Origin of the sequence: Streptomyces sp. NBC_00259, from assembly GCF_036181745.1 — a bacterium.
GTDB classification, from domain to species: domain Bacteria; phylum Actinomycetota; class Actinomycetes; order Streptomycetales; family Streptomycetaceae; genus Streptomyces; species Streptomyces pratisoli.
On sequence record NZ_CP108080.1, the window covers coordinates 6,126,305 to 6,356,990 of the forward strand.

Here is a 230,686-nt window from a genome sequence, read left to right on the forward strand (position 1 = left end):
GCTGAGCGTACGTATCAGAAGCAGACCGCGGCCGCCCTCCTGCCACGGATCGGGCACGGGAGGCGGCGTCGGGCTGGACAGGGAGCCGGGCGGCGACGGGTCGCGGTCGTGCACCTCGACCCGGCAGCCCTCCGGCCGCACCTCCACCATCAGCTCGATCGGCCCACGGCCGCCGGTGTGCTCCACGGCATTGGCGACGAGCTCCGCGGTGAGCAGCTCGGCGGTGTCACAGTCGGCCGCCGGCTCGCTGTCCGTCAGCGCCGTACGGATCAGGGCACGGGCGATCGGCACCGCCGCGGTGGTGTGCGGCAGCGCGATGTGCCACCAGGCGGGGGCCTCGGCGGCAGGGGCGATTGCGTGGGCTTCGGGCAAGGTCGGTTCCGTTCGCAGTGCTCAGTACCCCTGGTGCTGCTGGTACTGCTCTCAACCTTACGAATCGCAAACCCCCACACCAGGGGCCCCGGACCATCCTGCGCAGGACCTGTGCCACACCTGATACGGGACCTTTGCCGAGCTGCGACGCAGAGCCGCGAGCCGGAACCGGCGCCGTGAACCGGAACCGCGAGCCAGCGCCGCGAGCCGGAATCGCGGGGGAGGCCCGCCGGGGGAGAGCCGCGAGGGAGGGCCGGGAGGGCGCCGGCCGACGAGCGATATCGCGTGCTCGTGACGGAAGTCACGGAGAAGTGATAAGTTCAGGGGACAGGCAGACGCAGGCCCAGCCGCTCGCCTTCCAAGGGAGGCCACCGCACATGAGCCCCTTCCCCAGCTCCGCGCCCCGCACGGAACACTGGCACCACATCCGGCTGACCAGGCACGACGGCGTCGCCACCATCACCCTGGAGCGCCCCGACAAACTCAACGCGCTCACCTTCGGCGCCTACGCCGACCTGCGCGACGTACTCGCCGAACTCAGCCGCGAACGCTCCGTACGCGCCCTCGTCCTCGGCGGCGAAGGCCGCGGCTTCTGCTCCGGCGGCGACGTCGACGACATCATCGGCGCCACACTCGCCATGGACACCGCTCAGCTCCTCGACTTCAACCGGATGACGGGACAGGTCGTACGAGCACTGCGCGAATGCCCCTTCCCGGTGATCGCCGCCGTCCACGGAGTCGCCGCTGGCGCCGGCGCCGTACTCGCCCTCGCCGCCGACTTCCGCATCGCCGACCCCTCCGCACGGTTCTCCTTCCTCTTCACCAAGGTCGGACTCTCCGGCGGCGACATGGGCGCCGCCTACCTCCTGCCCAGAATCGTCGGCCTCGGCCACGCCACCCGGCTCCTCATGCTCGGCGAACCCGTCCGCGCCACCGAAGCCGAACGCATCGGACTCATCAGCGAACTCACCGAGGAAGGCCAGGCCCACAAAGCAGCCGCCGACCTCGCCCGCCGCCTCGCCGACGGCCCCGCCCTCGCCCACGCCCAGACCAAGGCCCTGCTCACCGCCGAACTGGACATGCCGCTCGCCGCCTCCGTCGAACTCGACGCCGCGACCCAGGCCCTGCTGATGAACGGCCAGGACTACGCCGAGTTCCACGCCGCCTTCACCGAAAAGCGCGCCCCGAACTGGCAGGGACGATGACCACGCCCCGCCCGCACCGAAACCCCCTGCGCATCGCCGTCATCGGCGGCGGACCCGGCGGACTCTACGCAGCAGCACTCCTGAAACGACTCGACCCCACACGTGACATTTCACTGTGGGAACGCAACGCCCCGGACGACACCTTCGGCTTCGGCGTCGTCCTCTCCGACGAAACCCTCGGCGGCATCGAACACGCCGATCCCACCGTCCACCGCACACTCCAGGACGAGTTCATCCGCTGGGACACCATCGACATCGTCCACCGCGGCCACACCCTCACCTCCGGCGGACACGGATTCGCCGCACTCGGCCGCCGCAGACTCCTCGAAATCCTCCACCAGCGATGCACATCCCTCGGCGTACACCTCCGCTTCCGCACCGAAGCCCCACCCGCCGCCGAACTCGCCGCCACCCACGATCTCGTCATCGCCGCCGACGGCGTCCACAGCCCCACCCGCGCCGCACACGCCGACGCCTTCGGACCCCGCATCACCACCCACCGCTGCCGCTACATCTGGCTCGCCACCGACTTCGCCCTCGACGCCTTCCGCTTCGACATCGCCGAAACCGAGCACGGCGTCATGCAACTCCACGGCTACCCCTACGCACCCCACGCCTCCACCGTCATCGTCGAAATGCGCGAGGAGGTCTGGCGGGCCGCCGGGCTCGACGAGTGCGACGAGCAGCAGTCGGCCGAACGCTGCGCCAAAGTCTTCGCCGACGCCCTCGGCGGCCGCCCCCTGCGCGGCAACAACTCCTCATGGACCGCGTTCCGCACCGTCGTCAACGACCACTGGTCCCACGCCAACACCGTCCTCATCGGCGACGCCGCACACACCGCCCACTTCTCCATCGGCTCCGGCACCAAACTCGCCGTCGAGGACGCCCTCGCCCTCACCGCCTGCATCGAGGAACACCCCACACTCCCCGAAGCCCTCGCGGCCTACGAAACCGAACGCCGCCCCGTCGTCGAATCGACCCAGCGCGCCGCAGCGGCCAGCCTGCGCTGGTTCGAGGAACTCGGAACCTATCTCCACCAGCCCCCACGGCAGTTCGCCTTCAACCTCCTCACCCGCAGCCGCCGCGTCACCCACGACAACCTCCGGCTGCGCGACCCGGCGTTCACCGACACCGTCGAGCAGGACTTCGGCTGCCCACCCGGGACACCACCGATGTTCACCCCCCTGCGGCTGCGCGGCCTGACCCTGCGCAACCGCGTCGTCGTCTCCCCCATGGACATGTACTCCGCCCACGACGGCATCCCCGGCGACCTCCACCTCGTCCACCTCGGCGCACGCGCCCTCGGCGGCGCCGGACTCGTCATGACCGAAATGGTCTGCGTCAGCGCCGAAGGCCGCATCACCCCCGGCTGCACCGGCCTCTACACCGACGAACAAGCCACCGCCTGGCAGCGCGTCACCGACTTCGTCCACACCCACTCACCCGGCACCGCCATCGGCGTCCAACTCGGCCACTCCGGCCGCAAAGGCTCCACCCGGCTCATGTGGGAAGGCATCGACGAACCCCTCCCCGACGGCAACTGGCCCCTGGCCGCCGCCTCACCCCTGCCCTACCGCCCCGGCGTCAACCAGGTCCCCCACCAGCTCGACCGGACCGGACTCGCCGACATCCGCGACCAGTTCGCCGCCGCCGCACACCGCGCCACCCGCAGCGGATTCGACCTCCTCGAACTCCACTGCGCCCACGGCTACCTGCTCTCCGGCTTCCTCTCCCCACTCACCAACCACCGCACCGACCACTACGGCGGCACCCTCACCGCCCGGCTCCGCTACCCCCTCGAAGTCTTCGACACCATCCGCGACATCTGGCCCGACGACCGGCCCATGACCGTCCGCATCTCCGCCACCGACTGGGCACCCGGCGGCACCACCGCCGACGACGCCGTCGAGATCGCCCGCGCCTTCACCGCCCACGGCGCCGACGCCATCGACGTCTCCACCGGCCAGGTCGTCCCCGACGAACACCCCGAATACGGCCGCTCCTACCAGACCCCCTACGCCGACCGGATCCGCAACACCCTCCACACCCCCGTCATCGCCGTCGGCGCCATCTCCTCCTGGGACGACGTCAACTCCCTGCTCCTCGCCGGCCGCGCCGACCTCTGCGCCCTCGCCCGCCCCCACCTCTACGACCCCCACTGGACCCTCCACGCCGCCGCGGAACAGACCTACACCGGCCCCGCCGCGCCCTGGCCCGCGCCCTACCGCGCCGGCAGCCGCACACCCCCCACCGGCCGCACCGACGCACCCAAGCCACGCCTCACCCTCACCGACCGGCAACAGCCCTGACCTCGTGGAGCCCCGCGGCGCCCGCGCGACACCTGCCCGGCGCCTGCCCGGGGTGACCCTCAGCCCCCGGCGCCGACGAACTCCGCCCCCGCGTCCCGCAACCGCTCGTGCAACCCCGCGAACACCGCCGCCGAACGCCCACCCGGCCAACCCGAGGGCAACAACTCCTGCGGCAGACCCGGATCCGCATACGGCAGCCGACGCCAGGAATCCAGCGCCCGCAGATAGTCCCCGTACGCCTCCTCCGCCGGAGCACCCGCACACGCCTCCCACGACCGCAGCACCGGGCCGTGCACATCCAGGAACTCCTCGTGCTGCTTCGCGATCGCCGCCAGATCCCACCAACGGCCCACCGCCTCCGCCGTCGCCGCGAACCCCAGATGCTCACCGCGGAACAGATCCACATACGGATCCAGCTGCAGCCGCCGCAACGTGTGCCGGGTCTCCTCGTGGAACCGGGCCGGAGCGATCCACACACCCGGCGCGGCCGTCCCGAAACCCAGCCGGCCCAGCCGTGAACGCAGCAGATGCCGCTTGTGCCGCTCGGCCTCCGGCACCGAGAACACCGCCAGCACCCAGCCGTCCGACAGCTCCGGCGCCCGGCGGCCGTAGATACGCTCGTCACCGTCGTCGAGGAGCTGCCGCGCATCGTCCGACAGGGCATACCCGGCCGCCCCGGCCGCCGTCCGCTCCGCGACGAGCAGCCCCCGCCGCTTGAGCCGCGACACCGACGAACGCACCGACGGCGCGTCCACCCCGACCGCACCCAGCAGCCGGATCAACTCCGCCACCGCGAACGGCCCCGCCGTCTCGCGTCCGTACGCGCCGTACAGGGTGACGATCAAGGAACGGGGAGTGTGCTGCTCGGCCACGTGATCACTCTAGGCCCCGCAACCGGAACCGCTGCAGCTTGCCCGTCGGCGTGCGGGGGAGCGCGTCGAGGAAGACGATCACACGCGGGCACTTGTACGGCACCAGACGCGTCTTCACGAAATCACGCAGCACCCCGGCCACCGCCTCGTCACGCGCCACACCGTCCCGCACCACCACATACGCCGCCACGATCTGCCCCCGCAGCTCGTCGGGGCGCCCGACCACCGCCACCTCCACCACATCCGGATGGGCCAGCAGCGCGTCCTCGACCTCGGGGCCCGCGACGTTGTAGCCCGCCGAGACGATCATGTCGTCGGCGCGGGCGACATAGCGGAACCACCCGTCCGGCTCGCGCACATAGGTGTCACCCGTGACATTCCATCCGTCACGCACATACACGCTCTGCCTCGGGTCCGCGAGATAGCGGCAGCCCACCGGACCGCGCACCGCCAGCAGCCCCGGCTCACCGTCCGGCACCGGCTCCCCGGACTCCCCGTCCACCACCCGCGCGTCCCAGCCCGGCACCGGCACCCCCGTCGTGCCCGGCCGGATGTCCCCGTCCGCCGCCGAGATGAAGATGTGCAGCAGCTCCGTGGCCCCGATGCCGTTGATGAGGCGCAGCCCGGTCCGCTCGTGCCATGCCCGCCACGTACCGGCCGGCAGGTTCTCCCCGGCCGACACACAGCGCCGCAGCGATGTGACGTCGTACCCCGCGAGCTCGTCGAGCATCACGCGATACGCGGTCGGCGCGGTGAACAGCACCGACACACGATGCTCGGCGATCGCCGGCAACAACTGCTTCGGACCGGCCTGTTCGAGCAGCAGGGCCGACGCACCCGCCCTCAGCGGGAACACCACCAGACCGCCGAGCCCGAACGTGAACCCGAGCGGCGGGCTGCCCGCGAACACATCGTCGGGCGTGGGCCGCAGCACCCGCGCCGAGAACGTGTCGGCCACCGCCAGCACATCCCGGTGGAAGTGCATGCACCCCTTCGGACGCCCCGTCGTACCGCTCGTGAACGCGATCAGCGCGACATCGTCCGCCGCCGTCTCCACGGCCCGGAACGACGACGGCTTCCCCTCCGCCAGCCGGAGCAGATCATCGGGAGCGTCCCCGCCGAACGCCGCGATCCGCAGCCCCGGCACCTCCGCCTTCACCAGATCGTCGACACAGCGGACGTCGCACAGCGCATGCGTGACACGTGCCATTTCACACATCACGGCGAGTTCCTGAGACCGCTGCTGGGCGAGCACCGTCACCGCCACCCCGCCCGCCTTCATGACCGCCAGCCAGCAGGCCGCCAGCCACGGCGTCGTCGGCCCCCGCAGCAGCACCCGCTGACCGGGCACCACACCCAGCTCCCCGGTCAGCACATGCGCCAACCGGTCCACCCGGTCACGCAGCTCGCCGTACGTCCAGACCGTCCCCCTCCCGTCACGGAACGCGGGACGAGCGGCACCGAACCGCCCGATCGTCACGTCCAGCAGCTCCGCACCGCAATTGAGCCGCTCCGGATAGCGCAGCTCCGGCAGATCGAACAACAACCGGGGCCACTGCTCCGCGGGCGGCAGATGCTCGCGCGCGAACGTGTCGAGATGAGCCGAAGGTGTCAGCTCCAGGCCGGCCGAGGGTGTCAGCTCCATGTTCGCCCCTTGTCGTGGTGGGGTCGCCCAACGAGCGTATCGTGATGGTGACGACAGTCAACGGTCCGCGATAAAAGTGCCGACAAGTGGGGGCTCGGATGCCCGTATTCTCACTCGATCCGGAACAAACCGCCTGGTGCGCGGACCTGCGCACCCTGGCCGCCGAACAACTGCGCCACATCGCCGAGAAAGGCGAACCCGGCCACGTCAACCGCCCGCTCGTCGCCACCCTCGGCGAACTCGGCCTGCTGGAACGGCTCTTCGGCGCCGGCGCGCTCGACCTCTGCCTCCTGCGCGAATCCCTCGCCCACGGCTGCACCGAAGCCGAGACCGCACTCGCCCTCCAGGGCCTCGGCGCCTACCCGTTGGTCCAGTCAGGTACCCCCGAACAACGCGAGCGCCACCTTCCCGGCATCATCGCCGGCCGCACCATCACCGCCTTCGCACTCAGCGAGCCCGACGCCGGATCCGACGCCGCCGCACTCGCCCTCGACGCCGCACCCGACCCCGACGGAGACGGCTGGCACCTCACCGGCACCAAACGCTGGATCTCCAACGCCCCCGAAGCCGACCTCTACACCGTCTTCGCCCGAACGGGTGAAGCCCCCGGCGCCCGCGGCATCACCGCCTTCCTCATCCCCGCCGACCGCCCCGGACTCACCGGCAGCCCCCTCGACATGCTCTCCCCCCACCCGATCGGCACCCTCACCTTCGACGCCGTACCCGTCACCCGCGACGACGTCCTCGGCGAACCCGGCGCCGGCTTCCGCGTCGCCATGAACACCCTCAACCTCTTCCGGCCCAGCGTCGGCGCCTTCGCCATCGGCATGGCCCAGGCCGCCCTCGACGCCACCCTCGCCCACACCGCACAGCGCCACGCCTTCGGCGGACCACTGAAGAACCTCCAGGCCGTCTCCCACCAGGCCGCCGAAATGGCCACCAGGACCGAAGCCGCGCGCCTCCTCGTCTACGCGGCCGCCTGCGCCTACGACACCGGCGCCCCGGACATGCCACAGCGCTCCGCCATGGCGAAACTGTTCGCGACCGAGACCGCCCAGTACGTCGTCGACACCGCGGTACAACTGCACGGCGCACGCGCACTCCAGCGCGGCCATCTGCTCGAACACCTCTACCGGGAGGTCCGCGCCCCGCGGATCTACGAAGGCGCCAGCGAGGTGCAGCGCAGCATCATCGCCAAGGAGCTGTACGCCAGGGCCGGCACCGAGGAGACCAGCCGATGAGCCTCGAACGCATCAACCCGCCCGGGCTGTCCCCGGCCAGCGGCTTCTCGCACGCCGTCGCCGCCACCGGCTCCCGGCTGGTCTTCCTGGCCGGACAGACCGCACTCGACGCGAACGGCAAGGTGACCGGAACCGGCATCGTCGAGCAGTTCGAAACGGCCCTCACCAACCTCCTCGCCGCCCTCGCCGCGACCGGCGGCACCCCGCACGACCTCGCCCGCGTCACCGTCTACGCCACCGACGTCGCCGACTACCGCGCCCACACCGCCGAACTCGGCCACGTCTGGCACCGGCTCGCGGGCCGGGACTACCCCGCGATGGCGGTCATCGGAGCCGTCCGCCTCTGGGACGAACAGGCACTCGTCGAAATCGACGGGATCGCCGTACTGCCCTAGCGAGTGTCCGGCGCCCCGGCCGTGACCGGTGACAGAACCCCGTCGCCGGTCACACAACCACTGTCTCCGGTCACACAACCGCCGTGACATTGCACCGTCGCGGTCACCCCTCCAGCAGCGCGCCCATCCACTCCTCGACGGCGTCCGGCGTACGCGGCAGCGCACCCGACATCAGCCGGGCCCCGTCCGCCGTGACCACCAGATCGTCCTCGATACGCACCCCGATACCGCGCAGCTCGGCGGGCAGGGTCTCGTCGTCGGGCTGGAAGTACAGGCCCGGCTCGACGGTGAGGACCTGCCCCTCCTCCAGCACCCCGTCGAGATAGACCTCCGCCCGGGCCCTGGCGCAGTCGTGGACGTCGAGGCCGAGCATATGGCCGCTGCTGCACAGCGTGTAACGCCGGTGGAAGTCGCCTTCGGCGTGCTTCAGCACACCCCAGTCGGCCAGCCCCTCCGCGATCACCCGCATACCGGCGCGGTGGAAGTCGCGGAACCGCGCCCCCGGCCGGAGCGCCGCCATGCCCGCCTCCTGGGCGGCGAGCACGAGTTCGTACACCTGCCGCTGAACGGGCGAGAAGCGGCCGGAGAGCGGCAGGGTGCGGGTGATGTCGGCGGTGTACAGGGTGTCGGTCTCCACGCCCGCGTCGAACAGCAGTAGTTCGGAGGGGTCGAGACGGCCGTCGTTGCGGATCCAGTGCAGGACACAGGCGTGCGCACCGGACGCGGCGATGGTCTCGTACCCCGTGCCGTTGCCCTCCAGCCGGGCGCGCAGCCCGAAGACACCCTCGATCCAGCGCTCGCCCCGCGGGTGGGCCAGAGCGCGGGGCAGCGCGCGGACGACGTCCTCGAAACCGGCCGTGGTGTGGTCGACGGCGCGCTGCAACTGCCCGATCTCCCAGGCGTCCTTGACCAGGCGGAGCTCCGCGAGGGCCGTGGCCAGTTCCGGGTCGGTCGCGGCGTCACGGCCGGGAGGCAGCAGGCCGAGCCCGTCGAGGTGGACGCAGCGGATACCGGTCAGCCGCTCGGCCTCGGCGAGGTCGGCCCGCCGGCCCACCCAGAACTCTCCGTACCGGCGGTCCCGGTAGAACTCGTCGTCGCCCTCGCCACGAACCGACCGCGGGCGCAGATACAGCACCGCCTCGTGGCCGCCCCCCGGGCCCGAGGGCTCCATCACCAGCACATGGCCGGGCTGGTCCTCGCCGGTCAGACCCGTCAGCCAGGCGTACGCGCTGTGCGGCCGGAAGCGGTGGTCGCAGTCGTTGGAGCGGACCCTCAACTCGCCGGCGGGAACCAGCAGCCGCTCACCCGGGAAGCGCGCGGACAGCCGCGCCCGGCGGGCCGGCGTGACGGCGCACGCCGGGACGCGGACATCCCCGGGCAGCGGACCGGCCGCCCAGTCGGCGCCCATGAAGGCCGCCAACTCGGGGGAAACGGGCAGGTCATGGCTACCGGTGTGGAGAGGCGGGACACGGTGCGGGGTGCCGGACATCTCGACTCCTCGGAGGCGAAGGTGGGCTGAGGGCTTGTCAGTGCAATTTCACATTACTATGTTACGGGTCACATCGCGCCTTCCCGATACGGCCAATCCCCGCGTACACCACGGGATTTCGCGATCACCGCACCGCTGACGCACCACCCCACAGCCACCTCCCACACAGGAGCCATCGGTGTCCCAGCCTCGATCCGTGCTGCCCAGATCCGCGCGCACCCCCCTGCTCGCCGCAGCCGTCGCCGTCACCCTCCTCACCACGCTCGGCCAGATCCCCCGGGCGGCCGCCACGGAACGCGCCGCCGAACCGGCCGTTCCCGCCGCACTCGCCGGCCGCCCCGCACCGGCCACGGCCGACGCCGGCCACGGCCGGAACCCCCACGACGAGGTCGACCGCCTCTCCAAGGCCCCCAAACCGGCCGCCCTGCCCGCCCCCGCCCCGGGAGAACTGGCCGAAGGCCGCACCCCCGGCCGCCAGGACACCGGCGCCGCATCCGTCGCCACCGCCCACAGCCCCGTGCCGCGCGCCGCCGGCGTCCCCTGCACCCTCGACGGCATCACCCGCCTCGGCCCCGAGCAGCTCGCCGACTTCCTCGCCGACCCGGCCGTCACCGCCGACGGCTGCCTCAGGGACCTCATCTGGACCTGGGACGCCCGCCTCACACCGATCATGTCGGACGCGCACGTCCAGGCCGTGGGCCGGCGAATATCCTCACTGGCCGCCGCTCACGACGGCCGCAACAGCACCCACCTGCTGGAGATGTTCACCTACCTCCACGCCGTCGCGTACCACGACTTCACCCGCCCGGAGATCGACATCACCGACGTCCCGACGACCGAGACACTCCGGCGGGCCATCAACGACTTCGGCACCGCGGCGCGCACCTTCCAGGTCACCCAGACCAACGCCGAGACCCTCCGCGAGGCCCTCTACACCGGCAGCGCCCCCGGCCTGCGGCACAGCCAGCTGGGGCTGATCAAGAAGGTCCTGGCCACGATGGACAGGTACCACCAGGGCCAGTACGACGACGCCGCCTGGGGCGGCGCGGCCCTGGCCGCCCTCTCCGTCAACTACCTCGGCATCTACCCGGGCAACCGGGACACCGCGTTCCACAACGTCGTCACCCAGAACGCCTCCTACCGCGACGCCTTCAAGGCCTTCGCCGGCCACACCCACCTCAAGGGCACGCCGAACGAATGGGTCGTGCGCGACGCGCTCGGCGAGTACGGCCGCTTCGGCCAGGTCGACGCGCTCAAGGCGCAGATCGTCCCCGGCCTCGGCGCCCTGCTGCCCGTCACCCGCACCAACTTCGGCAACGGCAGCCGCCCCTGGGCCCAGCTCGTGACCTGGCTGAACTTCTACGAGGCATGCAAGCCGTACGCGGTCTGCAAGGACGACATCGAGCGGGAGATCTTCCCCCACACGTACACGTACGACAGCGGAGCCATCAAGGTCCGCACCGGCCTCGACCGCGCCACCGTCGATCAGCTCTACTACGCGAGCAAGCAGGTCAAAGCGCAGTTCCACCGGGTCCTCGGCGCCGAACAACCGCTCGCCGGCGACCCCAACACCTCACTGAACATCGTGCTGTACGGCTCCCGAGCCGACTACGAGGTCTACCACCCCGTCCTCACCGGCATGGGCACCGAGAACGGCGGCGTCTACATCGAGCGCGGCGCCACCTTCTACACCTACCAGCGCCGCGTCCCGCAGGACTCCTCCCTCACCCTCGAAGAGCTCTTCCGGCACGAGTACGTCCACTACCTCAACGGCCGCTGGGCCGTGCCCGGATACTTCGGCGAGGGCCCCTGGTACAGCGGAGACCGGACCACCGCGATGGACGAGGGCACGGCGGAGTTCTTCGACGGCGCCACCCGCGACGACGGCATCGCGGTCCGCAAGTCCCTGGTCCAGGGCATCATCGACGACACCGCCGGCGGCGGCCCGCGGATGACCGTCAACCAGCTGCTGCACGCCACCTACGACGGCGACGGCTTCCGCTTCTACGACTACGCGGGCACGTTCTTCGAGTTCCTGTGGACCGAACGGCCCTCGCTGCTGCGGGAGATGTACGGCCTGCTGCGGGCCGACGACCCCGCGGGCTTCGACGCCTGGCGCACCCGGCTCGGCGCCGACCCGGCGCTCCAGCGGGACTACGACCGCTTCCTGGACACGCAGATCGCCGACGTCGACGACCTGTTCGTGCCCAACACCACGTACACGCCCAACGACCGGCTCAGGGACACGACGGCGGACGCCGTCCGCGCCTCCTTCGCCGCCGCCACCCAGGCCGATCCGGCGTGCACCGAGAACGGCGACCCCGGCAAGCGGCGCTTCACCTGCACCGGCAGGATCACCGCCAACCTCTCCGACGCGGGAAACCCGGACCTCGTCTTCAAGGACATGTCCGAGACGGTCGACTACTTCATCCTCGACCGGGCGGCACCCGCCTCCACCAACCTCGCCGACATGAACTGCTCCTTCGGGCCGGTGGAGATCTGGAGCAACGGCCGGGCGGGCACGTCGACTTACCGCTGCGAAGGGCCGCTGCGCAGCTGAGCCGCACACGCCGGTGCCTTTGCGCCTGATTCCCTTCCCCGGTCACACAGCAATGTGACATATTACTGCTGTGCCCACCAGAAACCCTCGTGGTCCCCTGGACGCCGTCATCATCGGTGCCGGAGTCGTCGGCGCGGCCTGCGCCTACTACGCGAGCCGCGCCGGCCTCGCCGTGACGGTCGTCGACCGCGGCTCCGTCGCGGGCGGCACCACCGGCGCCGGGGAAGGCAACCTCCTCGTCTCCGACAAGGAGGCAGGGCCCGAGCTCGACCTCGCGCTGCTGTCCACCCGGCTCTGGCGCGAACTCACCGACGTCCTCCCACCGGAGACGGAGTACGAGCCCAAGGGCGGTCTCGTCGTGGCGCCCGACGAGACCGCCCTCACCGCACTGCGCGACTTCGCCGAGGACCAGCGCAAAGCCGGCGTCGAAGCCCACGAAGTCCCCGCCGGCCGGCTCCACGACCTGGAACCCCACCTCGCACACGGACTCGTCGGCGGCTTCCACTACCCCCAGGACGCCCAGGTCCAGCCCGCCCGCGCCGCCGCCCAACTCCTGCTGGCCGCACGCCGGTCAGGAGCCGGCGTCCGCCTCGGGGAACAGGTCACAGCCGTCCTCACCCGGCCCGACGGCAGCATCCGCGGCGTACGCACACCACGCGGTGAACTCCACGCCCCCGCCGTCGTCAACGCCACCGGCACCTGGGCCGGCGACCTCGCCCGCCTCGCCGGCACCCACCTGCCCGTCCTCCCGCGCCGGGGATTCGTCCTCGTCACCGAACCCCTGCCACGCGTCGTCCGCCACAAGGTCTACGCCGCCGACTACATCTCCGACGTCGCCAGCGGCTCCGCGGCCCTCCAGTCCTCGGCGGTCGTCGAAGGCACCCCCGCGGGACCGGTCCTGATCGGCGCGACCCGCGAACGCGTCGGCTTCGACCGGACCCTGTCCGCCGAAGCCCTGCGCCGGCTCGCCACCCAGGCCGCCGCACTCTTCCCCGTACTCGACGACGTACGCGTCATCCGCACCTACCACGGCTTCCGCCCCTACCTCCCCGACCACCTGCCCGCCATCGGCCCCGACCCGCGCGTGCCCGGACTGTTCCACGCGTGCGGCCACGAAGGCGCGGGCATCGGACTCGCCCCGGCCACCGGACTGCTGATCGCCACCGCACTCGGCGGCGGGCAGCCGGCCCTGGACCCGCGGCCCTTCCGGCCGGACCGTTTCGACCAGGCAGGAGCAGCACAGTGAGCAGAACACCGGCCTCCCTGGTGCGGGCCGAGCCGGACCCCCCGTACGAGATCACCTTCGACGGGCGCCCGGTCACCGCACTGCCCGGGCAGAGCATCGCCGCCGCACTCTGGTCGGCGGGAATCCTCTCCTGGCGCACCACCCGAGACGGCGGCGCGCCCCGCGGCGCCTTCTGCGGCATCGGCACCTGCTACGACTGCCTCACCACGGTCAACGGCCGCCCCAACCAGCGTGCCTGTCTGGTCCCCGCCCGCCCGGGTGACGCGATCACCACCCAGAAGGGCACCGGTCATGACGAACTCGCCGTCTGAACCCCCGGCACCGCCCTGCGAACTGGCCGTCGTCGGCGCGGGACCCGCCGGACTCGCGGCCGCCGTCACCGCGGCCGGCCTCGGACTGCGGGTGACGCTCCTCGACGCGGGCGACCGGCCCGGCGGACAGTTCTACCGCCACCCCGCACCCGGCCTCCGCGCCGCCCGGCCGGAAGCGCTGCACCACCACTGGCACGCCTTCGCGCGCCTGGAGCGCGCACTTCGCACCCATACGGCAGCGGGCCGCATCCGCCATCTGCCCGCACACCACGTATGGACCGTCCTCCCCGAACAGGCCCCGGACGCGGGCGGGACGGGCCACGCACAGAGCTGGCGGCTCCACGCCGTCGCAGGCCACGGCGACGCGGACAACGGCGGCGCGGACAACGGCGGCGCGGGCCACGGCGACGACGGGAGCGCCGTCACCGTCCGGGCCCGGACGGTGCTCCTCGCGACGGGCGCCTACGAACGCCAACTGCCCTTCCCCGGCTGGACCCTGCCCGGTGTCGTCGGCGCCGGAGGAGCCCAGGCCATGCTCAAGTCCGGCCTCGTCCTGCCCGGCCGCCGCATCGTCGTCGCGGGCAGCGGCCCGCTGCTGCTCGCCGTCGCCGGGTCCCTCGCGGCCGCGGGGGCCACGGTGCCCGCCGTCGTGGAGGCCGCCGCGTACCCGGCCTACGCCCGCCGACTCCCCGCCCTGCTGCGCAACCCGGGCAAGATCGCCGAGGCGGCCCTGCACGGCGCGGCCCTGCTCCGGCACGGCGTACGACTGCTCAGCCGGCACGCGGTCACCGCCGCACACGGCACACAACGGGTCGAGGCCGTCACGGTGTCGCGGCTCGACCAGGACTGGCGGCCCGTACCCGGCAGCGGACGACGTGTCCCGTGCGACGCCCTCGCCGTCGGCCACGGGCTGCTCCCTCAACTGGAACTCGCCACCGGACTCGGCTGCGCCACGCGCCGCACGGCCGACGGCACCGCCGCCCTGGACCTCGACGACGAACAGCGCACCTCCATGCCCGGAGTGTGGTCGGCGGGGGAGACCGGAGGGATCGGCGGGGCGGAACTCGCCCTGGCCGAGGGAGAACTGGCCGCCCTCTGCATCGCCCGCACCCTGAGCCCGACTCCGCACGATGCCCGGCGATCGCGGCGGGCCGAGGCGCTGACCTCGCGGCGTGACCGGCTGCGCGCCTTCGCCGAGGCGATGGCGGCCGTGCACCGCCCGCGTCCCGGCTGGACCGGCTGGCTCGACGACGCCACCCCTGTGTGCCGCTGCGAGGAGGTACCGGCGGGGTTCGTCAGGGAGGCGGCCGAAGAACTCGGCGCGCACGACACCCGCACCGTCAAACTGCTCACCCGGGCCGGCATGGGCTGGTGCCAGGGACGGATGTGCGGACCCGCCGTGGCCGCCCTGGCCGGCGAGGAACAGGCCCCCGACCACCGGCCCCTGTCCTGCCCCGTACCGCTGAACCATCTGGCCCGCCTGCCGGCCGAGACCCTGATGCCGGCGGACGAGGCGGACCGTCCCTGACCCCGAGGGCCCTCCACCCCGGCCCGTCCACCCTCGGGCCGTCCACCCTCGGGCCTGAAACCGACACGGTGTCAGACCCCCTTCTCCGCGAGGGATCGACCTCTTGTGGCGGTCTCACGATGCTTAGTAAAATGTCACACCTCACACTAGGAGTTGCTATGGCACCCGCACCCCGTACGCGCCCCTGGCACGGCATCATGGTCGCCACCGCCCTGCCCCTTCGCGACGACCTCTCCGTCGACCACGACGCCTACGCCGACCACGTCGCCTGGCTGATCGCCAACGGCTGCGACGGAGTCGTCCCGAACGGCTCCCTCGGCGAGTACCAGACGCTCACCGACGACGAACGCGCCCGCGTCGTCCGCACCGCCGTCGAGGCCGCGGGCGACGGGAACCGCGTGATGCCCGGCGTCTCGGCCTACGGCAGCACCGAGGCCCGCCGCTGGGCCGACCAGGCCGCCGAGGCCGGCGCCGGATCCGTACTCCTCCTGCCGCCCAACGCCTACCGCGCCGACGAGGAGACGGTCGCCGCCCACTACGCCGACGTCGCACGCAGCGGCCTGCCCGTCGTCGCCTACAACAACCCGCACGACACCAGGACCGACCTCACCCCCGACCTGCTCGCCCGGCTGCACCGCGAGCAGAGCATCGTCGCCGTCAAGGAGTTCAGCGGCGACGTCCGCCGGGCCTACGAGATCGCCGAACTCGCCCCGGGACTCGACCTGCTGGTCGGCGCCGACGACGTCCTGCTCGAACTGGCCCTCGCCGGCGCGGTCGGCTGGATCGCCGGATACCCCAACGCGCTGCCCGCCTCCTGCGCCACGCTCTACCACGCCGCCGTCACCGGGGACCTGGACACCGCGCTGCCCCTCTACAAATCCCTGCACCCACTGCTGCGCTGGGACTCCAGGACCGAGTTCGTCCAGGCCATCAAGCTCTCCATGGACCTCGCGGGCCGCCCCGGCGGACCGACCCGCCCGCCGCGCTCACCGCTCACCGGCGAACAGGACACCGCCGTACGCGCCGCCACCGAGAAGGCACTCGCCGAGGGCCTCCAGTAGCCGGAAGCCCCCCGGCAGCAGCGAGAAGGGACCTCATGCGCACCCGTCACGTCTACCACGCCGTCGACTCGCACACCGAAGGCATGCCGACCCGCGTCATCACCGGCGGCGTCGGCGTCATCCCGGGCGCCACCATGGCCGAACGCCGGCTGCACTTCATCGAGCACCTCGACCCCGTCCGCACCCTGCTGATGTACGAGCCGCGCGGCCACTCCGCCATGAGCGGGGCGATCCTCCAGCCGCCCACCCGTCCGGACGCCGACTACGGGGTCCTGTACATCGAGGTGTCCGGACTGCTGCCCATGTGCGGTCACGGCACCATCGGCGTCGCCACCGTCCTCGTCGAGACCGGCATGGTGCCCGTCACCGAACCGGTCACCACCGTCCGCCTCGACACCCCGGCAGGCCTCGTCGGCGTTGACGTCCGGGTCGAGGACGGCGCGGCCACCTCCGTCACGCTCACCAACGTGCCCTCCTTCTGCCTCGGGCTCGACCGCAAGGTCGACGTACCCGGACACGGCACGGTCACCTATGACATGGCATACGGCGGCAACTTCTACGCCTTCGTCTCCCTGGACGCCCTCGGCCTGCCCTTCGACCGCGAACGCAAGGACGACCTGCTCGCCGCCGGACTGGCCATCATGGACGCCATCAACGCCACCGACCGGCCCGTCCACCCCGAGAACCCCGCCATCGACGGCGTCAAGCACGTCTACCTCACCGCCCCCGGCTCGGACGCCACAAGATCCCGGCACGCCATGGCCATTCACCCCGGCTGGTTCGACCGCTCACCGTGCGGCACCGGCACCAGCGCCAGGATGGCCCAGCTCCACGCACGCGGAGAACTCCCCGTCGGCCGGGACTTCGTCAACGAGTCCTTCATCGGCACGGAGTTCACCGGCCGCATCGTCGGGGAGACCACCGTGGGCGGACTGCCCGCCGTCATCCCCACCGTCACGGGCCGCGCCTGGATCACCGGTACCGCGCAGTACTTCCTGGACCCGGCCGACCCGTTCCCCGGAGGCTTCCTCCTGTGACCCCGCCCCCGGCCGCGCTCCCGCCGACGCCCGCGACCTCCCACCCGCCGACGCCCCGGGCCGAGAACGCCGTCCGCACCACCGACTACCACACCGCCGGCGAGCCCTTCCGCATCGTCACCGACGGGCTGCCCCCGGTCCCCGGCGACACCGTGGCCGAACGCTGCGCCGGTGTCATCGGTGCCGGGGGCTCCGCCACCGCACCGCGCCCCGGACCGCTCGACGACATCCGCCGGCTCCTCGTGCAGGAACCACGCGGACACGCGGGCATGTACGGAGGGTTCGTCGTACCGCCGGACGACGGCGGGGCCCACTTCGGCGTCCTGTTCTGGCACAAGGACGGCTACTCCACCGCCTGCGGCCACGGCACCCTCGCGCTCGGCGCCTGGGCCGTCGACAGCGGCCGCGTCCGCGCACCCGACGACGGTTCCGCGGAGATCCGCATCGACGTGCCCTCCGGACGCGTCCGGGCCACGGTGCACCGCGCACACGGCCGCACCACCGCCGTCACCTTCCGCAACGTCCCCACCCGCGTGACGGCCCGCAAGGTCCCGGTCGCGACCAGCTTCGGCACCGCCGACGTCGATGTCGCCCACGCCGGAGCCTGCTACGCATCGGTGCCCGCCGCACAACTCGGCCTCGACGTGGACCGCGCCTCGCTGCCCCGGCTCGTCCGCGCGGGCCGGGAGATCCGCGCCGCCCTCGCCGGACACCCCGCCACCTGGCACCCCGACAGCCCACTGCTGTCCGGCGTTTACGGTGTGATATTGCACGAGGAACTCCCCGACACCCCCGCCGGTCCCGCCCAGGCCAACGTGACCGTCTTCGCCGACGGCCAGGTCGACCGCTCGCCCTGCGGCTCCGGTACCTCCGCACGCCTCGCCCTGCTGGCCGAGGACGGCCGACTGGGTCCCGGCGACGTCCTGCACCATGAATCGGTCGTCGGCACGGTCTTCACCGGACGCGTGATCTCCCGTACCGACGCGGGAGCCGTCACCGAGGTCACCGGCACCGCGCACCGCACCGGCGAGCACACCTTCGTACGCGACCCGTACGACACCCTGACGACGGGATTCCTGCTCTGACCGCACCCCCGACGGGGAGTTGTCCACAGGCCTTCCGGGGCCTGGACGTGGCCTGGGAGGATCTTGCCGTGGCCGCGCCGTTCACCGGGCGGCCGCGACGCCTACGACGACTGCGACGCCTACGACGTCCACGGCGTCCACGACGGAACCGGGCAGCGCAACGTGACATTGTACGCTTGCCCTCCACTGGATTCTCGGAGGAAGCGTCATGGGGGACCTGAAGCAGATCAACCTGATCACCGCTCAGGAGCGGCTGCGCGACCAGGTCGCCCACGCCCTGCGCGCCGCGCTCGTCGCCGGCGAACTCCGCCCCGGCCACGTCTACTCCGCACCCGGTCTCGCGGCCGACTTCGGCATCTCGGCCACACCCGTCCGCGAGGCGATGCTCGACCTCACCCGCGAGGGCCTCGTCGAGCCCGTCCGCAACAAGGGCTTCCGCGTCACCGAAGTCAGCGAGCGCGACCTCGACCAGTACACCGAACTGCGCGCACTGATCGAGGTGCCGACCGTCGGGCAGGTCACCCAGATCGCCACGGAGGCCCAGCTGGACGCGCTGCGGCCCATCGCCGAGGAGATCGTGGAGCACGCCACGAACCACCATCTGATCGGCTACCTGGACGCGGACCGCCGCTTCCATCTCGGCCTGCTCGCCCTCGCAGGCAACGACCGCCTGGTCGAGACCGTGGGAGACCTGCGCAAGCGCTCCCGGCTGTACGGCCTCACCAGGCTCGACGAACTCGGCCTGCTCGTCGCCTCCGCGGAGGAACACCACGAACTGCTCGACCTGATGCTGGCCGGGGACGAGCTGGCCGCCGAGGAATGCATGGCCCGCCACCTCGGCCACGTCCGCTCCCTCTGGGCACGGGCCAGGGACGAACCGGTGGAGCCGCGCCCCAAGCGCACCCTCGGCAGCCGCTGACGTCCGGCCACCCGGGCCGCCGGCTCGACGAACTCCTCCCCGGGGGAGGGTTCGTGGAGATCGACGACAGCCGCACCCCGATCCCCGAGGACCGGCCCCGGCGGCTCGCCGCCGTCCTGCGTGGCTTCATCGCCGAGCCCGCCCCGTAGTCGGCCACCACCGCCGCTTGATCGACTGGTGACGGCCATGGCCCGGGCTTACGGTCGAAGAACGGACGCCCGACGCTGCTCTCCTACGAGGCGGCTGTGCCATGACCTCGCCTCAGCCGGCCCCTGTGCCAGGGACCGCCACCTCCGCACACGGCGACCGTCACGGCATCGCGCTCCTGGTCATCGCCTCCTGCCAGTTGATGGTGGTCCTCGACGCCACCATCGTGAACATCGCGCTGCCGCACATCCAGCACGCGCTCGGCTTCTCGACCACCGGCCTGTCCTGGGTGGTCAGCGCCTACACACTCACCTTCGGCGGACTGCTGCTGCTCGGCGGCCGCGCGGGCGACATCCTGGGCCGGCGACGGGTGTTCGTCTTTGGCGTGCTGCTGTTCGTCGTCGCCTCACTGCTCGGTGGACTGGCCCAGAACTCCGGACAGCTCCTCGCCTCCCGGGCCCTGCAGGGTGCCGGAGGCGCCGTCGCGTCCCCGACCGCGCTCGCCCTGATCAGCACGACGTTCAGGGAAGGCCCGGCCCGCAACCGGGCCTTCGGCGTCTTCGCGGCCGTGTCCGCGGCAGGCGGCGCGATCGGTCTGCTCGCGGGCGGCATCCTCGTCGAATGGCTCGACTGGCGCTGGGTGTTCTTCGTCAACGTCCCCATCGGACTGCTCATCGCCCTCGCCGCTCCGCGCCGCCTCCAGGAGTCCGAACGCCACCCGGGACACTTCGACATCGCCGGGGCACTGACCTCCACCCTCGGCATGGTCCTGCTGGTGTACGGCTTCATCCGCGCCGCGCAGGACGGCTGGCGGGACGGGACCACCCTGGCGGCCTTCGCCTCGGCGCTCGTCATCCTCACGGTCTTCGTCCTCGTCGAGCGGCGCTCACGGCAGCCGATCACACCGCTGCACATGTTCGCGGACCGCAACCGCGCCGGCACGTACGGCATGATGCTCAGCCTCGCCGCCGCGATGTTCGGCATGTTCTTCTTCCTCACGCTCTTCGTCCAGAACGTGCTCGACCTCAGCCCGCTCCGCGCCGGCCTCGCCTCCCTGCCCGTCAGCGTCATGATCGCGGTCGGCGCGGGCCTCGCTTCCCGTCTGCTGCCCCGGTTCGGGCCCAAGCCCTTCATGCTGACCGGAGCGCTGCTCGCCACGACGGGCCTGACCTGGCTGACGGCGACCGACGTCCATTCCAGCTACGTGGGCAGCATCCTCGGACCGATGATCGTCTTCGGACTCGGCATGGGACTGCAGTTCGTCGCCCTCACCCTGATGGCGCTCTCCCGTGTCCCGCCGCAGGAGTCCGGCGCGGCCTCCGGGCTGCTCAACACCAGCCAGCAGATCGGTGGCTCGCTCGGACTGTCCATCCTGGTCACGGTGTTCGGCACGGCCGCCGCCACCGAGGCCGCGCGACAGACTCCGGACTTCCTCGCCCGCGCGACCGCGCAGCAACGGCTGCGCTTCGCACGCACCGGGTCGCTGCCGTCGCCCTGGGCGGACGAGATCCTCGCCGCCGGGGCCTCCGCCGCGTTCGTCGCGGCCGCGGTCTTCACCGCGATCGCCGCGCTGATCGCCCTGCTGGTCATCCAGGCACGGGCCTCGGACATCGACCGGCTCAAAGGCACGACGGGCGCCGGAGCGCGGGATCCGAAGAGGTGAACCCGGGCTCAGTACCCCGACAGCTGGAACCACACCCACTTGCCGTGGTCACCGACCGTGGCCACGCCCCAGGACACGGCCAGAGCCTCCAGCAGGTCCAGCCCGCGCCCGGTCTCCATCTCGTCCACGGGCTCGTCACCCGAGCGCGCCCCGGCACTCATGCCCGGCTCGGTGTCGAAGACCGCGCCGGTGATCGCGCCGGCGGCCTCGTCGCGGGCGACGGCGACCTCGATGGCCGCGCCGTCGGCGTGACGCACCGCGTTCGAGACCACTTCGGACAGCAGCAGCGCGGCGGTGTCCGCGACGGTGCAGTCGGCGGGCGCGACCTCTTCGAGGACGCGCCGGGCCTGGGCTGCCGCACGCGGGTGCCGGGGCAGAGTGGCGACTGCGCTGTTTCCGGTCATCAGTGAGCTCCAAGTTCCGCCGTCGGGCCGGACCTGCCGGCCGCTGGACTACTTCCAGCCTGACGGCGGAAAAGGGCCCCAGAACGTACCTTTCCGCCGGATTACGGTGTGCCGGACGTCACGGTGCGGCGTAACTTTCGTCGCGTCGATGCCGTGGCTCGGACCGGGGAAGCCGTGGCTCGGACCGGGGAAGGCCGCGGCCGGGACCGGGGGAGATGCATGCCCCGGAAGACCGCGGCCATGCGCAGCACGAACACCACTCCCGCGGCCACCGGCGTCGCCAGGCCCGGGCCGGCGCCCGCCCGGTCCAGCAGCAGGTAGCACACCGCGCCCGCGAGGGCCGCGGTCGCGTACACCTCCTCCCGCAACAGCAGCGGAGGGAACTGGCCGCACAGCACATCCCGGACGACCTCGCCGGTCACCCCGGTGAGAACCGCCAGAATGATCACGGCGAGCGGGGTGACATGCGCTTCCACGGCGGCTCGCGCCCCGATGACGGTGACCACGGACAGCCCCAGCGCGTCGACGATCATCAGAGTCCGGTGCGGCAGCTCCCACCTGTGCAGATACGCCATGGTCACGACCGCGACGAGGCCGATGACGGCGAGCAGCTGCCAGTCCTGTGTCCAGTACAACGGGTGCCGGTCCAGGATCACGTCCCGCAGCGTGCCCCCGGACACCGACGCGGCGAAGGCGAGGACGAGCCCGCCGAAGGGGTCCATCCGGGCCCGGTGCGCGGCGAGCACACCACTCGCGGCGAACGCGGAGATACCCAGCAGGTACAGCGCATGCAGCATGGGACGGTTCTCGCTCCGGGGTCGGACGGACAGCGGACAGGGCCGCGCCGGGACGCGACACGGCACAGCACCGGTGTGACATGGCACAGGGCGTGTGTGACATGGCACCGCACGGACGTGGCTCAGCACCCGCACAAGCGTGGGCCGAGGCGCGACGCGGCACTGCCCCTCGGGGGGTGGGAACAGCGCCGCGCCGCACATCCAGCCTGAGGCCCGCACAGGCCCTCACGGCGTGCCGATCGTCGGTGTTCGCCGCGACGAAAGTGACGCCCCGGGACCCGGTCGCGCTCGTACGGCCGGACCGCGCGCCGCGACTTACAGTGGCCGCAAGGCGCGCATACCGCGAGGTGGTGAGGGCCGAGTGACCGAGCGCACGGGGGAAGGCCGCTGGTCGGAGCGGCAGCGGGACGCCCTGCTCACGGTGGTCGTGGTCCTCGCGGGCGTCGGGGACGCCTGGGTCAAGTCGCCGAACGGGCTGCTCACCGGCGCGCCCTTCGCCGTTGTGGTGGTCGTATCGGGCGCGGTCGGCCTCGCACTGTGGTGGCGCCGGCGGGCTCCGGGCGTGGTCGCCGCCGTCGTCATGGTGGGGTACGTGATCGCCTTCACGCCGGTGGCCATGGGCGTGGCCATGTACACAGTGGGGGAGCGGTACCGGCGCATCCGCACCCTGGTCCTCTTCGGGGTGGCGGGCTGCCTCGCGGGCGTCCTGTCGCTGTGGGCGGGGCCCCCGGGCCTGGATCTGCGATACGGGGCGTTCGCCCTCGCGCTCATCCTCGGGCCGCTCATCGTCGGCTACGCCGTCGCCATCCGGCGTGATCTGGCTCTGGAGGCACAGAGCACGATCGACGCGTTGGAGAGGGAGAGGCATCTGCTGGTCGAGCGGGCCCAGGTGGGGGAGCGGGCCCGGATCGCCCGCGAGCTGCACGACGTCGTCGCGCACCGGGTGGGCAATATCGTCCTCACCGCGGGAGCGCTGAAGGTCGGGCCGCAGGCACGGGACCCGGCCGTCGCCGAGGCCGCGGAGCTGATCAGGGACGAGGGGCATCAGGCGCTGGAGGAACTGCGCGAGGTCCTCGGCGTCCTCACCCCCGGCCGTCGCGGACAGGCCGCCCCCGCGAAGGCGCCCCATCCCGACGCCTCTCAGCTGGACAAACTCGTCGAAGGCGCGGCGCGGCTCGGCCGCCGCGCGACGCTACGGGTCGACGGGCACCCCGAGACCCTGCCCGCCCCCGTGCAGCGCGCGATCCACCGCATCGTCCAGGAAGGCCTCACCAACGCGGCCAAGCACGCACCCGGCGCCGAGGTCGGCGTTCTCGTCGAGTGCCGGATGGACGGTGTCGAGGTACGGGTCACCAACGGACCCGCGGCCGCTTCACGCGACGCCGACTCGCCGCCCAGCGGTGGCAACGGGCTCATCGGCCTCGCGGAGCGGGTCGCCCTGCTCGACGGCACGGTCACCGCGGGCCCGTACGACGGTGGCTACCGGATCGACGCCTTCATCCCGCACGGCCCGGCACCGGCGAACACCTGAGCCGCCGGGCCCGTCCCCGGCTGCCCGCCGCTGTACAACGCCACACGCCACACGCCACACGTCAGCCGTCGTCCGTAGCCAGCCACCGTCCGCCGTCCGCCGTCAGCGTTCCAGCCCCGCCCGGTAGGCCAGCCGGGCGGCCTGCACCCGGTTGTCCGCGCCGACCTTCGCCAGCAGCCTGCTGACCTGGCCTTTGACCGTGCCCTCGCTGATGTGCAGAGCAGCGCCGATATCGGCGTTGGACAGCCCTTTGGCGATCAGCCGGAGCACCTGGAGATCGCGGTCCGTCAGGGACTCCAGGACCTGCTTCTCCGCCTCCGTCAGCTGCGCCGATTGCCCGGCCAGTACCTCCAGGACCCGGCCGGTCACCGCCGGGTCCAGCGTCGCCATGCCCTCGGCGACCTGACGTACGGCACGCAGCAGCTCCTCCGGAGGCGTGTCCTTCAGGAGGAACCCGCTGGCGCCCGCCCGTACGGCCTCGTCGACGTACTCGTCCGAGCTGAACGTCGTCAGGATCAGCACCCGCGGCGGCCGCGGCAGCGCCCTGATCTCCCGGGTCGCGGCCAGCCCGTCCATGCCCGGCATCCGGATGTCCAGCAGCGCGACGTCAGGGCTGAACTGCCGCGCGGCGTCCACAGCGCTGCGGCCGTCCCAGGCCTGGGCGACGACATGCAGGTCGTCGCCGGCCTCGACGATGTCGCTCAGCCCTCGGCGCACGATCTCGCTGTCGTCGGCGATCAGGACATGGATCACCATGGCGGTCCTCCGGCACTGCGCAGGGGTGCGTCACATTGCACACCCCCTCATCGTCGCCGTACCGGCGCGGAGCCGCCAAAGAGACCACCGCTCATCGGGCCTCCTCGCCGGCCCGGCCCAGGCGGTACGGCGACCAGCACGACCAGCACGACCAGCACGACCGCGACGACCGGGCCGTGACATGCCGCCGTCCGCGCCTCCAGGGCGAAGGAACCCTTCTCCTCAACGTCCCGAAGGAGACGCCGTGTTCGGTGTCGCGCGCTCGACGGCGTCCGACGATCGACCGGCCACCGGCCACCGGCGGCCACGGAGCACCTCGTACGCAGGGCTAGGAGTCCGCCAGCCACGCCAGCAAGCGGCCCCGCGACCAGCAGCGGCCGATGGCCTCGGCGCGCAGGGCCGACCGGTCGAGCAGCGCCAGGCCGATGATGCTGTGGCCGGAGGCGCGGCGATCGCCGAGCGTCGGTATCGACGGGGCGACTCCGACGCCTTCCGCTGACACCCAGGCCACCGCCCGCCCGGCCGCCGCTTCGTCGAGGCGGTGCAGGAAGCGCAGACGGCTCTCGAGCGGGAAGTGCGAGAGCGCCCACGTCGTGGTGACGACGGGCAGGGCGTCGGCGGGCACACGCGCGAAGGCGTCGGGCAGCACCTCGACGGCGTCACCGTGCAGCAGCAGCGGAGGGGCCGTCGCCGCCAGCGCCATCTCGGCTTGGAGCCTCGCGATCCGCTCCCGCTGATCCGGCGGCAGACAGGCGCGCAACCACCGGGCCTCGTCCGCGTCGGTCACGTCGACCGGATCGAGGCCGACGCCGACCCGGGCGACGACCTCGGGCATCGCCCGCGTCGGGATGGGCCGGTCTCCCACGACCGAGGACGTCAACTGCACGGGAGATGACGGGTCGCCCAGCGACTGTCCGTTGCTGTACGTGATGCCCACGCGATCGACGTGGAGATTGAGCCCGGCCGGACAGCCCACGTCGATCAGCCCCACCGAATCCGCGCCCACCCGGCTCGCCGCCTCGGCAACGGCCGGATACAGCACGGCGCAGCGCCCGGTCTCGTTGGTCCGCGTCCGCCGGCGCACGGCGATGGCCACGACCGAGTCGGTCATGTGCAGCAGCGTGTCGATCGCCGCGCCGGCCGCGGCGTCCCCGTCCGCAGCGGCATAGGCGGCGGCAAGCGCCTGGGCGCGTCCGGCGAGGGCGAGGTCGTGCAACGCGGCGAGGATCACCGTGGGGTGCCGTTTGCGCGCCGGCGCCGCCTCGATGGCGCGCAGCGCCTCCTCGGACTCACTCAGGGCGAGGGCGACGCGCTCGTACAGCGGCGATGTTCCGGCGGCGTCGACCTCAGCGAAGTGTCGGTACACCTCGGCGAGTGTGCGGGGCCTACCCACGGGAACGGCCCGATCTGCGGCGTACGGCGCTTCCTGCGGTCGGCCCTGGCATCCCGGCGATTCTAGCCATGGGAACGTCAACCCCCGCCCCTTGCCCTCGCGGCTGCTGAGCGTATGGCGAACTGGGCAACGGACGTCCCGTTGACCGAACTAGCTTGAGCTCCCTTCGAGGTCAACTCATAGTGATGACAAGGGGGTTGTGGCTCCTGCTGGCGGGTGGCGGTGACTGCGCGTGTGGAGGTGGATCTGGTTTCATCGCGTGTCGTCCAGTAGGTCGGCCCGTGGAGGAATGGATGCCAGAGCACAGCGTGACGGTCCGGAACGTGGCGATGCCGATGGCACCGAGGTGGCGGCGGTCAGTGAATTCCTGCACCACATGCTCGCCGACGACGAGAGTCCGACGTCGCTGCGGTCCTACGCCTATGAGCTGTTGGCGTGGGTCCGGTTCTTACGCGCCGCGGACGTTCCCTGGCATCTGGCGAGCCGCGTCGAGGCCCGTGACTTCGCACTGTGGCTGAAGACCACGAAGAAGCCGCCCCGGCGGCGCCGTCCCGACGCACCCGCCCCGGGCTCGGTGAACCCGGTCACGGGGAAGGCCACGCCCGGCGAGAACTATGCCGCTCGGACCAGACGGCACGCTCGCGCGGTGATCCGCTCGTTTTACGAGTACCACCGCGAGACCCACGGCCGACCGCTGATCAACCCGTTCCCGCAGGGCAGAGCTGCCGACGAGGGGAGTCCGAACGCGCATCACAACCCGATGCAGCCGTTCCGGCAGCCCTCGAGCCGGGGCGCCTATCAAGACCCGGCGGCGGGGCCCGGGCAAGCTCCTGGACTGGCTCGAAGGCCAACCCGGAGAGACCTGGCAGGATCGCTGGATGGCCAGCGGGGCGGACGACGCCGGTTTCGAGTGGACCGATCTGCCCTTCCAGGGACGCGGCACACCCAAGAGCCACTGGCGCGATGAACTGGCCACGGGCCTGGTGCTCCTGGTCGCCGGGCAGGCGATCCGCCCCAGCTACCCGTGACTGCTGCGGCAGCGCGTGACGGTGATGCTCACCGAGACCCGGGCCGCCAGCGACCCCGATGCCTTCCAGCGGCTCGAACAACTGGCCCAGCACGCGACCCCGACAGCGAGGTCCGACGCCCTGAACAAGCTCACCTGGATCGTGATCCGCAAGGGCGGGCTGGTCAGCGACATCACCGTCGGCGACTGCATCGAGCTGACCGCCGCACTGGAGGAACACCACTTCCGCGGCAGCGCCGGCCGGCCGCTGTTCTACGCCCTGCTCAAGGAGACCGGCGTGCTCCCGGCCAGCGCACCGCTGCGACTGCGGGCGCTGCGCATCGAGGGCCGCCGCAGCGTCGAGCAGATCGTCGACGCGTACGGCATCGAGTGCCGGCCCGTCCGTGACCTGCTGGTCGAGTACTTCACTGAGCGGGCTCCCGAGCTCGACCACGTCTCGCTGCGGTCCATCGCCCGCAACCTGTGCCGGTTGTTCTGGCGCGACCTGGAGATCCACCATCCCGGCATCGACTCGCTGCGACTGGCGCCCGAGGTCGCGAGGGCGTGGAAGGAACGACTGGCCTTCATCCGTGACGCCCAGGGCCAGCCGGTGCGGGAGCGGGTGAACTTCCGCAGCGAGCTGGTGTTCGTCCGGGCGTTCTACCAGGACATCGCCCGCTGGGCCGCCGACGATCCAGCGCGGTGGGCGCCCTGGGCGACTCCGAGCAGCCAAACGAAGGTGCGAAGCTGTAGTTCTGAGGACTACAACGAGGGGATGACCTTCTTCCTCTGTTCCAAGTGCGGCACCGCGATCACGCCGGAGCTGGCCGAGCTGGCCGCCGTCCCCGACCCCTGTGACGACGAACACGACCGGGACAAGGAGACACGCCGGGCACCCTCCACCGTTCCGCGGGGCCGCTACGCGATCGATCCCGAGCCCTGGGGACCTCCCTACGTCGCGCAGGACGATCAGGAGGACCCGAAGCCGGCTCAGTCCCGAGGGCCGCTGGTCTGCCGCGAGGAGGGCTTCGTCATCTCTGCGGGCGTCCCGGACACGGTGCTGATACACCCTGAGGACGCCCCCGACCTTCAACCGCTGCCTAACTGGGAGAACAGCACCGGCTGCTGCGGGCCGACGGGTGACGAAGGACTCAACCGAGCCTGTCCCTGCGGCGCCCCGGTCGCGACGCTAGCGGCAGACTGCTTCGGGCCCTACGAACTGCACCTCGACCCCGTCCGAACCTACGCGTTCTCCCAGTAGGCACGCTGAACGGCCGCCCCGGAGCGCAACACGCCCGGGACGGCCTCTTGTCCGGCGACTTCACGACTACTTTCCGTTGCGAAGGCACTTCGATGACGAGCTAAGCGTCAAGCTGGGCTGGTTCGGATAAGCAGGCGTGTTCGTGCGTGCAGAGGGTTCCGTAGGGCCCGAGGGCGTTCGATCACGGCGGTGAGAGCATCGGCCCGATCGGATGATCGAGGAGAGGCGCCGACCCGACGGCCCAGCCACAGTCCCAAGCGGGGCGGCCGGCCACTCGTGAGTTCTTCACGCTCGCTTGATGACAGCTGTGACTGTCAGCCCCTCGTGGCCCCGTGGCAGCCTCTGGGACGTCAAGCCGGCCACAGGGGGGACGAGATGAACGAGGGCTACGCCGTCTTCTGCGACGCCGACCGGAAGTTCTACGACGCCCCCCACCGGCTCGCGGAGGACGGCGACGGACCGGGCAGGCCGTACGAGGCGGGACGGCGCGAGGCGCCGGCGGGCTGGCAGCGGAACCGCAAGGGGGACTGGCTCGCGTACCGTCCGCTCGAGGGCCGCCTCCCGGCGCAGGGCTGGAAGATCCACATATCGGCCTGTCTCGACAACGCGGAGAAGGTGCTCGACCAGGTCTGGGACTACTGCGTCCCCCGGGGCATCGCTTTCAAGTTCGTACCGAGCCGATATCTGCTGCACACCCGCAACGCCAAGTACGCGGACCGGGCAGGAAGCGGCAAGTTCATCACCGTCTACCCCGCCGACGACGCGCAGTGCAAGGCCATTGCCGAGGACCTGGACATGCTCCTGGCCGGAGAACCCGGACCGTACATCCTGAGTGATCTGCGCTGGGGAGCCGGGCCCGTCCACGTGCGATACGGCAGTTTCACCGAGCGGCACTGTCGCGACGAACAGGGGGAGTTGCGGCCCGCCGTCGAAGACGCCTCGGGCCGGCTCGTCCCGGACGTGCGGGGGCCCGCCTTCCACGTCCCGTCCTGGGTCACACTGCCCGATTTCCTCCGCCCGCATGCGGAGGCACGAGCGGCCACCACCACGGACGGCATCCCCTACACCATCGAGCGTGCCCTCCACTTCTCCAACGGCGGCGGCGTCTACGTGGGCCGGGACGACCGGACGGGCAGGCGTGTCGTGCTCAAGGAGGGCCGGCCGCACGCCGGTCTCGCCGCCGACGGGGCGGACGCCGTGACGCGGCTGGAGCGGGAGAGGGACGCGCTGGAACAGCTGGCCGGGCTCTCCTGCACCCCGGAGGTGCTGGACTGGTTCGCGCTGGGGGACCACCGTTTCCTCGTCCTGGAGTACGTCGAGGGCCGGCCGCTCAACAGCTTCTTCGCCAGGCGCCATCCGCTGATCGAGGAGGACCCCGGCGACCAGGCGCTCGCCGCCTACACGCAGTGGGCGTTACGCATCCACCGGCTCGTGGAGGACGCGGTGGCGCAGGTCCACGCGCGAGGAGTGGTCTTCAACGATCTGCATCTGTTCAACATCATGGTCATCGACGACGAGTCGTCCGTAGTGCTGCTGGATTTTGAAGCAGCGGCGCCGATCGAGGAGGGCCGGCGCCAGGTCATCGCCAACCCCGGCTTCGTGGCCCCGGCCGACCGCAGGGGCGCCGACATCGACCGGTACGCACTCGCCTGTCTGCGTCTGGCCCTGTTCCTTCCGCTGACCAACCTGTTTGCTGTGGACCGCGCGAAAGCGGCCCATCTGGCCGACATCGTGGCGGAGAACTTCCCGGTGGACCGCGCCTTCCTCGACGAGGCGGTCGCGGAAATCACCCGCGGCCACCCGTCCGCGGAGCCGGCCCGGGTGCCCCGGGCGGACCACCTGCCCCTCGAACCGGGACCGTCCGCGGAGCCGGTCCGGGTGCCCCGGGCGGACCACCTGCCCCTCGAACCGGGACCGTCCGCGGAGCCGGTCCGGGTGCCCCGGGCGGACCACCTGCCCCTCGAACCGGGACCGTCCGCGGAGCCGGTCCGGGTGCCCCGCGCGGACTACCTGCCCCTCGAACCGGGCGACTGGCCGCACAGCCGCGACTCGATGGCGGACGCCATCCGGGCCTCGGCCCGTTTCGGCCGGGACGACCGCTGTCTGCCCGGCGACATCGCCCAGTTCGCCACCCCCGTGGGCGGCGCCTGCTTCGCGCACGGGGCGGCAGGAGTCCTGTACGCGCTGGCCGAGACCGGCTGCGGCAGCTGGCCCGAGGCCGAGGAGTGGCTGCTGCGAAGCGTGCGCCGGCCGGCTTCCGGCAGCCCTCTGGGCTTCTACGACGGGCTCGCCGGCATCGCCTGGACGCTCGACCACCTCGGGCATCGGGCGGCGGCCATGAACCTGCTGGAGGTCGTCCTCGCCGAGGACTGGACCGACATGGGGCCGGACCTGCACAGCGGCCTGGCCGGCATCGGCCTCGCCCTCGACGCGCTGGCCGAGTCCACCGGCGAGAGCTCGCTGCGGGAGGCCGCCCTGGACTGCAGCCGCCTCGTCGCCCGCGCAGCGGCGGCGGACCGCGGCCGCCCCGCCGGCAGAGCCGGGCTGCTGCACGGCGCCTCCGGCGCGGCCCTGCTGCACCTGCGCCTGTTCGAGAGGACCGGCGACCCGGCCCTCCTCGGCCTGGCGGCCGATGCGCTCCACCGCGATCTGGACCGCTGCGTACGCAGCGCCGGCGGAGCGCTCCAGGTCGACGAGGGCTGGCGCACCATGCCCTATCTTGGTGCGGGCAGCGCCGGTATCGGCATGGTGCTCGACGACTGGCTCGTCCACGGCGACGACGAGCGCTTCACCCGGGCGCGGCAGGAGATCGTACGGGCCGCGCAGGCGAAGTTCTATGCGCAGCCCGGCCTCTTCCGGGGTGCCGCCGGCATGGTGCTGTACCTGAGCCGGACGGCGGCGACCGGCCCCGGCACCTCGCCGGCCGACCTGGCACGGCAGATCGGTGTGCTGTCCTGGCACGCCCTGCCCTACGAGGGCCATCTCGCCTTCCCCGGCGAGCAGATGATGCGGCTCTCCATGGATCTCGCCACCGGCACGGCCGGCTGCCTGCTGGCCCTCGGCGCCGCACTGGACGACGCCCCGGTGCAGCTGCCGTTCCTGCCGCGCGTATCTCCCGGCCGCTCCCGCGGCCCCCAGAGCTGACCTCCGGTCACCGGAGGTCATGGCAAGGCACATTCGTCCCCGAGAAAGGAAAACGACATGTCGCTTCTCGACCTGCAGAGCATGGAGACTCCGAAGGACGCGCTCACGGACGAGATCGCCACCGGCGGCGGCAGCCGCGCGAGCCTGCTGCTCTGCGGCGACAGCAGCCTGAGCGTCACCACCTGTAACTGACCCGGTCGTCGTGCGGCACCCCGCGCGACGACGGTCAACCCTGCCGGCGGTCCCGGGCGGATTCCGCGCCTGGGACCGTTCGGCTCGAACGACGAGGGAGCGCCCGTGAGTCCCCAACGGCCGGCAGTCGCGCCCGGCAAGCGCGCCCGTGACTCGGTCGGGCCGTCCGCAACCGGCGCCGCGGCCCGGTCGCTGCTGACCGGTGGGGCAGGAGCGTTTCCCGGCCGGGCCGCGGCCCTCGTCGCGACGAGCCTGCTGTCGGCGGCCGCCGCCGTCGCCCTGCCCGCCCTGCTCGGGCGCTCACTGGACCTCGTTCTCGCCGGCGCCGCGGACGCCGGACCGTGGCTGGCGCTGTGCGCGGCACTCGTCGTCGCGGACATCGCGTGCGACGCGGCCTGCGCCCACCTCGCCGGCACACTCACCGCACACTCCGCCGCGCGAACCCGACGCCGCGCCCTTGGCCATCTGCTCGCCGCCGGGCCGAGGGCGGCGGGACGGTTCACCCCCGGCGATCTCGTGACCCGGCTGACGGCGAACGTAACAGAGGCCGCCGCGGCACCCGCGATCGCCGCGGCAGCCGTACCGGCCGTCGTCCTGCCGGTCGGCGCACTGGTCGCGCTCGCCCTGACCGACCTGTGGACGGCCGCGGTCTTCGTGGCCGGCGCTCCGCTGCTGGTGCTGCTCGTGCGCGCATTCGCCCGCAACACCTCCGCCGGGGTGGCCGAGTACCAACAGGTCCAGGGGACCATCGCCGCCCGCCTGGTCGAGGCACTCGAAGGAGCCCGCACCGTCGCCGCCGCCGGGACCACGGAGCGGGAACGCGCACGGATCCTGGCGCCCCTGCCCGAACTGGCCGCCCAGGGACGGCTCATGTGGCACGTGTACGGCCGCGCCGTCGCCCGGGGCGCGGTGCTGCTGCCTCTGCTGGAGACCGGCGTGCTCGCGGTCGGCGGGCTGCGGGTGGCGGCAGGGGACATGAGCGTGGGTGAGCTGCTGGCGGCGCTCCGCTACGCGGCCCTGGCCGCGGGCCTGGGTGCCGTCGTCGGACAGTTGTCGGGTCTGCTGCGCAGCCGGGCCGCAGCGGGGCGTGCCGCCGAGGCGCTGGCCGCACCCGTCGTGGCGTACGGCCGGCGCGGGCTGCCCGGTGACGGGTGCGGCCGGCTGGAGTTCCGCGACGTGTCGGTGGTGCGCGACGGCCGACCCGTGCTCCGGGGCGTCGGCCTGGTCGTGCCCGGCGGTGCCACCCTGGCCCTGGTGGGCCGGTCCGGCTCGGGCAAGACGGCCCTGGCACAGCTGCCCGGACGGCTGGCCGACCCCGACACCGGCACCGTCCTTCTGGACGGCGTCCCCGTTGCGGAGATCGAACGCGAGGTCCTGCGCCGGGAGGTGGGATACGCCTTCGAGCGGCCCGCGCTGTTCGGCACGACTGTGCGGGACTCCATCGCCTTCGGACCGTACGCACCACCCCTGGCCGAGGTGAGCGCCGCTGCTCGGGCGGCGGAGGCGGACGCCTTCGTGCGGCGGCTGCCGGACGGCTACGGCACGCAGCTGAAGCGCGCGCCGCTGTCCGGCGGGGAGGCGCAACGACTCGGCCTCGCACGGGCCTTCGCCCATGCCGGACGGCTGCTCGTCCTCGACGACGCCACGTCGAGTCTGGACAGCGTCACCGAACGCCAGGTCGCGCGGGCCCTCCTGCACCAGGTCCGGCCCGGCACCCGCCTCGTCGTCGCCCACCGGGCCTCCTCGGCGGCGCGGGCCGACCTCGTCGCCTGGCTCGACGACGGCCGGATCCGGGCGGTCGGTCCGCATGCCGCGCTGTGGGCGCTGCCCGAGTACCGTGCCGTGTTCGCCGCGGACGACGATCCGGCCCACGTACCGGACTGTGTGCGGCCGCACGCCGCCGCGGACGACGGGCGGGCGGGCGGCGAGGGGACGCCGGGTGAACCGGTGCGGGGCCACGGGCCGGCGGGCGGGACTCCGTGACGGCCGCAGGACGAGCGCAAACGACGGCAGGACGGGCGCAATCGACCGCAGGGCGGGCTCAGACGACCGCAGGGCGGGCTCAAGCGGCCACGGGCGGTGCGCTGCGGCCCGGGGCGGGAGGCACTCCGCCGCACGACCACCCCCCGCTGCCCCCGGCCGACGGGCCCGTTCGGGGGGCACTGCGCAGGACGCTGCCGCAGGCGGTCCCGTTCCTCGCCCGGCGCCGAGGCGTGCTCCTGCGCCTCGGCGGCTGGTCGCTGCTGGAGTCCGCGCAGACCTTCCTCGGCGGATACGGTGTGGCCGCGGCGCTCGACCGTGGGTTCCTCGCCGGGCAGCCCGTCGTGGGGCTCGGCTGGCTGGCCGTGGCCGCTGCGGCGGTCGTCGCCGGGGGGGCCGCCACGCACAGGGTGTTCCACCGCCTCGCCGACCTGGTGGAGCCGTTGCGCGACGGCCTCGTCCGCAGGGTCGTCGGCTCGGCGCTGTCCTCCGCGGTGGCAGGACGGGGAGGGCGCACCGGCCATGCGGCGCTCTCGCGGCTGACGCATCAGACGGAGGCGGCACGGGACGGGTTCGCGGGGCTGGTGATGGTGACCAGGTCCTTCGTCTTCACGACCGCGGGGGTCGTGGTGGGCCTCGCGACACTGGCTCCGGCCCTGCTGCTGGTCGTCCTGCCGCCCCTTGCCGCCGGGCTCGTCCTCTTCATCGCAGCCCTGCGCCCGATGGCGGCGCGGCAGCAGGACTTCCTGCGTACCGACGAGGAACTCGCCGCCCGGATCGGCTCCGACGTCGCCGGGCTCCGGGACATCGTCGCCTGCGGTGCCGAGGCGCGCGCCGCGGACGCGGCAGGCGAACTGATCGACGCGCAGACCCGGGCTGCCCGGGCACTGGCCCGGTGGGCCGCCGTGCGGACGCTCGCCCTCGGGCTCGCCGGGCAGGCGCCCGTCGTCCTGCTGCTGGCCGCCGCGCCGTGGCTGCAGGCCCGCGGGGTCACGGCCGGGGAACTGCTGGGCGCGCTCACGTACCTGACGCAGGCGCTGCTGCCGGCCCTGAACACCCTGATGACGGGTCTGGGCACGGCCGGCACCCGGCTGCTGGTGATCCTCGACCGACTCACCGGCCCCGACGAGCCCCCGGCGCCGGGCTCTTCCACGGCCCCGGCGGTGCGGGCCGTGGAGCAGGACGCGGCGGCAGGGGCCGTGGAGCCGGACGCGGCGGCCTCGGCTCCGGCCCCGGCCCCGGACTCGGGTCCGAGGTCACGCGGCGCGGTCACGGCCCCTGCCGGCGCTCGCCCTCGCACTCCGGGGCCCCGGCAGCCGGCGCCGCAGCAGGGGACGCCCGCGGAGCCCGACGCAGCCGCGCCGAGCCTGGAACTGCGGTCCCTGTCCTTCTCCTACGGGCCGGGCGCCACGCCCGTGATCGACTGTCTCGACCTCCTGGTGGAACCGGGTGAGCACCTGGCCGTGGTCGGACCGAGCGGTATCGGCAAGTCCACCCTGTTCGGGCTGGTCGCCGGGCTGCTCGAGCCGGACCGTGGGACGTTGCTGATCGGCGGCGCGCCCGTGCACCGGCCCGACCGGGACCCGTCCGCGGCCCGCCGGGCCCTGATCCCCCAGGAGGCCTACGTGTTCGGGGGCAGCCTTCGGGACAACCTGCTGTACCTGTGCCCGGGCGGGGTACCGACGCCTGACGTGGAGGCCGCGGTACGTGCCGTCGGCCTCGATGGCGTGGTGCGCGGGCTCGGGGGGCTGGACGCCCGGATCGACCCCGCGGCCCTGTCCCAGGGGGAACGCCAACTCGTCGCCCTGGCACGGGCGTACGTCGCCCCCGCCCGTCTCGTCCTGCTGGACGAGGCGACCTGCCATCTGGATCCGGCGGCCGAGGCCCGTGCCGAGCGTGCCTTCGCCGACCGGCCGGGAACGCTCCTGGTGATCGCCCACCGGCTCTCGTCGGCACGGCGGGCGGACCGGGTCCTGGTCCTGGACGGGGTGAGCGCGACGGCCGGACGCCACGAGGAGCTGCTCGAACGTTCCCCGACGTATCGCGACCTCGTGGGCCAGTGGCACCCGCAGGCCGGGTGACCCGCGGGCGCCGCCCCGCGGGCCCGGCCGCATCCTCCGCTCAGACCCACCCGGCGTGCTGCGATATCCGTATGGCGTCGACCCGGTTACGGGCCCCGGTCTTACGGGTGATCGTGGACATGTAGTTGCGCACGGTCCCCAGCGACAGGTGCAGGTTGCGCGCGATCTCGGCGCTCGTCGACCCTTCCGCGGCCAGCCGCAGAACGCTGAGTTCACGAGGCGTCAGAGGTATGTGCGCGGCCTGAAGGAGACCGAGGGCGAGCGATTCGTCGACGAATCGCTCGCCCTCGGCCACCTGCCTGATGCCGTCGAGTAATCGCTGCGGACCCGCGTCCTTGCTGACGTACCCGAGCGCGCCCGCGTCGAAGGCGCGGCGCAGCAGACCTGGTCTGGTGCCCGTGGCGAGCACGAGCAGTGCCGCGGCCGGACCGGCCACGCGCCGGAGCAGGCCGGTCAGTGTGCCCGGCACGGCCGCGCCCGGACACTCGACATCCGCGACGCACACGTGCGGCCGCAGGGAATCGGCCTGTCCGACGGCCGCCCGCCACGACGATCCGCTCACCTCCAGGTCCTCCTCCCTCCGCAGCAACATCGTCAGCGCGGATCGCATCAGACAGCCGTCGTGCACCAGCAGCACCCGAATCACGCTCTCTTGCCCCCCTCAACTGCCCCACCGCTCAACGTGATCGGTCGGACACCAACGGTCAGTACGTACAGCCGGTGCCCGCATTCGGGACAGGTAGTCGCGCCCACCGAGGCACGGGAGCGCTCGCCCCATGCGGGAGTGCGCCCCGTGCGCGCCGGAGCGCGTTGAGCGCACACCCAGGCGCACAAGGGGCGGTCACCGGGACGTCATCCATGCCGCCGGCCCCGACACGGCTGCCCTCAAGGCTGCCGTGCCCGGGGAAGACCGAGGCCCTGTCACCCTCCGCGAAGGGTTTCAGGGCCTCGTTCGCGTGCCGCAGTGATCTCGGTTCGTCCTGCCGTCTAGATGTCGCGGAAGTGAAGTTTCCCCGTGATGTTGGACACTCGATGCTTACGCCGCGAGGGCGTGTCCTTGCTCGTGTCGTTGCCGGATCTCCAGCGGGGTGAGGTAGCCCCAGACCGGATGCTTCCGCAGCCGCTGTCGGTTGTAGAAGGTCTCGATGAAGGCGAAGATCTCTGCTCGGGCACTCGCCCGGTCCGGCCAGCAGCGGGTGCCGATCTCTGCTTTCAGCAGTGCGAAGAACGACTCGGCGGCGGCGTTGTCGAAGCACGAGCCGGTGCGTCCCATGCTCTGCCGTAGCCCCAACCGGCCGATCTCGCGACGGAGTTCGTCGGATGTGTACTCGCTGCCGCGGTCGGAATGTGCGATGCAGCCGGGCTGGAGCCGGCTGCGTCCGGCCGCCATGACGAGGGCGTCGACGACCAGGGAGGCGCGGTGGTGATCGGCCATGGAGTAGCCAACGATCTCGCGGGTCGCCAGATCGAGCCAGGTTGCCAGGGAGAGCCACCCCTCGTCGGTGGGGATGAAGGTGATGTCGCCGACGAGCTTCATCCCGGGTGCCGGGGCGGTGAAGTCCCGAACCATCAGGTCCGGTGCGGGCACGGCCCTCTTGGACGGGCGGGTCAGCGACCTGCGCCTGCGACGGGTCACGCCGGCGATGCCGCGCTCGCGCATGACGCGCTCGATGCGCTTGCGGTTGATGCGGTGCCCGAGCCGACGTAGCTCAGCATGGATGCGCGGCACTCCGTAGGCGCCGCGGGAGGCGAGGTGCAGCACGGTGATCTCATGCGCCAGGGCGTCGTCAGCGGCCTTCCTCGCCCGCCGGGTCTTCTCACCGGCCAGCCACGTGTAGAACGAGGAGCGGGCCACCTTCAGCAGCCGGCACAGGAGAGCGACGCCGTGGGTGGTCTTCTCCGCCTCGATGAACGCGTACGCCTCGCTCATCGATCGCTCTCCTTCGCGAAGAAGACCGCCGCTTTTCGCAGCACCTCGATCGTCTCCGCCTGCTCGGCGGCCAACCTCCGCAGTCGGCGCAGCTCTTCGCGCTCCGCCGTCGTCAGCTCTCCCGGCGCCCCGTTCCCGCGGTCGACCGCATCCTGCTTGACCCAGTTCCGCAGTCCCTCGGCGCTGACCCCGAGCTCCCGGGACACCTCTGTGACGGTCCTCCCGGAGGAGTGCACGAGCGCGACCGCGTCCCGTTTGAATTCCTCCGTGTACCGCCTGCTGCGGTTGCTCTTGCTTCCCACCTGGCACTACTTCCTCTGGAACCTCACGTCCCAGTCTCCAGGTGTCCGCGATCAAGGGGAAGCTTCAACCAGCCCCGCCGACTGGATCGGTTTCCGATGACGCGCCATGTGGAGTGCGTGGCGATCCTTGAACCGGCCGCGAAGGGATCCTGACCTGCGAGTTCTTCTGTGCGCCATGCGCGGTGTGGGCCTTACGGGCGATGTCTTGACGCTCGTTCTGATCGGGCGTCACCTCGCTGCCGGCGCTGGTCACGGGTCCCGGGCGTGACTCGGCATCTCGAAGATCAGCCGCTGGCCGTTCTTTCATCAGGACTTCCGGTTTACCGGGGTCCGGTAGTGGGGCCTTCCCTTGGGGACGATGGGGGGCGCGCCGGATGGGCAGGACGTCCGTCGGTGGCGGAACCTTGCCGTATGACACGCCATCGGACGGCACTCATCCTGGTACTGCTGCTCTGTGCGGGGGCCCTGGTCGCTGCCGCATTCTCACCGACCGAGCAGCGAGCTCTTCCGGCTGTGGACGCCGCCGCCCGCCCGCTGCGCACGACCGAGCCGCACGGTGACCTGAACGACCTGCGGCCTTTCGGCCAAATGGTGGGCAACGCACAGGTGGTGGGGATGGGGGAGGCGACTCACAGCTCGCATGAATTCTTCACGATGAAACATCGCGTCCTGCGTTATCTGGTCGAGAACAAGGGCTTCCGGGCCTTCGCGCTGGAGACGAGCTGGAGCAGCGGTCTGCGCATCGACGAATATCTGCAGACCGGCGAGGGTGATCCGAAACAGATCATGCGGGAGGAATTTCAGGACGCCTACGCGTGGTGGAACACTCGGGAGTATCTGGCGCTGATCGAGTGGATGCGCGCGTACAACGTCCGCCACCCTCATGACCGGTTGCGCTTCGTGGGTGACGATTTCGCTTTCGCCGGGCCGGAACTCTACGACAAGGTGCTTACGTATGTGGCCCAGGCCGCCCCGGCGCTGCTGCCCCGCTTCACCGAGCTGTACCGGGGGCTGCGGCCGACCACGACAACCGGCACGTATATGAAGCAGTACCTTACCCGCCCGCTGGCCGAACGCCGGAGCATGGCGACGAGGACCGAACGCGCCCTGGACCTGCTCAAACGCCATCCGGCGAGTACCCAGGCGCGGAAGGGAGCCTACGCCTGGGCCGTGCAGCATGCGACCGCCATCGCTCAGACCGCCCGAGGCTACGCATTCGACTTCGAGGACCAGGAACAGGCCAAGGCGTCCATGCGTTTCCGCGACCAGCTAATGGCGGAGAACATTGCCTGGTGGCATGCGCACACGGGGCAGAAGATCCTGCTGTCGGCCCACAACGCCCACGTCTCCTACCGGACCTCCGATCCGCGCTATCCCAAAATGCAAGGCGCCTTCCTGCGCGACCAGTTCGGCAAGGGTTACGTGAGTGTCGGCTCGACCTTCGGCCGAGGCTCGTTCAATGCGACCGGTCCCGGCAAGAAAACGCGTGTCCACACGCTGGGGCCTGCCGATCGAGGGAGCACGGAGCACCTCCTCGACCAGGTGAGCCCTCGCGACTTCGCCATGGACCTGCGTACGGTGCCCAAGGCCGCACGCGCATGGCTGGCCGCCGACCGCCCCACTAGGAGCATCGGTACTTCCTATCCCGAGCCGGTGCACCGCATCGCGCAGGCGAGGTCGCACGACATTCTCATCCACCTGCATCGGGTCAGTCCCGCCCGGCTATTGGCGGTTCCGTAGCAGCGCCCCCGGTCCCGGCTCCCGCTCCCGATACCGGAAGATCTGGGCGAGCCTCTTCATGCCCTGCTCGATCTGTGCCGGACCATGTCCGGCGAAGGACATTCGCAGCGTCGCCGGGTCGGCCTGTCCCGCGAAGAACGGGGCGCCCGGAACATAGGCGACGTCATGGGCAATGGCCTCGGACAGCAGGGCGATCGCGTCGTAGCCGTCGGGCAGCCGGACCCAGATGAACATTCCCCCGTCGGGCCTGCTCCACGTGCTGCCGGAAGGCAGCGTGTGCGCGAGGGCGTCTAGCATCGCATCACAGCGTTCCCGGTAGGTGTACGAGGCCCGCACCAGGCGCGCGTCGAGGTCGTGTTCCCGCAGGTAGTGCGCGGCGGCCGCCTGGTCGACCGTGGACGTGTGCAGATCGAGGGCCTGCTTGGCCAACGTGCACACGCCACGCAGCGCCGCCGGGGCGCGCAGCCACCCCAGCCGCATGCCAGGAGACAGGATCTTGGACAGGCTCCCCAGTAGCACGGTGCGGTCCCTGGCGTCGTCCAACGACGCGATCCACGGCACATGCTCGCCGCGGAACCGCAGTTCGCCGTAAGGGTCGTCCTCGGCGATCCACAGCCCCCGTTCGGCCGCGATGCGCGCCACCGACCGGCGACGCTCGAGGGGCAGCGTGTGGCCGGTGGGGTTCTGGAAAGTGGGGACCAGGTACAGCAGTTTGGGACGTTCCTCGGCCATGATCCGCGCCAGGGCCTCGACATCGATTCCCTGGTCGTCGGTCGGCACCGGGACCACTCGCGCGCCCGCGTAGGTGAAGCACTGGAGAGCCGCCAGATAGGTGGGGTTCTCGACCACCACCGTGTCTCCGGGTTCGAGCAGGGCGGTCGCCAGTAGCGCCAGTGCCTGTTGTGACCCGGTCGTCACCAGCAGGTCCTCCGCGCGGGAGGGTAGCTGTCGGGCGGACAGCCGGGCCGCGACGGCCTCGCGCAGCCGAGGGTCGCCTTCCGTGGTCGAGTACTGGAGGACGCGATGCGGGGATTCGGTCAGCACGTGGTCGTAGGCCGCGCGGATTCCCTCGACATCGAGCAGTTCCGAGGCGGGCAGGCCGCCGGCGAAGGAGATCACCTCGGGCCGGGCCGTCAGGGCGAGTGCCTCCCGGATGACGGAGCCCCCGGCCGAGGCGGCCCGGGCGGCGAACCCGGGAGGAGCGATGCGGGTGTTCATGACGTCCGGTTGTCCGTCCCACGCTTGAGCAACGCCACCACGTGGTCCATGAACCGGCCGGTGGTTCCCTGTCCGCCGAGGTCGGGGGTGGCCGCATCACTCTGCGACACCTCGATCACACAGGTGCGGAACAGTTCGGCCGCCTGGCCGTGCCCGAGGTGGTCGAGCATGAGCGCCAGCGACATCGCCGCGGCATAGGGGTTCGCGATGCCCTTGCCGGCGATGTCGGGAGCGCTGCCGTGCACCGGCTCGAAAAGTGCGAAGCCCGTCTCGGGGCAGATGCTCGCGCTCGATGCCAGGCCGAGGCCGCCCATCAGGGCCGCACCGATGTCGCTGATGATGTCTCCGAAGAGATTCGACGCCAGGATGCCTTCGTACGGCGTTGCGTCGCGCACCAGGTTGTAGCAGAAGGAGTCGACGTACTCCTCGGAACCCGCCAGCTCCGGGAAGTTCTGCAGCTCCCGGCGGAACACGTCCTGCCAGAGGCCGCCGGTGTTCGGTACGGCGTTGGACTTGTGTACCAGGGTCACCTTCCGTCGCCCCTTGTCCCGGAGCTGGCCGAGACAGAAGCGTACGAACTTCTCGACGGTCTCCCGGGTATAGACGCACTCGTCGATCGCCACACTGACCGTTCCCGCGCGGGCGACCGTTCCTCCGATGCCTACGTAGAGCCCCTGGGTGTTCTCGCGGTAGAGGTCGATGACCCCGCTCGGCAGGGTGATCGGGCGGTAGTTGACGTACAGGTCGAGTCCCTTGCGCATCCCCAGCAGGATGTCCCGGCCGTGCGCCATGTCCGGAATGCGCGGGTCGCCCAATGCGCCCAGGAAGACGGACGTGTACTCGCTCGAGAGCAGGTCGATCGCCCCGGCGGGCAGGCCGATGCCCGTGTCGAGCCACTGATCGGCCCCCCACGTGAAAACGTCGTACTCAAGGCCGAGTTGGTATGCCTCGCTGAGATACTCCAGGGTCGGCAGGACTGCCGGAACTACTTCCTTGCCGATTCCGTCACCGGGAACCACTGCGATCTTCATGATTGCGTCCGTGTCTTGAACATGTCTTCAACAGAGCTGAGGCGGCCGGCGATCGCGGTGGCGGCCACGACGTAGGGCGAGGCCAGATACACCTGACCGGGCCCCGAACGGCCGGGGAAATTCCGGTTCTGGGCGCTCACCGTGACCTCGTCCGGGCTTTCCGAGACACCCGGCCCGGCGTTGATGCAGGCCCCGCAGGAAGGCGGCAGCACACTGACACCGACCTCCCCGAAGAGCTCGATGTAGCCGCGGTCGGCCGCGTAGCGCATGACGGCCTCGCTGCCCACCTGGATGTACGCCTGTACGCCCTCGGGTACGGTCACTCCCCGCGCGCGAGCCTGCTTGAAGACGCTCGCGTACATGTCCATGTCGTACGCCTTGCCGCCGGTGCAGGACCCGCCGTACACCTTGTCGACCTTGACCTCCGTGTCAACAGAGGCCAGCGGAAAGGAGTTTCGCGGGTCCCCGGGCAGGGCCACCATCGGCTCGACCCCGGCCAGCTCGATGTCCACCACCGCGGAGTACGTCGCGCCCTGGTCGGAGAGCACGTCCGTGCCGGCGGACGCCGCAGGGCCGCGCAGCGCCAGGTGTGCGTGGGTCACGTGGTCCGGCTCGAACATGGCGGTCATGCCGCCCGCCTCCACCGCCATGTTGCACAGCGTGGCGCGCTCGTCGAGGTTCATCGACGCGCACCCGGGACCGCTGAAGAGGATGACCTTGCCCAGCGTCTGGCTGCCCTGGATCATCGGGTGCGCCAGCAGCGCCAGCATGAGGTCCTTCGCGCAAACGCCCGGTGCCAGCTCGCCCAGCAGGTTGACCTGGATGACCGCCGGGACCTTCACCAGGATCTCGCGGTTGTACCAGGAGTTGGCGATGTCGGTGGCTCCCACGCCGAAGGCGAAGGCACCCACGGCGCCGGCCGTGCAGGTGTGGCTGTCGGTGCCGATGATCACGTCGCCCGGCCGGGCGACGTTCTCGACGATGTAGTTGTGACAGATCGCGCGGCTGCCCCCGGTGTCCGCGGGGCCGATGAAGTTCCCGCCGCTCAGGGTCGCGAACTCCTGCTGCCGCTTGCCGAGGTTCTCCACCCGCTCGATCAGCTCCAGGCCGTTGGCGCGCCGCTTGAGAACCGGCTCCGCCAGCGAGAGGTGGTCCTGGAAGAAGTAGCAGGACTCGGGGCCGGCCAGGGCGGCATCTGCGCCGAACTGCTGGGCGAACATGCCGGCGGCCATCGGCGTCACGTACTCGTGCGAGAACCTGACGTCCGCCTCGACGAAGTACGACTCCCCGACCCGGACGGCGGCGTCCTCAGGGCACTGGTTACGGGACGAGAGGCGGCTCTGGATGATCTTCTCGACAGCGTTCAGCGGGCGCGCCGCGTCGAAGTCGGGCTTGATGGGGGACTGCGTGCCCTTACGGGTCTCGCGGTTGAACCCGAACAGGCCGCCCAAGTCGATGATGGCGCGTTCGATGTCGTTCGCCCGGCGCGTGAAGGCGTCCAGCGGCAGTTCGTCGCCCGCCAGCAGGGCGTCCAGGACGGTGAAGTCATCGCACGTGATGATGCCGACATTGCGGCAGTTCTGCTGGTAGATCCGCTCGAAGGACCGGGCGAACACGATCTCGACGCCGGCGTACTTCTCGGCGTAGACGGCGTGTTCCCGGGACGAACCGCAGCCCTTCGCCTCGCCGCTGACGATGATCTGCGGAGCGAACGCCTTCACGGCGCCCTGGCCGAACTTCTTGTCCCGCAGGCCCAGATACGCGTACTCGCCGAGTTTCTCGTCGTACCAGTAGCAGCACCAGCCGGGGATGATCTCGTCGGTCGAGATGTTGTTCATCAGCGGGGCGCGCAACAGCTCCGCGGTTGTCGCCGTGCTGGTGCCGTCCAGCTGGGCAGCGAGCAGATCGGTGTCCTCCGTGATGACCAGGAGGTTGCCGCTGAGACTGATGTTACGTGTGCGGCTGCCGCCGGTCGGTTCACTCGGCGTTCGCAATGATCTGCCTTATCTGTTCGTCGGTCAGGGGACCACGGCTCGACTTCGCCTTCGCCAGCACGTTCTTGATGAGAGTGGTGTTGGCGCTGTCGTAACCGTGCAGCGTCAGCCAGTACTTGACGTTGTTCGCGCCGGATGCCTCGTCGATGAGCACTTCCTGCTCACGGCCCAGACAGCTGGCCGGGACGCTGGAGTAAACCGTGTCCTTCACCAGCAGATTGCCCTTTTCGTGAGCCTTGAGGATGGCGGAGGCGTGCACGCCGGCACTGGTCTTGAAGACGTCCCGGCCCAGTGCCGGGTAGTTCTGCGGGACCTCGACTCCCAGCACGGACGCCGCGTAGTCGGAGTACTCGCGCAGGGCCTTCAGGTCGTAGCGGCCGTGCTCGTCGAGGTGGCTGTTGACCATGAGCTGGTCGAGGGAGGCGTTTCCGGCCCGCTCCCCGATGCCCAGGATCGTGCCGTGCACGCGCTCGCAGCCGTGGGCGAGGGCGGTCAGGGAGTTGGCCAGCGCAAGGCCGCGGTCGTTGTGTCCGTGCCACTCGAAGGCGACCTGGTGGCCGCGGTCCTGGAAGTACTGGTGCGACCATTGGATGAGCGATTCGACGCCACTGGGTAACGCCGCGCCGACGGTGTCGCACAGGGTTACCCGCCGCACACCCGTGTCGATGGCGACGTCGTACACCTGGCCCAGCACCTCTGGAGTGCACCGCACCGCGTCCTCCAGGACGAGCACGAACTCCGCTCCGCCGCGTCGGCATTCGACCACCGACTCGCGGATATGGCGCTGGATCAGCTGAACGTCCCAGTCCTCCACGTACTGCCGGATGGGGCTGACGCCTATGAAGATGTACGCATCCACGGCGACCCCCACCTGTTGGGCTATCTCACAGATCGCGTTGATGTCCGACGGGTGGGTGCGGCCCGCGTATCCCTGGGAGAGGGGGTGGCCGCTGCGTACGATGTGCTGGGCGATGTCCACACACGTCCGCAAGGCGGCCGGGTCCGAGCCGGGGAATCCCAGGTCCGCGGAGGTGACGCCGGAGCGGACCATGTGGTCCACCAGCCTCAGCTTCTGCTCCAGCGAGGGATTGCGGATGTTCGGAGCCTGGAGCCCGTCGCGCAGGGTCTCATCGAAAAAGGTCCCCGAATAGGGCGGCGCCGACACCGGCTGCTGAGCCGCCACCCCGATGGCGTTCCAGTTGAACCAGACATCGGCGCTCGGACTAGAGCTGCCGGCAGTTCTTCCGTTCACTGCGATCTCCGCGTTTCTTGAAATGCGGGTGCCCCGCACCAGCGACTGACGTGTGGTCTGGAAACTCGCGGAACTGCGCCGGGGGGGCACGGCAAGAATGAAAAGTCGGGTCAGGTCAGAAAATCGTCCAGGCGGCCGCGTCTTCGCCAGTACGGCTACCCGCACCCAGAAGGTGCGGGTAGCCGTACCTCTCAATCCTTGATCGCCCACCCAGCCGAAGGCAAGCTGTTTCTCTGGGAGGAAAAAGAGCAGGTCAGAGGCTACCTGGGGACCACGGGAGGATTGCGCGGGCGGTAGTGGGGCCACCGACCGGGCTGGTGAGAATGAGCTTGCCCCGCAGGGCGGCGGTGCGGTCCACCAGCCCGCGCAACCCGGTCCCGGCGTCGAGCGTGGCGCCCCCCACACCGTTGTCGGTCACCACGACCACCAGACAGTTGTCGGCCCGCTCCATGGAGACGTGAATGCGTGTGGCCGAGGAGTGCTTGACGGCATTCGCCAGGGTCTCCGCGATGATGAAATAGGCCGTGGATTCCACCTGGGTGGCCGGTCGGCGCTCCAATTTGGAGGACACGTCGACCGGGACATGGAATGTCTCGGTCAATGCGGTGACGGCGGCGTTCAGCCCGCGGTCACTGAGGATCGGTGGCTGGATTCCGCGGACCAGGTCGCGGATTTCATCAAGAGCCTTGCCGATCTCCTGGTGGGTCTCCTCGAGCAGCTCGTGCAGGGCCTGCGCGCTGTGGTTCCTCCGCCGCGTGGCATGGGAAATCCGCATCAGCAACACGGCCAGCCTGGCCTGCGCACCGTCGTGCAGATCGCGCTCTATGCGCCGGTAATCCGCGTCGTTGACGCGCAGGGCCGCGATGCGCTGCCGCTCGGCCAGCTCCTCGCGCCGGCGCTTTTCGTCCTCGTCCACGCGGCCGAGCAGTCGGCGGACCAGCCGTGCCCGCAGTTTCCCCAGCCAGAAGAGCAACATCACCAGGAGGGCGAACAGCGCGATGGCGCCCACGGCCACACACAGGCGCGTGACGCCGCCTTCGACGACGAGTGTGCCTGCCGGGCCGAAGGCCAGCTGCTCCATTCTGCCGAAAGGGAGACTTGCCGTGAAGGCGACCACGGGCAGCGTCATCGCGAAGACCGGCAGCAGCCAGAGCAGTCCCAGCAGGAGCAGGCACAGGTAACCGGACTCCCCCCAGCCGGAGGCTTTGTGCCCGGGCTCGCCTTCCTCGGGGGCGGCACACTCAAGTCGCCTCCCTGAGGCGGGATTCTGCGTCACCGAGGCCGCCAGCAGCAGCTCCAGGTCGGCGACCGCACGCAGCAGCGGCAGGCCCGAGAGCAGCCCCGGGCTCATGCCGACCAGCCGGTGTCGCAGTTTGTGCAGGGTCGGGCCCAGCCGGCGCTCCCGCTCCGGCAGCCGCTCGGCCCCCGGGACGAGCAGCACCAAGATGCCGCGCACCAGGTTGGTGAGGACCTGTACGAGCAGCGTCGCTGTCAAGGGAAGCGCATTGAGGAGTGCGGAGACCACTCTCAGCGCCATCTCCGCGATGGTCAAAGGAACCAGGAGAATGCCGACAAGGCTGCCGACGGACAGATAGATGACCCCTGCGGCGACCCGGGACTGGGCGGACGGGTAGTCCGGGCCGGGTCCTTCCGGGTGATTCACCGGCGCTTGACGGTACTTCATGACTCTAAAACCGCCGTAGTTTATTCGATTTCAACGTGGGTCATCCACTGGTGGGGCATTACCGGTATCGGCCGGTCCGGTACGGACGCAGGGGCTGTTCGAGCAACCGATGAGCCGCGCGACGCTGCGCGGCGGGCGTGCGATCGTCACGCAGGGGAACCCCACGGTGACAGTCGCGGTGGTGAGCGTCCCTCAACAACGCCGTCCGGCGCAACTGCCCTTGACAGACGCCGAGAAGCCGTTTTCGGGGCCGGGGCGGACCGGCTCGTGGTGGCGCCGAGGGCGCGTGGGCAGCGCGCGGGTCAAGCGCAGTACGGAGGCGAAGTTTTCTCCACCGGTGGCTGCCGGGCACCGGACTACAATTCACGGATCACGCGGTGCGGGGCTCAGTAGGAGGCTACACACATGTCAGGGCGGCCGGGCGGGACTCAACAGGCGCCCGCGGGGCAACCACCGGAGCCCTCGACAACACAAGGGCAGGACGCCCCGAGCGTCGCCGTATGGGAGGCGATGAAGCAGAACCCGCTGCGCTTCCTCGCCTCCAGCTGGCCATTACGCTGCTGGGCCTTTCTGCTCGGCGGCTTGGTGTTCGGCCTGGCCGTACTGGTGAGCCTTGCCGTGCTGCTCTTCTTCGGGGTACTGCTCTCGGTCGTCGGCGTGGGCCTGGTGATACTCACGGTCATCACGGTGTTCGGTCTCCCCGTCGCCACCATGGAGCGCCGCCGCCTGCGGCTGGTGGAACCGGTGCCGCTGCCGGACCCGCACAGCTCGCCGGCGGGGGCCGGCGCCCGAGCGTGGCTGCACACACGGCTGAGAGAGCGCGCAACGTGGCGTGAACTGGGCTATGCCGTCATTCTCGCGGTCTTCTTCACCGGAGCGAACACCGGCTTCGCGGCGCTGCTGATGATGTCGGGCATGTTGGTGGCGACACCGGTTGTCGTCTGGGCGCTCGCCCCCGAGACCGTAATGATCATTCCCGGGCAGGCGATCTCCGGCCCGGCGGCCGCGCTGCCGTTCTGCGCCCTGGGGCTGCTCGGCCTGGTGCTGTGCGCGTACGTGGCGGGCCTGCTCGCTGCGGCGCAGGTCAAGACGGCCTTGTTCCTGCTGGCCCCGCGCGATGAGCCGTCCCAGAGCCGTGTCATCGAACTCACTCGCTCCCGTATCCGGCTGGCCGACGCCTTCGAGGCCGAGCGGCGCCGGATCGAACGCGATCTGCACGACGGCGCCCAGCAGCAACTGGTCGCGCTCACCATGACCTTGGGGCTGGCCCAGATGGAGATGGGGGAGAGCGGCTCACGGGCCGCCGAGCTCGTCTCCCGGGCCCGCGGCGAGGCGCGACAGGCGCTGGACGACCTGCGCAGGCTCGTCCGCGGCATTCACCCGCAAGTGCTGACCGACCACGGGCTCGCCGCCGCCGTGGCGGAGGTCGCGCTGGGCCACCCGCTGCCCGTCACGGTCGACATCGAACTGCCGCACCGGCTGCCCGGCATGGTGGAGACGACGGCGTACTTCACCGTGACGGAAGCGCTGACCAACGCAGCCAAGCACAGCGGCGCGTCCCAGGTCGCGGTCGTCGGCAGGTACAAGGACGACCGGCTTATCCTGCTGATCACCGATGACGGACACGGTGGCGCGGACCCCGCCGGGGGAACCGGGCTGTCGGGATTGGCGGACCGTATGGCGATTCTCAAGGGCCGGCTGGTGGTCGCCAGCCCCAGGGGCGGCCCGACACAGCTTCGAGTGGAGGTGCCGTGCTCCGGATAGTGCTGGCCGAGGACGCCGTGCTGCTGCGCGCCGGACTCGTCGAACTCCTTACGCGCAGCGGCCATGAGGTGGTCGCCGCGGTCGGCGACGCCGAGGCACTGGCCCGCGCCGTCGACGAGCAGCATCCGGACATCGTGATCACCGACGTCCGGATGCCGCCCGGCTTCCGGGACGAAGGGCTCAAGGCCGCTCTGGAGCTGCGGGCCCGCCACGACCAGCTGCCGGTCCTGGTGCTCTCCCAGTACGTCGCCACCGCGTATGCCACCCAGCTGCTCAGCGGTGACGGCCGGGGAGCGGCTGGACTGGGGTATCTGCTCAAGGACAGGGTGGGGGAGGTCTCCGAGTTCCTGGACACCCTGCACCGGGTCGCGGACGGCCAGACCGTCATCGACCCCGAGGTGGTACGCGTCCTGCTCACCCAGCAGACGGCGAGCCGGCCGCTGCGCCAACTCACCCCGCGCGAGCGTGAGGTTCTGGCGCTGATGGCGGAGGGCCTCAACAACCAGCTGATCGCCCGGCGGCTGAGTGTGACCGAGGCTTCCGTGGTCAAGCACTCCAGCAACATCTTCATGAAGCTGAATCTGGGCCCCACCGACGGCAACCGGCGGGTGCTCGCCGTGCTCGCCCATCTGCGGGGCGAGTCGCCGTGAGGCCGGACGGCCTGCCGTGAGTCGGGGTGGGGTCGCCGTGAGCCGGGGCAGCGGATCAGGGGCTGACGCTCGGCCTCAGGGCCGGCCGTCCTGGATACGCGTCAGCCAGTCCACCGCCTTCACGAACTCACCGTCACTCGTGCCGGGCCGCAGTGTGCGTACGTCCTTCGGCGTCACCCCGGCCCGCGGATAGGAGCCGAGGAAGCGCACCTTGGGGGCGCTGCGCTTCAGCCCCATCACGGCCTCGGTGACCCGCCGTTCGGTGATGTGACCCTCGGCGTCCACGGCGAACCAGTAGTTGCCGATCCCCGCTCCCGTCGGTCGCGACTGGATCAGCATCAGATTGACCCCGCGTACCGCGAGCTCCTGGAGCAGTTCGAGCAGTGCGCCCGAATGGTCGTTGCCCAGCCAGATGATCAGTGAGGTCCGGTCGGCGCCGGTCGGTGCCGACGGCCGCGCCGATCGGCCCACCAGCACGAAGCGCGTCTCGGCGTTCTCCGCGTCGTGGATCTGTGTGACCAGCGGCTCCAGCCCGTACGTCCGCGCGGCGAACTCGCCCGCGAACGCGGCGTCATAGCGCCCGTCCCGCACCAGTCGCGCGCCGTCCGCGTTGGAGGCCGCCGACTCCCACCGGGCGTCGGGCAGCTTCGCCGCGAGCCAGTTGCGCACCTGGGGCTGGGCGACCGGGTGGCCCGTGACCGTCTTGATGTCGGACAGGTGGGTGTCGGGGCGTACCAACAGCGCGAAGGTGATGGGAAGCAGCACTTCCCGGTAGATCATCAGCGGTTCGCCGTTGGCGAGTTCGTCGAGCGTGGTGGTGACGCCGCCCTCCACCGAGTTCTCGATCGGTACCAGGGCGGCCGCGGCCTCGCCGCCGCGTACGGCGTCGAGCGCCGCGGTCACGGACACCATGGGGACGAGCTCACGGGTGGCCGCTTCCGGAAGCGTACGGAGTGCGGCTTCGGTGAAGGTGCCCTCCGGACCGAGATAGGTGTAACGGGTAGCTGACATGCCGTCACCCTAATGGGCCAGTGTCCCGCACGGTCTGCTGCCGCGTCTTTCATGCGGCCTCTGAACTGGGCTTTTTCCTCCCAGGGAAACGGCTTGCCCTGGGCTGGGAGAACGATCAAGGATTGAGAGGTACGGCTACCCGCACCCCCGGTGGTGCGGGTACCCGTACTGGCGAAGGATGCGCCGGTCAGTCGACTGTTGGGGGAAGTCATGGAAGCACGGCAGCTTGCGAGCCGATTACAGGAACTGGCAGACATGCATGCCGTACCGGGGGCGCAGCTCGCCGTGCACACCGGTGCCGGAACCGTGAGCGTCGTCGCCGGACTCGAGTGCTACGGCGAACCCCGCGCGGTGGACACCCGTACGGCATTCGCCTACGGCTCCGTGAGCAAGGTCTTCGCCGCGACGCTGGTGCTCCAGCTCGTGTCCGACGGCGACCTGGAGCTCGACGAGCCGGTCTCCGACGTCCTGGCGGAATTCCGCGAGCCAGCGGACGCCCGGCTGGCTTCGATCACCTCCCGGCAACTCCTCAGCCACACCAGCGGCCTGGTGGCCGACCACGAACTCGACGACTCCGACGAGCGGTCCCTGTTCCGTTACGCGACGAGCGTTGCCCAGCTCCCGCTGCTGGACCGCCCCGGGAACTCCTTCTCGTACTCGAACACCGGCTACAACATCCTGGGCCGTCTCGTCGAGGCGGTCACCGGCCTGAAGTGGCGCGACGCGCTCCAGGACTTCCTGCTGCGCCCGCTGGGCGTCGACCCGTACATCGATCACAGCTCCGAGAGGCCCGCTCGGGCCCTGGCCAAGGGCCACGCGGTCAGGCCCGGACAGCGCGAGGCGCGCCCCGTCGACCAGTTCCTGCCGCCCACCTGGACACCGGCCGGCGGGCTTAGCGGCAGCGCACAGGACCTGATCGCGCTCGCGCGGTTGCACATGGGCACCGACCCGAAGGCCGCCGCACCCCTGGAGGACGAGCAGCGCGTCGAGATGCGTACCGCCGTTCCCGGCGCCGACGCCTTCGGCATGGCCGATGCCTGGGCCCTGGGCCTGGGCCACTACGGCAGCTCGGACAACCGCTGGCTCGGCCACGACGGCACGGTGGACGGCGGCACGGCTCACCTGCGCTTCCACCCGGAATCGGGCCTTGCCGTTGCCCTGACCACCAACGCCACCACCGGGTCCAGCCTCTGGCCCGACGTGGTCGGGGAACTGCGCACCCTCGGCATCGCCGTCGGCGACTATGAGCCCGGCGTCCCCACCCCCGACCCCTCCGCTTCCGGGGTCGGCACCGGCCCGCGTGACTTCGAACCGCTCGTGGGCGACTACGGCAACGGCGACACCGTCTTCTCCATCCGGCGCCACGACGACGGGATCCGGCTCAGCGACCGCACCGGCCTGGTCGCCGACGTGACCGTGCACGACAGCCTGAGCTTCACCGCCCGGCGCGTCGACACAGACGCGGCGCCATACGTCGGACGCTTCGTCCTGGACGGCGGTACGGGCGAAATCGCCCTCCTGCAGCTCGCCGGGCGTTCCGCTAAGCGCACTCACGCCGCGGCTTGACGGCTTCCCGCCGCGCGTCCTGACCACTCTTTTCCGACTTCACGGCAGCCCGCCCCGGCCGTAGGCAGGGGGCACCCTCTCGCCGAAGTCCGTTAATCCTGGAGGTACAGCGTGACTCGCGCTGCAGCGTCGGCCGACTGGGAGCTTTCCCGGCACGTTGAATTCTGGCGGCAGCAGTTGGCGGGGATCGCTCCCCTCGAACTGCCGACCGACCGTCAGCGCCCCGTCGTGCGGTCGGCCGAGACGTCGACGTACGACATCGATGTCCCGTCCCACCTGCCCGCGGCCGTGGGCGAACTGGCCAGGCGCTACGAGGCCACCTCGCACGAGGTGCTGGTGGCCGCCGTGCAAGCGCTGTTCACCCGCTACTCGGGCCAGGACGACATCGCCGTCGGCACGCTCTCCCCGCGCAGCGGGCACACGGTCGTGCTGCGCAGCCGGGTCGAGGCGCGGGCCTCGTTCGGCGAGCTGGTCGCCCAGGTCAAGGAGACGGTGCGGGACGCCTTCGGCCATGACGGCGTCTCGCTCGCGCAGCTGGTGGACGCGCTGGCTCCGCAGCAGGACACCAGCGTGACCCCGTTCGTCCAGGCCATGGTCGTGGTGCGGGAGGAAAGCGGCGCGCTCCCGGCGCCGTTCGATCCGCTGGACCTCTCGCTTGAGTTCGCCGGCCCGGCAGAGCGGCCCACGGCGCGCATCCGCTTCAGCACGGCCCTCTTCGACGAGCCCACCGTCGCCCGGCTCGCCGGCCATCTCGGCGTTCTGCTGGCGGGCGCCGCCGCCGACCCCCGGCGCGCGATCCCGGCGCTGCCGATGCTCACGGACAGCGAGTACGACCAGGTCGTCCGGGAATGGAACGCCACCGACCGCGAGGTCCCCACCGGCACCTTCCCCGAACTCTTCGCCACCCATGTGGCGTCCCGTCCGGACGCGGTCGCCGTCATCGACGAGCACGGCACGGTGACCTACCGGGAGCTGGACGAGCGGGCCAACCGGCTCGCGCACCACCTGCGCGGGCTCGGCGCCGGCCGGGACGTCCTGGTCGGCCTGTGCGTGGAGCGCGGCGCCCCGATGGCGGTGGGACTGCTCGGCATCATGAAGGCGGGCGCCGCCTATCTGCCGCTGGACGCCGACTATCCGCCCGGCCGGCTCGCCTACATGCTCCAGGACTCCGGCGCGCGGTTGGTCGTGACGCAAAGGGGCCTGCGCGACCGGCTGCCGCACACCGACGCCGTCCTCGTCACCGTGGACCAGGACCCGGAGCCGGCCGACTCGGACCGCTACCCGCTCTCCGCGCCGGACGTCGAGATGTCCCCACAGGACCTCGCGTACGTCATCTACACCTCCGGCTCCACCGGCAAGCCCAAGGGCGTGCTGGTCTCGCACGCCGGAATCGGCAACCTCGCGGCCGTACAGACCGAGCACTTCGACGTCACGCCGGACAGCCGGATCCTGCAGTTCGCCTCCGCCAGCTTCGACGCGGCGTTCTGGGAGATCTGCATGGGCCTGGTCACCGGCGCCGCGCTGGTCATGGGCTCCAAGGACGCCATGCTCCCCGGCGAGCCGCTGGCCGCGTACGCCGTGGAGCACCAGTGACCGCGCCGCGGCGTGATCCGCTCTCCGCACCGGCTTCGTGAACACCTGTGCAGGCAGGGCCCGTTCGCGTGGCAGGGACGGCCGCGGGTCCCGGGCTGCCGGCGGTAGGGGAAACCCGACCAGGAAGTCTCGACCTAACTCTGATGACCTTGATGGTTCCCGCGGCTGCAATGGCACAGTGAGATTCCGTCGAGTCGAATACCCGGTCACTGCCGCGGAAGCGGTCACCGAACCCGCGAGCCCTGCCGTCCCCTGGTGGAACCGGAGGGGGACCTGGGCCACAGGATGGCTGCTCGCCGCCCTGTGGGCCGCCGCTTTCCCCGTGGTCTCCTCACTGGAGACGCACCGGCTCTGGGGAACGAGCGCCGCGCTGGGATACGCGGCCGCGGCAGCCGTGTCGTACGTGCGGCCCGGCCCGCGCGCCCGGCGTGCGGCGGTGACCGTCGCGCTGGTCGGTGCGGTGGTGGCGCCCCTGCTTTTCCTCGTACTGACGGGACGGGCCCAGAGCGAGGTCGACGTGATCGAGCGCTCCGGCCGACTGCTGCTGGAGCAGGGAACCCCGTACCTTCCCCACCCGGACAAGGTCACGGACTACACGCCGTACCTCCCCGCCATGGCTTTGCTCGGCATCCCCAAGGCGTTGACGGGCGACCACAGTTGGGCGGCGAGGCTGCTCGGTGACGCCCGGATCTGGTGCGCTGCGGTGTTCGTCCTGTGCCTGCACACGGGACGTCTGATGCTCCGCCGGAACAGTGCGACGGCCCCCCGTACGGGTCGGCGCGAGCGGATACCGTACGGAACGGCCGTGGCGGTGATGATCGCGTCTCCCGTGGTGGCCCTGCCCCTGTGCGTCAGCGGAGTGGACCTCCCGCTGACCGGCCTGTGCTGCCTCGCCCTCGCCATCGCGGCCCGCGGCCGCCCGGCGGCGGCGGGCCTGGTGCTCGCCGTGGTGTGCTCCCTCAAGTGGACCGCCTGGCCCGCGATCGCGGTGGCCATGGCCCTGCTCGGCTGTGTGGCGGGCCGCCGGGCGGCCGTGCGGTGCGCGGGCACCGTGGCGGCCGGCGCGACCCTGCTGATCGTGCCCGGCGCACTGCTCTCACCCGCCGCCATGGTCGAGCAGGTGCTCGCCTTCCCGACCGGACGCGGCGACCTGCCGACCCCCGCCGCCAGTCCGCTGCCCGGCCGGCTGCTGGCCGATCTCGGTCCGGCCGGCTGGTACGCGGCCGTCGGGCTGCTGATCTTCGGGGCGCTCGCCGTCGCCGTATCCCTCGTACAACGCCCGCCGGCTCATCTGCGGGCCGCGGCCGACCGGCTCGCGATCGGCCTGATCGTGGCCTTCACCCTGGCGCCCGCCGGACGCTTCGGCTATCTCGCACTGCCCATCGTGCTGATGGTGTGGGCCCGGCAGGCCGATCCGCGTGAACCGGTTCCCAGCCTGTTGGTGCGCGGCGCGCGGCCCGGCCGCGCCGCCCCCGTCGTCCCGTCCCGAGGCCCGTACGCACCCGCCGGCACAGGAGGAAAACGATGACCGACCCGGCCCCGTCCCAGCGGCTGTACCCGGCCGACAGCTCCCGCCCGCTGCACCGGGCAGGCAGCCGAACCGCGGGCCGGGCGGACAGCCGAACCGCGGACCGGACGGACAGCCGGCCCGGCAGGCGCACCACGGGCGTGGCCGCCGCCCTGCGCTGGGCGGCCCCCCGCTGCTCCTTCGTGGAGGAAGAGGTCGCCGGCCTCGGCGAGTTGGTCGCCCCCGGCGACGTCTGCCTGGACATCGGCGCCGAATACGGCCTCTACACCTGGACGCTGGCCGCCCTGGCCGGGCCCTCGGGGCGCGTGCACAGTGTCGAACCCCTGCCCGGCCCAGCCCGCTGGCTGCGCACCGGCGCCCGCCTCCTGGGGTGCGGCAACGTCACCGTCCACTGCACCGCCCTCGGGGCCCGCCCCGGTCACGGCACCCTGAGCCTGCCCCGGCGCAAGGGACTGCCGGTGCACGGGCGCGCCTTCCTGACCCAGGGCGCCTCCGGGCCCGGCCCCAACAGCGAGTTCCGCACCTCCCGGCCGGTGCGCACCCCGGTCCAGACACTGGACCAACTGGTGCGCCGGGCAGGCATCGAGAAGCTCGGCTTCGTGAAGGCCGATGTCGAGGGCGCCGAACTCGCCGTCCTGACCGGAGCGCAGGAGGCGCTGCGCCGCTGCCGGCCGACCCTGCTGCTGGAGATCGAGAGCAGGCATCTGGACAAGTACGGCGCACGGCCCGCGGACGTGGTCAGCCACCTCCAGGACTTCGGATACGGCCTCCACCGCCGGTACCGGGGGCGCTGGACCGAAACCACCCGCATCACCGACGACTTCCGCAACTACCTCTTCGTCTCCTGAGAGCCCATGTCCGGCAGTCGAGATCATCCACACCGAAGGCAGCGACGGCACCCATGAGCACCACTCTCGTCATCACGAACGACTTCCCGCCTCGCCAGGGCGGCATCGAGACCTTCGTCCACGCGCTGGCCACCCGTATACCCGGCAACGACGTGGTGGTCTACACCTCGAACGAACCGGGGGCGGCCGAGTACGACGCCACCCTGCCGTTCCCCGTGATCCGGGACTCCACCCGCACCTTGCTGCCGACCCGGCGCGTCACCCGAAGAGCGATGGCGATCGCCCGCGAACACGGCTGTGACCGGGTCTGGTTCGGCGCGGCGGCCCCGCTCGCCTACATGGCCTCCGACCTACGTCGGGCCGGCATCCGCCGGACCGTCGCCACCACCCACGGCCATGAGATCTGGTGGGCCCGTACGCCCGGGGCGCGCCAGGTCCTGCGGCGCATAGGCGACAGCGTGGACGTGGTGACCTACCTGGGTCAGTACACCCGGTCCCGGATCGCGCCCGCCCTCGGACCGAGGGCCCGGATGAGCCGGCTCGTACCGGGAGTCGACCCCGAGGACTTCCGGCCCGACCTCCCCGCGCAGCGCGTCCAAGAGCTCCGTGACGACTACGGCATCAGCGGCAGGAAGGTCATCCTGTGCGCCTCGCGCCTGGTGCCGCGCAAGGGGCAGGACACCCTCATCCGCGCCCTCCCGCTCATCCAACGAGCCGTACCACAAGCGGCGTTGGTGATTGTCGGCCAGGGCCCGCACGAGCGGCGGTTGCGCGCCCTGGCCCGTAAGCACACCGCGGAGGGCTCCGTCGTCTTCGCGGGCGGCAAGGGCCACACCGACATGCCCACGTTCTACGCGGCGGCGGACGTCTTCGCCATGCCGTGCCGCACCAGGCGCGCCGGCCTGGAGGCGGAGGGCCTGGGCATCGTCTTCCTGGAGGCCGCGGCCAGCGGACTGCCCGTGATCGCCGGCGACTCCGGCGGCGCACCCGACACCGTGCTCGAAGGGAAGAACGGGCATGTGGTCGACGGCACGGACGTCAAGGCCGTCGCCCGGACCATCGCGCTGACACTGCTGTCGCCGGACCAGGCCGCGATGGGCGCCGCCGGACGCGAGTGGGTCGAGCGGCAGTGGTCCTGGGACGCTTCGGCCCGCTACCTGACGCAGCTGCTCGACCCCGATCTCGAAAGGGTGCCCGAGCAGGACGTGTGCCCTCGCTGACGAAGCCGACGACGGCGTACGGGTCCGGTGATGGCGTAAGGGGCAGCCGAAGCGCAGGCGTACGGGCCGGCCGCTGACGTGCGGCCCGCCCCGGCCTGCGATGGCCTCCAACGCCCTCCGACTCTGCCGATGGTAGGGAAAACCCTCCCCCAAAGACTCCTCACAGGCCCACTGTCCAGCGACTTCGCCCGTGCTGGACTGGACGTAACACCCCCCGACCCCACCGAGGAACCACCGATGCCACTGCTCACCGACGTCCACCTGCCGGCGACCCAGATGGTCTCCGTCTCCAAGAGCTACCCCGGCGCGGCGGGGCCGGTGCCGGTGCTGCGCGAGGTCACCGTGGGGTTCCCGGCGAAGTCCATGACCGCGATCATGGGCCCGTCCGGAGCGGGGAAGACGACCCTGCTGCACTGCGCCGCGGGGCTGGACCGTCCCACCAGCGGACAGGTGCTCCTGGGCGAGACCGACCTGGGCGCCTGCGACGAGCGGCAGCTGACACTGATCCGGCGCAGTCGCATCGGCTTCGTCTTCCAGCAGTTCAACCTCCTGCCCATGCTCACGGCGTACGAGAACGTCGCCCTGCCGCTGCGGCTGAACGGTGGTCGGCCCCAGCGAGCGGTCGTCATGGAGGCACTGCGGCAGGTGGGCCTGGAGGACAAGGCGGGGCGGCGCCCCGCGCAGCTCTCCGGCGGCCAGCAGCAGCGCGTGGCCATCGCCCGGACCCTGGTGGTCCAGCCCGAGATCGTCTACGCCGACGAACCGACCGGATCGCTCGACCGGCAGACCGGCCGGCAGATCATGGCGCTGCTGCGGGACCTGGTGGACCGGGCCGGCCGGACCGTGGTGATGGTCACCCACGACCCGGTGGCGGCAGCCTGGGCGGACCGGGTGGTCTTCCTCTACGACGGCCAGGCCGTGGACAAGATCGACAACCCGAGGGCCGAGCAGGTCGCCGCCCGCCTCGGCCTCTGGGAGTCCTGATGTGGCGTCTGTCCGTACGCTCGGTATGCCATTACTGGGCGCTGTTCGCGGGAACCTTCATCGCGCTGGCCCTCGGCGTGGCGCTGATCGGGGTGTCGGCTGCGGCGCTGGCCGCGACCTGGAACGTGCCGCAGCCTTCCGGCTCCGGTAACCCCTCCATCACCCTCAAGGACGGCGAGGGCACGAGCCACACGCTGATCACCGGCGCCCCCGACATGGGCGGGATACAGACCGTACTCGTGATGGCCGCTGTCGTCTCCGCCTTCGTCACGGTCTTCGTCATCGCCGGAACCGGCGCGTTCAGCGTCGCCCTGCGCCGCCGGGACATGGGCCTGCTGCGGCTGGTCGGCGCGGGCGGGCCGCAGGTACGGCGCATGGTGATCGGCGAGTCGGTGGCGGTGGCGGTACCCGCCACCCTCGTGGGCTGCGCGGCGGCGGCCGTCGCCACACCGCTTGCACTGAGCGGCCTCAACGGCACCGGCCTGTCGCCCATCGACATGCGCACCGGTGCGCTCGGCGGACCCCTGCTGTTCGCCGCGGCCTGCGGTTTCGCCATCGCCGTACTCGGCGCGACGGCCGCCTCCCGGCAGGCCGCGCGCACCGGGCCCGCCGAGGCGCTGCGCGAGGCCGATCTCGACTCCCGGGCGATGACCACCGGACGCGGGACGACGGGTGTCCTGCTGCTCATCAGCGGCGCCGTGATGCTCGCCCTGGCCCCGGGCGCCGGCTCGGAGGCGGCCACTCCGCTGGCTCTCTTCGGCCCGATGGCGCTGACCCTGTCGACGGCGCTGCTGGGCCCCCTGTATCTCCCGCCCCTGGTAAGGCTGTTGACCGCCGGGCTGAAGCGGACCCAGTCGGTCTCCGGCCTCCTGGCGGTGGAAGCGGTCGTCACCTCCAGGCGCCGGACCGCCTCACTGGTCGGACCGGTCCTCGCCATCGTGGCCATCGTCGGCACCTTCACCTCGGTGCTGGCCACCACCGGCGCCACCGTCACCGCCGACGACCGGCAGCGAACAGCGGGCCAGTTGGTGGTGGAACCCGTCTCGCCCGACTCGGGCGAGGGCCTGAACCCCGACGTGCTGACCAAGCTGCGCGTTCAGCCGGGTGTGCGTGCCGTATCGGCGCCCGCTCCGCTGGACGTCGCGGTGGCCGGGCCGTACTCGGCATGGCAGGACGACGCGGCCGTCGCCGATGTACCGGACCTGGCCCGTACCCACAGGGTCAGCGCGCTGGAGGGCAGTGTCCGGGCGCTCGCGCCGGGCACGGTCGCGGTCTCCAAGGAGTTCTCCGACTGGTACGGCGTCCATGCGGGCGACCGCCTCACCTACGGGCGCTTCGGCGGCGAACCGGTCACGGCCGAAGTGACAGCCGTGCTGGACGGCGGCTCGGCGGTGCCGCACCTGGTCCTTGCGCCCGGCACGAGTGGAGCGGCGGCGCCACAGCGGGCGACGGTCCTGCTCGAGGAGACGCAGGCCGGCGCCGTCGAGGCGACGGCGGCACGGCTGAACAGCGAACTACGGGACGTGGGCGTCAAGGTAACACCCACCGCGGACTGGTTCGGCCACTCCACCAGTGACCAGGACCGGCTCAACGACCTGGTCCTGCTGGTACTGATCGGACCCGCCTCGGTGTACGCGCTGATCGCGGTGGCCGGCACCTTGGTCATGTCCTACAGCCGACGGGGCAGGGAGATCGCCGGGATGCGCATGGTCGGCGTCAGCGAGGAACAACTGCGCCGGATGGCCCTGTGGGAGAGCCTGACCACCACCCTGGTCGGCGCGGGCATCGCCGCCGTCGTGATCACCCTCGGCCTGTGGGCATACCGGGGAGCGCTGAAGGCCACGTACGGAACGGTCGACATCAGCGTCCCCTGGGCAGTTCTCGCTGGACTGGTCGCCGCGTGCCTCGCGGTCGCCATCGCCGTGGCGGTCTCCGCGACGCGGCGCCTGGCCGGCCGAGGCGCCGTTGCCGTGCTCAACACACGCCAATGAAGTCAACGAGGGCTAACGTGGTAGCACGCTCCTCTATGCTGAGCACCTGCATACTCAAACACACCTGCTGAAACGGCGTCCTGCCACCAAGTAATCGATTGTCCGGTTCAGTTCCCCCACACTGGGCCGACTTCAGCACTCAGGAGTCGCCATGCGCGTTGCATTGGCCGAAGATTCCGCCCTGTTGCGGGTGGGGATGGCAAGGTTGCTGGCGGACGAAGGTATCGAGGTCGTCGCATCATTGGGCGACACCGAGAACATTCTCCAAGTAATCCGCGAACTCGCTCCCGACGTGGCGATCATGGATGTCCGGATGCCGCCCACCTACACCGACGAGGGCATCCGAGCGGCCCGCGAGGTCCAATTAGTCTGCCCGAGCACGGCAGTTCTGGTTCTGTCCCAGTACATCGAGCATGCCTACGCGGAAGAGCTCCTGCGCAACGCCCCCGCTGGCTCCGGCTATCTGCTGAAACAACGGGTCGGCGACTTCGACGAGTTCCTCTCCGCCCTCAAGCGGGTGGCCAAAGGCGAGACCGTGCTGGACCCTGAAATATTCAAACAGTTCGTCGGAAACCCCCGGGAACGCCGCGCCACCGACCTCCTCACCTCTCGCGAACGCCAGGTCCTCGAACTCGTCGCCACCGGCCTCACCAACAGCGGCATCGTCAAGCGCCTGGGCATCTCGGAACGCGCTGTGGAGAAGCACGTCACTTCAATCCTGGGTAAATTGCAGATCCCCGCCTCAGGAGAAAACCATCGCCGTGTACTGGCCGTGCTCGACTATCTACGTGGGATGGAACGCAACCGCGAAGCCGAGGCCCCTGCCCTCTGAGCCGCCCCGTTATGTTTTTCGCGGTCCTGCAAGAGGGCCGCTGGCCTCCGCGCCCGGCACGACTTTTGCCCCCTGTCGAACGGATGACCTGGGGGTGGTGTCACCGGGCCCGAAGGGTGCCGTCGGAGACGCTGATGAGAGGTCCGACCACCGCCTGGCCGGGCGCAATGCCCAGCCGTTCGCGGGCGGCAGGTCTGCATAACGTGGATGCGCGAGAACGGCCCCGACGCCCAGGCCGGCACGGCATCGAGTGAGTGGGGGCACGGTGATCGACACCAGAAACGTGAGCGTCTTCCTCGGCCTGGACGTCGCCAAGAGTACGCATCACGGGCACGGGCTCACCCCGGGCGGCAAGAAGGTCTTCGACAAGCCGCTGCGCAACAGCGAGCCGAAACTGCGGGCCGTCTTCGAGAAACTGGCCGCGAAGTTCGGCACCGTCCTTGTGGTCGTGGACCAGCCCGCCTCCATCGGTGCCTTGCCGCGGACCGTCGCCCGCGACGCGGGCTGCCAGGTCGCCCACCTGCCCGGACTGGCCATGCGACGGATCGCCGACCTCTACCCGGGCGAGGCGAAGACCGACGCGAAGGACGCGGCCGTGATCGCGGACGCCGCCCGCACGATGCCGCACACCCTGCGCTCCCTGGAACTGACCGACGAGCCGGCCCGGAGCGTGGCGGCGATGTCGGCCATGGGCGCCGGGTTCTCGGTGGCGACGTCGAGGTCCTGGCTGGGGCGGTTCACGAGGCGGTGTGCCCGCACGGCGTATCCACCGGTGAGAACCAGTGGATACGGGGAACCGAGGGCGATCACATCCGCCAGGAGCCGCGTGTGCAGCTCCGGCATGTCCGTCACGCGGCTGCCCGGGTGCGGGAGGCGAGCTGGGGGAAGGCGTCTTCCCACACGGAGCGCACGCTGCGGCCGACGAGGGTGCGCAGCACCGGCCACATCTGGAGGAGCAGGTCCTGGTTGAGGTAGCGGGGGAGGTCGTTGTGCAAGCCCTCGTGCAGGACGGTGCGGTACAGGCCCATACGCTGGCGCGGCTTGCCCAGGTCGTATGAGGTCATCCCGGACCAGGCCATGTGCAGCGGCAGATCCACGACACCGTGTGTCGGCCCGTGCAGCTCGTCAAGCGACTTGGGCAGACGGCGGCGGAACTTCTCCCGGTACAGCGCGAGGTCCTCGGCGTCCGCGCCCGAGACGTCCCTCGGGGCCGGTGCGGGGTGCTGTGGACTGGAGGACATGACTCCATTATGGCGGCCGGAGATGTTGCGAGGGTCATGATGTGCGAGCTGGCGTCCGGAGCGAGCGGGGGCGTTTCCCCGGGGTGAGCTGGTTGCCGTACTCTGCTCAGCCCTGAGCTGGACGGACGGACGGCTTTGACGCTCTGGGCGTCTACACGAAGGACGACGAGCCGAGAAACCGGCTCTGACCAGGGCTTTTCTGGGATCCGCTCAGGCCGGCATCTTTCCGATGGCGGATCGCGTGATGCGCCGTGTCACTCAAAGACTCCGCGCCCGGCCAGAAGTCCCAGAAAAGTCCCAGAGGTACCTATGGGTTCCCTCCCGCCCCGCATTTGCGCAGGTCAGGAGGGGTTTCGCGTGGCTTTCTCTCAGAGTCTTCAGATGTCGCGGAAGATCTCGATCTGGGCGCCGACCGAGTTGAGCCGCTCGGCCAGTTCCTCGTAGCCGCGGTTGATGACGTACACGTTGCGCAGGACGGACGTGCCCTCGGCCGCCATCATCGCCAGCAGGACGACCACGGCGGGGCGCAGGGCCGGCGGGCACATCATCTCGGCGGCGCGCCAGCGGGTCGGGCCCTCGACGAGGACGCGGTGGGGGTCGAGGAGCTGGAGGCGGCCCCCGAGGCGGTTGAGGTCGGTGAGGTAGATGGCACGGTTGTCGTAGACCCAGTCGTGGATGAGGGTCTGGCCCTGGGCGACCGCCGCGATCGCCGCGAAGAACGGCACGTTGTCGATGTTGAGTCCGGGGAAGGGCATCGGGTGGATCTTGTCGATCGGCGCCTCCAGCTTGGAGGGGCGCACGGTCAGGTCCACCAGTCGCGTACGGCCGTTGTCGGCGTTGTACTCCGGCGTACGGTCGTGGTCGAGGCCCATCTCCTCCAGCACGGCCAGCTCGATCTCCAGGAACTCGATCGGGACGCGACGGATCGTCAGCTGGGATTCGGTGACGACGGCGGCGGCGAGCAGGCTCATCGCCTCGACCGGGTCCTCGGAGGGGGAGTAGTCGACGTCGACGTCGATGGTGGCCACACCGTGGACGGTCAGCGTCGTCGTGCCGATGCCCTCGACGCGTACCCCGAGCGCCTCCAGGAAGAAGCACAGGTCCTGGACCATGTAGTTGGAGGAAGCGTTGCGGATGACGGTGACGCCGTCGTGGCGGGCCGCCGCCAGCAGGGCGTTCTCGGTCACGGTGTCGCCGCGCTCGGTCAGCACGATCGGACGGTCGGGGCTGGTCGAGCGCTCGACGACGGCGTGGTAGAGCCCCTCGGTCGCGGTGATGTCCAGGCCGAAGCGGCGCAGCGCGATCATGTGCGGCTCGATGGTGCGCGTACCGAGGTCGCAGCCGCCGGCGTAGGGCAGCCGGAAGCGGTCCATGCGGTGCAGCAGCGGTCCCAGGAACATGATGATCGAGCGGGTCCTGCGGGCGGCGTCCGCGTCGATGGCGTCCATGTCGAGACGGGCCGGCGGAACGATCTCGAGGTCCGTGCCGTCGTTGATCCAGCGGGTCCGTACACCGATGGAGTTCAGCACCTCCAGCAGCCGGTAGACCTCCTCGATCCGCGCGACGCGGCGCAGCACGGTACGGCCCTTGTTGAGCAGCGAGGCGCAGAGCAGCGCGACGCAGGCGTTCTTGCTGGTCTTGACGTCGATGGCACCGGAGAGGCGGCGCCGGCCGACGACCCGCAGATGCATCGGCCCGGCGTAGCCGAGGGACACGATCTCGCTGTCGAGCGCCTCACCGATACGGGCAATCATCTCAAGGCTGATGTTCTGATTGCCGCGCTCGATGCGATTGACGGCGCTCTGGCTGGTGCCGAGTGCGTCGGCGAGCTGCGCCTGTGTCCAGCCCCGGTGCTGACGGGCGTCACGGATGAGCTTGCCGATGCGTACGAGGTAGTCGTCTGCCATAGCGGCAGGCTATCTCAGATATGAGATGAGGCGTCCACTGGGGTGGACCATTCGGGTGATGCGCGGTTTTGATCCTCCATCATGGGGTGGAGTGGTGCAAAACGGACTGCTCCATATGGGCGTCTGCCGCTGTCGCGTGCTGCTTCCAAGGTCCCCGTGGTCCGGCCGCGTTCACCGGAGTCCACGGCGACGGTCCCTGCCCGGCGTGCTCGCACGCCTCATGGGCGCGGGGATCCGTGGTCTGTCACGGGACCGCTGAGCCGGCCCGCGACCAGCGCCAGCCAGCCGCTCGGGGCGTACGGCGCGGGAGGGTCGACCTCCATGCCCAACTCGGCCAACGCCAAGGCGCAGTCGGCCTCGTCGAGGCCGAGAGCGAGCAGTTCGTGTATCTCTCCGACCAGATGGGCCACGACCTGGGGGTCCGTCCCTGCCGCGTAGTCCACCACCGCAGCGTCGTGCTCCTCGAACTCGTCCGGCATGTCCTGTGAGAACCAGCCCCCCCCAGGAACTGCCCGAGTTCCGGAAATCGTGCGTGCCACTCCCAGTGGGTGACCGGTACCGAAAAGGGCGGTACCTCGCCCTGCTCGATGCTCCGCCTGACGTGACCGGCGAGAGCGAGCAGCCAGTCCTGGATCGCGGACTCGGGCAGGCCGACGTCCGGGACGGGGTAGAACTCGCCGAGCTTGAGGCGGAGCCGGCCGGGAGGGTTGCGCGCATACTCGCGTAGCTGGGCCTCCGCGGTGGCCAGCGCCGCGGGGCGGGTGTGCCAGGTGTGCCGCAGGTACGCGGTCAGGGCGACGCTCGGCCGATCCTCGGTATCGTCGGCCAGCCGGCCCGCATACGCGCGGAGGACGTGGTCCAGCTCTCCGTAGCGACGGTCGTGTTCGAGGGGCTTCATGGGCATGCGCGGTGGGCCTTCGCTGAGGGCGGGGACAAGGACTGGAGATGGACCGGGAAGGTGGCGTGCACCACGAAGCCGTGCGGGCTGGCTGCCTCCCGCCTGAGGATCACCCGCGCGGACCGTACATCGACGGGATCACGGCCTGTCAGCATCATGGCCTGCAGCAACACCCGGCCGACCGGTTCGGGTCGCGACGGCCAGGATGCCTCGATGGTCAGACGAGACCGGGTCGACCGGGCGAGCCAGCGGTGGATCAGCTGCTCATTGGCCGTGACAACCTCCTGTGTGGCCCACTGGGCAGTCTCGCGGTCGGGATAGGTCGAGCTCCTGGTGCGTACGAGCGGGGATGCCGGCATGGTGACTGCCTTGTCGTCGGGAGAGCGGAGAGAGACAGGAGGAGATCAGTGCGCTTCGAGAAGGTGTGCGGTCGCCACCCGCAGAATCTCGCGCAGGACGGGCGGCGTGGCCCAGGGGACCGCCGCACGCAGGCTCGCGCCGGAGTCCGAGCGCGCGTCGATGAGGAGAGCCGCGTGCAACTCCTCGGCCAGGCGAGGGAGAAGGAAGCGGCAGCCGTCCGGATGCTCACTCGTCACCCCTGCCACGACTCCCTCCTCGAACGAGTCGTACTCGTCGCCCTCGACCCACCAGGAGAAGTCCCGCAGACCCGAGAACCGCAGTTCGGCCTCCCACAGGGACATCGGCAGCTCGTTGAAGCAGAGGAGGCCCCGGTGCTGTGCCTCCCTCAGTACTCGGGCCGTGTCCTTGAGGAATCGTGGGCCCTCCTGGTCGCCGGCCGCGGCGGCGAGCCGCTCCGCAAAGCCGTGCGGCAGGGGAGTCCCGGGGCGCTCCTCCAGAGTTTCCGCGATGAGGTCGAGGAGGGCGGACAGGGTCGCACTCGGCATCGCCCAGTTCGCCGTGGGGGAGTCGGCCAGCGTCCGGTTGAAGCGCGCGAGCTCCTCGTCGAACGGCGTCGGCGGCGTCCTGCCGCGTGCTGCGACAGCCATGTCGATGAGCCTCGCCACCGCCCCATTGTTGAAGACTGCGCCGGTATAGGTAGTCACGGCTGCCAGGTGTTCCTCTCCGCCTCTGGTTCCCGGGTGCATCTCACGAGCCGTCCCGCTAGGCGGTCGGCATGGACGTGAGCACGATGAACGGTGGCTCGAGGCCCCTCTTGTAGCGTAGGACGACGTTGACGCCGCGCGTATCGCTGCCGCCCGCCTGCAGGCCGTCCCTGTCGTAGTCGGCGCGCGTGACCGTCCGGCCCGTGATGTCGGTGAAGGACTTGTCGAGGGTCAGCGTCGACCTCTCGTTCGCGGCGGGCTGCCTCTCCAGCCGGTCCAGCCACCGCTCGATCTTCTCGGCGTTTCCGATATCGTCCAGCGTCTCCTGTGTCAGACGTTGTGCCGAGGCCAGATCCTTGTACGACGAAGCCGCCTCGGGCCGTACGGAACCGTCAGGGCGGACCACTTGTTGGTCCCTCAGGCGCTGTGCGAGCTGTTCGTCCGTCTTGCCGACGTGCTTGTCCACACTGTGGCCCCCGTAGAGGCCCTCCGCGTTCGCGAGATCCACGGCGTAGAAGTGGTTCTTCTGGTCGTCGTCCGTCGTGTAGTGGTGCTCGTTCCTGAACTCGTTGAGCGCGCGGGCGCCGAAAGCCTGGGCCCGGGCCTCCTCCGCCGCGTATGTGGGTGCGCTGCGGTGGGCTTCATCCAGGGCGGCCATCAGCTTGTCCATCCGGGGGACGAGCGCGTTGACCCGCCCGTTCTACTCCGCCACGACGGCGTTCAGGGCACCGGTGTCGATGGAGAGGGTGATCTCGACACTGAGGTCGGCGGCGCCCGCTGCCAGCCCTTTGACGAAGCGACCGACCCCCTTCGCACCCTCCTTGAGGTCCTTGAGATCGACTCCGTCGCTCAGATCGACGTTCCCGACGGCCTGCCGGACCGCCTTCATGTAGATGTCCCAGACCTTGCCGTTCAGGTCGACCGCGGCCTCCGCGAACTCACGCAGCAGATCGCTGACCTTCATCGCGGTGTCGAACAGGACGGTCATGACCGGATGGCTCGCGGTCCGGTTCGCGGACGAGTCGTGCTTCCACTCGTAGTTCGCCGTACTGCCGCCCCAGGCGGTCGTCCCCCACAGCGAGCTGCAGAAAGCCCGCATCGCGTCGTGCCACTCGCTGTTGCTCTGCTGGGTGATGCTGCTGACGAGACCGGTCAGACCGCTCTCCGTCATCGACAGCGAGATGGTCATGTCCGCCCACGCCTGGGACAGCGAGTTGAGATAGTGCTGCTGCGGATACGGATAGACCTCGGCGACCTTGCCCCAGCGGAAGGCGTGCTCGAGCAGCGGGCGGATGACGTGCCACAGGACGTCCGGTACCCATTCCAGCAGCGAGCGGATGAAGTCGTCGCCGCCGTCGTCGTCACCCCACTTCAGGTCCGGGACCGAGCCGTAGTCCGGCACTTTGTCGATGACGACGGGCGGCGGTGTGGTCCGGGCCTTCGTCTTGCCGGAGGCGTCGTTGGCCGCCTCCGCGCGGGAGTAGCTATTGGCGGTGACGGCGAATCCGACTGCCGCGCCCCGACGCTCACCACGGACCTGGCCCACACCTCGAGGAAGCGGTTGCCGACCTTCAGGTACGAGGCGGCGAAGGCCTGGGGCGCGGCACCGTAGCCGCCCGCGTCCGGGTACTCCTTGAGCTTGGTGACGAGCGTCCTGGCCGCCTTGTCGAACGGCGTCTGCTGCCCGGCGAAGCCGCCTGCCACCTGGTGCAGCGTGGATGGCTTGACGTCGATGGTGCCGGCGCCTTGCGGCGGCGGGGGAGGGGTGCTCATCACGCGCCTCCCCAGCCGCGCAGTACCGCCCGGTGTGCCGCCGCGTAGTTGGTGTGCCCGGTTGTCACGCACTCGTGCAGCCACTTTTGGGCGGCCTGCAGGTCCTGGGCGCTGCGGTTCCACTCGTCGAGCTTGTCGACGAAGGCCTCGCGTGCTTCCCCGTCCAGGACAGGACGACCGGCTCCACGCGGTCGTAGAGGGCGTCGAGCCCGGCGTTGAGATTCCTGAGAATGTCCTCCAGCTCACCGGCGAGGTGCTGGAGGGTGGCGAGCCTTACGGATATGTGATCGTCGTTGGTGCCTGGCGGCATGGTTCCCCCGTGTACCCCGTGAAGGTGTGGCTCTGTACCGATGGCAGTGTGCGGGCGGCTGTCACAGCGTCTCGAGGCCGCTGCGCGGGTGCGCGGTCCCGGCCGGTTCCGAGTTCGGAGTGGAGAGTCGCTCCACTTCACTGTTGACATCGACACGGACCTGTCGGAGGCGGTCGAGGACGTCCAGCTCCGTTTCCGTGAACCCGTCCCGGCTCATCCGTACAGCCGCCTCCAGCACCTTCATCACTTCGCGGATGCGCACGGCGTCCTCCGCCGCCGCCCTGTGGAATTTCCGGTACGCCGCACCAGCGGGACCCTGCCAACCGGCCTCGATGGTGTCGACGATGGCGTCCATGCGCTGGACTTGCTGGTTCAACCGGTCCTGCATGTCGTCGAGATCGTCGGCCAGCCTGGTGAGGTGGTCTCTCTTCGCCCGGAGATCTCCAGGCCCTTTCGGATCGGTCAACGTTCCCCCCGTCACATCGGTCCGTGCGCTCCTTGATTCGCACCTGTGAGCCTAGGCCACATCGGAAGCGTTTTCCCAGCAGCCCCGCGGGCCAACGCCTGGGCGGGAGCGGCCGGTTGGGCGCTGTGGCTCGCCGTCGCGACGTCGTGTTCCGTTGTGGCGCGCGCTTGTGCCTGCCCGGCAGCGTCGGCTGCCGCGTTCGCGGATTCCGGCACGCGTGCGCCGGGCGTCAGGGCGAGTGCAACGGAGTACGGGACCGGCCCCGCGGGTGGGAGGCCGGGCGACGGAGGGCCCTGCCGAACCGCCTGCCGGTCGCTGCCGCGGCACCGTCTGCCCGGCCGGGACCAGGGCGCATGCCCGTATGGCCGGGAGTGCCTCTGGGCAGGCCGACGGGGTGCGGCGTCCGTCACTCGTGTCCGGGCATGACCCTTCCGCGGTCATGTACTAGAGTTATCTCGACATCGAGATATCTACACGGAGGCGTACCGCATCGCCGACCGTCACGGCCCATTCGGTAAGGGTGGCCTAACTAAGCCTTACCTTAGCGGATCGCCGGGACGTCGCAGCAGGCAGGATGCGGTCAGTACGCGCACATTGATGAAGGAGACTGTCGTGTCGGCGAACAGCTTCGACGCCCGCAGCACACTGCGTGTGGGCGACGAGTCGTACGAGATCTTCAGGCTGGACAAGGTCGAGGGCTCCGCGCGCCTCCCTTACAGCCTCAAGGTCCTGCTGGAGAACCTGCTCCGCACCGAGGACGGCGCGAACATCACCGCCGACCACATCCGGGCGGTCGGTGGCTGGGACTCGCAGGCGCAGCCGAGCCAGGAGATCCAGTTCACGCCGGCCCGCGTGATCATGCAGGACTTCACCGGCGTGCCCTGTGTCGTGGACCTCGCCACCATGCGTGAGGCCGTCAAGGAGCTCGGCGGCGACCCGGCGAAGGTCAACCCGCTCTCCCCGGCCGAGCTGGTCATCGACCACTCCGTCATCGCCGACAAGTTCGGTACGAATGACGCCTTCGCGCAGAACGTGGAGCTGGAGTACGGCCGCAACAAGGAGCGCTACCAGTTCCTGCGCTGGGGCCAGACCGCGTTCGACGACTTCAAGGTCGTCCCGCCGGGCACCGGCATCGTCCACCAGGTGAACATCGAGCACCTCGCGCGTACGGTCATGGTCCGTAACGGCCAGGCGTACCCCGACACCCTCGTCGGCACCGACTCGCACACCACGATGGTCAACGGCCTCGGCGTCCTGGGCTGGGGCGTCGGCGGCATCGAGGCCGAGGCCGCGATGCTCGGCCAGCCGGTCTCGATGCTCATCCCGCGCGTCGTCGGCTTCAAGCTCACGGGTGAGCTGCAGCCCGGCACCACCGCCACCGACCTCGTCCTCACGATCACCGAGATGCTGCGCAAGCACGGCGTCGTCGGCAAGTTCGTCGAGTTCTACGGCGAGGGCGTGGCGGCGACGAGCCTCGCCAACCGCGCCACCATCGGCAACATGTCGCCGGAGTTCGGCTCCACCGCCGCGATCTTCCCGATCGACGACGAGACCATCAAGTACCTGAAGCTGACGGGCCGCGACGCCCAGCAGCTCGCGCTGGTCGAGGCGTACGCCAAGGAGCAGGGCCTCTGGCTGGACCCGGCCGCCGAGCCCGACTTCTCCGAGAAGCTGGAGCTCGACCTCGCCACGGTCGTCCCCTCCATCGCCGGCCCGAAGCGCCCGCAGGACCGTATCGTCCTCGCCAACGCCGCCCAGCAGTTCGCGCAGGACGTGCGCAACTACGTCGAGGACGACGACGAGGCGGGCAAGGAGTCCTTCCCGGCCTCCGACGCCCCCGCCGCGTCCAACGGTGTGCCGACCCGCCCGACCACGGTCACCGCCCCCGACGGCACGACGTACGAGATCGACCACGGCGCCGTCACCGTCGCCGCGATCACCTCCTGCACCAACACCTCGAACCCGTACGTCATGGTCGCCGCCGCGCTGGTGGCGAAGAAGGCCGTCGAGAAGGGTCTGACCCGCAAGCCGTGGGTCAAGACCACCCTCGCCCCGGGCTCCAAGGTCGTCACCGACTACTTCGACAAGGCGGGCCTGACCCCGTACCTCGACAAGGTCGGCTTCAACCTCGTCGGCTACGGCTGCACCACCTGCATCGGCAACTCCGGCCCGCTGCCGGAGGAGGTCTCCAAGGCCGTCAACGAGCACGACCTCGCCGTCACCTCGGTGCTGTCCGGCAACCGCAACTTCGAGGGCCGCATCAACCCCGACGTCAAGATGAACTACCTGGCGTCCCCGCCGCTGGTCGTCGCGTACGCCCTCGCGGGTTCCATGAAGGTGGACGTCACCCGTGAGGCGCTCGGCACCGACACCGAGGGCAACCCCGTCTTCCTGAAGGACATCTGGCCCTCCGAGGCCGAGGTCAACGACGTCGTGGCCAACGCCATCGGCGAGGACATGTTCAACAAGTCCTACCAGGACGTCTTCGCGGGCGACGCCCAGTGGCAGGCGCTGCCGATCCCGACCGGCAACACCTTCGAGTGGGACGCCGAGTCGACCTACGTCCGCAAGCCCCCGTACTTCGAGGGCATGACGATGGACCCGGCCCCGGTCACCGACATCGCCGGTGCCCGCGTCCTGGCCAAGCTGGGCGACTCGGTCACCACCGACCACATCTCCCCGGCCGGCGCCATCAAGGCCGACACCCCGGCCGGCAAGTACCTCACCGAGCACGGTGTGGAGCGTCGTGACTTCAACTCCTACGGCTCGCGCCGGGGCAACCACGAGGTCATGATCCGCGGCACGTTCGCCAACATCCGCCTGCGCAACCAGATCGCGCCGGGCACCGAGGGCGGCTACACCCGCGACTTCACCCAGGCTGACGCGCCGGTGTCGTTCATCTACGACGCCTCGCGCAACTACATCGAGCAGGGCATCCCCCTGGTCGTCCTGGCCGGCAAGGAGTACGGCTCCGGCTCGTCCCGCGACTGGGCCGCCAAGGGCACCGCGCTGCTCGGCGTCAAGGCCGTCATCGCCGAGTCGTACGAGCGCATCCACCGCTCGAACCTCATCGGCATGGGTGTCCTCCCGCTCCAGTTCCCGGAGGGCGCCACGGCCGAGTCCCTCGGCCTGACCGGCGAGGAGACCTTCTCCTTCGCGGGCGTCACCGAGCTCAACGAGGGCCGTACGCCGCGCACGGTGAAGGTCACCACCGACACCGGTGTCGAGTTCGACGCGGTCGTCCGCATCGACACCCCCGGTGAGGCGGACTACTACCGCAACGGCGGCATCATGCAGTACGTGCTGCGCAACCTGATCCGCAAGTAGTCCAGCGGGATTCCGCACGGAATCCGGACACGAGCAGCAGGTACGCGGAAAGGGCCGCACCCCCGTCACGGGGGTGCGGCCCCTTCGCGTTCCGCCGGACCGTCCGCCGGACCGTCCGTCGGAAGGCCCGTCGGCAGGTCCGTCGCAGCGTCCGTCAGAACAGCAGACGGTAGGTGTTCCAGCCGCTCGTACCGATCTTGACCCGCGCCTGGTACGGGGCGGCGGCGTTGCCGGTGCCCCGGTAGAGCCAGAGCGCTCCGGCCGCGTCACGGGCGATCAGGTCCGTCGTCCCGTCGATGTCGATGTCACCGACGGAGACCAGGGTGTTGAACAGGTTCCAGCCGGAGCCGATCTTCGTGCGCGCGGCGAACGGCGCCGTGCGGTTCCCGGTGCCCCGGTAGAGCCACAGCACCCCCGCGCCGTCACGCGCGACGATGTCGGGCCGGCCGTCGCCGCTCAGGTCGCCCTGGCCGGCGATCTGGTTGTACATGTTCCAGCCCGGGCCGACCTTGGTACGGCCCGTCAGCGTTCCGTTGCCGTACCCCAGGTAGATCCACAGGACACCGGAGGCGTCCCGGGCGATCAGGTCGTCGGCCGCGGCGCCGGCGAGGTTCCCCGGGGAGAGCACCTTGTTGTAGATGTTCCAGCCGCCGCCGACGGAGGCCGGTTCCCCGCCGAACGGGGCGTAGAACAGCTGTCCGCCGTTGTTGATCTCCCAGACGCCGTCGGAGCTCCCGTCGGCGTCGTGGTCGGCCTGGGTGGCGTGCTTGATGACGCCCCAGTCGAAGCCGACGAGCACCCGGCTGTCGAGACCGCCCGTGCCGTTCGGCGGATAGCCGTACAGGTCACCTGCCCGGTCGGCGCCGTACAGGGCGTTGATCGGAGCGTCACCCGGCTCCGCCTGCGCGCGGGATCCGTTCGGGCGCGCGGCGGGGCGAGGATCGGCGGCGGCGCCGACCGACGGCGCCGGCGCCTGTGCGGATACCGATGACGGCGCCGCGGCGGGCGCCGGCCGGTCGGCCGCGGACGCCGCACCGGTGCCGGTGACGGCGAGCGCCGTGGCGACCGCCGCCACGGCGATACGAGTAAGGGCCCGGCCGCGCTTACGGCCGAAGAGTGGGGCCACGTAGTTCTCCAGTGAAGATCGAGGTGTGAGAGGTGTGGCCCGCCTCAAGAGGTGCGGCGAGCCACGGAACCACCGGATCGTTTCACCGGATCTGCGCATCCCAACGGGTCGCCGGTGCAGGAAAGTTGAACGCGGGGCAACATTCCGCTACGCGTCCGCGGGCTCCGTGAAGCCGAGGTGACGCTCCAGGAACCGGGTCATCGCCGCCCATGTCTCGGCCTGCGCCAGCGCGTTGGCCTGCGGCGTGCCGCCGGAGACGAGGATCCCGTCTCGGTCCGCGGTCGTCGGGACCAGCGGAGGGCGCATGAAGTGCCCGGCGCCCGGGTGGATCAGCAGGTCGTCCTGGGCCGCGACGGTACGGCGGCGCTCGACCAGGGCGCGGGCCATCGCCTCGGACGGCCACACGGCGTCGTCCGTGCCGGCGACGGCCAGCAGGGGAGCCGTGATGTGCTCCACCGGGATCAGCGCCTTCTTCACCGCGGCGGAGTCCCAGAGCCCCGCCCCGTACGCGGACCGTAGCCGCAGCGCCGTGGAGCGCGACCCTCCGCCGGGCAGCCGCCGCAGCAGGGCGTGCCGGGCCAGCTGCGGCAGCAGCAGTTCACCCCGCACCGGCACATAGGGCAGCGGGGCCGCGCGGTACGTCCACGAGGAGGTCATCGGCGGCCGGCCGCCGGAGCCGAGCGCCTGCCAGACGACATGCGTCGGTGCGATCGCCACCACCGCCCGCACCGGGACCCGGGCCAGGGCCAACGCCGCCAGCGCCCCGCCCGTGCCCACCGAATGGGCGACGACGGCGACCCGCCGGCGCTCCGCCAGCGCCGATACCGCCCGGGTGAACCGTTCGAGCGGAACGTTCGCGACCGTCCGGGGCTGCCCCTGACCGCCCACGTAACCCAGCACCACCGTCGTGAAGCCGCACCGGGACGCCAGCAGCGCGGCCGTCGGCGTGACCGCCTCCATGCTGGTGGATCCCGGGATCAGGACCACCACCGGCCGGGGCCCGGAGCCGAGCGGGCGCGGGGCGAACCGGACGACCCGCAGCCCCTCGTCCATCGACTCCGTCCGGGTGACCCGCCGGGCACGCCAGCGCCGTACGACCGTCCGCCGGACCTGGCGCGCCCGGTCGGCCGCGCAGCGCACGGTCCACGTCAACTGGTCGTCCGGCGCCATGAAGATGACCGGTGACCGGTGACGTTGCACACTGTGCATCGACCACCAGGGACCCGACGGATCAACGCCGCTGTAGGAGCCCGCCAGCGGCGCGCTCATCGCCGGGCCGGCAACGCCGTGGGCGTCCGCGCGGTAACGGTTGTCCGACCGCCAGGCCCTCCCGGCGGCATCGGTCACGTCGATCCGGACCGTCACCTGCTCATGCGGGCGGAGCCCTTGGACGACGAGCTCCGGGACCTCGTCGACGAGTCCCTCACCGGGCGCGATGGTCAGTTCCACGCTTCGGAACGTATGCGCACGGGGCCCGGCGGGCGACCGGGCGCTCGCGTTCGAGTGAGACCGGGGCCGCCCGTCCCGCACCCGTCGCGTGCGGCGCCGCCCTCCCGGTGACCGGGACCGGGACCCGGGCTCCCGGTCCGCCCTGGCCGGAGGCCGTCGCCCGAGCGGCTCGGCACCAGCCGGGAACACGCCGAGGGCCGCACCCCGCCAGGGGGTGCGGCCCTCGGTTCGCCGTGCCGCTACGAGATCAACTCGACCTCCGCCAGCACCGTCTGCGCCTGGGCGCCGGCCGGCACCAGCCGGTACTTCTGGTACGTCCCCGGGCGCGCGACCGTGAACACACGGGTCTGCTTGTCCCAGGCGAACGTCTCACCCGACCGCCTGTCCACATCGGTCCAGGCCGTGCCGTCCTTCGAGCCCTGCAGCACCCAGCCCGCCGGCGCCTTGTCCCGCGCCGAGGACGTGAGCGTGTACTGGACCGCGCGGGTGCCCGCCGCGACGGGCAGGTCCACGGACGCCTCCAACGCCGCCTCCGTACCGGAGGTGTTGTCGAAGAGCGCCCCCGGCCCGCTGATCGCGTCGTGCCTCGGCGACGGCACCTTGTCGTCCCTCGTCACGGACACGGGAGCGGCGCTGCTGCCCGTACCCCACTTCGACGGCTTCGCGCCCATGTCGAACTCCAGCGTGCCGCCGCGCGCCAGCAGCGAGTGCGGGAGGGCGGTGGAGTTCCAGCGCTTGCCGTTCACCTTCAGACCCTGGACGTAGATGTTGCGGGCGCTGTTCTTCGGGGCCTTCACCACGAGGTCGCGGCCGTTGTCCAAGTGCACGGTCGCCTTGGTGAACAGCGGCGAGCCGACCGCGTACTCCCCGCTGCCCATCACCAGCGGGTAGAAGCCGAGCGCGGAGAAGAGGAACCAGGCGGACTGCTCGCCGTTGTCCTCGTCACCGTGGTAGCCCTGCCCGATCTCGCTTCCGGTGTAGAGGCGGGAGAGGACCTCGCGGACCTTCTCCTGCGTCTTCCAGGGCTGCGAGGCCGCGTTGTACATGTAGGTGACATGGTGGGCGACCTGGTTGGAGTGCCCGTACATGCCCATCCGTACGTCGCGGGCCTCGGTCATCTCATGGATGACGCTGCCGTACGAGCCGACGAATTCCGGGGACGCCGTTTCCGGAGTGGCGAAATAGGTGTCCAGTTTCTTGCCGAGTTCCGCCCGGCCACCGTACACATTCGCCAGGCCCCGGCTGTCCTGCGGCGCGGTGAAGGCGTATCCCCAGCCATTGGTCTCGGTGTAGTCGTAACCCCAGATCCGGGGGTCGTACTGGTCCGACGGAACCCGCCAGTCGCCCTTGGCGTTCCGGCCCTGGAAGAAGCCGGCCTTCGTGTCGAAGAGGGAGACGTAATTCCGGGCCCGGTTGAGGAAGTAGGCGGACTCCTCCTTGTAGCGGGCCTTCTTCGTCTTCGCGTGGAGCGCGTCGGCCATCTTCGACAGGCCGTAGTCGTTGAGATAGCCCTCCAGCGACCACGACAGGCCTTCGTGCGTCTCGGTCGGGGCGTAGCCGAGGAACGGCGAGGTCTCCATGCCCTTGCGGCCCACGCCCTTGCTCGGCGGCGCGACGGTCGCGTTCTTCAGCGCCGCCTCGTACGCCGCCTCCGCGTCGAAGCCGCGGACGCCCTTCACATACGCGTCGGCGAAGGCGACGTCGGAGGAGGTGCCCGTCATCAGATCGGCGTAGCCGGGGGAGGACCAGCGGGAGATCCAGCCGCCGTCCTTGTACTGCTGGACGAATCCGTCCACCAGCTCGCCCGCCTTCTTCGGCGTGAGGAAGGAGTAGGCCGGCCACGTCGTCCGGTAGGTGTCCCAGAAACCGTTGTTGACGTACACCTTCCCGTCGACGATCTTCGCGCCGGTGTGGGTCGGCGTGTCGGGTCCGGTCTGCGGCGAGAACGGGCTCGCGTACCGGTCCTTCCCGTCGACCTTCTCGAAGCCGGAGTTGGGGTACAGGTACAGCCGGTAGAGCGAGGAGTACAGGGTCACCAGCTGGTCGTGCGTCGCGCCCTCGACCTCGACCCGGCCGAGGATGTCGTCCCAGGCGTCCTGGGCCCGGTCCCTGACCGTGCCGAAGCCCGCCGAGGCGGGGATCTCGCCCGCCAGGTTCTTCTTCGCCTGGTCCACGCTGATCAGTGACGTTGCAATGCGCAATGTCACCGTACGGTCCTTGCCGGCGTCGAAGCGGAGATGACCCCGTACTCCCTCCGCCGCGGACGAGGTGACGGGCGCGTCGAAGACGCCGTACACGAACAGCCGTGTCGCACCCGTCGACAGTCCGCTCTTGACGTCCGAGTAGCCGGTGAAGGAGCTGGTCCCCGGGTCGAGCGTGAGCCCGGCCTGGTCGGTGACGTTGTCGAAGATCACCGCCGCGTTCTCACCCGGGTAGGTGAACCGCATCATCGCGGCGTGATCGGTGGGAGCGATCTCCGCCTTCAGCCCGTTCTCGAACGTCACGCCGTAGTAGTGCGGGCGCGCGGTCTCCTTCTCGTGGCGGAAGGGCAGCGCACGGGCGGTACGCGCCGGGTCGGGGGTGCCCTCGGCGGCGGACGGCATCAGCTGGAAGGTCTGCCGGTCGCCCATCCAGGGGCTCGGCTCATGGCTGGCGCTGAACGCCTGCACCGTCGGCAGATTGTCCGCGTTGTTGGCGCGCGCGTACTCGTACAGCCAGCTCAGCGAGCCCGCGTTGGTCACCGGCGTCCAGAAGTTGAAGCCGTGCGGGACCGCGGTGGCCGGGAAGGTGTTGCCGCGCGAGAACGAGCCGCTGGAGTTCGTGCCGCGCACCGTCGAGGCGTAGTCCGACAGATGCGCGAGCCGCTTCTGGGGCGCCTCGGGGGCGATACGGACGTCGTCGATCCAGCCCTGGAACTTCGCCGGGCCCTTCGGCGAGTCGTACGCCACCAGGATCCGGTCCACGGTCTTGCCGGCGGCGACCGACCCGATGCCGGAAGCCACCTGGTTCCACTGGTTGACGTAGAGCCGCTCGGCCGCGCCCTGGCCCTGCGGCGTCAACAGCCCGCCGTGCGAGTCCACCGCCCGGAGGTCACTCAGATAGGTGCCGTCGGTGAACGCGAGATCGACCGCCACGTTCGTGGCCGGATAGTTGAGATCGGTCTCGGGCAGCGAGGGGAAGACGCGGTACGACAGCTCCGTGTCGCGCCGCACCGCCGTGTCGACGTCGAAGACCTTGTTGTACGAGTAGGCGCGGCCGTCCGGCTTGTGCGTGCCCGCGTACTTCAGGGCGCGTGTCCCGGTGAATCCGGCGCCGGCCTTCGCCGTGGGGGAGCCGGCGGGGCCGCGGTCGACCTGGCTGCGCATGTCCTCGGGCGCCGGGGCGCTCGTGTCGCCGTCGGAGAACTGGACGTCGGCGAGCTGGAGGATGCCCGAGGCGCCGTTGTTGGCGGTGATCTCCAGCCGGTAGTGCCCGTACGCGGCGGCGTTCGACGCCTCGATGTCGTACGTCTTCGTCTGGAACCGCTTGTCGAACGTCTCGCCCTTGCGGGTGTCCAGGACCTTCCAGTCCTTGCCGTCCGCCGAGCCCTGGAGGGTCCAGTCCTTCGGGTCGCGCTCGTCGAAGTCGTTCGCCGACGTCAGCGCGTAGGTGACGACCTTGACCGGGGCGTCCATGGAGAACTCGGCCCAGCCGGCCGGCTCGAACGCCAGCCATTTGGTGGACGGCTGGAGATCGACCAGATTCTCCTTGGTCTCACCGCCGCCGGAGTTCTCGGCGCTGGCACGCACCTCGACGACCTTGTCGGTGACATTGCCCGGTATGCCCGAGGAGAAGCCGCCGTCGATGCCCGATGACCGCTTCTTTCCGTCAGGTCCCGTTTCCACGGTATTGCGCCAGTCGGGCTGGGCTTCATCCGCTTCGAAGGACGTGCTGAATTCCCGCGCCGGCGCGGCGGCTTGGGCGGGGAGCGCGACGGCGGCCGACTGCGCCGTCACCACCAGCAGGGAAGCGGCCGCCACCAGGGCGGCCGCGCGGGCTTGTCTGTACCGAGGATGCCGAGGATGCCGAAGGCTGGATCTGGGCCGCATGTCGAGCCGTTCCTCCCGCCGAAGCGATGTAGACAACGTTGTCAAGCGCAATGCGCAGGCACCAGTAGGGAGGTAAGTGCCGCATGGTGTCAAGGGTGTTGACGGCGTGACGGGCTCGGAATCGGCCGATTCGACGAGATTTCCGTGGCGGAATGTCCGCGGGCCCTGCTCCCCGTATCCGCGAGGTCTCAACTCGGGAAAGACTGCCGTGGAACCTTGCTTTCGATCTTGCTCAGCTGGCGGGAAGTGGACTATACCTGTCGGCGTCTGCCTCGCCGGAACACGCGGCGAGCGGTCAGGGGGACGGGCAGGCGAAGTATCGTCTGCGGCCAGGGCAGATCTCCGTTCCCACTGCCACGGTATTACCCCTGCACGACCAGCTTCAGCAATTGACCGCGGTGGCGGGGCCCTTCGCCTCAGGCGAGACGCACGGGCGACCGGTTCACCGCCTGAGTCCTGGAGAAGGCGAGGACTTGAGCATGGGATCCACCTCCGCGCACACGAACGGCGGCCTCGACCGCCGCGATCTGATCGAGCGGAGCACGGCTGTCGCTCCGGCCTCGGCCCCGGCGACCGCTTTTCCGAATTCGTGTGCATCGAGTGGCGGCGGTGAAGGGGCGCCGGTGCCGTCTCGTCGATCACGGCGGCATGCGTCGCTCAGCTGATCACCATCGGTGTCGCTGAGCGGCCCCGAAACGACGGCGATACGCCCCGATGTACATGTCCGCCAGCATCCCAGGCGGAGACTCACACAAGGACGCGCTCAAAGAGAAGTGCGGCAAGCGCATGGCCAACCTGGCCTGACAGCCAAACACGCAGCAAACCCATGAAGATCCAAACGATCGGTAAGGATGCAGAGATGACCTCTCGTACCGGCTCTTTTGATAGGCGGACGCTCCTGCGCGGGGCGATCGCAACGGCAGCCATGGGTTCGCTTGCGGTTGCGTGTGGCTCTCCCTCTGGCAACGGTGGTGGCGGCGGCCCGAAGGGCAAGGTGGGGGCCACCAACCCGTTCGGTGTCGCCGAAGGTTCCAAGGTCGAAGCGGCCATCTTCGACGGCGGCTACGGCGTTGACTATGTCGAATACGCCAACAAGGTCATCGGGAAGCAGGTCAAGGGTGTCGCGGTCCAGGTCAAGCCGGTCGTCGACATTGCCCCCGAGCTCCAGCCCCGGTTCGTCGGCGGTAACCCGCCGGACCTCATCGACAACTCCGGTGAGGACCAGATCGGCTTCCTCGGCATCCTCGACCAGCTCGAGACACTGGATGACGTGCTTGAGGCCAACAACTACGAAGGCACGAAGATCGCCGACACGCTCTACGCGGGCGTCAAGAAGCCCGGAACGTACAACGGCAAGTTCGTCGCGCTCAACTACGTGATGACGGTGTACGGCGTCTGGTACTCGAAGACGCTGTTCGAGGCGAACGGCTGGACCCCGCCGAAGACCTGGGACGAGGCGCTCGACCTCGGCCAGCAGGCGAAGAAGAAGGGCAAGTACCTCTTCGTCCACGGCAAGGAAGCCGCGACCTATTACCGGACGCTCCTGATCGACTCGGCGATCAAGGAGGGCGGCGACGAGGTCCGGATCGCTCTCGAAAAGCTGGAGAAGGACTCCTGGTCGCATCCGGCCATCCAGGGCGTTCTCAAGGTCATGGAGACCATGGTCAAGGAGAAGATGTTCGTCCCCGGTGGCTCCGGCACGCAGTTCCAGAAGGCGCAGGCGATCTGGAGCAACGACCAGAAGGCGCTTCTCTACCCGTCCGGTGGCTGGATCGAGAACGAGATGAAGGACGCCACCAAGACGGACTTCCAGATGACTGGAGTTCCGTCAATGACGCTCACCGGCAAGCCGAAGATTCCCTACGAGGCGCTTCGCGCGGCCGCGGGCGAGCCGTTCATCGTGCCCAAGCAGGGCAAGAACCCGGCCGGCGGTAAGGAGGTGCTGCGGGCGATGCTGTCCCAGGAGGCGGCTGCCAACTTCTCCAAGACGAAGCTGGCCCCGACGATCGTCAAGGGCACCGTGCCTGCTGACGGCTACGGATCGTCCGCGCTGGTCTCACAGTCGAAGATGCTCGAGGCCGCGGGCGAGAACATCTTCAACTACCTGTTCGTCGAGGCCTACGGGATGAACACCGACCAGCTGGTGCCGTGGAACTCGTTCCTCGCCGGTGACATCGACGCCAAGGGCCTGACCTCGGCTCTGCAGAGGATTTCCGACAAGATCCGGGAAGACGACTCCATCGAGAAGTTCGAGGTCAGCTAGTACCGCCATGAGTGACACAATCACCATCCCCGAGACCGCGAGCGACCGGCCGACGCCGGCCGCTCGCGGCGGGCGGCCCCGACGCCGCAAGCTCACCTTCGACCGGGTGACGTTCTTCCTCGCGTTCCTCGGTATCCCGCTGGCCGTCTTCGTGACCTTCGTCCTGATCCCGTTCGTCCAGGCGATCTACTGGGCGATGACCGACTGGCGCGGCTTCAGCCCGGACTACAACTTCGTCGGGCTGGACAACTTCACCAAGATGTTCCAGGACGACGTCTTCCTGAAGGCGTTGCGCAATGTCGCGTTGCTGGCGGCCGTCGTGCCGTTCGTGACGTTGACGCTCGCCCTCGGGGTCGCGGTGGCCATCACCCTGGGCGGGCCCAGCAAGGGCCCCGTCCGAGGGATCCGGGGGGCGTCGTTCTACCGGATCATCTCGTTCTTCCCCTACGTCGTGCCGGCGATCATCGTCGGCCTGATCTGGGCGCAGATGTTCGACCCGAACGCCGGCCTGGTCAACGGCTTCCTCACCAAGATCGGCCTTGACCAGTTCGAGGCGTTCGCCTGGCTGGGCGAAAAGGCGACCGCGATGCCGTCCCTGATGTTCGTCTTCGTCTGGGGGCTCGTCGGGTTCTACGCGGTGCTCTTCATCGCCGCGATCAAGGGAGTTCCCGCCGAGCTGTACGAGGCGGCCAGGATCGACGGGGCCGGTCGGTTCCGGACAACGATCTCGATCACCCTGCCGGCGATCCGGGACAGTGTGCAGACGGCGTACATCTACCTGGGCATCGCCGCGTTGGACGCGTTCGTCTTCGTACAGGCGCTGTTGCCGAACGGTGGGCCGGACAACTCGACCCTCACGATCAGTCAGCGGCTGTTCAATGTCGCCTTCCGGCAGCAGCAGTTCGGATACGCCACCGCGATGGGGGTCGTCCTCGCCGTTGTCACCCTGGTGTTCGCGGTGCTGGTGTTCACCGTCAATCGCCTGACCGGCGGTGGCGAGGGCAAAGAGAATGCGCGTGGGTCCAAGGCTCGGCGTGCTGGAGCTAAGGGAGGTGCTCAATGAGCGCCGTAGCCGCCGACCGGAGGCTGGTGAGAGCCTCCGCAAGCAGCGACCGCAGGTTTGCGACGATCTCGCACGCCTTGCTGACCGTGTGGGCCGTGATCGTGATCGTGCCCATGCTCTGGGTGCTGATGTCGTCGTTCAAGTCGACCGGTGAGATCCTGTCGTCGCCGTTCTCGCTTCCGGATCACTGGAGGGTCGAGAACTACTCGAACGCGTGGACCGACGCGAACATCGGGAAGTACTTCCTGAATTCGGTGATCGTCGTCGTCTGTGCGCTGTTCCTGGTGATGTTGTTGGGCGCGATGTGCGCCTACATCCTCGCCCGGTTCGAGTTCCCCGGGCGTCGGCTGATCTACTACGTGATGCTGGCCGGGTTGACCTTCCCCGTCTTCCTGGCGATCGTGCCGCTGTTCTTCCAGCTACAGAACCTCGGGTTGCTGAACACGCGTCCGGGACTGATCCTCACCTACGTCGCGTTCGCGCTGCCGTTCACGATGTTCTTCCTCTATGCGTTCTTCCGGTCACTGCCGCATGACGTCTACGAGGCCGCGTTGATCGACGGTGCCGGTGACTGGCGGGCGTTTTTCCAGGTGATGTTGCCGATGGCACGTCCAGGCATGGCCGCGGTGGCGATCTTCAACTTCCTGGGGTTGTGGAACCAGTTCCTGCTGCCGGTGGCGCTCAACACCGACCAGGACAAGTGGGTCCTGACTCAGGGCATGGCTGCCTACGCGTCCTCGCAGGTCTACGACATTGACTACGGTGCGCTGTTCGCGGCGATCGTGGTCACGGTGGTGCCTGTACTGATCGTGTACGTCCTGTTCCAACGCCGGATCGCCGGTTCGGTGTCGCAGGGCACCTTCCGCTGACGCCTGCCGTCTGACCAGCTGCCGAGGTCAACAATTGTTGACCTCGGCAGCTGGTCTCGCTTCATGGTGCGTGCGTCCGCCGCGGCTCGGCGAACAACGCCGTCGCGTCGTCATGTGCCTTGCCCCGAGCGAAGGCCGTGCTCTTTCGGATCCGTCGTCTCCGCCGCCCTCACCTGATACCTCTTGACCTGGCCGAGCGGGCCGCCGGTGCCGATGGCGTTGACGAAGCCGGTCGGCCACCGATCGCGCGTCAGCATCCACGTGCCAATGGCGCTGTCTGTTCCCGGCGGGGCCGTCCGCGCCGCGTCTCGTCGACGCCCAGCACCTGAACCTCGGGCATGGGCGCCTTGGTCGTCGAGTTGTGACCGCACGGGATGGCCGGCGCCGATGCCTTCGTCGTGTGCGTACACGGCGGTGGGCGGCAGGCGCCGCGCCGACCGGGCGCGATCATGCTTTGCCGGGCCAACTTCGTGAGCACAGCGTGGACGAACCGCACAGTGTGAAACTCGAGTCACCGAGTAGGACATCACGTAGGCGAGGCGAAAATCGGAACGTATTGGGTCACAGTCTCATCAAGGTCTTGACGCCAGTAACCGTGTGCATCGAGCCTATACTTCACTAGTTGTAGACAGTCCGGGGTCACATCGCCGTGCCCCGGCAGACGGGCGCGGCCGTCGCGCCGTCCCGTCGAGGTGGGAGTGGATGGTCGTGGAGACTCCGGGCTCGCAGTCCTCGCTGCACCGGGCCAATCTTGAGCGGGTCGTACGTGCCGTGCGTCTGGCCGGTTCGCTGACCCAGGCCGAGATCGCCAGGAGCACGGGCCTGTCCGCCGCCACGGTCTCCAACATCGTTCGCGAGCTGAAGGACGGCGGGACCGTCGAGGTCACCCCCACCTCGGCGGGCGGCCGCCGGGCCCGCAGCGTCTCGCTGAGCGGTGACGCCGGCATCGTCATCGGCGTCGACTTCGGGCACACCCATCTGCGGGTCGCCATCGGCAATCTGGCCCATCAGGTCCTCGCCGAGGAGTCCGAGCCGCTGGACGTCGACGCCTCCTCCGCCCAGGGCTTCGACCGGGCGGAACAGCTGGTCACCCGGCTGATCGAGGCGACCGGAATCGGGAAGGACAAGATCGTCGGAGTGGGTCTGGGCGTACCGGGGCCGATCGACGTGGAGTCCGGGACGCTCGGGTCCACCGCGATCCTGCCGGGCTGGAGCGGGATCAACCCGAGCGACGAGCTGTCGCGGCGGCTCGGGGTGCCGGTGTACGTCGACAACGACGCCAATCTGGGCGCCCTGGGCGAGCTGGTGTGGGGCAGCGGCCGCGGGGTGAAGGACCTCGCGTACATCAAGGTCGCCAGCGGGGTGGGCGCCGGTCTGGTCATAGAGGGCCAGATCTACCGGGGGCCCGGCGGCACCGCCGGGGAGATCGGGCACATCACGCTGGACGAGTCGGGGCCGGTCTGCCGCTGCGGCAACCGCGGCTGCCTGGAGACCTTCGCGGCCGCCCGGTACGTCCTGCCGCTGCTGCAGCCCAGCCACGGCCCCGATCTGACCATGGAGCGCGTGGTGCAGCTGGCGCGCGAGGGCGACCCTGGCTGCCGCCGGGTGGTCGCCGACGTGGGCCGGCACATCGGCAGCGGGGTGGCGAACCTGTGCAACCTGCTGAACCCCAGCAGGGTGGTGCTCGGCGGCAACCTCGCCGAGGCGGGCGAGCTGGTCCTGGCGCCGATCCGTGAATCGGTCTCCCGGTACGCGATCCCGAGCGCGGCGCGGCGGCTCTCGGTGCTTCCGGGGGCGCTCGGAGGCCGGGCCGAGGTGCTGGGTGCACTGGCCCTCGTCCTGAGCGAAATGGGCGATTCGACACTTCTGGACAGCTCGGTCCCGGCCGGGACGCCTGCCTTCACTTAGATAACGAATGGCACCGTTGTCATCTCGTTAAGGATTTACTCCTTGACGCTGGCGTTGCGGCCGAGTTGACTTCCAGCCACCTCGGCCGCAACGACGCGGCCTCGTCAGGGAGGTTTCTGAATGAACACGCAGATGCGTCGTGCCGCCGTGGCCGTGGCCGCCACCGCGATGGCCGCGTCCCTCGCCGCCTGCGGCAGCGCCAAGGAGTCCGGGGACAACGGCTCCAAGACCGGCGCCGCGAAGGGCGACGACATCACCATCGGTCTTCTGCTCCCCGAGAACCAGACCGCGCGTTACGAGAAGTTCGACAAGCCGCTCATCGAGAAGAAGATCAGCGAGCTCACGAACGGCAAGGCGAAGGTCGTCTACGCCAACGCCAAGCAGGATGCGACGCTGCAGACCCAGCAGGTCGACACGATGATCACCAACAAGGTGGACGCGCTGATCGTCGACGCCGTGGACGCCAAGGCCATCGCGGGCAGCGTGAAGAAGGCCAAGGACGAGGGCATCCCCGTCGTCGCCTTCGACCGCCTCGCCGAGGGCCCGATCGACGCCTACACCTCCTTCGACAACGAAGAGGTCGGCCACGTCCAGGGCAAGGCGCTGCTGGAGGCGCTCGGCGCCAAGGCCAAGGACGGCCAGATCGTGATGATGAACGGCGCCATCACCGACCCGAACGCCGCCCTCTTCAAGAAGGGCGCGAAGGCCGAGCTCGAGGGCAAGGTGAACATCGGCAAGGAGTACGACACCAAGGAGTGGAAGCCGGAGAACGCCAACGCCAACATGGAGGCGGCGATCTCCTCCCTCGGCAAGGACAAGATCATCGGCGTGTACTCCGCCAACGACGGCATGGCGGGCGGCATCATCACCGCCCTGAAGGCCGGCGGCTTCGCCAAGCTCCCGCCCGTCACCGGCCAGGACGCCGAGCTCGCCGGTGTGCAGCGCATCGTCGCGGGTGAGCAGTTCATGAGCGTCTACAAGCCGTACGCGCCGGAGGCCGCCGCCGCGGCCGAGATGGCCGTGGCGCTCGCCAAGGGCGAGAAGCTCGACTCGATCGCCACGTCCAAGGTCGACAGCCCCACCACGAAGGCCGTCCCGTCGGTGCTCGTCCCGGTCGTCTCGCTGACCAAGGACAACATCAAGGACACGGTCATCAAGGACGGCGTCTACACCGTCACCGAGATCTGCACGCCGAAGTACAAGGCCGCGTGCGACGCGCTCGGCCTGAAGTAGGCACCACGTCCCTGAGGGACACTCCCTGAAGCCTGCCCGGTGCCCCGCCCCGTTCCAGCCCCCGCTATCGGGGCGGGACACCGGACAGAATCGCTTCTCCTCGTTCTTCACTTGCCTTTGCTTCTGCTCAACCTCCGCGCCACACCCCCCGGCGCGGCATCCCCGCCGGTCAGGCGGCGAAGGAGATGGTTCACGTGTCCGCTACGCCCGTGCTGGCGTTGCGCGGGGTCTCCAAGCGGTTCGGTGCCGTTCAGGCGCTCACCGACGTAGAGCTCGAGATCCACGGCGGCGAGGTGGTCGCCCTCGTAGGCGACAACGGCGCCGGAAAGTCCACCCTGGTCAAGACGATCGCCGGCGTGCACCCCATCGATGAGGGCGTCATCGAATGGGAAGGCAAGGCGGTCTCGATCAACAGGCCGCACGACGCCCAGAGCCTGGGCATCGCGACCGTCTACCAGGACCTCGCGCTGTGCGACAACATCGACGTCGTCGGCAACCTCTACCTCGGCCGGGAGCTGCGCAGGCGCGGAATCCTCGACGAGGTCGAGATGGAGCGCCGCTCCCGCGAGCTGCTGAGCACCCTGTCGATCCGCATCCCCAGCGTCCGGATCCCGATCGCCTCGCTCTCCGGCGGTCAGCGCCAGACCGTGGCCATCGCCCGTTCGATGCTCGGCGAGCCCAAGCTCGTCATCCTCGACGAGCCCACCGCCGCCCTCGGCGTCGAGCAGACCGCCCAGGTGCTCGACCTCGTGGAGCGGCTGCGCGAGCGCGGTCACGCGGTCATCCTCATCAGCCACAACATGGCCGATGTGAAGGCCGTCGCGGACAAGGTGGCAGTACTCCGGCTCGGCCGGAACAACGGCGTCTTCGACGTCAAGTCCACCTCGCAGGAAGAGATCATCTCCGCCATCACCGGCGCCACGGACAACGCCGTGACCCGTCGTGCGGCGCGCACCTCGGAGGCGCAGAAGTGAGCATCGACAAGACTTCGGCACCCGCCGACACCGAGCACCAGGTGGTGAACCCGGACGCCGCACAGAACGCGGTCACCGCGGTCGACCCCCGGCTGCTGGTGCGCGAGCAGGGCCTCAAGGGCTACGTCGCGGAGTTCCGGCGCAAGATGCACGCCGGTGACCTGGGCTCCATCCCCGTCGTCATCGGCCTGATCCTGATCTGCGTCATCTTCCAGAGCCTGAACTCGAACTTCCTCTCCGCGCAGAACCTCAGCAACATCGCGGTCACGATGGTCGCCACCGGCATGATGGCCGTCGGCATCATCTTCGTGCTACTGCTCGGTGAGATCGACCTCTCGGTCGGCTCGGTCAGCGGTGTGTCGGGCGCGATCGTGGCCGTACTCAGCGTCACCCACGGGATGAACGAGTGGCTCGCCGTGCTCGTCGCGATCGCGAGCGGCGCGGCCATAGGCGCCCTCCACGGCTTCTTCTTCGCGAGGATCGGCGCACCCGCGTTCGCCGTCACCCTGGCGGGACTGCTCTTCTGGCTGGGCTTCATGCTCCAGCTCCTCGGCGACCAGGGCACCATCAACCTGGACGGCGACGGTGTCATCGGCAAGCTGACCACGTACTACTTCTCGGACGTGGCGGCTGCCTACGGCCTGGCCGCGGTGGCCGTGGCCGTGTTCTTCCTCTCGTCGTTCGTCGACAGCCGTCGCCGTGAGGCCGCCGGAGTGCCGTCCCGGCCGCTCAACGACATCGTGTTCCGCACGGTGCTGCTCGCCGTCGTCGCCTTCGCCGCCGCGTTCATGTTCAACCAGTACAAGGGCCTGCCCCTGGCACTGGTGCTGTTCCTGGCGGTCCTGGTGCTCACGGACTTCGTCCTGCGGCGCACCGCGTACGGCCGGAAGATCTTCGCGCTCGGCGGCAGCGTCGAGGCCTCCCGCCGAGCCGGCATCAACGTCACGGCGGTGCGGATCTCGGTCTTCGCCATCGCGGGCACCTTCGCCGCCGTCGGCGGCCTGTTCTGGGCCTCCAAGATCGCGGCGGCCAACCAGAGCGCCGGCGCCGGTGACCTCCTGATGAACGTCATCGCGGCGGCCGTCATCGGCGGCACCAGCCTCTTCGGCGGCCGCGGCCGGACCTGGAACGCGCTGCTCGGCGTCATGGTGATCGTCTCGATCCAGTACGGACTCGCGCTCGAAGGCATCGCCACGCCGATCCAGTACATGATCACCGGTGGTGTGCTCCTCGCGACCGTCGTGATCGACTCGGTCACGCGCAAGACGCAGAAGACCGCGGGCCGCGCGTAACGGCCCATACCGCAGTGCCCGGCGCCGGAACCGGCGCCGGGCACTGCTGCGTGTTCACAGGACCACGGGGGACGCACGCGGGGGACACAGGGGGGATGTCCGCCAAAGGCGTGACGCTCAAGGCCCCGCCCGATGACAGGCGCTGCGAGCGGAACATTAGACTCGACAAATCGTTGCCAAGCTCGACCAGCTCACACGCAAGGAGGCACGGGTGCCGCTGCTGACCCGTATCAGGGGACCGCGCGATCTGGACCGGCTCAGCCCGGAGCAGCTCGACCAGCTGGCCGCAGAGATCCGCACCTTCCTCGTGGATGCCGTCTCCAAGACCGGCGGACACCTCGGCCCCAACCTCGGCGTGGTCGAGCTGACCATCGCCCTGCACCGCGTCTTCGACTCCCCGAACGACAAGGTGCTCTTCGACACCGGACACCAGAGCTATGTGCACAAGCTGCTGACCGGCCGCCAGGACTTCACGAAGCTGCGCGCCAAGGGCGGCCTGTCCGGCTACCCCTCGCGCGCCGAGTCCGAGCACGACGTCATCGAGAACTCGCACGCCTCCACCGTCCTCGGCTGGGCGGACGGCCTCGCCAAAGCCAACGAGGTGCTGCAGAAGGACGACCACGTCGTCGCCGTCATCGGTGACGGCGCGCTGACCGGCGGCATGGCCTGGGAGGCGCTGAACAACATCGCCGAGGCCAAGGACCGTCCGCTCGTCATCGTCGTCAACGACAACGAGCGCTCCTACGCCCCGACGATCGGCGGCCTCGCCAACCACCTCGCCACGCTCCGCACCACCGACGGCTACGAGCGCTTCCTGGCCCGTACGAAGGAGATCCTCGATCGCACGCCGGTCGTCGGGAAGCCGCTCTACGAGACCCTGCACGGCGCCAAGAAGGGCCTGAAGGACTTCATCGCGCCCCAGGGCATGTTCGAGGACCTCGGCCTCAAGTACGTCGGCCCCATCGACGGCCACGACATGGAGGCCCTGGAGTCCGCGCTGACCCGCGCCAAGCGGTTCGGCGGCCCGGTCATCGTGCACTGCCTCACCGAGAAGGGCCGCGGCTACCAGCACGCGGAACAGGACGAGGCCGACCGCTTCCACGGCATCGGCCCGATCCACCCCGACACCGGGCTGCCCGTCAAGACCTCGGCCGCCAGCTGGACCTCGGTCTTCGGCGAGGAGATGGTCAAGCTCGGCAAGGAGCGCGAGGACATCGTCGCGATCACCGCGGCGATGCTCCAGCCCGTCGGACTGAAGAAGTTCGCCGAGGCGTTCCCCGACCGGGTGTACGACGTCGGCATCGCCGAGCAGCACGCCGCGACCTCTGCGGCCGGTCTCGCCACCGGCGGCGTCCACCCGGTCTTCGCCGTCTACGCGACGTTCCTCAACCGCGCCTTCGACCAGGTCCTGATGGATGTGGCACTGCACAAGTGCGGCGTCACGTTCGTCCTGGACCGCGCCGGTGTCACCGGCGACGACGGCGCCTCCCACAACGGCATGTGGGACATGTCGATCCTCCAGGTCGTCCCCACCCTGCGGATGTCGGCCCCGCGCGACGCCCAGCAGCTGCGCGCCCAGCTCCGCGAGGCCGTCGAGGTCAAGGACGCCCCGACCGTGGTGCGCTACTCCAAGGGCGTGGTCGGCCCCGCCGTGCCGGCCGTCGGCCGGGTCGGTGGCATGGACGTCCTGCGCGAGCCGGGCACGGACAGGCCCGATGTGCTCCTGGTCTCCGTCGGCGCCCTCGCGCCCATGTGCCTGGAGATCGCCGACCTCCTCGACAAGCAGGGCATCTCCACGACCGTCGTCGACCCCCGCTGGGTCAAGCCGGTCGACGAGGCCCTCGCGCCGCTCGCCGAGCAGCACCGGGTCGTCGTCACCGTCGAGGACAACAGCCGCGTCGGCGGCGTCGGTGCCGCCGTCTCCCAGGCGCTGCGCGACGCCGGTGTGGACCTGCCGCTGCGTGACTTCGGCATCCCGCCGCGCTTCCTCGACCACGCCTCCCGCAAGGAGGTCATGGCCGAGATCGGGCTGACCGCGCCGGACATCGCCCGGCAGGTCACGGGTCTCGTCGCCAAGCTCGGCGGCCGCCTCGACGGTCGTCTCGACGGCGAGCCGGCCGAGGCTCCGGAGCCCGCGCGCGACTGATCCGGACGCCGTCCGGCGCACACACCCCGGCAGACGGATTGGGCCGGTCGGAGTACCGAATGAGGTTTCCGGCCGGTCCTTTCGTGTGAAACGGCCTCCGAGGGCGGGCGAGGTCCCGCACCCCTCTCGATCATGGATCTATGGCCATGGGTACGGAGGTACGCCGGTGAGCACACAGCAACAGCCCCCGAGGAACACCGGGGCGTTCCGGACCAAGACGGTCGAGCAGTCGATCCGGGACACCGAGGAGCCCGAGCACGCGCTGAAGAAGTCCCTCTCCGCCTGGGACCTGACCGTCTTCGGCGTCGGCGTCATCATCGGCACGGGCATCTTCGTGCTCACCGGTATCGCCGCCAAGGAGAACGCCGGGCCCGCGACCGCCCTGTCCTTCGTCGCCGCGGGCGTCGTCTGCGCACTGGCGGCGCTCTGCTACGCGGAATTCGCGTCCACCGTGCCGGTGGCCGGCTCCGCGTACACGTTCTCCTACGCCTCCATCGGCGAACTGCCGGCCTGGATCATCGGCTGGGACCTGGTCCTGGAGTTCGCGCTCGGCACCGCCGTGGTCGCGGTCGGCTGGTCCGGGTACGCGCGGCACCTCCTGGCGACCAATCTCGGCTGGGACATGCCCCCCGCGCTGTCGGGACCCGATGCGGGAGGGCACTTCGACCTGCTGGCCTTCCTGCTCATCCTGGCGCTGACCGCCATCCTGGTCATCGGCATGAAACTGTCCGCCCGGATCACCGCGATCGTCGTCGCGATCAAGGTGACCGTGGTCCTGCTGGTCATCGTCGCGGGCCTGTTCTTCATCAAGGCCGACAACTACTCCCCATTCGTCCCCCCGGCCGAGGCGCAGGAGACGGGCAGCGGCCTCACGGCGCCCCTGGTACAGGTGCTGTTCGGCTACGAGCCCACCAACTTCGGCGTCATGGGCATCTTCACCGCGGCGTCCATCGTCTTCTTCGCCTTCATCGGGTTCGACGTCGTCGCCACCGCGGCCGAGGAGACCAAGAACCCTCAGCGGGACATGCCCCGGGGCATCCTGGGCTCGCTGCTCGTCTGCACCGTGCTGTACGTGGCCGTGACGCTCGTCGTCACCGGGATGCAGAACTACAAGGAGATGTCGGCGACCGCGCCGCTCGCCGACGCCTTCAAGTCCGTCAACCAGCCCTTCTTCGCCGGTGCCATCAGCCTCGGCGCGGTCGTGGGACTCATCACCGTCTGCATGATCCTGCTCCTGGGCCAGACCCGGGTGTTCTTCGCGATGAGCCGTGACGGGCTGCTGCCGCGCTTCTTCTCCGTCACCCACCCGAAGTTCCGGACCCCCCACCGGGCGACGATCGTGCTCGGCTGCGTCATCGCCGTCATCGCGGGCTTCACCAGCCTCGAGGCGCTCGCGGCCCTGGTGAACATCGGCACGCTCTTCGCCTTCGTGATCGTGGCCCTCGGCGTCATCATCCTGCGCCGCTCCCGCCCCGACCTGCCCCGGGCCTTCCGCACCCCGTGGGTGCCGACGCTCCCCATCATCTCGATCGCGGCGTCGCTCTGGCTGATGCTGAACCTGCCGTCCGAGACCTGGCTGCGCTTCGCCGTCTGGATGGCGATCGGCGTCGTCGTCTACTACCTGTACGGCCGCTCCCACAGCCGCCTCGGCAAGGCGGGCAAGGACGCCAAGTACTAGACGCCGTATCGCGGGACGCCGCATGGTGCCTTTCGGCCCCGTATGTCCCCCCATAAGGGGGCATACGGGGCCCTAGTGTGTGCGCATGCTCGTCGAGCCGCCGCCCTCAGCGCCGTCCGCAGCCGCGCCCCCGTCCGTACCCGCACCGAGGACGGCCGTTCCCAGGACCGAGCCCGTGGCCGTGGCTCCGGGCGGCGGGGCACCGGCACCGGCCGGCTACTGGCGGCGGCTGCTTCCCGTCCTCGCCGTGCTCGCCGTCGTGACCCGGCTGCCCTCGTTCCGGCACACCTTGTGGAACCCCGACGAGGGCTTCCTCGCCGTCCAGGCGCGGATGCTCGCCGACGGGGGCGAGCTGTACGAGACCGTCGTCGACCGCAAACCACCCCTGCTGCCCTGGCTGTACGCGGCGACCTTCGCGGTCTTCGGCGACGAGTCGCTCCGCCCGCTCAAGGTCCTCGCCGTCCTCTCCCAGCTGCTCACCGCCCTCGTCCTGGCGGCCACCGCACGCGAACGCTGGGGCGACCGCGCGGGGCGCACCGCCGGCGTCCTCTATCTGCTGGTCTCGATCGGCCTGAACCCCGAGGACGCACAGGCGGCCACCTTCGAGATCTTCATGCTCCCCTTCACCGCCGCCGCCGTGATGTACGCGGGGAAGGGCCGCTGGGGCGCCGCCGGCCTCGCCGTCGCCGGGGCGGTCCTGGTGAAACAGACCGGCGGGGCCGTCCTCGTCCCCGTGCTGTGGCTGCTCTGGCGCTCCTCGCCCCGCAGACCCCCGCCCCGCAGACCCTCCCCGCGCCGCCCCTCACCACGCGGCCCGTCCGCACGAGGCCCCTCCGGCCCCTGCGAGCGCGGCACGTGCGCACGGCGGGCCGGTCTGCTGCGGCTGGGACTCGCGTTCGCCCTGCCGCCGGCGGCGGCCGCGCTGCTGACCGACCCGTCGGGCTTCGTCTTCTGGACGGTGACCGGATCGGGCGCCTACGCCGCCTTCACCGGCTCCGAACTGCACGTCCTCTCCCGGGGCCTGGCGAACACCGCCCTCCTCGGCGCCGCCTGCGCCGGACTGGTTCCGCCCGTCGTACGCGTCCTCAGGATCGCCAGGACCGGGGCCGCGGACCTGTGGCTGTGGCTGGCCTCCTCCGCGGCCGCGGTCCTCCTCGGCCTCCACTTCTTCGGTCACTACTACCTGCAGCTCCTGCCGCCCCTCGTCCTGCTCGCGACGGCCGCCCTGCAGGTCCTGCCGCGCACCCGGCTCGCCACCGCGCTGCTCGGCTCCGCCGGCGCCTGTGCGCTCTTCCTCACCTGGGGCCTGCTGGCGCCCCGCCCCGAACTGGCCCACGCCCTCCGGCTCGCCGCCGAGGTACGGCACCGCACCGCCCCGCAGGAGCGCGTGCTGCTGTGGGGGATGCACCCGGAGACGTACTGGCTCGCCGACCGCGACCCCGCCAGCCGCTACCTGACCGCAGGACTGCTCACCAACTACAGCGGAGGCCGCGACGGTCCCCAGGTCGGCGAGCGGTACGGGATGGCGGGCACCTGGCCCGTTCTCGTACGCGAACTGCACGGCAGCCCGCCGGCGCTGATCGTCGACGACTCGCGCGGCAAGCCGTACGCCGCGGAACGGCTGCCCACCCTGCGCCGGCTGCTCGCCCGGTACTACCGGCAGCTGCCGGACCCGGTCGACGGCGCGGTGTTGTACGTCCGTACGACGGGACGGTGACCCGCCACACGGGAGGGTGATCGCCCCCGACGGGATGACCCGACGGGAGGGTGACGGCCGCGCGGTCCCGGGCCCGGGTCAGACCGGGCGCACCGTCCGGGGCCCCGCGCAGAGCGCCCCCAGGGCCTCGACGCGCTCCCGCAGCGCGCGGTCGGCCGTGACGACGACCCGGGTACGGCCGGGCGCCTCGGCGACCAGCTCCACGATGCGGTCGTCGCCGCTGCCGGCCGCCGGTTCGACCCGTACGCCCGGCACGGACTCCACACCCCGCGCCCACCCCTCGACGACCAGCACCACCTCGGCCGGTCCCGGATGTCCGGCGATACCCTCCTCGGCGAACGGGGCGAGTCCGTCGCGCAGCCGCTCGGTCGCGCCGAAGCGGTCGCGCCACCAGCCGTCCGGGACCGAACCGACCACGTTCGCGGCATCGACGATCAAGAGAATCCGCATGTGGGAAGCCTGGCACAGGGCGGTCTCCGGGTGGGCCGATCGGGGATGTCGCCGAGTGTTATCGTCACGTAAATCAAGCGCTTGTACGGCGCTCAGGGAAGGTGGGCAACGGGCCATGTCATTGCGGTCTGCGCGGAGGTCGAAGCGTCGAACGGGCACCGCCCCCGGCACCGGGGACGCCGGAAGCCGGACGCACCGCGCCGCCCGCGCGAGCACCTCACTGCCCGCCGATCCCTCCCTCCCGCCGACCACCGGCTGGCTGCTGCGGGGCAAGGACGGCCGGCTCTCCGCGTACGCCCCGGCCCCCGAGGGCGTGCTGCGCTGGACCGAGAAGCGGCCCGGCGGGCCCGAGTGGACCGGCCCCGAGCTGTTCCGCGCCCCCGGGCTGGTGCCGTACCTCGCGATCGCCCAGGGCGCCGACGGCTATGTGCAGCTCGTCGGACTGCGGCGCACCCCGGTCGCGGGCGGCGAGACGGCCACGGACGTCGTGCAGAGCATCCAGTACCAGTCGGGCCGCCCCATGCGGGACTGGTACGCGCTGGGCACGCCGTACCCGCAGGACCGTTCGCTCGCCGCGCAGACGGGGCTCCCGGCGGCCGTCGTGGACGCCGAGGGATCCCTCCACGTCTTCGTGCGCAACGCGGGCGGCGGGGTCTGCGGCCGCGCCCAGGTGCCGAACGGCAAGTGGAACAAGTGGGCCGACCTCAAGGGCAGCGGCATGCTGGGCGTCCCCGCGGCCGCCCTCACCGACCACGGGCTGATGGAGATCCTCGCCCCGGCCGAGGACGGCGTCCTGCGGTGGACCCAGGAGACCCAGGGCGTGAAGTTCCAGCGCGCCGGGGACATCGAGGCCTCGGCCACCGACGGATCGGTCAGCTCCGAACGCACGGGCCGTGAGCGGCTCACCCACGTCTGGCGGGACGCCTCGACCGGCACCGTCCACGCCTGGCGCGAGGGCCTGGCCGCCCCCGTGGCACTCGGCGGTGCGGGCGGCAGCGGCCCGGTCGCCCTGCTCCGTACGCCCGTCGACGGCCACGACTGCGTGATCCTCGCCCAGCGCGGCGCCGACGGACGTCCCGCGCTCGCCGCCTACCCGACCGAGGAGGAGACGGCCGGCGCCGACTGGACACCCACGGGCGAGCCGTGCGTCGGCGCCCCGGCCCTCGCGATCGACGGCAACGGCCGTGTGGTCCTGGCCGCGTTCGGCGCGGACGGCACCCTGCGGGTGACACGCCAGAAGGCGGAATCGGGACTGGCGATGGAGGCCTGGATCGCGGTCTGAGCGACGCCGCGCGAAGAGCCGGCCGGGCCCGGGAGCGCGTCCGGCCGCGGGCCGCGGCGGGGGACCGGGCCGAGGCGAGCGTGCCGAGTGCCAGGGCGTCCGTCGCGCGGGCGGTAGGCGAAAGGGCCGTACGGGATCGGGATCCCGTACGGCCCTTCGTCATGCCGCCTGTGGCGTCACGCCGGGACGCTCGCCACGCCCTGCGCCAGGAACCGCTTGCCGTTCACGCGCTCGCTGACGCCCTCGCGGTCCAGGTACGGCGTGATGCCGCCCAGGTGGAAGGGCCAGCCGGCGCCCGTGATCAGGCAGAGGTCGATGTCCTGCGCCTCGGCGACGACACCCTCCTCCAGCATCAGCCCGATCTCCTGCGCGACCGCGTCCAGGACACGGGCGCGGACCTGCTCCTCCGTCAGGACGCTGTCGCCCTGCTTCAGCAGCGCGGCGACCTCCGGGTCCAGCTCCGGCTTCCCGGAGTCGTACACGTAGAAGCCGCGCTTGCCGGCCTCGACGACCGCCTTCAGGTTCGGGGACACCGTGAAGCGCTCCGGGAAGGACCGGTTCAGCGTCTCGGAGACGTGCAGACCGATCGCCGGGCCGACCAGCTCCAGCAGGACCAGCGGCGACATCGGCAGACCGAGCGGCTCGATCGCCTTCTCGGCGGTGGCGACCGGGGTGCCCTCGTCGATGACGTTCTGGATCTCGCCCATGAAGCGGGTCAGGATGCGGTTCACGACGAACGCCGGGGCGTCCTTCGTCAGCACCGCGGTCTTCCTCAGCTTCTTCGCGACACCGAACGCGGTGGCCAGCGACGCGTCGTCCGTCTGCTCACCGCGGACGATCTCCAGCAGCGGCAGCACCGCGACCGGGTTGAAGAAGTGGAAGCCGACGACGCGCTCCGGGTGCTGGAGCTTGGACGCCATCTCCGAGACCGACAGCGAGGAGGTGTTGGTGGCGAGGATCGCGTGCGCCGGGGCGACGGCCTCGACCTCGGCGAACACCTTCTGCTTGACGGACATCTCCTCGAACACGGCCTCGATGATGAAGTCCGCGTCCGCGAAGCCCTCGGCCTTGTCGAGGACACCGGTCACCAGGGCCTTGAGGCGGTTGGCCTTGTCCTGGTTGATCCGGCCCTTGCCCAGCAGCTTCTCGATCTCGACGTGGACGTAGCCCACACCCTTGTCGACGCGCACCTGGTCGATGTCGGTGAGGACCACCGGCACCTCGAGGCGGCGCAGGAACAACAGCGCCAGCTGAGAGGCCATCAGACCGGCGCCGACGACGCCGACCTTGGTGACCGGGCGGGCCAGCGACTTGTCCGGGGCACCGGCGGGGCGCTTGCCGCGCTTCTGCACCAGGTTGAAGGCGTAGATGCCGGAGCGCAGTTCGCCGCCCATGATCAGGTCGGCGAGCGCGACGTCCTCGGCGTCGAAGCCCTTCTGCAGGTCGCCGTCCTTGGCCGCCTCGACGATGTCGAGGGCGCGGTAGGCGGCCGGGGCCGCCCCGTGCACCTTGGAGTCGGCGATGAACCGGCCGCGGGCGACCGCCGCGTCCCAGGCCTCGCCGCGGTCGACGGTGGCGCGCTCGATCGCGATCTCGCCCTTGAGGACGGACGCGGTCCAGATCAGCGACTGCTCCAGGAAGTCGGCGCCTTCGAAGAGAGCGTCGGCGATGCCGAGTTCGAAGACCTGCTTGCCCTTGAGCTGCTTGTTCTGGTTGAGCGAGTTCTCGATGATGACCGAGACCGCGCGGTCCGCGCCGATCAGGTTCGGCAGGATCGTGCAGCCGCCCCAGCCCGGGACCAGACCGAGGAAGACCTCGGGCAGCGAGAACGCCGGCAGGGCCTTCGACACCGTGCGGTAGGTGCAGTGCAGACCGACCTCGACACCGCCGCCCATCGCCGCGCCGTTGTAGTACGCGAACGTGGGGACCGCAAGAAAGGACAGCCGCTTGAAGACGTCGTGGCCGCCCTTGCCGATGGCGAGCGCGTCCGAGTGCTGCTTCAGCAGCTCGACGCCCTTGAGGTCGGCGCCGACGGCGAAGATGAACGGCTTGCCGGTGATGCCGGCGCCGACGATCGCGCCCTCGGACGCCTCCTTCTCGACCTGGTCGATCGCGGTGTCGAGGTGCGCGAGCGACTGCGGGCCGAAGGTGGTCGGCTTGGTGTGGTCCAGGCCGTTGTCCAGCGTGATGAGGGCGAACCGGCCCGCGCCGCCCGGCAGGTCGAGGTGGCGTACGTGCGCCTGCGTGACGACCTCGTCCGGGAACAGCTCGGCCGCGCCCTTCAGGAGCTCAGCGGTGGTGCTCACTTGTTGCCTCCGGCGTCCTTGTGGTGCGGGTTCTCCCAGATCACGGTGGCGCCCATGCCGAAGCCGACGCACATCGTGGTGAGGCCGTAACGGACCTCCGGCTGCTCCTCGAACTGGCGCGCAAGCTGCGTCATCAGACGCACGCCGGAGGAGGCGAGCGGGTGGCCGAAGGCGATGGCGCCGCCGTACTGGTTGACGCGGGCGTCGTCGTCGGCGATGCCGTAGTGCTCGAGGAAGGCCAGCACCTGGACGGCGAAGGCCTCGTTGATCTCGAACAGGCCGATGTCCTCGATGGACAGACCCGCCTGGGCGAGGGCCTTCTCGGTCGCGGGGATGGGGCCGTAGCCCATGACCTCGGGCTCGACGCCGGCGAAGGAGTACGCGACGAGGCGCATCTTGACCGGGAGGTTGTTCTCGCGGGCGAAGTCCTCGGAGGCGATGAGCGAGGCGGTGGCGCCGTCGTTCAGCCCCGCGGCGTTGCCGGCGGTGACGCGGCCGTGGACCCGGAACGGCGTCTTCAGGCCGGCGAGGCTCTCCAGCGTGGTGCCCGGGCGCATCGGCTCGTCGGCGGTGACCAGGCCCCAGCCGGTCTCGCCGGCCTCGGGGTTGGTGCGGCGCACCGACACCGGCACCAGGTCCTGCTGGATCTTGCCGTTGGCGTACGCCTTGGCGGCCTTCTCCTGCGAGCGCACGGCGTACTCGTCGGCGCGCTGCTTGGTGATCGTGGGGTAGCGGTCGTGCAGGTTCTCGGCGGTCATGCCCATGAAGAGGGCCGACTCGTCGACGAGCTTCTCCGACACGAAGCGCGGGTTCGGGTCGACGCCCTCGCCCATCGGGTGGCGGCCCATGTGCTCGACACCGCCGGCGATGGCGATGTCGTACGCACCGAAGGCGACGCTGCCGGCGACCGAGGTCACGGCGGTCAGCGCACCGGCGCACATGCGGTCGATGGAGTAACCGGGCACGGACTGCGGCAGCCCCGCGAGGATGCCGGCGGTGCGGCCGATGGTCAGACCCTGGTCGCCGATCTGCGTGGTCGCGGCGATGGCGACCTCGTCGATCTTCTTGGGGTCGAGGTCCGGGTTGCGGCGCAGCAGCTCCCGGATCGCCTTGACGACGAGATCGTCGGCTCGGGTCTCGTGGTAGATGCCCTTCGGGCCCGCCTTGCCGAACGGGGTGCGGACGCCGTCGACGAAGACGACGTCCCTGACGGTACGAGGCACGATGGCTCTCCTCCAGGGTGCGGGGTGGCACTGCTGCGGGCACGCTCCTGAGCGTGCGCTTGCTTCCCTCATGCTACTTGTGGGTAACCATGCTGCCCACCCCCTGTGCCGGTAGCGGCGAACGTCACACCACGAAGGCCGGCGCATTCGCCCGCCCGGCGGGCCGTGCCATGGCGACGCGGGCTCTTCGCGGGCCCTCCGCCGCCCCTTCGCGGTCCCGTCGCGGCAGGTCAGGCCCGCGGGAGCGCCTCGATCCGGTCGGGCGCCGCCGGCGACGCGACGTCCCCGGCCGGCGGCGGCGACGGGTCGGCCTCAGTGGCGCGCAGCCGGACCGGCGCCGCCGGGGGCCGGGCGGCAGTGGCTTCGGCCTGCTCGCCCGGCCTGCCGGAGCGGGTCGCTCACGGCTTCCGGCGACCGCGCGGCACGAGGCATTCGCTTCGGCAGGCGGCAGGCGGCAGGCGGCGGGTCCAGGGTCTTGTCCAGGACGCGTCGGCCGCCCGGGAGTACCCGTTCGGCGTGCGACGGCCCTGACCGGGCCTGACCGGCGCTGACCGGCCCGGGTCCGCGGAGGTCAGGCCGTCGCCTGCAGGGCCCGGGTCAGCAGCGGGGTCACCTGCTCGACCTGCCATGCCCGCGCACCCAGCGCCGTCAGCGCCGCCGACACCGCCTCCGGTGACAGGTCCGCCGGTGGCTCCCAGCACAGGCGACGGACCGTGTCCGGAGTGATCAGGTTCTCCTGCGGCAGGTTCAGCTGCTCCGCGAGCGAGGAGACCGCGGCACGCGCCGCGGACAGCCGCGCCGCGGCCTCCGGGTCCTTGTCCGCCCAGGACCGCGGCGGAGGCGGCCCCGCCACCGGCTGTCCCGGCTGCGGCAGCTCCGCGTCCGGCAGCGCCCGTGCCCGGTCCACCGCCGCCTGCCACTGCTCCAGCTGGCGCCGGCCCATGCGGTGCCCGTAGCCGGACAGGGCCGTGAGCGCGGTCAGGTTCAGCGGAAGGGTCAGCGCCGCCTCGACGATCGCCGCGTCACTGAGCACCTTGCCGGGCGACACGTCCCGTCGCTGCGCCACCTGGTCGCGCGCGGTCCACAGCTCCCGTACGACCGCCATCTGACGCCGGCGCCGCACCTTGTGCATCCCCGACGTACGCCGCCAGGGATCCTTGCGCGGCGGGGCGGGCGGGGCCGAGGCGATCGCTTCGAACTCCTGCCGCGCCCATTCCAGCTTGCCCTGCCGGTCCAGCTCCTTCTCCAGCGCGTCCCGCAGATCGACGAGCAGCTCGACGTCGAGCGCCGCGTAGCGCAGCCAGGGCTCGGGCAGCGGCCGCGTCGACCAGTCCACCGCCGAGTGGCCCTTCTCCAGCGCGTAGCCGAGCACCGACTCGACCATCGCGCCGAGGCCCACCCGGGGGAAGCCCGCGAGCCGTCCCGCCAGCTCGGTGTCGAAGAGCAGGGTCGGCGTCATGCCTATTTCGCGCAGACACGGCAGGTCCTGGGTGGCGGCGTGCAGGATCCACTCGGTGCCGGCGAGTGCCTCGCCGAGTCCGGACAGATCGGGGCAGCCGACCGGGTCGACGAGCGCGGTGCCGGCGCCTTCGCGGCGCAGCTGTACGAGGTAGGCGCGCTGCCCGTAGCGGTAGCCGGACGCCCGCTCGGCGTCCACGGCCACGGGCCCGCTGCCGGCGGCGAACGCGGCGATGACGGATTCGAGGGCCTCGGGGGTGGACACCACCGGGGGGATGCCCTCGCGCGGCTCCAGCAGCGGGATCGGCTGCTCCCCGACCGAGACGCCTGAGACGCCGTCGTCCGGGGGGCCGCCCCCGGTGGTTCGCAGGACTGTCTCTGCTGCGGTCTCTTGGGCGTCGGTCACCTGTCAAGGGTATCTGTGAACGGCAAGCGCCCGTCGACGGAACGTTCCGTCGACGGGCGCGGGTGTGGTGTCAAGGAGTCAGTGGATGATGCCGGTACGCAGCGCCACCGCCACCATTCCGGCGCGGTCCCCGGTACCGAGCTTGCGGGCGATACGGGCGAGGTGGCTCTTCACCGTCAGCGCCGACAGGCCCATCGACACGCCGATCGCCTTGTTCGACTGTCCCTCGGCGACCAGCCGGAGGACCTCCACCTCGCGACCGGACAGCTCGCGGTAGCCGCCCGGGTGGCTCGGAGCGCCGGGGGGACGGCGGTGCAGCCGGGCGGCCGCGGCGCCGATGGGGGCGGCTCCGGGGCGGGTGGGGTGGCCGAGGTTCGTACGCGTACCGGTCACGACATAGCCCTTGACCCCGCCGGCCAGCGCGTTGCGTACCGCGCCGATGTCGTCGGCGGCGGAGAGGGCGAGGCCGTTGGGCCAGCCCGCGGCGCGGGTCTCGGACAGGAGGGTGAGCCCGCTTCCGTCGGGCAGGTGGACGTCGGCCACGCAGATGTCGCGCGGGTTGCCGACGCGGGGGCGGGCCTCCGCGATGGACGACGCCTCGATGACATCGCGCACCCCGAGCGCCCACAGGTGGCGGGTGACGGTGGAGCGGACGCGCGGGTCGGCCACGACGACCATGGCCGTCGGCTTGTTCGGGCGGTAGGCGACCAGGCTTGCGGGCTGCTCGAGGAGAACGGACACCAGGCCTCCTGGGAAGGTGGGGGACGGAGCCGGCTCGGGGATGAAGCCGGGGCGAACCGTGCTTGAAGGGTCACCACCTCTTCGGCAGCAAACCCGGACGCCTTTAGAGAAAGATCACGATTTGGTGAGTAACAATTCCGGCAATTCGGACGCGTGATCGATCATCGTATGAGCCCGCACGGGTGCCGTCCGTCCGTGGTCCGCCCGCGCGGCGGCGGGCGGCGAGCACCCGGCCACCGCCCCGCACTCGCCTCCACAGCCCGGCGCCTCGTGCTTCGCGTCCCGTGCCCGCGCCCCGGACCCTACGGTGCGTGCGGGCCCCGCCGCTGGGGCAGGGAGACCACGCCGGCGGCGCACTCCGCGACGCCCGCGGGGCCGGCCGGGGGCAGGCCGGCGATCTGGCACAGCAGGTCGCACCATGCGGCCAGGTGCGTCGCGGTGTCCGGGACACCGTCGCGGCCCGCGCGCGGTGTCCAGGAGGCGCGGATCTCGATCTGGGTCGCCGGGCGGCGGTCGCCGAGTCCACCGAAGTAGTGAGACCCCGCCCGGGTGACGGTGCCGCTCGGCTCCCCGTACGACAGACCTCGCGCCTCCAGCGCACCGGTCAGCCAGGACCAGCACACCTCCGGCAGCAGCGGGTCCGCCGCCATCTCGGGCTCAAGCTCCGCGCGTACGAGCGTCACCAGCCGGAAGGTGCCCTGCCATGCCTCGTGACCGGCCGGGTCGTGGAGCAGGACCAGCCGGCCGTCCGCGAGATCCTCACCGTCGTCGACGACAGCCGCCTCGAGCGCGTACGCGTGCGGCGCGAGGCGCTGGGGCGGCCGGGCCGCGTCCACCTCGATCTCGGGCCGCAGCCGTGCCGTGCGCAGCGCTTCGACCGCGAGCCGGAACGCGGGCGGGACGGAGTTCCGCTCCGCACTGTCCGTGCCTTCGGCGCCGTCGGATGGATCGGAAAACTGTCCCTGAGCCGCAGCCATGCGGGGAAGAGTAGGCGGAACGCGGGCCGCGCGCAGGGAGGGACACCCGCCCCGCGCATGCTCCTTGCGCGCACATGCGAAGATTCTGGGCGTGAGCGCCAACGACCTTCCGCCGGCTCGAGGCTTCGCCCGAGCCGGGGACACCCCTTCCTCGAGCCGGCAGACGAAGACCGCCGCCGTCGGCGAATCCGCCTTCCTGAAGGCGTGCCGGCGCGAGCCCGTGCCGCACACGCCGGTCTGGTTCATGCGGCAGGCCGGCCGGTCGCTGCCCGAGTACCTGAAGGTGCGCGAAGGCATTCCGATGCTCGAGTCGTGCATGCAGCCCGAGTTGGTCACGGAGATCACGCTGCAGCCGGTGCGCCGCCACAAGGTCGACGCCGCGATCTACTTCAGCGACATCGTCGTCCCGCTCAAGGCCATCGGGATCGATCTCGACATCAAGCCGGGCGTCGGCCCGGTCGTCGCCGAGCCGATCCGCCGCCGTGAGGACCTCGCACGGCTGCGTGACCTCACCCCCGATGACGTGTCATATGTCACCGAAGCCATCGGGATGCTCACCGGTGAACTGGGCGCCACCCCGCTCATCGGCTTCGCCGGCGCGCCCTTCACCCTCGCCAGCTACCTCGTCGAGGGCGGCCCGTCCCGCAACCACGAGCACACCAAGGCGCTGATGTACGGCGACCCGCAGCTGTGGGCCGACCTGCTGGACCGGCTCGCGGAGATCACCTCGGCCTTCCTGAAGGTGCAGATCGAGGCGGGCGCGAGCGCCGTGCAGCTCTTCGACTCCTGGGTCGGCGCCCTGGCCCCCGCCGACTACCGGCGCTCGGTCATGCCCGCATCGGCGAAGGTGTTCCGGGCGGTCGAGGAGTACGGCGTCCCGCGCATCCACTTCGGCGTCGGCACCGGCGAGCTGCTCGGCCTGATGGGCGAGGCCGGTGCGGACGTCGTCGGCGTCGACTGGCGCGTCCCCCTCGACGAGGCCGCCCGCCGCGTCGGCCCCGGCAAGGCGCTCCAGGGCAACCTGGACCCGGCGGTCCTGTTCTCCACCCCGGAGGCGGTGGAGACCAAGACCCGCGAGGTCCTGGAGGCGGCGAGCGGCCTGGAAGGCCACATCTTCAATCTCGGCCACGGGGTTCTGCCCACCACCGACCCCGACGCCCTGACCCGGCTCGTGGAGTACGTACACGCCCAGACCGCGCGCTAGACCCTCACTCGGAACGCGCAAGACCCGGGGATCGGCCCTCCGTGACACCTGACATACCGACGCTCGCCCTGCCGCGCCAGCGGCAGGAGCCGGCGCCCCATCACATAGTCGTGCCCGCGCCCCGGCGCGGGCGGATCACCGCACTGGACGGCCTCCGGCTGCTCGCCGCGCTGATGGTGGTGGCGTACCACTACCTGGCCCGTGGCGAGGCCTGGTCGGCCTCCGGGCAGGCCATGTTTCCGACGGCCTTCCCGTTCGCCGCCTACGGCTGGCTGGGCGTCGAGCTGTTCTTCCTCATCAGCGGCTTCGTCATCTGCATGAGCTGCTGGGGCCGGTCGGTGGGGGACTTCTTCGTCTCCCGGGTGACACGGCTCTACCCGGCGTACTGGTTCGCCGTCCTCGCCACCACCGCGGTCCTGCTGCTCGTACCGGGCGGGCAGACTCCCCTGCCGTGGCCGGACGTGCTGACCAATCTGACCATGCTCCAGGAGCCGCTCGGGGTCCGCATGGTCGACGGCGTGTACTGGACCCTCTTCGCCGAACTGCGCTTCTACCTCCTGTTCGCGATCGTGGCCTGGCGGGGTCTGACCTACCGGCGCGTCGTCGTCTTCTGCTGCGTCTGGGCCGTGGCGGGCATGGCGTTCAGCAAGTTCGGCGACGACGCCCTCCGGCTCATGATCATGCCGCAGCACTGCTGGTACTTCATCGCCGGAATGGCGTTCTACCTCATGTACCGGTTCCGGCCGACGCTGCTGCTCACCGGCATCGTGCTGCTGTGCTTCGGAGCGGCCGTGCCCTCCGCCCGCAGCACGTGGAGCCGCACGCTGCGCTACTTCGACGACCCGGTCCCGTTCTGGCCCGTCGTGGCGGTCCTCGCGGTCTCCTTCGGCCTGATGGGCCTCGTCGCCACCGGGAAGCTGTCCTGGATGAACTGGCGCTGGCTGCCGTACGCGGGCGCCGCCACCTACCCCCTGTACCTGCTGCACCAGAACATCGGCTGGGAGCTCATCGGCGTACTGGAGTCACGGGTACCGGGCTACCTCCTGGTCGGCCTCCTCGTCGGCGGCATGCTGGTCGTCTCCTGGCTGGTGCACCGGCTGGTGGAGAAGCCGCTGGCCCGCCCGCTCAAGCAGCGGCTGAACCGGGCGCTCGCCGAGCCCGGGAAGTACGGGCAGGGTTCGCCTCGGCGAGCCGTGGACTGAGGCACCGCCGGCCGGCCCCGCGCGGGGACGCGGCGGGCGGGCCGGCCGTGCGCAAGCGGGTGCCGGTCAGCCTTCCGCCTTCCGCACCGCCGCCGTCGCCTTGCGCGCCGCCACCAGGACCGGGTCCCACACCGGCGAGAACGGCGGGGCGTACCCCAGATCCAGGGCCGTCATCCGCTCCACCGTCATCCCGGCGGTCAGCGCGACCGCCGCGATGTCCACGCGCTTCGCCGCGCCCTCGCGGCCCACGATCTGGACGCCCAGCAGCCGTCCCGTGCGAAGCTCGGCGAGCATCTTCACCGTCATCGGGGCGGCCTGCGGGTAGTAGCCCGCGCGGCTCGTCGACTCGACGGTGACCGTCACGAAGCGCAGGCCCACGTCCAGGGCGTCCCGCTCCCGCAGACCGGTACGGGCGATCTCCAGGTCGCAGACCTTGCTCACCGCCGTGCCGACGACGCCGGGGAAGGTCGCGTAGCCGCCGCCGACGCCCGCGCCGATGACCTGGCCGTGCTTGTTGGCGTGGGTGCCGAGGGGGACGTGGCGTTCGCGGCCGGACACGAGGTCCAGCACCTCGACGCAGTCGCCGCCCGCCCAGACGTTCCCGTACCCGCGCACCCGCATCGCGAGGTCGGTGAGCAGGCCGCCGTACACCCCGAGCGGCAACCCGGCCGCGCGCGCCAGCTTCGTCTCGGGCTCCACACCCATGCCGAGCACCACGACATCCGCCGGGTACTCGGCCTCCTCGGTCGCGACCGCGCGGACCCGGCCGTCGGGAGCGGTGAGGATCTTGGTGACCTCGGCGTCGTTCACGGTGGTGATGCCGAGGCCGTCCATCGCCTCGTGCACCAGCCGGCCCATGTCGGGGTCGAGCGTCGCCATCGGCTGCTCGCCCCGGTTGACGACCGTGACCTCGAAGCCGTGCTTCAGCAGCGCCTCGGCCATCTCCACGCCGATGTAGCCCGCGCCGACCACCACGGCGCGGCGGCCCCGCGCGGCGGCCAGCGTGTCCAGCAGCGTCTGCCCGTCCTCGAGGTTCTGCACCCCGTGCACACCCGGTGCGTCGATCCCGGGCAGCCGCGGGCGCACCGGCCGGGCGCCGGTGGCGATGACGAGCTTGTCGTAGGCCGTCCACGACTCGGCGCCCGACTCCAGATCCCGTGACCTGACCCGCTGCCCCGCGAGGTCCAGCTCGGTGACCTCGGTACGCGTCCGCAGGTCGATCGCGCGGGCCCGGTGCTCCTCGGGCGTCCGCGCGATCAGCGCGTCCCGGTCGTCCACGTCGCCGCCGACCCAGTACGGGATGCCGCACGCGGAGTACGACGTGAAATGTGACCGTTCGAACGCGACGATCTCCAGATCCTCCGGGCCTTTGAGCCTGCGGGCCTGCGACGCGGCGGACATGCCCGTCGCGTCGCCGCCGATGACCACCAGTCGTTCCATACGGAACACGCTACGGGGCAGCAGTCGTTCAGTCCTTCCGCGGGGCCGGACCCCGGGCGGTGCGGCCGCGCAGCCGCGGCCGGACCAGGAACCGCCACACCGCGTACGCCACCGCGAACGCCAGCAGGAACGGCGCCGCCGCGCCCAGCACCACCACGATCCACCGCAGGGTCGTCACCAGCGCGTTCCAGCCGCCGGACAGCGCGTCCAGGAAACCGGGGTCGTCCTCGGTCTTCGCCTGCTCCTTCTTCTCCGGCTCGGACAGCTCCAGCGTGATCGTCGCCATCGTCGTACGGTCCTTCAGCGACGCCTGCTGCGCCAGCAGCGACTCCAGCTCGGCCTGACGCCTGCTCAGTTCGCCTTCCAGGGTGACCACATCACTCAGCTGCTCCGCCCGGTCCATCAGCGCCCGCACCCGCGCCACACTCGCCCGCTGGGTGGCGATCCTGCTCTCCACGTCGACCACTTGACCGGTGACGTCCTTGGCGTCCGCCTTGCGGGACAGCAGCTTCCCGGTGCCCGCCAGGTCCGTGAGAAGCGTCGCGTACCGGTCCTGCGGCACGCGCAGCACCACCCGGGACGTCACCTGCGTGTCGTCGATCCGCTCGGTGGACTCGTCGGCGACGTGCCCGCCGGCGCCCTCCACCGCCGTACGGACCGAGGCGAGCGCCGCCGTGGCGTCCTTCACCTCCACATGCAGCTCGGCGGTCCTGATGACGTGGGTCTGCGGCACCGCCGTCTGCTGCCCCTTGCCTCCGGGCGGCTGGGCACCCGCGTGAGCGGAGTCCGGCGCGGGACCCTTCGCCGCCCCGCCCGCCGCCGCCTCGCCTGCCGCCGCCTCCTTGCTGTCGGCCGAGGAGCCGTTCGAGGCGCCGGAGCCGCACCCGGCGAGCGCGAGTGAGGCCATGAGAACCACTGCCGCGAACCTGAGCCGTGCACGCATGCCGTTCCCCCCAAGGGAAGTGGTGGATGGTGACAGTTCGACGCGCCGACCAGGGGCGGGGGTTGCCGTGTTCCGGTTCCGAAGCGGTCACGGTCGGGACTCGTTACGGGACGGCCGGCGGCGTTTGAGAGAGTGGAGGCATGCTGCCCTCCTCAGAGCACCCCGGCGTCCGCGCCCGCCATGTCGTCGTCATCGGCGGCGGTATCGCGGGGCTCGCGGCGGCGCACCGGCTGGTCACCGCCGGAGCGCGGGTGACCCTGCTGGAGGCCACCGACCGGCTCGGCGGCAAGCTCCTGACGGGGGAGATCGCCGGCGCCCCCGTCGACCTGGGCGCCGAGTCGATGCTCGCCCGCCGCCCCGAGGCGGTCGCGCTCGCACGCGCCGTCGGACTCGGGGACCGGCTGCAGGCCCCCGCCACCACCACCGCGTCCGTCTGGACCCGGGGCGCGCTGCGGCCCATGCCCAAGGGCCATGTGATGGGCGTGCCCGCCGGCCCGGAGGCGCTCGAAGGACTGCTGTCCGCCGAGGGCCTCGCCCGGATCGCGCAGGAGCGCGAGCTGCCCCCGGCCGAACTCGGCGACGACGTCGCCGTCGGTGCCTACGTGGCGGAGCGCCTCGGCCGCGAGGTCGTCGACCGGCTCGTGGAACCGCTCCTCGGCGGTGTGTACGCGGGCGACGCCTACCGCATCTCCATGAAGGCCGCCGTCCCCCAGCTCTTCGAGGCCGCCAGGGCCGCCCACGGCTCCCTGCTGGACGCGGCGCGCGAGGTCCAGCGCCGGGCCGCCGCCGGGCAGGAGACGGCCGGCCCCGTGTTCATGGGCCTCGACGGCGGCATCGGCACCCTGCCGCCCGCCGTCGCCGCCGCCGTACGGGCCGGCGGCGGCGAGATCCTCACCGAGACCCCGGTGCTGGGCCTGACCCGTACCGCCGAGGGCTGGAAGATCCGTACCGACGAGCGGGAGCTGACCGCCGACGGCGTCGTCCTCGCCACCCCCGCCTGGTCCGCGTCCGCGCTGCTCGCCGCGGAGGCGCCGGCCGCCTCCGCCGAGCTGGCCCGGATCGAGTACGCGTCGATGGCGCTGGTGACCCTCGCGTTCCGCCGCGCCGACGTCGCCGCGCTGCCCGCCGGCTCCGGCTTCCTCGTCCCGCCGGTGGACGGTCGCACGATCAAGGCGTCCACCTTCTCCGCCCGGAAGTGGAACTGGACCGCCGAGCGCGCCCCCGGCCTCTTCCTGCTCCGCACCTCCGTCGGCCGCTACGGCGAGGAGGAGGCGCTGGAGCGGGAGGACGACGACCTCGTCTCGGTGTCCCTCAAGGACCTCGGCGAGGCCACCGGACTGGCCGCGCGGCCCGTCGCCACCGAGGTCACCCGCTGGATCGGCGGACTGCCGCAGTACCCCGTCGGCCATCCGGCCCGGGTCGCCCGCGTACGGGAGACGGTGGCCGCACTGCCCGGGCTGCGCGTGTGCGGAGCTGCGTACGACGGTGTCGGCATCCCCGCGTGCATCGGCAGCGGGCAGCGTGCCGCGGACGAGATCATCGCCACGGCCCCCCTGGTGCGGGGCACTGTCCGGGACGGGCGAGAATAGCCCTATGAGTGCGCCCGAAAAGATCCCGAACGCCGGTAAGAAGGCGAAGGACCTCAACGAGGTCATCCGCTACACCCTGTGGTCAGTCTTCAAGCTGCGCGACGTACTGCCCGAGGACCGTGCCGGCTACGCCGACGAGGTCCAGGAGCTGTTCGACCAGCTCGCCGCCAAGGACGTCACCGTCCGCGGCACGTACGACCTGTCCGGCCTGCGCGCCGACGCCGACCTGATGATCTGGTGGCACGCGGAGACCGCGGACCAGCTCCAGGAGGCGTACAACCTCTTCCGCCGCACGCGCCTCGGCCGTGCGCTGGAGCCGGTCTGGTCGAACATGGCGCTCCACCGCCCCGCCGAGTTCAACAAGTCGCACATCCCGGCCTTCCTCGCCGACGAGACGCCGCGCAACTACGTGTCGGTGTACCCGTTCGTGCGCTCGTACGACTGGTACCTGCTGCCCGACGAGGATCGCCGCCGTATGCTCGCCGACCACGGCAAGATGGCCCGCGGCTACCCGGACGTGCGCGCCAACACGGTCGCCTCGTTCTCGCTCGGCGACTACGAGTGGCTCCTCGCCTTCGAGGCCGACGAGCTGCACCGCATCGTCGACCTCATGCGCCATCTGCGCGCCTCCGAGGCCCGTATGCACGTCCGCGAGGAGATCCCCTTCTACACCGGGCGTCGCAAGAGCGTGGCGGATCTGGTGGCGGGGCTCGCGTGAGGCCTCCCGGCCGGGGGTCCGGGGGTTGTCCCCCGGGGGAGAGGGGCACGGGGCGTCGCAAGAGCGTGGCGGATCTGGTGGCGGGGCTCGCGTAACAGGCCCCGTACGACTTGGAGCGGGGCCGCTCCGACGGGCGGCCCCGCTCCCTTTGACCCGGAAGATCAGACGGCAGGCGGCAGCTTTCGCTCGACCGCCCGCCGGTCCAGCGACACCGGGTCCGGCTGCGGGTGCGGCGCGCATGACGCGCGCCGCACCGGCGTCCTTCCCGTCAGGAGATACGTCTCCATATGGCCGTTGACGCAGGCGTTCGCGCCGCCGGAGATGCCGTGCGTCCCCGACGCCCGCTCCGTGACCAGTACGGAACCGGCGAGCCGTTCCTGCAGTCGCAGCGCACCCGCGTACGGCGTGGCCGCGTCCCGCTCGGCCGCCAGGATCAGCAGCGGCGGCAGTTCACCGGGGCCGGTGCGGACGTCGAGCGGCTGCTGCCGTGGCGCCGGCCAGTACGCGCACGGCAGGTTCATCCACACATTGGCCCAGGTCTCGAACGGCGCACGCCGTGCCAGCGCGGTGTTGTCGCGGTCCCACACCGCCCAGTTCGTGGGCCAGGCGGCGTCGTTGCACTGGACGGCCGTGTAGACCGCGTTGCCGTTCTCGTCCTCGACGGCGTCGCGCGGATCGGGCGCGGCCTGCGCGACCAGGGGACGCGGATCGCCCTTCAGATACCGGGCGAGCGCGAGGGCGCGCCGTGGCCAGTAGCCGTCGTAGTAGACGGTCCTGACGAACGCCGAGTGCAGCTGGCCCGGACCCACCGTGCCGCCCGCGGGCGTTGCCGCCAGCCGGGCACGGGCCCGGTCGTAACTCGCCTGCACCTGCGCGGGCGTCCGCCCGAGACCGTACGTCCCGTGGTGCCGTGCGACCCAGGCGCGGAAGTCCGCCCAACGGCTCTCGAAGGCGAGCGACTGCTCCAGATTGCTCGTGTACCAGATCTTCGCCGGCTCCGGATCGACCACCGAGTCGAGGACCATGCGCCGCACATGGCCGGGAAACAGCACGGCGTACAACGCCCCCAGATAGGTGCCGTAGGAGGCGCCGAGGAAGGTGAGCCGCCGCTCGCCCAGGGCCGCCCGCAGCACTTCCAGGTCACGCGCGTTGTTGAGCGAGTGGTAGTGCCGCAGCGCGGGGCCCGCGTTGCGGGCGCAGCCCTGCGCGTACGCCTGGGCACGCGCGGCGCGCTCGCGTTTGTACGCGGCGGAGGGCAGGACCGGGGCCTGGGTGGGCGCTTTCGCGAACTCCGCCGGGTTCTGACAGGACAGCGGCGCGGAACGGCCCACTCCGCGCGGGTCGTAGCCCACCATGTCGTACGCCGCCGCGATCCGCTTCCACTCGCGCTCCTTCGCGAGCGCGGGGAAGTACATGCCGGAACCGCCGGGCCCGCCGGGGTTGTAGACGAGCGCTCCCTGACGGTCGGCCGGTGCGCCCGTCGCCTTCAGCCGGCTGACGGTGAGCCGGATCCCGGGGCCCCAGGGGTCGGCGTAGTCCAGCGGGACGGCGACCGTGCCGCACTCGGCGGACGGCGGGAGCTTCTGTGCCGCCGGGCAGGCGCCGAAGGCGACTCCGGTGGCCGCGGCACGCGCGGCGGCGACGATCGCGCCACGGTCCTCGGGCGTGCCGTACGGGGTCGGCGTCGCGCCGCCGGCCGGGGCCGCGGTGAGGGCCGAGAGGACCAGGGAGCCGACGGCTCCGTACAGGGCTGCTGCTCTCATCGCGTTCCCCTCGCGTTTCCCCGGCAGTGACCGTCGCACCGGCATCCGTGGCTCGAAGGTGGCCACAGGCTCCCGCTTTGTAAAGCACCTTTGTTCGGTGTTGCGGTCAATGACCCTTTTGAGTCGCCTGGTTGTCGCCGAGTGCGGCGCGCAGCGCCGGATCGTCGAGGGCGCCGGTCCCGTGCACGGCGACCTCGGTGAGGAAGGCCCGCTCCCCGCCGAGGGGGCCGTCACCGGCCGGAACCTCGCCGCCGTGGCCGGGGGACAGGCTCCGGAGCAGCCGCAGACCGTCCGGCGACGCCCAGCGGGTGTACGGGGACACCTCGACGCGGGCGATCACCAGGCAGCCCAGCGTGAGCACGAGCGGAAGCACGAACCACGCGGCCACCGTCCCCTTCGCCCCCGGTTCGTGAGGGAGCATCAGCAGCGCGACCGCCGCCAGCGCCACGGTGAACGCGGCAGCGCGCCGGACGGCCCGCACGGCGCCCGTCACCGACGCCCGCACCGCCTCGGGCACGGCGAGTCCGGCGGTGACGAGCCGGTCCGAGACGGCGCGTACGGCGTCGGCCGCGGCCGTCGTGTGCCGTACCGCCGCTATCCGGGACTGACCCTCGGGGCCGATGGCGCCGATCACGGAACGCTCCAGCTCGTCCGCGCCCTCCGGGTCGACGACCGTCGCCCAGCCGGTGTGCGCGAGCAGCAGCCGCCGTGCGCGGTGCATCGAGACCAGTGTCAGTGTGACCACGCGGTACGGGCCGCCGGCGAGGAACGCCGCCTCGTACAGGCTCAGTTCATGGGCATGGCCGCGTTCACGCCTCGGGGCGGCATCGTCGTGGCCGGCTTCGGTGGCCGCGGCCGATTCGGCGGTTCCGGCCGCTTCGGCGGCGGCGAGACACAGCCGTCCGCAGCTGATGCCCGCCGCGGCCCACGCCGGCAGCAGGAGGAAGACCCAGAGCATGGCGGAGTTGTACGCGACATCACCACCTTTGCGCCACGGGAATTCCATGATGCGGACCACCGAGGGCCGGGAGGTGCGGACGCCTCCGCGGGAGGACCGCCGCGCCCGCCGGTCAGCCGGAGCTGCCGCCGCCGCAGCCGGAACCTCCACCCGAGCTGCCGCCGCAGCTGGATCCGCCGCCCGAACTGCCCCCGCAGCTGGAACCCCCACCTGAGCCGCCGCCGCAGCTGGAACCGCTGCTGCAAGCCCCGCCCCCGCCACCGCCCGTGCCGCAGCCTCCGCCGCCGGAGCCGCCCGAGCCGGAGCCCGAGGCGGCGCACCACACGGCGACCGGGAACAGCGCGTCGGACGAACTGCCGCTCCGTCCGGAGCTGCCTCCCCCGGAGCGCACCAGCCGGGCCGCCGCGATCAGCTGCGCCTGGAGCACGGGGTCGGGCACGGCGCGCAGGCCTCCCACGGCCACCAGGTGGCCCGTGTCGGCGCCGTACGCATGGGCCAGGCGGTATTCCGCGGCCGCCCGGCGCCCCGCGCCCGTGACCCTGCTGCGCGCGTGGGACAGGCACACCAGCCCGATCACCACGCCCGCGAAGCACGCCGGCAGGACCTTCACGATGAACGGGAACGGCAGATCGGACAGCCCTTCGTACGCCACGTACTGCGCGAACGTCAGCACCAGCGACACCGGCAGCAACACGGCGGACAGCGCCGACTGCCAGACGCTCCAGACCCGCCACGTGCCGGCCGAACCGGGCGGGACCATCAGCCCGCGCGCCGCGAGCCCGTCACCGATCTCCTGCACGGCGGGGTTGCGCATCACGGCCAGCCGGAGGGTGTGCAGCGCGCCGCTCGGCGCCGCCGCGAGCTCGTCGAGCACCGCGCGCTCGACATGGTTGTGGGCCACGTGGTGCCGGACGGCGACGATGCCGGGACCGCCCAGCATCAGCCGTCCGTCCGTGCACATGGCGGCCAGCGCCGTGTCGACGGCACGGGCGGGCCCGCCGTTCAGGAACGCGACCTCCATGAGGTCGTGCACGGGGCCGCCGGGCCCGCGGCGCGCGGCCGCCAGCCCTCGGATCAGCAGCGTCGAGGAGACGCCCACGGCGAGAAACACCAGTACGGCGAGTACGTTCATCATCACTCCGGTCACCTCCTGACGAGGGCGGCGCGGGCCGCCCGGACGAGACGGGTGGTACGGCCGGGCGGGCGGGGTGCCGCCCGGTCCTGCCACCAGTGGGTGAGCCGCCGCCGCGCGACCGGGTCCTCCGGGCGGCCCGCGATGAGCAGCTGCTCGGCGAAGTCCAGCGCGTCGCGGCGGTAACCCTCTTGCATGGGACGGGACTTGGCGTACGCGAGGAACGCGGCGCGGTAGCCGCCGCCGAGGATCTCGGGCAGCTCGGGCGCCACCTTCGCCACGACATCGGCCCGCTTGGCGGCGAGCGCGCGGATCTGCACACCCAGCCGCCGGGCCTCGAATCCCTCCGGCGCGGGGGTCCCCGCGACGAGTGCGGACAGCAACGCGGCCTGCGCGAGCCCGAGCCGTTCCCGCGCGTGCGCGTGCGCGGCGGTGTCGGTGTCGGCGTCGGTGTCGGTGTCGACGTCGGTGTCGGTCCTGGTCTCGGCACCGGCACCGGCGTCGCCGTCCGCGGTTCCTGCCGTGTCGCCGCCGACCACGCCCGGCGGGAGCCCCTGCCCCCGACCCGCTTCGGTCACCGTCGCCCGTATCGTCTCCAGTTCCGCCGCCAGTTCCTCCGCCGGCGGGAAGTCGTCGTCCCGCTCCAGCAGCACCCCGGGCGGGTCGATCCGCGAACGCAGTTCCGCGAGGATGTCGAGGACCGGCCGGGGCACCGGGTGGGCGTGGGTGTCGTGCCAGACGCCGTCCCGCTCCATGCCGCCCGCCACATGGACGTACGCGATCGCCTCGACCGGCAGCTCGTCGAGGGCCTTCACCGGGTCCTCGCCCCGGTTGAGGTGGTTGGTGTGGAGATTGGCGACGTCGATGAGCAGCCGCACGCCGGTCCGCTCGACCAGCTCCGCCAGGAACTGCCCCTCCGTCATCTCCTCCCCGGGCCAGGAGATCAGCGCCGCGATGTTCTCCAGTGCGAGCGGCACCGGCAGGGCGTCCTGCGCGATGCGCACGTTCTCGCAGAGCACGTCCAGCGCGTCCCGGGTGCGGGGGACCGGCAGCAGATGACCGGCTTCCAGCCGGGGCGACGCGGTGAGCGCGCCACCGGCCCGGACGAACGCGATGTGCTCGGTGACCAGCGGCGACCCGAGCGCCTCGGCGCGCGCCGCCAGGTCCGCCAGCCGCTTCTCGTCCGGCCGTTCGGCGCCGCCGATGCCGAGCGAGACACCGTGCGGGACGACGGTGACGCCCCGCTCCCGCAGACGCGCGAGCGAAGCGGGAAGGTGCCCCGAGCACAGGTTCTCCGCGACGACCTCGACCCAGTCGAGTCCGGGCAGTCGCTCGACGGCGTCGGCGATCTCCGGACGCCAGCCGATACCGATGCCGAGCCTGCCCGGACCGCTCCGACTGCCCAGTCCGCTCCGACTGCTCCGAGTGTCGAGCTGCTTCATGGGTCCCCCCTCCGCTGCGTGTGCAGGGGTCATGGCCCCGCCGGACCGCGCCGAATCCAGAGGAGGGGACGTTCAGAGCTTCATTTGAGGTTCCGGCGGCCGAGCCGAAGGATCCGGCGCTCGCTTCGGGCCGGCCCCGCCGTCAGCCCCCCGCGCCCTCGACCGCGTCCGGAGCGGGACGGTCGGTGTTGACCGCCGTGGGCGGGCCCGGCTGTGTCGACGGGCGCGACGTGAACTGGTTCTCGCCCGTCGGGGCGGCCGGGGACGGCGCCGGCGGAAGGTTGCCGTCCGGCGGTGGCGGACCCGTGGGGCTCGCGGTCGCGCCGGTCGCCGCCTCGTTGGCGATGGCGTCGAAGTCGACCATGCCGGTGGCCTCCAGCATGGTGATGTGGTCCAGCACGGTCTGGTTGGCGTCGCTCGCCAGCTGCCGTATCAGGGTGTTCCGGGTGGTGTGCCGGACCTGGGCTATGAGGGCGAAGACCTTGCCGTGCGCGTTGCGCAGCAGGTTCGCGAACTTGTACTCGTACTCGCGGCCGCTCGCCGCCGACAGCTCGCGCAGCCAGCCCTGCTGCTGGTCGGTGGGCTGGTTCGGCAGCTCGACGCCGAGCTTGGCCGCGACGTTGCGCGCCCGCACGTCGAGGTCGGTGTGGCCGACGATCAGATGGTCCCCGGCGTCCTTGATGGCCTGGCTCGGGGCACGTTCGAGCGCCTGCTGCCCGGCGGGCAGCTCCCACAGTCCGGCCAGCCGGACCTTCACCAGGAAGTCCCGGTCGGTGGCGGTCAGCGGGCCCCACTGTGTCGCAACGGACGAGGCGTTGAGATTGGCCTGTCCCGTGCCGGAGCGGTCGGCGTAGGACCACACGGGGAAGGCGAGCGCCCCGACCGTGGCGACCAGTGCCGCGATGATGAGTGCTGTCCCGTTGATGCGCCGCAGCAAGTGTGCCTCCCGAGCCCGTGTGCGTACCGCAGAATCAACCGGTGACCGAAACCGGTGGTTCAACCTACTTGGCAGTACCGGAAGGTACGTAACGGGGCCCGGTTATGTTCAGCCGCGGTCGGGACGGTCGGCCACGACGGTGACCGAGCCCGGGGCGATCTCCGTGAATCCGGCATCCCGGACCGTCGGCAGGCCGCCGGCGGTGAGTTCGGCCCAACGGCCGGGCTGTGCCGTCCGTACGACCAGCGGGAACCCGGCCGCGCGCCACGCGGTGCGCTCGGTCTCGTCCATGTCCCACCACAGCAGTTGCGCCCCGTGACCGACCTGCGCCATCTCCTTGCCCGTCGACATGCGCAGATCGGGGTTGAGCCAGATCCGGGCGCTGCGGGGGTCGACGCCGTCGCCCGGCGGCTCGTCGGGGTCCGCCAGTTCGGTACCCGACACCTGCAGTTTCGCCAGTTCCTTGGGCCAGCCGTCCAGGGTCACCGGCGGGAACACCCGCACCTCCGCGGTCCCTCCGGTGACCGTGATGCCGGGCAGCGCGGACGCCTTGCGCCACTCCGCACCGCGCGCCCGCCGCACCACCTTGCGGATCCGGGCGTCCTGCCAGTCCCGCATGACCCGCGCCCACTCGCCGTCCCCGGACGACCGCTCGTCCGAGAGGATCACCAGGACCGCGCGGGCCGCCGCTTCGAGTGCATCGGTACGCGACGGCGGGTCGGTCTTCTCGATCCGGACCACGAGCGGCAGGACGAACTGGGGTGCTTCGTCACGCGAGGTCGGCTCCTGGCGGAAGGGACTGCCGGGACCATCGGAACGGTCGGGACGATCGGAACGGTCGTTGTTGTCGGAGCCGGAGGTACCGGCGGTGCCGTCGGTGCTGTTCACCCGGTCAGTCTGCCAGCCGCCCGGACGGCGGCTCTTGGCGGAACGGATGCCTCCGGGTGACGATGCCCGGCATGAAGAGCGATCTCTTTGCGGGCGAGTACATGGCACAGCAGGCGTCCGTACCGGGCATGAGCCTGCAGAACGCCAAGTCGATCAAGTACGCGGTCGATGGGGAGATGTTCGCGCGACAGGGCGCGATGATCGCCTACCGCGGCAGCCTCCAGTTCGAGCGGAAGGGCCAGGGCATCGGCGGCATGCTCAAACGGGCCGTCACCGGCGAGGGCCTGCCGCTGATGGCCGTACGCGGCCAGGGCGAGGCGTGGTTCGCGCACGAGGCCGCGAACTGCTTCATCGTCGACATCGAGCACGGTGACGCGCTCACCATCAACGGCCGCAACGTCCTCTGCTTCGACCCGACGCTCACGTACGAGATCAAGACGGTGAAGGGCGCCGGGATGTCCGGCGGCGGGCTCTTCAACAGCGTCTTCACCGGCCACGGGAAGCTCGGCGTGATCTGTGACGGCAACCCGCTCGTGATACCCGTCACCGCGCAGCAGCCCGTGTACGTGGACACCGACGCGGTCGTCGGCTGGAGCGACCGGCTGGAGACGTCGCTGCACCGTTCACAGTCCATCGGGTCCATGATCCGCGGCGGTTCGGGCGAGGCCGTCCAGCTGATGCTCCAGGGCGAGGGCTTCGTGATCGTCAGGCCCAGCGAGCTCACCCCGCAGAAGGCGTCGGCACACTGAGCGTCCGGTCGGCGGACAGCGGCACGGCGCCCGACGGCACGGTGGACCACGGCACGGCGGACGACGGCTGCCGCGCGGTCGCCGCGCTTCCCATGCCGGCGACTAGGCTCGTACGCATGGACGAAGCAACCCCGTACTGCGGCCCCTCGGCCACCCCGCCGCGGCCCGCGGACGAGCAGCCCGACGGGCCGTTCGCGGACTGTGTGCTGTGCGGGGAGCCCACGGAGTACCCCGAGTCGGTCAAGGGCGCGACGCTCTGCCCCGTCTGCGAATGGCAGGAGGCCCAGCGCACGGCCTGCTCCGGTTAGGCCTGCTCCGGTTGGGCCTGCTCCGGCCAGGCGCGGTCCCGGGGTCCCGGCGGTCCCCGTGATCGTCGGGCGACGACCACGGGGCCTCGGCCGACGTCAGGAGCTCGTGAGGACCACCAGTTGCCGGGTCGCCCGGGTCATCGCCACATAGCGGTCGACCGCCCCTTCGATGCCCTTGCCGAACGAGTCCGGGTCGACGAGGACGACCAGGTCGAACTCGAGCCCCTTCGACAGCTCCGGAGTCAGCGAGCGGACGCGGGGCGTCGCCCGGAACGTGGGGTCGCCGATGACGCAGGCGATGCCGTCGGCATGCGCACCGAGCCAGGCGGCGAGGACAGAGTCCAGGTCCGAGACGGATCCGTGGACGACGGGGATGCCGCTGCTGCGGATGGAGACCGGCACATTGGCGTCCGGGAGCGCGGCCCGGATGACGGGTTCCGCTTCCGCCATGACCTCCTCCGGCGTCCGGTAGTTGATGCTCAGCGAGGCCACGTCGATCCGGTCGAGCCCGATCCGCCCGAGCCGTTCCTGCCACGACTCCGTGAAGCCGTGCCGGGCCTGGGCGCGGTCCCCGACGATGGTGAAGCTCCGGGAGGGGCAGCGGAGCAGCAGCATCTGCCACTCCGCGTCGGTCAGTTCCTGGGCCTCGTCCACCACGACGTGCGCGAACGGTCCGGCGAGCCCGTCCGGGTCGGCGCCGGGCAGGGCGCTCTCGTCGATCAGCGTGTCCTTCAGGTCCTGTCCGTGCAGCATCGTCACCGCCCCTTCACCGTCGTCGTCGGCCGCGAGAACATTGGCGATGACGTCGGCCATGCGCTCGCGTTCGGCGGCCACCGCGGCGTTGTGGCGACGCTTTCGTCGCGCCGCCCCCGGATCGCCGAGCCGCTGCCGTGCCGCGTCCAGGAGCGGCAGGTCGGACACGGTCCACGCCTGGGCGTCCTCGCGCTGCAGCGTCCGGACGTCGTCACGGCTGAGCCAGGGAGCGCACAACCGCAGATAGGCGGGTACCGTCCACAGATCCCCGACGAGGTCGGCGGCTTCGAGCAGCGGCCACGCCCGGTCGAGGGCCCCGGTCAGCTCCTGGTCGTGCAGCAGCGCCTTCCGCAGCAGTGCGGGAGGGACATCGCCGTCGTGCTTGTCCTGGAGGATCGTGACCAGTTCCTCCCAGACCTGGTCGCGCGCCTCGTTGTGCGGAGTACCTGCTTCCGGTGCGTCGAACGCCTCGGCCCAGTCGCCGGCGCTCAGCCGGACCTCGGACCAGGGGGTCGTCACCGTCATCCCCTGGGTGGGCGGCTCCTCGTAGAACCTGACGGCCTTCTCGATCGCCTTGACCATGTGCGCCGAGGACTTCAGGCGGGCCACCTCCGGGTCGGTCTCGATCGCCGCTCCGGCTCCCTCGGTGACGAGGTCCCGCAGGGTGCAGGTCTGCACGCCCTCCTCTCCGAGGCTGGGAAGGACGTCGGCGACGTAGGCCAGGTAGGGCTGGTGCGGACCGACGAACAGCACACCGCCCCGACGGTGGCCGAGGCGCGGGTCGGAGTAGAGGAGGTGGGCGGAGCGGTGCAGAGCGACGACGGTCTTCCCCGTACCCGGACCGCCGTCGACGACGAGAGCACCACGGGAACCCGCCCGGATGATGGCGTCCTGGTCGGCCTGGATGGTGGCGAGCACGTCCCGCATCCGAGCCGACCGGTTGCTGCCGAGGCTGGCGATGAAGGCGGACTGGTCGTCGAGCGCGGCGTGCCGTTCGAGCCCGTCGGCGGTGAACACCTCGTCCCAGTAGTCGCTGATCCGGCCGCGGGTCCAGCGGTACCTGCGGCGGCTCGCCAGGCCCATCGGGTTGGCGTGGGTCGCGGCGAAGAACGGCTCGGCCGCGGGGGAGCGCCAGTCGATCAGCAGCCGACGCCCCTCGCCGTCGGTGAGGCCGAGCCGTCCGATGTACGTGGGCTCGGACTCGTCCGCGCCGACGATGTGTCCGAGGCACAGGTCCAGGCCGAAGCGACGCAGGGCGCGCAGGCGCGCGGTCAGCCGGTGGATCTCCACGTCCCGGTCCATCGCCTCCCGGCCCAGGCCGCCGGGCGCCCTGCGCAGGTCGTCGAGGCGGTCGGACAGTTCGGTGATCGTCTGCTCGAGGCTCTCGCCGAGGGCCGCGAAGTGCTGCTCGTCGCCGCCGATCAGCGCCGGGTCGGCCTTGGGGGAGAGACGGCCGGGAAGGTCGAACGCGCTCGTGGTCAGGGGGTTCATGCCATCAGCTCCGATCCGGGGCGGCGGTCGCGAAGTCCGGCGGCGCACAACCGCACCCCGGCGCCCGGTCCCCGCGACCGCGACGCGAGTCCCGTCGACGGCTCGACCTCACCGCACGACTCATCAACTGACAAAAGCCCACGCACTTAGTGAATCTCCCATTCCCGCAGCTTCCGGCTTCGGCCTGCGATTCTGCGGCATGAAGGGGGCCTTGCCGCAAGCCCCCCGGTGCGCTATACGTTGTGAGTGGCGGGGAGTGGGTACTCCTCCGCGCCCTGATCGCCTGGCTTTGATCATTTCGGCCCCGATCACGTGACACCGATCACGTGACACGGATCACATGACGCCGATCGCTCGATCGCTCGCCGTGGACCGGCCAGCCCCCTGCGAGGCGGCCCGCGAACCACGTTCCGGAACATCGCATCGCCACCGGTGCCGCGGCCGCCCCCGGCCGGCCCGGACCGCTTCTGCTGCCCTCTTACGGTGTCGCCCGCCGACTCCGCCGTCTCCTGCAGTCTCCTGCCCTCTTTTGCCTGACGGCCCGTCAAGAAGATTTCTTTGCGAGGGCGATGAACGCATCGCGGTGCGCCATCCGTATGTAGGGCCGGACGCGTCCCCCCTCCCGGTCCCTTTCGGCGACCGGAGTCCGTACCCCCGCAGGAGGCGAAGAGTTGAGTCACAGGCGAATACCCAAGCGGAAGGCCATACTCGCTGGAGCCGGGGCGGTGGGCATCGCGGCAGCGGCCGTACTGCTGCCGAATGCCAACGCCTCGCAGTCGGGCGACGAACAGAACGCCCCCAGAAAGATGAGCGCGGCCTCCGCCTCGGACCTCCTCCAGCAGCTGGGCAAGCAGCTCGGTGACTCCTACGGAGGCGCCTACTACGACGCGTCGAAGCAGCAGCTCGTCGTCAATGTCGTCGGCGACGACAGCGAAGGCAGCGACGACGTCGAACGCGCCGGCGCGGTGGCACGCAGCGTGCAGAACAGCGTGGCCACGCTGAAGTCGGCGACGCAGTCGCTGACGCGTGAGGCCGCAGTCCCGGGGACGGCCTGGGCCATCGACCCCAGGACCAACCAGATCCTGGTCACCGCGGACCGCACCGTCACCGGTGACCGGTGGAACCGCGTCGAGTCGGCCGTACAGGACCTCGGTGACGGAGTGGCCCGTATCAAGAAGTCCAAGGGCGAGTTCAAGACCTTCCTGGAGGGCGGGGACGCCATCTTCGGCGGAGGTTCGCGCTGCTCGCTCGGCTTCAACGTCACCACGCAGGACGGGCAGCCGGGCTTCCTCACCGCCGGGCACTGCGCCGTCGCCGCGGAGCAGTGGTCCGAGGAACAGAACGGCCAGCCGATCGGCACCGTCCAGGAAGCCGTCTTCCCCGGCGAGGGCGACTTCGCACTCGTGACGTACGACGACCCGGCCACCGAGGCCCCGAGCGCCGTCGACACCGGCAACGGACAGATCGTGGAGATCGGGCAGGCCGCCGACGCCGCCGTCGGCCAGGAAGTCTTCCGGATGGGCAGCACCACCGGCCTGAACGGTGGCCAGGTCACCGGACTCAATGCCACCGTGAACTACCCGGAGGGCACGGTCAGCGGGCTCATCCAGACCGACGTCTGCGCGGAGCCGGGCGACAGCGGCGGTGCCCTGTTCACCCAGGACGGCGACGCGGTCGGCCTCACGTCGGGCGGCAGCGGTGACTGCACCTCGGGCGGGGAGACGTTCTTCCAGCCGGTGACGACCGCCCTGGACGCCGTCGGCGCACAGATCGGCGCGGGGAACGGCGCGGGGGGCGGCCAGGACGACGGCGCGGGCGGCGCGGACGCCGGAGCAGGTGACGGCGCGGGCGGCGCGGACGACGGGGCCGGTGCCGGCCAGGACGACGGAGCAGGTGACGGCGCAGGCAACGGCCAGGACGACGGGGCCGGTGCCGGCGAGGACAACGGCGCAGGCGTCGGCGCGGACGACGGCCAGAACGACGGCCAGCACAACGGCTGACGGACTCGGCTGACGGACCCGACTGACACGGTCGGCCGGCAAGCGACGGGCCGTCCCCGACGGCTCGCACAGGAGGAGGCCGCGCAGGCGTGACGCACAGGTGGTCAGGCGCCCTCCAGGAGCAGCTTCCTGCACTCCGCCGCGTCGAAGTCGCCCTTCGGATACTGCGGATCGAGCTCTTCCAGATGCTCCAGCAGCAGTCTGCTGACCGCCCAGTTGCGATACCACTTGCGGTCGGCCGGGACGACGTACCAGGGAGCCGCGGCCGTCGAGCAGCGCTCCAGGGCGAGTTCGTACGCCTTGCGGTACGCGGGCCACAGGGCACGGTCCTCGATGTCGCCGAGGGAGAACTTCCAGTGCTTGTCCGGATTGTCGAGCCGGGCCAACAGCCGGCGGCGCTGCTCGTCGTAGGAGATGTTCAGAAAGACCTTGACCACCGTGACGCCGTCCGCGGCGAGGGACTCCTCGAAGCCGTTGATCTCGCCGTAGCGCCGGCGGATCTGCGCGCGCGGCGCCAGGTCGCGCACGCGGGCGACGAGGACGTCCTCGTAGTGCGAGCGGTCGAAGATGCCGATCTCGCCGGAGCCCGGCAGCTCGCGCATGACCCGCCACAGGAAGTGGTGGTCACGCTCCTCCGCGGTGGGCGCCTTGAACGCCCTGATCCGGCAGCCGGACGGATTGAAGTGGCCGATGACGTGCTTGACCGTGCCGCCCTTCCCGCTGGTGTCCATCCCCTGGAGGATCAGCAGCACCCGGCGGCGGTCGCCCGCCGTGCCGGCCGCGTAGAGCCGTTCCTGCAGCTTCGCGAGGCGCTGCCCGGTCGTGGTGGTGGCCGCGAGGCCCGCCGCCTTGTCACCGGGACCGGCCGGCACGGCCCCGGGGTCGTACGAGGCGAGGTCGATCCGTTCACCCGGCGGGACGCGGAGCAGGTCACGGAGCCCGCCACCGAACGGGTCGGGATGCCGCCCGCGCCCGCTGCTCTTGTTGCTCATCCTCGTCACCTCGTACCCCTTGCTGGTCCCCACAGATGTGCCTGTCCCCACCGATCCTTCGATCCTCCACCGGAACGGGCGGCCCCGCGAGCGAGATGCGCTCCGAAGACCGAAGACCGAAGACCGAAGACCGAAGACCGCAGACCGGCGGTCGGCGGCACGATGTCGGTGGCACGGCGGCACGGCGGTGCGGATGATCGGCGCATGTGGCATGTGGCATGTCGCATGCCGCACACCGGGCCCCGCCGGCGGCCGATCGCCGGCGGGGGCCCGACGTGCGGTCACGGGTATCAGCGCCAGGGACCGGTCACCGCGAACGTCGTACCGGGCGCGTAGCAGTTGACGTACATCGTCGCGGCGTCCGGTGAGAACGTGACCCCGGCGAATTCGCCCCACTCGGGGGCGTCCGGCGTACCCGTGTTCTGGCGGTTGCGCGCCAGCGCGTAGACCTCGCCGCGCTTGGTCAGCCCGTACACATGCTGCGCGCCACTGCCGTCCTCGCACACCATCAGCCCGCCGTCCGGGGCGAGACAGATGTTGTCCGGCGACTCGCCGGGCAGCTGCACGTCGCTCGCCGGCCCGAAGACGATCACGAGGGTGAGGCGGCGCCGCTGCGGCTCGTACTTCCACACCTGGCCGAAGTGGTCGGCCGCCGAGCCGTCCTTGCTGTGCGCGAAGCTGGAGACGAAGTACAAGGACGAGCCGCCCCAGTAGCAGCCTTCCAGCTTCTGGGCGTGGGTGATGCCCTTCGGACCGAAGTCCTGCAGCCGGACGGGGGTCTGCCGCGCCTGCGGATCGGGTACGGGGACCCATTCGACGCCCTCGAAGCGCGCGCCGGTCTCCTGGATCGCGGACAGGTCCGGCACCCCAGGTACCCGCATCGCCTCCAGGTGCCCGCCGGCCCGTAGCGAGCCCGTCCCGCCGAGCGGCTTCTCGGGCAGGAAGCGGTAGAAGAGCCCGAACGGCTTCTGGAAGGCGTCCTCCGTCTCGTACACGATCCCGCTGTGCGGGTCGACGGCGATCGCCTCGTGCTGGAAGCGGCCCATCGCGGTCAGCGGTACGGCTCCGGTGCGGAGCGGGTCGGCACCGTCGACCTCGAAGATGTAGCCGTGGTCCTTGGCGTAGCCGTTGGTGCCGGCCTTGTCCTCGTTCTCCTCGCAGGTGAGCCAGGTGCCCCAGGGGGTGGGCCCGCCCGCGCAGTTGACGGCGGTTCCGGCGACGGCGACGCGCTCGTCCAGGACGTTGCCGCGGCCGTCGAGCGTGATCGTCGTACAACCGCCCTTGGCGGCCGGGTCGTAGGTGAGGCCGTCGACGGTGGGGACGCCGATGCGGCCGTCGTGCCGGTTCTCGTGGTTGCGTACGAGGTGGACGCGGCCCCGGCGGCCCCGCAGGGCGGCCATGCCGTCGTGGTTGCTCGGCACGCTGCCCTCGCCGGAGCGCAGCGGATCGCCCTCCCGGGACAGGACCCGGTAGTGGAAACCTCTCGGCAGGTCGAGCAGTGCGTCCGGATCGGGGACGAGCGGGCCGTAGCCGGAGTGGCCACGGGCCGCCGCGGTGCCCACGAAGAGTTCGGAGAACGATCCGGTGAAGGCGATTCCGGCGACGGTCGTACCGGTGCCTGCGAGGATCTGACGCCGCGTCGCCGGCACCGACTGGTGCCGTGCCGACAACGGCTGGTCGTTTGCGGTCGTCATGGGGCAACTTCCTGCTGGGGCACCCCCATGCAGAAGGCCATGGGGGAGGACAGGACGTGACCCGCATGTGTGTACCACGCGTACGGTGACGCGTGAAGGCATGCGGGTCACTGTGCCCCGTGGGAGAGCCGGGGAAGCCGGGAGACCCGGGTGTCAGGCCAGCTTCGCGGTGAGGCTGATCGACGTGCCCGCCAGCGCCTGGCTCACCGGGCAGTTCTTCTTGGCCTCCTCGGCAGCCGCCTGGAAGCCCTCCTGGTCGAGACCCGGGACCTGGCCCTCGACGGTCAGGTGGATGCCCGTGATGCCCTCGCCGGGCTGGAAGGTGACATCGGCCTTGGTCTCCAGGCGGGTGGGCGGCGTACCGGCACCCGTGAGGCCGTGGGAGAGGGCCATCGAGAAGCAGCTGGAGTGGGCGCCGGCGATCAGCTCCTCCGGGCTGGTCTTCCCGTTCGCCTGCTCGGCGCGCGAGGGCCAGGAGACGGGCTGGCTCTGGATTCCCGAGGAGTCGAAGGTGACGACGCCCGAGCCCTTGAGCAACTCGCCTTCCCAGACGGTGTGCGCCGTACGCGTGGTGGCCATGATGGATCCCTTCTCAACGATTGCAAAGACTGCAATGAATCGGTTCCAACCGGCCCCAACCTACTGGAAGCTACCGGCCGACGAGGCCCTTCGCGTCCCGGGCGAGCGCCGTCAGCCGGGAGATCGCCCGGAAGTACTTCTTCCGGTACCCGCCCTTCAGCATCTCTTCACTGAACAGCTGGTCGAAGGGCAGCCCGGAGGCCAGCACCGGCACCTCCCGGTCGTACAGCCGGTCGGCGAGGACGACGAGCCGCAGCGCCGTCGACTGGTCCGGCACCGGCCGCACATCGGTGAGGCACACCGCGCGCAGGTCGTCCGTCAGCGCGCCGTAGCGACTGGGGTGCACCCGCGCGAGATGCTCCAGCAGCTGGGGGAAGCCGTCGAGGGAGGCGCCCTCGGTCGCGTACGCGGCCCCCGTGACCTGCTCGTGCGAGAACGGCGCCGGGGCCTCGGGGAGTCCGCGGTGGCGGTAGTCCTCGCCGTCGATCCGCAGCGGCCGGAAGTGCGCGGAGAGGCCCTGGATCTCGCGGAGGAAGTCGGCGGCGGCGAAGCGGCCCTCGCCGAGCTTGCCGGGCAGCGTGTTCGACGTGGCCGCGAGGGCGACGCCCGCTTCGACGAGCCTGGCGAGCAGGGACGACACGAGAACGGTGTCGCCCGGGTCGTCCAGCTCGAACTCGTCGATGCACAGCAGCCGGTGCCCGCTGAGCGTCTGCACGGTCTGCTGGAAACCGAGCGCGCCCACCAGGTTCGTCAGCTCGACGAAGGTGCCGAAGGCCTTGAGCGACGGCTCGGCGGGCGTGGCGTGCCACAGCGAGGCCAGCAGATGCGTCTTGCCGACGCCGTAGCCGCCGTCCAGATAGATCCCGCGCGGCGCGAGGGGCGCCGCGGGCTTCTTCGCGAACCAGCGGCGCCTGCCGCTGCCGGTGGCGTGCGCACCGCCCAGACCCGAGGCGAACGAGCTCAGCGCCGTGACCGCCTCGGTCTGGCTGGGCTGGTTCGGGTCGGGGACGTACGTGTCGAAGCGAACGGAGTCGAAGCGGGGCGGCGGCACCATCTCGGCGACCAGACGGTCGGCGGGGACGTGGGGCTCGCGGGCGCACAGGGACAGCGGGACCGCTTCGGTCATGGGGGTGGTGGACACAACCACCCACTGTACCGAGCCCCCCGGGCGGCGAGGTCCGGGGCGTTCCGCCGCGGGGACAGCGGTCCCGGGCGGGCCGTCGTCGCCGGTGGGGCCGTGCCAGACTGCTCGGTATGCGACGTCTGTTCCCCGTGACCGATCCCGCCGACCCCGAGGCCGCCCGCGCAGCGACCGACCGGGAGTGGGGGCTCGACGAGCTGGCCGACGCCTACGCCTATCCGGCCGGCGAGGGGCCGTGGCTGAGGGCCAACATGGTCTCGTCACTGGACGGGGCCGCCCAGCACGACGGAAAGTCCCAGCAGCTCTCGTCCGACATGGACATGCGCATCTTCGGCACGCTGCGGGCCCTGGCCGACGCCGTGATCGTCGGCGCGCAGACGGTACGGCAGGAGGGGTACCGCCCCGCGCGGGCCCGGGAGGCCTTCGCGGAGCGCCGGGCGGCCGCCGGCCAGGGCCCCGCCCCCGCGATCGTCGTGGTCACCGCCGGCCTGGACCTCGACTTCTCCCTGCCCCTGTTCACCTCCCCCCTGGTGCCGACGCTGATCCTCACCGGCGCCGCGGCGTCGCCGGAGCGGGTCGCCGCGGCCGAGAAGTCCGGCGCGGAGGTAGTGATCGCCGGCGACGGCCCGGGGATCGACCCGGCGCGTGCCGTCGAGGCCCTGGCCGGACGGGGAATGCGGCGGCTGCTGACGGAGGGCGGGCCGAGACTGCTGGGTCAGTTCGTGGCATCCGGGGTACTCGACGAACTGTGTCTGACGGTGTCGCCCACTCTGACCGCCGGCACCGCCCAGCGGATCGCCGGCGGACCGGCACGGACGGTGCCGGAGCGCTTCGCGCTGGCATCGCTGCTGGAGGAGGCCGGGTTCCTCTTCACCCGCTACCGTCGGATCTGACGCACGACCCCCGAAGGACGGCCGCCGTGGAAGGGCTCCCTGACGTGTTCACCAGCGTATTGATGATCGAGAAGCCCCTCACGTCCACCGACGTGGAATTCGTCACGACGCTGCACGGCGACGAGACGGTCTCCTTCATCGTGCTCATGCAGCCGCGCGGCGACCAGGCCGACCTGCTGTTGCGGGCCATCGACGACGTGGCCATGGGCGAGCTGAAGGAAGCCGCCCGTGAGGGCGAGGAGCCCGAGGGCAAGGAGGCCAGGCAGCCCGCGGAGCTCGCCCTGGAGCACTCCCTCGCCGCGCTGCGGGCCACCGGAAGCGAGGCCGTCGGCCAGGTCGTCGAGGACCATCCGCTCGACAAGATGAAGGCCGTCGTCGAGGAGTCCGGCGCCGACGAGGTGATCGTCCTGACCGCGCCGCACTACGTCGAGGAGTTCTTCCACCGCGACTGGGCCTCCCGCGCCCGGCACAGGGTCGGCGTACCGGTGCTCAAGCTCTTCGCGCACAGCGAATAGGCTGGGGCTCCGTACAACGTCACACGTCGCACCTCGCACCTCGCACCCCGGGAGACACACGCATGGCATCCGGCATTCCCCACGCCATGGAACGGCCGCACTTCATCGGCATCGGCGGCGCCGGGATGTCCGGGATCGCCAAGATCCTCGCCCAGCGGGGCGCCAAGGTCGCCGGCAGCGACGCCAGGGAGTCCGCCACGGCCGAGTCGCTGCGCGCGCTCGGTGTGACCGTTCACATCGGACATGCCACCGAGCACCTGGCGGACGACGCGTCCTGCGTCGTCGTCTCCAGCGCCATCCGGGCCGACAATCCTGAGCTTGCCCGCGCCACGGAGCTGGGCATCGCGGTGGTCCACCGCTCCGACGCGCTCGCGGCGCTGATGCGCACGTCGCGCGCCATCGCGGTGGCCGGCACCCACGGCAAGACCACCACCACGTCGATGCTCGCCGTCTCCCTGACCGAGCTGGGCCTCGACCCGTCGTACGCCATCGGCGGCGACCTCGCGGGGCCGGGCACGAACGCCCGCCACGGCGACGGCGACATCTTCGTCGCCGAGGCCGACGAGAGCGACCGCAGCTTCCAGAAGTACGACCCGGACGTCGCGATCGTCCTCAACGTGGAACTCGACCACCACGCGAACTACGCGTCGATGGACGAGATCTACGCGTCGTTCGAGGCCTTCACCGCCAAGATCCCGGCGGGCGGGACGCTGGTCGTCGGCGAGCACGCCGGCGCCCGTGAGCTGGCCGCCCGGGTCTCTGCGCGCGAGGACCTGACCGTGATCCGCGTCGGCGAGAGCGCCGACTCCGACGTCCGTATCCTCGCGATCACCCCGAACGGGATGACCAGCGAGGTCACCGTCGCCCTCCCCGGCCACGGCGAGATCACCTTCACCGTCTCCGTCCCCGGCCGCCACTACGCCCACAACGCCGCCGCCGCCCTCGCCGCCGGTGCCCGGCTCGGCATCGACCCGGCCGACCTGGCCCGCGCCCTCACCTCCTACACCGGGGTCGGCCGCCGCCTGCAGCTCAAGGGCGAGGCGAACGGCGTCCAGGTCATCGACTCGTACGCGCACCACCCCACGGAGATGACCGCCGACCTGGAGGCCATGCGTGGCGCCGCCGGATCCGGGCGGCGCCTGCTCGTCGTCTTCCAGCCCCACCTCTTCTCCCGCACCCAGGAACTCGGCACCGAGATGGGCCAGGCCCTCGCCCTCGCCGACGCCTCCGTGGTCCTGGACATCTACCCGGCCCGCGAGGACCCGATCCCCGGCGTCACCAGCGCCCTGATCACCGACGCCGCGACCGCGGCCGGCGCCACCGTCACCCCCGTCCACGACAAGGCGGCGGTCGCGGACGTCATCGCGGGAATGACCGGCCCCGGTGATCTCGTTCTCACCATGGGCGCGGGCGACGTGACGGATCTCGGACCGGAGATCCTGGCCCGCCTCGCCGAGTGAGGAGAGCGCATGGCGTACGACATCGAAAAGCCGGACGAGCAGTGGCGCGCGGAGCTGAACCCGGAGGAATACCGGGTCCTGCGCCAGGCCGGCACCGAGCCCGCGTTTCGTGGTGAGTACACGGACACCAAGACCACGGGTGTCTACTCCTGTCGCGCGTGCGGTGCCGACCTCTTCACCTCGGGCGAGAAGTTCGACTCGCACTGCGGCTGGCCGTCCTTCTACGACCCGAAGGACACCGACGCGGTCGAACTGATCGAGGACCGCTCGCACGGCATGGCCCGCACGGAGGTCAGGTGCGCCCGCTGCGGCTCGCACCTGGGCCACGTCTTCGAGGGCGAGGGCTACGCGACCCCGACGGACCAGCGGTACTGCATCAACTCGATCTCGCTGCGGCTGGAGCCGACCGAGGAGAGCTGATCGCGGAGAGCTGATCGCGAGGGGGGCGGCCCGTCGGCCGGACGGGAACCCGTCGGCCGATCGGGCCGGCGGGGGCCGTCACATGTCACACGGCCACGGTCACATGTCACACGGCTGCCGTGCCGGGCGGCGGCCGCGGACTCGACATGATCGGTGCCTTCCCCGGCCCGGACCCTACCGCCGCGGAGTCTCCCGGGGACGTCGTGCATCATGTCCACGTGGCTCACCGCATCAGCATCCTGATCTCGGCCTTCGGGGTCGTCGCCTCCACGCTTCTGCCCGTCGTCGCCATTCTTGCGTACTGGGCGGGTGCGACGCCTCTCTGGGTCGGAGCCGGGGTTCTGATCTTCCTGACGGCCGTCCACGCACTCGTACGTGATGTACGTGATGGCCGCCGCGCCCGAACGGGGCCGTCGGCCTGAGGCGGGACGCCTGCGGCCTCAGCGCGGACCCGTGGTCCCGGTCTCATCGTCCAGTGCCGCGCAGAGCCAGTCGTGGGAGGAACCCGGATTCGGTTCCGGAGGGTGCCCGGGGCCGGTCGTCAGGTCGGTCGTGAGCTGCCAGTAGAGGTCGATGCGGGGGTCGGCGGCGAGCTGCCGGCCGAGGAGGCGCCGGAAGGCCGGGGTGTCCCGGGTGCCGCGCGAGAGGGCGTAGACGGAGACGAAGCAGTCGAGCGCCTCGCCCGCCCGTGGCGGCCGCCCCGTCCTCAGTTCGGCCGAGGCCAGCGCGTACGCCTCGCCGAGACCGTCGTAGAGCACGGCGGGACGGTAGCCCCGGGCGGGCAGGTGCACCGCGGGCTGGGGGCGGACGGAGCCGGAGCAGTTCCCGGACACCAGCGCGTGCAGCCGGGCGAAGGACCACACCTGCGCGGGCGTCGGGTCGTCGGGGAGCTGCGGGACCGCCTGGTCGAGGAACGCGGAGACCACCCGGGACGGCAGCCGCGGCGGCAGCCAGTAGCGCCAGAACCGCACCATCGAGGCGGTGCTGGGCGGGACGCTCACGGCGCCGATCAGCCGGAGCCGTTCGGCGCGCTCACCGGCGTCGCAATCCCGCAGCATGCGCAGCGACGCCTCCCGCCAGCGCAGGGCGGCCAGTCGGGAGCCGAGCACCTCCAACTGCCCGCCGATCACGTCCTCCAGGACGTCGTCGAGCGCCTCGTCCTCCTGCTCCAGGACCCGGCCGACCTCGGGCACCGGCAGGTCGAGCGCCCGCAGGGAGCGGATCAGCCGCAGCCGGTCCAGCGCGTCGGGGCCGTACCGGCGGTGCCCGCCCGCGCTGCGGCCCGACTCGGGCAGCAGACCCCGGTCCGAGTAGAAGCGGACCGTCTTGACGGTGACGCCCGCGCGTTCGGCGAGCTCGCCGATGGTCCACGTTCCGTCTGGCGACACGGCTTGAACCTCCCTCAGGGGGAGTTCCTACGGTACCCGGACCCGGCCGGCCCGAGGGGGCCGACCGGGCCCAACCTGCCCTGGTCGAGGAGGCGTTGATGACGGCGTTCGTGCTGGTGTCGGGAGGTCACACCGGAGGATGGATCTGGCGGGAGGTGGCCGCCGGGCTGCGGGAGGCGCACGCCGTGGCGCACCCGGCCACCCTGACGGGCCTGGGGGAGCGCCGTCATCTCGCCGGTCCCGGAACGGACATGGACACCCATGTCGAGGACCTGGTGCAGCTCATCGACCACGCCGACGAACCGGAGGTCGTCCTCGTCGGCCACTGCTACGGCATCTACCCGGTGCTCGGCGCCGCCGGCGAGCGCCCGGAGCGGGTCGCCCGGATCGTGTACGTGGACGCGCCCCTGCCCCGCGACGGCCTCTCCATGCTCGACCAGGTCCGCGAGCAGATGCCGCAGGGGCCGGTCCGCGACCGGATGCTGAGCCAGCCGGCCCGGGCGAAGGACGGCTGGCGGGTGCCCGCGCCCACGCTGGAGGAATGGCGGGAGTGGGGGAACCTGGCAGGCGTCTCCGAAGACGCCCTCGCCCGGCTGGCACGCCTCGCCGCACCTCAGCCGGCGGGAACGCTGACCCAGCCGGTCCGCTTCCCGGACGTGGTGCACGAGCTGCCCATGACGGGCGTCTTCTGCACGGTCGGCGGCACGATGGACATCGCCGGCGTCGAAGCCCTGGTGGCGACGGGGAACCCGCTCTTCGGGCAGCTCGCCGAACCGCGGTGGGGATTCTTCGAACTCCCCACCGGTCACTGGCCGATGCTCTCCGCGCCGGACGACCTGGTGAAGGTCCTGCTGCGCGCCGCCGCGGGAGAGGGTCGGCGGGTCAGCCCTCGGTCGCGTACGTGACGAAGTCCGTCCAGGCGGTGGGGGAGAGGGCGAGCCGGGGGCCCTGGGTGTGCTTGGAGTCGCGGACGTGGACGGTGGTGGGGCAGGCGGCGACCTCGACACAGTCGCCGTCGCCGCCGCTGCTGTACGAAGACTTGTGCCAGGAGAGTGCGACCTCCACGCAGTCGTCGCCGGAGCCACCGCTGTAGCTGCTCTTGAACCAGGCCAGTTCCGCCGTGTCGCTCATACTGCTCCTCGCATCCGCCGCAACAGGCTCAGGGAGTCCTCCAGAGTAAGAGCCTGTGAGCGCATCCTGGCATACCGCATCTGGAGCATGCTGACCACTTTCGCGTCGGAGACGAACTGGCCGCTTTCCTGCCCCTCGCAGTATCCGAACCACTTGTTGTCGGGGGTCTCCAGCAACCGCATCGGACCGTCGAGTCCCGCATGGCTCTCCCGCACCAGCGGCATGATCTGGAGCTCGATGTTCCGCTGTCCGGCCAGGTCGAGGATGTGGTCGACCAGTTCGCGTGTGACGTGCGTACCACCCATCCGCCGAAGGAACAGGTGCTCTTCGAGGATGAAGCCGTACGCCGTGTTCGGGCGTTCCCGCAGCAGCCGCTGCCGTTCCAGCCGGGCCGCCATCTGCGCCTCGATCTGCTCGTCGCCCAGCGGCGGGAGCTGGTTGACGAACAGCGTCCTCGCGTACGCCTCCGTCTGCAACAGTCCTGGAATCAACCGGCATTCATACGTGTAGAGACTGCTCGCCACCGCCTCCAGCCGCGCCCACCTCCGGAACCACGCCGCCAGCCCCGGCCGGCGCGAGAGGTGCTGCGCCGCCCGCCGCAGCGCGCCCGTGTTCCCGAGCGCCTCCTCCGCCCGCTCCACGAAGCCCTCGTCCGGCATCCGGCGGCCCAGCTCGATCGAGGCCACCGTGTGCTTGGAGTACCCCACCAGCGGGGCGAACTCGCCGCGGCTGAGGCCCGCGTGTTCGCGTAACGCCTGGACCACCGCGCCGAACGTCCTGAGACTGTCCGAGGTCTCCGGTTCCACCGCGTTCGTACCGGCTCCGCCGGCGTCCGTCATCGCCATCCGGTCATCGTCACGGTTGGTGACGCGTACCGTCCACCCCGAGTGCGCGTACGCTGACACAGCGTACGCGGTGTCCCTCTGGAGAAACCCCTGGTCCCGCCGCCACATTGGGGTCCATGACCGTACCGGCCGCCCCACCGACCGCCACCGCCGCGCCCCAACCGCCCGTCACCGTACGTGTGTTCACCCAGCGCTTCAGCTCCACACCGCGCGGCGCCCGGCTCGCCCGGCACCTCGCGCTCCACCAGCTCCACTCCTGGGGCATCCCGCACGGGACCGAGGTGTCCGAGACCGCGGCCGTACTGGTCGCCGAACTGGCCGCGAACGCGGTGACGCACGGCCGCGTACCGGGGCGGGACTTCGAGCTGAGGCTCGCCCTCGACGCGGGGACGCTCACCGTCGATGTGTCGGACGCGCGGGGCGAGCGCCGCCCGCCCGGGCCCGGCGAGAGCGCGCTTCCCACGGGGAAGCCGGACCTGCCGGACGACGCGGAGAGCGGCCGGGGCCTCGTGCTCGTCGCCGAGCTCGCCGATCGGTGGTCGGTCCTCGACCGCTTGCCGGTCGGGAAGACCGTGCGCGCCGAACTCGACCTGCCGCACTGAGCGCTCGGAGGGGCCGCCGGAGCGGGCTACGCGGGCTGGAGCAGGTCCCAGCGGTTGCCGTACAGGTCCTCGAAGACGGCGACCGAGCCGTACGGTTCGTGGCGCGGCTCCTCCAGGAAGCGGACGCCGGCCGCCGTCATCCGGGCGTGGTCGCGGGCGAAGTCGTCGGTGTGCAGGAAGAAGCCCACCCGGCCCCCGGTCTGCGCGCCGACGCTCGCTGTCTGCTCGTCGCCGCTCGCCCGCGCCAGCAGCAGGTCCGTGCCGCCTGCTTCGCCGCCCGGCCGGACCACGACCCACCGCGAACCGTCGCCCCGGTCGGTGTCCTCGACGAGGGTGAAGCCGAGGGCGTCCCGGTAGAAGGCGATGGCCTCGTCGTAGTCACGGACGACGAGGGTGACGAGAGCGATTCGGGGCGGCGGTGCGGTGGACACGGGGAACGGGTCTCCTTGCTCGGGGGCGCCCCAGTATCGCCGACGCTGTGCACAATGCCTCGCATGGACCCGTCGATCGAGCAGCTCACCGACCGCGCCCGGCACCTCGCCCGCCCCGGCGCGCGCCGCATCCTGGGGATCGCCGGACCGCCCGGGGCAGGCAAGTCGACGCTCGCGGAGGAGCTCGCGGGACGGCTGCGCGGCAGCGCCGTACTCGTCCCCATGGACGGGTTCCACCTCGCCGGGGCCGAGCTGGTACGGCTCGGCCGGGCCGGGCGCAAGGGCGCGCCCGACACGTTCGACGCCGCCGGGTACGCGGCGCTGCTCACCCGCCTGCGCGCGCCGCGGGCGGGCACGACGGTGTACGCGCCCGCCTTCGACCGGACACTGGAGGAGCCGGTCGCCGGGAGCATCCCGGTCGGCCCGGACGTCCCGCTCGTCATCACCGAGGGCAACTACCTGCTGCACGACGAGGGCGCCTGGGCGGGGATCCGCGCCCTCCTCGACGAGGCGTGGTACCTGGAACTGGCCGACGCGGTACGCGTGCCCCGCCTCGTCGACCGGCACGTCCGCTTCGGCAAGGACCGCCCGTACGCCGAGCGCTGGGTCAGGGACTCCGACGAGCCCAACGCCCGCGTGGTGTCGCACGGCCGGCACCGCGCCCACCTCACGGTGCGGATGGAGCCCGGCGCCTGAGCGGACCGCGTTCGTCTCCCGCGGCCCGCCCCGGCGGGGGACGACGCGTACATTCGGCCGGGAACCGTAGATGAGTAAGGACGGGCCCAGGGGTGCACACCTGGGCCCGCTCGCTTCTTGGGGGAAGCCATCAGCACGTCAGAAATCCTCTGTGCCACGGGAGTCGACCTCTCCTACGGCACACAGTTGGCCGTCAGCGGCGCCGATCTCTCCGTCGCCCGGGGCGAGGTCGTGGCCATCACCGGGCAGAGCGGATCCGGCAAGTCCTCCTTGCTGTATGCCCTCGCGGGCGTGCTGCCCGTCGCCCGCGGACAGGTCCGGTTCGAGAACCGGGCACTCGGAGACCTCACCGACGACGAGATCAGCACACTGCGCCGCGAGCGGTTCGGTTTCGTCTTCCAGTACGGCGAGTTGCTGCCCGAACTGACCATCGAGGAGAACACCGCCCTGCCGCTGCGCCTGGCCGGCCGGCGCAAGAAGCCCGCGCTCGCCGCCGCGGGACAGGTGCTGGACCGGCTCGGGCTCGGCGACCTGCGTGAACGGCGCCCCTCCCAGGTGTCGGGCGGACAGAGCCAGCGCGTCGCCGTCGCACGGGCCCTCGTCCACCGGCCGGCGGTCGTCTTCGCCGACGAACCGACCGGATCGCTGGACAGCGCGAACGCCTCGGCCGTCCTGAAGGAGTTCCTGAGCCTGGCCCGCTCGCAGGACACCGCCGTCATCATCGTCACGCACGACCAGGCGGTCGCCGCACAGGCCGACAGCCACTACACGATGTCCGACGGCGTCCTCACACCGCGGAGGCCGGTGTGAAGGAGTTCCTGCTCGGCCTGCGTCTGCTGTTCGGCGCCGGCCGCGGCAACCGCATACGGTTCTTCCTGATGGCCGCCGGCGGTTCCCTCGGCGTCTGCTGCCTGGCGCTCGTCCTCACCATCCCGCAGATCCTGGACGCACACGACACGCGCGCGGCCGCACGGGAACCACGGACCACGTCGGCGCAGCCGGCGGGTTCCACGTTGGTCCTCCAGCGCGCGGACCCCTACGGTTCCGTGACGTTCAACCGGGTCTTCGTCGCCAAGGGGACCAAGGGCACGGACAGCACCCCGCCGGGGCTGGACGAACTGCCAGGACCGGGTGAGGTGTTCGTCTCCCCGCGGGTGCACGACCTGCTCCGCGAGCAGCCTGCCGTCAAGGGACTGCTGCCGGGCCGCGAGACGGGCCTGATCGGCGCCGCGGGGCTCGCCCACCCCGACGAACTGTTCGCCTACGTCGGCACCACGCGCGACCGCATCGCCGACGAGGGCCGTGCCCTGAAGGGCTTCGGATACGACTACGCTCCCTTCCCGGCCGTCGACCCCTCCACCCTCACCACCCTCCGCTTCGCGCTGGGTTCGCTCGTCCTGCTCCCCCTCGGCATCTTCCTGTCCGTCTGCGCCCGGCTGTCCGCCGCCGCCAGGACACGGCGGCTCGCCTCCCTGCGGCTGCTCGGCGTGAGCACGCGGGGCGTACAACGGGTCAACGCCGCCGAGACCGTCGTCGCGGCGCTCCTCGGCGCCGTGCTCGGCCTCATCGAGTGCTGGCTCCTCAACCAGATGATGTCCCGCACCGGCCTCGCCAGTCTGCGGTGGTACCCCGAGGACGGCGCGCTGTCCGCGACGACCGTCGCCGTCTGCCTGATCGGCTGCCCGGCTCTCGCCTGGTTCGTCGGCCGGGCCGGTGCGCGCGAGGCAGCCGCCAGCCCGCTGGCCGTACGGCGTACCGCAGTGCCAAGGCGCCCCGCCACGTGGGGCGCTCTCCTCCTCGTGACCGGCCTCGGCATCGTCACCGGCTACTGCGTCACCGGTCTGACCGACCACCCCGCCGACAGCATCGGCCCCAACGCGTTCCTCATTCCCGTCGGCATCCTGCTGACGGGCCTCGGGCTGGTGCTCACCCTGCCCCTGCTCTCCCACGCCCTCGCACGCCGCCTGGCGCGGAGCACCCGGTCGCTCACCCTGAATCTGGCGATGCGCCGCAACGAGGTGGAGCCGGGCAGCACCATGCGCGTGGTCACCGGACTCGTCCTCCTCGTCTTCGCCGCGTCTCTCGCCCAGGGCGTGCTGATCCAGCTGGAGCAGGTCACCCGGCCCTCCGCCCCGGTGCAGGACTACTCCGTACCCCTGGCCTCGCTCACACCCGAGCAGCAACGCGACCTCGCCGGCGTCCAGGGCGTTCGCGCACACGCCGTGACGATGGATTCCTGGGTCGACCTCGAGAAGCTGGACGGCACGCTCCAGGAACAGGCCACGGCGCTGATCGCCACCTGCGACCAGCTGGAACGGATGGTCAGGCGTGCCGAGGGCTGCCGGGACGGCAAGGTGATGCGGCTCGTCGACCCCAATTCGAGCGTCGGGTCCGACCTCACGCCGGGCACCTCGTTCCCCTACCGCTTCGGCACCGGCAAGGCGAGGACGCTGAACATCACGCTCCCCTCCGAACGGATCGTCTACAGCGCGTACCCGGCGTCCGCGGTCGGCAACGCCGTCCTGCTCGTACCACCGTCCGTCCTGCCCGCCGCCCGGCCGGACTACGCGCAACTCGTGCTGACCAGCAGCTCGGCCCCCGACCGGGTGCGCGAGGTCCTCGACGGCATCGCGGCCGTCGCCCCGATCGCCGAGATCGAACTGATCGGTGTGAACATCCAGGGACTCGAACAGATCGCCGTCATCGAGACATTGCTGGCGGTCGGCATGATCATGGGCCTGGTCATCGGAGTGGCGGCCTTCATCGTCGCCGCGACCGACCGTGCGGTGGAACGCCGTCCGCAGGTCACCGCCATCATGCTGATCGGTGCCCGGGCGCGCACGGTGCGGACCGTGCAGTGCGTCCAGGTCGTGCTGCCGCTGAGTATCGGACTCGCCCTGGCACTGGTGACGGGCAAGCTCGCCGAGTCCAGCTATCTGATCACCGGAGGCAGCGCGGTCTACTGGGACGTCGCCGGCACGCCGTTGCTCGCGCTCGCGGCGGCGGGCGTCGTGGCCGTGGCGATCGCGGGCACGCTGCCGTTGGCCGGACGGCGCATCGACCCGGAGCTGATCCGCCGCGACTGACCGGCGCCCGGGTCGTCGTCGGGCCACCGAGACGGACGGCCGACGCTCATCGGACGTCCGGATGGATCAAGCCGCCGTCATCGCCGGACGCGAACACCTGGAGAGCGGGGGCGGCGGTGCGGTCGGTAGGCTCGAAACCTGAGTGCACACACGAGGAAGACGATGAGCGGGGGCCGACGTGGGGCTGTTCCGGCGAGGGCCGAAGCGTGACGGGGACGACGCGCCCCGGGACGCGGAGTTCGCCTTCTTCTCGGTGGACGAGGGCGCACGCTTCCGCGGCCAGGTCCGGGAAGCGTTCGCCGAGCAGGGCCTGGAGGTCACCGTCTACGCCGATGTCGTCGCCGACAGCTCCGGACGGCAGTTCGGGCTCGGCAACCTCGCCGCGGTCTGCCACAACGACCAGCGCGGCCCCCGCGTCTGGCCCGACGTCATCCGCGGGCACGTGGGCCTGGTGCTGCGCACCATGGACGCCCCGTCCGCGCTGGACACCCTCCCGGCCGACCAGATCCGGGCCCAGCTGTATCCGCGGGTGATCGGCACGGACGGCCTCGACCGGGACACGTTCCGGTACGCCAGAGCGCTCGCCCCCGGACTGAGCGAGGTCCTCGCCCTCGACCTCCCCGAGAGCGTCATGATGCTCACGGACGACGCGCTGGAGCCGCTCGGGGACGTGCCGGGGCTGCGGGACCGGGCGATGGCCAATCTGCGCGGACTGCCGGTCGAGGGCCACGAGACCATCGAGGACGCCGGGGGCATGAGCTTCGACGTGGTCGTCGGCGACTCCTTCTACACGGCGAGCCGGGTCCTGGTCCTGGACGCGCTCGTCCGTCAGGTGACCGGGCAGCACATCACCGCGGACGGGGCGCTGGTCGCGCTGCCGTTCCGGCACCAGCTCGCCTTCCACGTCATCCGCGACGCCGGTGTCATCCCGTCCCTCAACGCCATGGCCGCGTTCGCCGCGTCCGGCTACGCGGACACACCCGGGGCGATCACCCCGTACGTCTACTGGTGGCGGGCCGGGACGCTGACCCAGCTCAGCGACCGCGACGTGGAAGGCGACGGTCTGCGGATCGTCGTCGGCGAGGACTTCCGGGACCTGCTGGAGCGGCTGGTCGCGCAGCAGCCGGGGGAGGACTGAGGCCGGCACCGGGTCCGGCTCCGGGGCCCCGCGGGGACCGGGAGCCGTCCGGCCAGGGGCCCGTCCGGACCGATCGAGCAGGCGCAGAGGACGCGCAGTGACCGAGGACGAGCACCGACCGCAGGAGGAGCCCATGCCCACCACCGCCGAGCCCGCGCCGCCGACGCCGTTCACCGCCGACGACTACCGCGCCAGGATGGCCCGGGCCGCCCGGTCGGCCGCCGAGGCCGGGCTCAGCGGCCTCCTCGTGGCCCCCGGCCCCGACCTCGTCCACCTCACCGGCTACCAGCCCGTGACGACCGAGCGCCTCACCGTCCTGGTGCTCGTCGAGGGCCAGGACCCCGTCCTCGTCGTGCCGGCCCTGGAAGCCCCCGACGCCGGGCGCGCCCCCGCAGCGCCCGCGCTGAAGCTGCGCGACTGGACCGACGGCAAGGACCCGTACGCCGTCACCGCCGCGCTGCTCGAGGGCAGGGGCCGCTTCGGGATCAGCGACAACGCCTGGGCCATGCATCTGCTCGGTATGCAGCGTGAACTGCCCGGCACGACGTACACCGCGCTCTCGGACGCCCTGCCGATGCTCCGTGCGGTCAAGGACGCCCATGAGCTGGCCCGGCTGGAGGCCGCGGGCGCGGCGGCCGACGAGGCGTACCGCGAGATCCTTCAGGTCCGCTTCTCGGGGCGCAAGGAGAGCGAGATCGCGGCCGACCTCGCCGCTCTGCTCCTGCGCTTCGGGCACGCGCAGGTCGACTTCACGATCGTCGGATCCGGCCCGAACGGCGCCAACCCGCACCACGAGGCCGGCGACCGCGTCATCGCCGAGGGCGACATGGTGGTGCTCGACTTCGGCGGCCTCAGGCACGGCTACGGCTCGGACACCACCCGCACCGTCCACGTCGGCGAGCCGTCAGCCGAGGAGCAGCGGGTCCATGACGTCGTGCGCGCGGCGCAGCAGGCCGGGTTCGAGGCGGTACGGCCGGGCGCGGCCTGCCAGGACGTCGACCGGGCGGCGCGTGCGGTGATCGACGACGCCGGGTACGGCGCGTACTTCATCCACCGGACCGGGCACGGGATCGGCGTCACGACGCACGAACCGCCGTACATGATCGAGGGGGAGGAGCGGCCGCTCGTTCCGGGCATGTGCTTCTCCGTCGAGCCGGGGATCTATCTGCCCGGGCGCTTCGGGGTGCGGATCGAGGACATCGTGACGGTGACGGAGAGCGGCGGGCGGCGGCTCAACAACACGCCGCACGACATGGCGATCGTGCGGTAGCCGCCTCACCCGTCGCCCAGCACCACACACGACTCCCCGGCGACGTCCAGCACCCCGTCCGCCCCGGGCGGGGAGGCCGCGTCCCAGGACGCGAGGACCCGCGCCACCCGGGTGCCGCCACCGCCGAGCGGGATCGACGCGGGCTCCTTGCCGAGGTTGACGACGACGCGCACGTCGCCGCGGCGGAAGACGAGCCAGCGGGCGTCCTCGTCGAAGGCGACGCGGACCGACGCCAGGTCCGGGTCCAAGAGGTCGGGCTCGCGGTGGCGGAGGGCGATCAGTTCGCGGTGCCAGGCCAGGAGGCGGGCGTGGGGCTCGCGGGTCCGTTCGGAGCGGTCCAGGCAGGAGCGGTCACGGGTGGCCGGGTCCTGCGGGTCGGGGATGTCCTGCGGGGCCCAGCCGGACAGGGCGAACTCCCGCTGCCTGCCCTGCCGTACGGCCTCGGCCAGCTCCGGATCGGTGTGCTCGGTGAAGAACTGCCAGGGCGTACGGGCGCCCCACTCCTCGCCCATGAACAGCATCGGCGTGGACGGTCCGGTGAGCACCAGCGCGGCGGCGCAGGCGAGCAGCCCGGGGGAGAGGCTCGCGGAGAGCCGGTCGCCGAGGGCGCGGTTGCCGATCTGGTCGTGGGTCTGGGCGTAGCCGAGGAAGCGGTGCGCGGGTGTGCGTACGAGGTCGACGGGGCGGCCGTGGGTGCGGCCGCGGAACGTCGAGTACGTACCGTCGTGGAAGAAGACGTGCCCGAGGGTCTTGGCGAGCGCGGCGAGCGGGGCGCGGGCGAAGTCGGCGTAGTAGCCCTGGGACTCCCCGGTCAGGGCGGTGTGCAGGGCATGGTGGAAGTCGTCGTTCCACTGGGCGTGCAGACCGAGCCCGCCCTCCTCGCGCGGCGTGGTCGTACGCGGATCGCACAGATCGGACTCGGCGATGAGGAACAGCGGCCGCCGGACGTCCGCCGCGAAGGCGTCGACCGCCGCCGACAGCTCCTCCAGGAACGTCAGGGCACGCGTGTCGGCGAGCGCGTGGACGGCGTCGAGCCGCAGTCCGTCGACGCGGTAGTCGCGCAGCCAGGCCAGCGCGCTGCCGATCAGATACGCGCGGACCTCGTCGGAGCCGGGCGCGTCGAGGTTGATCGCCGAGCCCCAGGGGGTGTGGTGGGTGTCCGTCAGATACGGGCCGAAGGCGGGCAGATGGTTGCCCGAGGGGCCCAGGTGGTTGTGGACGACGTCCAGGACCACACCCAGGCCGAGACCGTGCGCCGTGTCGACAAAGCGCTTCAGCGCCTCCGGGCCGCCGTACGGCTCGTGCACGGCCCACGGGGCGACACCGTCGTAGCCCCAGCCGTGCGTCCCCGGGAAGGGGCAGAGAGGCATCAGCTCCACATGGGTGATGCCCAGGTCGGCCAGCTCGCCGAGCCGGCCGGCCGCGGCGTCCAGAGTGCCCTCGGGCGTGTAGGTGCCGATGTGCAGCTCGTAGAGGACCGCTCCGGCGAGATCCCGGCCCTGCCGGCCGTCGTTGCGCCACACGTACGCGTCGGGCGCGACCACCGCGCTCGTACCGTCCGGACCGTCGGGCTGACGGCGCGAGCGCGGATCGGGCAGCAGCGGGCCGCCGTCGAGCCGGAAGCCGTACCGCGCCCCGTCACCCGCCTCCGCCTCGGCCGACCACCAGCCCTCCCGGGCCGGGTCGCGCTCCGTCTCCTGTTCGGTGCCCTCCAGCCACAGGGCGACCCGGTCCTGCGCCTGCGGTGCCCATACCTCGAACAGCACTGGTGATCGATCCCCTGTCATGTCGTCGCCATGTCGTCATCAGCGGCATTCCTACCCATCCTGGCGACTTCGCGGTCTTCAGGTGCCGTACTCGCCGGTACTAGGGTCCCCGCCATGACCCCGCCCTCCGCGACACCGCCGTCCCGGCCGGCCTCGGCCGCGACCTCACCGACGGACATACCGCCGGCCGCGAACGCGCCCACCACGACACCGCCGGCCGCGACTCCGGCGTCCATCACCGCATCGCCTGCCGCGACTCCGGCGTCCACCACCGCATCGCCGGCCGCGACCCCGATGCCCGCCTTTCCTCCCGGCTTCCTGTGGGGCGTCTCCGCCTCCGCGTTCCAGACCGAAGGCGCCGCCCGCAGCGACGGCAAGGGCCCCTCCGTCTGGGACGCCTTCGCGGCCGAACCCGGGCGCATCAAGGACGGGGCCGACGCCTCCCGCGGCACCGGCTTCCACGAGCGCTACCGCGAGGACGTCGCCCTGCTCGCCGGACTCGGCGCCGGGGCCTTCCGGTTCTCCGTCAGCTGGCCCCGGGTGATCCCCGGCGGCACCGGGCCGGCCAGCCCCGCGGGCCTCGGCTTCTACGACCGGCTCGTCGACGAGCTGTGCGCCCACGGCATCACCCCGGCCCCGACCCTCTACCACTGGGACACCCCGCTGCCCCTGGAGGAGGCCGGCGGCTGGCTCAGCCGCGACACCGCCGCCCGGTTCGCCGAGTACGCGGCCACCGTCGCCGAACGCCTCGCCGACCGCGTCCCCATGTGGATCACCATCAACGAGCCCGCCGAAGTGACCATGCTCGGCTACGCGCTCGGCGAGCACGCGCCCGGCAGGAAACTCCTCTTCGACGCCCTGCCCGCCGCCCACCACCAACTGCTCGCCCACGGCCTCGCCGTCCAGGCGCTGCGCGCCGCGGGAGCCGGGAACATCGGCCTCGCCGTCTCCCACTCGCCCGTGCACGCGGCGAGCGACAGCGACGAGGACCGATCCGGGGCGGAGATCTACGACATCCTCACCAACCGGCTGTTCGCCGACCCGCTGCTGACCGGCCGCTACCCCGACGGCTTCGACGACCTGATGCCGGGACCCGTCGCCGACGACCTCGCCGTGATCTCCGAGCCCCTCGACTGGTACGGCGTCAACTACTACAGCCCGATGCTGGTCGGCGCACCCGCCCCCGACGCCCTCGACTCGTACGCCGGGCTCGGCATGCCCGACGGACTCCCCTTCGGGCTGCGGGAGATCGACGGTGCCGAACGCACCCACTTCGGCTGGCCCGTCGTCCCGGACGGGCTGCGCGAACTGCTCGTCGGCCTGCGGCAGCGCTACGGCGACCGCCTCCCGCCCGTCCACATCACCGAGAACGGCTGCTCGTACGAGGGCCTCGACGACGCGCGCCGGATCGCGTTCCTCGACGGGCATCTGCGGGCCCTGCACCGGGCGGTCGAGGAAGGCGTCGACGTACGCGGCTACTTCGTCTGGTCGCTGACCGACAACATCGAATGGGCCGAGGGGGCCTCGCAGCGCTTCGGACTCGTCCACATCGACTACGACACGCTGCAGCGCACCCCGAAGGCTTCGTACGCGTGGTACCGCGACGTCATCCGCGCCCAGCGTGCCCGGGGGACCACCACCGCCGGGTCAGGGGACTGAGCGGATCCGCCACACGAGGATCCCGCCGAGGAACGTGACGACCGCGGAGGTCAGATAGAGGCCGGCGTATCCGCCCGCGTACGCCACGACCGGCGCGGCGAGGGCCGGACCGAGGACCTGGGGGGCCGAGTTGGCGATGTTGATGACCCCCAGGTCCTTGGCACGGTCCCCGGCACTCGGCAGCACCTGGGTGATCAGCGCCTGGTCCACCGCGAGGTACGCCCCGAAGCCGAGGCCCAGCAGCAGCGCGGCGGCCATGGCCACCGGCCAGGTGTGCCAGAACGTCAGCAGCAGCGACGCCGCGCCCATCACCACCGAACTCACCGACACCAGCACTTTGCGCCGCCCCCACCGGTCCGAGACGACGCCGCCGGCGACGGCCGTCACGACGACGCCCGCCGTGTAGAGCAGGGTGAGGACGAGCACGCCCTCGTCCGGGCGCGCGTGACGCACCGCGTCCTTGAGGAAGTACAGCAGGTACAGCGTGCCGATGGCGTTGCCGAGCATCACCAGGAAGCGCGTCAGCCAGGCCCAGCCGAAGTCCGGATGCGTGCGCGGGTTCACGAGGAAGTCCCCGAGGCGCACCCGTGCCCCGCGTGCCTCGCGCGGCGTCCGGGGATCGCGGGGATCGCGGGGATCGCGGGTGAGGACGACGAACGGCAGCGCGCACAGCACGACGAGGAGCGCCAGCAGCAGATAGCCCGCCGCCGTCGACGTCACCACCATCGTCACCAGCAGCGCGCCGACGACCAGACCGAGGGTCTGCGGGATCCCGATCCAGCCGGAGACCGCCGCCCGCTGGCCGACCGGGACCTGGTCCGGGACCACCGCGCTGGTGCCGGCGAGCATCGCGTTCAGCCCGAGCTGCGCCAGGCACCAGCCGAGCGTCACGCCGACGACCGTGGTCTGCGCCGACGTCACGGCGAGCCCGGCCGCACCCGCCACCGCGCCGCCCAGGATCCACGGACGGCGGCGGCCGAAGCGGCCGCCCGTACGGTCGGACAGCGCGCCGGCGAGCGGATTGGCGACGACGGCGACGAGCGCGCCGGTTCCGGTGGCCCAGCCGAGAGCGAGTTCCTTGCCCGCCGGGTCGATGGCGTCGATCTGCTCGGCGAGCAGCACCTGGATCGGGGTGAGGAACGCCATGTAGAGGCCGAGGCAGGCCAGTGCGAGCGCCGATGTCCAGCCGCCGCCGACACGCGCCCGCGGCTCCGAGTGCAGCTCCTGCGTCGTCATCGGCCGGCCGCCGTCCGCTCGGGGGTGCCCGGAGCCTACGGACACCCCCTGGCCGGATCAATACCCGGAACCGGACGGGCGCCGGTCCGGGTCAACAGTCCGCGTCAGAAGGTGAGATGGATCCTCTCCTGCACCACCGGGTGCCCCGCCTTCGCGAAGTTCGCCGCCATCGGGACATTGCCCTGGTCGGTCGCGCCCGCGATGAACTCGGCGCCCCGCTCGGCCAGGAAGCGTGTGCATTCCACGAGCAGGTCGTACGCGTAACCGCGGCCGCGCCGCTCCGGCACGACACCGATGAAGCCGACACACGGCCCCGACGGGTTGTGCGCCGGGATGTGCAGGCCGGCGAGCTCGCCGTCCGGTGTGTACGCCAACTGCCACCACTCGCGCGGTGAGGGGCACCAGTGGAAGAAGTCCAGCTCCTCCTGCGCGGCCCGGTCCAGGCCGCCTTCGGCGATCGCCCGGAGCGCGTGGGCGTCCAGCGTGCCCGTGTGGACACGGCGCAGGACGTCGAGGATCACGGCGTCGTCGGGCTCGGGCCGGAACTCCAGGCGTCCGGGCCGCTCCGGCAGCCCGCACTCCGGCGTCCACCGGTACTGGAACCGCTCCACGAGGACACGCATCCCGGCCGCCCGCGCGGCGCGGAGCCGCGTCTCGGCGGCGGCCAGGCACACCGGGTCCTCGCGCCAGCCGGCGGGCAGGATCAGTTCGTACTCGACCTGGAACGGGGAGCTGCGCAGCAGTTCGGCGCCGGCCTCCTCCTCGCCCTCGGCGACATCGAACCAGTTGAGATTGACCGGTGACATGTCACCGGTCGCGCCCCACCAGGCGGCGCGCGCGACGATCCTGCCGTCGCGGAGCGCGATCCGCTTCCACTCGGGGCGGTGCGTGGCACGGGACAGCGCGCGGCCCACACCCAGCGGGTCGGGCAGCGCGTCGAAGAGAGGGGCGTCGCTCTCGGAGAGCGGGAGCGTGCGGATGAGGGGACCGTTCGAAGCGGTCATGGTGTGAAGTCCTCCGGGACGTCGCAGGTGTTGATGCGCTCCCGGTCAGAGGATGAACGCCGGGCGGACGGGGCGGGAGCGCGGGATTCGTGTGGTCGGCACTGCACTCGCCTCCTTCCGTCGTCGCGGGCGTCGGGAGCACGCTAGAGCGCCGCGGGCGGTACCGTCCACCGGGTTTTCCGTACACCCGGTGGCGGTACGACGGCCGTACGGCGGAAGTGATCTTCACCGGTCCTTCTGGACACCCGGGGCACTCGGCCCGACAATCACGAATGTGACGTCCTCCTTCGAGTTCCAGACGTATCCCGCGCGGCCTTCCGACGCCGAGCGGGACCGCGTGCTCGGGATGCTCAGGGAGGGCGCGGTCCAGGGGAGGCTGTCGCACGACACCTTCGTCCGGCGCATGGAACTCGCCCTGGCCGCCCGCCGGCCCGACGAACTGCGGGCGCTCACCGCGGATCTGCACACCGAAGGGCGTCTGTCGAAGCGGCTGTTCGGCGCGGTCGGCAGGATCTCCGCGTTCTCCGTGCGGCTCGGCCGCGCCTGGAAGGCCGAGCGGCTGCCCCCGCTGCTGCTGCCGGAGCCCGGACCGCACCCCCTGCGCATCGGCCGTGACCCCGCCAACGGGCTGCGGCTCAGCCATGAGACGGTGTCGCGGCTGCACGCCGAACTGACCCTGCGCGGCGGACTGTGGGTGCTGCGCGACCTCGGCTCGACCAACGGCACCACCGTCAACGGCCGCCGGGTGACCGGCTCGGTCGTGGTCAAGGCCGGGGACATGGTGAGCTTCGGCCACATGAGTTTCCGCCTCGACGCCCGCTGAGGCTGATACCCGCGGAAGCCGACGCCCGCTGAGGCTGATACCCGCTGAAGCCGACGCCCGCTGAGGCCGACGTCCTCGGTGCGACCCCGGGGCTGACTCTGCGTAATGCCCTGAATCGCGGCTTTCCTCCCGCCTGGGTAGCTTCTTGACCAGGTGCCCTGCCACGCGGCAGCCGGTGACACGGCCCGCGCGACCGGCCCTCCGCAAGAGCCCGAGGCAAGGAGAGCAGCATGTCCCGACCCATCGCCGTGGGAGTGGACGGCTCCGAGGGGAGTCTGGCGGCCGCGGACTGGGCCGCCGACGAGGCCGCACGCCGCGGCACCGCCCTGCGGCTGGTGAACGCCACGCGGTGGGCGGAGCACCAGTTGCAGGCCGTGAAGGTGTCCCACGAGGACCGCGCCGGCGAGGCGGAGGGTGTCCTCGACGCGGTGGAGGACCGCGTACGGGCCCGCAGGCCCGGCCTCACGGTGACCTCGCACGAGATCGAGGACTCACCGGCCGGCGTGCTGCTCGCCGCAGGCTCCGAGGCGGAGCTGCTGGTCATGGGGTCGCACGGGCTCGGCAGCGTCGGCGGCTTCATCGTCGGCTCGGTCGGCCAGGAGGTGGTCGGCGACGCCGCCGGCCCGGTCGTGCTGGTCCGGCCGGACGGGCGGGACGGCGCGGCCGCCCGGAAGGTCGTCCTCGGTCTCGACGTGCGCGACGTGCGGAACGAGCTCCTGGAGTTCGCCTTCGCCTACGCGGCCCTGCACGACATCCCGCTGCACATCGTCCACAGCCCGCCCGCCCCGTTCCTCCACCGCCACGACGCGGCCGGGGCCACACCGGGGACGGACGCGGACGCGGTCGCGCTCTCGGGCGCGGTGCGCCCCTTCCGGGACACCTTCCCGGCCGTGAAGGTGTCGGAGGTGTCGGCCCCCGGTCGGGCCGCGGGCCATCTCGTCGAGGCGGCAGGCGACGCGTGCCTCGTCGTCGTCGGCAGGCGCCGGGCGGCCAAGGGCTCGCACATCGGGTCGGTCACGCACGCCGTGATCCACCACGCCCCCTGCCCCGTGGCCGTCGTCCCGCACGCCTGACCCATGGCCGGCCCACGTCCGACAGGGGCCGCTCGCGGGCCGGCCCTGGCCCGGCGGGCATTTCACCCGCCGCGGGTGAGGCCCGGCGTACCGCCCGCGGGCACCCTGACAGCACGATCACCCGTGCCGCGGAGCCGGCGCCCGGCCGCCGGTGTCCGGGCGCCGTCCGTGTGCCGTCCGCCGGGCGGGCCGGAGCCCGCCGAGACCGGGGAGTGCTCATGACCGACCTGGACACGCTGTCGGTGAACACCATTCGCGGCCTGTGCATGGACGCCGTCCAGCAGGCGGAGTCCGGGCACCCGGGCACACCGATGGGGATCGCCCCCGTCGCCTACACGCTGTGGCAGCGGTTCCTGCGGTTCGACCCCCAGGACCCGATCTGGCCGAACCGGGACCGCTTCGTGCTGTCCGAGGGACACGCCTCGGTGCTGCTGTGGTCCCTGCTGCATCTGAGCGGGGTCCACGCCGTCGACCCGGACTACGAGGTGCTGGGCCGCCCCGCGGTCACCATGGAGGACCTGAAGTCGTTCCGGCAGCTCGGCTCCCGCTGCCCCGGCCATCCCGAGTACCGGTGGACGAGCGGCGTCGAGACCACGACCGGGCCGCTCGGGCAGGGCGTCGCCACGTCCGTGGGGATGGCCATGGCGGGCCGGTGGCTCGCCGGACGCTACAACCGCGACGACGCCACACTCTTCGACTTCGACGTGTACGCGCTCGCCGGGGACGGCTGCATGATGGAGGGCGTCTCCTCGGAGGCCGCGTCCCTCGCCGGCCACCAGCGGCTGTCCAATCTGTGCTGGATCTACGACTCCAACCGGATCACCATCGAGGGCCACACCGAACTCACCTTCACCGAGGACGTCGCCGCCCGTTTCCTCGCGTACGGCTGGAACGTGACCACCGTCGCCGACGCCAACGACCTCGACGCCGTGACGCGTGCCTTCCACACCTTCCGCGCCGAGGACGAACGCCCCACCCTCATCGTCGTGCACAGCCACATCGGCTACGGCTCACCCGTCGAGGACTCCCCGAAGGCCCATGGATCGCCGCTGGGACCCGACGGAGTACGGACGGCCAAACGCTTCTTCGGCCTCCCCGAGGACGAGCAGTTCTGGGTCCCCGACTCCGTTCGCGAGCGGTTCGCCCAGGGCATCGGCACCCGCGGCGCCGAACTGCGCACCGCCTGGCACAAGCGCTTCGACGCCTACCGCACCGCCCACCCCGTTCTCGCCGACGAGCTCGAACGCATCCAGCGCCGGGAACTGCCCGACGACTGGGACCGGGCGCTGCCCGAGTTCCCCGCCGACCCCAAGGGCCTCGCCACCCGCGACTCCTCGGGACAGGTCCTGAACGCCGTCGCGCAGAGCGTGCCCTGGCTCCTCGGCGGCTCCGCCGACCTCTCCCCGTCGACCAAGACCCGCCTCACCTTCGACGGCGCGGGGGACTGCGAGCCGGACGAGCCCACCGGACGCAACCTCCACCTGGGCATCCGGGAGCACACCTCGGCGGCCGTCGCCAACGGGATGGCGCTGACGAAACTGCGGCCGTACTGGTCGGGCTTCCTCATCTTCTCCGACTACGCGAAGGCGGCCATCCGGCTGTCCGCGCTGATGGAGATCCCGGTCGTGCACATCTTCACCCACGACTCCATCGGCGTCGGCGAGGACGGCCCCACCCACCAGCCCGTCGAACAGCTCGCCGGACTGCGGGCGATGCCCGGCCTGCTGGTCTTCCGCCCCGCGGACGCCGGCGAGGTCGTGGAGACCTGGCGGGTCGTCGCCGGACTGCGCCATGAGCCGGCGGCGCTGGTCCTCTCCCGCCAGGCCCTTCCCACGCTCGACCGCACCCGGCTCGCCCCCGCCTCGGGCGTCGCCCGCGGCGCCTACGTCCTGGCCGACGCACCGTCGGGCGAGCCGCAGGTGATCCTGCTCGCCACCGGGTCCGAGGTGGCCCTCGCGCTGTCGGCGCGGGAGGAACTCGTGGCCGAGGGCGTCGGCGTCCGGGTGGTCAGCATGCCGTGCTGGGAGCTGTTCGACCGTCAGCCGCAGCAGTACCGCGACGAGGTGCTGCCACCGTCGGTGACCGCGCGCGTGGGCATCGAGCAGGCCTCCACGTTCGGCTGGGACCGCTACGTGGGCGACCACGGCGCCCTCGTCGGCATGCACACGTTCGGTGCCTCGGCACCCCTGAAACAGCTGCTCACGAAGTTCGGATTCACTCCGCAACGGGTGGCCCAGGTCGCACGCGAACTGGTCACGGCCGCCCGGGAGGAGGCCACGACGTGAACACCGCTTCGAGGAACGGGGAGATCGGCCATGACCACTGACTCACCCATGCAGATCGGCATGGTCGGACTCGGCCGGATGGGCGCCAACCTGGTGCGCCGGCTGATGGCCGACGGCCACCGCTGCGTCGTCTACGACCTGGACTCCGAAGCCGTACGGGAGCTGGAGAAGGAGGGGGCGGCCGCGGCCAGCTCGCTCCACGACCTCGTCGACAAGCTGGAGCAGCCCAGGAACGTCTGGCTGATGCTGCCCGCCGGCGTGGTGCAGCCGACGCTCGAGCAGCTGGTGGCCCTGCTCGCCACCGACGACACCGTCATCGACGGCGGCAACTCCTACTACCGCGACGACATGGCCCGGGCCGCTCAGCTCGCCCCCAGCGGCATCCACTACGTCGACTGCGGGACCTCCGGCGGCGTCTGGGGCCTCGAACGCGGCTACTGCCTGATGATCGGCGGCGAGGACGCGGCGGTCGAACGGCTGGACCCGGTCTTCCGCACCATCGCCCCCGGCACCGGCGACGCGGAGCCGACACGCGGCAGGACCCGCACCGACGGGACCGCGCCCGAGGGCTATCTGCACTGCGGCCCGAGCGGCGCCGGCCACTTCGTCAAGATGGTCCACAACGGTGTCGAGTACGGGATGATGGCCGCCATCGCCGAGGGGCTCAGCATCATCAAGCACGCCGACGCGGGCCTGCGCTCACGCTCCGTCGACGCCGAGACGGCCCCGCTGCGCGAGCCGGAGGCGTACCGGTACGAGATCGACGTGGCCGAGGTCGCCGAGGTGTGGCGGCGCGGCTCGGTCGTCGGCTCCTGGCTCGTCGACCTCGTCGCCGACGCCCTCGCCCGCTCGCCCGGGCTCGACGCGTACACCGGCCGGGTCTCCGACTCCGGCGAGGGCCGCTGGACGGTCCTGGCGGCCGTCGACGAGAGCGTCCCTGCGCCCGTCATCAGCGCCGCGCTGACCCAGCGGTACGAGTCGCGCGGGCTGGGCGAGTTCACCGACAAGGTGCTGTCCGCGATGCGTGGCGAGTTCGGCGGCCACGCCGAGAAGACGGGGTGAACCGTGACCAGCCGTTCCCACAGCACGCACCACGGACCCGTCCCCGACGACCATGTCATCGTGCTCTTCGGCGCCACCGGCGACCTCGCCCGGCGCAAGCTCCTGCCGGGGCTGTTCCACCTGGCCAAGGCCGGGCTGCTGCCCGCCCGCTACCGGATCGTCGGTTCCGCGCCGCCCCAGTCGGCGCTCAGCGACGACGAGTTCCGCAAACGGGCCCGGGAGGCGGTCGCCGAGTTCGGCAGCTCCAAGCCCGAGGGCAAGGTGTGGCAGGAGTTCGAGGACGCGCTGTCCTTCGGCGCGGCCGACCCGGACGATCCCGCGCCGCTCCTCGCCGCCGTGGGCGAGGCCGAACGCGCCGTCGGCGGCAGCCCGCGCCGGCTGTTCCACCTCGCCGTGCCGCCGGCGGCGTTCGCCTCCGTCATCGAGACCCTCGGCGCCACCGGCCTCGCCGAGGACGCCCGTGTCATCGTGGAGAAGCCCTTCGGCACGGACCTCGCCTCGGCCCGGGCCCTCAACGCGACGATCCACGCCGTCTTCGACGAGTCCCAGGTCTTCCGCATCGACCACTTCCTCGGCAAGGAGTCGGTCGACAACATCCTCGCCCTGCGGTTCGCCAACGGCTTCTTCGAACCCGTCTGGAACCGCGACCACATCAGCCATGTCCAGATCGACGTGCCGGAGAAGATCGGCATCGAGGGCCGCGCCCAGTTCTTCGAAGGGACCGGGACCTTCCGCGACATGATCGTGACCCATCTCTTCCAGCTCCTCGGCTTCGTGGCGATGGAGCCCCCGACGGCGCTCTCGGCGAAGCCGCTGCGGGACGAGAAGGAGAAGGTCTTCCAGTCCATGCGGCCCCTGGACCCGGCGCACGTGGTCCGCGGCCAGTACGCGGGCTACCGCGAGGAGCCGGGCGTCGACCCCCACTCGGACACCGAGACGTTCGTCGCGCTGCGCGTCGAACTCGACAACTGGCGCTGGGCCGGGGTGCCCTTCTACCTCCGCTCGGGCAAGTCCCTCGCACAGGGCAGACACGTCGTGACCCTGGGCTTTCGCGAACCCGCCCTGCGGATGTTCCCGATGGCCGCGAGGGGCCACGGAGCCCGCAACAACGAGCTGGTGATCGACTTCGACGACCCCGGCCGGATCGCCACCCGGTTCCTCGTCAAGGCCCCCGGCCCCGCCATGCGCCTGTCCGAGGCCGACATGGTCTTCAGCTACGCGGAGTCCTTCAACTCGATCCACGCGCTGGAGGGCTACGAGCGCCTCATCCTCGACGCCATGCTGGGCGACCAGTCGCTGTTCACCCGCTCCGACGGGATCGAGCGGCTCTGGGAGGTGTCCACCCCGCTGCTGGACGACCCGCCGCCGGTCGAACCGTACGCCCCCGGATCCTGGGGCCCCGACCGCGTCAACCGGCTCATCTCGCCGTACCACTGGAGTCTGCCGGGCCGTCAATGACGTCCGTGACCGCCCCGGATCAGTAGCCTCGAGCGCATGCTGGGGCTTCCGGATCACGTCCGCACCTGCCTGTTCGACCTCGACGGCGTCCTCACGCGCACCGCCAAGGTGCACGCGGCCGCGTGGAAGGAGATGTTCGACGACTATCTGCGGCAACGGGCCGGGCGTGAGGGCGCGCCCTTCGTCCCGTTCGACGCCGTCCAGGACTACGACGAGTACGTGGACGGCCGGCCCCGTGAGGACGGGGTCCGCACCTTCCTCGCCTCGCGCGGCATCGAACTGCCCGAGGGCGGACCCGACGACCCGCCGGAGACGGAGACGGTCAACGGACTCGGCACCCGCAAGAACGACCTGGTGCTCCGCAGGATCCGCGAGGAGGGCGTGGAGGCGTACGAGGGCTCGGTGACCTTCGTCCGGGCCGCCAGGGACGCGGGGCTGCGGCGCGCCGTCGTCTCCTCCAGCGCCAACTGCCGGGACGTGCTGGTCGCCGCCGGCATCGAGGAACTCTTCGAGGAGCGCATCGACGGGGTCGTGGTCAGGGAACAGCGGCTGCGGGGCAAGCCCGCTCCGGACACCTATCTGGCCGCCGCCCGGTTGCTCGGCGCCGAACCGGGCGACGCGGCGGTGTTCGAGGACGCGCTCGCCGGAGTGGAGGCCGGAAGGGCCGGACGGTTCGGCCTCGTGGTGGGCGTCGACCGGACCGGGCAGGCGGCGGAGCTGCGGCGGCACGGCGCGGACGTCGTCGTGACCGACCTCGCCGAACTGATGGAGTCGCCATGATCACCCACTCCGGTTACGCGGTCGAACCGTGGTCCCTGCGCGAGACCGAGCTGAACCTCGACCTCCTCTCCCAGAGCGAGTCCGTGTTCGCCCTGTCCAACGGCCACATCGGCTGGCGCGGCAACCTCGACGAGGGCGAACCCCACGGACTGCCCGGGGCCTACCTCAACGGTGTCCACGAGCTGCACCCGCTGCCGTACGCCGAGGCGGGGTACGGCTACCCCGAGTCCGGCGAGACGCTGATCAACATCACCGACGGCAAGATCATCCGGCTGCTCGTCGACGACCACCCCTGCGACGTGCGCTACGGCGAACTCACCGCCCACGAGCGCGTACTGGACTTCCGCACCGGCGTCCTGCGCCGCACCGCCGACTGGACGTCCCCCGCCGGCCTCTCCGTACGCATCACCTCCGAGCGGCTGGTGTCGTTCACCCAGCGGGCGATCGCCGCGATCGCCTACGAGGTGGAGCCGCTCAACGGCAGCACCACCGTCGCCGTCCAGTCCGAGCTCGTCGCGAACGAGCAGATGCCCCACCTCACGGGCGACCCGCGCGTCGCGGCCGCGATCGACTGCCCGCTCATGCCGGAGGAGGACTTCGCCAAGGACACCCGGCTGCGTCTGGTGCACTGCACCCGGCACAGCGCCCAGCGGGTCGGGGCCGCGGCCGACCATCTGATCGACGGACCCGAGGGCACGACCTGGTCCGCCGAGAGCGAGCCGGACGTCAGCAGGCTCACGGTCACCTCGACCCTCGAACCCGGCCGGCGGCTTCGGCTGGTGAAGTTCGTCGGGTACGGGTGGTCCGTCGAGAGGTCGCTGTCCGCCGTGCGCGACCAGGTCGACGGCGCCGTCGCCGCCGCCCGCAGCACGGGCTGGGAGGCACTGCTCGCCGAACAGCGGGCCTACCTGGACAACTTCTGGTCCGGCGCGGACGTCGAGGTCGACGGCGACGCACAGATCCAGCAGGCCGTGCGCTTCGCCCTCTTCCATGTGCTGCAGGCGGCCGCCCGCAGCGAGGAACGGGCCATCCCCGCCAAGGGCCTGACCGGCACGGGCTACGACGGGCACTCGTTCTGGGACGTGGAGTCCTTCGTCCTGCCCCTGCTCACCTTCACGGCGCCGCAGGCCGTCGCCCCGGTGCTGCGGTGGCGGCACGCCACCCTGCCCGCGGCGCGCGACCGCGCCCACCAGCTCGGACTCGCCGGAGCGGCGTTCCCCTGGCGGACCATCAGCGGCGCCGAGTGCTCGGCCTACTGGCCGGCCGGCACGGCCGCCTTCCACATCAACGCCGACATCGCCTACGCCGTGGTGCGGTACGTGGCCGTCACCGGCGATGTGACCTTCGCACGCGGGCCCGGACTGGAACTGCTCGTGCACACCGCCCGGTTGTGGCACTCGCTCGGCCACCACGACCCCGAGGGCGTCTTCCACATCGACGGTGTCACCGGCCCCGACGAGTACAGCGCCATCGCCCGGGACAACCTGTACACCAACCTGATGGCGCGCCGGAACCTGACGGCCGCCGCGGAGCTGGCTTCACGCCACCCCGACCGGGCCGAGGAACTCGGCGTCGACGACGAGGAGACCGCCGCCTGGCGGGACGCCGCCGCCCGGATCGCGGTGCCGTACAACGCGGCACTCGGCGTGCACGAGCAGTCGGCCGGCTTCACCGGCTTCCAGCACTGGGACTTCGCCGCCACCTCGGCGGAGCAGTACCCGCTGCTGCTGCACTTCCCCTACTTCGACCTCTACCGCAAGCAGGTCGTCAAACAGGCCGACCTGGTCCTCGCCATGGTGACCTGCGGGGACGACTTCACGGCCGAGGAGAAGGCCCGCAACTTCGCCTACTACGAGGCGCTGACCGTACGGGACTCCTCGCTCTCGGCGTGCTGCCAGGCCGTCATGGCCGCGGAGACCGGGCATCTGCGCCTCGCCTACGCCTATCTGGGCGAGGCGGCCCTGATGGACCTGGAGAATTTGGAGCACAACACCCGCGACGGGCTGCACATCGCGTCCCTCGCCGGCACCTGGATGGCCCTGGTGCTCGGGCTCGGCGGCATGCGCCAGCACGAGAGCGAGGACGGCGGGATCGGCCCCCTCGGCTTCGCCCCCCGGATGCCGGAGCAGCTGTCCGGACTGAAGTTCACCGTGATGGTGCGGGGGCGCAGGCTGCGGGTGGACATCCGCCGCAGCACGGCCCGCTACGTCCTGGAGGAGGGCGAGCCGCTGCACCTCCTGCACCACGGCGAGCTGCTCACCGTCTCCGGTGACCGGCCGGTGGAGCGCCCCCTGCCCCCGGCGCGGGTCCTGCCCGAACCCCAGCAGCCGAAGGGCCGCCCCCCGGCCGACCGCTCACCCACCGGGGCCTTCGACGGCGACGAGGACTCCGACTGATCCTCACGCCCGGTCGCGGGGGGACTCCGACTGACCCTCACGCTGGTCGCGCGAGGACTCCCCGGTCCCGTCCGCTCGCTCCAGCAGGGCCACCGGGCGTGCGCCGAACAGCTCCGCCAGGGGCACGGACGCCCCGCCCCGGAACTCCCGGTCCGGGGACAGCAGATCCGTCCACCGGCCCTGCGGCAGCGGCAGCGCGGTGTCCCTCCAGCCGCCCGACTCCTCCAGCCGCAGCGAGAGCCGGGTCACCGCCGTGACCACCTCGCCCGAGCGGCAGAACGCCACACAGTGGCCGGCCGCCGGACCCCGCGCCGCCAGGGGCTCGTACGTGCCCGACTCGCCGAACGCCTCGGGACGCCGGCGGCGCAGCAGCAGCGCCGCCCGGGTGAGTTCCGTCTTCTCGTCGGCCCGCCGCACGCGGAACGGCTCCCGGTTGTCGGGGTCGACCAGCGCCAGGTACTCGTGCTCGGTGCCCTGGTACACGTCGGGAACCCCCGGCATGGTCAGCTGCACCAGGGCCGCGCCGAGCGTGTTGGCCCGGGTGTACGCCTCGACCTCCCGCGTGAACAGGGCCACCGTGTAGAGCGGGGGCCCGCAGGGTCCCGCGTCCACGAAGTCGCCGACCGCCTGCTCGTAGGAGGCGTCTGGCTCGGTCCAGCTCGTGTGCAGCCCGGCCTCCCGCACCGCCTTCAGCAGCGGCGGGCCGAGCCGCCCCGGGTGCGGGATCCCCAGGCCGAACGCCGTCTGCCAGGCCATCCAGGCGACGTGGCGGTCGGGCGCCGGCACCCCGGCGACGGATTCCAGCAGCCGCTCCCACCGCTCCGGGCACTCGGTGAGCACGGCGATCCTCGCCCGTACGTCGGCGCTGCGCTTGGTGTCGTGCGTGGACAGCACCGTGCCGGTGGACGGCCAGTCCCGCGCCAGCCGGCCGCAGTAGTCGTGGAACTCCTCGGGGCTCACCGCGGGCCTGCCGGGGTCGCCGCCCACCTCGTCGGCCGAGAGGAGCGGGACGTAGCGGTAGTACGCGGTGTCCTCCACCGACTTGGCCCGCAGCGCCGACGAGGTCTGCGCGAAGCGGGCGCGGAACGCCTCCTGGTCCGGGCCCTCGCCGAGCCGGCCGAGCGCCAGGTCCCGGATCACGTCGACCGCGTCCGCCTCGTCGGCCACCGCGAACGCCGCCTTCGCGCGCAGCGCCGCGTCGCTCGTCAGGACCGACTCGCCGCCGGTGCGGTAGGGCCGGTAGACGGGCACCCGCACCAGCAGTTCCCGGATCGCGGTGCGCAGCGCCCAGGGTGCGTGGTCGCGCAGCGCCGTGTCCGTGGCGCAGACCCGTTCGGCCAGCCGGGCCAGCGCCTCGGTCTCGGCGGCCAGCTCGTGCGTCACCACCTTGTACGCGGCGCGCCTCGCCGTGGCTCCCCAGTAGCCGCCGCGATCACCGGCGGGTGCGGCGAAGTCCCGGTAGCGCCGCAGCAGTTCCCCGGCGCCGTCGGGGTCGGTGAACAGCCCGTCGACGCGGTGCAGCGCGTCGTACCCGGTGGTGCCGTCGACCGGCCAGGCCGGCGGCAGCCGCTCGTCGCCGGTGAGGATCTTCTCCACGACGGTCCAGCAGCCGCCCGTCGCCTCGTTGAGCCGGCGCAGATACTCCTCCGGGTCGGCGAGTCCGTCCGGATGGTCGATGCGCAGCCCGTCGACGACCCCGTCCCGCACCAGCTCCAGGATCTTGGTGTGGGTGGCGGCGAAGACCTCGGGGTCCTCGACCCGTAGCCCGATCAGCTCGGAAACGGTGAAGAACCGGCGGTAGTTGAGCTCGGTGCGGGCCAGGCGCCACCAGCCGAGCCGGTACCACTGGGCGTCCAGCAGCTCCGGCAGCGCGAGCCGCTCCGTGCCCTCCCTCAGCGGGAACGTGTGGTCGCCGTAGTGCAGGACCTGCCCCTCCACCCGCAGTGAGCCGAGCTCCTGCCCGAGCCGTCCGCCCAGCACGGGCATCAGCACCCGCCCGCCGCCCGCGTCCCAGTCGATGTCGAACCACCGGGCGTACGGGGAGCCGGGGCCCTCGCGCAGGACCTCCCACAGCGCCCTGTTGTACCGCGGCACGGCGGCCATGTGGTTGGGCACGATGTCGAGCACCAGTCCGAGCCCGTGATCGCGTGCCGTACGGGCGAGCGAGCGCAGTCCCTCCTCGCCGCCGAGTTCCTCCCGGACCCGGGCGTGGTCGACGACGTCGTAGCCGTGCGGGGAGGCGGGCACGGCCTCCAGCACGGGCGACAGATGCAGATGCGAGACACCGAGGCCGGCGAGATACGGGACCGCCTCCTCGGCGGCCCGGAAGGGAAAGGCCGGCTGGAGCTGGAGCCGGTACGTGGCGGTGGGCGTCATGCGAACGTACGTACCCGCATCGCGGCGTTCTGTGTCATCGTGCGCCGCAACCGGCGGGGCGGGCCGGACGACGTTCACCTGATACGACGAACGCCGCCCGCCCGACTCCCTCCACGGCCGGCCGTCGCGACCTGCCCGTTTCCGGCCGGTGCTTCCCGGCAGGTCCGGTGCCTACGCCGGCCGCCGCAGCACCGTCAGACTCCGGCTGATCATCCGGACCCGCTCGCCCGCGGCCACTTTCGGACCCTGGCCCGGAGGGACGCCCTCCGGGCGGGCGGTGTCCACCACGACCTGCCAGGTCCGTCCGTGGTTCACCGGAACCGCGAAATCCAGATCCTCGGCGCTCGCGTTGAACATCAGCAGGAACGAGTCGTCCGAGATCCGCTCTCCGCGCGGCCCCGGCTCCGAGATCGCGTGACCGTTGAGGAACACCGTCAGCGCCTTGGCATGGGCGGCCTGCCAGTCCCGCGAGGTCATCTCCCCGCCCTCCGGGGTGAACCAGGCGATGTCGGACAGCTCGTCGTGCGTGCCCTCCACCGGCCGGCCGTGGAAGAAGCGCCGCCGCCGGAACACCTGGTGGTCGCGGCGCAGCCAGACCATCGCCCGGGTGAAGGCGAGGAGCGTGCCCTCCTGGTCGGCGGTCGACTCCGGCCAGTGCACCCAGGACAGCTCGTTGTCCTGGCAGTAGGCGTTGTTGTTGCCGGACTGCGTACGGGCGAACTCGTCGCCGTGGCTGAGCATCGGCACGCCCTGGGACAGCATGAGCGTCGCGATGAAGTTGCGCATCTGCCGGTTGCGCAGCTCCCGTACCTCGCCGTCCTCGGTCTCGCCCTCCGCCCCGCAGTTCCAGGACCGGTTGTGGCTCTCCCCGTCCCTGTTGCCCTCCCCGTTGGCCTCGTTGTGCTTCTCGTTGTACGCGACCAGGTCGTGCAGGGTGAAGCCGTCGTGGCAGGTGACGAAGTTGACCGAGGCGAGCGGACGCCGTCCGTCGTCCTGGTACAGATCGGAGGAGCCGGTCAGCCGGGACGCGAACTCGGCGAGCGTGCGCGGCTCCCCGCGCCACAAGTCCCGTACGGTGTCGCGGTACTTGCCGTTCCACTCGGTCCACAGGGGCGGGAACTTCCCCACCTGGTAGCCGCCCTCGCCGACGTCCCACGGCTCGGCGATCAGCTTCACCTGGCTGACCACCGGATCCTGCTGGACCAGGTCGAAGAACGAGGAGAGCCGGTCGACCTCGTGGAACTGCCGCGCCAGGGTCGCCGCGAGGTCGAAGCGGAAGCCGTCGACGTGCATCTCGGTCACCCAGTAGCGCAGCGAGTCCATGATCAGCTGGAGCACGTGCGGCGAGCGCATCAGCATCGAGTTGCCGGTGCCGGTGGTGTCCGTGTGGTAGCGGCGGTCCTCCGACAGCCGGTAGTAGGAGGCGTTGTCGATGCCGCGGAACGACAGCGTCGGGCCGAGATGATTGCCCTCGGCCGTGTGGTTGTAGACCACGTCGAGGATGACCTCGATACCCGCCTGGTGCAGCGCGCGGACCGCGGACTTGAACTCCAGGACCTGCTGTCCGCGGTCGCCCCACGACGCGTAACGGTTGTGCGGTGCGAAGAACCCGATCGTGTTGTAGCCCCAGTAGTTGTTGAGCCCTGAATCGACCAGCCGGTGATCGTTCACGAACTGGTGCACCGGCATCAATTCCAGCGCCGTGATGCCCAGTTCCGTCAGATGCGAGATCACCTCGGGGTGCGCGAGCCCCGCGTACGTCCCGCGCAGCTCCTCCGGCAGCGCGGGATGCATCATCGTCAGGCCCTTCACATGGGCCTCGTAGAGGATCGTGCGGTGGTAGTCGGTCCGCGGCGGACGGTCGTCTCCCCAGTCGAAGTAGGGATTGACGACGACCGACGTCATCGTGTGCGGAGCGGAGTCGAGATCGTTGCGCGAGTCCGGTCTGCCGAAGTGGTAGCCGTAGACCGCCTCGCCCCAGTCGATACGGCCGCTCATCGCCCGCGCGTACGGGTCGAGGAGCAGCTTCGCCGAGTTGCACCGCTGCCCGCGCTCCGGCGCGTAGGGGCCGTGCACCCGGAATCCGTACCGCTGTCCGGGCATGACACCCGGCAGATAGGCATGGCGGACGAACGCGTCGGTCTCGCGCAGCTCGACCGCCGTCTCGGAGCCGTCGTCGTGCAGCAGACACAGCTCGATTCGGTGCGCGGCCTCGGAGTAGACCGCGAAATTGGTGCCGGCGCCGTCGTACGTGGCACCGAGTGGATACGCCTGTCCCGGCCAGACCTGCATAGATAAGACTCTTCCACTTCTGATCCGGGTGCTGGGGACCTCTTCGGCCGAATCCTCCCCGAAAGTAGGGCAACCTCCTAGGACTTACCACCGTCCTACCGGGTGACCACGGGTAAGAGGGGGGAAATGTGCGCACTCTGATGCGCCGCCACCTGGGGAAACTGGTGGCGGGCACGGCCATTGCGGTGACGGGGACGGCGTTGATGGCGGGAATCACCCTGCCGGGCACGGCGGGAGCCGAGGACGGACCCGGCGGCCCGGCCGCCGCCGCCCGTGAGCGGGGACCGGGGGATCCCGGCGTCTCCGCGCCCGAACCCGGCGTCATGGAGGCGCCCGCCGAGGAGGGCAAGAAGGGAATCGGGCGCGACCCGCTCACCGACGACGAACGGAAACGGGCCGAACGGCTGGCGACGGCGCCGGCCGCGCGCAGCGGCGAGAACGTGGACGGCGGCCGGGGCCCGCAGCTCCTCACCACCGACCTGGCCGAACCGCTGCCGTCCGAGGCGGGCCTCGCCGCGCCGCGCCGCGCCGTCGTGTCGTCCTACGACTACCGGACCGACCAGCTCGTCACGGCCACCGTCGACGTCGGCAGCGGAAAGGTGGAGAGCCGCGAGGCACAGCAGGGGGTGCAGCCCTCCCCGCACCGCGAGGAGCTGCGCGAAGCCGTCGAGCTGATCCTGGCGAGCCCGCTCGGCGCCGGACTCAGGGCCGACTACCGGGACGCCACCGGCCGGGCACTCACCTCGGCCGGACCGCTCACCCTGAGCGGCTTCGTCTACCGCAAGGAACGCGAGGCGCGCACTCCCGCGGAGCTCGCCTCCTGCGGGGTGCACCGCTGTGTCCGCGTCATCACCAAGATCACCAATGGGCCGTGGATCGACACCAGGGACCTGGCCGTCGACCTCAGCGCCCGCACCGTCGTCCGCACGCCTTCCGCCTGAGGGGATCTCCGTCCCATGGACAAGAGCAGACTTCCGCGTGCCCTCACCCCGGCCGTCCCGGCTGTCCCGGCTGTCCCGGCTGTCCCGGCTGTCCCGGCCGTCCCGGCCGTCCCGGCCGTCCCGGCCGTCCCGGCCGGTCCCGTACGCGCCGCACGGGCGGTCCGCGGGCCCGCCCCGGTGCTGGCCGCCGCCGTCCTGCTGGGCGGCGCGCTGACCGCCGCGGGCCCCACCGCTCAGGCCGCCGCGCCCCAGGCCCCCACCGCGGCCCCGGCCCCGGCCCCGGGCTGCAGCGCGCCGTACCGCATCAGCCAGAAGCTGGCCGGCGGCACGACCTGGCGCATGTGCTGGCACTACGACTCCTCCGCCGGGCTCGTCCTGGACAACGTCACCTACCAGCCCAAGGGCGAACCCCGGCCGATCCAGGTGCTGGCCAGTGCCAAGCTCGCGCAGGTGCATGTGCCCTACGACAACGGCCAGGCCGAGTACGACGACCTCACCGGCTTCGGCTTCGGCTACGGCCTGCGGGACCTCAAGCCCACCGAGTGCCCCGGCGGCACCGTCAAGACGGTGAAGGTCCCCGACGCGGGCCGGGTCAAGGGCCTGTGCACGACCACCCGCTCACGCGGCCACGCCTACCGGATGGCGAGCGACGACGGCGCCGACGTCTGGCAGGAGCAGGGCACGGACCTGCTCCTCTACACCGTCAACAAGGTCTCCTGGTACGAGTACATCACCGAGTGGCGCTTCTCCTCCGACGGCACGATATCGGCGAACGTCGGCGCCACCGGCAGTCTCTCCCCGGGCGACTACGACGCCGGTGACGGCCGCGGCTGGCCCATCGGAAAGGGCGCCAAGGACTACGCCGCCAGCCACAGCCACAACGTCTTCTGGCGGCTGAACTTCGGCCTCGACGGCGGCGTCAGGGACCGGATCGAGCAGTACGACTCCGAGGTCACCCCGCCCCCGGCCAACGGCAGCCCGACGACGAGGACCACCCGTACGCCCGTCACCAAGGAACTCGCCGGGGACGCGAGGACCATGCGGTGGTGGCGCGTCGTCAGCGCGACGGGAAAGAACAAGGACGGACACCCGCGCAGTTACGAGATCGTCCCCGGGCCGTCCGCCCCGCACGCGGGCCGGCCGTTCACCAAGCACGACATCTACGTCACCCAGAACCGGGCCTGCGAGCAGTTCGCCAGCAACAACATCCTCAACTGCGGACGGAACGCTCCCGACAGCGTCGACGAGTGGGTCAACGGAGAGACGCTGAGCCACCCGGTCGTGTGGGTGAACATCGGGTTCCACCACATCGCCCGGGACGAGGACCAGCAGCCGATGCCGGTCCACTGGCAGGGCTTCCAGCTCGCGCCGAGGGACGTAACCGCTATGAATCCTCTCACTCCGGCCGATCTCGTCGGCCAGAACGGTGCGCCTCCACAGGGGAGTTGAGCGAGGACCTGTGGATCCGGCTGCATCGCCTCCCGCTCCCGGAGTACCCTTCCTTGATCGTTGAAGACGGGTGCGCGGGAGCAGAAGGCGGTGCGCGGGTGAGCTCGGGAGGGATGGAGCTACCCCCAGGTGACACGGGTCACGAGGGGGACTCCGCCGACGTCCCGCCCGGCGCGGTCTCACTCGCCCGCCCGGTGGAGATCGGCGCGGAGCTGGACTGGAGCGCCGACGCCTGGAGCGAGGTGCGTACGCGCGCCCAGCGAGCCGGGCGGGCGTACATCTGGCTGAATCTGGTCGAACAGCGGCTGCGGGCCGTCGTGGCCGCCGTGCTGCGGCCCATCTACGAACCCGTGCACGGCGAGGAGTGGGTCGTCGCCGCCGCCGGCCCGGCCGGCCAGGAGTGGGTGCAGCGGGCCGTCGCCGTACGGGAGGTCAGCCGCCGCAAGGGGTACCTCCTCGACCCGGCCGACGACAACGTGCTCAGCTTCCTCACGCTCCCGCAGCTGCGGGAGCTGATGGTCCAGCACTGGCCCTGCTTCGAGCCGTACTTCGACGACCGGCGCGATGTGGAGCTGGCGCTGGACGAGCTGGAGGTCGCGCGGAACGTCGTCTCCCGCAACCGGGCGCTGAACGAGGCGGTGCTCGCCCAGGCCGAACGGGCCTCGGCCCGGCTGCTGGAGATCCTCGGCAGCGGCGCCGGGGTGCCCTCGGCGGACCGGCTGCCGGTCGACGCGGTCGAGGACCTGGTGGGGGACCGGTACGCGGACGTGGTCTCCATCCACTCCGACCGGGTACGGCTGCAGCGGCAACTGCCCGCCGAGGACCTCTTCGGGGGCTCCCGACGCCTCGACGCCATCGGCATAGGCCTGAACCTGCTGGTGCAGAACTTCTCCGGACGACGGCTGGTCCGGCTGGCCGAGTCCGGCTGCCGGGTGCGGCTGCTCTTCCTCAACCCGGCGAGCAGCGCGGTCAAACGGCGCGAGCGGGAACTCGGCCTGAAGAAGGGCGAGCTGAGCCGCTCGGTGGAGATGAACATCCTCCATATGCGGCGGGTGCGGTCCAAGCTCCGTGACCCCGGCGCCTTCGAGATCCACGTCTTCGACGAGACGCCCCGGTTCACGGCCTACCTGGTGGACGGGGACGGGCCGGACGGGCTGGCCGTCGTGCAGTCGTATCTGCGGCGGGCACGCGGCATGGAGGCGCCGGTGCTGGTCCTGCGCGGCGCCGGGCGCTCGGTGGTGAGGTCAGGTCAGGACGGCGAGCACGGGCTGTTCCAGACGTACCGCGAGGAGTTCGACTCGGTATGGGCCGACTCACGGCCGGTGTCCTGACTGTCAGAGGCGCGTGCGAGAGTTTCCGTCAGCACCACTGAACAAGGGGGGACGACGACGATGACCTGGCACCGTGAGCCGCTGGCCGGCTTCGACCTGGAGACCACGGGGACGGATCCGCTCCAGGCGCGGATCGTGACGGCGGCGGTCGTCACGGTGGCCGGCGACGGGACCGTGGACCGGCGCACCTGGCTGGCGGACCCGGGCGTCCGCATCCCGGCGCAGGCCTCCGCGATCCACGGCATCAGCAGTGAACGGGCGGCGGCGGAGGGCCGTCCGGCCAGGGACGTGGTCGCCGAGATCGCCGAAACGCTGGTCGGGCACTGGGCTCGCGGGGTGCCGGTCGTGGCGTACAACGCGGCCTTCGACCTCACCCTGCTCGCCGCGGAGCTCCAACGGCACGGGCTGGCCCCGCTCGTGGACCTCGGCCCCGTCATCGACCCCTACACCATCGACCGCGCGGTCGACCGCTACCGGCGCGGCAAGCGCACCCTGGAGGCGGTCTGCGGGGAGTACGGCGTGGTCCTCGACGACGCGCACGAGGCCTCGGCCGACGCACTGGCCGCGGTCCGCGTCGCCCGCGCGATAGCCGCCCGCCACACCACGGTCGCGGGCCTCACCCCGGCCGAGCTCCACTCCCGCCAGGTCCGGTGGTATGCCGAATGGGCGGCGGACTTCCAGGCGTTCCTGCGCCGCAAGGGCGAGACGGACGCGACCGTCGACGGGACCTGGCCCCTGCGCGAGCCGGTGGCCGTCTCCGGCTGACGAGCACCGCCGCGGGGGCCGTGCCCCGCGGGCCGTCTCTCGTCGCTCGTCCCTTGCCGCTCGTCCCTTGCCGCTCGTCCCTCGTTCTGCGTCCTTCGTTCCGCGTTCCTCGTTCTGCGTTCCTCGTGCGTCAGAACGGGTACCAGCGCACCTCCGCGTCCCCCTCCCGCAGGGACGTCACCCGCCGCCGGAACTCCTCGCGTGCCCGCGGGTTCACCGGCGCGTGCTGCGCCACCCACGCACAGCTCGCCGTCTCACGCGCGCCCCGCAGCACCCCGCACCCCTCCCACCGGCGCACATCCCACCCGTACGCCTCCGTGAACGCCTCGTACGCCGCCGCGTCCAGCCCGTACCGGTCGCGGGCCAGCGCCAGGACCACCAGGTCGTGCTCGCGCAGGTCCGAGGAGAACGTCTCCAGGTCCACCAGGACCGGCCCGTCCGGCCCGACATGGACATTGCGCGGCAGCGCGTCGCCGTGGACCGGACCCGGCGGAAGATGCGGCGTCAGCGCGGCGGCCGCCGCGGCGAAACCGTCCCGCCGCTCCCGCAGATACGCCGCGTCCGCCGGGTCGATCGCGTTTCCCGCCAGCCGCAGCCACCGCTCGACACCTCCGAGCAGTTCCCGCGGCGGCAGGGCGAACGGGGCCGCCGGCAGCGCGTGCACCTGCCGCAGCAGCGGCGCCAGGTCCCGTGGCTCGGCGGCCCGCACCGCCTCCGGCAGCCGGTGCCACACCGTCACCGGATGCCCCTGAACCAGTCGCGCCGCGGGCTCCGCGGCCCGCACCGCGGGGACGCCCGCCGCCTCCAGCCACCCGGCCACGGCCAGTTCGCGTTCCGCGCGCGCGAGCAGCTCGGCGTCGCGCCCGACCTTCACGACGAGCTCGCCGGCGCCGAAGACCGCGTTCTCCCCGAGGGCCAGCAGCGTCGCGTCGTGCGACAGCCCCGCCGCGTCCAGTACCACCCGCGCCCGTGTCTCGTCCATACCGCGGATTCTCGCATCCTCGCAGGTGGGGTTGACGAACCGATGGACCGTCAGCACGATGACGGAGGCCGGTCCGGCGTCGCGAAGGGGTCGAATCCGTGGCATTGGCGGCGACCGCGACGGCGCGGTCAGACACAGCGAGGGACCACCGCTACCGCAGGGACCACGGGGCCTGGTTCCTCGTGCTCCCCGCCCTCGTACCGATCCTCGTCCTCAGCGTCGGCCCCCTGCTCTACGGCATCGCGCTCTCCCTCACCGACGCCCAGTCCGGCCGTACCCAGGCCACCACCTGGACCGGGACGCTCAACTTCCGGGACCTGCTGCACGACACGCTGTTCTGGGACTCGTTCAGGATCGGCCTCGTCTGGGCGTTCGGCGTCACCGTGCCGCAGTTCGTGCTGGCCCTCGGACTCGCCCTGCTCCTCAACCAGAACCTCCGGTTGCGCTGGCTCGCCCGGGCCCTCGCGATCATCCCCTGGGCCATGCCGGAGGTCGTCGTCGGCATCATGTGGCGCCTCGTCTACCACCCCGACGCGGGCGTCCTCAACGAGACCATCCGCGATCTCGGCCTGGGCGACGGCCGCGACTGGCTCACCGGACTGGCCACCGCGCTGCCCGCCGTGATCGTCGTCGGCGTCTGGTCCGGCATGCCCCAGACCACCGTGGCGCTCCTCGCCGGCCTCCAGAACACCCCCCAGGAGCTCCATGAGGCCGCGGCGCTCGACGGCGCGGGTGCCTGGCGCCGGTTCCGTACCGTCACCTGGCCCGCGCTGCGGCCCGTCGCGCTCGCGATCACGGCCCTGCAGTTCATCTGGAACTTCAACTCCTTCGCCCTGGTCTATGTCCTCACCAGCGGCGGTCCCGGCGGCCGCACCCGCCTTCCCATGCTGTTCGCCTACGAAGAGGCCTTCCGCTACGGCCAGTTCGGCTATGCCGCGGCGATGGGCTGCGTCATGGTGGCGGTGATCTCCGTGATGCTCGCGCTGTATCTGGTGGGCCGGCTGAGGGGTGGTGAGCCGCGATGACCATGCGCACCGGCAGGGCCGGACGGGCCGGCCAGTACCTGGCGCTCCTCGCGTATCTCGTCTTCCTCGCGTTCCCGTTCCTCTGGCTGGTCTCCACGGCCTTCAAGCCACCCGGGGAACTCGCCTCGCTCCACCCCACCTGGATCCCGCGGAACCCGACCCTCGAGAACTTCCGGCAGGCCTTCGGCGAACAGCCACTGCTGCGGGCCGCCGCCAACAGTCTGGTCATCGCCCTGGCCGCGGCGCTCGTGGCGGTGGTCGTCGCGACCCCGATGGCCTATGTGACGGCCCGCCACCGCACCCGGCTTTCGAAGGCCGTCACCGGCTGGGTCGTGGTCAGCCAGGCGTTCCCGTTCGTCCTGCTGATCATTCCGCTGTTCCTGATCCTGAAGAACCTCCAGCTGGTCAACACCCTGACCGGCCTGGTGCTGGTGTACGTGGTGTGGTCGCTTCCGTTCGCGCTCTGGATGCTCACCGGCTACGTCCGGGCCGTGCCCGCCGAACTGGAGGAGGCCGCGGCCGTGGACGGCGCGGGCAGGGCCCGCATCCTCGTCTCGGTCACCGCGCCGCTGCTGGCGCCCGGCATCGCGGCCACCGCGATGTTCGCGTTCATCACGGCGTGGAACGAGTTCTTCTTCGCGCTCGTCCTGCTGAAGACCCCCGAGAAGCAGACGCTGCCGGTCGTCCTCACCCACTTCCTCGGCGCCGAGGGCGTCGCCGATCTCGGGCCGCTCGCCGCGGCCGCGTTCCTCGCGACGATCCCCTCGCTCGTGATCTTCGCGATCATCCAGAAACGGATCACCGGCGGAATGCTGGCGGGGGCGGTGAAGCACTGATGAGACCACGCGTACCGGCACTGGCCGCGGCGGCCATGGCGTTCGTCCTGCTGCTGGCCGGCTGCTCCGGCGAGGACTCCTCACGGACCGACGGGAAGATCACCCTCCGCTTCCAGTCGCTGGCCTGGCAGGAGGAATCCGTCGCCGCCAACAAGGAACTCGTGAAGGAGTGGAACGCCACCCACCCCCGGGTGCGGGTCGAGTACGTCCAGGGCAGCTGGGACAGCGTCCACGACCAGCTGCTCACCTCCTTCGAGGGCGGTGAGGCGCCCGACATCATCCATGACGCCTCCGACGACCTCGCCGACTTCGCCTACGGCGGCTATCTCGCCGATCTGCGCGGGCTGCTGCCCGCCCGGCTCACCGCCGACATCCCGCGGCAGAGCTGGGAGACGACGACCTTCGGCGACGGCGTCCACGGGGTCCCGTTCCTCCAGGAACCCCGTGTCCTCATCGCCAACAAGAAGATCCTCGACGCCTCCGGTGCCCGGATCCCGACGCCGCGGGAGCCGTGGAGCTGGGAGGAGTTCCGCGGCGTCGCCAAGAAGCTGACGGCGCATCTGGGCGAAGGGAGGTACGGCGTGGCCTGGCCGCTGAAGGATCCGGTCTCGGCCACGCTGAACCTCGGGCTCTCTGCGGGCGGGCGGATGTTCCAGCGGGGCGCGGACGACAAGGTGCGCATCGAGTTCACCGATGCCGACGCGGTCGTCCCCGGGACCGTCCACGACCAGGTCACGGTGGACGGCAGCGCGTCGCCGACCGCGCTCGGCGGGGGCGGCTCCGACGCCCTGCCCGGCTTCTTCGCGGGCAAGTACGCGATGGTCCCGCTGGGCTTCTCGTACCGGCAGCAGATCGCGCAGCAGGCGCCCGAGGGCTTCGAGTGGACCGTGCTGCCCGCGCCCGCCGGCCGGGCGGGGCTCGCACAGGGCGTCAGCCCGCAGACCCTGTCGGTCGCCGAGGACAGCCCGTACAAGAAGGAGGCGGTCGCCTTCATCGACTTCCTGCTGCGGCCGGCGAACATGGTGCGGCTCGCGAAGGGCGACTGGATGCTGCCGACGGGCCGGCAGGCGCTCGCCGATCCGTCGCTGAGGACCGCCGAGAACGGCTGGGCGACCGGCGCGGCGCTCGCGCGGCATCTGAGGTCGGCGCCCGCGCAGTCGGTGCGGGGCTATCCGGAGTGGAAGGACAAGGTGGCGACGCCCGCGCTCCAGGAGTACTACTCCGGCGGCATCGACCGCGCGGAGCTGAGGAAACGCCTGGTCAAGGACGGGAATCTGGTCCTCGCCCGCTATCAGCGGCAGTAGGCGGCAGAGGGAGGTCATACGGCCGGGCCACATGGCCGGATCATTACGTTGCACGAGACGTATCGTCTCGTTTAGTCTGGGGCGCATGACCGAATCCCAGCGTGCCCATGTCGCCATGTTCTCCATCGCCGCCCACGGGCACGTGAACCCGAGCCTCGAAGTGATCCGGGAACTCGTGGCCCGCGGGCACCGTGTCAGCTACGCGATTCCCCCGGCCTTCGCCGAGAAGGTCGCCGCCACCGGCGCCGAACCGGTGCTCTACACCTCCACGCTCCCGACCGACGACGAGCCGGAGGCGTGGGGCACGGAGCTGATCGACAACATCGAACCGTTCCTGCGCGACGCGATCCAGGCGCTGCCGCAACTGGCCGAGGCGTTCGCCGGGGACGAGCCCGACCTCGTCCTGCACGACATCACCTCCTACCCGGCGCGCGTGCTCGCCCACCGCTGGGGCGTGCCCGCCGTGTCCCTCTCGCCGAACCTCGTCGCCTGGGAGGGCTACGAGGAGGAGGTCGGCGAGCCGATGACGGCCGGGCTCAAGGAGAGCGAGCGCGGCCGCGCGTACTACGCCCGCTTCGAGGCATGGCTCGCCGAGAACGGCATCGACACCCACCCCGACCCGTTCGTCGGCCGCCCGCGGCGCTCCCTCGTCCTGATCCCGAGGGCGCTGCAGCCGAACGCCGACCGGGTCGACGAGTCGGTCCACACCTTCGTCGGCGCCTGCCAGGGGGAGCGCGGCGAGCAGGGGCAGTGGCGGCGGCCGGCCGGCGCGGAGAAGGTGCTGCTGGTCTCCCTGGGCTCGACCTTCACCAAACAGCCCGCCTTCTACCGGGAATGTGTGAAGGCTTTCGGTGATCTGCCCGGATGGCATGTGGTGCTGCAGATCGGCGCGTTCGTGGACGCCGCCGAGCTGGGGCCGCTCCCCGCGAACGTCGAGGCCCACAGCTGGGTGCCGCAGCTGGCGATCCTGAAGCAGGCGGACGCCTTCATCACCCATGCCGGGGCGGGCGGCAGCCAGGAGGGCCTCGCCACGGCGACGCCCATGGTCGCGGTCCCGCAGGCCGTCGACCAGTTCGGCAACGCCGACATGCTCGCGTCGCTCGGCGTGGCCCGTCATGTCCCCATGGAGGAGGCCACCGCGGACACCCTGCGCGAGGCGGTCCTCGCCCTGGCCGGTGACCCGGAGGTGGCCCGCAGGCTCAACGACGTCAGGCTCTCGATGGCGGGCGAGGGCGGGACGACGCGCGCCGCCGACCTGATCGAGGCGGAACTCCTTTAGTTCAGAACCCTTCCGGCGCTGGTCACGGATCGGGCCCGATCCGGCCGATCCGTGAGCCCCTGCCGGGTTGTTCGCGCTGCCCGGACGGTGTTTACCGGTGTTTCCCGGTGACCGCGGGGCGCGGAATTGACCCGGTACCGCGGTGGGGCCGACGGCGTTTACCCGCATTCCCGGCGGTCACACGGCGCGGACATCGTGGGCACATTATCTCGACGGAATTTCCCTGTGTGTAAGGAAAGTTCGACCAGGAGTCCGACTTGTGGAGGCCTGGCCGATTTCGTATGACAAACTCTTGTTGATCAAGTCACAGCTGGATGAAGGTCTTGATCTGGGCGCGTCAATCGGTCAGGGTTTCGAGTCAGCCGCCGGAGATTTTCCTTCCGGCGGCCATTCCCCCCACAAATTGATGACGAGGAGTCCCCTCTTCATGGCAACTCACAAGCGCCCGACCAGGATCAAGCTGACCGCGGCGATAACCGCCGTGGCCGCCGCCGCCGGAGTGACCGTCCTCGGAACCTCCTTCGCCGGGGCCGCGACGGCTCCCGCCGAGGGCACGATCTACGGAGCGAACGCCGAAGGCGCCGTCGCCGGAAGCTACATCGTCCTGCTGGACGAGAAGGCCGACAACAAGTCGCTGGCGAAGGAGTACGGCGGCACGCTGCAGCGCAACTACACCTCCGCCGTCAACGGCTTCTCCGCCAGCGGGCTTTCGGAGACCGAGGCCAAGCGCCTCGCCGCCGACCCGGCCGTCGACAAGGTCGTCCAGAACAAGAAGTTCACCATCAACGCCACCCAGGACAACCCGCCGTCCTGGGGCCTGGACCGCATCGACCAGGCGGACACCGCGGGGGACAGCAAGTACACCTACCCCGACGGCGCCGGCGAGGGCGTCACGGCGTACGTCATCGACACCGGAGTCCGCGTCACGCACAAGGACTTCGAGGGCCGCGCCAGCCACGGCTTCGACGCGATCGACAACGACGAGACCGCCGACGACGGCAACGGCCACGGCACCCATGTGGCGGGCACCATCGCCGGCGCCTCCCACGGAGTCGCCAAGAAGGCCAAGATCGTCGCCGTGCGCGTGCTCGACGACAGCGGCTCGGGCACCACCGAGCAGGTCGTCGCCGGTATCGACTGGGTCACCAAGAACCACCAGGGCCCGTCCGTCGCCAACATGAGCCTCGGCGGCGGCGCCGACCCGGCGCTCGACGAGGCCGTGCAGAAGGCCATCGCCTCCGGCGTGACCTTCGGCGTGGCCGCGGGCAACGAGTCCAGCGACGCCGGCCAGGGCTCCCCGTCCCGCGTCAAGGAGGCCATCACCGTCGCCTCCTCGACCAAGGACGACCAGCAGTCCGACTTCTCCAACTTCGGCTCGGTCGTGGACATCTACGCCCCGGGCTCGGACATCACCTCGGCCTGGAACGACAGCGACGAGGGCACCAAGACCATCTCCGGTACGTCGATGGCGACCCCGCACGTCGTCGGCGCCGCCGCGGTCTACCTCGCGGCCCACCAGGACGCCACGCCCGATCAGGTCGCCAAGGCCCTGACGGACGGCGCCACGCCCGACAAGATCGCCAACCCGAGCGAGGGCACGCCCAACAAGCTGCTGAAGGTCGTCGAGTAGTCAACGACGGACGGCAACATGCGACGGCCGCCGCGCCCTCCCCCACGGGGCGCGGCGGCCGTCCTATGGTGTGACCATGGCGAAGACGCAGGCATATGCGGCGCTGCTGCGCGGGATCAACATCGGCGGCCACCGCAGGGTCCCCATGGCGGATCTGGGCACGCTGCTGACCGGACTCGGCCACGGCGACGTCCGTACCTATCTGCAGAGCGGCAACGCCGTCTTCACCAGTGCCTCCGGCGACGCAGACGACACGCTCGCCCGGGGCATCGAGAAGGCCGTCGAGGCACATTTCGGCTTCACCGTCGACTGCCTGGTCCGTGCCGCGCCCTATCTCGCCTCCGTCGTCGCGGACTGCCCCTTCCCCGCGGCCGAACTGGAGGGCAGGCAACTGCACGTCACCTACTTCTCGGAGCACATCGACCCGCAGCGGTTCGACTCCGTCGACGCGCCGGCGTTCCTGCCGGAGGAGTTCCGGCTCGGCGAGCGCGCGCTGTATCTGTACGCGCCCCACGGACTCGGCCGGTCCAAGCTCGCCGAAACGCTCTCCCGGCCCCGCATGACCAAAGGGGTCATCGCCACGACCCGTAACTGGAACACCGTCGTCAAGCTGGCCGAGATGACCGGAGGAAGCGCGTGAGCCCCGAGGAGGTCGCCGACGCCGCCGCGGTGGACGCCGCCATCGAGGGCGAGCTGCGCCTCCTCGACCCCGCCGTCCGGGCCGAGCCCGACGTCCTCGCCGGGCTGCTGCACCCGGAGTTCCTGGAGTTCGGCGTGTCCGGCCGCCGCTGGGACCGTGACGCGATCGTCGCGGCGCTGGCCGAGGAGGGCTCCCGGGCCCTCGACCCGATCACCGCGTCCGGGATGAAGGGCACCCGGCTCGCCCCCGACGTCGTGCACCTGACGTTCGTCACCGAGCTGGCCGGCCGCCGGGCCCACCGCAGTTCACTGTGGCGGCGCACCGACGGCGGCTGGCGGCTGTACTTCCACCAGGGCACGCCGTTCAGTGCCGACGCGAGCTCCGGCGCCAGCTGAAGCCACCGGGCAGGCGCACCGAAGCGCTGCTGCGGCCGTCGCTGCTCCGGGTGACCCGGGCCCGGCGCGTGCCGAGACTCAGGGACCAGCCGTGCGTGCCGATGTGCAGATGCATCAGCCTCGGGATGATCGTGATCCGCTTGTGGTAATAAAGCGACATGTCGGCCTCCTCGTAGCCATCGTGCGCGCCCGAGGCGGCGCGGCTGTCACGGCAACGCCACGGTCGTGTCACCGCTCCTCCGGACGGGCCAACGCGCCCGCACCCCTCGCTGTCGGTGCCGCGCCCTATCGTCGGTTCCATGTACGACGACGGGGACGGACCGCCACGGGCAGCCGGCGCGGACGACGCGAGGACCCGGGCCGCCGAGGTGCGGGTCGCGTTCGAGGGCCTGCTGCAGATCCGCCGGCTGACGCACACCGGCGCCGGCGACCCGGTGGCGAGTCCGGCACCCTGGGAACTCGGCCGGCCGGTCCGGGCCGTCGCCCTCGCGCTGGAGGCCGCCGGGATCACCCCGTCCGCGGTCGACACCGCCACCGGGCAGCGGGTGGCGACGGGTTACCGCGTCCGCGCGGCGGAGGCGGAGCCGGGGACCGTCACCGTCGAATGGCTCGGCCCGCCCGGCAGCGGAGCCGCCGGCCAGGAGGAGAGCGCGCTCACCGACTGCGCACGCGTGCTGGACCGCCTCGGCTGGGACGCGCTGATCTACCGGGGCCGGGCCCGCCGCCGCTTCCTGGAGGTCCGCCCACCGCACACCGGGCCCTGAACCGGACCGGCCCCTGTCGCCCGCTCAGCCCGCCGCGGCGAGACCCGGCACGAGGGCCGACGCCTCCTCGTACCGCTCCAGCAGCAGCCGTGCCAGCTCCGGCGACGGGCCGAGGACACCGGCCAGGACATCGGCGCCCGCCGCGCCCGCACCGGCGGCGATACGGTCCGGGAGCCGGCCGGGGGCGATCACGTACGGCGCCACCGCCACCCGCGCGACGCCCTCGGCGCGCAGCGCCCGTACCGCGTCCTCGGGGCGGGGCGGGCTCGCGGCGGTCACAGCGGAGGCGAACGCAGGTCGCACGGCGCACCAACCGGTGTGCCGCAGCTCCCGCCCCATATCAGCGATCACTGCGATCGCCTCCGGGTCGGAGGAGCCCGCCGAGGCCAGGACCACCCCGGTCGAGCGCTTGTCGGCCGGGGTGAGCCCTGCCTCGTACAGCCGGCGCTCCACCGCGTCCAGGAGCAGCGGGGACGGGCCGAGGACGTCGGCCTGGGTGATCCGCAGCCGCGGGTGGCGGGCCCTCGCCTCGTTCAGCACGGACGGGATGTCGGCCTTCGCGTGGAAGGCCCGCGTCAGCAGCAGCGGGAGCGCCACCACCTCCCGCACGCCGTCGTTCGCCATCCGCTCCAGTACCTGAGGCACGGACGGCGCGTTGAAGTCGAGGAACGCCGTCGACACCCGCAGCTCCGGCACCCCCCTGGACCCCTGCGGACCCGGGGGGACCCCCTGCGACCGCAGACGCCGCACCAGGGCGTGCACCGTCGCGGCGTGCCGCGGGTCGCGGCTGCCGTGGGCGATGACGAGGAGAGCGGGGCCGTGCATCAGTGGATCCTCAGCTCTTGACCAGCAGACCGCGGCCGCGCAGCACCCGGCGCTCCAGCGGGCTGAAGACGATCAGGTCGATGGCGATACCGACGATCAGGATGAGGATGATCGCGAGGAACACTCCGGGCATGTCGATGTTGTTGCGGCCGTTCTCCAGCAACTGGCCGAGCCCCAGGCCCAGTTCGGGCGAGGACGCGATGATCTCCGCCGCCATCAGCGAGCGCCACGAGAAGGCCCAGCCCTGCTTCAGACCGGCCAGATAGCCCGGCAGCGCGGCCGGCATGACGATGTGCCAGGTGCCCTTCAGGCCGGTGGCGCCCATGGTCCGCCCGGCACGCAGGAACAGCGGCGGCACCTGGTCGACACCCGAGACGAGCCCGTTGGCGATCGACGGCACCGCGCCGAGCAGGATGACCGCGTACATCATCGAGTCGTTCAGACCCAGCCAGATGACGGCCGGCGGCACCCACGCCACCGACGGCAGCGACTGCAGACCGGACAGGATCGGTCCGATCGCGGCGCGGACGAACTTCACCCGGGCCACCAGCAGACCCAGCGGCGTACCGATGGCCAGGGCCAGCAGGAACCCGAACAGGCCCCGCGACACGCTGGTCCAGACGACCTCCAGCAGGGTGCCCTGCAGCCACATGTCGGTCAGGCCCGTCCACACCGAGGACGGCGACGGCAGCTTGTCCTCGGTCGTCACCTTCGCGGAGACGAGGACCTGCCAGACGACCAGCACCAGGCCGATCGCCACGACCGGCGGCAGGACCTTCCTGACGAGGACCTCGCGCACCGGCGTACGGCGTATCTCGACGGCGTCGAGCGCGTCCAGGCCGGCCTCGAGACCGGCCAGGTCGTCCGCCTTCGCCGGCGTCTTCCCCGCGGCGTCGTCACGGACTTCAGTGCTGGCCATGGCGGCGGATCTCCCCACGCAGTTGTTCGGTGATCTCGATGGACAGCTCCGCGACGGCGGCGTCCTCGATACGGCGCGGCTGCGGGATGTCCACCGTCCACTCGTGGGCCACCCGGCCCGGGCGGGAGGACAGCAGCACCACGCGCTGCGCCAGCCGCACGGCCTCGCGAACGTTGTGCGTCACGAAGAGGACCGACACACCGGCCTCCTCCCAGATCCGCGTCAGCTCGCCGTGCAGCACGTCACGGGTGATGGCGTCGAGCGCCGCGAACGGCTCGTCCATCAGGAGCAGGTCGCTGTCCTGCGCCAGCGCACGGGCCAGCGCCACCCGCTGACGCATACCGCCGGACAGCTCGTGGACGCGCTTGCCGTACGCGCCGCTCAGCCGGACCAGCTCCAGCAGCCGCTCGGCCTCCCCGCGGCGCTCGGACTTGGGCACGCCGCGCAGCCGCAGCGCCAGCTCGATGTTCTTGCCCGCGGTGAGCCACGGGAACAGCGCGTGCTCCTGGAACATCAGGGCGGGCCGCCCGCCGGGTGTGGCGATGGATCCGGCGGTCGGCAGGTCCAGCCCGGCGACCAGGTTGAGCAGGGTGGACTTGCCGCACCCCGAGGCTCCCAGGATGGTGACGAACTCGCCGGGCGCGACATCGAGACTGATGTCGTCCAGGACGAGCTGCGTTCCGGCGGGACCGGAGAAGGACTTCGAGACGTGCTCGATCCGGGCGGCGTGCTGCACCGCCGTGGTGCCCACGTCAGCCTTGGCGAGTGTGGTGGCCATGGTCGTCACCTCCTGGGAACTGTGGCGATTGCGGGGTTACTTGGCGCCGAGACCGGCGTCGGACACCTCGGGCCTGCCCTCGGCCTTCAGCACCTTGTTCAGGAGCGTGAGGTCGTAGATGCCCTTCAGGTCGGGCTGCTCGATCAGCTTCGCCTTGACCGCCCACTCGGACTGGGTCTTCAGCGTGGCCGCCAGCGGGTCGTCCGTGATCCGGATGCTCGGCCACGCCGGGTCGATCACCTCGGCGCCCAGCGCCTTGCCGCCCAGCTCCTTGAGCGCGGCGTTCGCCGACGCCTTGGCCTCGGCGGGCTCGGCGTTGATCCAGGCGTTGGTCTTCACCGTGCCGCGCAGCACGGCCTCGACCACGTCCGGGTGCTCCTTGAGGAACGTCTGCGACACGATGATGTTCGTGATGACGAACTTCTTCTCCGGCCACAGGGTGGTCTCGTCGAGAAGCACCTTCGCACCCTCGGAGACCAGCTTCGACGCGGTCGGCTCCGGCACCCAGGCGCCGTCGAGCGAGCCCGACTTGTAGGCGTCGGGGGTGACCTTGTTGTCCGTACGGACGACGGACACGTCGCCCTTGCCGCTCTCGGCGTCGACCTTCCAGCCCTTCTCCGAGATCCAGTTGAGGAACGCGACGTCCTGCGTGTTCCCCTTCTGCGGAGTGGCGATCCTCTTGCCCTTGAGGTCGTCCAGGGTCTTGATCTTGTCCGGGTTGACGACGAGCTTCACCCCGCCGGAGGCGGACCCGGAGACGATCCGCAGGTTCTGGCCCTTGGACTTCACGTACGCGTTGATGGACGGCGAGGGGCCGATGAAGCCGATGTCGAGCGAGCCGCCGTTCAGGGCCTCGATCTCGGACGGGCCGGCGTTGAAGGTCTGCGGCTTGATCTGCGTGCCGCCGAGCTCCTTCTGGATGAGGCCTTCCTGGATGCCGACGAGGGCGGTGGCGTGCGTGAGGTTCGGGAAGTAGCCGATGCGGACGCTGCTCGCGGAGAGCTTCTTGCCCTCGGCGGCGACCTCGGTCTTCTGGTCGTCCTTGGCCTCGGAGCCGTAGCCGCAGGCGGTGGCCGTCACGGCCAGCAGGGGGAGGGCGGCGGCAGCGGCGAGGCTGCGGCGAAGGGCGGCGGTACGGGTCGTGCGGGGCGTACGGCTCGTACGGGATGCAGGCACGGGAGGTGTTCCTCTCGGTGGCCCGGCGGTCACGAACTCACGTCGTGGCCGGGAGATCGGCTTTTCCAGGTCTTCGTCTGTGGTGCGGTCGGTGCGCTCGGGAGGTGGTGCCGGTCATCGGACACATCGCGTCACACCTCCCGAGCCCGCGCCGAGCACACCGCTGCCGACCCGGCCGCCCTCCTTCGCGAAGGTCGCGTACACGTCGATCGTCATCAGAAGTCCCACCCCTCGTCGTCCTGGGCGGGACCGGTCTCGGCGGCGGCGAAGGCCTCGCCCGCCATGCCGGCCGCCAGGGTCGTACCGTCGGCCGGGTCGATCAGCAGGAACGACCCGGTACGGCGGGAGTCCGCGTACGCGTCGAGCGCGAGCGGCTCGGCGGTACGGACCCGGACCCGGCCGATGTCGTTGGCCTCCAGCCGCCCGGGAGCCGGGTGCTGGGAGAGATCGTCGAGCGTCAGCCTCGACGGGATGTCCTTCACGATCGCCTTGACCGTGCGGGTGGTGTGCTTCAGCAGCACCCGCTGGCCCACCGTGAGCGGGGTGTCGGCGACATGGCAGACGGTGGCGTCGACGTCCTGCGTGGTGGCGGGCGCGTCCCCGCTCGGCACGACGATGTCGCCACGGGAGATGTCGATGTCGTCCCGCAGCAGCAGCGTCACCGATTGCGGTGTCCAGGCCACGTCCACCGGGCTGCCGAGCAGGTCGATCCCCGCGATCTTCGACGTCCGGCCCGAGGGCAGTACGGTCACGCTCTCGCCGACGCGGAACGTGCCGGCGGCGATCTGGCCCGCGTAGCCGCGGTAGTCGGGGTGCTCGGCGGTCTGCGGACGGATCACGTACTGCACCGGGAAGCGGGCGTGGCAGCCCGTCAGGTCGTGGCTGACGGGCACCGTCTCCAGGTGCTCCAGCACGGTCGGGCCGCCGTACCAGTCCATGTTCGCGGAGGCGTCCACCACGTTGTCGCCGGCGAGCGCGGAGATCGGGATCGCGGTGATCTCGGGAACGCCGAGTTCACTCGCGTACGCGGTGAACTCCTCGGCGATCGAGGCGAACGAGGACTCCTCGTAGCCGACGAGGTCCATCTTGTTGACGGCGAGGACGACGTGCGGGACGCGCAGCAGCGCGGCGATCGCGGCGTGCCGGCGGGTCTGCTCGACCACCCCGTTGCGGGCGTCCACCAGGATCACGGTCAGCTCGGCCGTCGAGGCACCCGTGACCATGTTGCGGGTGTACTGCACATGCCCGGGGGTGTCGGCGAGGATGAACCGGCGCCGCGGCGTGGCGAAGTAACGGTACGCCACATCGATCGTGATGCCCTGCTCCCGCTCGGCCCGCAGACCGTCGGTGAGCAGCGCCAGGTCGGGGGCTTCCTGGCCGCGGGAGCGGGAGGCGTGCTCGACGGCCTCCAGCTGGTCGGCGAGCACGCTCTTGGAGTCGTGCAGCAGCCGGCCCACCAGGGTGGACTTGCCGTCGTCGACGGACCCGGCGGTGGCGAAGCGCAGGAGGGTGGTGGCCGACAGCTGCTCGGCCAGCTGTCCGGCCGGATCGGCTGTGCTGGTCATGGTTAGAAGTACCCTTCGCGCTTGCGGTCTTCCATGGCGGCCTCGGACAGCTTGTCGTCGGCGCGGGTGGCGCCCCGCTCGGTGAGGCGGGAGGCGGCGATCTCGGCGATCACGGCGTCCAGCGTCGTCGCGTCGGAGTCGACGGCGCCGGTGCAGGACATGTCGCCGACGGTGCGGTAGCGGATCAGCCGGGTCTCGACCGACTCGTCGTCCTTCGGGCCGCCCCAGTCGCCGGCCGTGAGCCACATGCCGTCGCGGGCGAAGACCTCCCGCTCGTGGGCGAAGTAGATCTGCGGCAGTTCGATCTTCTCGCGCTGGATGTACTGCCAGACGTCCAGCTCGGTCCAGTTGGAGAGCGGGAAGACGCGGACGTGCTCACCGGGCGCGTGGCGGCCGTTGTAGAGCTGCCACAGCTCGGGACGCTGGCGCCGCGGGTCCCACTGCGAGAACTCGTCCCGCAGCGAGAACACCCGCTCCTTGGCCCTGGCCTTCTCCTCGTCGCGGCGGCCGCCGCCGAAGACGGCGTCGAAGCGGTGCTGCTGGATCGCCTCGGTCAGCGGGACGGTCTGCAGCGGGTTGCGGGTGCCGTCGGGGCGCTCGCGGAGGGTGCCCGCGTCGATGTACTCCTGCACCGATGCCACGTGAAGCCTGAGATTGTGCTGTGACACCGTACTGTCGCGGTACTCGATGACCTCGGGGAAGTTGTGCCCCGTGTCCACGTGCAGCAGCGAGAACGGCACCGCGGCGGGCGCGAACGCCTTCAGCGCGAGATGCAGCATGACGATGGAGTCCTTGCCGCCGGAGAACAGGATCACCGGCCGCTCGAACTCGCCCGCCACCTCGCGGAAGATGTGCACCGCCTCGGACTCCAGCGCGTCCAGGTGCGTCAGCGCGTACGGGCTGTCCGTGCTCCCGCCCACGACATCGATACTGGTCGTCACGCCAGTCCCCTTTCACTGAGCAGCGCGTACAGCGACGCCGCGGACTCCTGCACGGTCTGGGTGTGCGACTCGATCCGCAGATCCGGCGACTCGGGCTCCTCGTACGGGTCGTCGACGCCGGTCAGCCCGCTGATCTCGCCCGCGGCCTGCTTGGCGTAGAGCCCCTTCACATCGCGTACGGAGCACACCTCGACCGGGGTCGCGACATGCACCTCGACATAGGGCGTGCCCTCGGCGCCGTGGCGCTTGCGAACGGCCTCGCGGCTGTCCGCGTACGGGGCGATCACCGGCACCAGGACGTGCACACCGTTCGACGCCAGCAGTTCGGCGACGAAGCCGATCCGCTGGACGTTGGTGTGCCGGTCCTCGCGGCTGAAGCCGAGGCCCGCCGAGAGGAACTCGCGGATCTCGTCCCCGTCGAGCACCTCGACGCGGTGGCCCTCGCCGCGCAGCCGGCCCGCCAGCTCGTACGCGATGGTGGTCTTGCCCGCGCTCGGCAGCCCGGTGAGCCAGATGGTGGCCCCAGTCACGTGCTTCTCCCGGTGGTTCAGGGTCGTCGGGTCGTCGTCGGTCGTCGTCATCAGCCGTGCAGCCCGCACTCGGTCTTGCCGCGGCCGGCCCACCGGCCGGCCCGGGCGTCCTCGCCCGCCGCGACCCGCCGGGTGCAGGGGGCGCAGCCGACGGAGGCGTAACCGTCCATCAGCAGCGGGTTGGTGAGGACCCCGTGCTCGGCGACGTAGGCGTCCACATCGGCCTGGGTCCAGCGGGCGATCGGGGAGATCTTGACCTTCTGCCGCTTCTCGTCCCAGCCGACGACCGGGGTGTTCGCCCGGGTCGGGGACTCGTCGCGGCGCAGCCCGGTCGCCCAGGCGTCGTACCCGGCCAGCCCCTCCTCCAGCGGCCGGACCTTGCGCAGGGCGCAGCACAGATCGGGGTCGCGGTCGTGAAGCCGGGGGCCGTGCTCGGCGTCCTGCTCCGCGACCGACCGGCGTGGGGTGAGCGTGATGACGTTGACGTCCATCACCGCCTCGACCGCGTCGCGGGTGCCGATGGTCTCGGGGAAGTGGTAGCCGGTGTCGAGGAAGACGACGTCGACGCCGGGGAGGGCACGCGAGGCGAGGTGGGCGACGACCGCGTCCTCCATGGAGGAGGTGACGCAGAACCGCGGGCCGAAGTTCTCGGCCGCCCACCTCAGGATGTCGAGGGCCGAGGCCTCCTCCAGGTCCCGGCCGGCCTGCTCGGCGAGGGACTTCAGTTCGTCCCTCGTCTGAACCACCGTCATATCTCTTTCCCTCCCGCGTCGTCGCGCCGCACCCCTCGGGCGAGCAGCCCGAGGAACTTCAGCTGGAAGGCTCGATTGCACGCCGCGCATTCCCAGGCGCCGTGACCCTGCTCGCTCGGGCGCAGGTCCTCGTCGCCGCAGTAGGGGCAGTAGAAGGGGGCCGCGCGCTCGCTCATGAGAGGGCCTCCTCCGACGCACGCGCCGCCCAGGTGGCGAAGCGCTCGCCGTCCTCGCGCTCCGCCTGGAAGTTCTTGAGGACACGCTCGACGTAGTCGGGCAACTCGGCCGACGTGACCTTCAGGCCGCGGACCTTGCGGCCGAATCCGGCCTCCAGGCCCAGCGCGCCGCCCAGGTGCACCTGGTAGCCCTCGACCTGGTCGCCGTTCTCGTCCAGCACCAGCTGGCCCTTGAGACCGATGTCCGCGACCTGGATACGGGCGCAGGCGTTCGGGCAGCCGTTGATGTTGATCGTGATCGGCTCGTCGAACTCGGGGAGACGGCGCTCGAGTTCGTCGATCAGCGAGGCGCCGCGTGCCTTGGTCTCGACGATGGCCAGCTTGCAGAACTCGATACCGGTGCAGGCCATCGTGCCCCGGCGGAACGGGGACGGGCCGACCCGCAGGTCCAGCGCCTCCAGAGCGGCGACCAGCGACTCGACCTGCGGCTGCGCCACATCGAGGACCAGCATCTTCTGCTCCGCGGTGGTACGCACCCGGCCCGAGCCGTGCGCCTCCGCCACCTCGGCGATCTTGGTGAGGGTGGCGCCGTCGACGCGGCCGACGCGCGGAGCGAAGCCGACGTAGAAGCGGCCGTCCCTCTGCTTGTGGACCCCGACGTGGTCGCGCCACCGCTGCACGGGCTGCTCGGGCGCGGGGCCGTCGACGAGCTTGCGCTGCAGGTACTCGTCCTGGAGCACCTGGCGGAACTTCTCCGCGCCCCAGTCCGCGACCAGGAACTTCAGCCGCGCGCGGGTGCGCAGCCGGCGGTAGCCGTAGTCGCGGAAGACCGAGATGACGCCCTCGTAGACGTCCGGGACCTCCTCCAGCGGCACCCAGGCGCCGAGCCGGACGCCGATCTTGGGGTTGGTGGACAGTCCGCCGCCGACCCAGAGGTCGAAGCCGGGACCGTGCTCGGGGTGGTTCACGCCGACGAAGGCGACGTCGTTGATCTCGTGCGCCACGTCGAGGAGCGGGGAGCCGGAGATGGCCGACTTGAACTTGCGGGGGAGGTTGGAGAAGTCCTTGTTGCCCACGATGCGGCGGTGGATCTCGTCGATGGCGGGCGTGCCGTCGATGATCTCGTCCTCGGCGATGCCGGCGACGGGGGAGCCGAGGATGACGCGGGGAGTGTCACCGCACGCCTCGGTGGTGGACAGGCCGACGGCCTCCAGCCGGTTCCAGATCTCGGGCACGTCCTCGATCCGGATCCAGTGGTACTGGACGTTCTGCCGGTCGGTGATGTCGGCGGTGCCGCGCGCGAACTCCTCGGAGATCTCGCCGATGACCCGCAGCTGCTCGGTGGTCAGCCGGCCGCCGTCGATCCGGACGCGCAGCATGAAGTACTTGTCGTCCAGCTCCTCCGGCTCCAGGATCGCGGTCTTGCCGCCGTCGATCCCGGGCTTGCGCTGGGTGTAGAGGCCCCACCAGCGCATGCGTCCGCGCAGATCGGCCCCGTCGATGGAGTCGAAACCACGATGGGCGTAGATCGTCTCAATGCGTGTCCGCACATTGAGACCGTCGTCGTCCTTCTTGGTCTGCTCGTTGGCGTTGAGCGGCGTGAGGTGGCCAACGGCCCACTGACCCTCGCCGCGGTGGCGTCCGGCCTTGCGGCGGGGCGTGGCGGTGGCGGGCTCTTCCGGGGTGGCGGCCATGGAGGTACGTCCTTCGGGACTGCTGAGGGCGGCTCTGACCTGCGCACGAGCAGGGCGTCGCGGTGCGCAGAAGGCAGGGGATGTCTGAGGTCGTGGTGGGCTGCTAGGGGCCGAGGGCCCCGGCTGTCCGCAGCGTCAGCCCGCCGGACACATGGCGCTGGACATGCGGCCGAGGTCGACGTGACGCCGACTCACCAAGGCAATTCCAGCTCGAGACATGACGGAAGCGTGTCACGGGACTTTGGACCCAGTCCACCGTCATCCAAAATATGGACAAGAGTGTCCCGCATCGCGAGACACTGTGTCCTCGATCACCCGCACCGCCCAACGGCCGCGGCCGCGGGTCAGGGCTGCGGGTCAGGGCCGGGCGTCAGACCCGCGGGTCAGGGCCGCGGGTCGGACCCGGGCGCCGGGCCAGGGGCCGGGCGTCTCCACCTCCGGCTCGTCCTCCACCTTCGTGTCGCACAGCGTGAAGCCGCGGCGCAGGTAGTTGTCCATCGCGTGCGGGCCGTCCTTGGAGCAGGTGTGCAGCCACACCCGCTTCGTGGGCGTCCGTCCCGGCCAGCGGTCACCGAGGTCCCAGGCGCGCGCGGTACCGAACGACAGCAGATGACCACCGATGCGCCGCCCGCGGAAAGCCGGGATCAGCCCGAAGTAGACGATCTCGACGGCGCCCTCGTCCTGCGCCTGAAGCTCGACGTACCCGGCCGGCGTCCCCTTCTCGTACGCCACCCAGGTCTCCACGCCCGGCCTGTCCAGCGTCTCCACCCACTGTGCGTGGGTGAGACCCAGCCGGTCGGTCCAGCGGATGTCCCCGCCGACCGCCGTGTAGAGGAAGCGGCTGAACTCGGGCGAGGGCACCTCGGCCCGCACGATCCGCACGTCCCCGGCGGGCTCGGCGGCCGGACGCAGATCGGCGGCCGAGGTCTGCTCCAGGGACCACGTGGTCACAGTGATGCTCATGGCCGCCAGGGAACCACGTCCGCGCCCCGGCTCCAAAAGCCGGGAGCCGCGGACACGCCCCGGCGCCCCTCCGGCGGATCATGCTCCTGACACGGCCTGGAACCCCGTGGTCCGCTCCGCGGCGACGGCCGGGGCCGAGGAGTGCGGCAGGAGGTCACCCGGCCGGGCCGGACGGACCACCTCCACCCTGACCTCCTCGCTGAAGCGGTACGGGCGGTGGGCCAGCACACCGGAGAGGTAGCGCCTCACACGTGACATTTCAGCGCGCACCGTCACCGCGCGCGTCGGGTCACCGAACACGTCGGACGCCAGCTCCGCGGCCGTGCGCCCCTGCGGATGCCTCGCCAGCACGTACAGCAGCTCGGCATGGCGCGGGCTCAGCTCCTGGGACCAGCTGCCCGCGGGACCGCTGACCGCGACGGTCCAGCGGCGGGCGCGGCTCAGGTCCAGGACGACACGGCTCGCCGTCTCCGTGGCCCTGGACTCGTCGGGACGGACCAGCCAGCCGCCCGGCAGCGGCTCGACGGTGCACATGCCCAGCGACGGCAGCCAGACCCGGCCCGCGCGGAACGACTTGGGCAGCGGCAACCGGTCCACCGGTGCCATACCGCTGACCGCCGCGGTCCAGCCGTGCACGTCGACGGCCAGCGCCCGGCCGGCGAGCCGGCACAGGATCGGCGCCGCGACCGACCGGAGCCGCTCGACCACCCGCAGATGACGATCGCGAAGATCCGCCTCCGCGAGCCGGGCCACCGAGTCGACGAGCGCCAGCGTCGCCGGGTGGAAACCGGAGGCCGGGCCGCTGACATCGACGATGCCCAGCAGCCGGCCGTCACGCGGGTCGTGCACCGGCGCCGCCGCGCACGTCCAGTTGTGCAGCGTGTGCACGAAGTGCTCGGCCGAGTGGACCTGGACCGGCCGCCGCGCGGCGAGAGCGGTGCCGATGGCGTTGGTGCCGGCGCTGTCCTCGCTCCAGGCCGCGCCCTCCTCGAGACAGATGGTGTCGGCCTGCCGGATCACTCCGGCGTTCCCCTCCCGCCACAGCACCCGGCCCTGATCGTCCGTCACCACCATGATCTGCACGGACGCGTCGGCGATCTCGGTGAGCCCGCTGCTGAGCGTGTGCATCACCTCGCCGAGCACGGTCGCCCGCCGCCGGTGCTCCAGCTCCTCACGCTGCAGCAGCTCACTGCTCGTGGAACGGTCCGGGTCCACGCCCAGCCGGAGCATCCGCTGCCAGGACGCGTCGATGACCGGGCGCGGCGCGACCGGCGGACGCCGGCCGGCCAGGGTCGCGGCGTGTACCTGATGGAGCAGACGCGTCGCATGCCCGGCGTCCATGCTGCTGAGCCGTGCCATGTCGAGAGCCGTGTTCCTCATCGGGTACCCCCCGCCGTCGCCGGCGCCGAATGGTGCGGGCCGGCCGTGCCGTATCGGTTCTGCTCGGTGCGCGTCCCACCGCGCACCGGTGCGCGCCACATCGCGGCCCGTCCGCCTCCCATCGTGCCGCCCACGCATCCGCCCGGAAGCCAATTCGCACATCTCCTGCAACGGTCTGCAACTCTGGCCAACGGCCATCCTGTGCGTGAGGGTGACATGAGCGGAGGGTGGTGCCGTGTCGGCGCAGCACCACCCTCCGCTTTCGCAGGTCAACGCACCGGCGCACACCAAGGGCGCACGGTTGCGTCAGCCGGCTCGCGCGACGCCTTTCACACCGGCTCGCGCGCCGCCCTCACACCTGTACGCGAGCCCGCTCCACCACCGCCGCCAGGTTCAGCCCGTACGGCAGCGTCCCGAACGCCGACCCCCAGTCCCCGCCCAGCCGTGACGCGCAGAAGGCGTCCGCCACCTCCGGCGGCGCCCAGCGCACCAGCAGCGACCCCTGGAGCACCAGCGCCATCCGCTCGACCAGCCGCCGCGCCCGTACCTCCACGGACTCCAGATCGGCCAGCTCCGTCAGCATCCCCTTGATCGCACCGTCCAGCCGGTGGTCCGCGCCACGCGCCCGCCCGACCTCCCGGAGGTACGCGTCCAGCGCCCCCGGCGTCCCCCTCAGCGCCCGCAGCACATCCAAGGCCTGCACATTGCCCGATCCCTCCCAGATCGAGTTCAGCGGAGACTCCCGCAGCAGCCGCGGCATCCCGGACTCCTCCACGTAGCCGTTCCCGCCCAGGCACTCCAGCGCCTCCGCCACCACCGGCGTACACCGCTTGGTCACCCAGTACTTGGCGGCCGGCACCGCGAGCCGCAGCAGCGCCCGCTCCGCCTCGTCACCGGCCTCCGCGGCGTCGTACGCCGCCGCCAGCCGCATCGCCAGCACCGTCGCCGCCTCCGACTCCAGCGCCAGATCGGCCAGGACGTTCCGCATCAGGGGCTTGTCGATCAGCGGGCCGCCGAACGCGTTGCGGTGGGCGGTGTGGTGGATCGCCTGCGCCACCGACTGCCGCATCAGGGCCGCCGAACCGAGCACACAGTCCAGCCGCGTCGCCGACACCATCCCGATGATGGTGCGCACCCCGCGCCCCTCCTCGCCGACCCGGCGCGCCCACGTCCCGTCGAACTCCACCTCGCTCGACGCGTTCGACCTGTTGCCCAGCTTGTCCTTGAGCCGCTGGATCGCGAACACGTTGCGCGTTCCGTCGTCCAGCACCCGCGGCACGAGGAAGCACGTGAGGCCCCCGGGAGCCTGCGCGAGCACCAGGAACGCGTCGCTCATCGGTGCCGAGCAGAACCACTTGTGCCCGGTCAGTGCGTACTCCCCGGCCGCGGCCAGCGGCACCGCCCGGGTCGTGTTCGCCCGGACGTCGCTGCCGCCCTGCTTCTCGGTCATGCCCATCCCGAACAGCACACCGGGCTTTTCGGCGGGCGGCCGCAGGCCGTCCTCGTACACCCGCGACGTCAGCCGCGGCTCCCACTCGGCGGCCAGCGCCGGGTCCGTGCGCAGCGCCGGCACCGCCGCATGCGTCATCGACACCGGGCAGCCGTGCCCGGACTCCACCTGCGACCAGACCAGGAACCCGGCCGCACGCCGCACATGCCCGCCGGGCCGCCCCCAGGCGTTCGTCAGCCCCGAGGAGACCGCCTTGCCCAGCAGCCGGTGCCACGCAGGATGGAAGTCCACCTCGTCGATCCGGTGCCCGTACCGGTCGTGCGTACGGAGCACCGGAGGGTTCTCGTCGGCCTGCACCCCCCACCGCTGGGCCTGCGCCGAACCCGCGGTGCGGCCGAGCTGGGACAGCTCCTGACGCGCCGTACCGAGCAGCCCCGGATCCAGGTGCCGCTCCACGGCCTCGGTCAGCGCACGGTCCGCCGCGAACACGTCGTACGCGACCAGGGGCGGAGCCTGGTTGGTCACGGTGTGGGTGCTGGTCTCCATGCCGCTACGGTAAGGAGGTGCAGGCAGCAAACGAAACACCCGAGCGGCCCTCCGGCCGGCTCCACCGGGCCCGAGTCCTCTACCGCAACGTCTCCAAGCGGAAACTGGCCTGGCTGCTGCTGAAGGACACCGTCAATTCGTGCATCGAGTACCGGATCCTCGGGCTCGCGGCCGAGGCGGCGTTCTTCACCCTGCTGTCGCTGCCACCACTGATGCTGGGCGTCCTCGGGCTCCTCGGCTACGTCGACGACTGGACCAGCACCACCACCGTCGCCTCCATCCAGGAGAACATCCTCGGCGCCGCCGGCACCGTCCTGTCCGACCGCGGCGTCAACGAGATCGCCAAACCCCTCCTGGAGGACGTCACCCGCGGCGGCCGCCCCGACGTCATCTCGCTCGGCTTCGCGATCGCCCTGTGGTCCGGATCGCGGGCCGTGAACGTCTTCATCGACACCATCACCGTGATGTACGGACTCGACGGCCAGCGCGGCATCGTCGCCACCCGGTTGCTGGCGTTCCTGCTCTACCTCATCGCGCTGCTGATCGGCGCGGTCGTGCTGCCGCTGGCGGTCGTGGGCCCCGACCGCCTCGTGGAACTCCTGCCGTTCGGCACGGAAGTCGTCAGCGTCCTGTACTGGCCCGTCGTGATCCTGCTGTCCATCGCCTTCCTCACCACGCTCTACCACGTGTCCGTGCCGGTCCGCTCACCGTGGGCCGAGGACATCCCGGGCGCGCTCGTCGCCCTGGCCATGTGGGTGCTCGGCAGCTTCGTGCTCCGCATCTACCTGACCAGCACCGTCGAGGGCCCCACCATCTACGGCTCCCTCGCCGCGCCCATCGCCGTACTCCTCTGGATCGGCATCTCGGCCTTCGCGGTGCTCGTCGGCGCCGCCGTCAACGCCGCCATCGACCGGGTCTGGCCCTCGGTCGCCACCGCCGCCGCCCGCGCCGCCAACCAGCGCGTCCGCGCCGCCCACGCCGCGGAGCTGGTCGCCCGCGCCCGCGCCCGTGCCGCGGAAGGCGAGAGCGAGGACGGGGAGGACGGCGAGGAGGGCGAGGAGGGCGAGGAAGGGGAGGGCAGCGGCGACATGCCGTCGGAGTTCCCCGAACGCTGGTCCAAGTTCCTGCCGCCGGACGACGTGAAATCCCGGTTCCACGGCAGCCGGGACCCTCGCGACAACGGCAGCCAGAAGCTCTAGCCTCGACACCATGTACGAGGAACGGGCCTCGTCGCTGGACGGGGCCGTCGTCTGGCGCAACGAGCCCGGCCCCGGCCCGGGCCTTCCCGTACTGCCCGACGGCTGTATGGACCTGATGTGGACCGACGGCCGGCTCCTCGTCGCCGGACCCGACACATACGCCCATCCGTCCGACGGCACCGGCGCCTCCTACACGGGGCTGCGCTTCGCCCCCGGCACCGCCCCCGCCTTCTTCGGCGTGCCCGCGCACGAGCTGCGCGACGTCCGCGTGGAACTCGCCGACCTCTGGCCCGCGGACCGGGTGCGCGCGATGGCCGCACGGGTCACCGCGGCGCCGGACCGGGCCGCGGCGCTGGAGGCCGTGGCCGTGCGGTACGCGGCGGACAGCCCCCGGCCCGACCCGTTGCTGCGGGCCGTCGTCCGGCGGCTCGACGCCGGAGGGACCGTCGCGGCGACCGCCGACGCGGTCGGGCTCGGCGCACGCCAGTTGCACCGCAGATCCCTGGACGCCTTCGGATACGGCCCCAAGACGCTCGCCCGGGTCCTGCGACTGCAACGCGCCCTCACCCTCGTACGGGCCGGGACGCCCTATGCGGAGGCCGCCCTCGCCGCCGGCTGCGCCGACCAGGCACACCTCGCACGCGAGATGCGGGACCTGACCGGGCTCACCCTCGGCCGCTACGCCGAACTGGCCGCCGGCTCCGCGTCCGCGAACAGCGAGACCCCGGCACCGTCCGGGTCGAGCACGATCGCGTAGCGCTGTCCCCAGAACGCGTCCCACGGCTTGAGGTGGCCACGATGGCCTGCCGCGACCAGCTCTTCGTACACCCTGTCCACCTCGGCGGGACTGTCGCAGAGGAAGGCGAGCCCGACACGGTCCCCGCCCTCGGGCCGGGTCCAGCCGGGATCGAAGGACCGGATCGTCTCCTCGGTGTCGAACAGCACGCGCGGCCCGCCGGGCAGCACGGCCTCGACATGCGGCGCGGACTCGGCCCCTTCCGCGAAGTCCAGGCCGAGGCGGCGGTAGAAGGCGAGTGAGGCGGCCATGTCGGAGACGACCAGGCCGACGGCATCGAGTCGTGGAGTCATGGAGCCACCGTAGGAAGGTCGGTGGTACGGCGTCTTGAAGGAATCGGACGCCGCACGCACACGGTCACGGACGGGCGCCGGGGAGGGCTCGCCCGGCGCGCCGTCATGGATTCGTAAGGAGCCCGGTGCGCAGTCGCCTGCCCTCGCGGACCAGACTGGAGCCATGCAGAACATCCTGGTCGTCGACGACGATCCGACCGTCGCCGAAGTGGTCGCCGGCTACCTGGAACGCGCGGGCTTCGCGGTGCACCGTGCGGAGGACGGGCCCCAGGCCCTGCGGTCCGCCGGGCAGCTGTGGCCGGACCTGGTGGTGCTGGACCTGATGCTGCCCGGCATGGACGGCCTCGAAGTCTGCCGCAGGCTGCGCGGCCAGGGGCCCGTGCCGGTGATCATGCTGACCGCGCGCGGGGACGAGGACGACCGCATCCTGGGTCTCGAAGTAGGCGCGGACGACTACGTCACCAAGCCGTTCAGCCCGCGCGAACTGGTGCTGCGCGTCGAGTCCGTGCTGCGCCGCAGCCGGGCGCGGGCCGACGGGCCGACCGCAGGGCCCGTGCTCAGCTGTGCGGGGATCAGCGTCGACCCGACGGCTCGCCGTGTCACCAAGGACGGCGACGAACTCGCCCTCACTTTGAGGGAGTTCGACCTCCTGGCCCATCTCATGCGCCACCGCGGACAGGCCATCGCCCGCGAACAGCTGATGCACGACGTGTGGGGCTGGGAGTTCGGCGACCTGTCGACCGTCACCGTCCACGTGCGACGGCTGCGCGGCAAGATCGAGGACGATCCCGCCAGACCACGTCTGATCCAGACCGTCTGGGGCGTCGGCTACCGCTTCGACGCACCGGCATCGACGGCGGCACGGGCACCGGGATCGGGACCAACGGCGGCACCGGGACCGACGGCGTTCGGCGCACCCGAACCGACGGACGAGGTGTGACACGTCATGCGTGACTTCCTGCTCATCGTGCTCCTCGCCTTCCTCGGCGCGGTCGCCGCCGGGCTGGCCGGGGCCCTCGTCCTGCGCCTGCTGCGCCACCGGTCGGTCGCCGTGTCGCTGACCGTCGTCGCCGCCGTCACCGTCGTCGCGATGCTCGCCGGGACCCTCGCGGTCGCCCAGGCGATGTTCCTGTCCGCGCACGACCTGACGGTCGTCACCACCGTCGTCGCGATGGCCGCGGTCGTGTCGCTCGCCACCGCGCTGCTCCTCGGCCGCTGGGTCGTCGCCCGCAGCCGCGAACTCGCCCTCGCCGCCCGTACGTTCGGCGAGGACGGCAGCTTCGCCGCGCCCGACGGCGAGGCCACGGCCGAACTCGCCGAGCTGAGCAGGGAACTCGCCGCCACGAGCGCGAAGCTCGCCGCGTCCCGGGAACGGGAGCGGGCGCTGGAGACCTCCCGGCGGGAGCTCGTCGCCTGGATCTCGCACGATCTGCGCACCCCGCTCGCCGGACTGCGCGCCATGTCGGAGGCGCTGGAGGACGGCGTCGTCCAGGACCCCGAGCGGTACTTCCGGCAGATCCGCGCCGAGGTCGAGCGCCTCAACGGCATGGTCGGGGACCTCTTCGAACTGTCCCGGATCCACGCCGGCGCGCTCGCGCTCAGCCCCACCCGGATGTCCGTCTACGACCTGGTCGGCGAGGCCCTGGCGGGCGCGGACCCACTGGCCCGTGAGCACGGCGTACGGCTTGTGGGGGACCGGGTGGAACCGGTCCCCGTCCAGGTGGACGGCAAGGAGATGACCCGCGTCCTGGCCAATCTGCTCGTCAACGCGATCCGGCGGACCCCGGCGGACGGCACGGTCGCGGTCGCCGCGGAACGACGCCTGAACAGCGTCGTGCTGTCCGTGACCGACGGCTGCGGCGGCATCCCGGAGGAGGACCTGCCCCGCGTCTTCGACACCGGATGGCGCGGCAGCCAGGCCCGGACCCCTCCGGCCGGGGCGGGCCTCGGGCTCGCGATCGTCCGGGGCATCGTCGAGGCCCACGCCGGTCGCGCCGACGTGCACAACGTGACCGGCGGCTGCCGCTTCGAGGTGACCCTGCCCGCCGCCCCGTGACCGCCCGGGGGGGCGCCCCGGGTGTCACATGGCGCTGTACACCGCGTCGACCAGGGCCATCTTGCGCGGATCGTCGGCGATACGTGAGCCCATGCGGTTCATGACGTACCCCATCGACACGCCCGCCTCCGGGTCCGCGAGCCCGCAGGAACCGCCGTAGCCGTCATGGCCGAAGGCGCGCGGGTTGGGTCCGTACGACGCGTTCGGGCCGCTCAGCCACAGGCCCAGTCCGATCTCGGTCTCATGGGCGAAGCCCGCGCCGAGGACGAGGTCCCGGCAGGCGCCCTGGCCCTCGCGGACCCGCTCGGCGGCGGCCGCGGACAGCACGCGGTGCTCTCCGAGCAGACCGCCCGAGGCGAAGACGCCGTACAGCTCGGCGACCGCGCGGGCGGTGCCGTGGCCGTTGGCCGCCGGGATCTCGGCCGCCCGCCACTGCGGGCTGTTCGCCCCGGCCGCGCCGACGACGGGGTTGGTGAGCGCGGCGACCGCGACCGGCTGCAACTGCGCGAAGATCGCGGCCTGTTCGCTGTCCGTCGCGACCGGCGGATGCACCAGCTCAGCGGCGCGGCCGGACTCCTTCTCGGGCAGCCCGATCGTGAAGTCGATGCCGCAGGGCCCCGTCACCTCCCGGTGCAGGAACTCGCCCGGCAGCAGTCCCGTGATGCGCCGCACCACCTCGCCGACCAGGAAGCCGTACGTCATCGCGTGGTAGCCGGACCGCGTCCCCGGCTCCCACCAGGGCTCCGTCGCGGCCAGCCGGGACACCGTCAACTCCCAGTCGCAGAGCTCGGCGAGCGTGTGCGGCTCACGCAGAGCGGCGAGTCCCGCGCGGTGCGAGAGGAGGTGGCGGACGGGAAGGGTGTCCTTGCCGGCGGCGGCGAACTCCGGCCAGTACGAGGCGACCGGGGCGTCCAGGTCGAGCAGACCTCGGTCGGCCAGGAGGTGCGCGCACAGCGCGGTCGGTCCCTTGGTCGTCGACCACACGTTGACCACGGTGTCCCGCTGCCAGGGCCGGCTGCGGGCGGCGTCGGCCCAGCCGCCCCACAGGTCGACGACGGTCTCGCCGCCCGACCGGACGGTGACGGCGGCGCCCAGCTCGCCGCGCTCACGGAAGTTCTCCTCGAAAGCGGTGCGGACCGCGGAGAACCGCGCGTCGCAGTGGCCCTCGATCCGTGCCCCGGTGTCGGTCATGGCCCCTCCGTGCTCCGTCGGACTCCGTCGTGCGCAAGCCTGCCCCCAGGAACATACCGACTGGTCGGACCGGCTGGAAGGTGTCGTACGCGGACGGATCGCGAGGGGCGTTGTCAGTGCCGTACGGCAGGCTGTCAGGTGCACTGTCACATAGGGCCGGGCCCTGCACGGCCGGGACGGTGCGAGAGGACCCGAGACCGACGAGACACCGAGACGACCGAGACGACCCGAGGGGAATGGCCGACCGATGAGTACCACCGTTGTCATGACGTCCCGTGAACGTGCCGCCGCCCAGGCGTACGTGCGCCTGCTGGGTGCCGTGCGCGCCGCGCTCGCCGCACCTCCCGGTGCCGCGGCCCCGCCGCCCCTGCTGCTCACCGCCCCCATGGCCGAGGCCGACCAGGCCCTCGCGGACGCGGGCCTGGCCGGCAACGAGGCGGAGCTGTTCGGCCTGGTGACGGGACTTCACACCGCCGGCACGCCCTGAACGGCGCGACGGCACGGCGGGCAGGGCGGGCGGGGCGTCACGCCTCGTGGCGCAGCGGCGTGAGCTGCTCGATGTCGTAGCGGGCCCGCAGTTCGGCGATCGCCTCGTGATCGGGCGGGCCGCCCGCATCGAGGATCTCGATCAGTTCCTCGAAGTACCGCTCGTGGTCGGGCGGGGGAGAGGCCTGGAAGAACATCCTCGCCGGTTCGCCGGTCCGGTTGGCGAACGCGTGCGGACAGCCGGGCGGCACGACGACGACCGTGCCAGGACCGGCGCGGACCGAGCGCCGGCCGGACCGGGACTCCCAGTGCCGCCAGTCGTCGCCGCTGCGCACGCGCGGCTCGAAGGCGAGCATGTCCAGCTCCCCTTCGAGTACGTAGAAGAGCTCCTCGCTCCGCGCGTGCACATGGGCCCCGACGTCGAACCCGGGAGGGACGACGACTTCGAAGCTGGACGACACACGTGACATGTCACCGGTGACCTTGAACGTCACCTGCTGGGCCGCCGCGCGCAGCGTACGGCCGTGACCCTTCGGCACCAGCAGCCCGTCCGGCGTCCTGACGTGCGAGGTCACCAGATCACCGGCAATCCCTCGGGGCCCCGGATGAGTGCGCCGGGCCGCCAGCGGAGTTCCTCCGACGGCACGGCGAGGCGCATCCCCGGGAACCGGTCGATCAGGGCGGAGAAGATCAGTTCCGTCTCCAGCCGGGCGAGCAGGCCGCCGATGCAGTAGTGCGGACCGTACCCGAACGACACATGCGGGTTGGGACTCCGGTCGAGACGGATCTCCTCGGGGTCCGGGAAGACGTCCGGGTCGCGGTTGGCCGCCAGATACGACACGTAGACGGCCTCGCCCTTCCTGACGTCCTGGCCGGCGACGGTCAGGTCCTCCGTCGCGATCCGGCACAGTCCGACGCCGTTGCGGTGCGGTATCCAGCGCAGCAGTTCGTCCATGGCCGAGGTCCGCAGCCCCGGCTCCCGGCGCAGCCGGGCGTGCAGTTCGGGGCGGGTGAGGAGGATGTACGCCATGTTTCCGGTGTTGTTGGTGACCGCCTCGCCGCCGATCTGGACGAGCAGCGCCAGGCCGACCGCCTCCGACTCGGTGATCTCACCGTCCGCGACGGCCGTCCCGAGCAGCCCGGTCACATCCTCACCGCCGGTGCCCCGCCGCTGCTTCAGCAGTTCGGCGAAGTAGTCGCACATCGCGGTCCTGGCCTGCTCGCTGCGCTCCGCGCCGTGGGAGGAGGACAGGATGAGCGCGGTCCACTCGTGCATCCTCGGCCGGTCCCTCTCGGGCACGCCCATGAGTTCGCAGACGACGGCCAGCGGGAACGGCGCGAGGACACGCTCGACGAGGTCGGCGGGCGGTCCGTCGCGCAGGACACCGTCGACGAGTCCGTCGAGCATGTCCTGGGCCCGCCCGCGCAGCCGGTCCATCGCGCGGGTGGTGAACGCGGCCGCGACCGAGCGGCGCAGCCGGGTGTGGTCGGGCGGGTCCTCGAAGCCGACGGCGCCGTCCACGGGTATGAAGTGCGGTGCCAGGCGCGTGACATCGTTCCCGACGACCGCCTTGCGGCTGAAGCGTGGATCGTTCGTCACCATCCGCACGTCGTCGTAGCGCGTCGCCAGCCAGGCCCAGCCCTCGCCGTTGGGGAGCCGGATCCGGGTCAGCGGACCCTCCCGCATCAGCGCGGCGAGGTCGGGGTCGAAGTCGACCCCGGTCAGGTCACTCACCGGCCAGAAGTGCACCGACGGGCCGCCGTCGGCCGCGCCGGTCGTGGCCGGAAGGGTCGAGGTGGTCGCCGTGGTCCCTGCCCCAGATGTCCCGGCCGCCTCCGCCGGGCAGCCTGCCTGCGTGGCCCCGGGACCCTTGGTGGTGGTCTCGTTCCGCATGGCCCGGCTCACCTCCCCTCCGTCGCCAGCGCCCCTTCGCGGGCGAGGGCACCCTCGGGCGTGCTCCAGCGGCCCAGCGACATCTCCGCGGTGATGCCCGGGCCGAAGCCGGCGAGGATGCCCCGCGCCATGTCGTCCGGGGCCCCCTCGTCGAAGAGCCTGCGCAGGGCGTCCAGCACGACCGCGCTGGCGATGTTGCCGTACTGGGTGAGCGTGGCCCGGCTGAACCGGAACGCCTCGGGGGGCACCCCGAGATACTTGCTGAGGTCGTCGAGGATGCGCGGCCCGCCCGCGTGGATGATGTAGAAGTCCAGCGAGGCGGCGTCCCAGCCGTGTTCCGCCGCGAGGTCCTTCAGCGCCGGAGCCAGCGGTTCCATGGTGCCGGGCACCCGCCGGTCCAGCTTGAAGTGGAATCCGGTGGAGCGGACGTCGTAGGCGATCCAGTCCTCGGTGTCCCGGACGAGGAAGGAGCCGTTGCGCTCCAGCACGACGCCATGGCCGCCCCGGCCGCGCACCACGGCGGCGGCGAGACCGTCGCCGAAGAGCCCGTTCGAGAGCAGATTGCCGACGTCCAGATCGGTGGGCTGGTAGCACAGCGAGCAGAACTCGCAGGCCACGACGAGCGCGTTCGCCTCCGGGTAGGCGGTGCAGAAGTCATGTGCCCGGTTGACCGCCGCGCCCCCGGCCGCACAGCCGAGCTGGGCGATCGGCACCTGGCGCGCGTCGGTGCGAAAGCCCATGGTGTTGATCAGCCAGGCCGTCAGCGACGGCATCATGAAGCCGGTGCACGACACATAAATGATGACGTCTATGTCGACGGGACGGAGTCGCGCGTCGTCCAGCGCCTGCTCGATGACCCCGGGTACCCGGGCCTTCGCCTCGTATTCGTACACGGCGTTGCGCTGTTCGAAACCGGGGTGTTTCAGCGTCTCCTCGATCGGTTGCAGAAGATGCCTCTTCTCCACGCCGGTGTTCCGGATCAGACGCAGCGCCAGATCCAGTTGTGGATGGTCCGCGTGGACGGACCGCGCCAGGTCAAGGGTCTGCTCCATGGTGATCACGTGCTCGGGTACGGACACTGCCGGTCTGCACAGAGTGGCCATGATGGTGCGCCCTTCTCTCGCGTTTCCTTCTAAAGGATCAGGGACGTCACCCGTTCGCGCCCGCCGAGGAAAGCCCTTGCCGCTGGGCTGTCCGGGTGATGCCGCGCCGGTGCCGGGCCGATGGGCCGGCGATCGGGAAGGGATGTCGAACCCGCTGGATGCCGCCCGGGCCGCTCACTCGGCGTGATCGGTGCCTGGGTGTGCGCGTACAGCGTTGAACGTTGGGAGTTGAACGCCATGACGTCAGAACCCGAGACGGTGGCCACGCCCGGACCCGGTCCGCAGGAGGACTCGACCGAGGCCGGCTCGCGGGAGGACCCGGCCGGGCCCGGTCCGCGGGGGGAATCGGCCGAAGCCGGCCCGAAGGAGGACGAGGGCGACGAAGATGCCCTCTTCTGGAGCCTCGACGATCTGAAGGCGCTGGACTTCGACCCGCTTCTGACCACCCTGCTGCGCGAGGAGCCCGTCGCCCGTATCCGGCTTCCGTTCGGTGAGGGGACCGCCTGGCTCGTGACGCGCTACGACGATGTCAAGCAGGTCACGTCCGACCCGCGGCTCAGCCGCCGGGCCCTGGCGGAGCGCGAGGTGACGAGCGGCTCGCCGCACGCCATCGCCGCGAAGCACGCCGCCCTCAACTACACGGACCCCCCGCATCTGAACACCCTGCGCCGTGTCGTCGCCCGGGCCTTCACCGGCAGGAGCATGGAGCGGCTGTGGCCCATGGCCCGGCGAAGGGCCGAGTCCCTGCTGGACGGGATGGAGCGGAATGGTCCCCCGGGCGATCTGATGCAGCATCTGCACGGGCCCTTTCCGCTGTCGGTCGTCTGCGATCTGCTCGGGCTGCCCGAGGACGAACGCGCCGGGATGACCTCCTGGGCGAACGTCATCATGGCGCCGCGCCTGGCCCCGGCCCGCAGCGAGGAGGCCAGGGCGACGGTCCGTGACGTCGTCGTCGGGCTCCTCGACCGGCGGCGCACCGAGCCGGGGGAGGATCTCGCGGGAGTCCTCGCGGCCGCCGTCAAGGACGCCGAGATCAGCGACGACGAGGCCGTGTCGCTGGCGACGGCGATCCTCGTCAGCGGGGCGCACGCGGTGCGCAACAACAGCGCGAACATGGTGTACGCGCTGCTCACCCACCCCGAGCAGCTCGCGAGGCTGCGGGCCGAGCCCCGCATGCTGCCGCAGGCCGTCGAGGAACTGCTGCGCTACATCCCGCACCGCAACGGTGTGGGCCTGCCGCGGATCGCGACCGAGGACCTGGAGGTCGGCGGCGTACGCATCAGGGCGGGCGAGGCGGTGTACTGCTCGTACCTCTCCGCGAACCGGGACCCGGCGGTCTTCACCGACCCGCACACGCTCGACCTCGAACGTGAGGCCGTGACGCATCTGTCGTTCGGGTTCGGGCCGCACCACTGTGTGGGCGCGATGCTGGCCCGGATGGAGTCCGAGGTGATGATCGCGACGCTGCTGGACCGCTATCCGCGGCTCGCGCTCGCGGTGCCGCCCGAGGAGATCGCCTGGGAGGAGGGCGCGCTGATCCGCGGGCCCAAGACCCTTCCGGTGCGCTGGTGAGGCGGTCATGGACGTGGATCTGCGCATCGTGCACGGTGCACCGGACGACGAGGAACTGGCCGCCCTCATGGCGGTGCTGACCGTCCTCGCCCACCGCCGGGCCGCCGCCCGGGCCACGCCGGGCGGCGGCCGGCCCCGGCGCGCTCACTGGGACCGGACGTGGGGCGGCGGCTTCCAGCCGTGCGGCTCCTGGCGGGAGAGGGACAGGACGGTCATGTCGTTCGACCCGGGCAGCCGCTGAGACGACGACGGCCGTCCGCCGTCGTCGGCGACGGCCGCCCGTGGTTGTCGGCGACGGCCGCCCGTGGTTGTCGGCGGGGCCGCCGGTGGTTGTCGGCGGGTACGTCCGTGGTCGTCGGTGCGGTGGCTCAGACGAGCAGCCGCAGTGAGGTGTCCGACACCCCCACCGCGACCGTCTGACCCCAGGTCAGCTCCAGTGCGTCGGACTCCATCCCGTCGCCGAAGGCGACCAGCCGTTCGGACTCCACCGTGAGCCGAAGGTGTCGCCCGGCCGGCAGCACCCCCTCCACCAGTGACGTTCCGGTGGCGGGGGAGGGCCAGGCCTCCCGCACGTACCAGAGGAGCATGGCCTCGGCCGGTGCGGGCAGCGGCCGGCTGCTGCCGCGCTCGCGCCACAGCGAACGCAGCCAGCCGGTGGCTCCGGTGCCCGTGCCGACGAGGACGCCGGAGGACGCCTGGGCCTCCGTCGCGCCGGGCCCGTCGTCGACACCGATCCGGTACCGGGACGTCTGGTGGTCCGGCCGGCCGAGGTAGATCTCGTTGAGCGCGACGAGGCGCTGGGTGTCGTCGGCGACGGCCTCGACCATGGTCAGCTCCTCGGCCGTGGCGCCGCGGGTGACGGCGGCCCGCAGCAGCCGGGCGGTGTCGGCGGCCCGGTGGCGTACGAGCACCCCGGGATTGCGCCCCGGATCGGTGTCGATCCCCACCACCGGCTGCCCGGTCAGGTACTTCGCCGTGTTGGCGACGAGCCCGTCCTGGCCGGCCACGACGACCACGTCCTCGGGTGCGAACAGGAACCGGTCGAGGTCCGCGCGCTCCACCCGCGTCTGCCGCCACTGCACCGGCACGGCCGCCGACACCTCCGCCAGCGTCCGCCGGGTGCGGTGGTGGCGCTCGGCCACGTCCTGGATGCTGCGGCCGCGTGAGGAGAGGAAGAACTCGGCCTGGCCGTGGGTGCCGTGCCGGGCGAGCAGCTCCTCGTACTCGGTGGTGCGGTGCACGAGCACCGCTCGCGGTGCCAGGCTCACGCCGTCCCCGTCCCCGTTCCCGTCCCCGTGGCCGTTCCCGGCCCGCCCAGCCGGGCGAGCAGTCCGGTGAGGACGTCGGGGGAGAGGGTGATGCTGTCGACGCGCGGCAGGTTCTCCGCGAGGCGGGTGACGGCCAGCGCGTGCAGCGTCGCCGGGTCGGTCTCGGCGTGCACGCGCAGCCAGGCGGCCTGGGCCCCGGCGCGCGCCTCGCCGACCTCGCGGGCCGCCGTGGCCTCGGCCTTGGCGATCCGTACCGTGCGGGCGGCTTCCGCCTCGGCGCGTACGGCGTCGGCCGCGGCGCTCTCCTCCGCCTCCCGCCGGGCGTTGGTGCCCTTCTGCTCGACGAGCCGCTCCTCCCTGCGGGCCAGCTCGATCCGGCTGGCGAGCTCGTTCTCGGCGATGGCCCGTTCCCGCTCCACGGCGACGGCACGGCGCTCGTAGGTCGCGCGGTCGGCCTCCTGCTGGATCTGCTCACGGGCCGGGGTGCGCAGCGCCCGTTCGACCTCGGGTTCGGGGCGCAGGGCGATGACGCGTACGGCCACCACCTCGATGCCGGTGGCGCCGAGCCGGGGCTCGCCGCCGAGACCGGCGGAGATCCTCTCCCGTACGGCGGTGACGCCGTCGGCCAGGGCCGCCGACAGCGGCGTACGGGCCAGGACGTCGAGCGCGTGCTGCTGGGCGGTCCCGGTGAGCAGCGTGGAGATCTGCTCCAGCGGGGCGCCGCGCCAGACGCCGGTGTCCGGGTCGATCGAGAAGTCCAGGCGGGCGGCGGCGGTGGCGGGTTCGCTGATCCGGTACGTCACCGTCGCCTGCACCGACACGTCCTGGAAGTCCGACGTCCTGGCGTGGAACGTGACGGCCAGCTCCCGGTCGTCGACGGGTACTTCGGACACGGCGGCGGTCAGCGCCCGGAACCAGAAGCTGAGGCCGGGGCCGTCGTGGACGAGCCGGCCGCGCCGGTGGTGGCGGACATGGACGGTGGGTGCGGAGCGCAGATGGCGCCAGCCGAAGCGCCTGGTGATGTCGGCCATGGAACAACCCCCTTGTTTTCGTCACTACGACGATATCGGCGACCGCCGCTTATCGTCAAGGCGACGAAATGAGCGGGTCGCGCGCTTGCGCCGACCGCGGCACCGCACCAGGCTGACGGCATGGTCACCATCACCGTGCGCAGGGTCTACGACGATCCCCGACCCGACGACGGCACCCGCGTCCTCGTCGACAGGCTCTGGCCCAGAGGGGTCTCCAAGGAGCGGGCGGCGGTCGAGGAATGGCTCAAGGAGGTGGCCCCTTCCGGTGAGTTGCGCACCTGGTACCACAAGGACGCCTCCCGGTACGGGGAGTTCGACGCGCGCTACCGCCAGGAGCTCGAACAGGGCCCGGCCGCGGAAGCCCTGGACCGGCTGCTCGCCCTCGCACGCGGCGGGCCGCTCACCCTCGTCACCTCGGTGAAGCACGTCGAGGGCAGTCATCTCCCGACACTCGTCGACGTGCTGGAGAAGGCGGCTCAGACGCCGCCGAGCCCGTAGACGCGGTCGGCCGTCCCGGCGAACACCTGGGCCTGCTCGTCCTTCGCCAGGTGCTCGGTCAGCGTGCGTGCGCAGGCCAGTACGCCGGCGTACGAGGAAGCCAGCCGGCACACCGGCCAGTCGGAGCCGTACATCGTCCGGGCCGGCCCGAACGCCTCCAGCACCGTGTCCGCGTACGGCCGTAGACCGTCCACCGTCCAGGACGTCCAGTCCGCCTCGGTGACCATCCCGGACAGCTTGCAGACGGTGTTCGGCAGCGCCGCCAGCGCGCGCACCGCGGACCCCCACGGCTCCCGCCCGCCGGTCGCGATCGGCGGCTTGCCCAGATGGTCGAGGACGAACGTCAGCCCGGGGTGGGCGGCGGCCGTCCGCACCGCCGCGTCCAGCTGATGCGGCAGGACCAGCAGGTCGTACACCAGCCCGGCCTCCGCGACCGCGGACAGCCCGCGCCGTACGTCGTCCCGGAGCAGCCAGCCGGGGTCCGGCTCGCCCTGCACCGGATGCCGGATGCCGACGAGCCGTTCCCCGCCGGGAAGTTCACGCAGCGCGGCCAGGGCGCCGGCGACGTCCGGCGCGGTCAGATCCGTCCAGCCGACCACACCCGCGACCGGACCGCCGGCGGCGGCGAGAGCGAGGAACTCGGGAGTCTCCTGCGCCACCGGCACCGTCTGGACGAGGACCGTCGCCTGCACCCCGGCGGCCGCCGTCTCGGCACACAGCTCGGGAAGGAGGAAGTCCCGCCGGATCGCGGCGAGTTCCGGGCCGATCCAGTCCTGGTCGCGCACGGACAGGTCCCACACATGGTGATGGGCGTCGACGATCCGCATGACGGTCACAGCTCCCAGACGACCGGGAGCCCGGCCCCGGCGCCCTCGGCGGAGTAGTCGTGCACCACGTCCAGCAGCTCCGCCATCCGCGCCTGCCACGCGATGTTCACCGGCAGGCCCTCCAGTTCGGCCAGCAGCCGGGCATAGTCCGCGCAGTCGATGACATGGAACAGGTCGGTGCCGCTGCGCCAGATCGTCCACGAGGAGGCCCCGGCGGCACGGATCGCCGCCCGCAGCTCCGCGGGCACCTCCCGGTGCGCCGCCTCGTACTCCCCGACCCGGTCGGCGCGGACCCTCGTGTGCAGAGCGACTCTCATACCGGCTGCACCAGCCCTTCCTCCTCCAGCTCCGTCCACAGCTCCTCGGGTACGGGAACGGCCAGCATCGCCGCCGCGTCCTCGATCTCGTACGGGGAACACGCCCCCACGAGCACGCTCGCCACCGCCGGATGCCGGAACGGGAAGGCCAGCGCCGCGGCCCGCAGCGGGACCCCGTGCCGTTCGGTCACGGCCTTCACGCGCAGCGCCCGTTCCAGCACCCGCGCGTCCGCGGGCCGGTAGTCGTAGGCGGCGCCGGGCTTCGGGTCCGCCAGCAGGCCCGAGTTGAACACACCGCCGATGACGACGCTGCGGCCGCGCGCCGCGGCCAGCGGCAGCAACTGCTGGGCGGCGCGCTGGTCGAGCAGGGTGAACCGGCCCGCGCACAGCACCACATCGGCGTCCGTGTCGCGGAGGAAGCGCGTGAGCATCCCGGCCTGGTTCATGCCGGCGCCGATCGCCCGTACGGTGCCCTCCGCGCGCAGTCGCTCCAGCGCCGGATAGGCCTCGCGGAACGCCTGCTCGCCGTGGTCGTCGGGGTCGTGGAGATAGACGATGTCGATCCGGTCCAGACCGAGCCGCCCCAGGCTGTCCTCGATGCTGCGCCGCACCCCGTCCGCGCTGAAGTCCCAGCGGCGGCGGTGCGTAGCGGGCGTCGCGAAGCCGTGGGCGAGGTCGTCGGCGAGGCCGTCGGCGGCGCCGTCGCCGTGCCGTTCGACGGGTTCCAGGATCCGCCCCACCTTCGTGGACAGGGTGAACCCGTCCCGCGGCCGGTCCCGCAGCGCGGCCCCCAGCCGCCGCTCGGACAGCCCGAGACCGTAGTGCGGGGCCGTGTCGAAGTAGCGCACGCCCGCGTCCCAGGCGGCATCGACGGCGGCCGCCGCCGTCTCCTCGGGCACGGCCCTGTAGAGATTGCCGATACCGGCCGCCCCGAAGGACAGCCCGGTCACCGGACAGCCGCTGCGCCCCAGTTCGGTGCTGAGCATCCCGTCGTCGCCCCTGCCCCTTGTCGCCCCGCGTCGGCATCGCGGGCCCGCGTTCGTCCGCGCGCGGGCCACGTGATCCGCATATTTATCAGACCTATGAGGGGCCGCGACACCCTTCTGTCCGAGTTTTCGGGCGCGATCGGAGCGAGGGAGCCGTTATTGATCCGATGAATCATGGGTTGTCCGCCGACTGCCGACTGCCGACTGCCGACTGCCGACTGCCGACTGCCGACTGCCGACTGCCGACTGCCGACTGCGGGCTACCGGCTGCCTGCTACCGGAACCGGCCACCGGCCACCGCTGTCGGACACGGCCTAACGGCCCGCGGCGAAGGCGTCGACGCCGGTGAGCTCCGCCGACAGCTCCCACAGACGTTCCGCCTGCCCGGGATCGGTCGCGTATCCGCGTACGCCGCTGGTCAGCTCGTCCGCATCGTCGGTCAGCGGCTCGGCGATGTCGCAGTCCTCGCAGTAGACGCCGCCGAGGCCCGCCAGTTGCGGGGAGGTCGCCGCCCACACCTGCGTCGCCGCGCCCTGCTCGGGCGTCTTGAAACCGGTGCCGACCGGACGGCCCTGCTCGTCGATCCAGCCACGGCCGAGCATCTCCTCCGTGGAGAGATGACGCGCCAGTTCGGTGAGGATCTGGCCGGGATGGACGGCGAAGGCCCGTACTCCGGCGTCCCGGCCCAGGGCGTCGAGCCGTACGGCGAACAGCACATTGGCCGTCTTGGCCTGCCCGTACGCCTGCCACTTGTCGTAGCCGCGGGCGAAGTGCACGTCGTCCCAGCGGATGCCGGAGAGCTGATGGCCCCGGGAGGACAGCGAGACGACGCGGGCGCCGCCGTCCTCGATGGCCGGCCAGAGCCGGTTGACGAGGGCGTAGTGGCCGAGGTGGTTGGTCGCGAACTGGGCCTCCCAGCCCGGCCGACGCGCCTCTCGGGACTGGCCATGACGCCCGCGTTGTCGACCATCATGTCGATGCCGCGGCCGGAGGCGAGGAACCGCCCGGCGAAACCGCGGACGCTCTCCAGGTCGGAGAGGTCCAGTTCGTCGACCTCCACGTCGCCCTCCATGCCCGCGACCGCTTCCTCGGCGACCGCGCGCCGGCGCGCGGGTACGACGACACGGGCCCCGGCGCCGGCCAGTGCCCGTGTCGTCTCCAGCCCGAGGCCCGAGTACCCGCCCGTGACGATGGCGAGCCGGCCGGTGAGGTCGATGCCCTGCAGAACGTCCCGCGTGGTGCTCCGGGCTCCGAAGCCCGAGCCGATCCTGTGCTGAGGAGTGTTCATGCGTCGACGTTAGGGGGTGTCCGGTGGGTCTTGCTGGGCTCGCGGCGTCATGCGACTCCGTCTCCGGCGTTGTCGTCGGGCGCCAACTCCCCCGTGGCCCTCCGGGCACGGGAGGTACCCCCACCGCGTTGTCTTCCTCCTCCGCCTTGGATCCGAAGCCGCATGACGCGCTCACTGATCCAGCCTGACCCACCGGACACCCCCTAAGCCTTGGAGCGCTCTCGAACGCAAACGCCGGCATGGGGGTGTCGGCGCGGGGCGGCGGCGAGGGCAGGCGCGTCAGCGTGCCTCGTCCAGCCGGGCGCGCTGTTCCGGGGTGAGGTCCAGGTCCACCGCGGCCAGGCTCTCCTCCAGTTGCGCCACCGACGACGCGCCGACCAGCGGAATCACCGGGATCTCACCGCCGATCAGCCAGGACAGCACGACCTGGTTCGGCGTCGCGCCGGTCTCCTTGGACACCGCCCGCAGGGCTTCGAGACGGGCCGGAGTGCCCGCGTGGTCGAGGCCCGGGTCCAGCGGCTTGTCGCCACGCGTGTACGCGCCGCCGAGCAGCGGGGAGTACGCGACCAGCGTCAGCGACGGCTCGTCCCGTACATAGCTGAGCAGATCCCCGGCGACCGCGCCCAGTTCGCCGTCGGCAGAGCGCAGCGTCGGCAGGTCGGTGCGGCGGCGCAGATAGCTGTGGTGGTACTGGAGGACCTCGTAGCCGGGCAGCCCCGCCGCCGCGGCCACGTTCCTCGCCCGCTCCACGCGCCACGCCCAGTGGTTGCTCACCCCCAGCAGCCCGGCCGTGCCGTCGGCGACGAGCCCAGCGAACGCCTCCACGGTCTCGGTCACCGGCACGTCACGGTCCTCCACGTGCGCGTACAGCAGATCCAGCCGGTCCACCCCGAGCCGCTCACGGCTGCGCTCCGCCGACTCACGGATCACCGTGGCCGACAGCCCCTCGATGTCGTGGGAGAAGGTGCTGGTGGGCGTGTTGGGCCGGGCGCCGAGCTTGGTCGCGATGGTGATGCCGTCGCCGACGCCGCGGCTGCGGCGCCACCGTCCGAGGAGTTCCTCGCTCTCCCCGCCCTGCGTACCGTCGACCCAGAACGCGTAGTTGTTGGACGTGTCGATGAACGTGCCGCCGGCCTCGGCGTAGCGGTCGAGAATCGCGAACGACGTCGCCTCGTCGGTGCTCGTGCCGAAGCGCATCGCGCCGAGGCTCAGCACGCTCACCTCCCGGCGGGTCGCCGGGTCCTGACCGATCGTGCGGTAGCGCATGGGAGATCCCCCTCGTGGTCGCTCATCGGTCGTCGACGATGAGCCGCTCGACACTGCCGAGAGGGATGATGGATCTTCGAGTGCGCTCCAAGTCAACTGGGAGCGTCTTCCTCGGCGGACGACAGATGGAACAGACCGCCCTCGGGGTCACGCAGCGTCGCCGTCCGCCCGAGCGCCGAGTCGTGCGGGGGAGTGACGACCGTGCCGTGCGCGGCGGCGGCCCGGGCGGCCGCGGCATCGACGTCGGTGCGGCAGAAGTGGACGTGCCACTTGGGCCGAATGGCGGGATCCGGTGACTGCTGAACGCCGCCGTACAGGCCGGCCACGGTGCGCCCGCCCGCCCGCAGGATCACCCGGTCGTGTTCGTAGCGCACATCGATGACCTCGGGCCCCTGGGCGTCCCATTCGAACACCTCGCCGTAGAACAGGGCGGAGGCGAACGGGTCCCTCGTATGGAGCTCCAGCCATGCCGCGGCGCCGCTTCCGCGCCCCGCGTACCATCCGGCGTCCACCGGCCCCTCCCAGATGCAGAACGCCGCGTCCACCGGGTCGGCGGCCCATGCCATCCGTCCCCGGCCGAACGCGATCGGCCCCACGGCGACGGTGCCACCGCGCTCCCGTACGCGTGAGGCCACCGCGTCCGCGCTGTCCGCGACGAAGTACGCCGTCCAGGCGACGGGCAGCCGGACACCCATGGACTGCGTGGACTCCACCAGGCCCGCGACCGGTTCCCCGTCGGCGTGGGCGACGACATAACCCTGTCCCTGGAGGCCGGGCTCGAACTCCCAGCCCAACACCTCACCGTAGAAGTCCTGGGCGGCGTTCATGTCCTGTGTCGTCAGGCTCACCCAGCAGGGCGTGCCCTGCACCCCACACGCTGTGGCCGCCAAGGCCGCTCACCTCATTCACATCCCGGGGCCGGAAGCCACTCCCTCACACCCTTCAACAGAATCAGGACCGTCGCCACCGCACGCCTGGCGACCGATGCGACGGCACAGCCCGACGGTGCGGAAAACACGTTGGCGCGAGCGCGGTCGCGGGTTAAGGTGGCGTCGCCGCGGTGAAGAGACCCCGTGGCGCAGAGCCAGAAGTGGAACCGGAGGTGAGGACGTTGATGACGGTCATTGCGATGGGCGCCGCCCAGAACCAGAAGATCTTCGTTCCCATTTCCGTGGTCTCCGGCTGACCTTCCTTTCCTCGCACGCCGGTGTGCGTGCGCCGGGGCCACCCGTGTGAAGGGTTCCCCTTGTCTTCCTCTTCCTTCTCTTCTTCGGCTTCTTCTGCTTCGCCGTCACATCCGCTCGCGCCGTACGGCTGGGACGAGGCGCTCGCCGCCGCGTTCGCACCACACGCCGAGCAGGGCCTCGTGCCCGGGCGGGTCGTACGGGTCGACCGCGGGCAGTGCGACGTCGTCACCGCGGCGGGGACCGTCCGCGCCGACACGGCGTTCGTGACGCCCCACGATCCGCTCCGGGTGATCTGCACCGGGGACTGGGCGGCCGTCGACGCGGCCGGCAGCCCGCGCTATGTGCGGACGTATCTGCCGCGGCGTACCGCGTTCGTACGCTCCACCTCCTCGCAGCGGTCCGAGGGCCAGATCCTCGCCGCCAACGTCGACCACGTGATCATCGCGGTCTCGCTCGCCGGTGAACTCGACCTCGGGCGGATCGAGCGGTTCCTGGCGCTGGCCTGGGAGAGCGGCGCGCAGCCGCTCGTCGTGCTCACCAAGGCGGACCTGGTGCCGGACGTGACCGGGCGGTCGTATCTCGTCCAGGACGTGGAGACCGTGGCGCCCGGTGTGCCGGTGCTGCCGGTCAGCTCGCTGACCGGTGAGGGCACGGACGTGCTCGCCGCGGTCGTGGCCGGCGGTACGAGCGTGCTGCTCGGCGTCTCCGGTGCCGGAAAGTCCACGCTGGCGAACACGCTGCTCGGCGAGGACGCCATGGAGGTGCAGGCGGCGCGCGAGGTCGACGGCAAGGGCCGCCACACCACGACGACCCGCAACCTGCTCGTGCTCCCCGGCGGCGGCGTCCTGATCGACACACCCGGTCTGCGCGGGGTCGGGCTCTTCGACGCCGGGAGCGGCGTCGGGCAGGTCTTCTCGGAGATCGAGGACCTGGCCGGGGACTGTCGCTTTCACGACTGCGCCCATGAGGCGGAGCCCGGCTGTGCCGTCCTCGCCGCCGTCGCGGACGGCTCGCTGCCCGAGCGCCGTCTGGACAGCTATCGCAAGCTCCTGCGCGAGAACCAGCGCATCGTCGCGAAGACCGACGCCCGCCTGCGCGCGGAGATCCGCCGCGACTGGAAGCAGAAGCACGCCGAGGGCCGTGCGGCGGCCCAGGCCAAGCGCGGCCGCGTGCGCTGACGTCTGCCCGGGGGCTCCCGCCCCCGGGGACGCCACGCCGCCGTTGCCGGCGGGACCGGACTCTCCGGTCCCGCCGGCGATGGCTGGGAGGCCCACGGGCGCCCGGTCGGGCACGGTGTCCGAAATCCGCCGGAACCATGCCGGGCGCGGGCGGACACTGGACGTGTGAGGGACGAGGACACCAGGTACGAAGCCGTCAGCAGCCGCGACGCCCGGTTCGACGGAGAGTTCTTCTTCGCCGTCCGGACGACCGGGATCTACTGCCGCCCCAGCTGCCCGGCCGTGACGCCCAAGCGGGAGAACGTCCGGTTCTTCCCGACCGCGGCGGCCGCTCAGGGGCATGGTTTCCGGGCCTGCCGGCGGTGCAGGCCGGACGCCGTGCCCGGGTCGGCCGAGTGGAACGTACGGGCCGACGTCGTCGGCCGGGCCGTACGGATGATCGGCGACGGGGTCGTGGACCGCGAAGGCGTGCCGGGGCTCGCGGAGCGGCTCGGCTACAGCGCCCGGCAGGTCCAGCGGCAGCTGAACGCGGAGCTGGGGGCCGGGCCCGTCGCGCTCGCCCGGGCCCAGCGGTCGCACACGGCGCGGGTGCTGCTGCAGACGACCGGGCTGCCGGTCACCGAGATCGCGTTCGCGTCCGGCTTCGCCAGCGTGCGGCAGTTCAACGACACGATCCGGCAGATCTACGCCCGTACGCCGAGCGAACTGCGCGCCGAGGCCGGGACGAAGCGCGCCGCGAGCGCCCCCGCGATCCCGCTGCGGCTCGCCCACCGCGGCCCGTACGCGGCCCGGGAGGTCTTCGACCTGCTCGCGCGGGAGGCCACGGACCGTGTCGAGGAGGTCGTCGGCGCGCCCGGCGCGCGTACGTACCGCCGCACGCTGCGGCTGCCGCACGGATCCGGGATCGCCGCCGTGGACGAGCGGTCGGCCGGGCCGTGGCTGGAGGCCCGGATCCATCCGGCCGATCTGCGCGATCTGACCACCGCCGTCCAGCGGCTGCGCCGCCTGTTCGACCTGGACGCCGACCCGTACGCCGTGACAGAGCGCCTGTCCGCCGACCCGGCGCTCGCGCCGCTCGTCGCCGCCCGCCCCGGGCTGCGTTCACCCGGTACCGCCGAGCCCGAGGAGTTCGCGATCCGGACGCTCGTCGGTGCCGAGGAGTCCGCGCGGCTGGTCGAGACGTACGGCAAGATCCTGGACCGGCCCAGCGGCGGGCTCACCCATCTCTTCCCCGAACCGCAGACGCTGACGGACCATCCCGTCGCCGGGCCGCTCGCGGCCGCGCTCGCCGACGGGCGGGTACGGCTCGACCCCGGCGCCGACCGCGACGAGGCCGAGCGCGCCCTGCTCGCCGTGCCCGGCGTGTCCCCCCGGACCGCCGCGCTCATCCGGATGCGCGCCCTCGGCGACCCGGACGTCGCCCCGGACGGCGAGCCCGACGCCGAGCCTGATGCCGAGCCTGACGGCGGGCCCGACTCCGGGCCTGACTCCGGGCCTGACGCCGTGGCCGGCTCCGTGGCCGGCTCCGTGTCCGGCGACGAGGCCTGGCGGCCGTGGCGCTCGTACGCCGTCCGCCATCTCGAAGCCGCCGGCCACTGACCGGCCGTCCCCCGGCAGAGGCGCCTCCTCTTCTAGGGAGAGGGCTCCTCCAGACCCCAGCTGTGGATCTTCCGCGGATGGATGCGGATGACCTCCTCGCTGAAGTGCGGCCCCAGCGCGTGCGGCCCGGTGAGCAGTTCCGCCTCCCCCCGGATGTCGACCCCGCGCACCCGCCACGGCCGCTCGCTCACGATGTCGTCGACGACGAGCGCGACCTTCGGGTTCGCCCGCAGATTGCGCCACTTCTTCGTCTTCCCCATGGCCAGCCCGCCGATCAGGATCGTGCCGTCGTCCTGCGGGAAGAAGCCGACCGGGTTGGCCTGGGGGCGGCCCTCGGGGTCGACGGTCGCCATCCGCCCGAGCCTCTGTGTCCTCAGATACGCGCGCTCCGCCTCGCTGAATTCGGTCATACGGCCAGCATCACGCCCGTACGCCGCCCCCGCATCGGGCGCGGGTCCCGCACCGGGCCGGGACAGGACGTAGGACCGAGGACGGACCACCGCGGCCGCACTCACGCCGGCAGGCCCCAGGGCGCTGCCGGCGCGTTCGGCGTGACCGGCCGGACGACCGGATCCGGGCGGTCGCCGCGCGCGGTGATCAGCGCCGAGTCGCCACGGCGCAGCGCGATGCGCACGGTCCCCTCACCCGCGTCCTCGTACCGCAGGAGGCGCCCCCGACCGTCCCGTACGTCGACCGGGCCCTCGATCCCATGGCGTACGACGCACGGCTCGCCCGCCTCGCTGACCAGCCGCACCCACCGGGTCACGCCGTCCTGGCGCACCGCGCTCAGCAGGAACGCGCCCTGGGTGCGGAAGTCGTGGACCGTCAGGTCCCGCCAGGCGTCCGGGACCGCGGGGAAGACGCGGATGACGTCGCCCCAGGACTGGCAGACCATGTCGTGCACCGACTGGGCCGCCGACAGCGGTGTCTCGATGACCGGACCGGACTCCTTGTACATCGTGTTCGGCCGGATGAAGCGGCGCATCAGCTCGCCCAGGTACCCGAGCGCGTCCTCGCCCTTGCCGAGCAGCGCCGACATCGACGCGGCGCCCGTGAACGTGTAGCCCTGCAGCGCCCCTTCGAAGCTCACCCAGTGGTTCAGTGACGTCTCGATCAGCGCCCGCTCCTCGGCCGTGCGGCCCGTGATCTCGTACAGCGGGTAGACCGCGAGGAGATGGGAGTAGTGACGGTGGGACTTCGCGAAGGGGACCCCGGCGCCGATCATGTAGCCGTTGGCGTCCACCGGGTAGGGAACCAGCTTCGCGAGCACCTCCTCCCAGCGGCCGGACAGCGGGTCCTCGACGCCCAGTTCGCGCGCCGAGTCGAGGAGGGTGCGGCAGCCCCAGCGCAGCAGCATCAGGTCGTAGTTGCAGTCCGGTGCGTCCACGCCGTACTCGGGCGAGAACGTCGCCGGCAGGTGGAGCTTGCCGTCCGCGCCCGGGGTGAGGAAGCGCAGGTAGTAGTTGACGGCCTTGCGCAGCAGCGGGAAGAGGGTGTCGCGCAGGACCGTCCGGTCCATGGTGTGGCGGTAGGACAGCCAGACGTTGTGCAGGGCCCAGACGAGATTGCCGACCTCCGGGGTGGGCGGGTTCCGGCCGGGGATGCCGACGCCGTAGCCGTTGCTCGTGGGGGTGTTCGGGCCGTTGCGCAGACGGATGTCGGTGGTGCGCGGGACACCGGCACAGTCGCCGCGGTAGGCGGGGGCCACTTCGGCGGTCAGCTGGTCCCGGTACTCGCCGAGCGCCCGGGTGACGGCGTCGAGTTCGAGATGGTTCGAGCCGTGGATCAGCCAGTACTCCAGCTGGACGTTGAGGTTCCACCAGGTGGCGGGCCACGGGGTGGGCTCCAGCCAGGGGCCGCACGTCGCCATCACGGGCGCGTCGCGCCGGGCCGCGGACGCCGCCTTGTACAGCTGGATCCAGTAGAACCGCTGCAGCCGTGCGTCCGGCAGCGACAGGAAACTCCTGCGGTAGTAGCGCTGCCACCAGCCGCGGTGCGGCAGCGCGAGGACGTCGTACGGCACCGCCGACGCGCCCCGTACGGACTTCAGCGCCCGCTCGCGCGCCGTCGGCCGGGGGAAGGAGTGCGCGACGGACACGTACAGGGTGCGCCGCTCGCCACGGGTGGTCTCGCCCCAGGCCGTGACGTGCTGCCCGCCCGCGAGCAACGGCTGTACGGCGGCGGTCAGTTCGCCGTGCCGCTCGATCACGGCCGGGGGATTGCCCTGGTAGCCGTCGGGCCGCGGGTGGAACGCGGCGCGCGGGCTGATCGCCTCGGCCGGATGGAAGACCCAGCGGAAGTCCCGCTCACCCGCGCTCGGTTCGATCTCCACGGTGAGCACCGGGGCGGAGGTGTGGACGAAGGCGCGCAGCCGCAGTGTGCCGGCGGTGGTGGTGAGAGTGCCGGTCAGTTCGGCGTCGCGCAGGCCGAGCCGGCAGTCGATTCCGGTGATGGTGCCGACGGGTTCGAGGGTGAAGTGCCCGATGGGCAGCCGTGCGAGACCGAAGAGGGAACCGAACTCGGGCCGCTGGTCCTGTACTTCGGAGTGCTGGACGTTGAAGCGTACGGCTTTCGTCGCCGCGCCGGGTTCGGCGTAGATCCCGGAGCCGAGCAGGCCGTTGCCGAGGTACGGGCCTTCGTACCAGGTCGTCGGCATCCGCTGCCAGACGAGGTCGGCGTCGTCCAGGACCGTGCGCCAGATGTCCTCACGGGGCCCGGCGGCCGCGGCGCCCTGCGCGCCGCCGTCGGCCAGGGGCTCCGCGGCCCGCGCCGGTGCGGACGCGATGCCGGGCCCGACGAGCGCGGCGCCGGCCGCGGCCGCCGTACCGCCGGCGAGAACGGATCTTCTGGACGGGTTGACCATGACGTCATCTCCCATACATCGGAGCTATTCCCTGACGGAAGGTAGGGAAGGGGGAGTTGGGCGTCAAGAGAGGGGGAGAGATCCGATGTGTTGTGGAGTCAGTTCGCCGTTGGGGCTGAAGCCGGGTCAACGCTGGCCAGACCAGGGCGAGTTGCCTCACGGCCCTCGCGCGCGGGGCCCCGACCGCGCCGGGGCGGGCGCCGTGCGCCTACGAGTGCGGGACTCGGACCTGCCGGCCTCCGCCTCGTGTCACGGGGCCGTTCCGTAGCCGGCTACCGCCGACTGCCGTGCCGCGCGCACTTCTCCCGCGCCTGTCGCGTGCGCTTTCCGGTGTGCCCTGCGGGCTACCGTACGTGCCTTCGTGTCACGGGTCGTTCCGTGGGCCGCCGCTGGCTGCCCTGCCGCGCGCACCCGGCTGCGTCCATCGCGCCGGGCCTCGAGCGCCTTCCGGTGTGCCCCGCGGGCTACCGCACGCGCCCCCGCGTCACGGGTCGTTCCGCGGGCCGCCGCCAGGTGTCGTGGCGCGGGCCCCGGGTGTGGAGCGGGCCACCCAGCCCTTCTCGTACGCGTGCCATCCGAGCTGCAGCCGGGTCGTCACACCCGTCAGTTCCATCAGCCCCTTCACCCGTCGCTGCACGGTCCGCAGCCCGAGATCCAGTTGCTTGGCCACGCTCGCGTCCGTCATCCCCGCCAGCAGCAGCGAGAGGATCTCCAGATCCGCGGAGTCCGGGCCCGGCGCCTCCTCCTCGCTCACCGCGGCGCCCGCACCCAGTCGCAGGGGCAGTGCCTCCCGCCACACCGCCTCGAACAGTCCCATCAGCGATTCCAGCAGTCCGCTCGCGTGCACCACCAGCGCCGCCGGTTCCGAGCCCCGCCCGCTCAGCGGGACCATCGCCAGCGTCCGGTCCGCGACGACGAGTTTGGTCGGCACCCGGTCCACGACGCGGACCAGCTCGTCGCGGCCGAGCGAGGCCGCGACCTCGGTGACCCCGGTCGGCAGCGTCAGCACCTCGCGCTCGATGACGATGCGGTACGCCACCCCCCGCCGGGCCGCCGTCTCCTCCGCCTCGTTGTCCATCCCCGACACCGCCACCGGCTTCCCGTTGACCAGCGCGCACACCTCGTCCGTCGCGCCCAGCTGGAGCTGCAGAAAGCGGTGCGCCACCGCGCTCGCGCCGGTGACCACCTCGACCAGGTCGTGCACCGCCGGTTCCGTGGACTCCGCCCGGTACTCCTCGGCGAGCAGCGCCGCCGCCAGCTCCGCCTGCTCCAGCTCATGACGGTGCTGGGTGAGCAGCGCGCCCAGGGCGACACCGGGCGGAGCCGCCACCCAGCGGCCCGCCCTGGCGGACGACTGCGCGGCCAGCCCGTGCTGTTCCAGCACGCGCAGCGCCCGCTCGGTCTCCGGTTCCGCGAGCGCGAGTCGGTGCGCCAGATCGGTGACCTCCGCGGCGCCGAGCGCCACCAGTGCGCGGTACGCCGACTCCTGTCTCGCGTCGAGACCTATCGCTCCCAGCACCCCTGACCCCTCCCCGGACCTGGTGATTCACCCTACGGCGGACATGATCGTGGCGGAAACCGGCCACGGCGTAAACCCGCCGCGCACATCATCCCTGCACCATCCTCCGCTCTGCGAAGGTGGCCGCCACCGCAGCACCAATAGCCACCGGACATGCGGCATTTGCCTGTCTGTGGTCCGGAATCAACTGGGGAGAGCGATGCGTCCGACAATGCGCACGGTCATGGGTGCGGCCACCGCCGCCGTCCTGGCCGCCACCGCGGTCGGTCCGTCCGTGGCCGCCGGGCCGCGGGACGGAGCGGCAGACGGCAGACCCCTGACGGGCAGCCGGGCGGCGGCCGCCGCCGAGGCGCGGTCCGTCACCGTCACGCTCGTCACCGGGGACCGCGTCGTGGTACGCGGCGCCGGCACGGCGAGCCCCGCCGCCGCGGCCCTGCCGCGCGAGGACGGCTCCGTACCGCTGCTGCAGACCCGCCAGTCGGGCAAGGACCTGTACGTCTACCCCGAGGGCGCGGCCGCCGCGCTCGCCGCCGGCCGGGTCGACCAGGAACTGTTCAACGTCACCGGGCTGATCCGCCAGGGCTACGACGACGCGCACAGCACCTCCCTGCCGCTGATCGCCGTCTACGGCACCGACGTCGCCCGCTCCGCCCCGGCGACGCCCCGCGGCGCCGAGCGCTCCCTCGTCCTGGACGCCGTGGACGGCGTCGCGCTGAAGGCCGACAAGAAGCAGGCCGCCGGATTCTGGGCCGACGTCACGAGCCCCCGCTCCCGCGCCTCCGCCGGGCTGACCAAGCTCTGGCTCGACCGCAAGGTGCGGGCCACGCTCGACCGTTCGACGGCGCAGGTCCACGCCCCCGAGGCATGGGCCGCCGGCTACGACGGCAAGGGCACCAAGGTCGCCGTCCTCGACACCGGCGCGGACGCCGAGCACCCCGACCTCAAGGGCCGTATCACCGCCCAGGAGAACTTCACCGACTCCGCGGACGCGGGCGACCGTCAGGGCCACGGCACCCACACCATCTCCACCGTCGGCGGCTCCGGCGCCGCGAGCGGCGGCAGGAAGAAGGGCGTCGCCCCCGGCGCCGAACTCCTCAACGGCAAGGTCCTCAACGACTACGGCAGCGGCGCCACGTCCTGGATCATCGCCGGCATGCAGTGGGCCGTCGACCAGAAGGCCGACGTCGTCTCCATGAGCCTCGGCAGCCAGGTCCCGACCGACTGCACCGACCCGATGAGCGTCGCCGCCGAGCAACTCTCCCAGAGCAACGGCACCTTGTTCGTCGTCGCGGCCGGCAACTCGGGCCCCGCGCTCAACACCGTCTCCTCGCCCGGCTGCGCGCCCGGTGTCCTCACCGTCGGCGCCGTGGACCGCGACGACTCCACCGCGAGCTTCTCCAGCCTCGGCCCGGCCATCGTCTCGCACACCCTCAAGCCCGAGATCGCCGCGCCCGGCGTCGACATCTCCGCCGCCGCGGCGGGCGGCCGCGGCGTCCACGCGTACCGGTCGATGTCCGGTACGTCGATGGCCACCCCGCATGTCGCGGGCGCCGCCGCCATACTCAAGCAGCGCCATCCCGACTGGACCGCCCAGCAGCTCAAGGCCGCGCTCGTGTCGTCGGCGAAGGCCACGATCCCCGGCGACGTACGCGAGACCGGCGCGGGCCGTCTCGACGTCAAGGCCGCCCTCGACACCACCGTCACCGGCGCCCCCGCCGTCCAGGGCGGCACCTTCAACTGGCCCCAGGACAGCAGCGACCGCGCCACCGCCACGCTGCCCTACACCAACCACGCGGCCGCGCCCGTGAAGCTGGACCTCTCCGTCGAGAAGGTCACCGGCAACGACGGCTCACGCATCCGCTCCACCGTCGCCCGGCTGGGCGCGCGCTCCGTCACCGTCCCCGCCGGCGCGACCGTCGAGGTCCCCCTGACCCTGGACCCCGCCGCCCGCCTCGACCGCGCGCAGTACGGCGACGTCACCGGCCGGATCCTCGCGACCGTGCGCGGCGCAGCCGTGGTCTCCACCCCGTTCTCGCTGTACGTCGAACCGGAGACCGTCACCCTGCGCGTCAAGCTCGTCGACCGCGCGGGCAGGCCCGCCGCCGGCGCGTCGTCCCTCGACGTCATCGGCACCGACACCGCCACCGGTGAGCGCCGCTTCAACGACGGCGCCACCGACCAGGTGTACCGGCTGCGCCCCGGCTCGTACTTCCTCTCCGCCTTCGCCGCCGTCACCGGCACCGCCGACGGACAGGACAGCGTCACCTACCTCGGCCGCCCGCAACTGGAGCTGACGAAGGACACGACGGTCGTCCTCGACGCCCGCAAGGCCCACCGGCTGCGGGTGGAGACCGACAAGCCGGGCGAGAACCGCGCCGGCACCCTCGCCTTCGCCCGCTCCTGGGACGACACCTGGCTGCACGCCGGCACGATCACCGGCGGCCGCCAGATCCAGCGGTACTACGCCTCCGTCGACGGACGGGCCACCGACGGCGACTTCGAGTTCGGCAGCTACTGGCGCCGCTACGCCCCGCAGATCGTTGAACTCGCCGTGACCGGCGGCCCCGCGCTGCACCCGCTGACCTCCGGATTCGGCGCGGCGAACCTCGACGGCAGCGGCTCGGCGCGGCTCGTGGACGCCGGATCCGGTACGCCGGAGGAGCTCGCCGCCGCCGGTGCCAAGGGCCGTGTCGTCCTCGTCCGGGTCGCCGACGACAGCACCGTGGTCGGCCGGCAGGCCCAGGACGCCAAGGCCGCCGGCGCCGTCGCGCTGATCGCCCACCGCGCCGCGCCCGGCACCTGGTACCCGTCCGCGGGCTTCCTCGGCGCCCAGCTGCCCGCACTCTCCGTGCCCTCCGACGAGGCCGCCGGTCTGCTGACGCGGCTCGCGGCCGGACCGGTCACGCTGCGCTGGAAGGCCACGGCGAAGAGCCCGTACGTGTACAACCTCGCCTTCCCGGAGGACGGACCGGTCACCTCCGAGCGCACCTACCGGGTCCGTGACGCGAAGCTCGGCGCCACCGAGGCCATGTACCGCGCGATGGGCACACCCGCCGACTACCTCGACAGCGTGTCCGCGGTGCGGCCCGGCAGCGGCCAGCGGATCTACCTCGGCGGACTCGTCGACGTGGTCTCCGCGCCGGGCAGGCGCACCGAGTACCACACGGCCGGGGACACCACCTACGCGCAGACGGTCTCCAGCAGCTTCCCCTGGGGGGAGTTCATGGAGGGCGCCCCGCACACGTACAAGAGCGGCCAGCGGCGCGGCGAGTCGTGGTACGGCGGTGTCGTCGCACCGGCCGCCCCGCGCGACCCGGCCACCGGCGAGCCGGTCCTCGTCGCCGAGCGACAGGGCGATCTGATCGGTGTCGCGACCGCGTTCTGGGGCGACGGCGAACACGCGGGCCAGGCCGGATCGTTCGGCGACATCGGCAACATGACGCTCAAGCGGGACGGCGAGGAGATCGGCGACTCGCCCTACCCGTTCGGGGTCTTCCAGGTGCCGGCGGACGACGCGGCGTACGAACTCGCCCTGAACACCATGAAGGTCGGGCAGCCCGCGGCGGTCTGGAAGCGGTCGACGGAGGTGTCCACGGTCTGGACGTTCCGTTCCGCACGCGACGAGAGCGCGTACTCTCAGGGCATCCCCGTCCTCTTCCCGGTGATCGGGCTTCCCGAGGACGAGCTCAAGACCCTCCCGGCGGCCGACGGCCAGAAGCTCACGCTCCGGGTGTCGGGGCACGCGGGGTACACCCCGGGTGCGCTGGTCTCGGCCAAGCTGTCCTACTCGTACGACGGCGGCACGACCTGGACCGAGGCGAGGACGTCACGGCAGGGCGGCGCCTGGACGGCGAGCGTGGACCACGCCGGCAGGAGCGGCGCGCCCGTGACCCTCAGGACCGAACTCACCGACGCGAACGGCAACTCCGTCACCCAGACAGTGGTGCGCGCCTACGACGTGCGCTGACCACCCGAACGTCCGCCGGGTGTCCTTCCCGTGGGGGGTGGGGCCGCCCGGCGGACTCATGTCCGGGCACCGATCCGGAACTGATTTTTCGCAATGCTCCGTTTTCGTGCGCCCGGTGCGGTGGAAAATACGGGCATGAGTCAGCAGGGGGAGAAGCCCGCCGCCGGCGACGACTGGTGGCACCGGCTGTACGACGAGTCCGCCCCGGACACCGGCCCCGCCTCCGCGGCGGGCGACACGCTCGACGACCGCTTCGACTCCGCGGCGGACACGGTGGGCGCCCCACCGCCGCCGGACGAGGGCCCCGGCACCTGGTGGGACCCGTCCCCACTACAGGGCGGCGCCCCACCACGACCGGACGGCGCCCCGCCCGCGGGAGGGGGGCCCGTCGCGGCGACGCCGAGCACCACCCCGCGCGCTGCGCACCCGTTCCCCGAAGCGGGCTCCCCGGCGGCGGGGGCGGGTGTGCCGCCCGCCGCCGGTGCCAGTTCCGGTGCCGGCACCGGTGCCGGTGGGCGGCCGCGGCTCACGGGTCCGGAGCCTGGTGATGCGGGTGCCGGGCGGCCGGCTGTGTCCGGTGCGGAGCCGAAGCCGGCCGGACCGGCAGCGGGACGTCCTCCACAGGGCGTGGCCGTGCCCCGGCCCCGGGCCGGGTACGTCGGGGACCGGCCGCCGACCTATGACGCCGAGCCCACCGCACTGCCCGTCGCACGGCCGCAGGAGCTGGAGGAACTCGTCGCGGACACCGTGCTGGACGGGGCCCGGTACGGCACGTTCACGCTGCGGGCCGCGTCCGTGCGCGGTGACTCGGCGCGCTACCGGGGCGAGCACCGCCGCGACGCGCTGCTCACGGCACGCTTCGGCGCCGGCGAGGGCGCGCTGGTGATGGTGGCCGTGGCCACCGGCGCGCGGGCCACCGAGAGCGCCCACCTCGCCGCGGCCGACGCCTGCCGCTGGATCGCCGGCGCCGTCGGCCGCAGCCACGCGCGGCTCGCCGACGACATCAGGGGCGGTCGCCGCGGCGACCTCAAGTCCGGGCTGCACCGGCTCACCGACCGCTCCTTCGGCAAGCTCCGCGCCCGCGCCACCGAACTGGGCCTGTCGCCCGAGACGTACACGGCGAACCTGCGCTGCCTGCTGCTGTCCGCCGACCCGGCCTGCCGCACCCGCGTGTTCTTCGGCGTCGGCGCCGGCGGACTCTTCCGGCTCCGCGACGGCGGCTGGCAGGACATCGAACCGCCCGTCCCGGACTCCGCCGCCGGCGAGCCCGTCGTCGGCTACGGCTCCCCGCCCACCGAGAGCTCCGGCGGCGACCGGCTCACGATGGACCTCGGCATCACCACGGCCCCCGCGCCGCACATCGACCCGCCCGTCCCGCCACCCGTCGAGCCCTTCCGCTTCCGCGCCTCCGTGGCCCGCCCGGGCGACACCCTCCTGCTGTGCAGCACCGGCCTCGCCGAGCCGCTGCGCGGCGAACCCGCGCTCGCCGGCGAACTCGCGCAGCGCTGGGCCGGCGCCGAGCCGCCCGGTCTCGCCGCGTATCTCGCCGACACCCAGCTCCGCGTGAAGGGGTACGCCGACGACCGCACGGCCTGCGCCGTCTGGGAGGCGTAACCCCGCAGGCGTGATCGCCCGGACCGTGGATAGATGGATCCATGGCCAAGCAGAACGTCGCAGAGCAGTTCGTCGACATCCTCGTACGCGCGGGCGTGCAGCGGCTCTACGGAGTCGTCGGCGACAGCCTCAACCCCGTCGTCGACGCCATCCGCCGCAACGGCGCCATCGACTGGATCCAGGTACGCCACGAGGAGACCGCGGCCTTCGCGGCCGGTGCCGAGGCGCAGATCACGGGCAGGCTCGCCGGCTGCGCGGGCTCCTGCGGGCCCGGCAATCTGCACCTCATCAACGGCCTCTACGACGCCCACCGCTCCATGGCGCCGGTCCTCGCCCTCGCCTCCCACATCCCCTCCTCCGAGATCGGCCTCGGCTACTTCCAGGAGACCCACCCCGACCAGCTGTTCCGTGAGTGCAGCCACTACAGCGAGCTGATCTCCAACCCGCAGCAGATGCCGCGGCTGCTGCAGACCGCCGTCCAGCAGGCCATCGGCCGCAGCGGCGTCAGCGTCGTCGCGCTCCCCGGTGACATCGCCTCCCGGCCGGCCCCGGAGAAGTCCATCGAGCACGCCCTCGTGACCAGCCGCCCCACGGTCCGCCCCGGCGACACGGAGATCGACGCCCTGGCCCGGATGATCGACGAGGCGGAGCGTGTCACGCTCTTCTGCGGCAGCGGGACCGCCGGCGCGCACCACGAGGTCATGCAGTTCGCGGAGCGCGTCAAGTCACCCGTCGGCCATGCGCTCCGCGGCAAGGAGTGGATCCAGTACGACAACCCCTACGACGTCGGTATGAGCGGACTGCTCGGCTACGGCGCCGCGTACGAGGCCACCCATGAGTGCGATCTGCTGATCCTGCTCGGCACGGACTTCCCGTACAACGCCTTCCTTCCCGACGACGTCAGGATCGCCCAGGTCGACGTCCGGCCGGAGAACCTCGGCCGGCGCTCCAAGCTGGACCTCGCCGTCTGGGGCGATGTGCGCGAGACGCTGCGCTGTCTCACCCCGAGGGTGCGGATCAAGAACGACCGGCGCTTCCTCGACAGGATGCTGAAGAAGCACGCCGAGGCGCTGGAAGGCGTGATCAAGGCCTACACCCGCAGGGTCGAGAAGCACACCCCCATCCATCCGGAGTACGTCGCCTCCGTCCTCGACGAACTCGCCGACGACGATGCCGTGTTCACCGTCGACACCGGCATGTGCAACGTGTGGGCGGCCCGCTACATCACCCCGAACGGGCGGCGCCGCATCATCGGCTCCTTCAGCCACGGCTCGATGGCCAACGCCCTGCCCCAGGCCATCGGCGCGCAGTTCACCGCCCGTGACCGCCAGGTCGTCTCGATGTCGGGCGACGGCGGATTCGCCATGCTGATGGGGGACTTCCTCACCCTGGTGCAGTACGACCTGCCGGTGAAGGTCGTGCTCTTCAACAACTCCTCCCTGAGCATGGTGGAGCTGGAGATGCTGGTCGCGGGCCTGCCGCCGCACGGGACCACGAACCGAAACCCGGACTTCTCCGCGATCGCCCGGGCCGCCGGCGCCTACGGCGTGCGCGTGGAGAAGCCGAAGCAGCTCGCCGGCGCCCTCAAGGACGCCTTCGCGCACAAGGGCCCGGCGCTCGTCGACGTGGTCACCGACCCGAACGCGCTGTCCATCCCGCCGAGGATCAGGGCCGAGATGGTGACCGGCTTCGCGCTCTCCGCCAGCAAGATCGTGCTGGACGGCGGCGTCGGCCGAATGGTCCAGATGGCCCGCTCCAACCTGCGGAACGTACCGCGCCCGTGACTCAGTGTGCACCGGCAGGCGTGGCGGCACGGCGGCGGGGCATGCATTTCGGGAGCACCTGTGCGAGCGGGTGCGGGACGACGAGACGGAAAGGACCGTTCCGACGTGCGGTGGGGGATGATGGCGAGGCGTCAGGAGGGGTCCGGGGCCGCGCAGTTGAGGCGCAGCGTGCGGCGCGCGGACCTCAGAGCGGTACCGGAAGTGCGCAGCGCCCTGCGGGCCTTGCTCGGGCACTGGGGCGAGCCGGGCTCGGCCGAGGTGGCGGAGCTGCTGACCAGTGAGCTGGTGACCAACGCCCTGGTCCACACGGGCGAGGGCGCGGTCGTGACGGCCACGGTCGCACCGGCCGGACTCCGGGTGGAAGTACGGGACTTCACGACAGGCGAGGTCGAGCCGCCCGCGGCGGCAGCGCCCGACGAGAGCACACACGGCAGGGGACTGCTCCTGGTGCAGAGCCTCGCGGACGCGTGGGGAGTGCGTGCGCTCGGGCTCGGCAAAGTGGTGTGGTTCGAACTGCACGGCGGGCGGACCTGACCCGCGGGAGTGAGCCCCCCGAGGGCCCTGTCCGCCCGCCGTGGCCGAACGTCAGCCGAACTGCTGCTCCAGATGCTTGAGCTTCTGCTCCAGCGAGTCGAGGCGCGGCAGCGCCTGGGTGTCGTCCTCGGCGGTGAGGTCGACGGTGACCGGCTCGGTGCCCTTCACGGTCTGGAGGCTGTTCACGGCCTGAAGGGAGGGGCGGGCGCGCGACGGCACCTGGCCGGGATCCGCCGTGGCGGGCTCCGCGGCGGTCCCCACGGCCGCGGCGGAGCCCGCCACGGGCCCGCTCACGGTGGTGACCTCCACCTGGCGTCCGCCACGACCGAGCCCCCAGGCCCGGTGCTGCCGGCTGATGGCCCGGATACGGGCCCGCTCCAGCTTCTCGTGGTCGCGCCTGCGCACCCGGTCCTGCTCCTTCTCCCGCCGGTCCTCGCGGACCTCCTCGACCGCCTCGTCCAGCGTGCGTACGCCTTCGAGCAGCATCAGCGACCAGGCGCCGAACGTCTCGCGGGGTGCGCGCAGCCACCGTACGACCCGGATCTGCGGCAGCGGACGGGGCACCAGGCCCTGTTCGCGCAGCGCGGCCCGGCGGGTCTGCTTCAGGGCGCGGTCGAAGAGCACGGCCGCCGACAGCGACATGCCCGCGAAGAAATGAGGGGCGCCGTCGTGGCCGAGACCGCGGGGCGCGTGGACCCAGTTGAACCAGGCGGCCGCGCCGGCGAACATCCAGACCAGTATGCGGGAGCCCAGTGCGGCGTCGCCGTGACTGGCCTCGCGCACCGCGAGCACCGAACAGAACATGGCGGCGCCGTCCAGGCCGAACGGGACCAGGTACTCCCAGCCGCCGGAGAGGTTCAGGTTCTGCCGGCCGAAGCCGACCAGGCCGTGGAAGGAGAGTGCCGCGGCGACGGCGGCACAGCAGAAGAGGAGGAGGTAGGACGCGGTGCCGTAGACCGCCTCTTTGCGCCTGCGCCGTTCCTCGCTGCGCTCCCAGGAGTCCTCGGCCACGGAACCGCCGCCACCGGCGGCGCGCCTGCCGCGCGCGACCACCGCCACCGCCGCCACGACCCCCACGAGCATCACGCCGCCCGGAAGCAGCCAGTCGAGCGATATGTCGGTCAGTCTCATGCGCTGTCCCTTGCATCTGCATCGCGGTGGACGTTTCGCGCGCCATCCTGGCCGAAGTCCCGTTGCGCACAGGGGCTTTCCCGGCAAGAGGACCCCAAGGGCGCTGCAGCGCCTACGAATAGGGGCGTTTCACTCGAACGCGCCTACAGGGAACGGGATTTGAGTTCGATTACGTCACCGGGCTCCGTAGGTCCTGCGTGCCTGCGTGCCTGCGATGCCTAGGTGGCGATGAGCCGTTGGACGCGGTCGGCGTCGCACGTACGAGGACAGGTGCCGCAGGTGTCCTCGGGACGCAGCGTGTAGAAGAGGCAGCAGCTGGCCCGGTCGCGGGTGGGCAGCGCCTCCCCGGCGGGACCGGTCAGCTCGCGGAACCCGGCCGTGCCGACGTACGGCTTGGTGGTGCCGGGCAGCAGTGCCGCCAGCTCCGTCATCGCGCGCCGCTCCTCGCCGAGCTGGTCCGCGATGTACCAGAGGCCCTCGACGATCTCGTCCGTGGCCATGCCCCACAGGGCGCGCCGGCCGCGCCGCATCCGCGGGCCGAAGCCGTCGAGCACCGGTCCGAGGTGCTCGGCGAGGGCGTCGCGCACCTCGGCGCGCAGTGCCTCCTCGTCCGGGACGACCCGGGCGCCGGGCAGCTGTGCGGCAGGGTCGCCGGGAAGGCAGGCGAACGAGCGGACACGGACCGTCATCCGGCCGAGGGCCCGCTGGACGGCGACGTCCTCGACGGGGACCCGGGGCACCCGGCGGGCCAGGAACCACGGCACCGTGATCAGCAGGCACGCCGGCCACGCGTACCGGTGGAGGCCGAAGCTGGCGACGACGTCGGGCCGGGCCTGCTGCCCGTAGTCCCGCAGGACCTGTGCGTTGTCCCACGCCAGGAACGCGTCCAGGGCGGGGCCTCCGGCCGCGAGATCCGCCGCCGCGACCCAGCCGCCGCCGCGCGGCACCTGCTCGCCGTCCGCCAGCTCCTGGACGTGCAGACCCGGAAACGCCGTCGTCAGACGCTCGTACGCGTCCGTGACGGGCGTGGTGCCGGCGGCGGGCTGAAGGGCAGGCCGCGAGCTGGTGAGGACAGCGGGGACCGTCATGCGGGGACCACCGAATCGCGATCGTTAGCAGGTTAGCCTTACCTTACCCGATGCGATCCGTGTTTGAACTGTGTCCTTGTCCGCCTATCGTGCACGCAGGACCCGTACCGAGCGAGCCGGGTCCCGTACACGGCCGGAGGGGGACCCGAGTGGAGCAGGGCAGAGCACGTGGCCCCGCCGCGGCACAGCCGTACGCGTCCGCCCGCGTCCCCGGGCAGACCCCGGCGGAGACGGCTCCCGCCGCGATCCCGGGGCAGACGCGCGACGAGCAGCTGCCGGCCGCCCGAGTGCGCGAGGAGCAGCCGCCCGGCGCGCAGGCCCGGGGCGAGCACACCCACAGCGAGCCGCCCGCCCCCGGAGCCGTCGTCCGCCGCCACTCCGTACGCGGCCAGATACTGGACGCCCTGCGCGCGGCCCTCGTCAGCGGCGAGCTGCGGCCGGGCGAGGTCTACTCCGGCCCTGCCCTCGGTGAACGGTTCGGCGTCTCCGCCACCCCCGTGCGCGAGGCGATGCAGCAGCTCGCCCTCGAAGGCGCGGTGGAGACCATGCCGAACCGCGGCTTCCGCGTCATCGTGCGCAGCCCCCGGGAACTCGCCGAACTCGCCGAGGTCCGTGCCCTCATCGAGGTCCCGGTGATGCTCCGCCTCGCCCGGACCGTTCCGGCCGCCCACTGGGCCGAACTGGTCCCGCTGGCCGAGGCGACCGCGGCCGCCGCGGCCACCGGCGACCGGGCCGGCTACGCGGAGTCGGACCGCGCCTTCCATCGCGCGGTCCTCTCGCTCGCGGGCAACGACCAGCTCCTCGCCGTCGCCGACGACCTCCACCGCCGCTCCCAGTGGCCCCTGATGAGTGCCCCCGCCATGCGCCGCGCGGACCTGGTGGCGGACGCCGCCGAACACTCCGCGCTGCTGGAGGCGCTGATCGCGCAGGACCTGGCCGTGGTGAACTCCCTCGTACGGGAGCACTTCACCGGCGCGGACCGCTGAGGCCGGGCCGTTGCCGGACGCGGTCGTCCCGCTCACGGGCCAGAGCGTGCGGGGCGCGGTGTGGACCCTGGCCAACCGGCTCGGTGTGGTGGCGCGGACCCCGGGCGAGCTGGTCGGCGCCCTGACGGCGCTCGCCCGCCCGAGTGTGGTCGTACTGCCCGACCTGGACGCCGCCCACGATCCCGCGGCGATCACCGAACTCGTCCACGCGCTACGGGACCTGGGCCACATCCGGCTCGTCACGGGAAGCGAGGGCGGGACGGGCGACGGCGGGACGGGCGACGGCGGGACGGAGGACGCGGCACCGGACGACCCGGGACCGGATGACGCCGGACCGGACGACCCGGGTCCGGATGACGCGGGTCCGGATGTTGCCGGGCCGGTGGATCTTGCCGACCCCGGCGCGGTGTGCGCCGCGGATCCCTCGCGGGTGACGGCCGCGTACGAGCACGCGGCGGACGACCCGGGCGACCCGGACGGGCCGTCCGGCCACGGTGGTCTGCGCACGGCCTGGTTCCGGGCCGGACAGTCCCTGATCCGCGATCAGTCGGCGGCCGAGCGCGCCCTGGTCCTGCTCACCGCCCTCGGCGACGACGCGGACCCACGGCTGCGGCCCGCTCTGAACGCCCTTGGCACCGACGCCCCGTGGCAGGTCGACTGGACCCGGGTGCGGGGCGATGTCACCCCTCCCTGGCCCGGACCCGTGGCCGCGCTGGCCCAGGGCACGGGCCGCTGGTCGGACCATCTGCTCGTCGCCGACCAGCGCGGCACGATCCGTTCCCTGCGTCCCGCCGACGCCACACCCGCGCCGGGCACCGCCGCCATGCCCGTCCGCATCACGGCGCTCGCGCCGCTGCCCGACGGGACGCTGGTGATGCTGGACGAGCGGGGACGCCTGCACACGCACGGCGACACGGCCCTGACGGAGGCGGTCGCCGCCACGCTGCGCAAGCACCCGGGCACGGCGCTGGCCGCCACCCACCGTCTCGTCCTGGTCGGCGACCGGCACGGATCGCTGCACGCCTTCGGCTACGACGGCGTGCACCAGGCCGCCGCCCACCGCGGCCGGGTCACCGCCGTGGCGGTGGTCGACGGCCCCGCGCCGCTGGTCTGCAGCGGCGGCCTGGACGGCACGGTCCGCCTCTGGACCCCGGGCGGCCCGCCGAAGCACGCCCCGCTCGCGGAGCGGGACTGCCCCGTCACCGCCCTCGCGGGCCGGGGACCTGAGCTGGCGGTCGCGTGGGCCGACGGACTCGTGGAACTCCGCCGCCTCGACACGGACGAGGCGCTGCCCTTCCGCCCGGGCCCACCGGTGCGCGCCGTGGCGATGCCGGGGGACCGCTCGGTCGTCATCGGCACGGACGAGACCCTGATCCGCCTGACGGCCCGCCCCACGACCACTCCGCGGTGCACACGCTGATCCCGGCATCACACTGCCCGTGACGCCCCGGCGCGCCCAACTGCTCGCCCCCGGCACGGGGTCCGCCATCTCGAGAGACCGGCGGCGCGCGTCGGCGTCATCGCGCCGAGCACCCCGGCGACGACGTCCGGGAACGGCCCCCGTCCCGGTACGCCCGGTGTGCTTCGGGTGCCGCCGTCTCCGGGGCGAACGAGCCGGGGGAGCGGCCCCGTCAGGCCGCCGGGGCCGGTGGTGCCAACTGCTCTGCCAGCCAGGTCGGTACGCCGCCGAGCAGCCGGAAGAGGCGGGTCGCCTCGGCGCGCAGACGGCTCGCCTCCGGCTCCGGTTCGGTGTCCGCGAGTGCGGCCAGGGCCGGGGCCGTGCCGATCAGATAGCCGAGGTCCTCGCGGATGCGGAGGGATTCGGTGAACCCGTGCCGGGCTTCGGCGAGTTCGCCGTCGCGCAGGGCGAGAGCGGCGAGATGGCGCCAGGTGAACGACAGCAGCAGGGTGTCGCCGTGCGCGATGGCGCCGGCGTGGGCGCGGCGGTAGGCCGCGCGGGCGGCCTGCGGGGAATCGGCGAGATGCTCGGCGATCAGGCCGCGGCGGAAGTCGAGGAGCGGCCGGCCGGGCGCGGCCGGGGCGAGCAGCGCCGCCGCCCGGCCGAGGGCGGCGCGGGCCTCGTCGGCCCGGTCACGGACGCTCAGCACGGTGGAGGCGTACGCGAGTTGGCCGCGCTCACACGCGGCCGCACCACGCTCGTCGTCGTCACCCGCCACCGCCTCCGCCGCGCGCAGGGCGTCCTCCGCGTCCGCCCAGCCCTTGCCGGTGAACAGACAGCGTTCGACGAGGAGCGTCGCGCGCTGCAGGGTGAGCGCCGGGGATGCGGAGTGAGGGGCGAGGAGGGCTGCCGCATCGGTCCAACAGCCACGCGAGCGCAGCCGCCATACCGCGGTCTGGAGGGGATCGTCACCTGCAGTGGTTCCGGAACCAGACATGGCGGTATGCGCCACATTGCCCTCCCCAAGCGCGCCATTGTGCTGTTGAGTTCAGACGGAATCTCAGCACGGATCAGCCTGCCGGGCCAAGGGTTCTGGTGAATCAATTCACAATCGCCGGGGGTTTGGCGGGCGCACGCCGGTGGGATTCCGGCGCGATCCGGGCCCGCCGGTCATTTCCCTTCCGTTCGGGTGAAAGTGCGTACGCCGTTTGACGGATGTTCGGCTCAGCTCATCCTGAGGGCCAGGAAGAAGTCCAGCTTGTCCTCCAGCCGCGACAGGTCCCGGCCCGTCAGCTGCTCGATCCGGCCCACCCGGTACCGCAGCGTGTTCACATGCAGATGGAGCCGGGTGGCGCAGCGGGTCCACGAACCGTCGCAGTCCAGGAACGCCTCGAGCGTCGGGATCAACTCGGCACGGTGGCGGCGGTCGTAGTCGCGCAGCGGGTCCAGGAGCCGTGCCGTGAAGGCCCGGCGCACGTCGTCGGGGACGAACGGCAGCAGCAGGACGTGCGACGCGAGCTCGTGGTGGCCGGCCGCGCACACCCGGCCGGGGCGGGCCGCGGCGACCCGGCGCGCGTGCCGGGCCTCCTCCAGCGCGCCGCGCAGGCCCTCCGCCGAGTGGACGGCGGCGCTGACGCCGACGGTGAGCCGGCCGTCGCCGTCGAGCCCCGCGGACAGCGGGCCGCGGACGGCGGCGAGCAGGGCGTCCGCGTGCAGTCCGGTGTCGGCGGTGTCACCCGGCGGGCTGTCCAGCAGGTCCGCGTCGGCGGTGACGGTGACCGCGGGCAACGGCACCAGGGCGATCGCCTCGTCCCCGGTGTGCGCCACGGCGATGCGGTCGGCGGATTCCGAGCCCGCCGCCGCCGGGTCGACCAGGATCTCCTCCAGCAGCGACTGGGTGACGGGGCCGGCCTCGACCGGGGCCGTGCCGCCCTCCTGCTCCCACTCGACGCGCGCCACGACGACCTGCCAGTGCGGCGCCGTGCCGAGGCCCGGCACCAGCACCGGCGCGGCGACCCGGAGCCGGGCGGCGATCTCCGACGGCGGCGCGCCCGCCGAGACGAGCTCCAGCACTTCCTGGGCGAGCCGGCGCCGTACCGTACGGGCCGCCTCCCGCCGGTCCCGCTCGACGGCGATCAGCTGGGTGACGCCCTGCAGCAGATCGAGCCGGGCGGCGGGCCAGTCGGAGGCGTCGGCCTCGACGGCCAGCAGCCAGTCCGACAGCACGGTCTCCCGGACGTCGCGGGACGCCGGTGCCGCGCCACGGCCCGTGTTCCGGATCGGGAACAGCGAATAGGTGACGCCGGGTGCGGCCTCCACCGTGGCGCGATGCGGTCCGCGCCGTCCGGTACGGCTCGCGGCCAGATGCTCCGCGGCCAGTGCGGCACTGACGCCGTCCGGCAGCGGCTCGCCGGCGCCCGCGATCTGCCGGCCGGTGGGGGACAGGACCCAGGCGCGAAGGTCCAGGTCGGAGCCCAGGAGGTCGAGGACGACCTCGGGGCCGCCGCCCGCCGGGCCGGAGGTCATCAGCCGCCGGTGCCGGTCGACGACGGCGGCCAGGTCCCCGGCCCGCTCGCCGGACACCTGACGCACCACATGCTCGGTGATCGTCGCGAACGCAACGTCCTCGTTGACCGCGAACAGCGGCAGCCGGTGCTGTACGCACGCTTTCACGAGGTCCTCGGGAACGTCCCCGAGCTCCGCCTCGCCGGCCGCCAGCCCGGCGACCCCCGCGCTTGCGAGAATACGGACAAAAGGTTCGGAATCATCGGCGCTGTGCCGCCAGGCGAGCCCGGTGAGAACGAGCTCACCGCCCGAGAGATAGCGGCTCGGGTCGCGTAGGTCGGTCGTCATCACGCCACGGACGGTGCGGTCCAGCTCGTCGTCGCCGCCGAGCAGCCGCAGTCCCAGCGCGTCGGTCTCCAGCAGTGCGCGCAGCCGCATCTCGTCGCCGCCGATCTGTCTCGTTGTTGCCGTTGGACTGTGCTGAGGGATGTGCCGTTGGTTTCCGGAGGAATAAGAAGGGGTTGCCGGCCCCCGCCTTTCGTTCGAATCTACAAGACGAGGATGGCGACCAGCCAACTCCTTCATGTTTTCGGTGACTGCACCGGGCGGGGCGGTGCTTGTGTACTTGGGCCACACCGCGTTAACAGGACATGAACATCCCCGCCAGGGCCGGCCGTCCCCGGGCCCCAGTGAACGACCGAATCACGTAGAAGAGAGCCACTCATGGACTTCCTTCGCCCCGCCGGCTGGGAGGAGGCGCTCGCCGCCAAGGCAGAGCACCCCACCGCTGTGCCCATCGCGGGTGGCACCGACATCATGGTCGAGATCAACTTCGACCACCGTCGGCCGGAGTACCTCCTGGACCTGAACCGGATCACCGAGCTGAGCGAATGGGAAGTCGGCGAGGAGAACATCCGCCTGGGCGCCTCCGTCCCGTACACCCGGATCATGGAGAACCTGCGCACGGAGCTGCCCGGCCTGGCCCTCGCCTCGCACACCGTCGCCTCCCCGCAGATCCGCAACCGCGGCGGCGTCGGCGGCAACCTCGGCACCGCGTCCCCCGCCGGTGACGCCCACCCGGCCCTGCTGGCCGCCGGCGCCGAGGTCGAGGTGGAGTCGGTACGAGGCGCACGCTTCATCCCGATCGACGAGTTCTACACCGGAGTGAAGCGCAACGCGCTCGCCCCGGACGAGCTGATCAAGACCATCCACATCAAGAAGGCCGACGGGCCCCAGCAGTACTCGAAGGTCGGCACCCGCAACGCGATGGTGATCGCGGTGTGCGCCTTCGGCATCGCCCTGCACCCCGAGACCCGCACCGTGAAGACCGGCATCGGCTCGGCCGCGCCCACCCCGGTGCGCGCCAAGGCGGCCGAGGAGTTCCTGAACGCCGCGCTGGAGGAGGGCGGCTTCTGGGACAGCGGCAAGATCATCACCCCCTCGATCGCCAAGCAGTTCGCGGATCTCGCCTCCGCCGCCTGCAACCCGATCGACGACGTCCGAGGCACCGCCAGGTACCGCCGTCACGCGGTCGGCATCATGGCCCGCCGCACCCTCGGCTGGACCTGGGAGCAGTACCGCGGCACCGGCCGCACGCTTGAAGGAGCTGCCTGATCATGCGAGTCAACTTCACGGTCAACGGCCGTAAGCAGGAAGCCGACGACGTCTGGGAGGGCGAGAGCCTCCTGTACGTGCTCCGCGAGCGCCTGGGCCTGCCCGGTTCCAAGAACGCCTGCGAGCAGGGCGAGTGCGGCTCCTGCACGGTCCGTCTCGACGGCGTGCCGGTGTGTTCGTGTCTGGTGGCCGCCGGCCAG

At 71.6% G+C, this 230,686-nt stretch carries 190 protein-coding genes and 5 pseudogenes (2 of these 195 cut by a window edge); 101 read left to right on the forward strand and 94 right to left on the reverse strand.

Annotated features, from left to right (window positions below):
- Positions 1-372: the 5' portion of an ATP-binding protein gene (locus tag OG766_RS27595; RefSeq protein WP_328726426.1), read on the reverse strand. 78 nt of this gene lie to the left of the window's left edge; only the first 372 of its 450 coding nucleotides appear in the window; the start codon lies at positions 370-372; its stop codon lies beyond the left edge, outside the window.
- Between the two features lie 377 nt (positions 373-749).
- On the opposite strand from OG766_RS27595, the gene OG766_RS27600 reads away from it, so the two are divergent.
- Together OG766_RS27600 and OG766_RS27605 are read left to right on the forward strand one after the other, a co-directional pair.
- Positions 750-1,577: an enoyl-CoA hydratase family protein gene (locus tag OG766_RS27600; protein ID WP_328726427.1), complete on the forward strand. Its 828-nt coding sequence runs from the start codon at positions 750-752 to the stop codon at positions 1,575-1,577.
- On the forward strand, positions 1,574-3,886 hold the full coding sequence (locus OG766_RS27605) for a bifunctional salicylyl-CoA 5-hydroxylase/oxidoreductase (protein ID WP_328726428.1): 2,313 nt from the start codon (positions 1,574-1,576) through the stop codon (positions 3,884-3,886). The genes OG766_RS27600 and OG766_RS27605 overlap by 4 nt, the downstream gene beginning before the upstream one ends.
- A gap of 59 nt (positions 3,887-3,945) precedes the next feature.
- On the opposite strand, the gene OG766_RS27610 is transcribed toward OG766_RS27605, so the two are convergent.
- A complete protein-coding gene (locus tag OG766_RS27610; RefSeq protein WP_266387801.1) occupies positions 3,946-4,758 on the reverse strand; it encodes a PaaX family transcriptional regulator in 813 nt (270 codons plus the stop codon).
- A gap of 4 nt (positions 4,759-4,762) precedes the next feature.
- Entirely contained in the window at positions 4,763-6,403 is a 1,641-nt protein-coding gene (locus tag OG766_RS27615) for an AMP-binding protein (RefSeq protein WP_323137359.1), read from the reverse strand.
- A gap of 98 nt (positions 6,404-6,501) precedes the next feature.
- Between OG766_RS27615 and OG766_RS27620 the strand changes: the two genes are divergently transcribed.
- Both OG766_RS27620 and OG766_RS27625 read left to right on the forward strand, forming a co-directional pair.
- Complete coding sequence (locus tag OG766_RS27620; RefSeq protein ID WP_328726429.1) at positions 6,502-7,644, forward strand: acyl-CoA dehydrogenase family protein; 1,143 nt, start codon at positions 6,502-6,504, stop codon at positions 7,642-7,644.
- The gene (locus tag OG766_RS27625; protein ID WP_266387796.1) at positions 7,641-8,039 is read left to right on the forward strand and encodes a RidA family protein; all 399 of its coding nucleotides are present in this window, start codon (positions 7,641-7,643) and stop codon (positions 8,037-8,039) included. Before OG766_RS27620 ends, OG766_RS27625 begins: the two co-directional genes overlap by 4 nt.
- Positions 8,040-8,142: 103 nt before the next feature.
- On the opposite strand, the gene OG766_RS27630 is transcribed toward OG766_RS27625, so the two are convergent.
- Entirely contained in the window at positions 8,143-9,528 is a 1,386-nt protein-coding gene (locus OG766_RS27630) for an aminopeptidase P family protein (RefSeq protein ID WP_328726430.1), read from the reverse strand.
- 199 nt (positions 9,529-9,727) lie between these two features.
- On the opposite strand from OG766_RS27630, the gene OG766_RS27635 reads away from it, so the two are divergent.
- From OG766_RS27635 to OG766_RS27675, 9 genes are all read left to right on the forward strand, one after another.
- Complete coding sequence (locus OG766_RS27635; protein WP_443045620.1) at positions 9,728-12,088, forward strand: collagenase; 2,361 nt, start codon at positions 9,728-9,730, stop codon at positions 12,086-12,088.
- 70 nt (positions 12,089-12,158) lie between these two features.
- Positions 12,159-13,334, forward strand: coding sequence for an NAD(P)/FAD-dependent oxidoreductase (locus tag OG766_RS27640; RefSeq protein WP_328726432.1), 1,176 nt, complete (start codon positions 12,159-12,161; stop codon positions 13,332-13,334).
- Complete coding sequence (locus OG766_RS27645) at positions 13,331-13,645, forward strand: (2Fe-2S)-binding protein (protein ID WP_266387786.1); 315 nt, start codon at positions 13,331-13,333, stop codon at positions 13,643-13,645. The genes OG766_RS27640 and OG766_RS27645 overlap by 4 nt, the downstream gene beginning before the upstream one ends.
- On the forward strand, positions 13,626-15,173 hold the full coding sequence (locus OG766_RS27650; RefSeq protein ID WP_328726433.1) for an FAD/NAD(P)-dependent oxidoreductase: 1,548 nt from the start codon (positions 13,626-13,628) through the stop codon (positions 15,171-15,173). The genes OG766_RS27645 and OG766_RS27650 overlap by 20 nt, the downstream gene beginning before the upstream one ends.
- 158 nt (positions 15,174-15,331) lie before the next feature.
- A complete protein-coding gene (locus OG766_RS27655; protein ID WP_266387781.1) occupies positions 15,332-16,234 on the forward strand; it encodes a dihydrodipicolinate synthase family protein in 903 nt (300 codons plus the stop codon).
- Between the two features lie 35 nt (positions 16,235-16,269).
- Entirely contained in the window at positions 16,270-17,271 is a 1,002-nt protein-coding gene (locus tag OG766_RS27660; RefSeq protein WP_266387778.1) for a proline racemase family protein, read from the forward strand.
- The gene (locus OG766_RS27665) at positions 17,268-18,356 is read left to right on the forward strand and encodes a proline racemase family protein (RefSeq protein WP_266387775.1); all 1,089 of its coding nucleotides are present in this window, start codon (positions 17,268-17,270) and stop codon (positions 18,354-18,356) included. Before OG766_RS27660 ends, OG766_RS27665 begins: the two co-directional genes overlap by 4 nt.
- A gap of 208 nt (positions 18,357-18,564) precedes the next feature.
- Entirely contained in the window at positions 18,565-19,275 is a 711-nt protein-coding gene (locus OG766_RS27670; protein ID WP_266387772.1) for a GntR family transcriptional regulator, read from the forward strand.
- Between the two features lie 250 nt (positions 19,276-19,525).
- Positions 19,526-21,085 carry an MFS transporter gene (locus OG766_RS27675; RefSeq protein WP_328726434.1) on the forward strand — a complete coding sequence of 520 codons (1,560 nt, stop codon included), beginning with the start codon at positions 19,526-19,528 and terminating at the stop codon, positions 21,083-21,085.
- 8 nt (positions 21,086-21,093) lie between these two features.
- On the opposite strand, the gene OG766_RS27680 is transcribed toward OG766_RS27675, so the two are convergent.
- Together OG766_RS27680 and OG766_RS27685 are read right to left on the reverse strand one after the other, a co-directional pair.
- Positions 21,094-21,489: an ATP-binding protein gene (locus tag OG766_RS27680; RefSeq protein WP_266387766.1), complete on the reverse strand. Its 396-nt coding sequence runs from the start codon at positions 21,487-21,489 to the stop codon at positions 21,094-21,096.
- Positions 21,490-21,590: 101 nt separating this feature from the next.
- A complete protein-coding gene (locus tag OG766_RS27685; RefSeq protein ID WP_328726435.1) occupies positions 21,591-22,286 on the reverse strand; it encodes a trimeric intracellular cation channel family protein in 696 nt (231 codons plus the stop codon).
- A 361-nt stretch (positions 22,287-22,647) separates the two neighbouring features.
- On the opposite strand from OG766_RS27685, the gene OG766_RS27690 reads away from it, so the two are divergent.
- The gene (locus OG766_RS27690) at positions 22,648-23,817 is read left to right on the forward strand and encodes a sensor histidine kinase (protein ID WP_328726436.1); all 1,170 of its coding nucleotides are present in this window, start codon (positions 22,648-22,650) and stop codon (positions 23,815-23,817) included.
- A gap of 102 nt (positions 23,818-23,919) precedes the next feature.
- Here the strand turns inward: OG766_RS27690 and OG766_RS27695 are convergent, their stop codons facing one another.
- Positions 23,920-24,573: a response regulator gene (locus OG766_RS27695; RefSeq protein ID WP_266387757.1), complete on the reverse strand. Its 654-nt coding sequence runs from the start codon at positions 24,571-24,573 to the stop codon at positions 23,920-23,922.
- A gap of 328 nt (positions 24,574-24,901) precedes the next feature.
- A complete protein-coding gene (locus tag OG766_RS27700) occupies positions 24,902-25,939 on the reverse strand; it encodes a DUF2332 domain-containing protein (protein WP_328726437.1) in 1,038 nt (345 codons plus the stop codon).
- A gap of 905 nt (positions 25,940-26,844) precedes the next feature.
- Here OG766_RS27700 and OG766_RS27705 point away from each other — a divergent pair.
- From OG766_RS27705 to OG766_RS27730, 6 genes are all read left to right on the forward strand, one after another.
- On the forward strand, positions 26,845-26,994 hold the full coding sequence (locus OG766_RS27705; protein WP_328726438.1) for a hypothetical protein: 150 nt from the start codon (positions 26,845-26,847) through the stop codon (positions 26,992-26,994).
- A gap of 24 nt (positions 26,995-27,018) precedes the next feature.
- Positions 27,019-28,233, forward strand: a complete 1,215-nt coding sequence (locus tag OG766_RS27710) for a hypothetical protein (RefSeq protein ID WP_328726439.1) — start codon at positions 27,019-27,021, stop codon at positions 28,231-28,233.
- 375 nt (positions 28,234-28,608) lie between these two features.
- On the forward strand, positions 28,609-31,377 hold the full coding sequence (gene lanKC / locus OG766_RS27715; RefSeq protein WP_328726440.1) for a class III lanthionine synthetase LanKC: 2,769 nt from the start codon (positions 28,609-28,611) through the stop codon (positions 31,375-31,377).
- A 57-nt stretch (positions 31,378-31,434) separates the two neighbouring features.
- Entirely contained in the window at positions 31,435-31,569 is a 135-nt protein-coding gene (locus tag OG766_RS27720) for a SapB/AmfS family lanthipeptide (protein WP_266387752.1), read from the forward strand.
- A 105-nt stretch (positions 31,570-31,674) separates the two neighbouring features.
- Positions 31,675-33,552, forward strand: coding sequence for an ABC transporter ATP-binding protein (locus OG766_RS27725; protein WP_328726441.1), 1,878 nt, complete (start codon positions 31,675-31,677; stop codon positions 33,550-33,552).
- A gap of 230 nt (positions 33,553-33,782) precedes the next feature.
- Entirely contained in the window at positions 33,783-35,630 is a 1,848-nt protein-coding gene (locus OG766_RS27730) for an ABC transporter ATP-binding protein (RefSeq protein ID WP_328726442.1), read from the forward strand.
- A gap of 40 nt (positions 35,631-35,670) precedes the next feature.
- On the opposite strand, the gene OG766_RS27735 is transcribed toward OG766_RS27730, so the two are convergent.
- The 3 genes from OG766_RS27735 to OG766_RS27745 form a co-directional block, all read right to left on the reverse strand.
- Positions 35,671-36,276 (reverse strand): response regulator transcription factor, encoded by a 606-nt coding sequence (locus tag OG766_RS27735; protein ID WP_328726443.1) that lies wholly within the window; start codon positions 36,274-36,276, stop codon positions 35,671-35,673.
- Between the two features lie 390 nt (positions 36,277-36,666).
- Positions 36,667-37,560 carry an IS3 family transposase gene (locus OG766_RS27740; RefSeq protein WP_328726444.1) on the reverse strand — a complete coding sequence of 298 codons (894 nt, stop codon included), beginning with the start codon at positions 37,558-37,560 and terminating at the stop codon, positions 36,667-36,669.
- Positions 37,557-37,862 (reverse strand): transposase, encoded by a 306-nt coding sequence (locus OG766_RS27745; protein ID WP_328726445.1) that lies wholly within the window; start codon positions 37,860-37,862, stop codon positions 37,557-37,559. Before OG766_RS27745 ends, OG766_RS27740 begins: the two co-directional genes overlap by 4 nt.
- A gap of 411 nt (positions 37,863-38,273) precedes the next feature.
- Between OG766_RS27745 and OG766_RS27750 the strand changes: the two genes are divergently transcribed.
- Positions 38,274-39,602, forward strand: a complete 1,329-nt coding sequence (locus OG766_RS27750) for an erythromycin esterase family protein (protein ID WP_328726446.1) — start codon at positions 38,274-38,276, stop codon at positions 39,600-39,602.
- Here the strand turns inward: OG766_RS27750 and OG766_RS27755 are convergent.
- The 5 genes from OG766_RS27755 to OG766_RS27775 form a co-directional block, all read right to left on the reverse strand.
- The gene (locus OG766_RS27755) at positions 39,585-40,820 is read right to left on the reverse strand and encodes an aminotransferase-like domain-containing protein (protein ID WP_328726447.1); all 1,236 of its coding nucleotides are present in this window, start codon (positions 40,818-40,820) and stop codon (positions 39,585-39,587) included. The two genes, OG766_RS27750 and OG766_RS27755, sit on opposite strands and share 18 nt — an antisense overlap.
- Positions 40,817-41,851 (reverse strand): isocitrate/isopropylmalate dehydrogenase family protein, encoded by a 1,035-nt coding sequence (locus tag OG766_RS27760; protein WP_328726448.1) that lies wholly within the window; start codon positions 41,849-41,851, stop codon positions 40,817-40,819. The genes OG766_RS27755 and OG766_RS27760 overlap by 4 nt, the downstream gene beginning before the upstream one ends.
- On the reverse strand, positions 41,848-43,845 hold the full coding sequence (locus OG766_RS27765) for an aconitase family protein (RefSeq protein WP_328726449.1): 1,998 nt from the start codon (positions 43,843-43,845) through the stop codon (positions 41,848-41,850). The genes OG766_RS27760 and OG766_RS27765 overlap by 4 nt, the downstream gene beginning before the upstream one ends.
- Positions 43,829-45,097 (reverse strand): LeuA family protein, encoded by a 1,269-nt coding sequence (locus OG766_RS27770; protein WP_328726450.1) that lies wholly within the window; start codon positions 45,095-45,097, stop codon positions 43,829-43,831. The genes OG766_RS27765 and OG766_RS27770 overlap by 17 nt, the downstream gene beginning before the upstream one ends.
- A gap of 253 nt (positions 45,098-45,350) precedes the next feature.
- Complete coding sequence (locus tag OG766_RS27775; protein WP_328726451.1) at positions 45,351-46,781, reverse strand: sensor histidine kinase; 1,431 nt, start codon at positions 46,779-46,781, stop codon at positions 45,351-45,353.
- A gap of 510 nt (positions 46,782-47,291) precedes the next feature.
- On the opposite strand from OG766_RS27775, the gene OG766_RS27780 reads away from it, so the two are divergent.
- Together OG766_RS27780 and OG766_RS27785 are read left to right on the forward strand one after the other, a co-directional pair.
- Positions 47,292-48,545: a sensor histidine kinase gene (locus OG766_RS27780; RefSeq protein WP_328726452.1), complete on the forward strand. Its 1,254-nt coding sequence runs from the start codon at positions 47,292-47,294 to the stop codon at positions 48,543-48,545.
- Positions 48,533-49,195 (forward strand): response regulator transcription factor, encoded by a 663-nt coding sequence (locus OG766_RS27785; RefSeq protein WP_328726453.1) that lies wholly within the window; start codon positions 48,533-48,535, stop codon positions 49,193-49,195. The genes OG766_RS27780 and OG766_RS27785 overlap by 13 nt, the downstream gene beginning before the upstream one ends.
- A gap of 75 nt (positions 49,196-49,270) precedes the next feature.
- Here the strand turns inward: OG766_RS27785 and pheA are convergent, their stop codons facing one another.
- Entirely contained in the window at positions 49,271-50,206 is a 936-nt protein-coding gene (gene pheA, locus OG766_RS27790; RefSeq protein ID WP_328726454.1) for a prephenate dehydratase, read from the reverse strand.
- A 210-nt stretch (positions 50,207-50,416) separates the two neighbouring features.
- On the opposite strand from pheA, the gene OG766_RS27795 reads away from it, so the two are divergent.
- From OG766_RS27795 to OG766_RS27835, 9 genes and pseudogenes are all read left to right on the forward strand, one after another.
- Positions 50,417-51,772, forward strand: a complete 1,356-nt coding sequence (locus tag OG766_RS27795) for a serine hydrolase domain-containing protein (protein WP_328726455.1) — start codon at positions 50,417-50,419, stop codon at positions 51,770-51,772.
- Positions 51,773-51,883: 111 nt separating this feature from the next.
- Positions 51,884-53,365 carry an AMP-binding protein gene (locus tag OG766_RS27800; RefSeq protein ID WP_328726456.1) on the forward strand — a complete coding sequence of 494 codons (1,482 nt, stop codon included), beginning with the start codon at positions 51,884-51,886 and terminating at the stop codon, positions 53,363-53,365.
- 178 nt (positions 53,366-53,543) lie between these two features.
- A complete protein-coding gene (locus OG766_RS27805) occupies positions 53,544-54,893 on the forward strand; it encodes a glycosyltransferase 87 family protein (RefSeq protein ID WP_328726457.1) in 1,350 nt (449 codons plus the stop codon).
- The gene (locus OG766_RS27810; RefSeq protein ID WP_328726458.1) at positions 54,890-55,741 is read left to right on the forward strand and encodes an FkbM family methyltransferase; all 852 of its coding nucleotides are present in this window, start codon (positions 54,890-54,892) and stop codon (positions 55,739-55,741) included. Before OG766_RS27805 ends, OG766_RS27810 begins: the two co-directional genes overlap by 4 nt.
- A 53-nt stretch (positions 55,742-55,794) precedes the next feature.
- The gene (locus OG766_RS27815; RefSeq protein WP_328726459.1) at positions 55,795-56,961 is read left to right on the forward strand and encodes a glycosyltransferase family 4 protein; all 1,167 of its coding nucleotides are present in this window, start codon (positions 55,795-55,797) and stop codon (positions 56,959-56,961) included.
- 237 nt (positions 56,962-57,198) lie between these two features.
- Positions 57,199-57,945: an ABC transporter ATP-binding protein gene (locus OG766_RS27820; protein WP_328726460.1), complete on the forward strand. Its 747-nt coding sequence runs from the start codon at positions 57,199-57,201 to the stop codon at positions 57,943-57,945.
- Positions 57,945-59,936, forward strand: coding sequence for an FtsX-like permease family protein (locus tag OG766_RS27825; protein ID WP_328726461.1), 1,992 nt, complete (start codon positions 57,945-57,947; stop codon positions 59,934-59,936). Before OG766_RS27820 ends, OG766_RS27825 begins: the two co-directional genes overlap by 1 nt.
- 151 nt (positions 59,937-60,087) lie before the next feature.
- Positions 60,088-60,768, forward strand: coding sequence for a response regulator transcription factor (locus OG766_RS27830; RefSeq protein ID WP_328726462.1), 681 nt, complete (start codon positions 60,088-60,090; stop codon positions 60,766-60,768).
- A gap of 265 nt (positions 60,769-61,033) precedes the next feature.
- Positions 61,034-61,492: pseudogene (locus OG766_RS27835) on the forward strand (IS110 family transposase); the annotation flags it as partial.
- Here OG766_RS27835 and OG766_RS27840 read toward each other — a convergent pair.
- The 10 genes and pseudogenes from OG766_RS27840 to OG766_RS27885 form a co-directional block, all read right to left on the reverse strand.
- Positions 61,426-61,611, reverse strand: a pseudogene (locus OG766_RS27840) (hypothetical protein); the annotation flags it as partial. The pseudogenes OG766_RS27835 and OG766_RS27840 overlap by 67 nt on opposite strands.
- Positions 61,612-61,616: 5 nt before the next feature.
- On the reverse strand, positions 61,617-62,009 hold the full coding sequence (locus tag OG766_RS27845) for a hypothetical protein (RefSeq protein ID WP_328726463.1): 393 nt from the start codon (positions 62,007-62,009) through the stop codon (positions 61,617-61,619).
- Positions 62,010-62,386: 377 nt separating this feature from the next.
- A complete protein-coding gene (locus OG766_RS27850) occupies positions 62,387-63,916 on the reverse strand; it encodes a helix-turn-helix domain-containing protein (protein ID WP_266387747.1) in 1,530 nt (509 codons plus the stop codon).
- Positions 63,917-64,134: 218 nt separating this feature from the next.
- Positions 64,135-64,820 (reverse strand): annotated as a pseudogene (locus OG766_RS27855) (contact-dependent growth inhibition system immunity protein).
- Positions 64,811-65,173: an RNase A-like domain-containing protein gene (locus tag OG766_RS27860; protein WP_328726464.1), complete on the reverse strand. Its 363-nt coding sequence runs from the start codon at positions 65,171-65,173 to the stop codon at positions 64,811-64,813. Before OG766_RS27860 ends, OG766_RS27855 begins: the two are co-directional and overlap by 10 nt.
- A 45-nt stretch (positions 65,174-65,218) precedes the next feature.
- Positions 65,219-65,821 (reverse strand): hypothetical protein, encoded by a 603-nt coding sequence (locus OG766_RS27865; RefSeq protein ID WP_328726465.1) that lies wholly within the window; start codon positions 65,819-65,821, stop codon positions 65,219-65,221.
- Positions 65,822-65,936: 115 nt separating this feature from the next.
- The gene (locus OG766_RS27870; RefSeq protein ID WP_328726466.1) at positions 65,937-66,548 is read right to left on the reverse strand and encodes an RNase A-like domain-containing protein; all 612 of its coding nucleotides are present in this window, start codon (positions 66,546-66,548) and stop codon (positions 65,937-65,939) included.
- Between the two features lie 30 nt (positions 66,549-66,578).
- Positions 66,579-67,424 (reverse strand): hypothetical protein, encoded by an 846-nt coding sequence (locus OG766_RS27875; RefSeq protein ID WP_328726467.1) that lies wholly within the window; start codon positions 67,422-67,424, stop codon positions 66,579-66,581.
- A 226-nt stretch (positions 67,425-67,650) separates the two neighbouring features.
- Positions 67,651-67,961: pseudogene (locus OG766_RS27880) on the reverse strand (WXG100 family type VII secretion target).
- Positions 67,962-68,022: 61 nt separating this feature from the next.
- The gene (locus OG766_RS27885) at positions 68,023-68,442 is read right to left on the reverse strand and encodes a WXG100 family type VII secretion target (protein ID WP_423247105.1); all 420 of its coding nucleotides are present in this window, start codon (positions 68,440-68,442) and stop codon (positions 68,023-68,025) included.
- 597 nt (positions 68,443-69,039) lie between these two features.
- Between OG766_RS27885 and acnA the strand changes: the two genes are divergently transcribed.
- Complete coding sequence (gene acnA / locus OG766_RS27890; protein ID WP_328726468.1) at positions 69,040-71,754, forward strand: aconitate hydratase AcnA; 2,715 nt, start codon at positions 69,040-69,042, stop codon at positions 71,752-71,754.
- 154 nt (positions 71,755-71,908) lie between these two features.
- Here the strand turns inward: acnA and OG766_RS27895 are convergent, their stop codons facing one another.
- The 3 genes from OG766_RS27895 to OG766_RS27905 form a co-directional block, all read right to left on the reverse strand.
- The gene (locus OG766_RS27895) at positions 71,909-72,880 is read right to left on the reverse strand and encodes an FG-GAP repeat domain-containing protein (RefSeq protein ID WP_266387739.1); all 972 of its coding nucleotides are present in this window, start codon (positions 72,878-72,880) and stop codon (positions 71,909-71,911) included.
- Positions 72,881-73,027: 147 nt separating this feature from the next.
- On the reverse strand, positions 73,028-74,329 hold the full coding sequence (locus OG766_RS27900) for an acyl-CoA thioesterase/bile acid-CoA:amino acid N-acyltransferase family protein (protein ID WP_328726469.1): 1,302 nt from the start codon (positions 74,327-74,329) through the stop codon (positions 73,028-73,030).
- Between the two features lie 239 nt (positions 74,330-74,568).
- Positions 74,569-78,417, reverse strand: coding sequence for a GH92 family glycosyl hydrolase (locus tag OG766_RS27905; protein ID WP_328726470.1), 3,849 nt, complete (start codon positions 78,415-78,417; stop codon positions 74,569-74,571).
- Positions 78,418-79,276: 859 nt separating this feature from the next.
- Between OG766_RS27905 and ngcE the strand changes: the two genes are divergently transcribed.
- The 10 genes from ngcE to OG766_RS27955 all read left to right on the forward strand — a co-directional run bounded on the left by ngcE (position 79,277) and on the right by OG766_RS27955 (position 93,560).
- Positions 79,277-80,680 carry an N-acetylglucosamine/diacetylchitobiose ABC transporter substrate-binding protein gene (gene ngcE, locus OG766_RS27910; protein ID WP_266387730.1) on the forward strand — a complete coding sequence of 468 codons (1,404 nt, stop codon included), beginning with the start codon at positions 79,277-79,279 and terminating at the stop codon, positions 80,678-80,680.
- A 7-nt stretch (positions 80,681-80,687) separates the two neighbouring features.
- Positions 80,688-81,743 carry a carbohydrate ABC transporter permease gene (locus tag OG766_RS27915; RefSeq protein WP_266387727.1) on the forward strand — a complete coding sequence of 352 codons (1,056 nt, stop codon included), beginning with the start codon at positions 80,688-80,690 and terminating at the stop codon, positions 81,741-81,743.
- The gene (locus OG766_RS27920; protein WP_328726471.1) at positions 81,740-82,612 is read left to right on the forward strand and encodes a carbohydrate ABC transporter permease; all 873 of its coding nucleotides are present in this window, start codon (positions 81,740-81,742) and stop codon (positions 82,610-82,612) included. The genes OG766_RS27915 and OG766_RS27920 overlap by 4 nt, the downstream gene beginning before the upstream one ends.
- A 708-nt stretch (positions 82,613-83,320) precedes the next feature.
- Entirely contained in the window at positions 83,321-84,520 is a 1,200-nt protein-coding gene (locus OG766_RS27925; RefSeq protein WP_266388816.1) for an ROK family transcriptional regulator, read from the forward strand.
- Between the two features lie 120 nt (positions 84,521-84,640).
- The gene (locus OG766_RS27930; protein WP_266387722.1) at positions 84,641-85,753 is read left to right on the forward strand and encodes a substrate-binding domain-containing protein; all 1,113 of its coding nucleotides are present in this window, start codon (positions 84,641-84,643) and stop codon (positions 85,751-85,753) included.
- 185 nt (positions 85,754-85,938) lie between these two features.
- On the forward strand, positions 85,939-86,727 hold the full coding sequence (locus OG766_RS27935; protein ID WP_266387720.1) for an ATP-binding cassette domain-containing protein: 789 nt from the start codon (positions 85,939-85,941) through the stop codon (positions 86,725-86,727).
- Positions 86,724-88,019, forward strand: a complete 1,296-nt coding sequence (locus OG766_RS27940) for a sugar ABC transporter permease (protein WP_266387717.1) — start codon at positions 86,724-86,726, stop codon at positions 88,017-88,019. Before OG766_RS27935 ends, OG766_RS27940 begins: the two co-directional genes overlap by 4 nt.
- 211 nt (positions 88,020-88,230) lie before the next feature.
- Positions 88,231-90,165, forward strand: a complete 1,935-nt coding sequence (dxs, locus tag OG766_RS27945) for a 1-deoxy-D-xylulose-5-phosphate synthase (protein ID WP_328726472.1) — start codon at positions 88,231-88,233, stop codon at positions 90,163-90,165.
- Positions 90,166-90,331: 166 nt separating this feature from the next.
- Positions 90,332-91,843: an amino acid permease gene (locus tag OG766_RS27950; protein WP_328726473.1), complete on the forward strand. Its 1,512-nt coding sequence runs from the start codon at positions 90,332-90,334 to the stop codon at positions 91,841-91,843.
- An 85-nt stretch (positions 91,844-91,928) separates the two neighbouring features.
- A complete protein-coding gene (locus OG766_RS27955; protein ID WP_328726474.1) occupies positions 91,929-93,560 on the forward strand; it encodes an ArnT family glycosyltransferase in 1,632 nt (543 codons plus the stop codon).
- A gap of 78 nt (positions 93,561-93,638) precedes the next feature.
- Here the strand turns inward: OG766_RS27955 and OG766_RS27960 are convergent, their stop codons facing one another.
- Positions 93,639-94,010, reverse strand: coding sequence for an NTP pyrophosphohydrolase (locus OG766_RS27960; protein ID WP_328726475.1), 372 nt, complete (start codon positions 94,008-94,010; stop codon positions 93,639-93,641).
- 115 nt (positions 94,011-94,125) lie between these two features.
- Between OG766_RS27960 and OG766_RS27965 the strand changes: the two genes are divergently transcribed.
- Positions 94,126-95,292, forward strand: a complete 1,167-nt coding sequence (locus OG766_RS27965) for a hypothetical protein (RefSeq protein WP_266387703.1) — start codon at positions 94,126-94,128, stop codon at positions 95,290-95,292.
- 176 nt (positions 95,293-95,468) lie between these two features.
- On the opposite strand, the gene OG766_RS27970 is transcribed toward OG766_RS27965, so the two are convergent.
- The 5 genes from OG766_RS27970 to OG766_RS27990 form a co-directional block, all read right to left on the reverse strand.
- A complete protein-coding gene (locus OG766_RS27970) occupies positions 95,469-97,598 on the reverse strand; it encodes a 3-hydroxyacyl-CoA dehydrogenase NAD-binding domain-containing protein (RefSeq protein WP_328726476.1) in 2,130 nt (709 codons plus the stop codon).
- A complete protein-coding gene (locus OG766_RS27975) occupies positions 97,595-98,821 on the reverse strand; it encodes a thiolase family protein (protein ID WP_266387697.1) in 1,227 nt (408 codons plus the stop codon). The genes OG766_RS27970 and OG766_RS27975 overlap by 4 nt, the downstream gene beginning before the upstream one ends.
- Positions 98,822-99,392: 571 nt before the next feature.
- Positions 99,393-100,685, reverse strand: coding sequence for a ribonuclease D (locus OG766_RS27980; protein ID WP_328726477.1), 1,293 nt, complete (start codon positions 100,683-100,685; stop codon positions 99,393-99,395).
- A gap of 78 nt (positions 100,686-100,763) precedes the next feature.
- Positions 100,764-101,426: a helix-turn-helix transcriptional regulator gene (locus OG766_RS27985; RefSeq protein WP_093651875.1), complete on the reverse strand. Its 663-nt coding sequence runs from the start codon at positions 101,424-101,426 to the stop codon at positions 100,764-100,766.
- 302 nt (positions 101,427-101,728) lie between these two features.
- Positions 101,729-102,403 (reverse strand): DUF3000 domain-containing protein, encoded by a 675-nt coding sequence (locus OG766_RS27990; protein ID WP_266387692.1) that lies wholly within the window; start codon positions 102,401-102,403, stop codon positions 101,729-101,731.
- Between the two features lie 196 nt (positions 102,404-102,599).
- Between OG766_RS27990 and hemE the strand changes: the two genes are divergently transcribed.
- Positions 102,600-103,607 (forward strand): uroporphyrinogen decarboxylase, encoded by a 1,008-nt coding sequence (gene hemE / locus OG766_RS27995; protein WP_328727536.1) that lies wholly within the window; start codon positions 102,600-102,602, stop codon positions 103,605-103,607.
- Positions 103,608-103,648: 41 nt separating this feature from the next.
- The gene (locus OG766_RS28000) at positions 103,649-104,809 is read left to right on the forward strand and encodes an acyltransferase family protein (protein WP_266387691.1); all 1,161 of its coding nucleotides are present in this window, start codon (positions 103,649-103,651) and stop codon (positions 104,807-104,809) included.
- A gap of 66 nt (positions 104,810-104,875) precedes the next feature.
- On the opposite strand, the gene OG766_RS28005 is transcribed toward OG766_RS28000, so the two are convergent.
- Together OG766_RS28005 and OG766_RS28010 are read right to left on the reverse strand one after the other, a co-directional pair.
- Entirely contained in the window at positions 104,876-106,249 is a 1,374-nt protein-coding gene (locus OG766_RS28005) for an FAD-dependent oxidoreductase (RefSeq protein WP_266387688.1), read from the reverse strand.
- 28 nt (positions 106,250-106,277) lie between these two features.
- On the reverse strand, positions 106,278-107,192 hold the full coding sequence (locus OG766_RS28010) for a DUF4349 domain-containing protein (protein ID WP_328726478.1): 915 nt from the start codon (positions 107,190-107,192) through the stop codon (positions 106,278-106,280).
- A gap of 140 nt (positions 107,193-107,332) precedes the next feature.
- Here OG766_RS28010 and hemG point away from each other — a divergent pair, with 140 nt between their 5' ends.
- Positions 107,333-108,781 carry a protoporphyrinogen oxidase gene (gene hemG, locus OG766_RS28015; RefSeq protein ID WP_328726479.1) on the forward strand — a complete coding sequence of 483 codons (1,449 nt, stop codon included), beginning with the start codon at positions 107,333-107,335 and terminating at the stop codon, positions 108,779-108,781.
- A gap of 4 nt (positions 108,782-108,785) precedes the next feature.
- Positions 108,786-109,499 (forward strand): hydrogen peroxide-dependent heme synthase, encoded by a 714-nt coding sequence (gene hemQ / locus OG766_RS28020; protein ID WP_266387679.1) that lies wholly within the window; start codon positions 108,786-108,788, stop codon positions 109,497-109,499.
- A gap of 161 nt (positions 109,500-109,660) precedes the next feature.
- On the opposite strand, the gene OG766_RS28025 is transcribed toward hemQ, so the two are convergent.
- From OG766_RS28025 to OG766_RS28050, 6 genes are all read right to left on the reverse strand, one after another.
- A complete protein-coding gene (locus OG766_RS28025; protein ID WP_328726480.1) occupies positions 109,661-111,262 on the reverse strand; it encodes an alpha/beta hydrolase in 1,602 nt (533 codons plus the stop codon).
- 106 nt (positions 111,263-111,368) lie between these two features.
- Positions 111,369-112,220 carry a TIGR04222 domain-containing membrane protein gene (locus OG766_RS28030; RefSeq protein WP_328727537.1) on the reverse strand — a complete coding sequence of 284 codons (852 nt, stop codon included), beginning with the start codon at positions 112,218-112,220 and terminating at the stop codon, positions 111,369-111,371.
- Between the two features lie 112 nt (positions 112,221-112,332).
- Positions 112,333-113,352 carry a TIGR04222 domain-containing membrane protein gene (locus tag OG766_RS28035; RefSeq protein ID WP_328727538.1) on the reverse strand — a complete coding sequence of 340 codons (1,020 nt, stop codon included), beginning with the start codon at positions 113,350-113,352 and terminating at the stop codon, positions 112,333-112,335.
- Positions 113,353-113,363: 11 nt separating this feature from the next.
- Positions 113,364-114,794 carry a DUF692 domain-containing protein gene (locus tag OG766_RS28040; protein WP_328726481.1) on the reverse strand — a complete coding sequence of 477 codons (1,431 nt, stop codon included), beginning with the start codon at positions 114,792-114,794 and terminating at the stop codon, positions 113,364-113,366.
- A gap of 142 nt (positions 114,795-114,936) precedes the next feature.
- Complete coding sequence (locus OG766_RS28045) at positions 114,937-115,728, reverse strand: DUF4142 domain-containing protein (RefSeq protein WP_266388807.1); 792 nt, start codon at positions 115,726-115,728, stop codon at positions 114,937-114,939.
- Between the two features lie 111 nt (positions 115,729-115,839).
- Entirely contained in the window at positions 115,840-116,619 is a 780-nt protein-coding gene (locus OG766_RS28050) for an aminoacyl-tRNA hydrolase (RefSeq protein ID WP_328726482.1), read from the reverse strand.
- Positions 116,620-116,690: 71 nt separating this feature from the next.
- On the opposite strand from OG766_RS28050, the gene OG766_RS28055 reads away from it, so the two are divergent.
- Both OG766_RS28055 and OG766_RS28060 read left to right on the forward strand, forming a co-directional pair.
- Positions 116,691-117,368, forward strand: coding sequence for an AIM24 family protein (locus tag OG766_RS28055; protein WP_266387669.1), 678 nt, complete (start codon positions 116,691-116,693; stop codon positions 117,366-117,368).
- Between the two features lie 116 nt (positions 117,369-117,484).
- The gene (locus OG766_RS28060) at positions 117,485-117,676 is read left to right on the forward strand and encodes a hypothetical protein (protein WP_266387667.1); all 192 of its coding nucleotides are present in this window, start codon (positions 117,485-117,487) and stop codon (positions 117,674-117,676) included.
- A gap of 96 nt (positions 117,677-117,772) precedes the next feature.
- Here OG766_RS28060 and helR read toward each other — a convergent pair whose 3' ends face one another.
- Entirely contained in the window at positions 117,773-119,920 is a 2,148-nt protein-coding gene (gene helR, locus OG766_RS28065; protein WP_266387664.1) for an RNA polymerase recycling motor ATPase HelR, read from the reverse strand.
- A gap of 671 nt (positions 119,921-120,591) precedes the next feature.
- Between helR and OG766_RS28070 the strand changes: the two genes are divergently transcribed.
- Positions 120,592-121,920 carry a S1 family peptidase gene (locus OG766_RS28070; protein WP_266387661.1) on the forward strand — a complete coding sequence of 443 codons (1,329 nt, stop codon included), beginning with the start codon at positions 120,592-120,594 and terminating at the stop codon, positions 121,918-121,920.
- Positions 121,921-122,024: 104 nt separating this feature from the next.
- On the opposite strand, the gene OG766_RS28075 is transcribed toward OG766_RS28070, so the two are convergent.
- The 4 genes from OG766_RS28075 to zapE form a co-directional block, all read right to left on the reverse strand.
- Complete coding sequence (locus OG766_RS28075) at positions 122,025-122,912, reverse strand: PPK2 family polyphosphate kinase (protein ID WP_266387659.1); 888 nt, start codon at positions 122,910-122,912, stop codon at positions 122,025-122,027.
- A 290-nt stretch (positions 122,913-123,202) separates the two neighbouring features.
- Complete coding sequence (locus OG766_RS28080; protein WP_328726483.1) at positions 123,203-124,606, reverse strand: alkaline phosphatase PhoX; 1,404 nt, start codon at positions 124,604-124,606, stop codon at positions 123,203-123,205.
- Between the two features lie 153 nt (positions 124,607-124,759).
- On the reverse strand, positions 124,760-125,185 hold the full coding sequence (locus OG766_RS28085) for an OsmC family protein (protein ID WP_266387654.1): 426 nt from the start codon (positions 125,183-125,185) through the stop codon (positions 124,760-124,762).
- 70 nt (positions 125,186-125,255) lie between these two features.
- A complete protein-coding gene (gene zapE / locus OG766_RS28090) occupies positions 125,256-126,311 on the reverse strand; it encodes a cell division protein ZapE (RefSeq protein ID WP_266388802.1) in 1,056 nt (351 codons plus the stop codon).
- 128 nt (positions 126,312-126,439) lie between these two features.
- Between zapE and OG766_RS28095 the strand changes: the two genes are divergently transcribed.
- From OG766_RS28095 to OG766_RS28115, 5 genes are all read left to right on the forward strand, one after another.
- The gene (locus tag OG766_RS28095; RefSeq protein WP_266387652.1) at positions 126,440-127,219 is read left to right on the forward strand and encodes a pyrimidine reductase family protein; all 780 of its coding nucleotides are present in this window, start codon (positions 126,440-126,442) and stop codon (positions 127,217-127,219) included.
- Between the two features lie 44 nt (positions 127,220-127,263).
- Entirely contained in the window at positions 127,264-127,734 is a 471-nt protein-coding gene (locus OG766_RS28100) for an indole-3-glycerol phosphate synthase (RefSeq protein ID WP_266388799.1), read from the forward strand.
- 62 nt (positions 127,735-127,796) lie between these two features.
- Complete coding sequence (gene murC, locus OG766_RS28105) at positions 127,797-129,194, forward strand: UDP-N-acetylmuramate--L-alanine ligase (RefSeq protein ID WP_266387650.1); 1,398 nt, start codon at positions 127,797-127,799, stop codon at positions 129,192-129,194.
- 9 nt (positions 129,195-129,203) lie between these two features.
- On the forward strand, positions 129,204-129,614 hold the full coding sequence (gene msrB, locus OG766_RS28110; RefSeq protein ID WP_266387648.1) for a peptide-methionine (R)-S-oxide reductase MsrB: 411 nt from the start codon (positions 129,204-129,206) through the stop codon (positions 129,612-129,614).
- Positions 129,615-129,832: 218 nt separating this feature from the next.
- Positions 129,833-130,036, forward strand: coding sequence for a hypothetical protein (locus tag OG766_RS28115; protein WP_266387646.1), 204 nt, complete (start codon positions 129,833-129,835; stop codon positions 130,034-130,036).
- Positions 130,037-130,054: 18 nt separating this feature from the next.
- Here OG766_RS28115 and OG766_RS28120 read toward each other — a convergent pair whose 3' ends face one another.
- Positions 130,055-131,002, reverse strand: a complete 948-nt coding sequence (locus OG766_RS28120) for a helix-turn-helix domain-containing protein (RefSeq protein WP_266387644.1) — start codon at positions 131,000-131,002, stop codon at positions 130,055-130,057.
- Between the two features lie 98 nt (positions 131,003-131,100).
- On the opposite strand from OG766_RS28120, the gene OG766_RS28125 reads away from it, so the two are divergent.
- Positions 131,101-131,907, forward strand: a complete 807-nt coding sequence (locus OG766_RS28125; RefSeq protein WP_266387642.1) for an alpha/beta fold hydrolase — start codon at positions 131,101-131,103, stop codon at positions 131,905-131,907.
- On the opposite strand, the gene OG766_RS28130 is transcribed toward OG766_RS28125, so the two are convergent.
- Positions 131,885-132,133 (reverse strand): DUF397 domain-containing protein, encoded by a 249-nt coding sequence (locus tag OG766_RS28130; RefSeq protein WP_266387640.1) that lies wholly within the window; start codon positions 132,131-132,133, stop codon positions 131,885-131,887. The two genes, OG766_RS28125 and OG766_RS28130, sit on opposite strands and share 23 nt — an antisense overlap.
- Positions 132,130-132,978 carry a helix-turn-helix domain-containing protein gene (locus tag OG766_RS28135; protein WP_328726484.1) on the reverse strand — a complete coding sequence of 283 codons (849 nt, stop codon included), beginning with the start codon at positions 132,976-132,978 and terminating at the stop codon, positions 132,130-132,132. The genes OG766_RS28130 and OG766_RS28135 overlap by 4 nt, the downstream gene beginning before the upstream one ends.
- Before the next feature lie 116 nt (positions 132,979-133,094).
- Between OG766_RS28135 and OG766_RS28140 the strand changes: the two genes are divergently transcribed.
- Positions 133,095-133,580, forward strand: a complete 486-nt coding sequence (locus tag OG766_RS28140; protein WP_328726485.1) for an ATP-binding protein — start codon at positions 133,095-133,097, stop codon at positions 133,578-133,580.
- Between the two features lie 26 nt (positions 133,581-133,606).
- Here OG766_RS28140 and OG766_RS28145 read toward each other — a convergent pair whose 3' ends face one another.
- Positions 133,607-134,011: a VOC family protein gene (locus OG766_RS28145; protein WP_328726486.1), complete on the reverse strand. Its 405-nt coding sequence runs from the start codon at positions 134,009-134,011 to the stop codon at positions 133,607-133,609.
- Between the two features lie 63 nt (positions 134,012-134,074).
- On the opposite strand from OG766_RS28145, the gene OG766_RS28150 reads away from it, so the two are divergent.
- The 5 genes from OG766_RS28150 to OG766_RS28170 all read left to right on the forward strand — a co-directional run bounded on the left by OG766_RS28150 (position 134,075) and on the right by OG766_RS28170 (position 140,201).
- Positions 134,075-134,707, forward strand: coding sequence for a nucleoside/nucleotide kinase family protein (locus OG766_RS28150; RefSeq protein WP_328726487.1), 633 nt, complete (start codon positions 134,075-134,077; stop codon positions 134,705-134,707).
- Positions 134,708-134,824: 117 nt separating this feature from the next.
- Positions 134,825-135,517, forward strand: coding sequence for an ABC transporter ATP-binding protein (locus OG766_RS28155; RefSeq protein WP_328726488.1), 693 nt, complete (start codon positions 134,825-134,827; stop codon positions 135,515-135,517).
- On the forward strand, positions 135,514-137,793 hold the full coding sequence (locus tag OG766_RS28160) for an FtsX-like permease family protein (RefSeq protein WP_328726489.1): 2,280 nt from the start codon (positions 135,514-135,516) through the stop codon (positions 137,791-137,793). Before OG766_RS28155 ends, OG766_RS28160 begins: the two co-directional genes overlap by 4 nt.
- A gap of 178 nt (positions 137,794-137,971) precedes the next feature.
- Positions 137,972-138,931: a hypothetical protein gene (locus OG766_RS28165; RefSeq protein ID WP_266387628.1), complete on the forward strand. Its 960-nt coding sequence runs from the start codon at positions 137,972-137,974 to the stop codon at positions 138,929-138,931.
- A 133-nt stretch (positions 138,932-139,064) separates the two neighbouring features.
- On the forward strand, positions 139,065-140,201 hold the full coding sequence (locus tag OG766_RS28170) for a M24 family metallopeptidase (protein ID WP_266387625.1): 1,137 nt from the start codon (positions 139,065-139,067) through the stop codon (positions 140,199-140,201).
- Positions 140,202-140,206: 5 nt separating this feature from the next.
- On the opposite strand, the gene treZ is transcribed toward OG766_RS28170, so the two are convergent.
- Positions 140,207-141,988, reverse strand: coding sequence for a malto-oligosyltrehalose trehalohydrolase (gene treZ, locus OG766_RS28175; protein WP_443045546.1), 1,782 nt, complete (start codon positions 141,986-141,988; stop codon positions 140,207-140,209).
- A gap of 273 nt (positions 141,989-142,261) precedes the next feature.
- On the opposite strand from treZ, the gene OG766_RS28180 reads away from it, so the two are divergent.
- Complete coding sequence (locus OG766_RS28180) at positions 142,262-143,626, forward strand: GH1 family beta-glucosidase (protein ID WP_266388795.1); 1,365 nt, start codon at positions 142,262-142,264, stop codon at positions 143,624-143,626.
- Here OG766_RS28180 and OG766_RS28185 read toward each other — a convergent pair.
- Positions 143,615-144,862 carry an MFS transporter gene (locus OG766_RS28185; RefSeq protein ID WP_328726491.1) on the reverse strand — a complete coding sequence of 416 codons (1,248 nt, stop codon included), beginning with the start codon at positions 144,860-144,862 and terminating at the stop codon, positions 143,615-143,617. The two genes, OG766_RS28180 and OG766_RS28185, sit on opposite strands and share 12 nt — an antisense overlap.
- A 104-nt stretch (positions 144,863-144,966) precedes the next feature.
- Entirely contained in the window at positions 144,967-145,866 is a 900-nt protein-coding gene (locus OG766_RS28190; protein ID WP_328726492.1) for a GNAT family N-acetyltransferase, read from the reverse strand.
- A gap of 274 nt (positions 145,867-146,140) precedes the next feature.
- Here OG766_RS28190 and OG766_RS28195 point away from each other — a divergent pair, with 274 nt between their 5' ends.
- From OG766_RS28195 to OG766_RS28225, 7 genes are all read left to right on the forward strand, one after another.
- Positions 146,141-146,689 (forward strand): DUF1707 and FHA domain-containing protein, encoded by a 549-nt coding sequence (locus OG766_RS28195; protein ID WP_266387615.1) that lies wholly within the window; start codon positions 146,141-146,143, stop codon positions 146,687-146,689.
- Between the two features lie 230 nt (positions 146,690-146,919).
- Entirely contained in the window at positions 146,920-147,762 is an 843-nt protein-coding gene (locus OG766_RS28200; protein WP_328726493.1) for a universal stress protein, read from the forward strand.
- Between the two features lie 218 nt (positions 147,763-147,980).
- Positions 147,981-150,047 (forward strand): transketolase, encoded by a 2,067-nt coding sequence (tkt, locus tag OG766_RS28205; protein ID WP_328726494.1) that lies wholly within the window; start codon positions 147,981-147,983, stop codon positions 150,045-150,047.
- A gap of 30 nt (positions 150,048-150,077) precedes the next feature.
- On the forward strand, positions 150,078-151,109 hold the full coding sequence (gene gnd, locus OG766_RS28210) for a phosphogluconate dehydrogenase (NAD(+)-dependent, decarboxylating) (protein WP_443045547.1): 1,032 nt from the start codon (positions 150,078-150,080) through the stop codon (positions 151,107-151,109).
- A 3-nt stretch (positions 151,110-151,112) separates the two neighbouring features.
- Complete coding sequence (zwf, locus tag OG766_RS28215) at positions 151,113-152,567, forward strand: glucose-6-phosphate dehydrogenase (RefSeq protein WP_266387606.1); 1,455 nt, start codon at positions 151,113-151,115, stop codon at positions 152,565-152,567.
- Between the two features lie 36 nt (positions 152,568-152,603).
- The gene (locus tag OG766_RS28220) at positions 152,604-153,347 is read left to right on the forward strand and encodes an HAD family hydrolase (protein ID WP_328726495.1); all 744 of its coding nucleotides are present in this window, start codon (positions 152,604-152,606) and stop codon (positions 153,345-153,347) included.
- Positions 153,344-155,743: a glycoside hydrolase family 65 protein gene (locus tag OG766_RS28225; RefSeq protein WP_328726496.1), complete on the forward strand. Its 2,400-nt coding sequence runs from the start codon at positions 153,344-153,346 to the stop codon at positions 155,741-155,743. The genes OG766_RS28220 and OG766_RS28225 overlap by 4 nt, the downstream gene beginning before the upstream one ends.
- A gap of 3 nt (positions 155,744-155,746) precedes the next feature.
- On the opposite strand, the gene treY is transcribed toward OG766_RS28225, so the two are convergent.
- Complete coding sequence (treY, locus tag OG766_RS28230) at positions 155,747-158,119, reverse strand: malto-oligosyltrehalose synthase (protein ID WP_328726497.1); 2,373 nt, start codon at positions 158,117-158,119, stop codon at positions 155,747-155,749.
- A gap of 171 nt (positions 158,120-158,290) precedes the next feature.
- Complete coding sequence (glgX, locus tag OG766_RS28235; RefSeq protein WP_266387593.1) at positions 158,291-160,411, reverse strand: glycogen debranching protein GlgX; 2,121 nt, start codon at positions 160,409-160,411, stop codon at positions 158,291-158,293.
- Positions 160,412-160,539: 128 nt separating this feature from the next.
- On the opposite strand from glgX, the gene OG766_RS28240 reads away from it, so the two are divergent.
- The 4 genes from OG766_RS28240 to OG766_RS28255 all read left to right on the forward strand — a co-directional run bounded on the left by OG766_RS28240 (position 160,540) and on the right by OG766_RS28255 (position 164,897).
- The gene (locus OG766_RS28240; protein ID WP_328726498.1) at positions 160,540-161,352 is read left to right on the forward strand and encodes a Tat pathway signal sequence domain protein; all 813 of its coding nucleotides are present in this window, start codon (positions 160,540-160,542) and stop codon (positions 161,350-161,352) included.
- Between the two features lie 15 nt (positions 161,353-161,367).
- A complete protein-coding gene (locus tag OG766_RS28245; RefSeq protein WP_328726499.1) occupies positions 161,368-162,801 on the forward strand; it encodes a copper amine oxidase in 1,434 nt (477 codons plus the stop codon).
- A gap of 98 nt (positions 162,802-162,899) precedes the next feature.
- Positions 162,900-164,132, forward strand: a complete 1,233-nt coding sequence (locus OG766_RS28250) for an SAV2148 family HEPN domain-containing protein (RefSeq protein ID WP_266387583.1) — start codon at positions 162,900-162,902, stop codon at positions 164,130-164,132.
- Positions 164,133-164,192: 60 nt separating this feature from the next.
- Positions 164,193-164,897, forward strand: coding sequence for a 3'-5' exonuclease (locus tag OG766_RS28255; protein WP_266387580.1), 705 nt, complete (start codon positions 164,193-164,195; stop codon positions 164,895-164,897).
- A gap of 130 nt (positions 164,898-165,027) precedes the next feature.
- Here the strand turns inward: OG766_RS28255 and OG766_RS28260 are convergent, their stop codons facing one another.
- Entirely contained in the window at positions 165,028-165,879 is an 852-nt protein-coding gene (locus OG766_RS28260) for a phosphotransferase enzyme family protein (protein WP_266387577.1), read from the reverse strand.
- A gap of 104 nt (positions 165,880-165,983) precedes the next feature.
- Here OG766_RS28260 and OG766_RS28265 point away from each other — a divergent pair, with 104 nt between their 5' ends.
- From OG766_RS28265 to OG766_RS28295, 7 genes are all read left to right on the forward strand, one after another.
- Positions 165,984-166,904 carry a carbohydrate ABC transporter permease gene (locus OG766_RS28265; RefSeq protein ID WP_266388790.1) on the forward strand — a complete coding sequence of 307 codons (921 nt, stop codon included), beginning with the start codon at positions 165,984-165,986 and terminating at the stop codon, positions 166,902-166,904.
- 2 nt (positions 166,905-166,906) lie between these two features.
- The gene (locus OG766_RS28270; protein WP_266388788.1) at positions 166,907-167,740 is read left to right on the forward strand and encodes a carbohydrate ABC transporter permease; all 834 of its coding nucleotides are present in this window, start codon (positions 166,907-166,909) and stop codon (positions 167,738-167,740) included.
- Positions 167,740-169,044, forward strand: a complete 1,305-nt coding sequence (locus OG766_RS28275; protein WP_328726500.1) for an ABC transporter substrate-binding protein — start codon at positions 167,740-167,742, stop codon at positions 169,042-169,044. Before OG766_RS28270 ends, OG766_RS28275 begins: the two co-directional genes overlap by 1 nt.
- Positions 169,045-169,129: 85 nt before the next feature.
- Entirely contained in the window at positions 169,130-170,323 is a 1,194-nt protein-coding gene (gene mgt / locus OG766_RS28280; RefSeq protein WP_328726501.1) for a macrolide-inactivating glycosyltransferase, read from the forward strand.
- A 427-nt stretch (positions 170,324-170,750) separates the two neighbouring features.
- Positions 170,751-171,953: a S8 family peptidase gene (locus OG766_RS28285; RefSeq protein WP_266387569.1), complete on the forward strand. Its 1,203-nt coding sequence runs from the start codon at positions 170,751-170,753 to the stop codon at positions 171,951-171,953.
- A gap of 76 nt (positions 171,954-172,029) precedes the next feature.
- Positions 172,030-172,593 carry a DUF1697 domain-containing protein gene (locus tag OG766_RS28290; RefSeq protein WP_266387567.1) on the forward strand — a complete coding sequence of 188 codons (564 nt, stop codon included), beginning with the start codon at positions 172,030-172,032 and terminating at the stop codon, positions 172,591-172,593.
- Positions 172,590-172,988 (forward strand): nuclear transport factor 2 family protein, encoded by a 399-nt coding sequence (locus tag OG766_RS28295; protein ID WP_328726502.1) that lies wholly within the window; start codon positions 172,590-172,592, stop codon positions 172,986-172,988. Before OG766_RS28290 ends, OG766_RS28295 begins: the two co-directional genes overlap by 4 nt.
- Here OG766_RS28295 and OG766_RS28300 read toward each other — a convergent pair.
- Entirely contained in the window at positions 172,957-173,148 is a 192-nt protein-coding gene (locus OG766_RS28300; protein WP_266387563.1) for a DUF4236 domain-containing protein, read from the reverse strand. The two genes, OG766_RS28295 and OG766_RS28300, sit on opposite strands and share 32 nt — an antisense overlap.
- Positions 173,149-173,287: 139 nt before the next feature.
- Here OG766_RS28300 and OG766_RS28305 point away from each other — a divergent pair, with 139 nt between their 5' ends.
- A complete protein-coding gene (locus OG766_RS28305; protein WP_266387560.1) occupies positions 173,288-173,752 on the forward strand; it encodes a hypothetical protein in 465 nt (154 codons plus the stop codon).
- 24 nt (positions 173,753-173,776) lie between these two features.
- Here the strand turns inward: OG766_RS28305 and OG766_RS28310 are convergent, their stop codons facing one another.
- The 14 genes from OG766_RS28310 to OG766_RS28375 form a co-directional block, all read right to left on the reverse strand.
- Positions 173,777-174,577 carry a sirohydrochlorin chelatase gene (locus OG766_RS28310; protein ID WP_266387557.1) on the reverse strand — a complete coding sequence of 267 codons (801 nt, stop codon included), beginning with the start codon at positions 174,575-174,577 and terminating at the stop codon, positions 173,777-173,779.
- 10 nt (positions 174,578-174,587) lie between these two features.
- Positions 174,588-175,496 (reverse strand): ABC transporter permease, encoded by a 909-nt coding sequence (locus OG766_RS28315; RefSeq protein ID WP_266387554.1) that lies wholly within the window; start codon positions 175,494-175,496, stop codon positions 174,588-174,590.
- Positions 175,483-176,274 carry an ABC transporter ATP-binding protein gene (locus OG766_RS28320; protein WP_266387551.1) on the reverse strand — a complete coding sequence of 264 codons (792 nt, stop codon included), beginning with the start codon at positions 176,272-176,274 and terminating at the stop codon, positions 175,483-175,485. The genes OG766_RS28315 and OG766_RS28320 overlap by 14 nt, the downstream gene beginning before the upstream one ends.
- A 36-nt stretch (positions 176,275-176,310) precedes the next feature.
- The gene (locus OG766_RS28325) at positions 176,311-177,450 is read right to left on the reverse strand and encodes an aliphatic sulfonate ABC transporter substrate-binding protein (protein ID WP_266387548.1); all 1,140 of its coding nucleotides are present in this window, start codon (positions 177,448-177,450) and stop codon (positions 176,311-176,313) included.
- Between the two features lie 215 nt (positions 177,451-177,665).
- Positions 177,666-179,015, reverse strand: coding sequence for a sulfate adenylyltransferase subunit 1 (locus OG766_RS28330; protein WP_266387545.1), 1,350 nt, complete (start codon positions 179,013-179,015; stop codon positions 177,666-177,668).
- A 2-nt stretch (positions 179,016-179,017) separates the two neighbouring features.
- Positions 179,018-179,956, reverse strand: coding sequence for a sulfate adenylyltransferase subunit CysD (gene cysD, locus OG766_RS28335; protein WP_266387542.1), 939 nt, complete (start codon positions 179,954-179,956; stop codon positions 179,018-179,020).
- Positions 179,953-180,537, reverse strand: a complete 585-nt coding sequence (gene cysC, locus OG766_RS28340; RefSeq protein WP_266387539.1) for an adenylyl-sulfate kinase — start codon at positions 180,535-180,537, stop codon at positions 179,953-179,955. Before cysC ends, cysD begins: the two co-directional genes overlap by 4 nt.
- A complete protein-coding gene (locus tag OG766_RS28345; protein ID WP_266387536.1) occupies positions 180,537-181,238 on the reverse strand; it encodes a phosphoadenylyl-sulfate reductase in 702 nt (233 codons plus the stop codon). The genes cysC and OG766_RS28345 overlap by 1 nt, the downstream gene beginning before the upstream one ends.
- Positions 181,235-181,414, reverse strand: coding sequence for a hypothetical protein (locus OG766_RS28350; protein ID WP_266387533.1), 180 nt, complete (start codon positions 181,412-181,414; stop codon positions 181,235-181,237). Before OG766_RS28350 ends, OG766_RS28345 begins: the two co-directional genes overlap by 4 nt.
- Positions 181,411-183,108, reverse strand: a complete 1,698-nt coding sequence (locus OG766_RS28355) for a nitrite/sulfite reductase (protein ID WP_266387530.1) — start codon at positions 183,106-183,108, stop codon at positions 181,411-181,413. The genes OG766_RS28350 and OG766_RS28355 overlap by 4 nt, the downstream gene beginning before the upstream one ends.
- 135 nt (positions 183,109-183,243) lie before the next feature.
- Positions 183,244-183,327 (reverse strand): putative leader peptide, encoded by an 84-nt coding sequence (locus OG766_RS28360; RefSeq protein ID WP_323137367.1) that lies wholly within the window; start codon positions 183,325-183,327, stop codon positions 183,244-183,246.
- Positions 183,328-183,465: 138 nt separating this feature from the next.
- A complete protein-coding gene (locus OG766_RS28365) occupies positions 183,466-184,071 on the reverse strand; it encodes a GNAT family N-acetyltransferase (protein WP_328726503.1) in 606 nt (201 codons plus the stop codon).
- A gap of 78 nt (positions 184,072-184,149) precedes the next feature.
- Entirely contained in the window at positions 184,150-185,451 is a 1,302-nt protein-coding gene (locus OG766_RS28370; RefSeq protein ID WP_328726504.1) for a helix-turn-helix domain-containing protein, read from the reverse strand.
- A gap of 352 nt (positions 185,452-185,803) precedes the next feature.
- Positions 185,804-187,447 carry an acyl-CoA dehydrogenase family protein gene (locus tag OG766_RS28375; protein ID WP_266387521.1) on the reverse strand — a complete coding sequence of 548 codons (1,644 nt, stop codon included), beginning with the start codon at positions 187,445-187,447 and terminating at the stop codon, positions 185,804-185,806.
- 17 nt (positions 187,448-187,464) lie between these two features.
- Here OG766_RS28375 and OG766_RS28380 point away from each other — a divergent pair, with 17 nt between their 5' ends.
- Both OG766_RS28380 and OG766_RS28385 read left to right on the forward strand, forming a co-directional pair.
- Positions 187,465-188,646, forward strand: coding sequence for a YihY/virulence factor BrkB family protein (locus OG766_RS28380; protein ID WP_266387519.1), 1,182 nt, complete (start codon positions 187,465-187,467; stop codon positions 188,644-188,646).
- Between the two features lie 10 nt (positions 188,647-188,656).
- Positions 188,657-189,403 (forward strand): helix-turn-helix domain-containing protein, encoded by a 747-nt coding sequence (locus tag OG766_RS28385; protein WP_266387515.1) that lies wholly within the window; start codon positions 188,657-188,659, stop codon positions 189,401-189,403.
- Here OG766_RS28385 and OG766_RS28390 read toward each other — a convergent pair.
- Positions 189,325-189,735 (reverse strand): VOC family protein, encoded by a 411-nt coding sequence (locus tag OG766_RS28390; RefSeq protein WP_266387512.1) that lies wholly within the window; start codon positions 189,733-189,735, stop codon positions 189,325-189,327. The two genes, OG766_RS28385 and OG766_RS28390, sit on opposite strands and share 79 nt — an antisense overlap.
- A gap of 163 nt (positions 189,736-189,898) precedes the next feature.
- On the opposite strand from OG766_RS28390, the gene OG766_RS28395 reads away from it, so the two are divergent.
- Together OG766_RS28395 and OG766_RS28400 are read left to right on the forward strand one after the other, a co-directional pair.
- Positions 189,899-190,675, forward strand: coding sequence for a response regulator transcription factor (locus tag OG766_RS28395; RefSeq protein WP_328726505.1), 777 nt, complete (start codon positions 189,899-189,901; stop codon positions 190,673-190,675).
- Positions 190,676-190,681: 6 nt separating this feature from the next.
- Complete coding sequence (locus OG766_RS28400) at positions 190,682-191,791, forward strand: sensor histidine kinase (protein ID WP_266387507.1); 1,110 nt, start codon at positions 190,682-190,684, stop codon at positions 191,789-191,791.
- A 24-nt stretch (positions 191,792-191,815) separates the two neighbouring features.
- Here OG766_RS28400 and OG766_RS28405 read toward each other — a convergent pair whose 3' ends face one another.
- Positions 191,816-192,982, reverse strand: coding sequence for a serine hydrolase domain-containing protein (locus tag OG766_RS28405; protein WP_266387504.1), 1,167 nt, complete (start codon positions 192,980-192,982; stop codon positions 191,816-191,818).
- A gap of 247 nt (positions 192,983-193,229) precedes the next feature.
- Here OG766_RS28405 and OG766_RS28410 point away from each other — a divergent pair, with 247 nt between their 5' ends.
- Positions 193,230-193,469 (forward strand): hypothetical protein, encoded by a 240-nt coding sequence (locus OG766_RS28410; RefSeq protein WP_266387502.1) that lies wholly within the window; start codon positions 193,230-193,232, stop codon positions 193,467-193,469.
- Positions 193,470-193,506: 37 nt separating this feature from the next.
- On the opposite strand, the gene OG766_RS28415 is transcribed toward OG766_RS28410, so the two are convergent.
- From OG766_RS28415 to OG766_RS28425, 3 genes are read right to left on the reverse strand one after another with little or no spacing between them, the layout of a single operon-like run.
- Positions 193,507-194,043 (reverse strand): cupin domain-containing protein, encoded by a 537-nt coding sequence (locus OG766_RS28415; protein WP_266387499.1) that lies wholly within the window; start codon positions 194,041-194,043, stop codon positions 193,507-193,509.
- Entirely contained in the window at positions 194,040-195,362 is a 1,323-nt protein-coding gene (locus tag OG766_RS28420; protein WP_328726506.1) for a cytochrome P450, read from the reverse strand. Before OG766_RS28420 ends, OG766_RS28415 begins: the two co-directional genes overlap by 4 nt.
- Before the next feature lie 8 nt (positions 195,363-195,370).
- Entirely contained in the window at positions 195,371-196,465 is a 1,095-nt protein-coding gene (locus tag OG766_RS28425) for a type III polyketide synthase (protein WP_266387493.1), read from the reverse strand.
- 237 nt (positions 196,466-196,702) lie between these two features.
- Here OG766_RS28425 and OG766_RS28430 point away from each other — a divergent pair, with 237 nt between their 5' ends.
- Both OG766_RS28430 and OG766_RS28435 read left to right on the forward strand, forming a co-directional pair.
- Positions 196,703-198,037, forward strand: a complete 1,335-nt coding sequence (locus OG766_RS28430) for a cytochrome P450 (RefSeq protein WP_328726507.1) — start codon at positions 196,703-196,705, stop codon at positions 198,035-198,037.
- A gap of 7 nt (positions 198,038-198,044) precedes the next feature.
- On the forward strand, positions 198,045-198,278 hold the full coding sequence (locus OG766_RS28435) for an acyl-CoA carboxylase subunit epsilon (protein WP_266387488.1): 234 nt from the start codon (positions 198,045-198,047) through the stop codon (positions 198,276-198,278).
- 127 nt (positions 198,279-198,405) lie between these two features.
- On the opposite strand, the gene OG766_RS28440 is transcribed toward OG766_RS28435, so the two are convergent.
- Together OG766_RS28440 and OG766_RS28445 are read right to left on the reverse strand one after the other, a co-directional pair.
- On the reverse strand, positions 198,406-199,305 hold the full coding sequence (locus tag OG766_RS28440; RefSeq protein WP_266387485.1) for a hypothetical protein: 900 nt from the start codon (positions 199,303-199,305) through the stop codon (positions 198,406-198,408).
- On the reverse strand, positions 199,302-200,336 hold the full coding sequence (locus OG766_RS28445; protein WP_266387482.1) for an SPFH domain-containing protein: 1,035 nt from the start codon (positions 200,334-200,336) through the stop codon (positions 199,302-199,304). The genes OG766_RS28440 and OG766_RS28445 overlap by 4 nt, the downstream gene beginning before the upstream one ends.
- A 120-nt stretch (positions 200,337-200,456) precedes the next feature.
- On the opposite strand from OG766_RS28445, the gene OG766_RS28450 reads away from it, so the two are divergent.
- Positions 200,457-200,834, forward strand: a complete 378-nt coding sequence (locus OG766_RS28450; protein ID WP_266387479.1) for a DUF488 domain-containing protein — start codon at positions 200,457-200,459, stop codon at positions 200,832-200,834.
- On the opposite strand, the gene OG766_RS28455 is transcribed toward OG766_RS28450, so the two are convergent.
- The 6 genes and pseudogenes from OG766_RS28455 to OG766_RS28480 all read right to left on the reverse strand — a co-directional run bounded on the left by OG766_RS28455 (position 200,813) and on the right by OG766_RS28480 (position 206,387).
- A complete protein-coding gene (locus tag OG766_RS28455; RefSeq protein WP_328726508.1) occupies positions 200,813-201,661 on the reverse strand; it encodes an amidohydrolase family protein in 849 nt (282 codons plus the stop codon). The genes OG766_RS28450 and OG766_RS28455 overlap by 22 nt on opposite strands.
- Before the next feature lie 5 nt (positions 201,662-201,666).
- Positions 201,667-201,978 (reverse strand): L-rhamnose mutarotase, encoded by a 312-nt coding sequence (locus OG766_RS28460; RefSeq protein WP_266387473.1) that lies wholly within the window; start codon positions 201,976-201,978, stop codon positions 201,667-201,669.
- On the reverse strand, positions 201,975-202,964 hold the full coding sequence (locus tag OG766_RS28465) for an aldo/keto reductase (protein WP_266387471.1): 990 nt from the start codon (positions 202,962-202,964) through the stop codon (positions 201,975-201,977). The genes OG766_RS28460 and OG766_RS28465 overlap by 4 nt, the downstream gene beginning before the upstream one ends.
- Before the next feature lie 314 nt (positions 202,965-203,278).
- Positions 203,279-204,252 (reverse strand): annotated as a pseudogene (locus tag OG766_RS28470) (SDR family NAD(P)-dependent oxidoreductase).
- 279 nt (positions 204,253-204,531) lie between these two features.
- Complete coding sequence (locus OG766_RS28475) at positions 204,532-205,518, reverse strand: aldo/keto reductase (RefSeq protein ID WP_266387469.1); 987 nt, start codon at positions 205,516-205,518, stop codon at positions 204,532-204,534.
- 92 nt (positions 205,519-205,610) lie between these two features.
- Positions 205,611-206,387: a VOC family protein gene (locus OG766_RS28480; protein ID WP_266388786.1), complete on the reverse strand. Its 777-nt coding sequence runs from the start codon at positions 206,385-206,387 to the stop codon at positions 205,611-205,613.
- Between the two features lie 377 nt (positions 206,388-206,764).
- Between OG766_RS28480 and rsgA the strand changes: the two genes are divergently transcribed.
- Both rsgA and OG766_RS28490 read left to right on the forward strand, forming a co-directional pair.
- The gene (gene rsgA / locus OG766_RS28485; RefSeq protein ID WP_266387466.1) at positions 206,765-207,883 is read left to right on the forward strand and encodes a ribosome small subunit-dependent GTPase A; all 1,119 of its coding nucleotides are present in this window, start codon (positions 206,765-206,767) and stop codon (positions 207,881-207,883) included.
- Positions 207,884-208,048: 165 nt separating this feature from the next.
- On the forward strand, positions 208,049-209,482 hold the full coding sequence (locus OG766_RS28490) for a DNA-3-methyladenine glycosylase 2 family protein (protein ID WP_328726510.1): 1,434 nt from the start codon (positions 208,049-208,051) through the stop codon (positions 209,480-209,482).
- A gap of 32 nt (positions 209,483-209,514) precedes the next feature.
- On the opposite strand, the gene OG766_RS28495 is transcribed toward OG766_RS28490, so the two are convergent.
- From OG766_RS28495 to OG766_RS28505, 3 genes are all read right to left on the reverse strand, one after another.
- On the reverse strand, positions 209,515-209,892 hold the full coding sequence (locus OG766_RS28495) for a PPOX class F420-dependent oxidoreductase (RefSeq protein WP_266387460.1): 378 nt from the start codon (positions 209,890-209,892) through the stop codon (positions 209,515-209,517).
- 101 nt (positions 209,893-209,993) lie between these two features.
- Entirely contained in the window at positions 209,994-212,360 is a 2,367-nt protein-coding gene (locus OG766_RS28500) for a glycosyl hydrolase family 95 catalytic domain-containing protein (protein WP_266387457.1), read from the reverse strand.
- Positions 212,361-212,829: 469 nt separating this feature from the next.
- Positions 212,830-213,864: a helix-turn-helix transcriptional regulator gene (locus OG766_RS28505; RefSeq protein WP_266387454.1), complete on the reverse strand. Its 1,035-nt coding sequence runs from the start codon at positions 213,862-213,864 to the stop codon at positions 212,830-212,832.
- Positions 213,865-214,063: 199 nt separating this feature from the next.
- Between OG766_RS28505 and OG766_RS28510 the strand changes: the two genes are divergently transcribed.
- The 4 genes from OG766_RS28510 (at position 214,064) to OG766_RS28525 (ending at position 221,763) form a co-directional block, all read left to right on the forward strand.
- Positions 214,064-217,831, forward strand: coding sequence for a S8 family peptidase (locus OG766_RS28510; protein ID WP_328726511.1), 3,768 nt, complete (start codon positions 214,064-214,066; stop codon positions 217,829-217,831).
- Positions 217,832-217,966: 135 nt separating this feature from the next.
- Entirely contained in the window at positions 217,967-219,445 is a 1,479-nt protein-coding gene (locus OG766_RS28515) for a protein phosphatase 2C domain-containing protein (protein WP_328726512.1), read from the forward strand.
- Positions 219,446-219,486: 41 nt separating this feature from the next.
- A complete protein-coding gene (locus OG766_RS28520; protein ID WP_328726513.1) occupies positions 219,487-221,229 on the forward strand; it encodes a pyruvate dehydrogenase in 1,743 nt (580 codons plus the stop codon).
- 117 nt (positions 221,230-221,346) lie between these two features.
- Entirely contained in the window at positions 221,347-221,763 is a 417-nt protein-coding gene (locus OG766_RS28525) for an ATP-binding protein (protein ID WP_266387444.1), read from the forward strand.
- Between the two features lie 51 nt (positions 221,764-221,814).
- On the opposite strand, the gene OG766_RS28530 is transcribed toward OG766_RS28525, so the two are convergent.
- Together OG766_RS28530 and OG766_RS28535 are read right to left on the reverse strand one after the other, a co-directional pair.
- Complete coding sequence (locus tag OG766_RS28530) at positions 221,815-222,894, reverse strand: DUF2637 domain-containing protein (RefSeq protein WP_266387441.1); 1,080 nt, start codon at positions 222,892-222,894, stop codon at positions 221,815-221,817.
- A 218-nt stretch (positions 222,895-223,112) separates the two neighbouring features.
- Complete coding sequence (locus tag OG766_RS28535) at positions 223,113-223,982, reverse strand: (2Fe-2S)-binding protein (RefSeq protein WP_266387439.1); 870 nt, start codon at positions 223,980-223,982, stop codon at positions 223,113-223,115.
- A 149-nt stretch (positions 223,983-224,131) separates the two neighbouring features.
- Here OG766_RS28535 and OG766_RS28540 point away from each other — a divergent pair, with 149 nt between their 5' ends.
- Together OG766_RS28540 and OG766_RS28545 are read left to right on the forward strand one after the other, a co-directional pair.
- Positions 224,132-224,968, forward strand: coding sequence for a GntR family transcriptional regulator (locus OG766_RS28540; protein ID WP_266387437.1), 837 nt, complete (start codon positions 224,132-224,134; stop codon positions 224,966-224,968).
- A 10-nt stretch (positions 224,969-224,978) separates the two neighbouring features.
- Positions 224,979-226,388, forward strand: coding sequence for a WD40 repeat domain-containing protein (locus tag OG766_RS28545; protein ID WP_328726514.1), 1,410 nt, complete (start codon positions 224,979-224,981; stop codon positions 226,386-226,388).
- 211 nt (positions 226,389-226,599) lie between these two features.
- Here OG766_RS28545 and OG766_RS28550 read toward each other — a convergent pair whose 3' ends face one another.
- Together OG766_RS28550 and OG766_RS28555 are read right to left on the reverse strand one after the other, a co-directional pair.
- Positions 226,600-227,364 (reverse strand): hypothetical protein, encoded by a 765-nt coding sequence (locus OG766_RS28550; protein ID WP_266387432.1) that lies wholly within the window; start codon positions 227,362-227,364, stop codon positions 226,600-226,602.
- A 227-nt stretch (positions 227,365-227,591) separates the two neighbouring features.
- Complete coding sequence (locus OG766_RS28555) at positions 227,592-229,310, reverse strand: PucR family transcriptional regulator (RefSeq protein WP_266387430.1); 1,719 nt, start codon at positions 229,308-229,310, stop codon at positions 227,592-227,594.
- Between the two features lie 285 nt (positions 229,311-229,595).
- Between OG766_RS28555 and OG766_RS28560 the strand changes: the two genes are divergently transcribed.
- Positions 229,596-230,486 (forward strand): FAD binding domain-containing protein, encoded by an 891-nt coding sequence (locus OG766_RS28560; RefSeq protein ID WP_266387427.1) that lies wholly within the window; start codon positions 229,596-229,598, stop codon positions 230,484-230,486.
- 2 nt (positions 230,487-230,488) lie between these two features.
- A protein-coding gene (locus OG766_RS28565; protein WP_266387424.1) for a (2Fe-2S)-binding protein crosses the window boundary here: on the forward strand, positions 230,489-230,686 show its 5' end (the start). Its footprint extends 393 nt past the window's final position; only the first 198 of its 591 coding nucleotides appear in the window; it begins with the start codon at positions 230,489-230,491; the stop codon falls past the right edge of the window.

Bases quoted from the DNA above. Each gene is read 5' to 3' on its own strand.
- OG766_RS27600 (WP_328726427.1), top strand. From the start codon at position 750: ATGAGCCCCTTCCCCAGCTCCGCGCCCCGCACGGAACACTGGCACCAC.
- OG766_RS27605 (WP_328726428.1), top strand. From the start codon at position 1,574: ATGACCACGCCCCGCCCGCACCGAAACCCCCTGCGCATCGCCGTCATC.
- OG766_RS27615 (WP_323137359.1), bottom strand. From the start codon at position 6,403: ATGGAGCTGACACCCTCGGCCGGCCTGGAGCTGACACCTTCGGCTCAT.
- OG766_RS27620 (WP_328726429.1), top strand. From the start codon at position 6,502: ATGCCCGTATTCTCACTCGATCCGGAACAAACCGCCTGGTGCGCGGAC.
- OG766_RS27625 (WP_266387796.1), top strand. From the start codon at position 7,641: ATGAGCCTCGAACGCATCAACCCGCCCGGGCTGTCCCCGGCCAGCGGC.
- OG766_RS27630 (WP_328726430.1), bottom strand. From the start codon at position 9,528: ATGTCCGGCACCCCGCACCGTGTCCCGCCTCTCCACACCGGTAGCCAT.
- OG766_RS27650 (WP_328726433.1), top strand. From the start codon at position 13,626: ATGACGAACTCGCCGTCTGAACCCCCGGCACCGCCCTGCGAACTGGCC.
- OG766_RS27655 (WP_266387781.1), top strand. From the start codon at position 15,332: ATGGCACCCGCACCCCGTACGCGCCCCTGGCACGGCATCATGGTCGCC.
- OG766_RS27660 (WP_266387778.1), top strand. From the start codon at position 16,270: ATGCGCACCCGTCACGTCTACCACGCCGTCGACTCGCACACCGAAGGC.
- OG766_RS27670 (WP_266387772.1), top strand. From the start codon at position 18,565: ATGGGGGACCTGAAGCAGATCAACCTGATCACCGCTCAGGAGCGGCTG.
- OG766_RS27675 (WP_328726434.1), top strand. From the start codon at position 19,526: ATGACCTCGCCTCAGCCGGCCCCTGTGCCAGGGACCGCCACCTCCGCA.
- OG766_RS27680 (WP_266387766.1), bottom strand. From the start codon at position 21,489: ATGACCGGAAACAGCGCAGTCGCCACTCTGCCCCGGCACCCGCGTGCG.
- OG766_RS27685 (WP_328726435.1), bottom strand. From the start codon at position 22,286: ATGCTGCATGCGCTGTACCTGCTGGGTATCTCCGCGTTCGCCGCGAGT.
- OG766_RS27695 (WP_266387757.1), bottom strand. From the start codon at position 24,573: ATGGTGATCCATGTCCTGATCGCCGACGACAGCGAGATCGTGCGCCGA.
- OG766_RS27705 (WP_328726438.1), top strand. From the start codon at position 26,845: ATGGCCAGCGGGGCGGACGACGCCGGTTTCGAGTGGACCGATCTGCCC.
- OG766_RS27710 (WP_328726439.1), top strand. From the start codon at position 27,019: ATGCTCACCGAGACCCGGGCCGCCAGCGACCCCGATGCCTTCCAGCGG.
- lanKC (WP_328726440.1), top strand. From the start codon at position 28,609: ATGAACGAGGGCTACGCCGTCTTCTGCGACGCCGACCGGAAGTTCTAC.
- OG766_RS27720 (WP_266387752.1), top strand. From the start codon at position 31,435: ATGTCGCTTCTCGACCTGCAGAGCATGGAGACTCCGAAGGACGCGCTC.
- OG766_RS27740 (WP_328726444.1), bottom strand. From the start codon at position 37,560: ATGAGCGAGGCGTACGCGTTCATCGAGGCGGAGAAGACCACCCACGGC.
- OG766_RS27750 (WP_328726446.1), top strand. From the start codon at position 38,274: ATGACACGCCATCGGACGGCACTCATCCTGGTACTGCTGCTCTGTGCG.
- OG766_RS27755 (WP_328726447.1), bottom strand. From the start codon at position 40,820: ATGAACACCCGCATCGCTCCTCCCGGGTTCGCCGCCCGGGCCGCCTCG.
- OG766_RS27760 (WP_328726448.1), bottom strand. From the start codon at position 41,851: ATGAAGATCGCAGTGGTTCCCGGTGACGGAATCGGCAAGGAAGTAGTT.
- OG766_RS27775 (WP_328726451.1), bottom strand. From the start codon at position 46,781: ATGAAGTACCGTCAAGCGCCGGTGAATCACCCGGAAGGACCCGGCCCG.
- OG766_RS27780 (WP_328726452.1), top strand. From the start codon at position 47,292: ATGAAGCAGAACCCGCTGCGCTTCCTCGCCTCCAGCTGGCCATTACGC.
- pheA (WP_328726454.1), bottom strand. From the start codon at position 50,206: ATGTCAGCTACCCGTTACACCTATCTCGGTCCGGAGGGCACCTTCACC.
- OG766_RS27795 (WP_328726455.1), top strand. From the start codon at position 50,417: ATGGAAGCACGGCAGCTTGCGAGCCGATTACAGGAACTGGCAGACATG.
- OG766_RS27810 (WP_328726458.1), top strand. From the start codon at position 54,890: ATGACCGACCCGGCCCCGTCCCAGCGGCTGTACCCGGCCGACAGCTCC.
- OG766_RS27815 (WP_328726459.1), top strand. From the start codon at position 55,795: ATGAGCACCACTCTCGTCATCACGAACGACTTCCCGCCTCGCCAGGGC.
- OG766_RS27820 (WP_328726460.1), top strand. From the start codon at position 57,199: ATGCCACTGCTCACCGACGTCCACCTGCCGGCGACCCAGATGGTCTCC.
- OG766_RS27825 (WP_328726461.1), top strand. From the start codon at position 57,945: ATGTGGCGTCTGTCCGTACGCTCGGTATGCCATTACTGGGCGCTGTTC.
- OG766_RS27830 (WP_328726462.1), top strand. From the start codon at position 60,088: ATGCGCGTTGCATTGGCCGAAGATTCCGCCCTGTTGCGGGTGGGGATG.
- OG766_RS27845 (WP_328726463.1), bottom strand. From the start codon at position 62,009: ATGTCCTCCAGTCCACAGCACCCCGCACCGGCCCCGAGGGACGTCTCG.
- OG766_RS27850 (WP_266387747.1), bottom strand. From the start codon at position 63,916: ATGGCAGACGACTACCTCGTACGCATCGGCAAGCTCATCCGTGACGCC.
- OG766_RS27860 (WP_328726464.1), bottom strand. From the start codon at position 65,173: ATGCCGGCATCCCCGCTCGTACGCACCAGGAGCTCGACCTATCCCGAC.
- OG766_RS27865 (WP_328726465.1), bottom strand. From the start codon at position 65,821: ATGGCTGTCGCAGCACGCGGCAGGACGCCGCCGACGCCGTTCGACGAG.
- OG766_RS27870 (WP_328726466.1), bottom strand. From the start codon at position 66,548: ATGGACAAGCTGATGGCCGCCCTGGATGAAGCCCACCGCAGCGCACCC.
- OG766_RS27905 (WP_328726470.1), bottom strand. From the start codon at position 78,417: ATGCGGCCCAGATCCAGCCTTCGGCATCCTCGGCATCCTCGGTACAGA.
- ngcE (WP_266387730.1), top strand. From the start codon at position 79,277: ATGACCTCTCGTACCGGCTCTTTTGATAGGCGGACGCTCCTGCGCGGG.
- OG766_RS27915 (WP_266387727.1), top strand. From the start codon at position 80,688: ATGAGTGACACAATCACCATCCCCGAGACCGCGAGCGACCGGCCGACG.
- OG766_RS27920 (WP_328726471.1), top strand. From the start codon at position 81,740: ATGAGCGCCGTAGCCGCCGACCGGAGGCTGGTGAGAGCCTCCGCAAGC.
- OG766_RS27930 (WP_266387722.1), top strand. From the start codon at position 84,641: ATGAACACGCAGATGCGTCGTGCCGCCGTGGCCGTGGCCGCCACCGCG.
- OG766_RS27935 (WP_266387720.1), top strand. From the start codon at position 85,939: ATGGTTCACGTGTCCGCTACGCCCGTGCTGGCGTTGCGCGGGGTCTCC.
- OG766_RS27955 (WP_328726474.1), top strand. From the start codon at position 91,929: ATGCTCGTCGAGCCGCCGCCCTCAGCGCCGTCCGCAGCCGCGCCCCCG.
- OG766_RS27960 (WP_328726475.1), bottom strand. From the start codon at position 94,010: ATGCGGATTCTCTTGATCGTCGATGCCGCGAACGTGGTCGGTTCGGTC.
- OG766_RS27965 (WP_266387703.1), top strand. From the start codon at position 94,126: ATGTCATTGCGGTCTGCGCGGAGGTCGAAGCGTCGAACGGGCACCGCC.
- OG766_RS27990 (WP_266387692.1), bottom strand. From the start codon at position 102,403: ATGGCTGCGGCTCAGGGACAGTTTTCCGATCCATCCGACGGCGCCGAA.
- OG766_RS28005 (WP_266387688.1), bottom strand. From the start codon at position 106,249: ATGGAACGACTGGTGGTCATCGGCGGCGACGCGACGGGCATGTCCGCC.
- OG766_RS28010 (WP_328726478.1), bottom strand. From the start codon at position 107,192: ATGCGTGCACGGCTCAGGTTCGCGGCAGTGGTTCTCATGGCCTCACTC.
- hemG (WP_328726479.1), top strand. From the start codon at position 107,333: ATGCTGCCCTCCTCAGAGCACCCCGGCGTCCGCGCCCGCCATGTCGTC.
- hemQ (WP_266387679.1), top strand. From the start codon at position 108,786: ATGAGTGCGCCCGAAAAGATCCCGAACGCCGGTAAGAAGGCGAAGGAC.
- OG766_RS28025 (WP_328726480.1), bottom strand. From the start codon at position 111,262: ATGAGAGCAGCAGCCCTGTACGGAGCCGTCGGCTCCCTGGTCCTCTCG.
- OG766_RS28030 (WP_328727537.1), bottom strand. From the start codon at position 112,220: ATGCTCTGGGTCTTCCTCCTGCTGCCGGCGTGGGCCGCGGCGGGCATC.
- OG766_RS28035 (WP_328727538.1), bottom strand. From the start codon at position 113,352: ATGAACGTACTCGCCGTACTGGTGTTTCTCGCCGTGGGCGTCTCCTCG.
- OG766_RS28040 (WP_328726481.1), bottom strand. From the start codon at position 114,794: ATGAAGCAGCTCGACACTCGGAGCAGTCGGAGCGGACTGGGCAGTCGG.
- OG766_RS28055 (WP_266387669.1), top strand. From the start codon at position 116,691: ATGAAGAGCGATCTCTTTGCGGGCGAGTACATGGCACAGCAGGCGTCC.
- OG766_RS28060 (WP_266387667.1), top strand. From the start codon at position 117,485: ATGGACGAAGCAACCCCGTACTGCGGCCCCTCGGCCACCCCGCCGCGG.
- helR (WP_266387664.1), bottom strand. From the start codon at position 119,920: ATGAACCCCCTGACCACGAGCGCGTTCGACCTTCCCGGCCGTCTCTCC.
- OG766_RS28075 (WP_266387659.1), bottom strand. From the start codon at position 122,912: ATGAGCAACAAGAGCAGCGGGCGCGGGCGGCATCCCGACCCGTTCGGT.
- OG766_RS28080 (WP_328726483.1), bottom strand. From the start codon at position 124,606: ATGACGACCGCAAACGACCAGCCGTTGTCGGCACGGCACCAGTCGGTG.
- OG766_RS28085 (WP_266387654.1), bottom strand. From the start codon at position 125,185: ATGGCCACCACGCGTACGGCGCACACCGTCTGGGAAGGCGAGTTGCTC.
- zapE (WP_266388802.1), bottom strand. From the start codon at position 126,311: ATGACCGAAGCGGTCCCGCTGTCCCTGTGCGCCCGCGAGCCCCACGTC.
- OG766_RS28095 (WP_266387652.1), top strand. From the start codon at position 126,440: ATGCGACGTCTGTTCCCCGTGACCGATCCCGCCGACCCCGAGGCCGCC.
- murC (WP_266387650.1), top strand. From the start codon at position 127,797: ATGGCATCCGGCATTCCCCACGCCATGGAACGGCCGCACTTCATCGGC.
- msrB (WP_266387648.1), top strand. From the start codon at position 129,204: ATGGCGTACGACATCGAAAAGCCGGACGAGCAGTGGCGCGCGGAGCTG.
- OG766_RS28125 (WP_266387642.1), top strand. From the start codon at position 131,101: ATGACGGCGTTCGTGCTGGTGTCGGGAGGTCACACCGGAGGATGGATC.
- OG766_RS28130 (WP_266387640.1), bottom strand. From the start codon at position 132,133: ATGAGCGACACGGCGGAACTGGCCTGGTTCAAGAGCAGCTACAGCGGT.
- OG766_RS28135 (WP_328726484.1), bottom strand. From the start codon at position 132,978: ATGGCGATGACGGACGCCGGCGGAGCCGGTACGAACGCGGTGGAACCG.
- OG766_RS28140 (WP_328726485.1), top strand. From the start codon at position 133,095: ATGACCGTACCGGCCGCCCCACCGACCGCCACCGCCGCGCCCCAACCG.
- OG766_RS28150 (WP_328726487.1), top strand. From the start codon at position 134,075: ATGGACCCGTCGATCGAGCAGCTCACCGACCGCGCCCGGCACCTCGCC.
- OG766_RS28170 (WP_266387625.1), top strand. From the start codon at position 139,065: ATGCCCACCACCGCCGAGCCCGCGCCGCCGACGCCGTTCACCGCCGAC.
- treZ (WP_443045546.1), bottom strand. From the start codon at position 141,988: ATGACAGGGGATCGATCACCAGTGCTGTTCGAGGTATGGGCACCGCAG.
- OG766_RS28180 (WP_266388795.1), top strand. From the start codon at position 142,262: ATGCCCGCCTTTCCTCCCGGCTTCCTGTGGGGCGTCTCCGCCTCCGCG.
- OG766_RS28185 (WP_328726491.1), bottom strand. From the start codon at position 144,862: ATGACGACGCAGGAGCTGCACTCGGAGCCGCGGGCGCGTGTCGGCGGC.
- OG766_RS28190 (WP_328726492.1), bottom strand. From the start codon at position 145,866: ATGACCGCTTCGAACGGTCCCCTCATCCGCACGCTCCCGCTCTCCGAG.
- OG766_RS28200 (WP_328726493.1), top strand. From the start codon at position 146,920: ATGTCCCGACCCATCGCCGTGGGAGTGGACGGCTCCGAGGGGAGTCTG.
- tkt (WP_328726494.1), top strand. From the start codon at position 147,981: ATGACCGACCTGGACACGCTGTCGGTGAACACCATTCGCGGCCTGTGC.
- gnd (WP_443045547.1), top strand. From the start codon at position 150,078: ATGACCACTGACTCACCCATGCAGATCGGCATGGTCGGACTCGGCCGG.
- OG766_RS28220 (WP_328726495.1), top strand. From the start codon at position 152,604: ATGCTGGGGCTTCCGGATCACGTCCGCACCTGCCTGTTCGACCTCGAC.
- OG766_RS28225 (WP_328726496.1), top strand. From the start codon at position 153,344: ATGATCACCCACTCCGGTTACGCGGTCGAACCGTGGTCCCTGCGCGAG.
- treY (WP_328726497.1), bottom strand. From the start codon at position 158,119: ATGACGCCCACCGCCACGTACCGGCTCCAGCTCCAGCCGGCCTTTCCC.
- glgX (WP_266387593.1), bottom strand. From the start codon at position 160,411: ATGCAGGTCTGGCCGGGACAGGCGTATCCACTCGGTGCCACGTACGAC.
- OG766_RS28245 (WP_328726499.1), top strand. From the start codon at position 161,368: ATGGACAAGAGCAGACTTCCGCGTGCCCTCACCCCGGCCGTCCCGGCT.
- OG766_RS28255 (WP_266387580.1), top strand. From the start codon at position 164,193: ATGACCTGGCACCGTGAGCCGCTGGCCGGCTTCGACCTGGAGACCACG.
- OG766_RS28260 (WP_266387577.1), bottom strand. From the start codon at position 165,879: ATGGACGAGACACGGGCGCGGGTGGTACTGGACGCGGCGGGGCTGTCG.
- OG766_RS28270 (WP_266388788.1), top strand. From the start codon at position 166,907: ATGCGCACCGGCAGGGCCGGACGGGCCGGCCAGTACCTGGCGCTCCTC.
- OG766_RS28275 (WP_328726500.1), top strand. From the start codon at position 167,740: ATGAGACCACGCGTACCGGCACTGGCCGCGGCGGCCATGGCGTTCGTC.
- mgt (WP_328726501.1), top strand. From the start codon at position 169,130: ATGACCGAATCCCAGCGTGCCCATGTCGCCATGTTCTCCATCGCCGCC.
- OG766_RS28285 (WP_266387569.1), top strand. From the start codon at position 170,751: ATGGCAACTCACAAGCGCCCGACCAGGATCAAGCTGACCGCGGCGATA.
- OG766_RS28290 (WP_266387567.1), top strand. From the start codon at position 172,030: ATGGCGAAGACGCAGGCATATGCGGCGCTGCTGCGCGGGATCAACATC.
- OG766_RS28300 (WP_266387563.1), bottom strand. From the start codon at position 173,148: ATGTCGCTTTATTACCACAAGCGGATCACGATCATCCCGAGGCTGATG.
- OG766_RS28305 (WP_266387560.1), top strand. From the start codon at position 173,288: ATGTACGACGACGGGGACGGACCGCCACGGGCAGCCGGCGCGGACGAC.
- OG766_RS28310 (WP_266387557.1), bottom strand. From the start codon at position 174,577: ATGCACGGCCCCGCTCTCCTCGTCATCGCCCACGGCAGCCGCGACCCG.
- OG766_RS28315 (WP_266387554.1), bottom strand. From the start codon at position 175,496: ATGGCCAGCACTGAAGTCCGTGACGACGCCGCGGGGAAGACGCCGGCG.
- OG766_RS28320 (WP_266387551.1), bottom strand. From the start codon at position 176,274: ATGGCCACCACACTCGCCAAGGCTGACGTGGGCACCACGGCGGTGCAG.
- OG766_RS28330 (WP_266387545.1), bottom strand. From the start codon at position 179,015: ATGACCAGCACAGCCGATCCGGCCGGACAGCTGGCCGAGCAGCTGTCG.
- cysC (WP_266387539.1), bottom strand. From the start codon at position 180,537: ATGACGACGACCGACGACGACCCGACGACCCTGAACCACCGGGAGAAG.
- OG766_RS28345 (WP_266387536.1), bottom strand. From the start codon at position 181,238: ATGACGGTGGTTCAGACGAGGGACGAACTGAAGTCCCTCGCCGAGCAG.
- OG766_RS28350 (WP_266387533.1), bottom strand. From the start codon at position 181,414: ATGAGCGAGCGCGCGGCCCCCTTCTACTGCCCCTACTGCGGCGACGAG.
- OG766_RS28355 (WP_266387530.1), bottom strand. From the start codon at position 183,108: ATGGCCGCCACCCCGGAAGAGCCCGCCACCGCCACGCCCCGCCGCAAG.
- OG766_RS28360 (WP_323137367.1), bottom strand. From the start codon at position 183,327: ATGTCTCGAGCTGGAATTGCCTTGGTGAGTCGGCGTCACGTCGACCTC.
- OG766_RS28365 (WP_328726503.1), bottom strand. From the start codon at position 184,071: ATGAGCATCACTGTGACCACGTGGTCCCTGGAGCAGACCTCGGCCGCC.
- OG766_RS28370 (WP_328726504.1), bottom strand. From the start codon at position 185,451: ATGAGGAACACGGCTCTCGACATGGCACGGCTCAGCAGCATGGACGCC.
- OG766_RS28375 (WP_266387521.1), bottom strand. From the start codon at position 187,447: ATGGAGACCAGCACCCACACCGTGACCAACCAGGCTCCGCCCCTGGTC.
- OG766_RS28385 (WP_266387515.1), top strand. From the start codon at position 188,657: ATGTACGAGGAACGGGCCTCGTCGCTGGACGGGGCCGTCGTCTGGCGC.
- OG766_RS28390 (WP_266387512.1), bottom strand. From the start codon at position 189,735: ATGACTCCACGACTCGATGCCGTCGGCCTGGTCGTCTCCGACATGGCC.
- OG766_RS28395 (WP_328726505.1), top strand. From the start codon at position 189,899: ATGCAGAACATCCTGGTCGTCGACGACGATCCGACCGTCGCCGAAGTG.
- OG766_RS28400 (WP_266387507.1), top strand. From the start codon at position 190,682: ATGCGTGACTTCCTGCTCATCGTGCTCCTCGCCTTCCTCGGCGCGGTC.
- OG766_RS28405 (WP_266387504.1), bottom strand. From the start codon at position 192,982: ATGACCGACACCGGGGCACGGATCGAGGGCCACTGCGACGCGCGGTTC.
- OG766_RS28410 (WP_266387502.1), top strand. From the start codon at position 193,230: ATGAGTACCACCGTTGTCATGACGTCCCGTGAACGTGCCGCCGCCCAG.
- OG766_RS28420 (WP_328726506.1), bottom strand. From the start codon at position 195,362: ATGCGGAACGAGACCACCACCAAGGGTCCCGGGGCCACGCAGGCAGGC.
- OG766_RS28425 (WP_266387493.1), bottom strand. From the start codon at position 196,465: ATGGCCACTCTGTGCAGACCGGCAGTGTCCGTACCCGAGCACGTGATC.
- OG766_RS28430 (WP_328726507.1), top strand. From the start codon at position 196,703: ATGACGTCAGAACCCGAGACGGTGGCCACGCCCGGACCCGGTCCGCAG.
- OG766_RS28435 (WP_266387488.1), top strand. From the start codon at position 198,045: ATGGACGTGGATCTGCGCATCGTGCACGGTGCACCGGACGACGAGGAA.
- OG766_RS28445 (WP_266387482.1), bottom strand. From the start codon at position 200,336: ATGGCCGACATCACCAGGCGCTTCGGCTGGCGCCATCTGCGCTCCGCA.
- OG766_RS28450 (WP_266387479.1), top strand. From the start codon at position 200,457: ATGGTCACCATCACCGTGCGCAGGGTCTACGACGATCCCCGACCCGAC.
- OG766_RS28455 (WP_328726508.1), bottom strand. From the start codon at position 201,661: ATGCGGATCGTCGACGCCCATCACCATGTGTGGGACCTGTCCGTGCGC.
- OG766_RS28460 (WP_266387473.1), bottom strand. From the start codon at position 201,978: ATGAGAGTCGCTCTGCACACGAGGGTCCGCGCCGACCGGGTCGGGGAG.
- OG766_RS28465 (WP_266387471.1), bottom strand. From the start codon at position 202,964: ATGCTCAGCACCGAACTGGGGCGCAGCGGCTGTCCGGTGACCGGGCTG.
- OG766_RS28475 (WP_266387469.1), bottom strand. From the start codon at position 205,518: ATGCGCTACCGCACGATCGGTCAGGACCCGGCGACCCGCCGGGAGGTG.
- OG766_RS28495 (WP_266387460.1), bottom strand. From the start codon at position 209,892: ATGACCGAATTCAGCGAGGCGGAGCGCGCGTATCTGAGGACACAGAGG.
- OG766_RS28500 (WP_266387457.1), bottom strand. From the start codon at position 212,360: ATGGGAGATGACGTCATGGTCAACCCGTCCAGAAGATCCGTTCTCGCC.
- OG766_RS28510 (WP_328726511.1), top strand. From the start codon at position 214,064: ATGCGTCCGACAATGCGCACGGTCATGGGTGCGGCCACCGCCGCCGTC.
- OG766_RS28515 (WP_328726512.1), top strand. From the start codon at position 217,967: ATGAGTCAGCAGGGGGAGAAGCCCGCCGCCGGCGACGACTGGTGGCAC.
- OG766_RS28520 (WP_328726513.1), top strand. From the start codon at position 219,487: ATGGCCAAGCAGAACGTCGCAGAGCAGTTCGTCGACATCCTCGTACGC.
- OG766_RS28525 (WP_266387444.1), top strand. From the start codon at position 221,347: ATGATGGCGAGGCGTCAGGAGGGGTCCGGGGCCGCGCAGTTGAGGCGC.
- OG766_RS28530 (WP_266387441.1), bottom strand. From the start codon at position 222,894: ATGAGACTGACCGACATATCGCTCGACTGGCTGCTTCCGGGCGGCGTG.
- OG766_RS28535 (WP_266387439.1), bottom strand. From the start codon at position 223,982: ATGACGGTCCCCGCTGTCCTCACCAGCTCGCGGCCTGCCCTTCAGCCC.
- OG766_RS28550 (WP_266387432.1), bottom strand. From the start codon at position 227,364: ATGTCTGGTTCCGGAACCACTGCAGGTGACGATCCCCTCCAGACCGCG.
- OG766_RS28555 (WP_266387430.1), bottom strand. From the start codon at position 229,310: ATGCGGCTGCGCGCACTGCTGGAGACCGACGCGCTGGGACTGCGGCTG.
- OG766_RS28560 (WP_266387427.1), top strand. From the start codon at position 229,596: ATGGACTTCCTTCGCCCCGCCGGCTGGGAGGAGGCGCTCGCCGCCAAG.